At 62.9% G+C, this 228183-nt stretch carries 208 protein-coding genes (1 of these 208 only partly in view); 130 read left to right on the top strand and 78 right to left on the bottom strand.

Translation table 11 applies throughout. The features are described from left to right. Positions 1-1277 carry the 5' portion of a tRNA uridine-5-carboxymethylaminomethyl(34) synthesis GTPase MnmE gene (gene mnmE / locus P353_RS23070; RefSeq protein ID WP_034374906.1) on the bottom strand. Its footprint begins 151 nt before the window's first position, so the window shows 1277 of its 1428 coding nt (coding positions 1-1277); its start codon is at positions 1275-1277; its stop codon lies off the left edge, out of view. A 57-nt stretch (positions 1278-1334) separates the two neighbouring features. On the opposite strand from mnmE, the gene P353_RS23065 reads away from it, so the two are divergent. Together P353_RS23065 and P353_RS23060 are read left to right on the top strand one after the other, a co-directional pair. Beyond that, the gene (locus P353_RS23065; protein ID WP_232776827.1) at positions 1335-2933 is read left to right on the top strand and encodes a sulfatase-like hydrolase/transferase; all 1599 of its coding nucleotides are present in this window, start codon (positions 1335-1337) and stop codon (positions 2931-2933) included. 239 nt (positions 2934-3172) lie between these two features. After that, positions 3173-5482, top strand: coding sequence for an NADP-dependent malic enzyme (locus P353_RS23060; protein ID WP_012840379.1), 2310 nt, complete (start codon positions 3173-3175; stop codon positions 5480-5482). Positions 5483-5547: 65 nt separating this feature from the next. On the opposite strand, the gene P353_RS29680 is transcribed toward P353_RS23060, so the two are convergent. From P353_RS29680 to P353_RS23040, 5 genes are all read right to left on the bottom strand, one after another. Further along, on the bottom strand, positions 5548-5697 hold the full coding sequence (locus tag P353_RS29680) for a hypothetical protein (RefSeq protein ID WP_198529137.1): 150 nt from the start codon (positions 5695-5697) through the stop codon (positions 5548-5550). 137 nt (positions 5698-5834) lie between these two features. Beyond that, positions 5835-6602, bottom strand: a complete 768-nt coding sequence (locus P353_RS23055) for a tyrosine-protein phosphatase (protein WP_034374902.1) — start codon at positions 6600-6602, stop codon at positions 5835-5837. A 210-nt stretch (positions 6603-6812) separates the two neighbouring features. Next, a complete protein-coding gene (locus P353_RS23050; protein WP_080750656.1) occupies positions 6813-8354 on the bottom strand; it encodes a class I adenylate-forming enzyme family protein in 1542 nt (513 codons plus the stop codon). A gap of 14 nt (positions 8355-8368) precedes the next feature. Continuing rightward, positions 8369-10018, bottom strand: coding sequence for an acyl-CoA dehydrogenase family protein (locus tag P353_RS23045; protein ID WP_034374900.1), 1650 nt, complete (start codon positions 10016-10018; stop codon positions 8369-8371). A gap of 103 nt (positions 10019-10121) precedes the next feature. Then, positions 10122-11366 carry a branched-chain amino acid ABC transporter substrate-binding protein gene (locus tag P353_RS23040; protein WP_034374898.1) on the bottom strand — a complete coding sequence of 415 codons (1245 nt, stop codon included), beginning with the start codon at positions 11364-11366 and terminating at the stop codon, positions 10122-10124. Between the two features lie 168 nt (positions 11367-11534). On the opposite strand from P353_RS23040, the gene P353_RS23035 reads away from it, so the two are divergent. Beyond that, positions 11535-12128 (top strand): TetR/AcrR family transcriptional regulator, encoded by a 594-nt coding sequence (locus P353_RS23035; protein ID WP_034374895.1) that lies wholly within the window; start codon positions 11535-11537, stop codon positions 12126-12128. Between the two features lie 60 nt (positions 12129-12188). Here P353_RS23035 and P353_RS23030 read toward each other — a convergent pair whose 3' ends face one another. Further along, positions 12189-15113 carry a DNA topoisomerase III gene (locus tag P353_RS23030; protein ID WP_034374893.1) on the bottom strand — a complete coding sequence of 975 codons (2925 nt, stop codon included), beginning with the start codon at positions 15111-15113 and terminating at the stop codon, positions 12189-12191. A 117-nt stretch (positions 15114-15230) separates the two neighbouring features. Between P353_RS23030 and P353_RS23025 the strand changes: the two genes are divergently transcribed. The 3 genes from P353_RS23025 (at position 15231) to P353_RS23015 (ending at position 17688) form a co-directional block, all read left to right on the top strand. Continuing rightward, entirely contained in the window at positions 15231-15737 is a 507-nt protein-coding gene (locus tag P353_RS23025; protein WP_034374891.1) for an SET domain-containing protein, read from the top strand. Between the two features lie 142 nt (positions 15738-15879). Beyond that, entirely contained in the window at positions 15880-16710 is an 831-nt protein-coding gene (locus P353_RS23020) for a biotin--[acetyl-CoA-carboxylase] ligase (RefSeq protein ID WP_034374889.1), read from the top strand. A gap of 165 nt (positions 16711-16875) precedes the next feature. Continuing rightward, the gene (locus tag P353_RS23015; RefSeq protein ID WP_034374887.1) at positions 16876-17688 is read left to right on the top strand and encodes a hypothetical protein; all 813 of its coding nucleotides are present in this window, start codon (positions 16876-16878) and stop codon (positions 17686-17688) included. Between the two features lie 89 nt (positions 17689-17777). On the opposite strand, the gene P353_RS23010 is transcribed toward P353_RS23015, so the two are convergent. The 4 genes from P353_RS23010 to P353_RS22995 form a co-directional block, all read right to left on the bottom strand. Next, a complete protein-coding gene (locus P353_RS23010; RefSeq protein ID WP_034374884.1) occupies positions 17778-18755 on the bottom strand; it encodes a tripartite tricarboxylate transporter substrate binding protein BugE in 978 nt (325 codons plus the stop codon). 220 nt (positions 18756-18975) lie between these two features. Further along, positions 18976-20418: a sensor histidine kinase gene (locus P353_RS23005; RefSeq protein ID WP_034374882.1), complete on the bottom strand. Its 1443-nt coding sequence runs from the start codon at positions 20416-20418 to the stop codon at positions 18976-18978. Between the two features lie 111 nt (positions 20419-20529). Further along, the gene (locus tag P353_RS23000) at positions 20530-21207 is read right to left on the bottom strand and encodes a response regulator transcription factor (RefSeq protein ID WP_003064757.1); all 678 of its coding nucleotides are present in this window, start codon (positions 21205-21207) and stop codon (positions 20530-20532) included. A 109-nt stretch (positions 21208-21316) separates the two neighbouring features. Further along, entirely contained in the window at positions 21317-21808 is a 492-nt protein-coding gene (locus P353_RS22995) for a MarR family winged helix-turn-helix transcriptional regulator (RefSeq protein WP_034374880.1), read from the bottom strand. Positions 21809-21946: 138 nt separating this feature from the next. Between P353_RS22995 and recA the strand changes: the two genes are divergently transcribed. The 3 genes from recA (at position 21947) to P353_RS22980 (ending at position 24490) form a co-directional block, all read left to right on the top strand. Continuing rightward, a complete protein-coding gene (recA, locus tag P353_RS22990; RefSeq protein ID WP_034374878.1) occupies positions 21947-23056 on the top strand; it encodes a recombinase RecA in 1110 nt (369 codons plus the stop codon). A gap of 183 nt (positions 23057-23239) precedes the next feature. Then, on the top strand, positions 23240-23716 hold the full coding sequence (recX, locus tag P353_RS22985; RefSeq protein ID WP_034374876.1) for a recombination regulator RecX: 477 nt from the start codon (positions 23240-23242) through the stop codon (positions 23714-23716). Between the two features lie 51 nt (positions 23717-23767). After that, on the top strand, positions 23768-24490 hold the full coding sequence (locus P353_RS22980; protein WP_034374874.1) for a hypothetical protein: 723 nt from the start codon (positions 23768-23770) through the stop codon (positions 24488-24490). 3 nt (positions 24491-24493) lie between these two features. Here P353_RS22980 and yddG read toward each other — a convergent pair whose 3' ends face one another. After that, positions 24494-25417 carry an aromatic amino acid DMT transporter YddG gene (yddG, locus tag P353_RS22975; protein ID WP_034374872.1) on the bottom strand — a complete coding sequence of 308 codons (924 nt, stop codon included), beginning with the start codon at positions 25415-25417 and terminating at the stop codon, positions 24494-24496. A gap of 200 nt (positions 25418-25617) precedes the next feature. Beyond that, on the bottom strand, positions 25618-26550 hold the full coding sequence (gene argC, locus P353_RS22970; protein WP_034375189.1) for an N-acetyl-gamma-glutamyl-phosphate reductase: 933 nt from the start codon (positions 26548-26550) through the stop codon (positions 25618-25620). Between the two features lie 472 nt (positions 26551-27022). On the opposite strand from argC, the gene sucC reads away from it, so the two are divergent. From sucC to P353_RS22940, 6 genes are all read left to right on the top strand, one after another. Next, a complete protein-coding gene (gene sucC, locus P353_RS22965) occupies positions 27023-28183 on the top strand; it encodes an ADP-forming succinate--CoA ligase subunit beta (protein WP_003060063.1) in 1161 nt (386 codons plus the stop codon). Positions 28184-28203: 20 nt separating this feature from the next. Next, positions 28204-29103 (top strand): succinate--CoA ligase subunit alpha, encoded by a 900-nt coding sequence (gene sucD, locus P353_RS22960; protein WP_003060065.1) that lies wholly within the window; start codon positions 28204-28206, stop codon positions 29101-29103. A 145-nt stretch (positions 29104-29248) separates the two neighbouring features. Further along, on the top strand, positions 29249-29941 hold the full coding sequence (locus P353_RS22955; protein WP_034374870.1) for a TerC family protein: 693 nt from the start codon (positions 29249-29251) through the stop codon (positions 29939-29941). Positions 29942-30078: 137 nt separating this feature from the next. After that, positions 30079-30513: a MerR family transcriptional regulator gene (locus tag P353_RS22950; RefSeq protein ID WP_034374868.1), complete on the top strand. Its 435-nt coding sequence runs from the start codon at positions 30079-30081 to the stop codon at positions 30511-30513. Continuing rightward, positions 30513-30947, top strand: coding sequence for a PaaI family thioesterase (locus tag P353_RS22945; RefSeq protein ID WP_034374866.1), 435 nt, complete (start codon positions 30513-30515; stop codon positions 30945-30947). Before P353_RS22950 ends, P353_RS22945 begins: the two co-directional genes overlap by 1 nt. 121 nt (positions 30948-31068) lie before the next feature. Further along, complete coding sequence (locus P353_RS22940) at positions 31069-31638, top strand: dihydrofolate reductase family protein (protein ID WP_034374864.1); 570 nt, start codon at positions 31069-31071, stop codon at positions 31636-31638. On the opposite strand, the gene P353_RS22935 is transcribed toward P353_RS22940, so the two are convergent. Further along, positions 31635-32519, bottom strand: a complete 885-nt coding sequence (locus P353_RS22935) for a DMT family transporter (protein WP_034374862.1) — start codon at positions 32517-32519, stop codon at positions 31635-31637. The genes P353_RS22940 and P353_RS22935 overlap by 4 nt on opposite strands. Positions 32520-32751: 232 nt before the next feature. On the opposite strand from P353_RS22935, the gene pyrF reads away from it, so the two are divergent. The 3 genes from pyrF to P353_RS22920 all read left to right on the top strand — a co-directional run bounded on the left by pyrF (position 32752) and on the right by P353_RS22920 (position 35696). After that, positions 32752-33579 (top strand): orotidine-5'-phosphate decarboxylase, encoded by an 828-nt coding sequence (gene pyrF / locus P353_RS22930; RefSeq protein ID WP_003072183.1) that lies wholly within the window; start codon positions 32752-32754, stop codon positions 33577-33579. Between the two features lie 20 nt (positions 33580-33599). Next, complete coding sequence (locus P353_RS22925; protein WP_003072185.1) at positions 33600-34508, top strand: LysR family transcriptional regulator; 909 nt, start codon at positions 33600-33602, stop codon at positions 34506-34508. Positions 34509-34712: 204 nt separating this feature from the next. After that, complete coding sequence (locus tag P353_RS22920; protein ID WP_034374861.1) at positions 34713-35696, top strand: Bug family tripartite tricarboxylate transporter substrate binding protein; 984 nt, start codon at positions 34713-34715, stop codon at positions 35694-35696. 432 nt (positions 35697-36128) lie between these two features. Here the strand turns inward: P353_RS22920 and P353_RS22915 are convergent, their stop codons facing one another. Continuing rightward, on the bottom strand, positions 36129-37301 hold the full coding sequence (locus P353_RS22915; protein WP_034374859.1) for an NAD(P)/FAD-dependent oxidoreductase: 1173 nt from the start codon (positions 37299-37301) through the stop codon (positions 36129-36131). A 54-nt stretch (positions 37302-37355) separates the two neighbouring features. Further along, positions 37356-40424 carry an excinuclease ABC subunit UvrA gene (uvrA, locus tag P353_RS22910; RefSeq protein ID WP_034374857.1) on the bottom strand — a complete coding sequence of 1023 codons (3069 nt, stop codon included), beginning with the start codon at positions 40422-40424 and terminating at the stop codon, positions 37356-37358. A gap of 226 nt (positions 40425-40650) precedes the next feature. Between uvrA and P353_RS22905 the strand changes: the two genes are divergently transcribed. The 5 genes from P353_RS22905 (at position 40651) to P353_RS28565 (ending at position 45805) form a co-directional block, all read left to right on the top strand. Next, a complete protein-coding gene (locus P353_RS22905) occupies positions 40651-41823 on the top strand; it encodes an MFS transporter (protein ID WP_034375187.1) in 1173 nt (390 codons plus the stop codon). 273 nt (positions 41824-42096) lie between these two features. Beyond that, positions 42097-42648, top strand: a complete 552-nt coding sequence (gene ssb / locus P353_RS22900) for a single-stranded DNA-binding protein (RefSeq protein WP_034374855.1) — start codon at positions 42097-42099, stop codon at positions 42646-42648. Between the two features lie 316 nt (positions 42649-42964). Next, positions 42965-43681, top strand: coding sequence for an FHA domain-containing protein (locus P353_RS22895; RefSeq protein ID WP_034374853.1), 717 nt, complete (start codon positions 42965-42967; stop codon positions 43679-43681). Between the two features lie 194 nt (positions 43682-43875). Further along, on the top strand, positions 43876-44340 hold the full coding sequence (locus tag P353_RS28570; RefSeq protein WP_034374851.1) for a pilin: 465 nt from the start codon (positions 43876-43878) through the stop codon (positions 44338-44340). A 70-nt stretch (positions 44341-44410) separates the two neighbouring features. Further along, complete coding sequence (locus tag P353_RS28565; RefSeq protein WP_080750655.1) at positions 44411-45805, top strand: O-antigen ligase family protein; 1395 nt, start codon at positions 44411-44413, stop codon at positions 45803-45805. 11 nt (positions 45806-45816) lie between these two features. Here the strand turns inward: P353_RS28565 and moaC are convergent, their stop codons facing one another. Further along, entirely contained in the window at positions 45817-46278 is a 462-nt protein-coding gene (gene moaC, locus P353_RS22885) for a cyclic pyranopterin monophosphate synthase MoaC (RefSeq protein ID WP_034375186.1), read from the bottom strand. A gap of 207 nt (positions 46279-46485) precedes the next feature. Here moaC and P353_RS22880 point away from each other — a divergent pair, with 207 nt between their 5' ends. Beyond that, positions 46486-48150: a M48 family metalloprotease gene (locus tag P353_RS22880; RefSeq protein WP_034375184.1), complete on the top strand. Its 1665-nt coding sequence runs from the start codon at positions 46486-46488 to the stop codon at positions 48148-48150. On the opposite strand, the gene P353_RS22875 is transcribed toward P353_RS22880, so the two are convergent. The 3 genes from P353_RS22875 to P353_RS22865 all read right to left on the bottom strand — a co-directional run bounded on the left by P353_RS22875 (position 48109) and on the right by P353_RS22865 (position 49940). Then, positions 48109-48459: a phage holin family protein gene (locus P353_RS22875; RefSeq protein ID WP_034348032.1), complete on the bottom strand. Its 351-nt coding sequence runs from the start codon at positions 48457-48459 to the stop codon at positions 48109-48111. The genes P353_RS22880 and P353_RS22875 overlap by 42 nt on opposite strands. A gap of 109 nt (positions 48460-48568) precedes the next feature. Next, positions 48569-49042 (bottom strand): hypothetical protein, encoded by a 474-nt coding sequence (locus P353_RS22870; protein WP_034374849.1) that lies wholly within the window; start codon positions 49040-49042, stop codon positions 48569-48571. 142 nt (positions 49043-49184) lie between these two features. Further along, a complete protein-coding gene (locus tag P353_RS22865) occupies positions 49185-49940 on the bottom strand; it encodes a TerC family protein (RefSeq protein WP_003066777.1) in 756 nt (251 codons plus the stop codon). Between the two features lie 425 nt (positions 49941-50365). Here P353_RS22865 and P353_RS22860 point away from each other — a divergent pair, with 425 nt between their 5' ends. Further along, the gene (locus P353_RS22860; protein WP_034374847.1) at positions 50366-50812 is read left to right on the top strand and encodes a DUF3717 domain-containing protein; all 447 of its coding nucleotides are present in this window, start codon (positions 50366-50368) and stop codon (positions 50810-50812) included. Positions 50813-50940: 128 nt separating this feature from the next. On the opposite strand, the gene P353_RS22855 is transcribed toward P353_RS22860, so the two are convergent. Beyond that, complete coding sequence (locus P353_RS22855) at positions 50941-51501, bottom strand: YaeQ family protein (RefSeq protein WP_034374846.1); 561 nt, start codon at positions 51499-51501, stop codon at positions 50941-50943. Positions 51502-51651: 150 nt separating this feature from the next. After that, positions 51652-53031 carry an adenylosuccinate lyase gene (gene purB, locus P353_RS22850; RefSeq protein ID WP_034375182.1) on the bottom strand — a complete coding sequence of 460 codons (1380 nt, stop codon included), beginning with the start codon at positions 53029-53031 and terminating at the stop codon, positions 51652-51654. 170 nt (positions 53032-53201) lie between these two features. On the opposite strand from purB, the gene P353_RS22845 reads away from it, so the two are divergent. Further along, positions 53202-53819 carry a glutathione S-transferase C-terminal domain-containing protein gene (locus tag P353_RS22845; protein WP_034374843.1) on the top strand — a complete coding sequence of 206 codons (618 nt, stop codon included), beginning with the start codon at positions 53202-53204 and terminating at the stop codon, positions 53817-53819. Positions 53820-54161: 342 nt separating this feature from the next. Here P353_RS22845 and glnE read toward each other — a convergent pair whose 3' ends face one another. Next, the gene (gene glnE, locus P353_RS22840) at positions 54162-56954 is read right to left on the bottom strand and encodes a bifunctional [glutamate--ammonia ligase]-adenylyl-L-tyrosine phosphorylase/[glutamate--ammonia-ligase] adenylyltransferase (RefSeq protein ID WP_034374842.1); all 2793 of its coding nucleotides are present in this window, start codon (positions 56952-56954) and stop codon (positions 54162-54164) included. 182 nt (positions 56955-57136) lie between these two features. Between glnE and P353_RS22835 the strand changes: the two genes are divergently transcribed. Genes P353_RS22835 through P353_RS22820 form a run of 4 tightly spaced genes read left to right on the top strand, consistent with a single transcriptional unit; the run spans position 57137 to position 64717 of the window. After that, positions 57137-61198, top strand: a complete 4062-nt coding sequence (locus P353_RS22835) for a YhdP family protein (protein WP_052084982.1) — start codon at positions 57137-57139, stop codon at positions 61196-61198. Then, on the top strand, positions 61195-62010 hold the full coding sequence (locus P353_RS22830; RefSeq protein ID WP_034374837.1) for a carbon-nitrogen hydrolase family protein: 816 nt from the start codon (positions 61195-61197) through the stop codon (positions 62008-62010). The genes P353_RS22835 and P353_RS22830 overlap by 4 nt, the downstream gene beginning before the upstream one ends. After that, positions 62007-64082, top strand: a complete 2076-nt coding sequence (locus P353_RS22825; protein ID WP_034374835.1) for a two-component system sensor histidine kinase NtrB — start codon at positions 62007-62009, stop codon at positions 64080-64082. Before P353_RS22830 ends, P353_RS22825 begins: the two co-directional genes overlap by 4 nt. Positions 64083-64087: 5 nt before the next feature. Then, a complete protein-coding gene (locus tag P353_RS22820) occupies positions 64088-64717 on the top strand; it encodes a response regulator transcription factor (protein WP_034374833.1) in 630 nt (209 codons plus the stop codon). Positions 64718-64782: 65 nt separating this feature from the next. On the opposite strand, the gene P353_RS22815 is transcribed toward P353_RS22820, so the two are convergent. Both P353_RS22815 and P353_RS29675 read right to left on the bottom strand, forming a co-directional pair. Further along, on the bottom strand, positions 64783-65442 hold the full coding sequence (locus tag P353_RS22815; protein ID WP_034374831.1) for an OmpA family protein: 660 nt from the start codon (positions 65440-65442) through the stop codon (positions 64783-64785). Between the two features lie 184 nt (positions 65443-65626). Further along, positions 65627-65797 (bottom strand): hypothetical protein, encoded by a 171-nt coding sequence (locus P353_RS29675; RefSeq protein WP_003072234.1) that lies wholly within the window; start codon positions 65795-65797, stop codon positions 65627-65629. On the opposite strand from P353_RS29675, the gene P353_RS22810 reads away from it, so the two are divergent. Next, a complete protein-coding gene (locus tag P353_RS22810; protein WP_034374829.1) occupies positions 65796-66971 on the top strand; it encodes a murein transglycosylase A in 1176 nt (391 codons plus the stop codon). The two genes, P353_RS29675 and P353_RS22810, sit on opposite strands and share 2 nt — an antisense overlap. Positions 66972-67066: 95 nt before the next feature. Here the strand turns inward: P353_RS22810 and P353_RS22805 are convergent, their stop codons facing one another. Both P353_RS22805 and P353_RS22800 read right to left on the bottom strand, forming a co-directional pair. Further along, positions 67067-68776, bottom strand: coding sequence for an MFS transporter (locus P353_RS22805; RefSeq protein ID WP_034374827.1), 1710 nt, complete (start codon positions 68774-68776; stop codon positions 67067-67069). Positions 68777-68987: 211 nt separating this feature from the next. After that, positions 68988-69470, bottom strand: coding sequence for an Lrp/AsnC family transcriptional regulator (locus P353_RS22800; protein ID WP_003060152.1), 483 nt, complete (start codon positions 69468-69470; stop codon positions 68988-68990). 198 nt (positions 69471-69668) lie between these two features. Between P353_RS22800 and P353_RS22795 the strand changes: the two genes are divergently transcribed. The 5 genes from P353_RS22795 (at position 69669) to P353_RS22775 (ending at position 79354) form a co-directional block, all read left to right on the top strand. Continuing rightward, positions 69669-73247: an indolepyruvate ferredoxin oxidoreductase family protein gene (locus P353_RS22795; RefSeq protein ID WP_034374825.1), complete on the top strand. Its 3579-nt coding sequence runs from the start codon at positions 69669-69671 to the stop codon at positions 73245-73247. Positions 73248-73610: 363 nt separating this feature from the next. Then, complete coding sequence (gene yajC, locus P353_RS22790) at positions 73611-73943, top strand: preprotein translocase subunit YajC (protein ID WP_003066810.1); 333 nt, start codon at positions 73611-73613, stop codon at positions 73941-73943. Positions 73944-74031: 88 nt separating this feature from the next. Continuing rightward, entirely contained in the window at positions 74032-75930 is a 1899-nt protein-coding gene (gene secD, locus P353_RS22785; RefSeq protein ID WP_034374823.1) for a protein translocase subunit SecD, read from the top strand. A gap of 11 nt (positions 75931-75941) precedes the next feature. Further along, positions 75942-76898: a protein translocase subunit SecF gene (secF, locus tag P353_RS22780; protein WP_034374821.1), complete on the top strand. Its 957-nt coding sequence runs from the start codon at positions 75942-75944 to the stop codon at positions 76896-76898. 56 nt (positions 76899-76954) lie between these two features. Further along, positions 76955-79354 carry a DUF1631 domain-containing protein gene (locus P353_RS22775; protein WP_034374819.1) on the top strand — a complete coding sequence of 800 codons (2400 nt, stop codon included), beginning with the start codon at positions 76955-76957 and terminating at the stop codon, positions 79352-79354. A 128-nt stretch (positions 79355-79482) separates the two neighbouring features. Here the strand turns inward: P353_RS22775 and dprA are convergent, their stop codons facing one another. Beyond that, positions 79483-80676 (bottom strand): DNA-processing protein DprA, encoded by a 1194-nt coding sequence (dprA, locus tag P353_RS22770; RefSeq protein ID WP_034375180.1) that lies wholly within the window; start codon positions 80674-80676, stop codon positions 79483-79485. Positions 80677-80689: 13 nt separating this feature from the next. Beyond that, a complete protein-coding gene (locus P353_RS22765) occupies positions 80690-81877 on the bottom strand; it encodes a LysM peptidoglycan-binding domain-containing protein (protein ID WP_034375178.1) in 1188 nt (395 codons plus the stop codon). Positions 81878-82080: 203 nt separating this feature from the next. On the opposite strand from P353_RS22765, the gene def reads away from it, so the two are divergent. The 8 genes from def to P353_RS22725 all read left to right on the top strand — a co-directional run bounded on the left by def (position 82081) and on the right by P353_RS22725 (position 88203). Then, complete coding sequence (def, locus tag P353_RS22760) at positions 82081-82593, top strand: peptide deformylase (RefSeq protein WP_003072256.1); 513 nt, start codon at positions 82081-82083, stop codon at positions 82591-82593. Between the two features lie 10 nt (positions 82594-82603). Then, complete coding sequence (locus P353_RS22755) at positions 82604-83101, top strand: hypothetical protein (RefSeq protein ID WP_034374817.1); 498 nt, start codon at positions 82604-82606, stop codon at positions 83099-83101. A gap of 42 nt (positions 83102-83143) precedes the next feature. Beyond that, the gene (fmt, locus tag P353_RS22750) at positions 83144-84109 is read left to right on the top strand and encodes a methionyl-tRNA formyltransferase (protein WP_034374815.1); all 966 of its coding nucleotides are present in this window, start codon (positions 83144-83146) and stop codon (positions 84107-84109) included. Then, on the top strand, positions 84106-84876 hold the full coding sequence (locus P353_RS22745; RefSeq protein ID WP_113707752.1) for an AzlC family ABC transporter permease: 771 nt from the start codon (positions 84106-84108) through the stop codon (positions 84874-84876). The genes fmt and P353_RS22745 overlap by 4 nt, the downstream gene beginning before the upstream one ends. Then, positions 84873-85205, top strand: coding sequence for an AzlD domain-containing protein (locus tag P353_RS22740; protein WP_080750654.1), 333 nt, complete (start codon positions 84873-84875; stop codon positions 85203-85205). Before P353_RS22745 ends, P353_RS22740 begins: the two co-directional genes overlap by 4 nt. Before the next feature lie 222 nt (positions 85206-85427). Then, a complete protein-coding gene (locus P353_RS22735; protein ID WP_034374813.1) occupies positions 85428-86621 on the top strand; it encodes a phosphoglycerate kinase in 1194 nt (397 codons plus the stop codon). Between the two features lie 294 nt (positions 86622-86915). Next, entirely contained in the window at positions 86916-87395 is a 480-nt protein-coding gene (locus tag P353_RS22730; RefSeq protein WP_034374811.1) for a Crp/Fnr family transcriptional regulator, read from the top strand. A gap of 142 nt (positions 87396-87537) precedes the next feature. Then, positions 87538-88203 (top strand): hypothetical protein, encoded by a 666-nt coding sequence (locus tag P353_RS22725; protein ID WP_034374810.1) that lies wholly within the window; start codon positions 87538-87540, stop codon positions 88201-88203. Between the two features lie 22 nt (positions 88204-88225). Here the strand turns inward: P353_RS22725 and P353_RS22720 are convergent, their stop codons facing one another. Further along, positions 88226-88783, bottom strand: coding sequence for an adenine phosphoribosyltransferase (locus tag P353_RS22720; RefSeq protein ID WP_034374808.1), 558 nt, complete (start codon positions 88781-88783; stop codon positions 88226-88228). Positions 88784-88894: 111 nt separating this feature from the next. Here P353_RS22720 and P353_RS22715 point away from each other — a divergent pair, with 111 nt between their 5' ends. Genes P353_RS22715 through P353_RS22700 form a run of 4 tightly spaced genes read left to right on the top strand, consistent with a single transcriptional unit; the run spans position 88895 to position 91868 of the window. Beyond that, the gene (locus tag P353_RS22715; RefSeq protein WP_034374806.1) at positions 88895-89896 is read left to right on the top strand and encodes a KpsF/GutQ family sugar-phosphate isomerase; all 1002 of its coding nucleotides are present in this window, start codon (positions 88895-88897) and stop codon (positions 89894-89896) included. Continuing rightward, positions 89896-90456 carry a KdsC family phosphatase gene (locus P353_RS22710; RefSeq protein WP_034374804.1) on the top strand — a complete coding sequence of 187 codons (561 nt, stop codon included), beginning with the start codon at positions 89896-89898 and terminating at the stop codon, positions 90454-90456. Before P353_RS22715 ends, P353_RS22710 begins: the two co-directional genes overlap by 1 nt. Beyond that, positions 90453-91073, top strand: coding sequence for an LPS export ABC transporter periplasmic protein LptC (gene lptC, locus P353_RS22705; RefSeq protein ID WP_034374802.1), 621 nt, complete (start codon positions 90453-90455; stop codon positions 91071-91073). Before P353_RS22710 ends, lptC begins: the two co-directional genes overlap by 4 nt. Before the next feature lie 3 nt (positions 91074-91076). After that, positions 91077-91868, top strand: a complete 792-nt coding sequence (locus P353_RS22700; RefSeq protein WP_034374800.1) for an SDR family oxidoreductase — start codon at positions 91077-91079, stop codon at positions 91866-91868. Between the two features lie 97 nt (positions 91869-91965). Here the strand turns inward: P353_RS22700 and P353_RS22695 are convergent, their stop codons facing one another. Continuing rightward, positions 91966-92457: an RNA recognition motif domain-containing protein gene (locus P353_RS22695; RefSeq protein ID WP_034374798.1), complete on the bottom strand. Its 492-nt coding sequence runs from the start codon at positions 92455-92457 to the stop codon at positions 91966-91968. Between the two features lie 242 nt (positions 92458-92699). Continuing rightward, positions 92700-93095 carry an RNA recognition motif domain-containing protein gene (locus P353_RS22690; protein WP_034374796.1) on the bottom strand — a complete coding sequence of 132 codons (396 nt, stop codon included), beginning with the start codon at positions 93093-93095 and terminating at the stop codon, positions 92700-92702. Between the two features lie 494 nt (positions 93096-93589). On the opposite strand from P353_RS22690, the gene P353_RS22685 reads away from it, so the two are divergent. The 6 genes from P353_RS22685 to P353_RS22660 all read left to right on the top strand — a co-directional run bounded on the left by P353_RS22685 (position 93590) and on the right by P353_RS22660 (position 100632). After that, entirely contained in the window at positions 93590-94159 is a 570-nt protein-coding gene (locus P353_RS22685; RefSeq protein ID WP_034374794.1) for a TMEM165/GDT1 family protein, read from the top strand. A gap of 217 nt (positions 94160-94376) precedes the next feature. Next, on the top strand, positions 94377-95606 hold the full coding sequence (gene metX, locus P353_RS22680; RefSeq protein ID WP_034374793.1) for a homoserine O-acetyltransferase MetX: 1230 nt from the start codon (positions 94377-94379) through the stop codon (positions 95604-95606). After that, complete coding sequence (gene metW, locus P353_RS22675; protein ID WP_034374790.1) at positions 95603-96187, top strand: methionine biosynthesis protein MetW; 585 nt, start codon at positions 95603-95605, stop codon at positions 96185-96187. Before metX ends, metW begins: the two co-directional genes overlap by 4 nt. A 303-nt stretch (positions 96188-96490) precedes the next feature. Beyond that, positions 96491-97975 carry a methyl-accepting chemotaxis protein gene (locus tag P353_RS22670; protein ID WP_034375175.1) on the top strand — a complete coding sequence of 495 codons (1485 nt, stop codon included), beginning with the start codon at positions 96491-96493 and terminating at the stop codon, positions 97973-97975. A gap of 118 nt (positions 97976-98093) precedes the next feature. Then, on the top strand, positions 98094-99587 hold the full coding sequence (locus P353_RS22665; protein WP_034374788.1) for a M20 family metallopeptidase: 1494 nt from the start codon (positions 98094-98096) through the stop codon (positions 99585-99587). 169 nt (positions 99588-99756) lie between these two features. Then, entirely contained in the window at positions 99757-100632 is an 876-nt protein-coding gene (locus tag P353_RS22660; protein WP_034374786.1) for an alpha/beta hydrolase, read from the top strand. Positions 100633-100635: 3 nt separating this feature from the next. Here the strand turns inward: P353_RS22660 and P353_RS22655 are convergent, their stop codons facing one another. The 3 genes from P353_RS22655 to P353_RS22645 form a co-directional block, all read right to left on the bottom strand. Beyond that, positions 100636-101370 (bottom strand): SOS response-associated peptidase, encoded by a 735-nt coding sequence (locus P353_RS22655; protein ID WP_034374784.1) that lies wholly within the window; start codon positions 101368-101370, stop codon positions 100636-100638. A gap of 4 nt (positions 101371-101374) precedes the next feature. Next, positions 101375-102115: a 16S rRNA (uracil(1498)-N(3))-methyltransferase gene (locus P353_RS22650; RefSeq protein ID WP_034374782.1), complete on the bottom strand. Its 741-nt coding sequence runs from the start codon at positions 102113-102115 to the stop codon at positions 101375-101377. A gap of 167 nt (positions 102116-102282) precedes the next feature. Further along, a complete protein-coding gene (locus P353_RS22645) occupies positions 102283-103389 on the bottom strand; it encodes an aminoglycoside phosphotransferase family protein (RefSeq protein WP_034374780.1) in 1107 nt (368 codons plus the stop codon). 243 nt (positions 103390-103632) lie between these two features. Between P353_RS22645 and P353_RS22640 the strand changes: the two genes are divergently transcribed. The 3 genes from P353_RS22640 (at position 103633) to rsmA (ending at position 108284) form a co-directional block, all read left to right on the top strand. Further along, positions 103633-105978, top strand: coding sequence for an LPS-assembly protein LptD (locus tag P353_RS22640; protein ID WP_232776842.1), 2346 nt, complete (start codon positions 103633-103635; stop codon positions 105976-105978). 14 nt (positions 105979-105992) lie between these two features. Continuing rightward, complete coding sequence (locus P353_RS22635) at positions 105993-107420, top strand: peptidylprolyl isomerase (RefSeq protein ID WP_034374776.1); 1428 nt, start codon at positions 105993-105995, stop codon at positions 107418-107420. Between the two features lie 102 nt (positions 107421-107522). After that, entirely contained in the window at positions 107523-108284 is a 762-nt protein-coding gene (gene rsmA, locus P353_RS22630; RefSeq protein ID WP_003072305.1) for a 16S rRNA (adenine(1518)-N(6)/adenine(1519)-N(6))-dimethyltransferase RsmA, read from the top strand. Positions 108285-108346: 62 nt separating this feature from the next. Here the strand turns inward: rsmA and P353_RS22625 are convergent, their stop codons facing one another. Both P353_RS22625 and P353_RS22620 read right to left on the bottom strand, forming a co-directional pair. Then, on the bottom strand, positions 108347-109702 hold the full coding sequence (locus tag P353_RS22625) for an aspartate aminotransferase family protein (RefSeq protein WP_034374774.1): 1356 nt from the start codon (positions 109700-109702) through the stop codon (positions 108347-108349). Between the two features lie 349 nt (positions 109703-110051). Beyond that, positions 110052-110306 (bottom strand): DUF2061 domain-containing protein, encoded by a 255-nt coding sequence (locus tag P353_RS22620; RefSeq protein WP_034374773.1) that lies wholly within the window; start codon positions 110304-110306, stop codon positions 110052-110054. A 197-nt stretch (positions 110307-110503) separates the two neighbouring features. Here P353_RS22620 and P353_RS22615 point away from each other — a divergent pair, with 197 nt between their 5' ends. The 3 genes from P353_RS22615 to P353_RS22605 all read left to right on the top strand — a co-directional run bounded on the left by P353_RS22615 (position 110504) and on the right by P353_RS22605 (position 112643). Next, positions 110504-111016 carry a GNAT family N-acetyltransferase gene (locus tag P353_RS22615; protein WP_034374771.1) on the top strand — a complete coding sequence of 171 codons (513 nt, stop codon included), beginning with the start codon at positions 110504-110506 and terminating at the stop codon, positions 111014-111016. 26 nt (positions 111017-111042) lie between these two features. Further along, positions 111043-111600 (top strand): NUDIX hydrolase, encoded by a 558-nt coding sequence (locus P353_RS22610; RefSeq protein WP_003066904.1) that lies wholly within the window; start codon positions 111043-111045, stop codon positions 111598-111600. 146 nt (positions 111601-111746) lie between these two features. Further along, positions 111747-112643, top strand: a complete 897-nt coding sequence (locus tag P353_RS22605; protein WP_034374769.1) for a DMT family transporter — start codon at positions 111747-111749, stop codon at positions 112641-112643. Between the two features lie 22 nt (positions 112644-112665). Here P353_RS22605 and P353_RS22600 read toward each other — a convergent pair whose 3' ends face one another. After that, on the bottom strand, positions 112666-113586 hold the full coding sequence (locus tag P353_RS22600) for a LysR family transcriptional regulator (RefSeq protein ID WP_034374767.1): 921 nt from the start codon (positions 113584-113586) through the stop codon (positions 112666-112668). Between the two features lie 171 nt (positions 113587-113757). Between P353_RS22600 and P353_RS22595 the strand changes: the two genes are divergently transcribed. The 4 genes from P353_RS22595 to P353_RS22580 all read left to right on the top strand — a co-directional run bounded on the left by P353_RS22595 (position 113758) and on the right by P353_RS22580 (position 118406). After that, positions 113758-114768, top strand: coding sequence for a Bug family tripartite tricarboxylate transporter substrate binding protein (locus P353_RS22595; RefSeq protein ID WP_034374765.1), 1011 nt, complete (start codon positions 113758-113760; stop codon positions 114766-114768). Between the two features lie 177 nt (positions 114769-114945). After that, positions 114946-116562, top strand: a complete 1617-nt coding sequence (locus P353_RS22590; protein ID WP_034374764.1) for a gamma-glutamyltransferase family protein — start codon at positions 114946-114948, stop codon at positions 116560-116562. A 196-nt stretch (positions 116563-116758) separates the two neighbouring features. Continuing rightward, a complete protein-coding gene (gene sigJ, locus P353_RS22585; RefSeq protein WP_034374762.1) occupies positions 116759-117682 on the top strand; it encodes an RNA polymerase sigma factor SigJ in 924 nt (307 codons plus the stop codon). Positions 117683-117920: 238 nt separating this feature from the next. Beyond that, positions 117921-118406, top strand: coding sequence for a carboxymuconolactone decarboxylase family protein (locus tag P353_RS22580; protein WP_034374760.1), 486 nt, complete (start codon positions 117921-117923; stop codon positions 118404-118406). A gap of 216 nt (positions 118407-118622) precedes the next feature. Here the strand turns inward: P353_RS22580 and P353_RS22575 are convergent, their stop codons facing one another. The 5 genes from P353_RS22575 to P353_RS22555 all read right to left on the bottom strand — a co-directional run bounded on the left by P353_RS22575 (position 118623) and on the right by P353_RS22555 (position 125289). Continuing rightward, positions 118623-119606 carry a Bug family tripartite tricarboxylate transporter substrate binding protein gene (locus tag P353_RS22575; protein ID WP_196354036.1) on the bottom strand — a complete coding sequence of 328 codons (984 nt, stop codon included), beginning with the start codon at positions 119604-119606 and terminating at the stop codon, positions 118623-118625. 92 nt (positions 119607-119698) lie between these two features. After that, a complete protein-coding gene (tcuB, locus tag P353_RS22570) occupies positions 119699-120907 on the bottom strand; it encodes a tricarballylate utilization 4Fe-4S protein TcuB (protein WP_198529118.1) in 1209 nt (402 codons plus the stop codon). Positions 120908-120910: 3 nt separating this feature from the next. Next, the gene (gene tcuA / locus P353_RS22565) at positions 120911-122362 is read right to left on the bottom strand and encodes an FAD-dependent tricarballylate dehydrogenase TcuA (protein ID WP_034374758.1); all 1452 of its coding nucleotides are present in this window, start codon (positions 122360-122362) and stop codon (positions 120911-120913) included. Positions 122363-122652: 290 nt separating this feature from the next. Further along, entirely contained in the window at positions 122653-124038 is a 1386-nt protein-coding gene (locus tag P353_RS22560) for a GntP family permease (RefSeq protein WP_034374756.1), read from the bottom strand. 312 nt (positions 124039-124350) lie between these two features. Further along, on the bottom strand, positions 124351-125289 hold the full coding sequence (locus tag P353_RS22555) for a LysR substrate-binding domain-containing protein (protein WP_034374754.1): 939 nt from the start codon (positions 125287-125289) through the stop codon (positions 124351-124353). Between the two features lie 53 nt (positions 125290-125342). On the opposite strand from P353_RS22555, the gene mnmA reads away from it, so the two are divergent. Then, entirely contained in the window at positions 125343-126473 is a 1131-nt protein-coding gene (mnmA, locus tag P353_RS22550; protein ID WP_034374751.1) for a tRNA 2-thiouridine(34) synthase MnmA, read from the top strand. Between the two features lie 14 nt (positions 126474-126487). Here the strand turns inward: mnmA and P353_RS22545 are convergent, their stop codons facing one another. The 4 genes from P353_RS22545 to P353_RS29350 form a co-directional block, all read right to left on the bottom strand. After that, positions 126488-127684 (bottom strand): hypothetical protein, encoded by a 1197-nt coding sequence (locus tag P353_RS22545; RefSeq protein WP_034374749.1) that lies wholly within the window; start codon positions 127682-127684, stop codon positions 126488-126490. 18 nt (positions 127685-127702) lie between these two features. Next, a complete protein-coding gene (locus tag P353_RS22540) occupies positions 127703-129622 on the bottom strand; it encodes an ATP-binding protein (RefSeq protein WP_232776820.1) in 1920 nt (639 codons plus the stop codon). A 21-nt stretch (positions 129623-129643) separates the two neighbouring features. Next, the gene (locus P353_RS22535) at positions 129644-130336 is read right to left on the bottom strand and encodes a LuxR C-terminal-related transcriptional regulator (RefSeq protein WP_034374745.1); all 693 of its coding nucleotides are present in this window, start codon (positions 130334-130336) and stop codon (positions 129644-129646) included. 61 nt (positions 130337-130397) lie between these two features. Beyond that, positions 130398-130616: a hypothetical protein gene (locus tag P353_RS29350; protein ID WP_155500078.1), complete on the bottom strand. Its 219-nt coding sequence runs from the start codon at positions 130614-130616 to the stop codon at positions 130398-130400. Between P353_RS29350 and P353_RS22530 the strand changes: the two genes are divergently transcribed. After that, the gene (locus P353_RS22530) at positions 130615-131307 is read left to right on the top strand and encodes a TerC family protein (protein ID WP_034374743.1); all 693 of its coding nucleotides are present in this window, start codon (positions 130615-130617) and stop codon (positions 131305-131307) included. The two genes, P353_RS29350 and P353_RS22530, sit on opposite strands and share 2 nt — an antisense overlap. Positions 131308-131382: 75 nt before the next feature. On the opposite strand, the gene P353_RS22525 is transcribed toward P353_RS22530, so the two are convergent. The 4 genes from P353_RS22525 to P353_RS22510 form a co-directional block, all read right to left on the bottom strand. After that, positions 131383-131808 (bottom strand): barstar family protein, encoded by a 426-nt coding sequence (locus tag P353_RS22525; RefSeq protein ID WP_003072350.1) that lies wholly within the window; start codon positions 131806-131808, stop codon positions 131383-131385. A gap of 145 nt (positions 131809-131953) precedes the next feature. Beyond that, positions 131954-132373: a ribonuclease domain-containing protein gene (locus P353_RS22520; protein ID WP_003066953.1), complete on the bottom strand. Its 420-nt coding sequence runs from the start codon at positions 132371-132373 to the stop codon at positions 131954-131956. Between the two features lie 177 nt (positions 132374-132550). Next, a complete protein-coding gene (gene putP / locus P353_RS22515; RefSeq protein ID WP_034375169.1) occupies positions 132551-134041 on the bottom strand; it encodes a sodium/proline symporter PutP in 1491 nt (496 codons plus the stop codon). Positions 134042-134201: 160 nt separating this feature from the next. Next, positions 134202-136724, bottom strand: a complete 2523-nt coding sequence (locus P353_RS22510) for a transglycosylase domain-containing protein (protein ID WP_052084981.1) — start codon at positions 136722-136724, stop codon at positions 134202-134204. A 212-nt stretch (positions 136725-136936) separates the two neighbouring features. Here P353_RS22510 and P353_RS22505 point away from each other — a divergent pair, with 212 nt between their 5' ends. Next, positions 136937-137422, top strand: coding sequence for a glutathione peroxidase (locus P353_RS22505; protein ID WP_034374741.1), 486 nt, complete (start codon positions 136937-136939; stop codon positions 137420-137422). A 61-nt stretch (positions 137423-137483) separates the two neighbouring features. Here P353_RS22505 and P353_RS22500 read toward each other — a convergent pair whose 3' ends face one another. Further along, positions 137484-138395, bottom strand: a complete 912-nt coding sequence (locus tag P353_RS22500) for a LysR family transcriptional regulator (protein WP_034374740.1) — start codon at positions 138393-138395, stop codon at positions 137484-137486. A gap of 131 nt (positions 138396-138526) precedes the next feature. On the opposite strand from P353_RS22500, the gene P353_RS22495 reads away from it, so the two are divergent. From P353_RS22495 to ycaC, 3 genes are all read left to right on the top strand, one after another. Next, a complete protein-coding gene (locus P353_RS22495) occupies positions 138527-139447 on the top strand; it encodes a pirin family protein (protein WP_034374738.1) in 921 nt (306 codons plus the stop codon). A gap of 89 nt (positions 139448-139536) precedes the next feature. Further along, positions 139537-140232, top strand: coding sequence for an isochorismatase family protein (locus P353_RS22490; RefSeq protein WP_034374736.1), 696 nt, complete (start codon positions 139537-139539; stop codon positions 140230-140232). Between the two features lie 39 nt (positions 140233-140271). After that, positions 140272-140901, top strand: a complete 630-nt coding sequence (ycaC, locus tag P353_RS22485; RefSeq protein WP_034374733.1) for an isochorismate family cysteine hydrolase YcaC — start codon at positions 140272-140274, stop codon at positions 140899-140901. 102 nt (positions 140902-141003) lie between these two features. Here ycaC and P353_RS22480 read toward each other — a convergent pair whose 3' ends face one another. Then, positions 141004-141408, bottom strand: coding sequence for a winged helix-turn-helix transcriptional regulator (locus P353_RS22480; protein WP_269799978.1), 405 nt, complete (start codon positions 141406-141408; stop codon positions 141004-141006). Between the two features lie 158 nt (positions 141409-141566). On the opposite strand from P353_RS22480, the gene P353_RS22475 reads away from it, so the two are divergent. The 4 genes from P353_RS22475 (at position 141567) to P353_RS22465 (ending at position 146695) form a co-directional block, all read left to right on the top strand. Then, positions 141567-142574, top strand: a complete 1008-nt coding sequence (locus P353_RS22475; protein ID WP_034374731.1) for a zinc-dependent alcohol dehydrogenase family protein — start codon at positions 141567-141569, stop codon at positions 142572-142574. Positions 142575-143606: 1032 nt separating this feature from the next. Next, positions 143607-145424 (top strand): DEAD/DEAH box helicase, encoded by a 1818-nt coding sequence (locus P353_RS22470; RefSeq protein WP_198529115.1) that lies wholly within the window; start codon positions 143607-143609, stop codon positions 145422-145424. A gap of 6 nt (positions 145425-145430) precedes the next feature. Further along, positions 145431-145850: an AAA family ATPase gene (locus tag P353_RS28560; RefSeq protein ID WP_080750652.1), complete on the top strand. Its 420-nt coding sequence runs from the start codon at positions 145431-145433 to the stop codon at positions 145848-145850. A 92-nt stretch (positions 145851-145942) separates the two neighbouring features. After that, positions 145943-146695 (top strand): hypothetical protein, encoded by a 753-nt coding sequence (locus P353_RS22465; protein ID WP_034374727.1) that lies wholly within the window; start codon positions 145943-145945, stop codon positions 146693-146695. Between the two features lie 767 nt (positions 146696-147462). Here the strand turns inward: P353_RS22465 and P353_RS22460 are convergent. The 3 genes from P353_RS22460 to P353_RS22450 form a co-directional block, all read right to left on the bottom strand. Next, positions 147463-148527: a PAS domain-containing protein gene (locus P353_RS22460; protein ID WP_034374725.1), complete on the bottom strand. Its 1065-nt coding sequence runs from the start codon at positions 148525-148527 to the stop codon at positions 147463-147465. After that, positions 148520-149338, bottom strand: coding sequence for a hypothetical protein (locus P353_RS22455; RefSeq protein WP_034374723.1), 819 nt, complete (start codon positions 149336-149338; stop codon positions 148520-148522). The genes P353_RS22460 and P353_RS22455 overlap by 8 nt, the downstream gene beginning before the upstream one ends. Before the next feature lie 247 nt (positions 149339-149585). Then, entirely contained in the window at positions 149586-150161 is a 576-nt protein-coding gene (locus tag P353_RS22450) for a flavin reductase family protein (RefSeq protein ID WP_034374721.1), read from the bottom strand. Between the two features lie 103 nt (positions 150162-150264). On the opposite strand from P353_RS22450, the gene P353_RS22445 reads away from it, so the two are divergent. The 8 genes from P353_RS22445 (at position 150265) to P353_RS22410 (ending at position 157160) form a co-directional block, all read left to right on the top strand. After that, on the top strand, positions 150265-150639 hold the full coding sequence (locus tag P353_RS22445; protein ID WP_003072386.1) for a VOC family protein: 375 nt from the start codon (positions 150265-150267) through the stop codon (positions 150637-150639). A 252-nt stretch (positions 150640-150891) separates the two neighbouring features. Next, on the top strand, positions 150892-151134 hold the full coding sequence (locus P353_RS22440; RefSeq protein WP_003066979.1) for a hypothetical protein: 243 nt from the start codon (positions 150892-150894) through the stop codon (positions 151132-151134). A gap of 162 nt (positions 151135-151296) precedes the next feature. Further along, the gene (locus P353_RS22435; protein ID WP_034374719.1) at positions 151297-151908 is read left to right on the top strand and encodes a class I SAM-dependent methyltransferase; all 612 of its coding nucleotides are present in this window, start codon (positions 151297-151299) and stop codon (positions 151906-151908) included. 72 nt (positions 151909-151980) lie between these two features. After that, positions 151981-152763, top strand: coding sequence for a hypothetical protein (locus P353_RS22430; RefSeq protein WP_034375164.1), 783 nt, complete (start codon positions 151981-151983; stop codon positions 152761-152763). Positions 152764-152844: 81 nt separating this feature from the next. Further along, the gene (locus P353_RS22425) at positions 152845-153681 is read left to right on the top strand and encodes a tRNA-uridine aminocarboxypropyltransferase (RefSeq protein WP_034374717.1); all 837 of its coding nucleotides are present in this window, start codon (positions 152845-152847) and stop codon (positions 153679-153681) included. 156 nt (positions 153682-153837) lie between these two features. After that, positions 153838-154800 carry a transporter substrate-binding domain-containing protein gene (locus P353_RS22420; protein ID WP_034375163.1) on the top strand — a complete coding sequence of 321 codons (963 nt, stop codon included), beginning with the start codon at positions 153838-153840 and terminating at the stop codon, positions 154798-154800. Between the two features lie 50 nt (positions 154801-154850). Continuing rightward, positions 154851-155621: a sterol desaturase family protein gene (locus tag P353_RS22415; protein ID WP_034374715.1), complete on the top strand. Its 771-nt coding sequence runs from the start codon at positions 154851-154853 to the stop codon at positions 155619-155621. 435 nt (positions 155622-156056) lie between these two features. Beyond that, a complete protein-coding gene (locus tag P353_RS22410; RefSeq protein WP_034374713.1) occupies positions 156057-157160 on the top strand; it encodes an acyltransferase family protein in 1104 nt (367 codons plus the stop codon). Between the two features lie 5 nt (positions 157161-157165). On the opposite strand, the gene P353_RS22405 is transcribed toward P353_RS22410, so the two are convergent. Further along, the gene (locus P353_RS22405) at positions 157166-157837 is read right to left on the bottom strand and encodes a DUF924 family protein (protein WP_198529114.1); all 672 of its coding nucleotides are present in this window, start codon (positions 157835-157837) and stop codon (positions 157166-157168) included. A gap of 277 nt (positions 157838-158114) precedes the next feature. On the opposite strand from P353_RS22405, the gene P353_RS22400 reads away from it, so the two are divergent. After that, positions 158115-158645, top strand: coding sequence for a hypothetical protein (locus P353_RS22400; protein ID WP_034374711.1), 531 nt, complete (start codon positions 158115-158117; stop codon positions 158643-158645). A gap of 69 nt (positions 158646-158714) precedes the next feature. Here the strand turns inward: P353_RS22400 and P353_RS22395 are convergent, their stop codons facing one another. Beyond that, entirely contained in the window at positions 158715-159524 is an 810-nt protein-coding gene (locus P353_RS22395) for a substrate-binding domain-containing protein (RefSeq protein WP_034375161.1), read from the bottom strand. Positions 159525-159688: 164 nt separating this feature from the next. Between P353_RS22395 and P353_RS22390 the strand changes: the two genes are divergently transcribed. Beyond that, positions 159689-160573, top strand: a complete 885-nt coding sequence (locus P353_RS22390; protein ID WP_034374709.1) for a LysR family transcriptional regulator — start codon at positions 159689-159691, stop codon at positions 160571-160573. Positions 160574-160590: 17 nt separating this feature from the next. Here P353_RS22390 and P353_RS22385 read toward each other — a convergent pair whose 3' ends face one another. Further along, a complete protein-coding gene (locus P353_RS22385) occupies positions 160591-161631 on the bottom strand; it encodes a Bug family tripartite tricarboxylate transporter substrate binding protein (protein ID WP_034374707.1) in 1041 nt (346 codons plus the stop codon). A 236-nt stretch (positions 161632-161867) separates the two neighbouring features. On the opposite strand from P353_RS22385, the gene P353_RS22380 reads away from it, so the two are divergent. Then, the gene (locus tag P353_RS22380) at positions 161868-162590 is read left to right on the top strand and encodes a glutathione binding-like protein (RefSeq protein ID WP_034374705.1); all 723 of its coding nucleotides are present in this window, start codon (positions 161868-161870) and stop codon (positions 162588-162590) included. 146 nt (positions 162591-162736) lie between these two features. Then, positions 162737-163783 (top strand): pirin family protein, encoded by a 1047-nt coding sequence (locus tag P353_RS22375; protein ID WP_034374703.1) that lies wholly within the window; start codon positions 162737-162739, stop codon positions 163781-163783. Positions 163784-163794: 11 nt separating this feature from the next. On the opposite strand, the gene P353_RS22370 is transcribed toward P353_RS22375, so the two are convergent. Genes P353_RS22370 through P353_RS22360 form a run of 3 tightly spaced genes read right to left on the bottom strand, consistent with a single transcriptional unit; the run spans position 163795 to position 166631 of the window. Beyond that, the gene (locus P353_RS22370) at positions 163795-164250 is read right to left on the bottom strand and encodes a carboxymuconolactone decarboxylase family protein (RefSeq protein WP_034374701.1); all 456 of its coding nucleotides are present in this window, start codon (positions 164248-164250) and stop codon (positions 163795-163797) included. Then, a complete protein-coding gene (locus P353_RS22365; protein WP_034374699.1) occupies positions 164222-165631 on the bottom strand; it encodes a lyase family protein in 1410 nt (469 codons plus the stop codon). Before P353_RS22365 ends, P353_RS22370 begins: the two co-directional genes overlap by 29 nt. Before the next feature lie 16 nt (positions 165632-165647). Continuing rightward, entirely contained in the window at positions 165648-166631 is a 984-nt protein-coding gene (locus P353_RS22360) for a Bug family tripartite tricarboxylate transporter substrate binding protein (RefSeq protein ID WP_034374697.1), read from the bottom strand. A 98-nt stretch (positions 166632-166729) separates the two neighbouring features. On the opposite strand from P353_RS22360, the gene P353_RS22355 reads away from it, so the two are divergent. After that, positions 166730-167638 carry a LysR family transcriptional regulator gene (locus P353_RS22355; RefSeq protein WP_034374695.1) on the top strand — a complete coding sequence of 303 codons (909 nt, stop codon included), beginning with the start codon at positions 166730-166732 and terminating at the stop codon, positions 167636-167638. 7 nt (positions 167639-167645) lie between these two features. Here the strand turns inward: P353_RS22355 and P353_RS22350 are convergent, their stop codons facing one another. Further along, positions 167646-168533, bottom strand: coding sequence for a LysR family transcriptional regulator (locus P353_RS22350; RefSeq protein ID WP_034374693.1), 888 nt, complete (start codon positions 168531-168533; stop codon positions 167646-167648). A 127-nt stretch (positions 168534-168660) separates the two neighbouring features. On the opposite strand from P353_RS22350, the gene P353_RS22345 reads away from it, so the two are divergent. The 4 genes from P353_RS22345 to P353_RS22330 all read left to right on the top strand — a co-directional run bounded on the left by P353_RS22345 (position 168661) and on the right by P353_RS22330 (position 172098). Further along, on the top strand, positions 168661-170022 hold the full coding sequence (locus tag P353_RS22345; RefSeq protein ID WP_034374691.1) for an acyclic terpene utilization AtuA family protein: 1362 nt from the start codon (positions 168661-168663) through the stop codon (positions 170020-170022). A 15-nt stretch (positions 170023-170037) separates the two neighbouring features. Next, positions 170038-170412: a hypothetical protein gene (locus P353_RS22340; protein ID WP_034374689.1), complete on the top strand. Its 375-nt coding sequence runs from the start codon at positions 170038-170040 to the stop codon at positions 170410-170412. A 142-nt stretch (positions 170413-170554) separates the two neighbouring features. Next, a complete protein-coding gene (locus P353_RS22335) occupies positions 170555-171535 on the top strand; it encodes a Bug family tripartite tricarboxylate transporter substrate binding protein (RefSeq protein WP_034374687.1) in 981 nt (326 codons plus the stop codon). A gap of 77 nt (positions 171536-171612) precedes the next feature. Then, positions 171613-172098 (top strand): FKBP-type peptidyl-prolyl cis-trans isomerase, encoded by a 486-nt coding sequence (locus tag P353_RS22330; protein WP_034374684.1) that lies wholly within the window; start codon positions 171613-171615, stop codon positions 172096-172098. Between the two features lie 142 nt (positions 172099-172240). Here P353_RS22330 and P353_RS22325 read toward each other — a convergent pair whose 3' ends face one another. Then, complete coding sequence (locus P353_RS22325) at positions 172241-173158, bottom strand: phosphoribosylaminoimidazolesuccinocarboxamide synthase (protein WP_003067010.1); 918 nt, start codon at positions 173156-173158, stop codon at positions 172241-172243. 442 nt (positions 173159-173600) lie between these two features. On the opposite strand from P353_RS22325, the gene hpf reads away from it, so the two are divergent. From hpf to hprK, 3 genes are all read left to right on the top strand, one after another. Further along, positions 173601-173960: a ribosome hibernation-promoting factor, HPF/YfiA family gene (hpf, locus tag P353_RS22320; protein ID WP_034374682.1), complete on the top strand. Its 360-nt coding sequence runs from the start codon at positions 173601-173603 to the stop codon at positions 173958-173960. Between the two features lie 156 nt (positions 173961-174116). Then, a complete protein-coding gene (locus tag P353_RS22315) occupies positions 174117-174590 on the top strand; it encodes a PTS sugar transporter subunit IIA (protein ID WP_003060344.1) in 474 nt (157 codons plus the stop codon). A gap of 36 nt (positions 174591-174626) precedes the next feature. After that, positions 174627-175586, top strand: a complete 960-nt coding sequence (hprK, locus tag P353_RS22310; RefSeq protein WP_003060345.1) for an HPr(Ser) kinase/phosphatase — start codon at positions 174627-174629, stop codon at positions 175584-175586. Here hprK and P353_RS22305 read toward each other — a convergent pair. The 3 genes from P353_RS22305 to fur form a co-directional block, all read right to left on the bottom strand. Beyond that, complete coding sequence (locus P353_RS22305; protein ID WP_034374679.1) at positions 175583-176803, bottom strand: DUF1501 domain-containing protein; 1221 nt, start codon at positions 176801-176803, stop codon at positions 175583-175585. The genes hprK and P353_RS22305 overlap by 4 nt on opposite strands. Positions 176804-176814: 11 nt before the next feature. Beyond that, positions 176815-178410 carry a DUF1800 domain-containing protein gene (locus P353_RS22300; protein WP_034375159.1) on the bottom strand — a complete coding sequence of 532 codons (1596 nt, stop codon included), beginning with the start codon at positions 178408-178410 and terminating at the stop codon, positions 176815-176817. 156 nt (positions 178411-178566) lie between these two features. Further along, positions 178567-178992, bottom strand: a complete 426-nt coding sequence (gene fur / locus P353_RS22295; RefSeq protein WP_003060349.1) for a ferric iron uptake transcriptional regulator — start codon at positions 178990-178992, stop codon at positions 178567-178569. Positions 178993-179136: 144 nt separating this feature from the next. Here fur and P353_RS22290 point away from each other — a divergent pair, with 144 nt between their 5' ends. The 5 genes from P353_RS22290 (at position 179137) to P353_RS22270 (ending at position 182454) form a co-directional block, all read left to right on the top strand. Then, positions 179137-179682 carry an outer membrane protein assembly factor BamE gene (locus P353_RS22290; RefSeq protein ID WP_034374677.1) on the top strand — a complete coding sequence of 182 codons (546 nt, stop codon included), beginning with the start codon at positions 179137-179139 and terminating at the stop codon, positions 179680-179682. A 106-nt stretch (positions 179683-179788) separates the two neighbouring features. After that, positions 179789-180622 (top strand): 4-hydroxy-tetrahydrodipicolinate reductase, encoded by an 834-nt coding sequence (gene dapB, locus P353_RS22285; protein ID WP_034374675.1) that lies wholly within the window; start codon positions 179789-179791, stop codon positions 180620-180622. A 60-nt stretch (positions 180623-180682) separates the two neighbouring features. After that, the gene (locus P353_RS22280) at positions 180683-181342 is read left to right on the top strand and encodes a MotA/TolQ/ExbB proton channel family protein (RefSeq protein WP_034374673.1); all 660 of its coding nucleotides are present in this window, start codon (positions 180683-180685) and stop codon (positions 181340-181342) included. 11 nt (positions 181343-181353) lie between these two features. Continuing rightward, positions 181354-181797: an ExbD/TolR family protein gene (locus P353_RS22275; RefSeq protein ID WP_034374671.1), complete on the top strand. Its 444-nt coding sequence runs from the start codon at positions 181354-181356 to the stop codon at positions 181795-181797. 279 nt (positions 181798-182076) lie between these two features. Continuing rightward, positions 182077-182454, top strand: coding sequence for an HPF/RaiA family ribosome-associated protein (locus P353_RS22270; protein ID WP_003060358.1), 378 nt, complete (start codon positions 182077-182079; stop codon positions 182452-182454). Between the two features lie 124 nt (positions 182455-182578). Here the strand turns inward: P353_RS22270 and P353_RS22265 are convergent, their stop codons facing one another. Together P353_RS22265 and P353_RS22260 are read right to left on the bottom strand one after the other, a co-directional pair. Further along, positions 182579-183979: an aspartate ammonia-lyase gene (locus tag P353_RS22265; protein WP_034374669.1), complete on the bottom strand. Its 1401-nt coding sequence runs from the start codon at positions 183977-183979 to the stop codon at positions 182579-182581. A 286-nt stretch (positions 183980-184265) separates the two neighbouring features. Then, positions 184266-185198: a pirin family protein gene (locus tag P353_RS22260; protein ID WP_034374667.1), complete on the bottom strand. Its 933-nt coding sequence runs from the start codon at positions 185196-185198 to the stop codon at positions 184266-184268. 233 nt (positions 185199-185431) lie between these two features. On the opposite strand from P353_RS22260, the gene P353_RS22255 reads away from it, so the two are divergent. Then, on the top strand, positions 185432-185713 hold the full coding sequence (locus P353_RS22255; RefSeq protein ID WP_003072434.1) for a hypothetical protein: 282 nt from the start codon (positions 185432-185434) through the stop codon (positions 185711-185713). A gap of 136 nt (positions 185714-185849) precedes the next feature. Here P353_RS22255 and P353_RS22250 read toward each other — a convergent pair whose 3' ends face one another. Continuing rightward, positions 185850-186266: an OsmC family protein gene (locus tag P353_RS22250; RefSeq protein WP_034375158.1), complete on the bottom strand. Its 417-nt coding sequence runs from the start codon at positions 186264-186266 to the stop codon at positions 185850-185852. A 96-nt stretch (positions 186267-186362) separates the two neighbouring features. Here P353_RS22250 and P353_RS29670 point away from each other — a divergent pair, with 96 nt between their 5' ends. Continuing rightward, positions 186363-186605: a hypothetical protein gene (locus P353_RS29670; RefSeq protein ID WP_198529135.1), complete on the top strand. Its 243-nt coding sequence runs from the start codon at positions 186363-186365 to the stop codon at positions 186603-186605. A 118-nt stretch (positions 186606-186723) separates the two neighbouring features. Beyond that, the gene (locus P353_RS22245; RefSeq protein WP_232776812.1) at positions 186724-187890 is read left to right on the top strand and encodes a hypothetical protein; all 1167 of its coding nucleotides are present in this window, start codon (positions 186724-186726) and stop codon (positions 187888-187890) included. Between the two features lie 17 nt (positions 187891-187907). Here P353_RS22245 and P353_RS22240 read toward each other — a convergent pair whose 3' ends face one another. The 3 genes from P353_RS22240 to tkt all read right to left on the bottom strand — a co-directional run bounded on the left by P353_RS22240 (position 187908) and on the right by tkt (position 192809). Then, positions 187908-189410: a rhomboid family protein gene (locus P353_RS22240; protein WP_034374663.1), complete on the bottom strand. Its 1503-nt coding sequence runs from the start codon at positions 189408-189410 to the stop codon at positions 187908-187910. Positions 189411-189619: 209 nt separating this feature from the next. Beyond that, entirely contained in the window at positions 189620-190618 is a 999-nt protein-coding gene (gap, locus tag P353_RS22235; RefSeq protein WP_003060372.1) for a type I glyceraldehyde-3-phosphate dehydrogenase, read from the bottom strand. A gap of 142 nt (positions 190619-190760) precedes the next feature. Then, a complete protein-coding gene (gene tkt / locus P353_RS22230; protein WP_034374661.1) occupies positions 190761-192809 on the bottom strand; it encodes a transketolase in 2049 nt (682 codons plus the stop codon). A 153-nt stretch (positions 192810-192962) separates the two neighbouring features. Between tkt and P353_RS22225 the strand changes: the two genes are divergently transcribed. From P353_RS22225 to pyk, 6 genes are all read left to right on the top strand, one after another. Beyond that, positions 192963-193730 (top strand): nucleotidyltransferase family protein, encoded by a 768-nt coding sequence (locus tag P353_RS22225; RefSeq protein ID WP_034374660.1) that lies wholly within the window; start codon positions 192963-192965, stop codon positions 193728-193730. A 3-nt stretch (positions 193731-193733) separates the two neighbouring features. Further along, the gene (locus P353_RS22220; protein WP_034374658.1) at positions 193734-194762 is read left to right on the top strand and encodes a hypothetical protein; all 1029 of its coding nucleotides are present in this window, start codon (positions 193734-193736) and stop codon (positions 194760-194762) included. Positions 194763-194934: 172 nt separating this feature from the next. Beyond that, the gene (locus P353_RS22215; RefSeq protein ID WP_034374656.1) at positions 194935-195771 is read left to right on the top strand and encodes a sulfite exporter TauE/SafE family protein; all 837 of its coding nucleotides are present in this window, start codon (positions 194935-194937) and stop codon (positions 195769-195771) included. Between the two features lie 27 nt (positions 195772-195798). After that, positions 195799-197208 carry an aminopeptidase P N-terminal domain-containing protein gene (locus tag P353_RS22210; protein WP_034374654.1) on the top strand — a complete coding sequence of 470 codons (1410 nt, stop codon included), beginning with the start codon at positions 195799-195801 and terminating at the stop codon, positions 197206-197208. 22 nt (positions 197209-197230) lie between these two features. Next, on the top strand, positions 197231-198010 hold the full coding sequence (locus P353_RS22205) for a hypothetical protein (protein ID WP_034374652.1): 780 nt from the start codon (positions 197231-197233) through the stop codon (positions 198008-198010). 310 nt (positions 198011-198320) lie between these two features. Beyond that, positions 198321-199757, top strand: coding sequence for a pyruvate kinase (pyk, locus tag P353_RS22200; RefSeq protein ID WP_034374650.1), 1437 nt, complete (start codon positions 198321-198323; stop codon positions 199755-199757). Positions 199758-199910: 153 nt separating this feature from the next. Here the strand turns inward: pyk and P353_RS22195 are convergent, their stop codons facing one another. Genes P353_RS22195 through P353_RS22185 form a run of 3 tightly spaced genes read right to left on the bottom strand, consistent with a single transcriptional unit; the run spans position 199911 to position 201906 of the window. Further along, a complete protein-coding gene (locus tag P353_RS22195; protein WP_034374648.1) occupies positions 199911-200486 on the bottom strand; it encodes a phosphatase PAP2 family protein in 576 nt (191 codons plus the stop codon). 26 nt (positions 200487-200512) lie between these two features. After that, positions 200513-201268 (bottom strand): phosphatase PAP2 family protein, encoded by a 756-nt coding sequence (locus P353_RS22190; protein ID WP_034375156.1) that lies wholly within the window; start codon positions 201266-201268, stop codon positions 200513-200515. A 47-nt stretch (positions 201269-201315) separates the two neighbouring features. Next, positions 201316-201906: a phosphatase PAP2 family protein gene (locus P353_RS22185; protein WP_034374646.1), complete on the bottom strand. Its 591-nt coding sequence runs from the start codon at positions 201904-201906 to the stop codon at positions 201316-201318. Positions 201907-202061: 155 nt separating this feature from the next. Here P353_RS22185 and P353_RS22180 point away from each other — a divergent pair, with 155 nt between their 5' ends. The 22 genes from P353_RS22180 (at position 202062) to P353_RS22075 (ending at position 226059) form a co-directional block, all read left to right on the top strand. After that, positions 202062-202757: a response regulator transcription factor gene (locus tag P353_RS22180; protein ID WP_034375154.1), complete on the top strand. Its 696-nt coding sequence runs from the start codon at positions 202062-202064 to the stop codon at positions 202755-202757. Then, on the top strand, positions 202754-204112 hold the full coding sequence (locus P353_RS22175; protein WP_080750648.1) for a histidine kinase dimerization/phospho-acceptor domain-containing protein: 1359 nt from the start codon (positions 202754-202756) through the stop codon (positions 204110-204112). The genes P353_RS22180 and P353_RS22175 overlap by 4 nt, the downstream gene beginning before the upstream one ends. Positions 204113-204241: 129 nt before the next feature. After that, positions 204242-205306 carry a class II fructose-bisphosphate aldolase gene (gene fba, locus P353_RS22170; RefSeq protein ID WP_034374644.1) on the top strand — a complete coding sequence of 355 codons (1065 nt, stop codon included), beginning with the start codon at positions 204242-204244 and terminating at the stop codon, positions 205304-205306. A 215-nt stretch (positions 205307-205521) separates the two neighbouring features. Further along, positions 205522-207198 carry a long-chain-fatty-acid--CoA ligase gene (locus P353_RS22165; protein WP_034374642.1) on the top strand — a complete coding sequence of 559 codons (1677 nt, stop codon included), beginning with the start codon at positions 205522-205524 and terminating at the stop codon, positions 207196-207198. 259 nt (positions 207199-207457) lie between these two features. Beyond that, a complete protein-coding gene (locus tag P353_RS22160) occupies positions 207458-207991 on the top strand; it encodes a cupin domain-containing protein (protein WP_034374640.1) in 534 nt (177 codons plus the stop codon). 8 nt (positions 207992-207999) lie between these two features. Beyond that, positions 208000-208878 carry an alpha/beta fold hydrolase gene (locus P353_RS22155; RefSeq protein ID WP_034375150.1) on the top strand — a complete coding sequence of 293 codons (879 nt, stop codon included), beginning with the start codon at positions 208000-208002 and terminating at the stop codon, positions 208876-208878. Between the two features lie 5 nt (positions 208879-208883). Further along, entirely contained in the window at positions 208884-209690 is an 807-nt protein-coding gene (locus tag P353_RS22150; protein WP_034374638.1) for an IclR family transcriptional regulator, read from the top strand. Positions 209691-209732: 42 nt separating this feature from the next. Then, the gene (locus tag P353_RS22145) at positions 209733-210533 is read left to right on the top strand and encodes an aspartate dehydrogenase (protein ID WP_034374636.1); all 801 of its coding nucleotides are present in this window, start codon (positions 209733-209735) and stop codon (positions 210531-210533) included. Between the two features lie 192 nt (positions 210534-210725). Then, positions 210726-211712 (top strand): Bug family tripartite tricarboxylate transporter substrate binding protein, encoded by a 987-nt coding sequence (locus P353_RS22140; RefSeq protein WP_034374634.1) that lies wholly within the window; start codon positions 210726-210728, stop codon positions 211710-211712. A gap of 108 nt (positions 211713-211820) precedes the next feature. After that, positions 211821-212579, top strand: coding sequence for a 5'-methylthioadenosine/adenosylhomocysteine nucleosidase (locus tag P353_RS22135; RefSeq protein WP_034374632.1), 759 nt, complete (start codon positions 211821-211823; stop codon positions 212577-212579). 315 nt (positions 212580-212894) lie between these two features. Then, complete coding sequence (locus P353_RS22130) at positions 212895-213671, top strand: SDR family oxidoreductase (protein WP_034374630.1); 777 nt, start codon at positions 212895-212897, stop codon at positions 213669-213671. A gap of 142 nt (positions 213672-213813) precedes the next feature. Further along, positions 213814-214689 carry an IclR family transcriptional regulator gene (locus P353_RS22125; RefSeq protein WP_034374627.1) on the top strand — a complete coding sequence of 292 codons (876 nt, stop codon included), beginning with the start codon at positions 213814-213816 and terminating at the stop codon, positions 214687-214689. Further along, positions 214682-215482, top strand: coding sequence for an SDR family oxidoreductase (locus P353_RS22120; protein ID WP_034374626.1), 801 nt, complete (start codon positions 214682-214684; stop codon positions 215480-215482). The genes P353_RS22125 and P353_RS22120 overlap by 8 nt, the downstream gene beginning before the upstream one ends. A gap of 137 nt (positions 215483-215619) precedes the next feature. Next, positions 215620-217317, top strand: coding sequence for a thiamine pyrophosphate-binding protein (locus P353_RS22115; RefSeq protein WP_034374624.1), 1698 nt, complete (start codon positions 215620-215622; stop codon positions 217315-217317). An 11-nt stretch (positions 217318-217328) separates the two neighbouring features. Next, on the top strand, positions 217329-218804 hold the full coding sequence (locus P353_RS22110) for an aldehyde dehydrogenase (protein ID WP_034374622.1): 1476 nt from the start codon (positions 217329-217331) through the stop codon (positions 218802-218804). A gap of 9 nt (positions 218805-218813) precedes the next feature. Next, positions 218814-219785, top strand: a complete 972-nt coding sequence (locus P353_RS22105; RefSeq protein WP_034374620.1) for a VOC family protein — start codon at positions 218814-218816, stop codon at positions 219783-219785. Between the two features lie 177 nt (positions 219786-219962). Beyond that, positions 219963-220940 (top strand): Bug family tripartite tricarboxylate transporter substrate binding protein, encoded by a 978-nt coding sequence (locus P353_RS22100; protein ID WP_034374618.1) that lies wholly within the window; start codon positions 219963-219965, stop codon positions 220938-220940. A 208-nt stretch (positions 220941-221148) separates the two neighbouring features. Continuing rightward, positions 221149-221370 (top strand): recombinase-like helix-turn-helix domain-containing protein, encoded by a 222-nt coding sequence (locus P353_RS22095; protein ID WP_003060438.1) that lies wholly within the window; start codon positions 221149-221151, stop codon positions 221368-221370. Positions 221371-221394: 24 nt separating this feature from the next. Next, a complete protein-coding gene (locus P353_RS22090) occupies positions 221395-222420 on the top strand; it encodes an aromatic ring-hydroxylating oxygenase subunit alpha (RefSeq protein ID WP_034374616.1) in 1026 nt (341 codons plus the stop codon). Continuing rightward, complete coding sequence (locus P353_RS22085; RefSeq protein WP_034374614.1) at positions 222417-223376, top strand: PDR/VanB family oxidoreductase; 960 nt, start codon at positions 222417-222419, stop codon at positions 223374-223376. The genes P353_RS22090 and P353_RS22085 overlap by 4 nt, the downstream gene beginning before the upstream one ends. Before the next feature lie 195 nt (positions 223377-223571). Then, a complete protein-coding gene (locus tag P353_RS22080) occupies positions 223572-224636 on the top strand; it encodes a porin (RefSeq protein WP_034374612.1) in 1065 nt (354 codons plus the stop codon). Between the two features lie 151 nt (positions 224637-224787). Then, a complete protein-coding gene (locus tag P353_RS22075; RefSeq protein ID WP_034374611.1) occupies positions 224788-226059 on the top strand; it encodes an MFS transporter in 1272 nt (423 codons plus the stop codon). 215 nt (positions 226060-226274) lie between these two features. On the opposite strand, the gene corA is transcribed toward P353_RS22075, so the two are convergent. Continuing rightward, on the bottom strand, positions 226275-227261 hold the full coding sequence (gene corA / locus P353_RS22070) for a magnesium/cobalt transporter CorA (protein WP_034350790.1): 987 nt from the start codon (positions 227259-227261) through the stop codon (positions 226275-226277). A 212-nt stretch (positions 227262-227473) separates the two neighbouring features. Next, positions 227474-228183: uracil-DNA glycosylase family protein (locus P353_RS22065; RefSeq protein WP_034374609.1), on the bottom strand; the 710-nt coding region annotated here is incomplete at its 5' end.

The following is a 228183-nucleotide window of genomic DNA, read 5'->3' as shown; positions in this document are numbered from 1 at the left end:
GCCATCTCCAGATGGGCATCCACGGCCTGCAGGGCCTCCACATGGCGGGCGCGGGCCAGGTACAGGCCTTCAGGGGCGGATTGCCAGCCCGCCACTTCCAGCAGCCGCTTGCGCAGCGCATCCAGGCCGTCACCGGTACGGGCAGACAGGGCGATCTGCTCGGCATTGAGCTGGGCGGTGTGACGGGCCTGCACGTCGGCGGCCGCCATATCGGTCTTGTTCCAGACATGGATGACCGGCACCTGCGCGGGCAACCTGTCCTGCAGGGTGCGGGCGATATCGGCATCGTCGGCAGCATAGTCAGCCTGTTCCACGCGGGTCAGATCGTGCAGGAAGAGCACGGCATCGGCTGCTGCAATCTCGTCCCAGGCGCGTGCAATGCCGATGCGCTCCACTTCGTCATCGCTGTCACGCAGGCCAGCGGTGTCGATCACATGCAGGGGCACGCCCTCGATCTGAATCGTCTGCTGCACCTTGTCGCGCGTGGTTCCGGCAATCGGGGTGACGATGGCCAGCTCGGCCCCTGCCAGCGCATTGAGCAGCGAGCTTTTGCCCGCATTGGGCTGGCCGGCAATCACCACCTTGATGCCTTCGCGCAGCAGCGCGCCCTGGTGGGCGCGTGCCAGCACGGCAGTGACCTGGGCGCGCAGGCGCTCGAGTTGACCAAAGGCATCGGCCTTCTGCAGAAAGTCGATTTCCTCCTCGGGGAAGTCCAGCGTGGCTTCCACCAGCATGCGCAGATGCACCAGGGCATCGCGCAGCACATGGATTTCCTGCGAGAACGCGCCGGACAGTGAACGGCTGGCACTGCGCGCGGCCGCTTCGGTGCTGGCATCGATGAGGTCGGCAATCGCCTCGGCCTGGGCCAGGTCGATCTTGTCGTTGAGAAAGGCGCGCTCGGTGAACTCGCCGGGCTGGGCCAGGCGCAGCCCAGTCAGCACCGGCTTGCCATCTTCATTGGCGCTCTGTGCTGCTTCCAGGCAGCGCGCCAGCAGCAGCTGTAGCACCACGGGGCCGCCGTGGGCCTGCAGCTCCAGCACATCCTCGCCCGTGTAGCTGTGCGGGCCGGGAAAGTAGATGGCCAGGCCATGGTCAATGGGCGCACCGTGCGCGTCCCTGAAGGGCAGATAAGTCGCTTCGCGCGGTTTCAGCGCCTTGCCGCAAAGCGTCCGGACCAGTGCAGCAATGCCTTTGCCGGAGACCCGAACAATGCCCACGGCACCACGCCCCGGAGCGGTGGCGATGGCGGCAATCGGGTCGTTGTGGCGGGGAAGCATGGGCGGACTTTCGGTCGAGAAGAGAAGCCGCAAATCATAGCCTTGCGGGTTAAGTCCTTGGAAATCAACGGTGAGCGCTGCTCGGGCGGCTATTTAACAGCAGAAGCGTTTCATACAATCGTCACAAATCTGTCACGAAAAATGAATATGTCTTCCTTTGCAATGAGACTGGGCTCTCTACTAGCCTGGATATTGCTTTTTTCACCTCCGTTTCTAATTCGCTCATATGGAAAAGAGGTGGGCTACACGTTGTTGGCCGCGCTGTTCTTCTATCCTTTGGCGCTGTCCCGAAAGTCTCTGGCGATCTGTATTCCACTTCTGATTTTTATCGGCGCTGCGAATATTTTTCATGCCCAGTTTTTGGGAAACATGATCGATGAGTTTTCCCTAGCCACGCTGTGGCGCACTGAGGCGCATGAGGCCGCCGAGTTCCTGAGCTCGATCAATCGTCAGATGATTCTTGTCGTGCTGTGCTGGCTGGTGGCAAGTTTCGGATGTGGCTACTTCCTCTTTAAAAACTGCACGAATGGAACAGCTCCATTTCAGAAATGGGAGAAAAGAATACTGCTGGGCATAGGATTGCTCTGGACCAGCTTTTTTGCCTTTGGCGTGACCCAGCAGTTCACCGTCAATGACTATGTGCATAAACTGCGTCATATCTATCCCATGCATATGGCCAAGGCTGCGGTGCGTTATGGAGATCTGGAAAAAGAGGTTTTCTATCAGCCGACATTGCCTGCCAGGCCAAGTGCATCTCAGGCGAACACCTTGGTGGTGGTTATTGGTGAGAGCGCCAGCAGCCATCGCTGGTCACTATTGGGCTATGAGGGAGACGATACCAATCAGTCACTGAGGCAGGTTTCCGGTTTGCGTACCTACAAGGTCATGGCTCATGGCTTCAATACCGCAAAGGCGCTGCCCTTTATTTTGACCGGGCAGTCTGCTTTCGACAGCCAGAGAAATGCCTCGCCTTCGTTCCTAGATTTGGCTCGGCATGCCGGCTACAAGACCTTTGTCTTTTCCAACTCCAGATTCAATGACAAGAGCGAGGATATGTACTCGCAGATATTGCGTCGCTCTGCGGATGTCTATGCCAAGGTGGGCAATGGGGCACATGACGAAGTGATGACGACTTGGCTGGAGAAGTCGCTGGCGGATGATGCGTCACATAAGCTGGTGGTTCTTCATACCTATGGCAGTCATCCCGCTATCTCCCAGCGCTACCCTCGTTCCCGCTACGAGGGCGCAGATGCATACGATAACTCGATTCGCTATACCTCGGACCTGCTGGCCGACTGGATTCGCATGGTGGATGAGGCGTCTGATGCGCCCAGCGCGCTGCTTTACGTCTCTGATCATGGCCTTGGAGTTCCTCCTTGTGTGGACAGCCCTCGCCAGGGCAATGATCAGTCAGTGCTGGAGGTTCCACTGGCATATTGGGCGAACGAGGCAATGAGGAGTCTCCAAGGGAGTGAAGAGGTGGCGATCTCTGAAGGTCCTCTGGAACACAGCACGACTCTGGCGCCCGAGATATTGATTGCAGCCCAGGGATACGACGTCCGCACGGCGATGCCGCATTTGCAGGACAGCCGCAAGCTGCATTTCGATGGTGTGGCTTATGCCGAGCTCTATCGCGACGATGCCTGCACGCCCTGAAGTGCAAAGTCTCATATGTTATGCATTGTTGGCATAATGTTATGATTTTGTTTGCATTGTTATTGAACGGTCATGGCTGTTTGACCTTAAACGCCGAGCTGCACCCCCTCTTTTTTTGATAGCGCTCGGCCTACAATCCAAAATCCGATTTCATCGTCCGCAGGAGCGCAGGGGCCGGGCCGTGTGTTCATAGAGAGTCCTTACTGCGGATGACTTACTTTGCGAGCTGGAGACCGCTGATGTCCGACACCAAGCCCATTACCTCGATTGATAAACGTGCGTTGCTGCGTCAGGCGGCACTGGAGTATCACGAGTTCCCCAAGCCCGGCAAGGTGGCCATCACGGCAACCAAGCCCATGGCCAATCAGCATGATCTGGCCCTGGCCTACTCGCCCGGCGTGGCTGCGCCCTGCGAGGAAATCGTCAAGGACCCCGCTGCGGCCTTCAAATACACCAGCCGCGGCAACCTGGTGGGCGTGATCTCCAACGGCACGGCGGTGCTGGGCCTGGGCGACATCGGTGCGCTGGCTTCCAAGCCCGTGATGGAGGGCAAGGGCGTGCTGTTCAAGAAGTTCGCCGGCGTCGATGTGTTCGACATCGAGATCGACGAGAAGGACCCGCAAAAGCTGGTCGACGTGATTGCTGCGCTGGAGCCCACCTTCGGTGCCATCAACCTCGAAGACATCAAGGCGCCCGAGTGCTTCTTCGTGGAGCGTGAGCTGCGCAAGCGCATGAACATTCCCGTCTTCCACGACGACCAGCACGGCACGGCCATCACCGTGGCTGCGGCCATGGTCAATGCGCTCAAGGTCGCCGGCAAGAAGATCGAAGAGGTCAAGCTGGTGGCTTCGGGCGCTGGCGCCGCGGCTCTGGCCTGCCTGAACCTGCTGCTGGAAGTGGGCCTGAAGCGCGAGAACGTGTTCGTGACCGACATCGCTGGCGTGGTCTATGAGGGCCGTACCGAGCTGATGGATCCGGACAAGGCGCTGTTTGCCCAGAAGACCGAGCTGCGCACGCTGGGTGAGGTGATCGAGGGCGCCGACGCCTTCCTGGGCCTGTCCGCCGGCAACGTGCTCAAGCAGGACATGGTCAAGAAGATGGCGGCCAGGCCCATCATCTTCGCGCTGGCCAACCCCAACCCGGAAATCATTCCTGAAGATGTGAAGGCGGTGCGCGACGACGCCATCATCGCCACGGGCCGCACGGACTACCCCAACCAGGTCAACAACGTCCTGTGCTTCCCCTACATCTTCCGTGGTGCGCTGGACTGCGGTGCGACCACCATCACCACCTCCATGGAGATCGCCTGCGTGCACGCGATTGCCGCGCTGGCCCAGGCCGAGCAGTCTGAAGAAGTGGCAGCCGCCTATGTGGGCGAGGTGCTGAGCTTCGGCCCCGAGTACCTGATTCCCAAGCCCTTCGATCCGCGCCTGATGCTGATCGTGGCACCCGCCGTGGCCCAGGCTGCGGCCGAAGCCGGTGTGGCCAAGCGCCCCATCCAGGACATGGATGCCTACCGCGAGCACCTGAAGACCTTTGTCTACGCCTCCGGCACCATGATGAAGCCCATCGTGCATGCCGCCAAGAAGGCCACCAAGAAGCGCGTGGCCTATGCCGAGGGTGAGGAAGAGCGCATCCTGCGTGCGGCCCAGATCGTGGTCGACGAACGCATTGCCCGCCCGACACTGATCGGCCGTCCAGCCATCATTGCCCAGCGCATCGAGAAGTTCGGTCTGCGCATGAAGGAAGGCGCCGACTACGACGTGGTCAACGTCGAGCATGACGAGCGCTACCGCGACTTCTGGCAGAGCTATCACCGCATGACGGAGCGCAAGGGCATCACCGCTCCCATCGCCAAGATCGAAATGCGCCGCCGCCTGACGCTGATCGGCTCCATGTTGCTGCACAAGGGCGAGGTCGACGGCCTGATCTGTGGCACCTGGAACAACACCAATGTGCACCTGAACTACATCGATCAGGTCATCGGCAAGCGCAGCGGTGTGGCCACCTATGCCTGCATGAACGGCCTGCTGCTGCCCGAGCGCCAGGTGTTCCTGGTCGACACCCACGTCAACTACGACCCCACGGCCGAGCAACTCGCCGAGATCACCATCATGGCTGCCGAGGAAATGATGCGCTTCGGTATCAAGCCCAAGGCTGCGCTGCTGAGCCACTCCAACTTTGGCTCCAGCAACCAGCCCAGCGCCGTCAAGATGCGCCAGACCCTGGAGCTGCTGCGCGAGCAGGCTCCCTGGCTGGAAGTGGATGGCGAAATGCATGGCGATGTGGCTCTGGACGGCAAGGCCCGCGCCAAGCTCATGCCCAACAGCACGCTGCTCGGTGATGCCAACCTGCTGGTGTCGCCCAACATCGATGCCGCCAATATCAGCTACAACCTGCTCAAGCAGGCTGCCGGCGGCGGCATTGCGGTGGGCCCGGTGCTGCTGGGTGCGGCCAAGCCCGTGCATGTGCTGACTCCCAGCACCACGGTGCGCCGTATCGTGAACATGACGGCGCTGACCGTGGCCGACGCCAACGTCAGCCGTTAATTACGCGGCAAAAAAAGCCCGCCGTGCATGGAGCACGGCGGGCTTTTTTGTACCTGAAGCGGGGCCTACCAGGTGCGGCTGACGCCTGCGTCCACCGTGCCAAATATCTCCACGCCGCCGGAGCTGCTGGAGCTGGAGGAGGCCGGCATGGTGCCGGAGCAGGCCGTCAGCGCCAGCGTGGCGGCTGCTGCGGCCAGGGTGAGCCATTTGCGCATCTGCATTTCCTTGACCGCATCCATTGCGGCTTATGGCCCATGGTAGCGGGCCGAAGATCCCCTGTCGTAACAGCTTGTTATGCCTGAGATTGGTATGAAACCAATTCACGATAAGCATTGACAGCTATCAAATTTGATCAGGTCTCCAGATACAGCTCGGCCAGTCGCTCACGCGCAGCACCATCTATACCCAGCACCTGGGTCAGATAGCGGTCCACGCTGCCATGCTGGGCGCGCACCACATCGACCGAGGCCATCAGGTAGGACGGCTGCACGCGCCACAGCGCATCCAGAGCCTCTTCGGACAGCTGGCCGTACATCTGGGCGGGGCGTCTGAAGTATTGATTCGTCAGCAGATAGTCTTCCATGATCTGCTCATCGTCCACACCCAGGGCTGTCAGCAGCAGGGCAGCGGCCCAACCCGTGCGGTCCTTGCCGGCCGTGCAGTGAAAGACCAGTGGCGCATCGCTGAGCTGCAGCAGCGCGAGGAACTGTGCAAAGCGATTGCCGTACACGTTCACAAAGCTGCGGTAGGTGTCATGCATCAGCTCCTCTGTGTCGCGGCTGCTGAGGTGGCGGCCCTGCTCCATCATGGACTGGGCGCGCTGCACTACCGTGGGTTCGACGATCAGGGCATGGCGTTCGATCCTGGGCCAGTCATAGGAGAGATGCGCGCTTTCACCTTCGCCGCGAAAGTCTGCGCTGCGGTGGATGCCCAGCTTTTGCAGTTGTTCCAGGTCCTGCTGCGTCAAATGCGCCAGATGGGCGGAGCGGTACAGCTTGCCCCATTGCAGGTGGCGGCCGTCCAGGCCCCGATATCCGCCCAGATCACGGAAATTGGAGGCTCCCGAGAGGGAGACTTGGCGCGCTGGGCGCTCCGTCAGCAGGTCGTGGTTCAGTTGCATATCACTGCTTATAGCGGATTGCAAAGACCCGTCCATGTCATCCGTGTTACCCGGGGGCGGCGCATGCATCGTCGGCCCCGACGAAAGCGCCACCAGCCTTGGACATGAATGAGGTGCCGAGCTTCTGTGGATGGCTCCGGGCGGCTCCTGCCGGGGCGGAGCGGCCCAAGGAGCCGCCCAGTGAGCAGCCAGGCGGCAGTGCCTCTGCCCTCAGTGGCTGGTCATGCTGCCGCGCAGCATGTGCTTGAGCAGCTTGCCGGTCGCGGTGCGTGGCAGTGTGTCACGGACTTCGAAGATGCGCGGAATCTTGTAGCGAGCCAGCCTGGTCTCCATGAACTGGCGCAGATCGTCATGGTCCGGCGTCTTGCCGGGCTTCAGGGTCAGCACTGCCACCACGGTCTCGCCCCATTCGGGATGAGGGCGGCCGATGACGGCCACGTCCTGCACGTTGGGGTGGGTGCAGAGCACGTCTTCCACTTCCTTGGAGTAGACGTTCTCGCCGCCGGTAACGATCATGTCCTTGAGTCTGTCCACGATGTAGAGATAGCCGTCCTCGTCCACGCGCGCCAGGTCGCCGCTGCGATACCAGCCCTGCTCGTCCAGCACGGCGGCCGTGGCCTCGGGGTTGTCCAGATAGCCTTGCATCATGGCCGCAGAGCGCAGGCAGATCTCGCCCACTTGGCCGGGGCCGCACAGGCCGCCGTCCTGACGGCGCACTTCCAGTTCAACGCCGGGTATGGCGCAGCGACCTATGGAGCCTGCCTTGGCCACGGCCTCTTCGGGGTAGAGCACGGTACCCAGAGGGCCTGATTCGGTCATGCCATAGACCTGCATGAAGCGGTCGCTGCGATAGGCCTGAGCCAGCTTGCGTGCCATGTCCGCGCCCAGCGGGCCACCGCCGTAGGCCCACAATCGCATGGCGCTGAAGTCGTAGCTGGCCACATCGGGCACCACGGACAGCGGTGCCAGAAAGGCAATCGGTGCGCCAAAGGTGAAGCTGATGCGTTCCTGCGCCAGCGTTTCCAGAAACTCCCTGGGCGCATATTCACGCATCAGCACGGCGGTGCCGCCCATGAGCAAGGTGCCCAAAAACCAGTTGTTCAGCGGCGACGAGTGCCATATGGGCATGGCGATCAGCGTGCGCTCCGTGGGAGCCAGCGAGGTGGCCGCCGCTGCACACAGGGCGGCGTGGAAGACATTGGCATGGCTGTGCAGGCAGCCCTTGGGCTGGCCCGTGGTGCCGGAGGTGTAGAGAATCTCGGCCAGCGCGTGTGGCGCAGGTCGGCCATGCGCGTCGCCGCAGGGCGCAGCCTGCGCCAGCAGCTCATCGAAGCAGTCCAGGCCTTCGGCGGCAGAAGCTGTGCTCAGCCACTGCATGTCGGCCAGCGGCTGTGGTTCGGCCTGGATAGCGGTGATCAGCGAAGCGCGCGCACCATCCACAAGGCACAGTCGAGCACCCGAGTGGCGCAGTATGTAGCTCACTTCCGGGGCCTGCAGCTTGTGGTTGATGGGCACGACGACCGCGCCCAGCCGCCAGGCGCCAAGCAGCGCAAACACGAAGCCCGGGGTGTTGAAGCACAGCAGGCCTACCTTGTCGCCCTGGCGCACGCCTTGCTCATAGAGCACGGTGGCGGCTCGGCGGCCGGCCAGCGCCAGCGCGGCATAGCTCCAGTCCTGGCCGTCGGCGCGCAGCGCCAGTTTTTCGGGGCGCGTACGTGCCTGCTGGTCGAGCAGGGAAATGAAATTCATCATTGCTGGTGTCCTCCTCAGCCAGTCCAGGCATTGCGCAGCAGGGCGGCTGGGTCGCTGCTGGCGCAGGCAACACCTGCCACCGGGCCCCAGTCCGGGTCGAAGCGGCTGCCGAGGAAGGCCGAGGCACTGTCGCTGCCCGCATGCTGCAGCATCAGTGTGGCTTGCACCGTGACGGCCAGGCGCTGGGTGAAGCGGCGAGCCTCGCGCTCCAGCTCCTGAGGGGGCAGGGTGACGGCCTGGCGCAGCTTGTCCACCTGCGCACGCAGCACGGCCTCCTCGGAGCCGACTTCACGCAGATGGTCCAGCAGCAGATGGGCGTCGTCCGGGTTGCGGGCAATGGCGCGCAGCACATCCAGGCACATGACGTTGCCCGACCCTTCCCAGATGGAGTTGACGGGTGCTTCGCGGAACAAGCGCCCCATGGGGCCGGTCTCCACATAGCCGTTGCCGCCGAAGACTTCCATGGCTTCGCCCGTGTAGCCTACGGCACGCTTGCAGTTCCAGAACTTGGCAGCTGGCGTGACGATGCGGCGCCAGGCCTGATCCAGAGGGTCTTCGGAGCCAAAGCGTGCGGCCAGATCCATGGCCAGCCAGGTGGCGGCTTCGGATTCCAACGCCATATCGGCCAGCAGGCCGGTCATCACCGGCTGCTCTGCAAGGGGCAGGCCGAAGGCATGGCGGTTGCGCGTGTAGTGCAGGGCCTGCACCAGGGCCTGGCGCATGAAGCCTGCACTGGACAGCGCACAGTCCAGGCGGGTGTAGGTGGCCATTTCGATGATGGTGGAAATGCCGCGGCCTTCCTGGCCTATGAGCACGCCCCAGGCGTTGTCGAACTCCACTTCGCTGCTGCTGTTGGAGCGGTTGCCCACCTTGTCCTTGAGGCGCTGGATATGAATGGCGTTCTTGCTGCCGTCGGGCCGCCAGCGCGGCACGAAAAAGCAGGTGGGGCCGCGCTCCTCGGTCTTGGCCAGCACCAGATGCCCATCGCACATGGGGGCCGAGAAGAACCACTTGTGGCCGGTGATCAGGTATTCTTCGCCCCAGGGGCCGCTGCTGCCCGATGGGTTCAGGGCCACGGCGCGCGTGGTGTTGCTGCGCACATCGCTGCCGCCCTGACGCTCCGTCATGCCCATGCCCACGGTGATGGCGCGCTTGCTCTCGGCGCGAATGTCGCGCGCGTCGTAGTCGGTGGATTCCAGCAGCGGCCCCAGCGCCGCATTGAGCTGGGGGTTGATGCGCACCAGCGGAATGCTGGCCTTGGTCATGGTCGTCGGGCAGGTAGAGCCGGACTCGATCTGGCTGTGCATGAACAGCGATGCGCCATAGGCGGCCCAGGCCGTCTGCCGCTTGTCGGTGAAGGGCAGGTTGGAGATGCCGTTGCGCCGTGCAATCGTCATCATCTGGTGCCATGCGGGGTGAAAGCGCACCTGGTCGATACGGTCGCCTGCGGGCGAATGCGTGTGCAGCTCGGGCTCGAAGTGGTTGGCTTCTTCTGCGGCACGCAGCGTGGCTTCGGCGCCATATTCCGCGCCCTGGCGTTGCAGCTCCGGGTCGCGCCACTGTGCGCCGCCGCGAGTCACGGCACGCTGCAGCACCGGGTCGCTGGTGTAGACGTTGTAGTCCTTGAGTTCCGGGGCCTGGTTATGGGGATGGATGCCAGTCATGATGTCTCTTCCTTGCTATGTGGCCCTGCCCGCAGCAGTGCGCAGGGCTTTGTGATTTCTATGTCATGCGCAACGGGCGGTCAGGGCCCGCCAGGGTGCGGGTTCAGGAGGGCCGCTTCATCTTGCAGCTGGTGTCCAGGCTGGCCGCCTGCGCGGAAACCATGCTGACGGGCTTCCATCCCAGGCCCGTTCCTTCCTGGTCATGCACCACGGTCTTGTCGTCCACTTTTTCCCAGCTCAGCACATGGATGGGTTGCTGGGCCTGGTGGTCGCTCTTGCGCATTTCCACGGGGCCGTTGATGCCCTCGAAGCGCATGCCCGACATCCTGGCCGCGACGGCGGCAGGTTCCACGGACTTTGCCTCGCGCATGGCCTGGGCCAGCATCAGCATGGCGTTGTGGCCCAGGCCGTTGATGAAGTCCTCGTTGAACTGGCGCTTGAAGCCCGGCAGCAGCGGGCTGCTCATCAGCGGCTCGGAGTTGGGGCTGAAGGCCGAGATCAGCTTGACCCGGCCCTGCCCTGCCGCACCCATGGCGCTGGGCACCCCGAAGTTGTTGCCGTTGAGGGTGTAGAAGTCCGTGCTCAAGCCAGCTTCGCGTGCGGCGCGCACGATCAGTGCCAGATCGGCACCGAAGTCCGCAGTGATGACGGCATCGGCCCCGGATTGCTTGATCTTGGCGATATAGGGGGCGTAATCCTTGACCTGGCCCAGCGGGTGGAAGTCATCGCCCACGATCTTCAGGTCGGGGCGCTTGGCCGCCAGCATGCTGCGTGCGGCGCGCGAGACTTCCTGGCCGTAGGCATAGTTGGGGTTGAGCAGAAAGACCTGCTTCACCTGCTTTTGCCCGGCCAGGTAAGAGGTCAGCGCGGCCACCTTCATGTCCGAATTCGCATCGGTGCGAAAGTGCCAGTAGCTGCACCTGGCATTGGTCATCTGTGGTGCCTGGGCCGCATAGTTCAGGTAGATGATTTCCTTGCCGGGGTTGCGGCTGTTGTGCTTTTCGATGGCCTCCTGCAGTGCCAGGCCCACGGCCGAGGAGCTGGCACCCTGCACCACATAGCGGATGTTCTGTCCGATGATGGAGTTGAGCTGGCTCAGCGCCTCCTGTGCGGAGAGGCGGTTGTCGAATGGCACGACCTCGAACTTCACAGCACCGGCCCAGCTTTGCTCGTTGGCAAGCCTGGCGCTGTACTGGAAGCTCTTGAGCACATTCAGGCCCAGCCCCGCCATGGGCCCGCTCATGGCATCCAGCGAGGCAATCTTCACCACCGTGGCCGGCTGCGCGTGAACGAGTGATGCGCAGGCCAGAGCCACTGCCGCCAGGGGAGTGGAAATACGAGGGTGCATGCTTGTCTCCGTCCTCTCATAAGAATTTTTTATTCACCAGGCCGCAATGCACAATGGCATCGAAGTACCTGTCAAAAATTCTAGGAAACCGTGCAAAAAAGGTGTTCGGATTTGGCCAGCATGAAACCACGCACTCCTTCGACCGCGACAGCAGGGCGTCGCCGCCCTTTGCAGTCCCGTGCGCGGCAGACGTTTCAGTCCCTGCAGGACGCCTTTGTTCGGCTTTTGCTTGAGCGCAGTTACGCGGAAATCACCGTGCGCGAGATCGTCCTGGTGGCGGGCACCGGGCTGGGCAGCTTCTACGAGTACTTCTCGGGCAAGGAAGACCTGGCCAAGGTTTGCCTGCATCTGCGCTCCAAGTCACTGCTGCTGGGCATTCGCGGCGTGACCGCAAGCCATTCGGGCCAGCCGCTGATGCAGATTGCCGAGGCGGTGATCGAGTCGCAGTTGCAGGCGCACCGTGAGCGGGCAGATGAATGGGGTGCCCACTATCTGCTGGAGCGCCACTACTCCACTTCCGAGGCCTACCGCAAGATGTTCGAACGCTTTGTGGATGCCTGGGCCGCAGCCATAGAGCAGGCCGTCGATCTGCCCCCGGACTACCCGGTGCGCGATGCTGCACGGGTGAGCCAGTGCATTCTGTACGGCCTGTTCAATCACAGCTATCTGGCCGCCGATGCACTGCCGGATCTGGACTTGCTGCGCCAGCGTGCCAACACGGCCATATCCGGCTATCTGAACGCCTTGCGCTGCCTGAAATGAAAAAGACCGCCAGCGGCAAGCCGTGGCGGTCCTGGTTGGTCATCGCGGCAAGGCTGGCGATCAGCTCACATGCTTGCCCACAATGCCGGCCAGCTCGAACATGCTGATCTGCTCCTTGCCGAACACCGGCTTGAGCTTGGCGTCGGCGTTGATGGCGCGCTTGTCCTTGGCGTCCTGCAGGCCGTTGGCCTTGATGTAGTCCCAGAGCTTCTTGATCACGTCGGGGCGCGAGGTGGGCTCGCTGCCGATCACGGCGGCCAGGTCGGCGCTGGGTTTGAGCGTGGCGCTCACGGTGCGGGGCTTTTTCACCGCAGCGGTCTTGGTCGCTGTCTTGGCGGCGGTCTTCTTGGCTGCCGTGCCTGTTTTCTTGGCGGCAGCCGTCGTGGTTTTGGCCGCCGCTGCGCCAGCCGTCTTGCGTGCCGGGTATTTGCTTTCGCGCTGCTCGAACTCGAAGTTCACCTTGCCTGCAGCACCATCCCAGACCAGGAAGGCCTTGAAGTTGCGGCGCGTGCGGTTGGAGACGAACTTCTCCAGCAGATCGGTCTTGCCGGTCTGCAGCAGCTTGCTCATCTGCTCGCGCTCGATGGGCTGCTGCAAAATGATCTGGCCGCTCTTGAAGTCGCAGCTGGGCGTGGTCTGGGCCAGCGTGGGCACGGCCTTGGAGCAGACATAGTTGGCACCATGCTCGAAGACGGGCGAGCCGCACTTGGGGCAGGGGCCCAGGCTTTGCTGGTGGGCAAAGTCCACGATCTCGCCCGTGTCCTCAGAGTCCTTGTCGTCGCCGAAGTCGAATTCCAGCTTGAAGTTGCTGTTTTCCTCATCACGCACGATGGCGACCTCGGCCACAAACGGCCAGCCGGCCTTGGAGCGGAAGCCTTCCAGCGGGCCGATGCGGCGCTCGCGCAGCAGTTGCTCGGCTTCGGCCGTCTCGAAGGTGCGGCCGGCCGGCGACTTGGTGAACGAGAAGCCGCAGCCTTCGCTGGCGCCATTGGCGCCCGTGCAGGCGTAGCGGCGGTAGTTTTCCTTGACTACGCCGCCGCAGTTGGGGCAGGGCGTGGAGAGCGTCGCGTAGTCACCGGGAATGGTGTCGCGGTCGTATTCCTTGGCCTTCTTGACCAGCTTCTCGGTCATGGCCTGGATCTGCTGCATGAAGGCTTCGCGTGAGAGCTGGCCTTTTTCCATCTGCGACAGCTTGAATTCCCATTCGCCGGTCAGATCGGCGCGGCACAGCTCCTCGACTTCCAGACCGCGCAGCAGCGTCATCAACTGGAAGGCCTTGGCCGTGGGGATGAGCTCGCGGCCTTCGCGCAGCATGTACTTTTCCGTCAGCAGGCCTTCGATGATGGCCGCGCGCGTGGCTGGCGTGCCCAGGCCTTTTTCCTGCATGGCTTCGCGCAGCTCATCGTCGTCGATCTGCTTGCCGGCGCTTTCCATGGCTCCCAGCAGCGTGGCTTCGGAGTAGCGTGCCGGCGGCTTGGTCTTGAGGCTCTTGACATCGGCGTGGTGGGTGCGCGGCTGCTCGCCGGGTTGCACGGCCACCAGGGGCTGGCCCTTGTCGCCTTCCTTGGCGTCCTCCACCTCGTTGGCGGCTTCCTTGCCGTAGATGGCCAGCCAACCCGGCTTGACCAGCACCTTGCCCTCGGTCTTGAAGCTGTGCTGCTCCACCTTGCTGATGCGCGTGGTGACCTGATATTCGGCGCTGGGGAAGAACACCGCCATGAAGCGGCGCACGACCAGGTCGTACAGCTTCTGCTCGGCTTCCGACAGGCCGGAAGGGGCCTGCGTGGTCGGGATGATGGCAAAGTGATCCGACACCTTGCTGTTGTCGAAAACGCGCTTGGTGGGGCGGATGTAGTTGTCGTTGATGGCCTGCTGGGCAAAGGGCGCCAGATGGCGCATGCCGCTGGTGGCCAGCATGTCGAAGGTCTGGCGTGCCACGGGCAGATAGTCCTCGGGCAGGGCGCGCGAGTCGGTACGCGGGTAGGTCAGGGCCTTGTGACGTTCGTACAGGCTTTGCGCCAGCGCCAGCGTGGTCTTGGCCGAGAAGCCGAACTTGCCGTTGGCCTCGCGCTGCAGGCTGGTCAGGTCGAACAGCAGGGGCGATGCCTGGGTGGTGGGCTTGCTCTCTTCCGTCACATGGGCCGGCTTGCCCTGCACGGCAGCGGCAATCACTTCGGCATCGGCCTTGTTCCACAGGCGGTCGGCCTTGGCCTCGGCATCGTCCGACTTCTTCCACTGCGGGTTGAACCACTTGCCCAGGTACTGGCCGGCCTGGGCGTCGAAAGCGCCGTGCACTTCCCAGTAGTCGCGGCTGACGAATTTGCGGATCTTTTCCTCGCGCTCCACCACCAGGGACAGGGTGGGCGTCTGCACGCGGCCCACGGTGGTCAGGAAGAAGCCGCCGTCGCGTGAGTTGAAGGCCGTCATGGCGCGCGTGCCGTTGATGCCCACCAGCCAGTCGGCTTCGGAGCGGCTGCGCGCGGCGCTGGCCAGGCCCTGCATCTGCTGGTCGCTGCGCAGGTTGTTGAAGCCGTCGCGAATCGCCTGCGGCGTCATGGATTGCAGCCACAGGCGCTTGACGGGTTTGCCCAGGCCGCCCTTGGCACCGCCTGCGTATTGCTCGATCAGGCGGAAGATCAGCTCACCCTCGCGGCCCGCGTCACAGGCATTGATGAGTTCGGTCACATCCTTGCGCTTGGCCTGCTTGACCACGGCGTTCAGGCGGGTCTTGGTCTTGTCCACGGGCTTGAGATCAAAGCGCGGGGGAATGACCGGCAGATTGGCAAAACTCCATTTGCCGCGCTTGACGTCGAATTCTTCGGGCGCCTGAATCTCCACCAGGTGGCCGACCGCACTGGTCACCACATAGCTGTCGGATTCGAAATAGTCATCGTGTTTTTCGAACTTGCCTGCCACCGGGGTCAGCGCACGGACGATGTCCTGTGCGACAGAAGGCTTCTCTGCAATCACCAGGGTTTTAGTCATTGTGTGTTCTCGTCGTCATTAACCACCTGAACCCGAATCAAAACTCAGGCTCATACAATTCGCTTCTCACGCGCGCGCATGCGCACATGTGTGCATATTCAAAGTATCAGAGAAAACATGCCCCGCACATCACTGGCCTCTTCAACGGGCCGCCGTATCCAGACCCGGCGCTCCGGCGTTCATGGCAAAGGCGTTTTCGCCGCGCAGGATATTGCGCAAGGCGAAACCCTTATTGAGTACGTGGGCGAAGTGATTGACTGGCAGGAGGCGCAGGATCGTCATCCGCATGATCCCAGCCAGCCCAATCACACTTTTTACTTTCAGGTCGACGATGAGCGGGTGATAGACGCCACGCACAAGGGCAACTCCTCGCGCTGGATCAACCACAGCTGCGCGCCCAACTGCTATACCGACGAGATCGACGGTCGCGTCTATATCGTGGCGCTGCGCAATATTGCAGCGGGCGAAGAACTGAACTACGACTATGGCCTGATGGTGGAGGAGCGCTATACGGCCAAGCTCAAGGCGGAATATGCCTGCTACTGCGGCGCTGCGAACTGCCGAGGCACCATGCTGGCGCCGAAAAGGGGCTGGAAGCCTCCGATGCCTGCAGGCACCGCCTGAGCGGCTGCGCCGCTTCCCCCTCTCTGCTTCGCGGAGGGGGACGACAGCCTTGCTGCGGGGCGGCCCTTGCTTGCTGTCTCTGGTTTCAGGGCGCGCCGGTTTTGGAGTGCGCTGACGGTTTTTAGATTTGGATAGATAAAAAATGACTCAGCCGATTCACTGGAATGCCGAAGCCTTGTGGGAAGCCATTGCACCGCAGTTGCCGGGCTTTACGGTCGAGGTGCTGCCGACCATCGACTCCTCAAATACCGAGCTCATGCGTCGCGCGCGAGACGGGCTGACGGAGCCGGTGCTGTTGATTGCCGAGCAGCAGACCCAGGGCCGAGGCCGCCTGGGCCGCAACTGGGTCAGCGGCGTCGGTGATTCGCTGATGTTCTCGCTGGGCCTGCCGCTGGCACCGCGCGACTGGTCGGGGCTGTCATTGGCGGTGGGCGTGAGTGTGGCCGAGAGCCTGCAGCCCCAGCTTCCCACAGCGGGAGCTGCGCCCAAGATCGGCATCAAATGGCCCAACGATCTGTGGCTGGAGGGCGACCGCAAGCTGGCCGGCATTCTGATCGAGACCGCCAGCTTTGTCGGCGGCCAGCAGCACGATATGACGGCGCCGCGTTATGTGGTGATCGGTATCGGCATCAATGTGCGTCCGCGTCCCGGTGACGGCATGCGCACGGCCCCGGCCTGCCTGCAGGAGCTCGATGCCGCACTGGATGCGCCCACGGCCCTGGCCTGCATATTGCCAAACCTGGTGGCCGAGGTGCAGAGCTTTGCCCGGCATGGCTTTGCTCCGCTGATGCAGCGTTTCGCCCAGCGCGATCTGCTGGCTGGACGCGAGGTGAATCTGAGCGACGGCACGAGCGGCATGGCTCAGGGTGTGGCTGCCGATGGCGGCTTTCTGGTGCGCACCGCGACCGGGCTGCAAGCCGTGACCAGTTCCGAAATCAGCGTGCGTCCGGCTGGCAGCCCGCTGCAGGCTTGAAATGAAGCACCTCCTGAGGCGCTTTGCGCCTTCCTCCTCTCTCTACGCGCTGCGCGCTAGGGGGAGAAGGACGCAGCCCTCGCTGCGGGGCGGCGGGGCCGCCCAGGCCCTTGCTCGGCTGCCCGCGAGCGGCTGCAGCCCATGGATAACTGATGTGAGAAACCTATGCTGAGAATCGTTTTCCTGCTCTTGCTGCTGGGCAACGCGGGTTACTACATGTGGAGCCACGGCTATCTGGCCGGCATGGGGCTGGCGCCGGAGTTGCAGTCCGAGCCGCAGCGCCTTCAGGAGCAGATCAGGCCGGATGCCCTGGTGCTGCAGCAGCCCGACGCGGTGCAAGCTCCGGCCGATGAACCTGCAAAGACTGCGGAGCCCGAAGCGCCTGCGGTGGACGACAGTGCGCCGCCCGCTGCTCCCGAAAGCAAGTCGGATGGCAAGCCCGAAGCTGCAGCCGCCGCGGCCAGGGAAATCAAGGACGCCAAGGACGCCAAGGACACAAAGGATGCCAAGACCGCCATCAAGGAGCCCGAGGCCTGCTATCAGGCCAACGGCATCGAGGAGGCGCAGGCCGACAGCATTCGGCGTGCGCTGGCGGGCAGGCCCAAAGGCGACTGGGAACTCGTGGCCAATCACCAGGGCGGGCGCTGGATGGTCTATATGGGCAAGTTTCCCGATGCCGAATTCATGGACCGCAAGCGTGGCGAGCTGCGCCTGATGAATATCGACTTCGACCGCGCAGGCGGCAGCTTCGAGCCCGGTCTGTCGCTGGGGCGTTTCTCGACGGAAGAGGCCGCCCAGCGCCAGCTGGCCACGTTTGCGCGCCAGGGCGTGCGCACCGCGCGCGTGGTGCAGGAGCGCCCCGATGTGACGACCTATGCGCTGCGTCTGCCCAAGGCCACGCCGAGCATGCGCAACGAAGTGGCGGCGCTTGCTGGCAAGAACCTGGTGCCCAAGGCCTTGCAGGCCTGTGCCAAGTAATTTTCGTAGCTACTATCGCAAGAAAGGCCTGCATTTGCAGGCCTTTTGTATTGGAAAACCAGTTGCGACAAGCGCAACAAGCTCCTATTTTAGTCCAGATGAATATTGGCGACAGCGGCCAGCTTCTTCATCTTGGCCACTTCGCTGGCGATCTGCTTGGTGAAGTCGGCGCTCGATGTGCCCGAGGGGTACAGGCCTTGAGCAGCCATGCGCTGCTTGACGGCGGGATCCTTGAGTGCGGCAATGATGGCTTTTTGCACACGTTCCACTTGTGCGGCGGGCGTGTTCTTGGGAGCCACCAGGCCGAACCAGGATGGCTCGTTCAGATCGGGGTGACCGGCCTGCGCATAGGTCTGCACATCGGGCAGCACGTCCAGGCGTTCATGCCAGGACACGGCCAGGGCGCGCACCTTGCCGGACTTGATATGGGGCAGGGACGAGTTCACCTGGTCGAAGTACACGGGAACCTGGTTGCCCAGCACGTCGTTGATGGCCGGAGCCGAGCCGCGGTAGGGGATGTGGTGCATTTCGGTGCCCGTGCTCTTGAGGAACTGGGCGCCCCACATATGGCCGATGGTGCCGTTGCCGGGGGTGGCATAGGACACCTTGCCGGGGTTGGCCTTGAGGTAGGCCACAAACTCGGCAAAAGTCTTCACGGGGATCAGCTTGGGGTTGATCACCAGCACGCCGGGAGCCTTGACGATCTCGGTCACGCCCACGAAGTCGTTGATCGCGTCGTAAGGCAGCTTCTTGAACACGGCGGGGTTCACGCCATGGGTGGACAGGGTGGCAATACCGAAAGTCACGCCATCGGTGGCGCGAGCCACTTCGGCCATGCCGATGGAGCCGCCGGCGCCTGCCTTGTTTTCAATCACCACGGCCTGGCCGCCCAGCAGCTTGATCAGCACGTCCTGCATATTGCGGGGCACCATGTCGGTAGGGCCGCCAGCGGGGAAGGGCACGACGATGCGCAGAGGACGCGATGTGTCCTGCGCCATGGTCATGCCGGAGAAAGAAGAAGCGGCTGCGGCAGCAGCGGCGGTGTAGATGAATTGACGTCGTTGCATCAAAAAGCTCCCAGGATCCAGTGATTCCAAATTGTTGTCTTGCAGAGCACAAATAGCGACTCTTCAGGCAACCGATGATCGAATTGATTCTAGGGTAAGCGAGAACTTGCTAAATACGCAGTTTCCGATATCCGCATCGGGGCAAATGGGCGCAAAGCCAAGCCTGGTGCGGTTTCTCAGTCTAGGCAGGCACCGAATTGGTGCATTTCGAGCTTGCGCTTCACTGCTGTCCGGGCATAGCCCTGAAGCGCACGGTAAACAGCGCCCCTGGCGGGGCATGACCGGGCCTGGCTTCTTGCAGCAGCACTTGCGCTCCATGCTGACGGGCGATTTCCATGACGATGGGCAGGCCCAGACCGGAGCCGTCGGCTTCGGAGCCCAGCGCCCGGTAGAAGGGCTGGAAGATCAGTTCGCGCTCGGCCAGCGGCACGCCGGGGCCCGAGTCCTCGACCTGCAGCAGCAGAATCTGGCCGAAATGATCGGCCTGCACGCGCACGGTGACCACGCCTGGCTGTTCGCTGGTCGATGGCGTGTAGTTGATGGCGTTGTCCACCAGATTGCGCACCAGCTCGGCGAGCAACGTGGCATTGCCGTTGAGCCAGACACCGGGCGTGCTGGCGCTGGCGCCCTCGTAGCCCAGGTCGATGTGCTTGTCCATGGCGCGCGGCAGGCAGTCCTGCACCACGTCGGTGACGATGCGCACGAGGTTGCTGCCCTGCATGGCGGGCACGGCGCTCTCGGCCCGTGCCAGTGCCAGCAACTGGTTGACAGTATGGGTGGCACGCATGCTTGAGCGGCCGATCTGCGCCAGCGAGCGCTTCAGATCTTCGGTGTTCGTGCCCTCGCGCTGGGCCAGGTCGGCCTGCATGCGCAGCCCCGCCAGCGGGGTCTTGAGCTGGTGGGCGGCGTCGGCCAGAAAGCGCTTTTGCGTGGCGATGGAGTCATGCAGCCGCTGCAGCAGATCGTTGACCGAATCGACCAGCGGCACCACCTCCAGCGGCACATCCTTGTGGTTGATGGGCGAGAGATCCTCGGGCTTGCGCGCGCGGATGCGCTCTTCGAGCCGGTGCAGCGGCTTGATGCCGCGTGCCAGCGCCAGCCACACCAGCAGGGCGGCCAGCGGCAGGATGACGAACTGCGGCAGCATCACGCCCTTGATGATTTCCGTGGCCAGCACGCTGCGCTTTTCGCGTGTTTCCGCGACCTGCACCAGAGCGCTGGGCTCGCCGGGCAGCGGCATGCGCACCCAGATATAGGCCACGCGCAGGTCAATGCCCTTGTATTCCTCATCGCGCAGCAGCACCGTGCCGGTGGGCGGGTCCTCGTCGACGGCGGGCGGGCGGGGCAGGTCGCGCTCGCCCGCCAGATATTCGCCCCTGGTGCCGCTGACCTGGAAGAACACCGTGTCCGATTCATCGGCGCGCAGGATCTCGCTGGCCGACTGCGGCAGATTGAACTGCACCTTGCCGCGTTGCACGATGACCAGCTGGGCCAGGGCCTGGGCGTTGTACTCCAGCGCGCGGTCGAAGGGCTTGTTGGCCAGACCCTGGGCCACCAGCCAGGTCAGCGCCAGGCTCACGGGCCAGAGCAGAAGCAGCGGCGTGAGCATCCAGTCGAGGATCTCGCCAAAGAGGGATCGCTGCTCACGCTGAAAAATTTTCATGCTTGTAAAACTGGCGTATTCCAACTCAGGGATGGCCAGCAAGGGCCGCCCCGCAGCAAAGGCCATCGTCCCCCTCGGGGGGAAGCGGCGGGGCCGCCTAGGCGCAGCCGCTCAGGGGGGGGCTATCTTTTCCAGGCAGTAACCGAGGCCACGTACGGTGGCGATGCGGATCGGGCCTTTCTCGATTTTCTTGCGCAGGCGGTGGATATAGACCTCGATGGCGTTGTTGCTCACCTCTTCGCCCCATTCGCACAGGCGCTCCACCAGCTGGTCCTTGCTGACCAGGCGGCCCGCGCGCTGCAGCAGCACCTCCAGCAGGCCCAGCTCGCGCGCCGACAGCTCCACCATCTTGCCGTCGATGGTGGCGACCCGGCCGGTCTGGTCATAGACCAGCGGGCCGTGCTTGATGGTGGAGCTGGCGCCGCCCATGCCGCGGCGCGTGAGGGCGCGCACGCGCGCTTCCAGCTCGGACAGCGCAAACGGCTTGGCCATGTAGTCGTCAGCACCATAGTCCAGGCCCTGTACGCGCTCTTCGATCGAATCGGCGGCCGTGAGAATCAGTACCGGAAGCGCATCGCCGCGCCCACGCAGGCGCTTGAGCACTTCCAGACCGTGCACCTTTGGCAGGCCCAGATCGAGAATCAGCAAATCGAATTCGCTGCTGGTCAGCAAGGCGGTATCGGCCTCGCTGCCATTGGCCACATGGCTGACGACGGCGCCCGAGCTGCGCAGCGTGCGCAGCAGGCCGTCTGCCAGCACCTGGTCGTCTTCGGCAATCAGTATGCGCATGTGTGTCTCCTGCTTGTTATGTGTGCCTGTTTGCACTTTTGCTGCCATTGTAGGGATGGCTCATGGCCGTTCAGGGCAATTCTCGACAGCCGCTTACAGGCGTCGAATCTCAGTAGCCTTCTGCATAGGCTTCCAGGCCCAGCGCGACCACGGTGGCCACATCCGTGCCTACGGCTTCGCGAAATTCGGCCTCTGCCTGGCTTACGGCGTCGTGAAAAGCCTGCAGCCAGGCCAGACCCGCATCGGTGAAGCGCACGCGTCTGGCGCGCGCATCATGCGGGTCGGCCTCGCGCGTGACCAGGCCCCAGGCTTCGCACTGCGTCACCAGATCGGCCATGGCCTGCTTGGTCATGCCGGCCTTGTCGGCCAGATCGGTGAGCCGGTCGCCAGCCAGCGACAGATGGCGCGTGATGTGGATATGGGCTGCCCCCACCTTGTCGCGCGCCGCCAGATTGGATAACGCCAGCGGCACCTCCACTGCACGCGCCATGAGCTGCAGCACGCGCGCATCGAAGCGGCGCATGGCATGGCCGAGCAAACGGCCCAGATGGGTCTGGCGCCAGGCATCGGCGGGTGGGGTGACGGGGGCGATTTCTGACATGGATAAATGGTAAGGCAAACTGACTAAATAGTTAAATAAATTTTCAGTATCAGCCTCTAAACTACTGTTCAAGCATCCAGCCTGAATACAAAAACAGGGCTGGTCACAGACAGTCATTCACCTACTTCGGAGCCTGATATGAACGCCATCGCCAAGACCAACGACGCCAACAGCGAAAAAGCCAAAGCCCTGGCTGCAGCCCTGGCCCAGATCGAAAAGCAGTTCGGCAAGGGCACCATCATGAAGCTCGGTGAAGGTGAGGCCATCGAAGACATTCAGGTCGTCTCCACCGGCTCTCTGGGTCTGGATATCGCGCTGGGCGTAGGCGGTCTGCCGCGCGGCCGCGTGATCGAAATCTACGGCCCCGAATCCTCGGGCAAGACCACGCTGACGCTGCAGGTCATTGCCGAGATGCAAAAGCAGGGCGGCACCTGCGCCTTTATCGACGCCGAACATGCGCTGGACACCAGCTACGCCCAGAAGCTGGGCGTGAGCCTCAGCGACGTGCTGATCAGCCAGCCCGACACCGGTGAGCAGGCACTGGAGATCTGCGACAGTCTGGTGCGCTCGGGAGCCGTGGACCTGATCGTCATCGACTCGGTGGCCGCATTGACGCCCAAGGCCGAAATCGAAGGCGAGATGGGCGACGCCCTGCCCGGCCTGCAGGCCCGCCTGATGAGCCAGGCCCTGCGCAAGCTGACGGCGACCATCAAGAAGACCAACTGCATGGTCATCTTCATCAACCAGATCCGCATGAAGATCGGCGTGATGTTCGGCTCGCCCGAGACCACCACCGGCGGCAATGCGCTGAAGTTCTATGCCTCCGTGCGTCTGGATATCCGCCGCACCGGCACCATCAAGAAGGGCGACGAGGCCATCGGCAACGAAACCAAGGTCAAGGTCGTGAAGAACAAGGTCTCGCCCCCCTTCAAGACGGCAGAGTTCGACATTCTGTTTGGTGAAGGCATCAGCCGCGAAGGCGAGATTCTGGACATGGGCGTGAACGCCAAGATTCTGGAAAAGAGCGGTGCCTGGTATGCCTACAACGGCGAAAAAATCGGCCAGGGCCGTGACAACTCGCGTGAGTTCCTGCGCGAGAACCCCGCGCTGGCCATCGAAATCGAAAACAAGGTGCGCGATAGCCTGGGCATCAAGCTGCTGCCTGTGGACGGTGCTGCGGCTGCCGAAGCCAAGCCTGCCAAGGGTGGCAAGGGCAAGGTGGACAAGGACGGAGTGATTGAAGGTTGATTCTTCCCCTGAAGGCGCTATGCGCCTTTCGCGAAAGGGGACGACATCCTCGCAGCGGTGCGGCCCTTGCTTGATGTCCCTGGCTTGGTGAACGCCAGTGTTTGAGTGCGGGCCTCATTGCTCAAAAGGTTTGCCATCTTTGCGCAGGTTCGTCCTGCGCCTTTTTGTTTCTGGAGATGCGTCGTGAGCTTTGCCAAGCTTTCACTCAAAGGCCGAGCCCTGAAGCTGCTGGGGCAGCGCGAGCATTCGCGGCTGGAGTTGCAGCGCAAGCTGGCTCCATATGTGGAAGAGGGTGATGACCTGCGGGCCATTCTCGATGAGCTGGAAAAGCGCGGCTTCATCAGCGTGCAGCGGGTGGTGGATTCCGTCATTCACAGCAAGTCCAGCCGCTTTGGCACGGCGCGGCTGGTGCAGGAGTTGCGCAGCAAAGGGCTGGACGATGAAGTGGTGCGCAACGCGAGCGAGCAACTGCGCGATACCGAGCTGGAACGCGCCCGCGAGCTGTGGCGCAAGCGCTTTGGTACGCCGCCTGCCGATATCAAGGAAAAGGCCAAACAGCTGCGTTTCATGGCGTCGCGGGGCTTTTCTTCTGCCGTGGCATCGCGGGTTTTGCGCGAGGCTCCATACTCGGCGTTCGACGAAAGTGATGACGCGGGCTGAGAACTGCACGCAGCCCGCGACCGTTAGACTCCGTGACGAAAAGGACAATGCATGCCCTCAACTGCTTCGAATCCGGATACTCCGTCCGCCTTGCGCGTCGGCCTGAGCGCTGGCAAATCCCTGCTGGGTGGCTTGATGCTCGGCATTGCGCTGGCTCTGGTGTTGGGCTGCACCTCGGCCGCTTTCTACTTCCTGCGTCTGGACGGGCCGGGCATGCCTGCGGCGGCCCATGCAGGTGGCGCGGGGGCTCTCATCGCCCTGCTGTTTTCGCCGTCGCTGGTGGTGGCGCTGCTGCTGGTGTTCATCATCCCGGCCTATGTGATGGTGGGTCTGCAGATCGGGCGCGCCCGCGCCACTGGCAAGCTGGTGGCACGTTATGGACAGGGCTTGTCGCAGCGGTTGGCCGAGATGCTGGCGCAGCGCATCGAGTCCATGCCCCGTGCGCACAAGGCGCTGCACAAAACCGCCGACCTGCTGAACATGAGCACGGCCATGGAGCATCTGAAACCCTGGATTGGCGATGGCCGGGCGGTGCAATGGGTGGTGCGCACGGTGCTCAATCGCCTGCCGCTGTCCGAGTTGATGGACGAATGGGGCCAGACGCGTGCCGAGTGGGGTGAGCAAGCCAGCCGGGGAGACCCGGCGCTGCGTGCCTTTCTGGGCGAAAAGATTCAGAGCCTGCTGCAGGAGATGGCCGAGCCGTCGTGGACGCTGCTGTGGATTGTGATGGCCGTGCATGCGGTGGTATTGGGCCTTGGCATCTGGCTGACCTGAGGCCTATGCCGGCGCAGGCGTGCGCGTTGCCCACCAGCAGACCAGCGAACCCAGCGTTACCAGTGCCACGCCTTGCCAAAAGCTCCAGCCCGGCAGCACCTGCAGCAGTGCACTGGCCATCAGCGCCGAGAGCACCGGTGTGAAATAGGACGCTGCAGCCAGCAGGGCCAGCTTGCCATGCTGGATGCCGTGCTCCCAGCAGCTGTAGCCCAGTGCCGTGAGCGCCCCGACCAGCAAGAGCTGGCCAGTGGTCAGCCAGCTCCAGAGCATGGGCTGTGGCTCGCCCAGCATCAGCCACTTGAGCCACAGCGCGATGGCAGTCCAGGTCACGAACAGACCCACGGCGTTGAAGCCTGAGCCATAGCGGCGCGCCAGCAGCGAGTAGGCCGGCCAGAGCAGGGCGGCAGCAAAACCCATTCCATAGGCCAGCGGGTTGCCCAGCACATGGCTCCACATGACCGGCAGGCTGAAGCTGTCGCCGCCCAGCACGCGCGCCAGACCCCACAGGCAGATCAGCACGCCTGGCCACAGCCACCAGCGAGCCGCCTGCTGGCCGCACAGCACGGCCAGCACGATGGTGAGGCTGGGCCAGAGATAGTTGATGAGCCCGATTTCCATGGCCTGGCTGCGGTCGTGGGCCAGGCCCACGGCTACGGACAGGCAAATTTCATAGACCACAAACAGCAGGCCGCAGCCCCAGAGATAGGCCGGGTGCATGCTGCGCCAGCGTGCCAGCTCGCGCCAGCCTTTGCGCCCGCGTGCTGCGGCAACGCAGATGGCGGCCATGGTGTAGAGGCAGGCCGCGCCGCCGACGGCACCCAGCGGCTCTGCCACGGCACGCATCAGGCCCACGGTGCAGCTCCAGCAGAGCACGGCCAGCAGGCCGATAAGCGTGGCACGCCGGGCGGCGGCTTCAGTGGGGTTCATGGGGAGGCGCTTTTAAAACAGGAGCTTTGTGCGCAATGTAGGCAATGATTTGATGCATTTTCTGCATTGAATTCATTGACTGGAGGGCGCTGTAAGCTATTGATTTTATTGTTTGTTCGGGGCGGGGCCAAGTGCTGATCATCGGCGCAAAGTCAAAAAAAAACGGCCCTTCGGGCCGTTTCAGCACTGGCTGGGCGCGCTCACAGGCCCAGCATGATCTGCAGGTTCTGCACGGCAGCGCCGCTGGCACCCTTGCCCAGATTGTCCAGGCGCGCGATCAGCACGGCCTGGCGGTATTGCTCGTTGGCAAACACGCGCAGCTCCAGCTTGTTGGTATTGGCCAGGGTGTCGGCGGCCAGCTTGTTGTCGTCCGTGGGCGGCAGCACGCTGACCCAGTTGGCGCTGGTATTGGTTCGGGCGTAGTGGCTGGCCAGCGCGTCGTGCAGGTCGGCGGCCTTGGGTGCGCCGGGCAGCAGATCCAGGTGCAGCGGCAGCTGCACCAGCATGCCCTGGGCAAAGTTGCTCACGGCGGGGATGAACACGGGGCGGCGGGTCATGCCGGTGTAGTGCAGGATTTCGGGAATGTGCTTGTGCGACAGGCCCAGGGCGTAGGCCTCGTAAGGTGCGGCATCGCCGCCTTCATAGGCTTCGATCATGGTGCGGCCGCCGCCGGTGTAGCCGGACACGGAAGGCAGGCTCACGGGGTAGTCGGCGGGAATCAGGCCCGCAGCCACCAGCGGCGCCAGCAGGGCGATGGCGCCCGTGGCGTAGCAGCCGGGGTTGGAGACGCGGGTGGCGCTCTTCACGGCGTCGAGCTGCCCGGCGCGCAGTTCGGGGAAGCCATAGACCCAGCCTGCGGCCGTGCGGTGGGCGGTGGAGGCGTCGATGATCTTGATGGCGCGGCCGGTTTCTGCGGTGATGGAGTCCACCATGGCTGCTGTTTCGCGGGCTGCATCGTCGTGCAGGCAGAGGATGACCAGATCCACACCGGCAATCAGAGAGCGTTTGGCGGCCGGGTCCTTGCGCAGTGCGGGGTCGATGCTGACCAGTTCCACACCTGCGAAATCGACCAGACGATCACGGATCTGCAGACCCGTGGTTCCTGCTTCTCCGTCAATAAAGACTTTTGCCATTGCATTTTCTCCTGCACCGGCGCGCGCATTTCTTGGTTTATATGCCGCTGCCTGCGGCACCATTGCCGCTTTACGAACGGTGATTGTCCTTGAATCTCGTCAGGGATGTGCACTGCCTGACTTTTAGGCAAGTCTCGCGCGAATGGCCCAGTAGACGTAGCAGCTATTAGCGGTTGTCAGCACATTGCCAGCCGCTGCCTCAAGGCCTTTAACTCGTATATAAGACATAAGAAAGTTGCGGGAAGAAAAGATATCGTGTAGGAATAATTTCCCTAAAGAATTCAAGGCATTGCAGCTGTTTCCGGAACACGACAAAGTTGCGCGAAATTGTGGATTTTGCGCATGTTCAGGTGTCGTTTTGCGCGGTGCAGCATGGTACATTCCTGCTCGCCATGTCATATGAACCCGATGGCCAGGCTCCCCCGAGTCGGTGGCAAGCGGGTATTTCCCCTCAGTTCAGAGAGACAAAGTCATGAAGATTCATGAATACCAAGGCAAGGAAATCTTGCGCCAATTTGGTGTGCCCGTTCCCCGTGGCATTCCTGCGTTTACCGTGCAAGAGGCTGTTGAAGCAGCCCAGAAGCTGGGTGGACCCGTGTGGGTGGTGAAGGCCCAGATCCACGCTGGTGGCCGCGGCAAGGGCGGCGGCGTGAAGGTTGCCAAGTCCATCGAGGACGTGCAAAAGCTGTCCGAGCAGATCCTGGGCATGCAGCTGGTGACTCACCAGACCGGCCCCGAAGGCCAGAAGGTTCGCCGCCTGTACATCGAAGACGGCGCCGACATCAAGAACGAGCTGTATGTGTCGCTGGTGACTGACCGCGCCACACAGAAGGTTGCCCTGATCGCTTCCAGCGAAGGCGGCATGGACATCGAGGAAGTGGCTCACTCCACTCCCGAAAAGATCATCACCGAGATGATCGACCCCCTGACCGGCATCACCGAAGCGCAATCGCGCAAGGTGGCAGCTGCCATCGGTCTTGAAGGCAAGTCCGTGGACCAGGCCGTGGATCTGTTCGCCAAGATCTACAAGTGCTACATGGACACCGACGCGTCGCTGGTGGAAATCAACCCCCTGAACTGCGACTCCAAGGGCGACCTGATGGCCCTGGACGCCAAGTTCAACTTTGATCCCAACGCGCTGTTCCGTCACCCCGAAATCGTGGCTTTCCGCGATCTGGACGAAGAAGACGCTGCCGAAATCGAAGCCTCCAAGTTCGATCTGGCCTACATCTCCCTGGACGGCAACATCGGCTGCCTGGTGAACGGCGCCGGTCTGGCCATGGCCACCATGGACACCATCAAGCTGTTCGGCGGCGAACCTGCCAACTTCCTGGACGTGGGCGGCGGCGCTACGGCCGAGAAGGTGACAGAAGCCTTCAAGATCATGCTCAAGAACCCTGAAGTCAAGGGTATTTTGGTCAATATCTTCGGCGGCATCATGAAGTGCGACACCATCGCCAACGGCGTGGTCACCGCCTGCAAGGCCGTGAACCTGAGCGTGCCTCTGGTCGTGCGCATGAAGGGCACCAACGAAGAGCTGGGCAAGCAAATCCTCAAGGATTCCGGTCTGCCCATCATCGCTGCTGACACCATGGCTGAAGCAGCGACCAAGATCGTCGCTGCCGTTAAGTAATACGCCCCGGAGATAGAAACATGTCGATCTTTATCAACAAAGACACCAAGGTCATCACCCAGGGCATTACTGGCAAGACCGGTCAGTTCCACACTGAAAAGTGCCAGGAATACGCGAACGGCAAGAACTGCTTCGTGGCAGGCGTGAACCCCAAGAAGGCTGGCGAAAAGATTTTCGACATCCCAATCTTTGGTTCCGTCAAGGACGCCGCCAAGGAAACCGGCGCGACCGTGTCCGTGATCTACGTGCCCCCCGCAGGCGCAGCTGCTGCCATCTGGGAAGCGGTTGAAGCCGACCTGGACTTGGCCATCTGCATCACCGAAGGCATCCCCGTTCGCGACATGCTGGAAGTGCGCAACAAGATGAAGGCCAAGGAAGCTGCCGGCGGCAAGAAGACTCTGCTGCTGGGCCCCAACTGCCCCGGTCTGATCACGCCTGACGAAATCAAGATCGGCATCATGCCCGGTCACATCCACAAGAAGGGCCGCGTGGGCGTGGTGTCCCGCTCCGGTACGCTGACTTACGAAGCCGTGGCTCAGCTGAGCGAACTGGGCATTGGCCAGTCCTCCGCCGTCGGTATCGGTGGCGACCCCATCAACGGTCTGAAGCACATCGACGTGATGCGCGCTTTCAACGACGATCCCGACACCGATGCCGTGATCATGATCGGTGAAATCGGCGGTCCCGACGAAGCCGAAGCTGCCCAGTGGTGCAAGGCCAACATGAAGAAGCCTATCGTGGGCTTCATCGCCGGCGTGACTGCGCCTCCCGGCAAGCGCATGGGCCACGCAGGTGCCCTGATCTCCGGCGGTGCCGACACGGCTGACGCCAAGCTGGCCATCATGGAAGAGTGCGGCTTCACCATCACCCGCAACCCTTCCGAAATGGGTCGCCTGCTGCAAGGCCTGCTGAAGAAGTAAGCCCGTGCAAAAGTTCGTGATACAGCGTTGAATTTACGCAGTATTACGAACTGGCAAGATGGGCTTCGAGCCCTACACTGCCTCCACTCTTAAAAGAAAGCGCCGCGCAATGCGGCGCTTTCATATTCAAAACAGTGGAGTCATCATGGAAATGCTCAATAGCGCCGATTTCTGGATCGGCCTGGTGAAGATCATCTGGATCAACATCATCCTCTCCGGCGACAACGCCGTGGTCATCGCACTGGCCGCGCGCTCTCTTCCCCCTGAACAACAAAAGAAAGCCATCATGTTCGGCTCCGGCGCCGCCGTGGTGCTGCGTATCGTGCTGACCGTGGTGGCTGCCAAGCTGCTGGAGCTCTCCTTCCTGCAGGTCGTGGGCGGCTGTCTGCTGCTGTGGATCGGCTATCAGCTGCTGACTGGCGACGAAGACGGCGAAGGCGAGTCCAAGGGCCATGGCTCCATGATGACCGCCATCCGTACCATCCTGATCGCCGACCTGGTGATGAGCCTGGACAACGTGATTGCCGTGGCTGCCACCGCCCAGGGCAATATGGTGCTGCTGATCCTGGGTCTGGCTATTTCCATTCCCCTGGTGATCTTCGGCTCCACGCTGATGATCAAGCTCATGGAACGCTTCCCCGTCATCGTCACGCTGGGCGCGGCGCTGATCGGTTGGGTGGGCGGCGAGACCATCGTCAACGACAACCTGCTGCATGGCTACACCATGGCTCACCCCTGGCTGCACTATGTCGCTGCTGCAGCGGGCGCCGTGCTGGTGGTCGGACTGGGCAAGTTCATGCAGGCACGCTCTACCAAGAAGGAAGTCGCCGCGGCCTGATCGCCCCGGAAGTCTTTCCCCAAAAAACGCACCGTGCTTTCACGGTGCGTTTTTTTTTGGGCTGCAGCGCGGATGACAAACTGTGTGAACATGGCTTCCAACCTTCGTGTAACCCCAGGCTTGTTAGCCTTGTCGCCATGCAGATATCGGAACTTGCCAGCCTGTCGGGTGTGTCCGTGCACGCCATTCGCCACTATGAGAGTCTGGGCCTGATTGCCGCCGCCCGGCGCCCCTCCGGCTACCGCGAGTTCGATGACAGCGTGATCCGCGAGTTGCGATTCATCTCCATGTCGCGGCAATGTGGCTTCTCCCTGGCGCAGATCGCTGAAGTGCTGCCGGCCTATCGTCGCAAGACCCTGACGGCGGCCCAGATGATTGCCAGGCTTGAGGAGCGCATTGCCGAGCTGGATGCGGAGATTGCCCAGCGGCGCGCACTGCGCAAGCACCTGGTTTCACATATCGCATGGTTTGGCGAGCGCGAGCCGCAGCCAGCCTCGAAGCCAGGATTTCCGCGTGTTCGTGCGCGCGGCAGTGACGAGGCCGGTTCATCCGGTCGGAGCAGGAGGAAGTGATGACACCACAGAACGAGAATTTCGCCCGTGACGTACAGGCCCTGGTGCTTTCCATGCCGGTGGCGCAGCTGCTGCAACTGCGCTTTGAGCGCATAGAGCCAGGCGAGGTCGATCTCTGCCTGCCCTATCAGGAAAGCCTGAGTTTCAGGCCCGGCCAGTTGCAGGCAACGCCGGTCTTTGCCATCGCGGACTTCGCCGCCGTATCGGCCGCGGGGACGCTGCTGCCGACTGGCTGGCTCAATGCCACGATCGACTGCAGCATCAAATATCTGGCTCCTGCCGATGGCGAGACATTGCTGGCCCGTGGCCGCGTCATCCAGACCAGCAAGCTGCTGACGGTTGTCAGGGCGGATGTGTTTTCTCGCAAGGCGGGCCGGGAGCTGCTGTGCGCCACCATGCTGGCCACGGCGCGGAACCTGGCGCCTGCACAGTAGGGGGTCTTTCGGTGCTGTAGCGCCTGAATGGTGGATGCGGGATGCTATCGCGATTGATTTTTCTCTATAGCGAGCCTGTAACCGACCGAGTCGGCGCCTTCAAGGCAAACTACAGCCCATCATGAAGACCCAGTACTACACCGCTTCCAGCCTGGATGGCTTTCTCGCCACCGAAGACGACTCTCTGGACTGGCTGTTTCCCCTGGGCAGCCTGACGCAGTCCAGCTATCCGGGCTTTATTGCGCAGGTCGGCGCGCTGGCCATGGGCTCGGCCACCTATGAATGGATGGTCCGCAACGCCGATGCCGTGAAGCAGGAGACTGGCGCGGCCTGGCCTTATGCGCAGCCTGCCTGGGTTTTCTCCAGCCGTCAGCTGCCGTTGATAGAAGGCGCCGATGTGCGCTTTGTCAGCGGCGATGTGCGGCCCGTGCTGGCAAACATGAGAGCTGCAGCAGGCGACAAGAACATCTGGATTGTGGGCGGCGGTGATCTGGCGGGGCAGTTCCATGACGCGGGCCTGCTGGACGAGGTGATTGTGCAGGTCGGCTCGGCCACTCTGGGCCGTGGCAAGCCTTTGTTTCCGCGCCGCGTGCTGAGCCCCGTGCTGCAGCTGCAGTCCGTGCAGCAGATGGGCACGGGCATGGCGGAGCTGCGCTACACCGTGTGCAAGACGCAGCTGCCTGGGAATTAACGGCTGTTTTTGGCAGGCCAGAGCACCGAGGCAATCGCCACCACCATCAGGCAGACGGCGGTCCAGTCCTGCCAATGCAAGACCTCGCCCAGCCACCAGGCGCCCACAAAAACGCCGAGCACCGGAATCATCATCACGCTCAGCGTGGAGGCCACGGGAGGCAGGCTGCGAGCCAGATAGAACCACACGGCCTGGGCAAAGCCCAGCACCAGGATGCCATTGAAAGCAATGGCCGCCAGCGCGCTTTGGTCGGGCATATGCCATTGTTTTCGCTCGAAAGCAAAGGCCAGTACAGTCAGCACCACGGTGGTGATGGCCACCATCCACAGCGACAGCGTCATCAGCGGCACGGGCGCCTCGGTGCGGCGCAGCAGCTGCGTGCCCCAGGCCCAGCCGGCAGCAGCAATCAGCATCAGCATCACGCCCAGGGGCTTGCTGCCCAGAGCGCCAACCTCATGCCACAGCAGCAGCAGCACGCCGGCAAAGGCCGCTCCCACGCCTGCCCAGGCGCGCGCGCCCAGCCTGTCCTTGAAGAACAGACTGCCGAACACGGCCGAGAAGATGGGCATGGTGTAGCCCAGAATCGCCGCGCGCCCGCTGGACAGCGTGGGGATGGCGATGATGATCAGGCAGTGCCAGAGCACCATATTGAACAGCGTGAGCTTGGCCAGCTGGCCCCAGTAGCTGCGCGGTATGGCCAGCGGCAAGCCCCTGCCGACGACAAAGAGGGCCAGAATGGGCAGGCCTATCCACATGCTGACCATGCGAAAGCTCAGGGGCGGGAAATGCTGCACGCCGAGCTTCATCACCGGCCAGTTCAGGCCCCAGACGATGGTGAGCAAGACGAGAAGAACGAGCTGTTTGGGCGTGAACGAAGGCATGGGGCTGGATTATCTCCCCCCGAAATGATTTTCTCCCCCTGTGGCGCTTCGCGCCTTCCCCCTCTCTCTACGCGCTGTGCGCTATGGGAGGGAGACGACAGCCTCGCTGCGGGGCGGCGGGGCCGCCTAGGCCCTTGCTCGCTGTCTCTCTGCTGGTGTGTGCCAAGTTTGACGTCTTGCTGCAAAACCTGTGGCAAGGCTTGGAAGGGGCGAGCAATTAAAATCACGCTTTATGACTTTTATCGACATGCTGCGCGACGCGTCCACGCGCAATGACTCCATGCTGTGCGTGGGTCTGGACCCTGAACCCAGCCGTTTTCCGGGCGCCATGCAGGGCGATGCGTCCAAGATCTACGACTTCTGCGCAGCCATCGTCGATGCCACCCATGATCTGGTCAACAGCTTCAAGCCCCAGATCGCCTACTTTGCCGCCCACCGCGCCGAAGACCAGCTCGAGAAGCTGATGGAGCACATGCGTCGCGTGGCACCCCATGTGCCCGTGATTCTGGATGCCAAGCGTGGCGATATCGGCTCCACCGCCGAGCAATACGCCAAGGAAGCCTTCGAGCGCTATGGTGCCGATGCCGTGACGCTTTCGCCCTTCATGGGTTTCGACTCCATCACGCCCTATCTCAAGTACGAGGGCAAGGGGGCCTTTTTGTTGTGCCGTACCTCCAACCCCGGCGGTGACGACCTGCAGGCCCAGGTCCTGGCCGATGTGCCCGGCAACCCCCATATGTTCGAGCATGTGGCCAAGTTGGCCCAGGGTCCCTGGAACACCAACGGCCAGCTGGGCCTGGTGGTTGGGGCGACCCGTCCCAACGAGATCGAGCGCGTGCGTGCCGTGGCCCCCACGTTGCCGCTGCTGATTCCCGGCGTGGGTGCACAGGGCGGCGATGCCGTGGCGACCGTCAAGGCCGCCCGCATCGGCGGCGGGCCCATCATCATCAACTCCTCGCGCGCCATTCTGTACGCAGGGCAGGGCGATGACTTTGCCAAGGCCGCACGCGAAGCCGCCATCGCTACGCGCGCCACGCTGCAGGCTGCAGCCCAGAGCTGAGCCAGGGTAGGCATCTGGCCATGCAAAGCAAATGGCTGGAAGACTTCCTGCTTCTGGCTCAGGAGCGCAGCTTCACCCGTGCGGCAGAGCTGCGCCATGTCACCCATCCTGCCTTCGGCCGGCGCATTCGCGCGCTGGAGGAATGGGCTGGAACGCCGCTGATCGAAGCAGGTGGCGGGCCGGTTCGTCTCACCCCGGCCGGTGAAGCCTTTCGCGACACCGCCGAGCAGATGGTGCGCACGCTGGCCCAGTCGCATGACGAGCTGCAGGCCGTGGCCGGCCGGCAGGCCCATGTGATCACGCTGGCCACGGGGCGTACCCTGGCGCGCACCATCGTGGCCGACTGGCTGGCGCGCTACGGCAGCGTGCTGCAGACGGCGCAGATGCGCATCGTTACCCGCACACTCGACGAAACCGTGCACATGCTGCAGCGCGGCGAGGTCAGCTTTGCCCTGCTCTATCACCATGCAGCCATTGCCGTGCGGCTGGATGGCCGTCAGTTCAGCTATCTGACGGTGATGAGCGACAAGCTGGTGCCCGTGGCGCGTGCCGATGCCGAAGGCAAGCCCTTGTTTGCACTGGCGCAGGCTCTGCTGCCCGGTGCCAGTCCTGTGCCTTATCTGGCTTTCTCGCACAGCATGGCGCTGGGGCGGCTGGCTGAAGACCATCTTGCCAGCCATCCGTTGTGGCCGCGTCTGCGCCGCTGCATCGAATGCGATTCGGCGGATGCCAATTACGAGTACGTGCTCAAAGGTCTGGGTGTGGCCTGGATGCCCTGGTCCATGGTGCAGCGCGACTGCCAGGACGGTCGTCTGGCGCTGGCCGGGGACGGCAGCCTGGACGTGCATTTCGATGTGCGGCTTTATCGGCCCAAACGCCGCTTGAGCACCGCTGCAGAGCAGTTCTGGACCGATATCACTGGCCAGTAAATGAGCAGTCACTCCTTTTTTGCCTGCGACCAGACCTGAAGCTGGAAAAACAACAGCTGGTATCGGACTCCTGGCGGCATTGCTCCCCTCGATTTGCTCAAAAACGCATTGATGTGCTGAAATGGCACGGAAATGTGCCAGATCGGCACTGAAAGGTTTTCTCTGTATTCGGACAATTGCCTCATACAGATTCGGAATAGTTTCATGCAGAACACAAACATCCTCCGCCGTACCGCCATCGCTGCGGGCCTGCTGCTGGGCGCTGCCGCGGCAGTGCCTGCCATCGCCGCCGACAACTATCCCAGCAAGGCCATCACCATGGTCGTGGGCTACCCGGCCGGTGGCAGCACCGACCTGGTGGGTCGTCTGGTGGCCGACGGCCTGGCCAAGCAGCTGGGCCAGCCCGTGGTGGTGGAAAACCTGGGTGGTGCCGGTGGCGCCATCGGTGCGCAAAAAGTGGCCAAGGCCCCTGCCGACGGTTACACCATCATGGTGGGTGCCAACAATGAGCTGGCCATTGCCAGGCTCATCAACAAGGCCGTGAAGTACAACATTGGCGACTTCACTCCCATCGGTCTGGTGGGTTCCCAGCCCATGGTGCTGGTCGCATCGCACAAGGCTGGCGTGAAGAACGCGGCCGAGTTCGTGAGCCTGGTGTCCAAGAACCCCGACAAGTTCAGCTATGGCAGCTCCGGCGTGGGCACGGCGCTGCATCTGGCCGGCGAGCTGGTCAAGGAGCAGGGCAAGCTGCAGATGACCCATGTGCCCTACAAGGGCGTGGCTCCGCTGACCACCGACCTGGTGGGCAACAACATCGAGTTCGGCGTGTTCGTGCTGTCCTCGGGCCTGCCGCATATCAAGGCCGGCAAGGTTGTGGCCCTGGGTACGACCGAAGCCAAGCGCTCGGCTATCACCCCCGATATTCCTGCCCTGTCCGAGCTGCCCCAGTTCAAGAACGTGGACATCAACAGCTGGTTTGCGCTGATGGCCCCCAAGGGCCTGCCCGCCCCCATCGCCGCCAAGCTGAAGAAGGCGCTGGAAGAAACCATGGCTTCGCCCGAGTTCCGCAAGAAGATGGAAGAGACCGGCAACGTGGTGGCCGATCCCAAGGTGGATGCCGGCAAGTACATCAACACCGAAATTGCCAAGTACGCAAAGATTGTGCAGTTCGCGCATATCGAGAACTGATCTTGCTTGGGCTGATGGTGACCTGAGGTCGCCTAGGTTTGAAAACGGCTTGTGCCTCCGGGGCGCAGGCCGTTTTTGCGTTTGGGCTTTTGCGGTGTCGTGCCTGATTTGTTGACAGGGGTCGGGTCTCGCCCCGGCGGGCGAACTGAAGGCAATGTGAAGAAATTGGCTTCTGACGCTTATCTAGATTGCAGCAGCAGCTATCAATTTTCAAAGAAGCTATCTGGTATTGCCCCTTGTGCCCACGCAGGTTGCCCGCAGCGTAGCGGAGGGACGTGGGCAGTAGGGGTTGTGTTCTTTGCCTACTTTCTGGCATGCCAGAAAGTAGGTCGGCTGGCGGGCCGAACCCCGCCCTCTGAGCGCCAATCAAGCAAGCCGTAATAATCGAATCAAATCGGCATCAAGCGCAGTCCTAAAAAGCGCAACCAGCTCTCAATTCTGAGTCGCCAGCTGGCACCGCGCAGGCGAAACCGCCCCCACATTCACCCTCTGCGCGGCCAGCGCCGCATCCAGCGTTTCCCCGAGCAGCAGATTGCGCGCCAGCAGGCTGTAGCCGGCGGCGCTCTGGATGCCATAGCCGCCCTGGGCGGCAACCCAGAAAAAGCCCGGAACGGGCGTGGGCGAGGCATCCCAGCCGATCACCAGCTCGCCATCGGCGACAAAGCTGCGCAGACCGGCCCAGGTATGCGAGGGGCGGCGGATTTGCAGCGTGGTGGCTTCCTCTATGTGATAGATGCCGGTCGCAATGTCCAGCTCCTCTGGCACTACATCGTGCGGTGCCACGGGGTCTGCATTGGCCGGCGAGCCCAGCAGTTGGCCGGCGTCGGGCTTGATGTACCAGTTTTCATCGGCGCTGATGATGGCGGGCCAGTGCATGGTATCCATGCCTTCGGGGGCCGGGAAGGTGAAGGCGCTGCGGCGCTTGGGCGTGATGCCGATGGGAGCCGCGCCCACCATGGCGGCCACGACATCCACCCAGGCCCCGGCGGCGTTGACGATGACCTTGGCACGAAGGCTCAGTCCCTGGGGCAGGGCGATATGCCAGCAGTCGTTGACCCGTGTGATGGCCTGGACCTCGGCGTTGCACCACAGGTCGCCGCCGCGCTGGCGCAGGCCCCGGATATAGCCCTGGTGCAGACCGTGCACATCGATGTCGCGTGCGCCGGTGTCCAGAAAGCCGTCTACCAGCACCTCGGTGTCGAGCACGGGAACCAGGGCCTTGAGCTGTGCTGCGCTCAGGCGCTGGGCATCCGGGGAGTGAACCTGGGCCTCGGCGTAGGCGGCATCCACCAGATCCCTCTGATCGGCCGTGCCCACATAGAGCACGCCGCGTGGCGTGAGGATGGGGGCTTCGGCAAAACCGGCCGGTGGCGCATCGTAGAAGGCACGACTGGCGCGGGTCAGGGCCTGCACCTGGGCGGGGCCGTAGTGCTCTTCAAACAGAGCGGCCGAGCGGCCGGTGGTGTGATAGCCGGGCTGGGATTCGCGCTCCAGCACCAGCACGGAAGGCGGAGTATCGCCACCCGACTGTGCCAATTGCCAGGCGGCGGAGGCTCCGGCCATGCCTGCGCCCACGATGACGAAATCCCAGACATCTTTCTGCATTGCTTCTCTCCTCGGTGTAGCCGGTCATGGCCTTGCATGGCTGGCTGTGCTTGGTCAGTCCTGGCTTGTGGTCGATTTGGCTTTGGATTTGGCGGGAGCCTTGTCCAGATAGGGCTTGAGGTAGCGGCCCGTCACGCTGGTCGGGTTGGCCGCAACTTCCTCTGGCGTGCCCTGGGCTACAACCTGGCCGCCGCCCGAGCCGCCCTCTGGGCCCATGTCGATCAGCCAGTCGGCGGTCTTGATGACGTCGAGGTTGTGCTCGATCACGACGATGGTGTTGCCTGCATCGCGCAGCTGGTGCAGCACTTTCAGGAGCAGGGCAATGTCGGCGAAGTGCAGGCCGGTGGTGGGCTCGTCGAGGATGTAGAGGGTGCGGCCGGTGTCGCGCTTGGACAGCTCCTGCGCGAGTTTGACGCGCTGGGCTTCGCCCCCCGACAGCGTGGTCGCGCTCTGGCCCAGGCGGATATAGGACAGACCCACGTCCAGCAGGGTCTGCAGCTTGCGCGCAATGCTGGGCACGTCCTTGAAGAAGGCATGAGCGTCTTCGACCGTCATCTCCAGAATCTGCGAGATGTTCCGGCCCTTCCACTGCACTTCCAGCGTCTCGCGGTTGTAGCGCTGGCCGTGGCAGAGGTCGCAGGGCACGTAGACATCGGGCAGAAAATGCATTTCCACCTTGACCACGCCGTCGCCCTGGCAGGCTTCGCAGCGGCCGCCTGAGACGTTGAACGAGAAACGCCCGGGGCCGTAGCCGCGCTCCTTGGCGGTATTGGTTTCGGCCATCAGCTCGCGGATCGGCGTGAACAGGCCGGTATAGGTTGCGGGGTTGCTGCGCGGCGTGCGGCCGATGGGTGACTGGTCGACGTTGATGACCTTGTCGAAATAGTCGATGCCCGCGATGTCGTCATGCGCCGCCGGCTCGGTGCCTGCGCGGTGTATCTGGCGTGCCGCTTCGGCATACAGCGTGTCGTTGACCAGGGTGGACTTGCCCGAACCGGAGACACCGGTCACGCAGGTGAACAGGCCGACGGGGAAGTCCACCGTCACGTTCCTGAGGTTGTGGCCGCGCGCGCCTTGCACGGTCAGCGCCTGCAGGTCGGTGCGCGCCTTGCTCGCGGACTCCCGCTTCTTGGCGGCAGTAACGGGAAAGCGCGATGTGCTCTGGGCGGCCTCGGCTTCACTTTCCTTGCGCAGCACGGGCAGCCAGGCGGTGCGGTGCCTGGGAACAGGAATGCTTTGTACGCCGCTCAGATAGCGGCCTGTGGGCGAATCGGGGCTGGCCTTGATGTCTTCGTAGCTGCCCTGGGCCATGATGCGGCCGCCATGCACGCCGGCGCCCGGGCCCATGTCGATGATCTGGTCGGCCGCCCGCATCATGTCTTCGTCATGCTCGACCACGATCACGCTGTTGCCGATATCGCGCAGATGCTCGAGTGTCGCAATCAGCTTGTCGTTGTCGCGCTGGTGCAGGCCGATGGAGGGCTCGTCCAGCACATACATCACGCCTGTCAGGCCCGAGCCGATCTGGGACGCCAGGCGAATGCGCTGGGCTTCGCCGCCCGAGAGCGTGTCGGCGCTGCGATCCAGGCTCAGGTAGGACAGGCCAACATCGTTGAGAAACAGCAGGCGCGAGGCGATCTCGCGCACGATCTTGTCCGCAATCTCTGCCTTGGCGCCGGTCATGCTCAGCTGCTTGAACCAGCCCAGCGCATCGGCCAGCGTGGCATGACTGACTTCATAGATGGAGCGGGCCTGCTCGCCATCGCCCACGCGCACAAAGCGTGCTTCGCGGCGCAGGCGCGTGCCTTCACATTCGGGGCATTTGCGAATGCTGCGCAGCTTGGCCAGATCGTCGCGCACGACCTGGGATTCGGTCTCGCGAAAGCGGCGCTGAATATTGGGAATGATGCCTTCGAACGGGTGCGACTTGATAAAGGCTTCGCCCTTGCGCTCGCCGCTCTCGAAAACATAGTTGAACTCCATGGACTCGTCGCCCGAGCCAAAGAGAATCACGTCGCGCACCTTCTCGGGCAGCTCCTCGAACGCCGTCTCGGTGCTCACGCCATAGTGTTTGGCCACGCTCTCCAGCATGGAGAAGTAGTAATTGTTGCGCTTGTCCCAGCCCTTGATGGCGCCGCTGGCCAGGCTCAGCGACGGGAAGGGAACGACGCGGTCGGGGTCGAAGGCTTCGCTGTTGCCCAGGCCGTCGCAGGCCTGGCAGGCCCCCATCGGGGAGTTGAAGGAGAACAGGCGTGGCTCCAGCTCGGGCAGGGAGTAGTCGCAAAGGGGGCAGGCGAACTTGGCGCTGAACAGGTGCTCCTTGCCTCCGTCCATCTCCAGCGCGATGACGCGGCCGCCGGCATCGGCACCGCCGGCGCGCAAGGCGGCCTCGAAGCTCTCGGCCAGGCGCTGCTTGACGTCTTCGCGCACCTTGACGCGGTCTATCACCACGTCGACGTTGTGGCGCTCGTTCTTCTCCAGCTTGGGCAGGGACTGGGCATCGTAGATCTGCCCGTCGACACGAAAGCGCACATAGCCCTGGGCCTGCAGCTGCACGAAAAGCTCGGCGAACTCGCCTTTTTTCTCGCGCGCCAGGGGGCCGAGGATCATCAGCCTGGTGTCCTCGGGCAGTTGCAGCACGCTGTCCACCATCTGGCTGATGGTCTGGGCCTGCAGCGGCAGATTGTGGTCGGGGCAGAACGGCGTGCCGGCACGGGCGTAGAGCAGGCGCAGATAGTCGTTGATCTCGGTCACCGTGCCCACGGTGGAGCGCGGGTTGTGGCTGGTGGCCTTTTGCTCGATCGAAATGGCGGGCGACAGGCCCTCGATCAGATCAACGTCGGGTTTGTCCAGGCGGCCCAGAAACTGGCGTGCATAGGCCGAGAGACTCTCCACATAGCGACGCTGGCCTTCGGCGTACAAGGTGTCGAAGGCCAGGCTGGACTTGCCCGAGCCCGACAGACCGGTGATCACCACCAGCTGGTTGCGGGGAATGTCCAGGTCGATGTTCTTGAGGTTGTGCGTGCGTGCGCCGCGAATGGCGATGCGTGTCTGCGCCAGAGAACGGCCAAGATAGAGGCTGTCATCGTGGACTTCAGATGGCGAATCAGGCTTCAGGGACACGGGCGCTCCAGACGGGGAAAACTCTCCATGATAGTCAGACGGGCTTGCGCGTGACTAGATGATCCAGGTTCACGGACAATCTACGGTTTTATTTCCTCTCTTTTGCCCGGCAGTGATTTAGTTAACCTGGGCATAAGACTTTGACTCTTGGCAAAATCTGAGCGTGAAAAAAATCAATACCTCCCCCAGCGCGGGCACGCAGGGCACGGACAAATCCTCCACCACCATGACCTCCCAGGAACGCCGCTCCAGCGGCGCCCTGGCGCTGATCTTTGCGCTGCGCATGCTGGGCCTGTTCCTGGTGCTGCCCGTCTTCATGCTGGAGGCACGCAAATATCCGGGGGGTGACGATCCGGCCATGATCGGCCTGGCCATGGGCCTGTATGGCCTGACCCAGGCCCTGTTCCAGCTGCCCATCGGTCTGGCCTCCGACCGTATCGGCCGCAAGCCGGTCATCGTCGCCGGCCTGCTGGTGTTTGCGGCGGGCAGCCTGATTGCGGCCATGGCCGACTCGCTGACCGGCCTGATGGCGGGGCGTGCCATTCAGGGCGCAGGCGCCGTGTCTGCCGCGGTCACGGCCCTGCTGGCCGATCTGACGCGCGATGGCGTACGTACCAAGGCCATGGCTCTGGTGGGCGGCAGCATCGGTCTGATGTTTGCACTGGCACTGGTGCTGGCACCGCTGCTCAACGCCTGGATCGGGCTGTCCGGCATCTTCGGCCTGACCTGCGCGCTGGCGCTGGCCGGCATTGCCGTGGTTTTGTGGGTGGTGCCGCCCGAGCCCAGGCAGCATGCCAATGCGCCCAAGGGCCGGTTCAGCGAGCTGCTGGGCCAGTCCGATCTGCTGCGCCTGAACTTCGGCGTCTTCATTCTGCATACCGTGCAGATGTCCATGTGGGTTGCCGTGCCGGCCATGCTGGTACAGGCCGGCCTGGCCAAGGAGCAGCATTGGCACATCTATCTGCCGGCCGTGCTGCTGTCCTTTGTGGCCATGGGCCTGCTGTTTTCCATGGAGCGCAAGGGCAGGCTGCGCACGGCCTTGCTGGGGGCCATCGGTTTGGTACTGGTAGTGCAGATCGGTCTGGGCATGCTGGCCGCCAGCGGCACCATTCCGACGGTCTGGTGCATGGCACTGCTGATGTTTCTGTTTTTCTGCGGCTTCAATGCTCTTGAAGCCACCCAGCCAAGTCTGGTCTCGCGCATGGCGCCGGCGCCGCTGCGCGGTGCGGCCTTGGGGGCCTACAACACGCTGCAGTCGCTGGGGCTGTTTGCCGGCGGCGCTGTCGGTGGTGCAGTCGCCAAATTTGCGGGCGTGCCGGGTTTGTTCATCATGACGGCGGTGCTGGTTGCCCTGTGGCTGGTCGTGACCTGGCCGCTGCGCCCGGTGGGCCGTCACTGACTTACAGCAACCCCCCCTGAGGCGCTGTGCGCCTAGGCGGCCCCGCCTTCCCCCTCTCTGTTACGCGGAGGGGGACGCAGCCCTCGCAGCGGGGCTGCCCTTGCCCGGCTGCTCGCGCGCAGTGGCCCCCTTTCCTGCTGGGGCACCATGTATCGCCGTGATGGGATATAGGGCAATCCCGTGCTCTTCATGGCTGGCTTGGGGCAGAATACGAGGTTCATTGGTTCGGGACCTTTCTTGACTGCCCGGGCCACTTTTTGAAAAGGTATCTCTATGGCATCCGTCAACAAAGTCATCATCGTCGGCAATCTGGGTCGTGACCCCGAAATGCGCACCTTCCCCAGCGGCGATCAGGTGGCCAATGTGACCATCGCCACCACAGACCGCTGGCGCGACAAGAACACTGGCGAAAACCGCGAAGCCACCGAATGGCACCGCGTGGTCTTCAACGGCAAACTGGCCGAAATCGTGGGTCAGTACCTGCGTAAAGGCAGCCAGGTCTATGTGGAAGGCAGCCTGCGCACCCGCAAGTGGACCGACCAGGCCTCCGGCCAGGAACGCTACGCCACCGAAATCCGTGCCGATGCGATGCAGATGCTGGGCAGCCGCCAGGGTGGTGGTCAGCAGCAAGGCGGCTACGGCAGCGACGATGGCTATGGCGAAAGCAGCTATCAGGCGCCCGGCCGTCCGGCTCCCGCGCCCATGCAGCAGCGCCCCGCACCAGCGGCCCCCATGCAGCAGCGTTCTGCTCCTGCACCCATGGCTCCTCCTCCCCAGCGCGCAGCTTCGGGGTTTGACGACATGGATGACGACATCCCGTTCTAAACCACGGACAGGTGGCTGCCGCCACTTTGCAAAGATTTGCAAAAAAGCCCGCGCTTTCAACGAGCGCGGGCTTTTCTTATATGGCGACTTGATAGATTGCAGGTGCGATTCCAAAGATGCTGCAGACGAATGACAGCAAGGTTGAAAATTTCAATCGAATAGCTGGCTTCATCGAATTAGTGAAATAAGATGCAGCATGCAAGCGCGTTTCATCCAGTTACGATTGATGATTGAGCGCTGAGTCACACACTCAAGTGGGAGTGGTCCTAGCCAGTGCAGCCAAGCGAGACTTGGCGTTTCCTCAGGAGCTTCGAGCATGCCGACTTTGGTCATCTCAATCGACGGCGCAGTCATCAAGGAAGTACAGCTCACCAAGGAGCGCACGACCTTGGGTCGTCGTCCTTACAACGACATCGTGATCGAGAATCTGGCGGTCAGCGGTGAGCATGCCGTGCTCACCATCTCTGGCGGCAAGGTCAGCATTGAAGACCTGCGCAGCACCAATGGCACCTATGTCAACGGTCGCGCCATCCAGAGGCAGGACCTGTTCAACGGCGACCTGCTGGATATTGGCCGCTACAAAATCCGCTTTCTCGATACCGTGATTGCTGATACGAATACGCCATCTGCCCAAGGCGGCAAAAAGGCGCTGGCGCATATTTCCGAAGAGGCAGACAGCGGCTACGCCAAACTTGCCAGCCCCTCAGGATTTGGTGAAATCTCCAGCTTCAGCTCCACCATCCAGGGCTCGCTCGCCGCGCTGCCTGAGCGCCACGCCGTGATTCGCATGCTCACCGGCAGCCTGGCCGGCAGGGAAATACCTCTCTTCAAGGTCGTCACCACCCTGGGCAAGCCCGGCGTGGCCATCGCCTCCATCACCCAAAAACCTCATGGCTTTGTGCTCACCCAACTGGAGGGCGCAAGCGAAGACCTCAAGCTCAATGGCCAGGTGGTGGGCCCTCTGTCTGTGCCACTGCTCAATGGCGACACGGTGGACCTGGCGGGAAGCACCATGCGCTTCGTCGTGGAGTGACTGGCCGGCTTCGGCTTGACTTGTGCCAAGAGCCTGACAAATTTGTCATTACTTGTGACGAGAACGCCAAAACTGTTACTCAAACTCGCTTGAATGTTGCCAAACGTGTCGTCTGTTGCGGGCTCTGCCTCTGTCAAATTGTTGGCATGCAGCTTGCTTGATACCTTGGGTCTCATCCAACTAGGGAGTTTGAAATGAAGCGTTCCATTCAAAAGGGTTTCACCCTGATCGAACTGATGATCGTTGTGGCGATCATCGGTATTCTGGCTGCCGTGGCTTTGCCTGCTTATCAGGATTACACGGCAAAATCGCAAGTTACTGCAGCTTTGGCAGAAATTACGCCAGCGAAGACAAACATTGAAGCAAAGTATGCTGAAGGTCTGACTACGGCTATCGCTTCTGCAAACGACGCTACAACAGCTAAATCTGTTGGCCTAACCAATAATGTCACTTCTCGTTGCAGCGGCATTACTATTGCCGCTGCTACTGATGGCGCTGCCTCTGTTGCTTGCGCACTCAAGGGTGCTTCTGTATTGGGTACAACACCTACTGTGACATGGACTCGTGCGGCTGATGCTGCTGGTGTTGCTGGTGTTTGGACTTGCTCAACAAGTGCGAAGCAAAAATACTCTCCTAAAGAGTGCGCTGGTACGACCTAATATTCCTCTGGATTTTAAAAAAAGAGCCTTCGGGCTCTTTTTTTATTCGTAGTAGAGAAGGGAGCATTTAATGAATGAAAAATTCATGAATGGTGGATTATATTTAATATGCCCTATATGGGTTACTTTTTTTTATCTGGTAAATGATACTTTATTGCCATCACTTAGTTGGCATGACTCTCAAAGAATTGGTCAAATTGTATTGATAATATATGCTATTTTTTTTGGTGTTATTTTTAAATTATTTGAAATAAAGACAAAACAATTTTACTTTTTACTTGGATTTTTAATATTGGGGGTTATTTCTTCTTCTCAAGCAAATTTGACAATATGGTCATTTACGGAGATGGCCATGATCCTGGGTTGCTATGGGTTTGGTTTATTCATATATAGAATATTTTGTTCTAACAATAATATTGAAAAACTTTCCTTTTTTATATTGTTTTTAACAACTTCTTCTTTGATTTTATATTTTGTAATTGCTTATATTTCATCCCTTTATTTGAGGCTTGACTTTGATGCGTGGGGGTTTATCAAGGGATTTACAAATCCAAGATTTTTTGGTCAGTTTTGTACTTTGGTAATTCCGATTTTGATTGCCCCAGTTTTGATGAGAAGCAAATGGGATAAAGCTTTTTATATTCTGGTTTGCATGGTTGCATTTATGGCCATAGCATCAGGAACTCGTGGAACTTTTCTTGGAGTTGGGTCTGTTGCTGCTCTCTATCTTTTCCTGAATTCGGTATGTAGAAAATTCTCATTAATGATAGTGAAAATTTTCCTAACTGCATTTTTTATGCAATTGTTTTTTATAGATTTTTTGCCAAAGTATTTAAATATTTTTGTTGAAAATAATGCCTTGGAGAGGAAGGTAATTGGTTTGTCAGCGAGAGATTTTCTTTGGTTGCAAGCAGTGGAGATGATCGCAGATAAACCATTTTTTGGTTTTGGGCCAATGCACTTTGCAAATATTCAAAAAGCAATTGCGAGCCATCCGCATCAATTATTTTTGCAAATTTTCTCAGAATGGGGAATTATTTTCGGATTATTGTTTATTATTGCTTTTGTTAAGGTCGTCAATCTAATAATAGTGGAAATAAAATATTCGTATATTAATAAGAGTGAAGAATCAAAAATAATATATATTTGTTTGGCTGCCTCAATTTTTGCATCTCTAGTGCAGAGTATGGTAGATGGAGTTTTCGTAATGCCGTATACGCAAATATTATTTGTCTATATGGCTGCATGGATTTCATCTATGCATTGTAGGAATATTGAGATATTGAATACTAAGACTTTATCCTGGAGAGGGGGAATATTAAGCTTAATACTTATATGTTCCGTATGTATATTGATTTATTCATTTTTTCCAGGAAGTCATACACATATAGATGCTACGAGAGATAAATATTTGTCTAATTTTGGGTTTTTAAAGCCTCGTTTCTGGTTAAATGGTGAAATCTAAATCCATTGCGCTCAATCAGATTTCCCTCCCCGCTTCTCCAATACCCTGACTCCGTCCATCACCATCTCTTTATCCACCGCCTTGCACATATCGTAGATAGTCAGCAATCCGACCTGCACGGCGGTCAGGGCTTCCATTTCCACGCCGGTCTGGCCTTTTAGCTCGACAGTTGCGGTGCAACGGATGGAATTGGATTCCGGCTCCAGCTCGAACTCCACGGCGACGCGGGTCAGAGCCAGGGGGTGGCAAAGCGGGATGAGGTCGCTGGTCTTTTTGGCGGCCATGATGGCGGCGATGCGGGCCACGCCCAGCACGTCGCCTTTTTTGGCCGTGCCGGCCTGCACAATGGCCAGGGTCTCGGGCTTCATGTTGATGCGGCCTTCGGCGACGGCGATGCGGTGGGTGCTGGGCTTGGCACCGACGTCCACCATATGGGCCTGGCCCTGGGCGTCGAAGTGGGTAAGAGAGGACATGGCGGTTCTTTCCGGCAGCAGATGGGTTCGGCTCTGCGGCTCAATCAAGGTTGGATGGGTGGTGGGTGGTGGGTGGCGGCTATACCTGGGCATCACAGGCGGGCATCTCGCCGCATCCATCAATCAAGGCATCATAGTGGGGTGTTGAACGGTCGGCATATGGAAGATCCGTATGTCGGCAATGCTGTGATTGCCATGCCATTTTTGATGCCAAAACTGCGTACAGTTCATATTCTAAAAACGCTGACAGCTTCTGTTTTGATAGCTATTCAGGCCGTATCCCCACTGGCTTCCTCTGCGCAGGCGGCGGGCTTGCCGACCCTGGGCGACGGTGCATCGTCGCTGACCACGGGCGAGGAGCGGCGTCTGGGCGATTCCATCGTCCGAGAGCTTTACCGCGATCCCGACTATCTGGACGATCCGGTGCTGCAGGAGTATGTGGAAGGCATCTGGCTGCATCTGCAGGATGCGGCGCGCAAGAATGGCGAGCTGTCGCCCGAGTTGGAGGAGCGCTTTGCCTGGACGCTGCTCCTGGGCAAGGATCGCCAGGTCAATGCGTTTGCGTTGCCCGGCGGCTATATGGGCGTCTATCTGGGACTGATCGGTGTGGTCAGCAGCGGCGATGAGCTGGCATCGGTCATTGCCCATGAAACCAGCCACATCACCCAGCGCCATATTGCCCGCATGATGGCTCAGCAGGGCAAGCAGACGCCGCTGATGCTGGCTTCCATGCTGCTGGGTGCCCTGGCGGCCACGCGCAGTCCCGATGCAGCCATGGCCATCATGATGGGCGGCCCGGCGGCCGTGATGCAAAACCAGTTGAACTTTTCGCGCGCCATGGAGAGCGAGGCGGACCGCATGGGTTACAGCCTGATGTCTCCTGCCGGTTTTGCTCCCCAGGGCTTTGTGAGCATGTTCGGCAAGCTGCAGCAGGCCAGCCGGCTCAATGACAACGGCAGCTGGCCCTATCTGCGCAGCCACCCCTTGACCACCCAGCGTATCGCGGACATGGATTCGCGCATTCCGCCCGGCAAGCGTGCGGCGGAGCCTGTGCCGACGCTGGAGCATGTGATGATGTCGGCCCGCGCACGGGTGATTTCCAACCCCGGTGTCGAGGTGCGTCGTCAGTGGGCCACGCTGCCGCGTTCCGGCAGTTTTTCCAGCCTGGGCCAATTCGAGCAGGTCGCTCAGCTCTATGCGGCCACGCTTAGTGCCATGTATCTGCGCGACTGGCCGCTGGCGCGCGAGATGGCGCAGCGGCTGCTCGCGGCGACGGCGGGCAATGCGCCAGCGAATATTCAAGCCAAATGGCTGAATGCTGAGCTCGAATTCAAGGCCGACAACCCGCAGGGGGCCTTGGCGGCCTTGCCCTTGCAGTCGGTGATGGCTCCCCAGGCAGCAGCCCCCAAGGTGACGGCCAGCGGCAATCTGGCCGGGCCGCGCGAGGCCGGGCCACGTGAGGCCGGGCCCAGCCTGGCCACGATTGACGTGGTGGAGCGGGTTGCACCGCGCAGGCCAGAGCTGTTGCTCAAGACGGAAATCCTGCTCAGGCTCAACCAGGCTGGCTCCATGGCCGGCCCCTTGCAGACCTGGGTGACGGACCATCCCCGCGATGGCTCTGCCTGGCAGACGCTGGCGCGCGTATGGCGCAGCCAGGGTCAGGAAATGCGAGCCCTGAGGGCCGAAGCAGAGGCCCAGGTGGCGCACTATGACTACGCGGCAGCGGTGGATCGCTTCAAGGCGGCGCAGGATCTGGCCCGCAAGGCCGGTGCCGGTGCCGATTACTTCGAGGCGTCCATCATCGACACGCGTTTGCGTGCCGTGGAAGAGTTACTCCGGGAACAGCTGCGCGACAAGGCGATCAATAAGTAGGCCCAGCACCGAGTAGATCAGCGCTCCCAGCATGGCGGCCCAGAAGCCCGTGACATGGAAGCCGCCGAGGATGCCGGAGGCCATCCAGAACATCAGGCCGTTGACCACCAGCAGGAACAGACCCACGGTGATGATGGTCACGGGCAGCGTCAGTATCACCAGGATGGGGCGAATGATGGTGTTGAGCAGGCCGATGACCAGGGCCGCAATCATGGCCGAGCCGAAGCTCTGTACCTGAACGCCGCTGTAGACATAGGCGACTGCGAGAAGAGCCGCCGCGCAAAGAAGCCATTTGACGAGGATTTTCATGCTGGCCAGCATAGCAGCAGGCTGTGTCTGCGGTCATCGCGGCACATCATAAAAAAAGCCTTGCGAGGCTTTGGCCGCGCAAGGCTTATTCAGAGAGAGCTTGAAGCTCTTAAATCGAGAGCGATTCCTCGATCACAAAACCCATCATGGCGGCAATCGCCGCCATGGTGCCGGGCAGATTCCAGCGGCCGCCGGTGGCGCCTGTCTTGGCGTTGGCCTTGACGGGAGCGGCTTGCACGACCTCCTGCTTGGGGCGGCGGGCGTCGATGATCTGCGCTGCGCCATGTTCCTGCTGCAGCTCGGTGACCAGCTCGGTCAGCGGGCCCTTGGCCAGCACGGCGGTGACCTTGCCTCCTGTCGTCGCCATCACGGGCATCAGCGCCGCAAACAGCTTCTCTGCCCATTTGCCGCGCCAGTTCTCGCGAGCGCGATGGCTGACCCATTTGCTCACACGGTGGGTCATGCGCGGAGCACAGGCCACCAGCAACCAGTGGGAGGAAGCCGCCTGGCTCGATCCCGCCAGTGCCTCGAGCATAGGCTGGGCGTATGTGGCGTCATCCACGTAAACAATGATGGGATTCAAAGTGCGTCCTAACTGGAACGAAGGTTGAAGAATGCGGCACATCTGTAGGAATGCGCCGACTTGTTTCTATTGTGAGTCGTGAAGGCTGCGGTCAGTTCCCGCATTCCTTCACGAATTGCTGGAATTGCTGGGTTTTCCAGATTTAGTGGGCTGCAACCGCAGGGCGGCGGCTGGCAATGAACTTGCCCAGGGCCAGAACCAGCAATGCGCCGCCGATATGGGCTGCCCAGTACAGGGTCTTGGAGATCTCGGCCAGACCTTGTGCATCGGTCGTGCCCAGCTTGGGCATCCACAGCCACTTATCGGTGTTCACGAACACGGGGTCGGTCACGAACATGCCGCCCGCAATCCAGCCCAGCAGCATGCCGCCGGCCACGATGATCATGGGGAAGCGCTCCATCAGCTTGATGACCAGCTGCGAGCCCCAGACGATGATGGGCACGGAAATCAGCAGACCCAGCACGATCAGCAGCATCTGGTGGTCGCCCGAGCTCTGGGCTGCGCCGGCGATGGCGATCACGTTGTCCACGGACATCACCAAGTCGGCCACGATGATGGTCTTGATGGCGGCAAACAGCTTGTCGCTGCCTTCGATGTTGTCGTGACCTTCGTCATCGGGAGCAATCAGCTTGATACCGATCCAGATCAGCAGTATGGCGCCCACGACCTTCAGGAATGGCAGCTGCAGCAGCACCATGGCAAAGGCGATCAGGATGATTCGCAGGATGATGGCGCCGGCAGTACCGTAGATGATGCCCTTGCGGCGTTGCTCGGGGGGCAGCTTGCGGCAGGCCAGTGCGATCACGACCGCATTGTCGCCGCCGAGCAGGATGTCGATGATGATGATTTGGCCCAGCGCAATCCAGAAGGGCGTGTGGGTCAGAAAGTCCAGATCCATGTGATTTTTCCTCGTTGTGGAATGCCGCCGGTGCAGTCTGCATAGGTTTGGCACTTGACGCCAGCGGGTGAAGACCAAGGTGACGTAAGTCGAAGCGCAAACCCGCGCGAGGAATCGTGCAGGGGCAGACACTTTGATTGACCGTCATCGGCCTATCAAAGGTCTTGCTCGATTGCAGCCTGGCTGCAAACCGCATGGCCGGAAGCTTGCGCTTCGTATTGACGACCATCCGCTCATGACGCAAAGCATGCGCCCGATAAGCTACTCCCCTTCGAAGCTGCGCATTTCAACACAGCAGGCATGGGATTTCAAGTTTCAAATCCCATCTAGTTCACAGGTTTTATATTGAGCAACCGTCTTGCAGCGCCTTTGCACAAAGCACAGGCAGCTACCAAAAACGAAGCAACCTTGCTGACGCAGGCCTCATGGCAGCGGCTTATGATGCCTGCTCCATGACTGCTATTCACATCACCGACATCGAAGCTGCCATCAATTACTGGCGAGGCCGCGCTCCATCGCCCGACGGCGTGCTGCTGGCACCCGAGCTCAAGGCTCTGGCCGAGGTGTATGCGCTGATGATTTATGCCTGCGAGTCCGAGGTGGCGGTGGAGGGCTTCCCGTCACATGCCATGGCTGCCTGGCTGGCCTGGTTCGACACCATGCCCGATACGCCTTGCATTGCCATCTGCTCCACCAGTCAGGGCGACGAGAAATGCAAGGGCTGCGGCCGCAGTTTCGACGAGGTGCAGCACTGGACGGCCATGGAGCCTGCCGAGAAGCGGGTCGTATGGCGTCGCATCACGGTCGAGGGCGATTCCTGGCGCTTCAACCGCTATGCGGAGCGCGCCGTGGAGCGTAAACACACCCCCTGAGGCGCTACACGCCCAGGCGGCCCCGCGCCTTCCCCGTCTCTCGCTTAGCGGGATGGGGACGATGCCATCGCTGCGGGGCGGCCCTTGCTCGGCACCCCCGCGTCAATGCCCTGTCTCAGGTCTGTGCCTTACTTCCAGCGCGTGGGCTCGACAAACACCGTGCCCAGATTGCTGGACAGCGTGAGCTGGCCTTCCTGTATCGTGGCCTGCAGCTGCATGCTGCGCTCGGCCAGCGAACCCAGTTGCTGGGCCACTTCCGAGTCGATGTAATGCACTTCCAGCTTGCTTTGGCGGGCCAGCTTGCCTTCCAGACCCTTCCACCAGACATGGGCGGCGTGGTTGAAGGGGTAGACCAGCATATGGTCCGACTTGTTGCAGGCCTTGGTGATGGGCTTTTCGTCGGGCTGGCCGACTTCGATCCACAGGCGCTTGTGGCCGGTGTAATCGGTGATGTGCACGTCCGGATCGTCGGGGTCGGACAAACCAATGCCAAAGCCCAGCGTGCCGTCACCATTGCACAGGTCTTGCAGCTTCCAGGCGTTCAGCGCCAAGGCCACCAGGCGCACCATCATGCGGTCATCTGTTTCGCTGGGATGGCGCGCCAGTGTGAGATTGTGGTCGGCGTAGTAGTTGTGGTCGATGTCGGCAATCGACAGATTGGCTTTGAAGATGGTGGACTTGATGGCCATGGCGGTGCTGCCCGCAGGCAGTCCTTTTGAAAACTATCAAAAACAAGAGCTGCCAGCGCCAATCAACGTTGGCTTTGGCAGCTCTTTGATGCTGAAAAGCTTGAGTATCAAGCGCTAGCAGCTATCCTTTTTGCGGATCAAACTTGCGGATCAAACGCGCTTGGCCAGCTCGGCAGCCTTGCCGATGTAGGAAGCAGGCGTCATGGCCAGCAGGCGGTCCTTGTCGGCCTGGGGAATTTCCAGACCGTTGATCAGGCGGTGCAGGTCTTCGGCCAGCACGGTCTTGCCGCGCGTGACTTCCTTGAGCTTTTCGTAGGCGCCTTGTACGCCATAACGGCGCATCACGGTCTGGATGGGCTCGGCCAGCACTTCCCAGGCGTGGTTCAGGTCGTCCTGCAGGCGCTCTTCGTTGAGCTCGAGCTTGTTCAGACCGGTCATCAGCGAGGCGTAGGCCAGCGTGGTGTAGCCGAAGGCCACGCCGATGTTGCGCAGCACGGTGGAGTCGGTCAGGTCACGCTGCCAGCGGCTGATGGGCAGCTTCTCGGCCAGATGCTTGAGCATGGCGTTGGCCATGCCCAGATTGCCTTCGCAGTTCTCGAAGTCGATGGGGTTGACCTTGTGGGGCATGGTGGACGAGCCGATCTCGCCGGCCTTCAGGCGCTGCTTGAAGAAGCCCAGGGACACATAGCCCCAGATGTCGCGCGACAGGTCGATCAGGATGGTGTTGGTGCGAGCCATGGCATCGAACAGCTCGGCCATGTAGTCATGGGGCTCGATCTGGATGGAGTAGGGCTGGAAGCTGATGCCCAGACCCTTGGGCTCGGCCGATTCCACCACGTTCTGGCTGAAGGCTTCCCAGTCGAACTCGGGCCAGGCCGAGAGGTGGGCGTTGTAGTTGCCCACGGCGCCGTTCATCTTGCCCAGGATCTTCACGCCGGCGATGTTGGCAGCGGCCTTTTGCAGGCGCACGACCACATTGGCCAGCTCCTTGCCCACGGTGGTGGGAGAGGCGGTCTGGCCGTGCGTGCGGCTGAGCATGGGCACTTCGGCGTAGAGGTGGGCCATCTCGCGCAGCTTGGCGATGATGCCGTCGATGGCGGGCAGCAGCACGGTGTCGCGGCCGACGCGGATCTGCAGCGCGTGGCTGGTGTTGTTGATGTCTTCGCTGGTGCAGGCAAAGTGCACGAACTCGGCCGCCTTCTGCAACTCGGCGCGACCGTCGAACTTGGACTTGATCCAGTACTCCACGGCCTTCACGTCGTGGTTGGTGGTCTTCTCGATGGCCTTGATGGCGTCTGCATCGGCTTCAGAGAAGTTGGCGACCAGCGCGTGCAGATAGTCACGCGATTCGGCCGACAGCGCGGGGAATTCGGCAAAGCCGGCATCCGACAGCGCGATGAACCAGGTCACCTCGACCTGAACACGGCGGTGCATATAGCCGTATTCGCTCATGATGGGGCGCAGTGCGGACAGCTTGGCGGCGTAGCGGCCGTCCAAGGGAGAGATGGCGGTGAGGGAGGACAGGTTCATGGTGGCGCAATTGTAGGTGCGCTGCATCAGTCGCACGCAGCGCTGGGTTGCTCGGCGGCCGTGGCTGGCATGCATGCAAGAGCTTTGCGGCGGCAGCCGTGCCGTCATGCCAGCGCATAGAATCATTGCACCGGCCCGTCGCCGGTGACTCGTGTCATGGAACCGCTGCTATGAAACTAATAGGCTCCACCACCAGCCCCTTTGTGCGCAAAGTCCGCGTCGTGCTGGCCGAAAAGAAGCTGGACTATCAATTCGTCGAAGAGAACCCCTGGGAGGAAGCGCTTTCACCCGGTACGGGCAATCCTCTGGGCAAGGTGCCGCGTCTGGTGATGGACGGCACGGAGGCCATGTTCGACTCGCGCGTCATCGTCGAATATCTGGACACACTTTCACCGGTCGGCAAGCTGATTCCGGGCACGGGCCGCGAGCGCGCCGAGGTCAAGACCTGGGAGGCCCTGGCCGACGGCATGCTGGACGCTGCTGTTCTGGTGCGGCTGGAGGCCACCTGGCCCGGCCGCAGCGCCGAGCAGCGCAGCCAGGCCTGGATGGATCGCCAGATGGGCAAGGTCCGGGCCGCGCTCAAGGTCATGTCGCAGGGATTGGGCGAGAAGCCGTTTTGCTGCGGTGGCACGCATCTGACGCTGGCCGATATCAGCGTCGGCTGTGCCCTGGCCTGGCTGGATTTCCGCTTTCCCGAGATGGACTGGCGCGCCGAGCATCCGAATCTGGCCGCCTTGCTGGCCAAGCTGGCGGCGCGCCCCAGCTTTTTGAACACAGTGCCCCACTGAGTGGCTGCATGCCGTCAAAGAAAAAGGCCACTCGGAAGTGGCCTTTTTTGGGGGCATAAAAAAGCTGCGAAGCATCCCGAAACGAATTAAGAGAGGGAGGGAGGAGAAGCGCTCCGGGGATTGTTCAATGGGCGTACCCAAGGGCTTCGCAACTGGAAATTGGTGAATGCAGACCTGTCAGTTCATTGCACTTGACTATCAGATAAGACACTGTTGCAGAAGTTCCAGTCCCCGTGGGTTTCATTTTTGTAACAATTTGGCAATGCCTGTAGGCAAATCTTGATGGATGCTGCCAGCGCCTTGAAAAGCGGGTGCTCACCAATCTCCAGTCCCTTGGAGCAGCTAGCTGCCTTGCGTTGAAGCGACAGGCCCGAACACCGCAGTCCAGAGCTTGAGTACCGCTTCGCGCTGGGCTTGGGCCTGCTCTGGCTCCAGCTGTCCGGAGCGCTCATCCAGTCTTGCCACGTGTTGCAGGCGACGCAGCTCGCGGTAGGCCTTGGCTGCTTCATAGCCCACGGCCTTGGGCAGCAGGCCCGCGTCTTCGGCGCGCTGCAGCAAGGCGATATTGCCCACGTTGGCAATCAGCTCGCGGTGTGCACCGGATTCGGCCAGCACCAGGTACTGCACGGCAAATTCCACATCCACCATGCCGCCGGGGCTGTGCTTGACGTCAAACAGGCCGCCGCGTACCGGGTGGGCGCCACGCACCCGCTCACGCATGGTTTCAATCTCGTTGCGCAGCGCCGCGGCATCGCGCGGCGCGGTGATGACGGCTTCGCGCACCGCATCAAAGCGCTGATGCAGGTGCAGATCGGTCGCGGGCCCGCCAGCAGGCGAGGGAAAGTCGCGGCTGCCCAGTACAAAGCGGGCACGCGTCATGGCCTGGTGTTCCCAGGTCCAGGCAGTGTTGCTGCCGCGCTGCTGCTGGTAATTGGCATAGGACTCGAAGCTGGTCACCAGCAGACCGGAGTTGCCGTTGGGGCGCAGCGCGGTGTCGATCTCGAACAGATCGCCTTCACCGGTCTTGACGGTCAGCCAGTTGATGAGCTTGCGCACATAGGCCGCGTAGACCTCGGGCGCGCGGTCATCGTCGTCATCGAAGACGAAGACGATGTCCAGATCGCTGCCGTAGCCCAGTTCCTTGCCGCCCAGCTTGCCGTAGCCCACGATGCCGAAACGTGGCGTATCGCGATGGCGGCTCTTGAGCCGGCTCCAGCACCATTGGGCCGTGATGCGCAGCACGCTGTCGGCCAGGGCGCTGAGGTCGTCGGCCACTTGCTCTACGGTAATGCGGCCTTCGATATCGCGCGCCAGCGTGCGGAAGACTTCGGCATGGTGGGCGCGGCGCAGCAGATTGAGCAGGGTCTCGTCGTCGTCCTCTCCCGTGGACTGCAGGGCTGCCAGGCGCATGGCCAGCTCGTGCTCGAAGTCTGCTGCGACAAAGCGCTCCTTGAGGATGGCGTCGCTGGCCAGCTCATCGATCACTCCGGGGTGTTGCTGCAGGTAACGTGCTGGCCAGCGTGCCGCTCCCAAAAGATGTAGCAATCTCTCGTGAACTGCCGGGCGTTCCAGCAGCAATGCGAGGTAGCTTTCACGGCGCAGCAGGGGCTCCAGCCACTGCAGAAAGCGTTTGGCGGCTTCTTCGCTGGACTGACCGCTTTCCACCCATTGCGAGGTGCGCTCCACCAGCCTGAACAAACGGGCCCGCGTCTCGTCGCGCAGGCCGTTGATGCGGCTATTGCTGCGCCAGTCGGCGACCTGCCCGGCCAGCGAGGGGGGCAGGGCCTCGATCAGGTCTTCGATGTCTCTGGGCGTGGGCGGTCCGCCTGCCGCTGCCTTGGCGGCATTGCAGTGACCGTTGCTGCATTGCTGGGAGTCACCGCCGAGCAAGGTGTCGAACTCCTGCGCCACCAGTTCGCGGTGCTCGTCGAGCTGGTGCAGAAAGCCGCAGGCATCGTCATAGCCCAGGGTGCGCGCAATCCACAGCAGATCATCGTCGCGTGTGGGCAGCACATGGGTCTGCTGATCGTCCAGATACTGGATGCGGTGCTCCACCTGGCGCAAGAAGATGTAGGCGCGGCTCAGCGCATCGGCAATCTCGGCGCTCATCAGATTGGCCTGCACCAGGCGCTGCAGCGCTTCCAGCGTGGGTCGACGGCGCAGCTCGGGGAACTGGCCGCCGCGCACCACCTGCAGCAGCTGCACGATGAATTCGATCTCGCGGATACCGCCGCGCGAGAGCTTGACGTCGTTGGCGCGCTCGGGATGGCCCGCACTGCGCTTGGAGGCGTGGTCGCGGATCTGGCGGTGCAGGCTGCGCAGCGAGTCGAACACCGCATAGTCCAGATAGCGGCGGAACACAAAGGGCAGCACCACGCCGCGCAGGGCCTGGACGTTGGGGGTCTGGATATCGGCCAGCGGCGCCACGATGCGGCTCTTGAGCCAGGCAAAGCGCTCCCACTCCCGGCCGTGAATCTGCAGATACTCCTCCAGCGAGGACAGCGAGACGGCGGGGGCGCCGGAATTGCCGTTGGGTCGCAGGGCCAGGTCGACGCGAAAGACAAAGCCGTGCTCGGTGGTGTCGCCGATCAGGCTGAAGATGCCCTTGACGGCACGGCCGAAGTACTCGTGGTTGGAAATCACGCCGCGCCCGTCGGCCTGGCCCCGGGTGTCGCCGTCATGTTCGTAGACGTAGATCAGGTCGATGTCGCTGGAGACATTGAGCTCGCGGGCACCTAGCTTGCCCATGCCTATGACCCAGAACTGGACTTCCTGACCTGTCGGCCCCTGAGGCGCGCCGTGCCGGGCATCCAGTTCGGTACGTACCTGGGTGCAGGCACGATCCAGGGCCAGCTCGGCCAGCTCGGTGACGGCCTTGGTCACCACGCCAAGAGCAGCGCCTTGCTCGCAGTCCAGCACGATGATGCGCTCCATCACCAGCTGGCGCAGCACGCGCAGCGCGGCGGAGAGATCCAGGCCGCGCGAGTGCAGCGTGCCCAGGGCCTGCTCCATCAGGGACCGGTCGGGGGCTCCCGGCGGCAAGGCGTCAAACCAGTTCTCGTAACGGCGGTGAAGACGCTGCACAAAGCGCGAGTACAGGGCCGGGGAAGGAACGTTGAGGGCGTTTTCTGCCATTGCTTGCTCTGGGGACTGCATGCGGACCGTAAAAAATGATGTCAGGCAGGCAGGTAATCAGCTCGGCAACGTGTGGTTACCGAAACGCGCACGGGGCGCCGGTCATAATTCCTGCCATTGCTAGGCCACCGATGATCGAACCGAAACCACTCCCAACTCGCCAAATTCATAGGCTGGCCAGCTTGGCACGGTGGTCTCTCGGACTGGTCCTTGGCCTGTGGCTGCTGCTGGCCACCGTGTGGGGGGTGCTCCATTTCTGGATTGTGCCGCGAATCGAACAGTGGCGCCCCGAGCTGGAATCCCTGGCCTCACGCACCCTGGGTGTACCGGTTTCCATTGGCCGGCTGCATGCGTACCGATCGGGTCTGGTGCCGACTTTCGAGCTGGGCGACGTGGTCCTGCATGACCCTGCGAACAAGAGTGAGGCCTTGCTGCTGCCCAAGGTGGTGGTGGCGGTCTCCGCCCATTCGCTGATGACCCTGGGCGTCGAGCAGATATATCTGGAAGGGCCGGATCTGACGGTGCGCCGCGATGCCGACGGCCAGATCTTTGTGGCCGGCATTGCCGTGTCATCCGATCCGGGGCAGGGGGGCGACTCCGACTGGATCTTCTCCCAGCCCGAAATCGCCATCCGCAGCGGCAAGCTGCAGTGGGTGGACGAGCTGCGCAATGCCGCGCCCTTGCAACTGCAGGATGTGGATCTGGTGCTGCGCAACAAGCGCTGGCATCACTCCCTGCGGCTGGATGCCACGCCGCCGCAGGCCTGGGGCCAGCGCTTTACGGTCATGGGCAACTTCAAGGAGCCGTTGCTGTCGGTGCATGAAGGGCGTCTGGAGCGCTGGAGCGGACAGGCCTATCTGGACTTCACGCATATCGACCTGTCCCATCTGGGCCAGTATCTGGGTCCGCAGGACTGGAAGCTGCAGCAGGGCAAGGGCTCGGTCAGGGCCTGGCTGGATGTGGAGCACGGCCAGCCCGTGGGGGGGGTGGCCGATGTCGCGGTACAGGCGCTGCAACTTCAATGGCGGGACAGACCTGAGCCCCTGGCCCTGCAGGCCTTGCGGGGGCGCCTGCGGGCCAAGAACCAGAACGGTTACCAGTTTTCCGTCCAGGGATTGCAGTTCACGGCCGATGACGGCCTGAACTGGCCCAGAGGCGATTTCAGCCTGCGCTATGTGCCGACCGGCGCTTCCGAGCAGGGCAGCCAGGGCGAGCATGGCGATGTTCAGGCCGATGGCATCGACCTGGCCATTGCGGCGCAGGTGCTGCAGCGTCTGCCCCTGCCGCAGTCCGTGCAGACCCAGCTCAAAGCGCTTGCGCCGGCGGGACAGCTGAGTGATCTCAAGCTGTCGTGGCGCGGACCTCTGCAGCAGCTGGCGCAGTACAAGGCTTCGGGGCGGTTCGAGCAGCTGGGATTGCGCTCCCAGGCTTCGCAGGAGGGCCCCCACAGCATAGGCATTCCAGGCGTGCGTGGCTTGAGCGGCAAGTTCAGCCTGGACCAGGACAGCGGCGAGGCCACGCTGACCAAGGCGCCGGCCGCCAATCAGGCCATGCTGAGCTTTCCCGGCGTGTTTGAAGACCCCGACATCCCGTTCGACCAGTTCGACAGCCTGGTGCGTTGGCAACTGCTGGACAAGGGCCAGTCCATCAAGGTGCAGGTGCCCCGGCTGCGTTTCGCCAATGAGGACACGGCTGGCCAGGCACAGGCCAGCTGGCAGTCCGGTGCAGGGACCAAGGAGCAGCCGCGCTTTCCGGGGCTGCTGGATCTGCAGGGGCAGCTCAGCCGCGCCAAGGGGGAGCGCATTTACCGCTATCTGCCCCAGGACCTGGGCAGCGATGCGCTGCGCTATGTGCGCGAGGCCATCACCACGGGTCAGGCCAGCGCGGTGAACTTCCGCGTCAAGGGCGAGCTCGAGCATGTGCCGTTTGAAAAGCCGGGCAAGGGCGAGTTCCACATCAGCGCCCAGGTGCAGGGCGTGAACTACCAGTTCGTGCCTGGCTATCTGCTCGGGCCCGGCGAAAAGCCCTGGCCGCCGCTGACCCGGCTGTCGGGCGAGCTGGTGTTCGAGCGCAACTCCATGCAGGTGCGCAAGGCCAAGGGCTTTCTGGGGCATACCGCCATCGTGGTTGATGAAGCACAGGCCGGAGTGGCCGACTGGAACCTGACCGAGGTGGAGGTCAACGCCAAGGCTCATGGCGCCCTGGGCGATATGCTGAACCTGGTTCAAGGCTCTGCCCTGTCTGCGCTGACTGCCCATGTGCTCGATAGCAGCAAGGCCACGGGCAATGCCAGGCTCAGCCTCAGGCTGAATCTGCCCACGATGCATATGGAGCGCAGCAAGGTACAGGGTGAAGTGGCGCTGGCGGGCAATACGCTGCAGCTGATGCCCGAGGTGCCCGCGCTCAGCCAGTTGCGCGGCAATGTGCAGTTTTCGGAGACCGGCTTTCAGCTCTCGGGTGTGCAGGCCAAAGCGCTGGGCGGTGATGTGCGCATAGAGGGCGGCATGAAGCCTGGCGCCGATGCCGCCACGGCTCCGGTGCAAGTGCGTGTGGACGGTATTGCCACCGCCCAGGGCCTGCGAGATGCCAAGGAGATGAGCGAACTGGCAGCCCTGGGCAAGCATCTGCAAGGCCAGGCCCGTTATGGCTTGCAGATCAAGGTGCTGCACAGCGTGCCAGAAATCAGTCTGCAGTCCGACCTGCAGGGCATGGCGGTCATGTTGCCAGCTCCCTTGGGCAAGGCGGCCGACAGCTCCCTGGCCTTGCGTGTCAACCGCACAGTGCCAGCCGTGGCCAAGCCGCTGACCGATCAGTTCAGCGTGCAATGGGGCAATCAGGCCGCAGCCTTGCTGGAGCGCGATATCAGTGGGGCGCAGGCTCGCATCACACGCGGCAGCCTGGAGCTGGTGGAGGCGGGCAAGGCGGAAGCCGCTTTGCCGCCTGCGGGCCTGCAGGCCAGGGTGCAGCTGCCGGTGCTTGATCTGGATGCCTGGAGTCGTTTGTGGCCCGATGGCACAGGGGGCGCTGCCGATGGTCCCGGTACCGAGGAAGAGAGCTGGCGCCAGTTTGTGCCGCAGCAGTTGACGCTCAAGGCGCGCGAGGTCAAGCTCCATGGCCGCTCGCTCAATGATGTGTCCCTGCAGCTCAGCCATGCCAACAAGGTCTGGACCAACCAGATCCAGTCACGCGAGCTGGCGGGGCGTGTGGAGTATCGCGAGTCATCTGCGCAGGAGCCGGGCGGCCTTGTCATCGCCAAGCTCTCGCGTCTGAGCATTCCCGACGGCCCGGACGAAGGGCTGGATGCTGCTGCGGAACAGACCGGCAATGTGCGCGAGTTACCGGCCTTGCAGGTCAGTGTGGACGACTTTCAGCTGGGCAAGCGTTCGCTGGGCAAGCTGGATGTGGTGGCGCGCAATCAAGGGCTGTCCGCCGGCGCGGGGCAGCGCGAATGGCAGCTGTCGCGCTTCAATATCAGCACGCCCGAGGCGACGTTGACGGCCCAGGGTTCCTGGGGACTGCGCTCCAGTGACAAAAAGCACCCGGGTCAGACCCAGCTGCAGTTCCAGCTCAACCTGCGCGATGTGGGCAAGCTGCTCAATCGCTTTGACATGCCTGGCGTGGTTGCCAATGGACAGGGTCAGCTGCAGGGTGAAATCAGCTGGACAGGAGCGCCCGTGACGCCGGAGTTCAAGACCATGTCCGGCGCCGTGCATCTGGAGGTGCAAAAAGGCCAGTTCCTCAAGGCCGATCCGGGACTGGCCAAGCTGCTGGGCGTGCTCAGCCTGCAGTCCTTGCCCAGGCGGCTGACGCTGGACTTCCGCGACGTGTTCCGCAACGGCTTCTCGTTCGACTTCATGCGCGGCGATGTCACCATAGAGCGCGGCATAGCCAAGACGAATAACATGCAGATGAAGGGCGTGAACGCGGCCGTGCTGATGGAGGGCTTTGCCGATATCGACAAGGAAACTCAGGACCTGCATGTGGTGGTGGTGCCGGAGATCAACGCCCTGTCCGCCTCCCTGGTTGCGACGGCCATCAACCCCGTGGTGGGGCTGAGCAGCTTTCTGGCCCAGATGATTTTGCGTGGCCCGCTGATTGCGGCCACGACCAAGGAGTTCCATATCCACGGCAGCTGGGAAGACCCGCAGGTGACCGAGCTGCCCAGGCGCAGCGTGCCCAAGGCCGGTGCCGACGGCGTCGGAAAGCAGCCCGCTGCCGCTCCAGGCTCACAGGAGAAGCCATGAAGATTGCCGCTCTACAAATGGTCTCGGGTCAGGATGTCGCCGCCAATCTGGCCAAGGCGCGCAGCCTGATGCAGCAGGCCGCCGCCCTGGGCGCGGAGCTGGTGGTGCTGCCCGAGTATTTCTGTGCCATGGGTGCCAGGGACACCGACAAGCTGGCCTACCGTGAGGTTTTTGGCCAGGGGCCGATCCAGGACTTCATGGCCGCTGCCGCCAGGCAGCTGCAGCTGTGGGTGGTGGCCGGCACGCTGCCGCTGCAGGCCGCTGACGACAGCCACGTGCTCAACACCAGTCTGGTCTATTCACCCGAGGGCGAATGCGTGGCCCGCTACGACAAGATCCACCTGTTTCAGTTCGACAACGGGCGCGAGAGCTATACCGAGGCCGCCGTGGTGCAGGCGGGCAGCCAGCCCGTGGTCTGCGACATACAGGCCAGAGATGGCGTGAGCTGGCGCCTGGGCCTGAGTGTCTGTTATGACCTTCGCTTTCCCGAGCTGTACCGCGCGCTCAGCGCACAGGGGGCCGATCTGCTACTGGTGCCAAGTGCCTTCACCTACACCACGGGCCAGGCGCACTGGGAGGTGTTGCTGCGGGCGCGGGCGATAGAGAACCTGGCCTATGTGCTGGCACCGGGCCAGGGCGGCGTGCATGAAAACGGTCGTCGCACCTGGGGCCACAGTCTGCTGATCGATCCCTGGGGCGAGGTGCAGGGCCTGCAGGCCAGCGGCGCCGGCGTGGTGGCGGGAGAGCTCAATCGTGACCGCTTGCTGCAAGTGCGCCAGCAATTGCCGGCCTTGAGCCATCGTGTGCTGTGACTGATCCGCTGAATACCGCTCTTGACGAGCTGCCCGAGGACCATCCTGCCCATTGGCCCTGGCGGCGCTGGCGCATGGCCTGGAAGCGCTGGTCGCTATGGACCTTGCTGGTGGCACTGGTGGTCAGCATGCTGGTCACCATGGTCTGGCTGGCCGGGCGCTATGAAGCATCGCAGGTGCAGGAAAAGCTGGAGCGCGATACCGCCAATGCCGTTGGCGATATCCGTGCAGCGCTGGGGCGCAATCTGCAGGACCTGCTGGCGCTGAGCGCCTACAGCGGCAAGCATTCGACCTGGCGTGAGCATGCTACCGAGCTGCTGCAGCAGCGCCGTGACCTGATGCGCATCGAGTGGCGGGGCGAAAACATGCGCCTCATCGAGCATGCAGAGACGCCTTATCGCACCCTGCTGGTCGAAGACGAAAGCCATTTGCCAGAGCTGCATTCGGGCGAGGCACTGACCTGTACCCAGGCCAGACGCGTCAACGGGCCATCCTACTCGCCCAGCCGCTTCCAGCTGCTGGGCGAGGGCCTGGGCACGGAGACCATGCAGGTCTGCATGCCGCTGACGGAGAACGGCCATGTGGTGGGCTATGTGCTGGGCACCTACAGCCTGCAAGGCATTCTCATGGCCCAGGTGGGCAAGTCGCTGCCGCGCACCCAGGAGGTTTCGTTCACCGAGCCGGACGGCACGCGTCTGGCCATGGTGGGGGCCGCCTGGCGCGGCTCGCGCATGTTCACGGCCCAGCAGCTGCTGGATTTGCCCGGCAACACCCTGGTGCTGCGCATGGACAGCTGGCATCACGCGCCCAGCGTCTTTCCGAATGTGATGACGGCGCTGGTGACTGGCATGTCGATCGCGCTGGTGACCGTGGTGGTGGTGCTGGTGCGCGACAACCGTCGCCGCCTGCGAGCGGAGCGCGATCTGGGCGATGCGCTGGCCTTTCGCAAGGCCATGGAAGACTCCCTGGTCACGGGCATGCGTGCACGTGATCTCCAGGGCCGCATCACCTATGTGAACCCGGCCTTTTGCAACATGGTGGGCTTCAGTGCGCAGGAGCTGCTGGGCCTCAATGTGGCGCCTTACTGGCCGCCCGAGCTGGCCCAGGAATATGTGAGCCGGCGCGATCAGCGCCTTGCCGGCTTGCTGCCCACACCGCGCCAGGGCCACGAGAGCGTGTTCATGCGCAAGGACGGCTCGCGCTTTCCGGTGCTGATTTTCGAGGCACCGCTGATCACCGCCCAGGGCCAGCACACGGGCTGGATGAGCGCCTTCATCGACATCAGCGAGCAGCGCCGCATGGAGGAGATGTCGCGTGCCTCCCATGAGCGCCTGCAGGCCACGGCACGCCTGGCGACCGTGGGCGAGATGGCCTCCATGCTCAGCCATGAGCTGACACAGCCGCTGGCCGCCATTTCCAGCTATGCCACGGGCTCGCTCAATCTGCTGGAGCATGAGCCGGCTGACCCTCAGGCCCCGTATCTCAAGGACTTGCGCATGGCTCTGGGGCGCATCAATTTTCAGGCCGAGCGCGCGGGCAAGGTCATCAAGAGCGTGCGCGATTTCGTGCGCCGGCGCGACAAGTCCAGAGAGGCGGTGCAGCCCGTGGAGCTGATCGATGCCGTCATGCCTCTGGTCTATCTGCAGGCGCACAAGCTCAATGCACATGTGCAGCTGGAGCTGGAGCCCGATCTGCCGTGGGTGCTGTGCGATGTCACCATGGTCGAGCAGGTTCTGCTCAATCTGGCGCGCAACGGCATGCAGGCCATGGACCTGCCCGAGCTCAAGGAGAGGGTGTTGACCGTGGCTGTCAGGCGCAGTTCTGACGGTAATAACGCGCGTTGGGTAGAATTTTCCATCATGGACTGCGGCGCCGGCATTTCTGCGGAAGTCGCCGAGCAGCTGTTCACCCCCTTCTTCACCACGCGCACCGAAGGCATGGGCCTGGGCCTGAGCCTGTGCCGCACGGTGGTGGAGCAACATGGTGGTCACCTTGATTACCGCCCGCACCTCCCGCAGGGCACGGAGTTTGTCTTCACGCTTCCGGCCCACAGGGAACCCAGAGAGAACTAGGCTTCATGGAACCTGTAACCGACGCTACCGTCTACGTTGTGGACGACGATGCCGATGTCCGAGAGGCATTGGCATGGCTGCTGCGTTCGCGCCGATTGCTGAGCGAGTGCTATCGCAACGCCGAAGAATTCGAGCAGGCCGTGCTGCAGACCAGCCCCGTGACGCGCCGGCCCTGCTGCCTGCTGCTCGACATGCGCATGACGGGCATGAGCGGCCTGTCGCTGTTCAACCGCATGCTGGAGCGCGGCCAGATCGAGGCCATGCCCGTGATCTTTCTGACCGGACATGCCGATGTTCCGACGGCCGTGGATACGGTCAAGCGCGGTGCCTTCGATTTTTGCGAGAAACCGTTTTCCGACAACGCGCTGGTGGACCGGGTGGAGCAGGCTCTGGCGCTGTCTGCCGAGCATCTGGCCGCCTTGCAGGCGCGCGAACAGGTGCGCAGCCGCTTGGACGAGCTGACCGATCGGGAAAAAGACGTGATGAAGCTGGTGGTCGAGGGCGTACCGAACAAGTTGATTGCCGATCAGCTCGATATCAGCGTGCGCACCGTGGAAGTGCACCGGGCGCGTGTCTTCGACAAGATGCAGGTCAAGTCGGCCGTCGAGCTGGCCAATCTGCTGCGCAACGCCTGAGAGCAAGCCTGCGCGACATGAAAAAAGCCCCGCTTTGCGGGGCTTTTTTCTGGCTGCTGCCTGTCTTACTGAGGAGCGCGCTCACCCACGAAGATTTCCACGCGGCGATTGCGCGCACGGCCTTCGTTGGTGGCATTGGAGGCCACGGGCTGGTGCGAGCCCATGCCCTGCACCTGGATGCGGGCACCGTTGACGCCGCGCGATGTCAGATAGTTGCGGGTGCTCTCGGCACGCTGCAGCGACAGAGGGTTGTTGATGGCATCGGAGCCTGTGCTGTCGGTGTGACCGATGATGCGCACTTCTGCGTTGGGGTTGTTGCGCAGACCTTCGGCAAAGCGATCGAGGATGGGGGCGAAGTTGCCCTTGATGTCGGCGCGGCCGGTGTCAAAGGAAATATCGCTGGGGATGTCCAGCTTGAGCTGGTTGTCCGCGGTCTGTGTCACGCCCACGCCTGTGCCTTGGGTCGCGGCTTCCATTTCACGCTTTTGCTTCTCGAGGTTTTGCGACCAGATATAGGTGCCCAGTGCACCTACGCCAGCGCCGATCAGGGCGCCCGTGCCGGCGTTGTGGCCGGTCAGTGCACCGATGGCAGCGCCGCCCAGCGCGCCCACGCCTGCGCCGGTGGCGGTGCGACGCGTGGTGTCCGACATGCCGCCGGTATTGGCACAGCCGGTGATCAACAATGCAGAGGCCAGAGCGGCCGTCACAGCCATTTGCTTGCGCATAGAAAACTCCTTAGTTTGATAAACGACCCGGAGGGTCTTGCAAACCAGCTTCGCGTAAAAGCTGCAAGGCCACGAGCGTACTTCCAAGAGAAGGCAAAAAAAGTAGGACGCGGGCCAGCGAGCGGTTTCTGATGCAAAAGATTGTCACATCCAGCCCGCGCTGCAGTGGCTGCAGCGCCATGGGCTAAGCTCGATTAGAGCGATCTTGTTCGGGGTCTGCAAGCACTTCTTTGTGCGGTGCCGGCTCTACCGGGGCCGGCAACTCACCCTTTTTTCGACCCGAGAACATGGTCCACCACACAATAGCGACCAAAATGGCCAATGCCAGCAGTGCTTCAAGCAAAATCAGACCCATGAATTTCCATCTCCTGCGCCGTTTTTCACTGGCGCTGATTGTAGGAACCCTGGTGGCCTGCACCACCACCAAGCAACAAAACGACCCGGCACCGGTGCCCGAGATGGCTCCGCATGGCGGGCCGGCTTCCGCAGCCAAGCCGCCGTTCACCGCCAATGTACCGACAAAAAGCCGCTGGGTGGCGGTGGACTGGGGCGAGCTGCCGGGCGTGCCCCAGGATTCTCTGAACGAGGCCTGGAATGCCTGGATCAAGAACTGCGAGCGTCCCAGCACCGTGTTTGCCAATCTGTGCGGAGAGGTGCGCCGCCTGAGCATTGCCTCGGAAGACGAGCAGCGCAGCTGGATGATGAACACGCTGCAGCCCTATCGCATCGAAGCGACCACGGGCAGCCCCGACGGCATGCTGACCGCCTACTACGAGCCCCTGTACGAGGCGCGCCGTGTGCAGGGCAACGGCTTCAATGTGCCCATCTATCAGGTCCCGCAGGGCTTTGGCAAGCGCAAGCCCTGGTTCACGCGCCAGCAGATCGACACCAACTCCGAAGCGCAGGCCGCCCTGGCCGGCCGTGCCATTGCCTGGCTGCGCGACCCGGTGGACATGCTGGTGCTGCATATCCAGGGCTCGGGCCGGCTGATGCTGACCGAGGCCGACGGTCGCCAGCGCATGATCCGCGTGGCCTATGCCGGCACCAACGATCAGCCCTACAAGAGCGTGGGCCGCTGGCTGCTCGACCAGAACCTGGTGCGCGATGCCACCTGGCCCGGCATCAGCGCCTGGATTGCCGCCAATCCCTCGCGTGTCAACGAGATGCTGTGGAGCAATCCGCGCTATGTGTTCTTCCGCGAGGAGGCGCTCAATGACTTCGATGCCCAGTTCGGCCCCAAGGGTGCGCAGGGCGTGGCGCTGACGCCGGGCCGCTCCATTGCCGTGGACCGCAACAGCATCCCCTACGGCACGCCGGTCTGGCTGTCCACGCCAGGCCCCACGGTATCGCTCAACCGCCTGGTGTTTGCGCAGGATACGGGCAGCGCCATTCTGGGCGCCGTGCGCGCCGACTATTTCATGGGCTGGGGGGCCGAGGCCGGCGATGTGGCGGGCCGCATCAAGCAGCCGCTCAAGCTCTGGGCCTTCTGGCCCAAGGCATTGGCCGGATCGGCACCGCATCTGCGCTGATGCGAAAAAACAGGAGCTGCAAGCGCTTGTCAGTCAACGAATTTCAATAGATAACTATCTGAAATCATTGCACTGAAAGCGCTAGCAGCTCTCTTTTAGAGAGCGTCGGTGAAGTAACGCTGCACCACGGGCGGCTCCTTGCCCTTGTGAAAGCTCAGCTTGCGGTCGCGCAGCGCCACATCGGCGGTCGTCACGCGCTCGAAGCGGCGCAGGTGCTCGGTCCAGGACTCGTCGGTGATCTGCTCCACGAAGCGCTCGGGCTGGCTCATGCTGTGCAGCAGGCTCCAGGACAGCGCGCCCTGGCGCAGGCGGCTGCGCCGGCTCAGCTGCATCAGGTCGCGGAAGGCGCCGGCCCTGGCCGGATCGATCAGGTACTCGATGGTCACCACCACTCGGCCGGCCTCGGGCGGCAGCGCGGCCGTCGGCGGCGTGAAGGCGCGCGAAGGGCTGAGGTCTTCCTCGATGTCGCGGTCCGGGTTCAGGCGCTGCACGATCAGCAGGGCCGTCAGCCCGCTGACGGCGGCCACGGCCATGCTGATCTGCACCGTGCCCAGGCTGGCGATCTTGCCCCAGATGGCGGCGCCGATGGCCGTGCTGCCCATGATGGACATCTGGTAGATGGACATGCCGCGTGCCCGCACCCAGTTGGGCAGGGCCATCTGCGCGGCCACGCCCAGCGTGTTGGCCGTGGCCAGCAGGGCCAGGCCCGAGAGCATCATGCCCGGCACGGCCACGGCGATATGGGGGGCGAAGGCCACGGTCAGCGTGGCCAGGCTTTGCGCGGCCACGCCGGCCAGCACCGTGCGCTCGCCCGACAGCATCTGGCGTATGCGCGGCAGAAGCATGGCGCCCAGGATGGCGCCCGCGCCCATGGACGCCAGCAGCAGCGTGAAGGTGCCGGCACTGCCGCTGCTGGCCGTGCCGTGGTCCAGGCGCTGGGCCGTCAGCGGCAGCAGCGCCATGATGGCGGCGGCCTGCAGAAAGTAGCAGACGGTGCGCAGCAGCACGGCATGCATGCGCGGCGACTCCTGGATGAACTGCAGGCCCACCCGCATGGCCGAGCCCAGGCGCTCGCGGCCCAGCGGGTTGGCGGGCTGCTGGCGCTTCCAGCGCAGCAGCACAAAGCCCGAGACGATGGACAGCACGGCGTTGAGCACGAACACCCAGGCGCTGCCCAGGCTGGCAATGAGGGCCCCTGCCACCAGCGGGCCGATGATGCGCGAGGCATTCATGGCCACGCCGTTGAGGGCCATCGCAAAAGGCAGGTGGTGCTTGGGCACCAGCTCGGGGATCAGCGCCGAGAACACCGGCCAGCGCATGGCCAGGCCGATGCCGTTGGCAAACACCAGGGCCAGCAGCAGATAGGGCGTCAGCTGGCCCGAGAGCACGGCCAGGCACAGCAGCAGGGCCACGGCCGCCACCCAGAACTGGGTGACGATGAAATAGCGGCGCCGGTCCAGGATGTCGGCCAGCGCGCCGCTGGGCAGGGCCAGCAGCATGACCGGCATGGTGGAGGCCGACTGCACCAGCGCCACCAGCACGGGCGAGGTGGTCAGCGATGTCATCAGCCAGGCGGCCGCCACATCGTTCATCCACATGCAGATATTGGCCGTCATCCAGATCATCCACAGCATGCGGAAGGTGGGCGTGGCCAGCGGTGTCCAGACGCCCGGGGCTGCGGCCGGCGGCGCGCCGCCGTCATGCATGGCCGAGGGATCTTCCAGCAGCTTGCCTGCAGGGACCTGGCCGGAGTCTGAAATTATTGGATATTGGGAAGCGCGTGCTGCGGAGTCATCGTGGGCCATGGTGCACGATTCTGTAGCAGGAAAGTTGTGCTGACAAATACGTAGTTCCTCACAGCACCAAGCTGCGGCGGCCACCTGTCGCAGTGGTGACGAGTGCTCTTGATCAGTGAGCTTGCAGCGCATGCCAGTCATCGATTTCAATGCCAATACGGCAGGTATTTCCCATGAATCAAGCGGTAGGCGCTTCACTTTTGAAGTGTGCTGACCAGGCTCAGGCATGCGTCAGCGTGCTGGGCAGCGGCAGCGCGCTGCTGGACTTCACTTCGCCCAGCGAGAAAATCGTGTGCACGTCTTTGACGTTGGGCAGGCGCAGCAGCACATTGCGCACAAAGCCGGAAAAGCTCTCCAGATCCCTGGCCACGACCTGCAGCTCGAAGGTGCCCGCGCCGCTGATGTAGTGGCAGGAGGTGACCTCGGGCAGCAGGCGAATGGCTTCTTCCATGCGCAGCGTGATGTCGGCCGTGTTCTGTGCGGCATCCACGCGCACAAAGGCCAGCACGCCCAGGCCCAGCTTGTGGCGGTCCAGCGTGGCGTGGTAGCCGGTGATATAGCCCGACTCCTCCAGCGCGCGCACGCGCCGCCAGCAGGGCGCGGCGGACAGGCCTACGCGCTGGGCCAGCTCGGCATTGGTGAGGCGGCCGTCCATTTGCAGCTCATTCAGGATGGCCCAGTCGAAGCGATCAAGTTGGTTCATGGTTCGCAATTTACAGCAAGATTCTTTCAAAAACTAGGTTAATCCCGGCAATAAAAAGAAAGCTCTATTCGGGGTGTTTTCCGTAAACTTTGCTCAAACAACTCGCGTTCCATGCCTCTGGCGCAGGAATGCCCAAAGCAATATGCTGCTCTGGTAGCCAACAGCTGCCACGGGTGGTCACCCACATGGAGACAAGCCATGAATGCCCCTTTGCCCGATGAAGTCCGTCGTGCCCTGGAGTCTGTGACTCTGGACGACAAATATTCCCTGGCCCGCGGCCGCGCCTTTATGAGCGGCGTGCAGGCCCTGGTCCGCCTGCCCATGCTGCAGCGGCTGCGCGATGCGCAGGCCGGGCTCAATACCGCGGGCTTCATCAGCGGCTATCGCGGCTCGCCCCTGGGCACCTACGACCAGTCGCTGTGGGCCGCCAAAAAGCATATGGAGGCGAATCACATCGTCTTTCAGCCCGGCGTGAACGAAGAGCTGGGCGCCACGGCCGTCTGGGGCACGCAGCAGCTCGATCTCTATCCCGAAACCAAGAAGTTCGACGGTGTCTTCGGCATCTGGTATGGCAAGGGTCCGGGCGTGGACCGCTGCTCCGACGTGTTCAAGCATGCCAATATGGCGGGCACGGCCAAGCATGGCGGCGTGATTGCGATCGCAGGCGACGACCACATCAGCAAATCCTCCACGGCCGCGCACCAGAGCGACCACATCTTCAAGGCCTGCGGCACGCCGGTGTTCTTTCCCAGCAATGTGCAGGACATCCTGGACATGGGCCTGCATGCCTTTGCCATGAGCCGTTTCTCGGGCCTGTGGTCGGGCATGAAGACGATCCAGGAGGTGGTGGAGTCCTCCTCCTCGGTGCTGGTGGACCCGGATCGCGTCAACATCATCCTGCCCGAAGACTTTCAGATGCCGGACGGCGGCCTGCATATCCGCTGGCCCGATCCGCCGCTGGAGCAGGAAGCGCGGCTGATGAACTACAAGTGGTATGCGGCCCTGGCCTATGTGCGCGCCAACAAGCTCAACCACAACGTGATCGAAGGGCCGAGCGACCGCTTCGGCATCATCGCCAGCGGCAAGGCCTATAACGACACGCGCCAGGCCATGGCCGATCTGGGGCTGGACGAGGACACCTGCCACCAGTTGGGCATCAGGCTGCACAAGGTGAATGTGGTCTGGCCGCTGGAGGCCACCATCACGCGCGATTTCGCGCGCGGCCTGCAGGAGATTCTGGTGGTCGAGGAAAAGCGCCAGGTCATCGAATACCAGATCAAGGAAGAGCTCTACAACTGGCGCGACGACGTGCGCCCCAATGTGGTGGGCAAGTTCAGCGACGAGCATGGCGGCGAATGGTCGCTGCCCAATCCCAGCACCGACTGGCTGCTGCGCCCCACGGCCGATCTGACCCCCGCCATCATTGCGCGCGCCATTGCCCAGCGCCTGAAGAAGCTGGGCGTGCCCGAACATGTGCAAACGCGCATGCAGCAGCGTCTGGCCGTGCTCGACGCCCGCGAAGCGGCGATCAAGGCGGCCAAGGAGGTCTCCACGGGCGATCGCACACCCTGGTTCTGCAGCGGCTGCCCGCACAACACCTCGACGCGCGTGCCCGAAGGCTCGCGCGCCGTGGCCGGCATCGGCTGCCACTACATGACCACCTGGATGCCCGACCGCCGCACCAGCACCTTCACGCAAATGGGCGGCGAGGGCGTGACCTGGGTGGGCCAGGCGCCTTTCACCACAGAGGCCCATGTCTTCGCCAATCTGGGCGACGGCACCTATTTCCACAGCGGGCTGCTGGCCATTCGCCAGAGCATCGCGGCCGGCACCAACATCACCTACAAGGTGCTCTACAACGACGCCGTGGCCATGACGGGCGGCCAGCGCGTGGGCGAGCGGCCCGAAGGCCATTCGGTGCTGCAGATCATGAACAGCCTGCTCTCCGAGGGCGTGCAGAAACTGGTCATCGTCACCGACGAGCCCGAGAAATACGATGGCGTGAAGCTGGGCGAGGGCGTGACCGTGCACCATCGCGACGAGCTGGACGCGATCCAGCGCCAGTTTCGCGAGCTCAAGGGCTGCACGGCCATCATCTACGACCAGACCTGCGCCACCGAAAAGCGCCGCCGCCGCAAACGCGGCCTGCTTTCCACGCCCGACAAGACCGTGGTCATCAACGAGCTGGTCTGCGAGGGCTGCGGCGACTGCTCGGTGCAGTCCAACTGCCTGTCGGTGGAGCCCGTGGAGACCGAGTTCGGCCGCAAGCGCCGCATCAACCAGAACAGCTGCAACAAGGACTATTCCTGCGTCAAGGGCTTTTGCCCCAGCTTCGTCACCGTCGAGGGCGGTCAGCTCAAGAAGCCCAAGCAGGACAAGAAGGGCAGCCTGGAAGCCCTGCCCATTATTCCCGAGCCCGTCCTGCCCGTGGCCGAGCAGGCCTGGGGCATCGTGGTGGCCGGTGTCGGCGGCACGGGCGTGATCACCATCGGCTCACTGCTGGGCATGGCCGCGCACCTGGAGGGCAAGGGCGTGGTCACCCAGGATGCGGCCGGTCTGGCGCAAAAAGGCGGCTCCACCTGGAGCCATATCCAGATCGCCAACCGCGCCGATGCCATCTACACCACCAAGGTGGACATGGCCAAGGCCGATCTGGTCATCGGCTGCGACCCCATCGTGGCGGCCACGCCCACCACCTTGTCGGTGATGCAGCCGGGGCGCACCTATGTGGCGCTCAACAGCCACGCCGCGCCCACGGCCAGCTTTGTGGGCAACCCCGACTGGCAGTCGCCTGCCGCACGCTGCGCCACGGCGCTGGCCGAGGCCGTGGGTCATGGCGCCCTGGGAAGCTTCGACGCCGAGAAGGCTTCCACGGCCTTGCTGGGCGACAGCATCTACGCCAACCCCATGATGCTGGGCTACGCCTGGCAAAAGGGCAAGGTGCCGCTGAGCCATGCCTCGCTGATGCGCGCCATGGAGCTCAACGGCGTGCAGGTGGCGCGCAACCAGGAGGCCTTTGAATGGGGCCGCCGCTGCGCCCACGATCTGGAGGCAGTGCGCGCTCTGTATCAGGCATCGCAGGTGATCCAGTTCGTCAAGAAGCCGTCGCTAGCGGAAATGCTGGACAAGCGTGTGGAGTTCCTCACGGCCTACCAGAACGCGGCCTATGCCCAGCAGTACCGCGACTTCGTGGCCAAGGTGCACGCGGCGGAAGAGTCGCTGGCCCAGGGCACGCGCCTGTCCCAGGCCGTGGCGCGCTATCTGTTCAAGCTGATGGCGTACAAGGACGAGTACGAGGTGGCGCGTCTGCACACCGATGCGGCGTTCACCCAGAAGATCAGCGACATGTTCGAGGGCGACTACAAGCTCGTGCATCACCTGGCGCCCCCCGGTTTTGCCAAGAAGGACGAGCAGGGTCATCTGCTCAAAAAGTCCTATGGCCCCTGGATGCGCAAGGCCATGGGCTGGCTGGCCGGCATGAAGGGACTGCGCGGCACGGCGCTCGATCCCTTCGGCCGCACCGAGGAACGCCGCACCGAGCGCGCCCTGATCGTCGAATACCGCCAGTGCATCGACACCGTGCTGACGGGCCTGACGGCCGAAAAGCTGGCGCTGGCCGTGGAGATCGCCTCCATCCCCGAAGACATTCGAGGCTACGGCCATGTGAAGGAGCACCATCTGGCGGCCGCGCGCATCAAGTGGCAGTCGTTGATGGCTCGCTGGAATGGCTCGGCTGCACCCGCTGCGCCAGCGCTCAAGCTGATGGCAGTGAACTAATTGCGCCGAGGTGCATCACAACAAGGCCGGGGTAACCCGGCCTTTGTATTCATGGCCAGAGGCGTGACGCTGGAGGTACTATCTAATTGATAGCTTCCAGCACTTGTATTGACTGACATTTAAATATAAAACAGTCAGAAAACCATACAGGAAATGCGCTGATAGCTATGCTTTTTGCAGGTGTTGTTGATGTGGGAAGGGAGGTCCGCATCACATCAGGGAATGCCTGTGCTGCGCGGCTGCCCATGCCAATCTTGGGCACAAGCCAGCCGAATACAATGTCCCGCTGACCTGGCGAGATCGCGCAAGTGCGCGCCTGCCGGGACCTATTCCTGACAAATTCACTCTTTCGGAGTCTTTTTCGTGTTCATTTCTTCTGCTTTCGCCCAGACCGCTCCTGCCGCCGCTGCTGAAGGCGGCTTCATGGGTTCGCTCACCGGCATGCTGCCTCTGGTGCTGATGTTCGTGGTGCTGTACTTCGTGATGATTCGTCCCCAGATGAAGCGTCAGAAGGAACACCGCTCCATGATCGACGCGCTGGCCAAGGGTGATGAAGTGGCTACCGCCGGCGGCATCATCGGCACCGTGACCCGTATGGCCGAGCAATTCATCTACATCGAAGTGGCCTCCGGCGTGGAAGTCCAGATCCAGCGCTCCGCTGTGGTGCAAGTGCTGCCCAAGGGCACGGCCAAGTAAGCCTGTCTGCTGTGGATTTTGAGGGGTACGGCGCTCGACCAGAGTGCGCGTACCCGTTGTGCGTTGCTGTAAAACAAAGAGCGCGATCATGAACCGATACCCGGTCTGGAAGTACGCGATCATCGTGATCGCGCTGCTGGTGGGGGTGCTCTACACCCTGCCCAATTTCTTTGGTGAAGCGCCTGCCGTGCAGGTGTCCTCGGCCAAGTCCACCGTCAAGGTGGACAACGCGGTGCTGCAAAAGGTGGAATCTGCCTTGAGCGCGGCCAGCGTCAAAGCCACCTCAATGTCGCTGGAAGGCACTTCGGTGCGCGCCCGCTTCGATACGCCTGATGAGCAGCTCAAGGCCAAGGACGTCATCCAGAAGGCTCTGGTTGCCGACCCCGCCGACCCCTCCTACATCGTGGCGCTGAACCTGGTGTCGCGCTCGCCCGACTGGCTGACGGCCATCGGCGCCAAGCCCATGTATCTGGGCCTGGACCTGCGCGGCGGCGTGCACTTCATGCTGCAGGTGGACATGGCAGCGGCCCTGACCAAGAAGGCCGAGAGCTATGCGGGCGATCTGCGCTCTTCGATGCGCGACAAGAACATCCGTCACGGCGGTGTCAGCCGCGACGGCAACAACGTCACCATCCGCGTGCGCGACGAAGCCACGCTGACGGCGGCGCGCAATCTGATTGCGGACCAGTTCCCCGATCTGGCGGCCACTTCCTCGCCCGATGGCACTGGCTTCAAGCTGGTGGCCTCGATCAAGCCCGAGGCCCTGCGCAAGGTGCAGGAGCAGGCGCTCAAGCAGAACATCGTCACGCTGCATAACCGTATCAACGAACTCGGCGTGGCCGAGCCTGTGATCCAGCAGCAGGGCCTGGACCGCATCGTGGTGCAGCTGCCCGGCGTGCAGGACACGGCCAAGGCCAAGGACATTCTGGGCCGTACCGCCACGCTGGAAGTGCGCATGGTGGATGAGTCCGCCGAAGCGCGTGCTGCCGAGATGGGCTCCGGCCCCGTGCCTTTTGGCTCCGAGAAATACCTGGACCGCAACGGCCAGAGCATCATCGTGCAAAAGCAGGTGACGCTGACCGGCGAGAACCTGACGGATGCCCAGCCCGGTTTTGACAGCCAGACCCAGGAGCCCACCGTCAACCTGACGCTGGACGCCAAGGGCGCGCGCATCTTCAAGGATGTGACGCGCGAGAACGTGGGCAAGCGCATGGCCATCATCTTGTTCGAAAAGGGCAAGGGCGAAGTGGTGACGGCTCCCGTGATCCGTGGCGAAATCGGCGGCGGCCGCGTGCAGATCTCAGGTCGCATGACCACGGCTGAAGCCAACGACACCTCGCTGCTGCTGCGCGCCGGTTCGCTGGCCGCGCCCATGGAGATCATCGAGGAATACACCATCGGCCCAAGCCTTGGCGCCGACAACATCGACCGAGGTATCCACTCCGTGGTCTGGGGCATGGTGGCTGTGGCTGCCTTCATGTGTGTCTATTACATGCTGTTCGGCGTGATCTCCACGATCTCTCTGGGCATCAACGTATTGCTGCTGCTGGCCATTTTGTCCATGCTGCAGGCCACGCTGACCCTGCCCGGCATTGCCGCCATGGCGCTGGCGCTGGGTGTGGCCATCGACTCGAACGTGCTGATCAACGAGCGCATTCGCGAAGAGCTGCGTGCCGGTGCCTCGCCCCAGGCGGCGATTCATGCCGGCTACGAACATGCCTGGCACACCATTCTGGACTCGAACGTGACCACCCTGATTGTGGGCCTGGCACTGCTGGCCTTTGGCTCTGGTGTGGTGCGCGGCTTTGCCGTGGTGCACTGCATCGGCATTCTGACCAGCATGTTCTCGGCGGTGTTCTTCTCGCGTGGTCTGGTCAATCTCTGGTACGGCGGTCGCAAGAAGCTCAAGAGCCTCGCCATCGGCCAGGTCTGGAAGCCTGAAGGTGAGGGTCACCGTTCCGTGGCCGGTCGCGGCGGCAACAACTAAGGAGGAAGATCATGGAGTTCTTCCGCATCAAAAAAGACATTCCGTTCATGAAGTACGCGTTGGTCTTCAACGCGATTTCCTTCATCACCTTTGCGCTGGCCGTTTTTTTCCTGTTCTCGCGCGGCCTGCATCTGTCCGTGGAGTTCACGGGCGGTACGGTCATGGAAGTGGCCTACACCCAGCCTGCCGACATCGGCAAGGTGCGTGAAACCGTTTCCAAGCTCGGCTATGCCGATGTGATCGTGCAGAATTTCGGTACATCCAAGGATGTGATGATTCGTCTGCCCGTGCAAAAGGGTGTGACGACTGCTCAACAAAGTGAGCGGGTGATCACGGCGCTGAAGGCCGAGGATGCCGAGGTCACGCTGCGCCGCACCGAGTTTGTCGGCCCGCAGGTGGGCGATGAGCTGATGCACAACGGCCTGATGGCGCTGGGCATGGTGGTGCTGGGCATCATCATCTATCTGGCCTTCCGCTTCGAGTGGAAGTTCGGTGTGGCGGCCATCATTGCCAACTTGCACGACGTGATCATCATCCTGGGCTTCTTTGCCTTCTTCCAGTGGGAGTTCTCGCTCTCCGTGCTGGCAGGCGTGCTGGCCGTGCTGGGCTACTCGGTCAATGAGTCCGTGGTGATCTTCGACCGTATCCGAGAGGCCTTCCGCAAGTTCCGCAAGCTCAGCACCCACGAGGTGATCGACCACGCCATCACGTCGACCATGAGCCGGACCATCATCACTCACGCCTCGACCGAAGCCATGGTGCTGTCCATGTTCTTCTTTGGCGGCCCCAGCCTGCATTACTTTGCGCTGGCGCTGACGATCGGTATCTTGTTCGGTATCTACTCTTCGGTGTTCGTGGCGGCTGCCATTGCCATGTGGCTGGGCGTCAAGCGCGAAGATCTGGTCAAGGCTCCAACCAAGTCCGGGTCGCAAGATCCCAACGATCCCAACTCGGGAGCCGTGGTCTGAAGCTTTGACCATTGCGGCGGGTGCATAACTGCTTCTGCCGCCATTACACTTACGGAATGGCTCTCTCGCAGTCTTCCTCCACCGCGCCTGCGGCCCCGCAACAGCTGGGCTGGCAGGCGCGCTTGCGTTGGGTCCATGGCATTTGTCAGGGCCTGCCCAAGGTCGCTCAGCAACTGGATGAATTCCTCTCCAACCAGAGCAGTGCCGTCTCCACCGCCAAGGAGATGCAGGAGTGGCGCGAGGCCTGGGTTGGCTTTCAGCAGAACAAGGACGCGTGGTTGCAGGCAGGCGCTCAGGCGCTGCAGCAGGCTGCGCGCAAGCCGCCCTCTGGTAGTACGGAGAGCAACTCGTCGGGCTCGGCTCCGCTGACCTTCGAGCTGCTCAGCGACGAGGTCGTCGAAAACAAGATTCTTGCCTCTCGCATGGCCCTGGCCATGGGAGAGACGCTGCAGCCCGGCTTCGAGGCCATGCGCCTGCGTATCCAGGCACTGGAGGGGCATGAGCTGGCTTCCCAGGACATGTTCCGTGTCGAGACCATCTGCCTGCATCTGGTCGAGCAATGGCTGGCCAGCGGCATGGAGCGCAAGCATTTGCTCAGGGCCGTGGAGCCCCTGCAAAATGCGCTGGCGCCGCTGATGGAGTCCGAATACAGCATCCTGCACAAGCTGCTGGATGCCAAGGGAGTGAGCAAGGCCCAGGATGCTCCGTTGCGCGTGCGACGTACCGAGGGCGGCCCGTCCACCGGTGCCATGCATCTGGGCGCCAGCAGTGGCTATGGCAATGCGTCCGATGCGGGTTGGACCAACTCTGCCATGCAGTACATGTCGGCCGGCATGGCAGCCGGCCTGGGCGCCGGGCCTGGGATGGCTCCGGGAATTGTCCTGCCGCCAGGCGCCAGCGCCGGCCTGGGCATGCTGGCGCGGGCGCGACATCGCGCGCTGGATGCCATGAATCAGCTGCGCCAGGTGCTCAGCCAGCCTGCGGTCGGCATTCCAGGTCTGATGCCTGGCGCGCCTGTCGTTGCCATGCCTCCGGCGTCTGCCGCTTTGGCGCAGGCGCTGCAGGAGCAGCAGCATCTGATGGCGGCCGAGCTGCAGGCCCAGTATCCGGCTGGGGCCGGCTCGGCCATGGGCATGCCTGCCATGGACTACAGCCAGGCAGCGATCGGCCAGCTGGTCAATCTGGTGCGCGAGCGCTCGGCTGACTGGAAGCAAAAGGCGGAGACCAAGAGCGAGAAGGCGACCATCGAGGTGGTGGCGCTGATGTTCCAGAGCATTCTTTCGGAAGACCGGCTGCCGCCGTCCATTCGCGTGTGGTTCGCGCGCTTGCAGGTCCCCGTTTTGCGCGTGGCCCTGGCCGAGCCGCAGTTCTTCAGCGATCTCAGCCACCCGGCACGCAAGCTGATCGACCGCATGGGCTCCTGCGTCATGGGCTTTGATGCCAGCAGCATCAACGGCAATGCGCTGGAGACCGAGATTCGCCGTGTGGTTCAGGTGATAGAGCAGTACCCTGAAACCGGGCAGAAGGTCTTCGCCCTGGTGCTGCGCGAGTTCGAGGAATTCCTCACCAGGCACTTTGCCCAGGATCGGTCCACGGCCAAGATCACCAGCGTGGCTCAGCAGGTGGAGCAAAAGGAGACGCTGGCCATCCAATACACCATAGAGCTGCGCAACATGCTCACCGATATGCCGGTGCGCGAAGAGGTGCGAGACTTTCTCTTCAAATCCTGGGCCGATGTGCTGGCCATGGCCACCGTGCGCTATGGCGCCAAGGATGCGCGGGCCATGCGCTTCAAGCAGGCGGCCAGCGAGCTGGTCTGGTCGGCCAGCGCCAAGCCGTTGCGTCAGGAGCGTGCGCGTGTCATCCAGGGCTTGCCGACCTTGCTGCAGACCTTGCGTGAAGGACTGGAGCTGGTGAGCGTGACGGGCGATGCACAGTCGACCGCGATCAAGGTGTTGACCGATACGCTGGCACAGGCCTTCATGTCCAAGACGGCAGCCATTCCGACCGAGCGTATCGAGGCCATGGCCAAGCGCCTGGCGGAGCTGGAAAAATACATCAGCGAGGACGGCAAGCTCGACGATATGCCGCTGTCCAGCGAGAGCATAGAGCTGATGCTGGGCGTGGATGCGGGCGATCTGAACGTCATTGCCAACACGGACAGCCCTGTGGAGCCCGCCATGCTGGAGTGGGCTCAGTCCCTGGAAAGCGGCCGCTGGTTCACGCTGGACCACAACGGTGCCCGTGTGCAGGTGCAATATGTCTGGCATAGCCGTCGCAAGCATCTGCATTTGTTCGCCTCGCTGGATGGACATTGCTATCTGCTGCAGGCGCAGCGCATGGCCACCTATCTGCAGGCCGGCTTGCTCGCGGTGCATGATGCCGAAGCGCTGACGGTGCGCGCCACGCGCGATGCACTGCAGAAAATTCAGGCGAATCCGGAAAGACTGGCCTAAGCACCTGAGGTGCTTTGCATCCTTCACCTTTCTCTATTCGCTGCGCCAGGGAAGGGGAGCGAAACCTGCGGCGCGCAGCGGCCCTGGCTTGGCGCCGTTTTGTCGGGATATACCGGTTTTGGGGCGTCTCAGCTTTGAGTAAGTCGCTGGTAGAGACCGCCAGGCAGGCGCGCGACCAGACCGTCGAGCTCCAGCTCCATCAGCTGCGCCTGCAAATGGGCGGCATCCCAGCCCGTGCGATCGCTCAAGGACTCCAGTGTCATGGGGTCATGGCCCAGCGCCTGCAGCAACGGGCTCTCGGGTGTCGGTGCTTTATTTTTGATAGCTTCTTGCGCTTGCTCGGCTTTGGTTGGCACGAGCTTCAGTCCTTGAAGCTCTTCGAGCACATTGTCAGCGGTTTCCACCAGCTTGGCCCCCTGGCGTATCAGCGCATGGCAGCCCTTGGCCTGCGGCGCGTGGATGGAGCCGGGAATGGCAAAGACTTCACGTCCCTGCTCGTTGGCCAGACGGGCCGTGATGAGCGAGCCAGACTGCAAGGCGGCTTCCACCACCAGGGTGCCTTGCGACAGGCCGGAGATGATGCGGTTGCGCTGAGGGAAATGCCGGGGCAGGGGCTCGCTGCCTAGCGGGTATTCGCTGATGACCAGCCCATGGAGCGCAATTTGCTGCGCCAGTTTGGCGTGCGCGCGCGGATATACCTGATCGAGTCCGGTGCCGACGACGGCAATGGTGCAGGGGTTAGGGCCTGAGCGGGCCTGGAGTGCTCCCTCATGGGCTGCTGCATCGATGCCGCGTGCCAGACCTGAGACTATGCACAGGCCTTGCTCGGCCAGTGCCTGCGCCATGCTGCGCGCATTGATGACGCCCTGGGCGGATGGATTGCGGCTGCCCACCATGGCCAGGGTGGCGGGATAGGGGAACCAGGGCCGGGTAGATGCCAGCAGTGTCGCTGGACCTTGGACAAACAGCAGCAGGGGCGGATCTTCGGTCTGCAGCAGGCAGTCCGGATATTGAGAGTTGCCCAGATGGATCAGGGTGTGCAAGGTACCCGGTGCGGGCGAGGCCAGCCATCGAGCCAGGGCGGTGCAATGCTTTTCCCAGTCAGCCGGGAGCTCTGTCAGAGCCTTGATCTGAGCCTGGGTGGCGCATTCAGCCCATGTTGACAGCGGCAGCTGCCAGACCGCGTCTGCACTGCCGGCGCTGGCCAGCAGGCGGCGTGCCGTGGTGCGTCCAAGACCCGGTGTCAGCAGCAGGCGCAGCCAGGCCAGAGCTTCGGCATCAGGTAGGGCATGGTGCGCATCTTGTGAAGGGGGCGACACCATGCTCATGCTCCATTCAGGGCAGGGGGGACTGCAGGCCATCGCCCACATTCACTCCGCGCTGGGCCGTGGTGATGAGCGCGTAGGAAACCCGGTCAAACACCTTGAAGACCATGGCATAGCCATTGGCCTCATCGGGCAGCTTCACCCGGTCACGGCTGGGACTGGTCTTGTCCACGATGACATTGCCCTTGCTGACGAGTTCTAGCACCGTACCGACGTCCATGCCGTCCCGAGCCCCCCTGTTGATGGCAATGACCTGGTTCTGAGCCGCGTTGTAGCCCACCGAGTCGCCGTAGATGGAGACCACGGCGGCATCCACCGCATTGCGCGGGGCATGGGGCACATAGCTCAGATACTGCTGCTCGGGCGAGGGCAGCAGACGGTCGCCGGCGCGGATTTCGTTCTTGGAGCGGATGATGTCCACCGTGCCGGGCGCCGTCTGTGCGGGCTGACCGGGCTCGGATTCCAGCAAGGTCTCGCCACGTGCCACGGTGGCACTGCCCAGGTACTTGGCTTCGTAGCCCAGGATTTCCCCGGTGACGGGATCCTTGAGGGGCGTGGCATCGCGGAAGATGCGGTAGCTCGCGGGCTGGCCCTTGCCGGTGGTGATCAGCGCGCCGCCGGAGTTGCGCACATAGGCGCGATCGCCATTGGCCATGAGCACGCGCTTGTCCTGGGTGGCGATGATGCGCGGCGCCTGTGTCAGGGCCTGGCTGTCCACCACCAGCGGCTCGGCCAGGAAGGGCTCGATCAGATGCGGCGGTAGCGTGGGCAGGGCCAGGTCGTTGAGTGACGATTCACGCGTTTGCGGCGACAGACGCACTACCTCGGAGTCGCCGTTGGGGGCAGTGGTCGACAGGCGGGCATAGCCGTTGCTGCGCACCAGATACAGCACCTGGCCGGGGTAGATCAGATGAGGGTTGGCGATGCTGGAGAGGTTCATGCCCCAGAGTTCGGGCCAGCGCCAGGGCTGGCGCAGATACAGGCCCGAGATGCCCCATAGCGTGTCGCCACGCTTGACGGTGTATTGCGCGGGAGCGTTGGGCGCCAGTTCGTTCTCGGGGATGCCTTGCTGAGCGACTTGCTGTGCGGTGGAGCGCTGGGTGGCGGTCACAGGATAGCTTTGGGCATGGACCGAAGTCAGGGCTGCAAGCAATGTGGCTCCAATGCTCAAGGCGCGTGCAGTGGCAAATGCGGTCATGAAATTCCTTCTGGCGGGATTCGTTTGCTGCAGCGTCCCTCGCGTCGCCGCACTGTGGCCGATCTTGGCATAGCCAGCCAACAAGTCTTACAAATGTGCCGAAATTCTCGATGCAAGGCCTCGATAGATCAATGTTTATTGAGGGCGTGACAAGCGTTTGGCGTCAAATGTTGGGACAATAACGACAGATTTACCAAGACACCATGGCCATTCTTCCCATCCTCTGCTATCCCGATCCCCGTCTTCACAAGGTCGCCAAGCCCGTGGCGCAGGTGGATGAGCGCATCCAGACTCTGGTGAAAGACATGCTCGAGACCATGTATGACGCCCAGGGCATCGGATTGGCCGCGACGCAGATCGATGTGCATGAGCGCGTCATCGTGATCGACGTGTCCGAGAAGCGCAACGAGCCCATGGCGTTGATCAACCCCGAGATTCTCTGGGCCAGCGAAGAAAAGCAGCTGGGCGAGGAAGGCTGCCTGTCCGTGCCCGGCATCTACGATGGCGTGGAGCGCTCCATTGCCGTCAAGGTCAAGGCCCTGGATGAGAACGGCAACAGCCGTGAGATCGACGCCGAAGGCATGCTGGCCATCTGTATCCAGCACGAGATGGATCACCTGCTGGGCAAGGTGTTTGTCGAGTACCTCTCGCCGCTGAAGCGCAATCGCATCAAGACCAAGCTGGTCAAGGCCCAGAAGCAAGCCCTGAGGGCCTGATCGGAGTCCCATGGTCCTGCCCCGCCTGCAAACACTGTTGACTGCCAGTCTGTTGACCTTGGGTTTGGCGGGTTGCATGGTGCCCCAGTGGCAAAAGCCCGGCATGCCTCAGGCCGAGGTGGAAAAAGGCATGGGCAAACCCACCCTGGTCGTGCCTCTGCCCGACGGCGGCCAGCGCCTGGTCTATAGCCAGCAGCCGGCTGGTCAGCAGGTCTATCACATGGATTTCGATGCCCAGCACAAGCTGGTACGTGTGGAGCAGGTGCTGAATACGGCACATTTTTTCGCGCTGCGCAACGGCGTTGACACCCGTGACGATGTCTACCGCGTGTTTGGTCCGCCCGCCATAGTCGAGAGGGTCTACAGCTTCAAAGGTGACATCTGGACCTACCGTTTTCTGGACAATACCTTTGCTCGGCGTGCCCATGTGCACATAGACCCGCAAGGTGTGGTTCAGAAGGTCATGTTCACCGATGAGAGCATGTACCTCAGAGAGCCGCACCGTTGAAGACCTGGCAGCCGGCGGCTGCCTTTTTAATTTGTGAGTCCCATGAAAGTCATTTTTGCCGGCACGCCCGAATTTGCGCGCGTGGCCCTGGAGAGTCTGCTGGCTGCAGGTTTTGAAGTCCCGCTGGTGCTGACGCAGCCGGATCGCCCCGCCGGGCGCGGCATGAAGCTGCAAGCCTCTCCCGTCAAGCAGTGCGCTTTGGAGCATGGCATTGCCGTGGCCCAGCCGCTGAGCCTGCGTCTGGACGGCAAATATCCCGAAGACGCCGCTGCCGCCAAGGCCGCTATCGATGCCGCTCAGGCCGATGTGATGGTGGTGGCAGCCTATGGCCTGATCCTGCCCCAATGGGTGCTCGATACGCCGCGCCTGGGCTGCTTGAACATTCACGCCAGCCTGCTGCCGCGCTGGCGCGGTGCAGCGCCGATTCATCGCGCCATCGAGGCTGGCGACGCCGAAACCGGCGTCACCATCATGCAGATGGATGCCGGCCTGGATACCGGCGATATGTGCGTGATCGAGCGTCTACCGATTGCTGCCCACGACACCACGGCCAGTCTGCACGACAAGCTGGCCACGCTGGGCGGCCGCCTGATTGTGCAAGCGCTGGAAATGGCGGCCTGCGGAGGTCTCAATCGCACGCCACAGCCTGCCGACGGAGTGACCTATGCACACAAGATCGAGAAGGCCGAGAGCCTGATCGACTGGAGCGAAAGCGCCGACGTCATTGCGCGGCGCCTGCGTGCCTTCAACCCCTTCCCCGGCGGTGCCACCAGCCTGGGCGGCGAAGCCATCAAGGTCTGGGAAGCAGAGGCCCAGCAAGGCAGCGGCGCGCCCGGCTGCGTGCTGTCAGCCGATGCCCGGGGCGTGCGCGTAGCCTGTGGTAGCGGCGTGCTCAATATGACGCTGCTGCAGCGCGCGGGTGGCAAACGCCTGGCTGCAGGCGATTTTCTGCGTGGTTTCGAGCTGCCCGCAGGCGCGCAACTGGGCGAGGGTGCTGGCGAGGTATGACGGATATGGTGCTCACGCTGGGTCAGCGTGCGAAATCGATAGTCAGGGATCCGTTCTTCTGGGTCGGCTCCAAAGAGATGGGCGGCACCGCTCTGGGCATTGCCGCCTGGGGTCTGGTGACCGGCGTGGCCATGGTCAAAAGCGGTCTGTCCGTACCCCTGGCGCTGCTCATGGGTTTGACTGTCTATGCGGGCAGTGCCCAGTTGGCCGTGCTGCCGCTGATGGCCGTGGGAGCTCCGCTGTGGGTGGTCTGGTTCACCGCCATCTGCGTGAACCTGCGTTTTGTGATCCTGTCCAGCATGTGGCGCAGCTATTTCGCCAACCTGAGTCTGCGTCACCGTCTGGCGGTCGCCTATTTCAGCGGCGATGTGATTTTCGTGAACTTCATGCGCCGCTACCCGGAGGCCAGGCCGCAGCCCGAGCAACTGCCCTATTTCTGGGGTGCGGCGCTGACCAACTGGCTGGCCTGGCAGATCCCGTCCACGCTGGGCATTTTCCTGGCCGACCAGATTCCTCTGTCCTGGGGGCTGGGCTTTGCCGGCGTGCTGGCATTGTTGGGCGTGCTGCTGTCCATGCTCAAGGACCGCGCAACCTGGGTGGCCTCCATCGTGGCCTGTACGGCAGCCGTGGCGGCTTTTGCGCTGCCGCTCAAGCTCAATATCCTGGTGGCGATCGCCGCCGCCGTGGCCGCAGGCCTGACGGCCGAGCAGCTGCAAAAGCAGGCCAGCCGGCTGCCTGCGGTGAAGGATGAGGAGAAGCGGTCATGATGAGCAGTTTCTGGGTCATCGTTGCCTGCATCGGTCTGGCCCTCATCACGCTGATCACGCGTGCTTTCTTCATGATCCCCGAGCGTGAACTGCCGCTGCCCAGCTGGCTCAAGCGCGGGCTCAAATACGCGCCGTTGGCGGCCCTGGCGGCGGTGATTGCGCCCGAGATCGTGATGAGCAATGGTCAGCTGATAGGCAGTCTGGTCGATGCGCGACTGCCTGCGCTGGCTGCTTCGGTGGTGTATTTTTTTTACAAGCGCAGCATTCTTGGCACCATTGCTCTGGGCATGGCGATTTATCTGCCGCTGCATATCGGTCTGGGCTGGTAGCCTCAAGACCAGACAGAACAGGAGCTGCGTGCTCCTGTTTTCATATGGGCTATCGATAAAAAGGCTTGAAACCCAGTTACAGAGCGCGCGAGATGCTCCTGTTTTTGAGTCGAGTAAGCGTGTAAAAGCGATGCCTGAAAGAGGTGATCGCCCTAGAATGCAGGCAGATTTTTTGTTTTCCAACCTTTGTATGGGCGACTTTCGGAGTCGCTTTTTTGCTGCATGAACATCATCCGCTTCTCCGATCTGTGCGCCCAGGGCAAGGCCCAGGGGCAACGTGTTTTCATCCGTGCCGACCTGAACGTGCCCTTGAACGACGCCGGTGAAATCACCGAAGACACGCGTGTGCGCGCTTCCGTGCCGGCCATCGAAATGGCCTTGAAGGCCGGCGCTGCGGTGATGGTCACCAGCCACCTGGGTCGCCCCACCGAAGGCGAATTCAAGCCTGAGGACTCTCTGGCTCCCGTGGCCAAGCGCCTGTCCGAGCTGCTGGGCCGCGATGTGCCCCTGGTGGCCAACTGGGTGGACGGCGTGCAGGTCGCGCCCGGCCAGGTCGTACTGCTGGAAAACTGCCGCGTCAACGTGGGCGAGAAGAAGAACAAGCCCGAGCTGGCCCAGAAGCTGGCCAAGCTCTGCGACATCTTCGTGAACGATGCCTTCGGCACCGCTCACCGTGCCGAAGGCACGACCTACGGCATCGCCGAATATGCCCCCATCGCCTGCGCCGGCCCGCTGCTGTCGGCGGAGATCGACGCGCTGAACAAGGCCCTGGCTGCGCCCGCCCGTCCCCTGGCCGCCATCGTGGCCGGCTCCAAGGTGTCCACCAAGCTGACCATCCTCAAGAGCCTGGCCGACAAGGTGGACCAGCTCATCGTGGGCGGCGGCATTGCCAACACCTTCATGCTGGCTGCCGGCCTGAAGATCGGCAAGAGCCTGGCCGAGCCCGATCTGGTGGCCGATGCCAAGGCCGTGATCGACGCCATGGCTGCCCGTGGCGCCAATGTGCCCGTGCCCACCGACGTGGTCACCGCCAAGACCTTTGCTGCCGACGCCGTGGCCACCGTCAAGAAAGCCTCCGAAGTGGCGGACGACGACATGATTCTGGACATCGGCCCGGAAACCGCAGCCCTGCTGGCCGAGCAGCTCAAAAAGGCCGGCACCATCGTCTGGAACGGCCCCGTGGGTGTGTTCGAGTTCGACCAGTTTGCCAATGGCACCAAGGTCATCGCCCAGGCGATTGCCCAGTCCCCCGCCTTCAGCATTGCCGGTGGTGGCGACACCCTGGCCGCCATTGCCAAGTACGGCATTGAAAAGGACGTGGGCTACATCTCCACCGGCGGCGGTGCCTTCCTGGAAGTGCTGGAAGGCAAGAAGCTGCCCGCCTTCGAGATCCTGGAAAAGCGCGCCAACGGCTGATTTCCTTGAGAAATGACGCTAACCCAAGTGGGAAGAGCGATGTAAGCTATCAAAAAAGGATCGACTAGTCGATCCTTTTTTGTTGGAGCAGATCAGAATGCAGACATCTGGAGTGTGCAAAAGTAACTCAGCGGCGCAAGTGATTGGCGGGACTGTCGGAGTCGCTTAGCATTCAGCCTGCGTTGATGGCGAGCCATTGCGCGCTATGAATTTCTTTTACCCTGAGCGGCCGGGATGTGTATCCGGATTTGTCCACCCGGATGACATGCGGCGTTCGCGTTCTACCCACTGCTTATGTTCGCTTCAACACCTCAGGATTTGTCGGCGCTGATCCAGGCGATGACGACCTCGGTTGCTACCGATACCGCTCAAAACGTGCTCAGTGCCGCTCAATGGGAGTTGTTGGCGCCGTATCTGCAGCCGATCAATCTGGCGGCCAGCGAGGTGTTGTTTGCCGAAGGGGCGCTGGACCGCAATCTGTACCTGGTGGAGTACGGCTCGCTGAGTGTCCATTACCAGGATTCGAAAGAAAGAATCCGCTTGGCTTTGGTGGGACCGGGGGCGCTTGTGGGGGAAGGGGCCTTCTTCGCCCATCGACCACGCAAGGCCACGGTTCAGGCTGCAGCGCCCAGCCGTCTATGGTGTCTGACTGCGCTGCGTTATTCCGAAATCGCCAACCGCCAGCCTGCTCTGGCGCTGGCGCTGTTGACCATGGCAGGCCAGGTGCTGGCCCGCCGCGCAGGGGACAGTCGCCGCCGGGTGGCCAGCACCTGAGTGAAGATTTTTTGTGTTTCGACCGGGCTTGGCGCTTGATCCACGTCGGACAAAGGCTAATATTTCGGTAAATGTCACGAGCTGCTCCAGACCTGGAGGCAGAATGTGTCTTGTTGTAAATACTGCTTGTTCGAGTGTGCTCATGTCCCTGTTCCGATGGTTTTCTCGCGGGCCTCGCCGAGAAGGTAGCACGCAAGCACCGCGCCACGAGGATGATCCTGTAGCGCGTCAGCCGCAGCGCCGTGAGCGCTCTGCCAGACGCGAGCAGTTGTACGTCATCGTGCGCGAAGCCATGGTCAGGGTCGGCATTCTTTCGGCCGGATACAAATTCAAGGTGCTCTCGCTGGACAGCGTTGGCCAGCGCTTTGTAGTGATGGTGGATCTGGCTCCTGCATACGCTGCGGATGCTCAGCAGCAAAGACGTATCGAGGCAATGATTGCCGAGCTCGCCAGAACCCGTATGGATGCAGGGGTTCACGCTGTTTACTGGCGCGTGAATGGGCAGCTTCAAAGCACTGCTAGCCCTGATTTTGTGCAGACGCAGTTTGACGGGGCTGTACCCCAGATGAAGGCGCCACGCCATGCTTCGGTGGCGACACATTCAGGCCGTTCTTTCGAGCCCATTGACGCGCAGGAAATGGATGCGTTCAAGCAGGCCGTGGCCATGGCTGCTGTATCGCCTGCGAGTGTGCGCCAATCACGCCAGGCGCCATTGCTGGGCCCTGGTTCTGGCCATGAGGAAGGCGGCGAATTTGCCGTCTCCGGACTGGGCTCCCTGGGCACGACGCAGTACGGAGAGCTGCGCTGATCCAGGGCTGCCGCTGGGCTGCTCAGTGCCCGGCAAAGTCAACCAGAGTGAACAGGGGCAGCCCGCTGTCCTTGAGGTGCTTGGAGCCGCCCAGTTCCGGCAGGTCCACAATCGCTGCGCCTTCCACCACGGTAGCACCCAGCTTTTCCAGCAGTTTCTTGCCGGCCATCATGGTGCCGCCGGTGGCGATCAAATCATCAATCAGCAACACACGGTCGCCGGACTTGACGGCATCGGTGTGCAGTTCCACGGTAGCGCTGCCGTATTCGAGCTCATAGGTTTCCTCCACCGTGGTGAAGGGCAGCTTGCCTTTTTTGCGGATGGGCACAAAGCCGACGTTGAGCTCGTGAGCGATCACTGCACCCAGAATAAATCCGCGCGCATCCAGGCCGGCCACCACGTCAGGGCGCAGCTTGGGGTCCATGTAACGGTGAACAAAGGCATCGGTCATGATGCGAAAGACCTTGGGATCTTGCAGCAGGGGTGTGATGTCGCGAAATTGCACGCCCGGCGCAGGCCAGTCCGGCACGGTGCGGATATGGTCGCGCAGATAGTCGTTGACGCTGGTGGAAGCTTGCATGGGGCCGCCTGAGTTCTTGAATGCTCGCCAGTGTATGGGCTCAGGCCTGAAATGCGGGCCAAAGGGATGTTGCCCGCTGCCCGGCAAGCATGGGCTGGCTAAAATCCGGGCATGAATTCTGATGCTGCCAATTCGCGTCTGATCGACGCACCGCGAGCTTTGAGCCTGGCCCGCGAGGCCCTGGATATAGAGGCCGCTGCCCTGCGTGCGATGTCGGCGCGCCTCAATGGTGCATTCACGGCGGTGGTTCAGCGCATTTTGCAGCTGCCGGGCCGTGTGGTGGTCATGGGCATGGGCAAAAGCGGGCATGTGGGCCGAAAGGTGGCCGCGACGCTCGCGTCCACAGGGACCCCCTCCTTTTTCGTGCACCCCGCAGAAGCCAGTCATGGAGATCTGGGCATGCTGACGCAGGACGACCTGGTGCTGGCCCTGTCCAATAGCGGCGAGACCGATGAGCTGACCGGCGTGCTGCCCGCCATCAAGCGCATGGGCGTGCCCTTGGTGGCCGTGACCGGTGGTCTGCAATCGACACTGGCCAAGCATGCAGACTGGGTGCTGGACACCCATGTCGACAAGGAAGCCTGCCCCTTGAACCTGGCACCCACTGCCAGCACCACGGCTCAGCTGGCCATGGGAGATGCGCTGGCCGTGGCCTTGCTCGATGCGCGGGGCTTTGGTGCCGAGGATTTTGCTCGCTCGCATCCCGGAGGAGCTCTGGGTCGACGCCTGCTGACCCATGTGCGCGATGTGATGCGTCGTGGTGTCGATGTGCCCCAGGTTGTCCAGGATGTGAGTAGCGTGGACCTGATGCGCGAAATGAGTGCCAAGGGCCTGGGCTGCTCCGCTGTGGTCAACGCATCCGGTGAGCTGGTGGGGATCTTTACCGATGGTGATTTGCGCCGCTGTGTGGAAGCAGGCGTGGATCTGCGCAGCCGCACGGCGCAGGACGTCATGCATGCCAGGCCTATGACGATCAAGCCTGATCTGCTGGCGGTTGCTGCGGCACGCATGATGGAAGAACATGGCATTACCGCAGTGTTGGTGGCCGATGACAACCAGCTCCTGCAGGGTGTGGTGCATATTCGCGATCTGATGCGTGCCAAGGTGATTTGATGAACCGACCTGCTCTGACACCCCGCCAGCAATGGGACCCACAGCTGTTGCTCAAGGCCCAGGGAATTCGTGTGGCCTTCTTCGATGTGGATGGCGTCCTGACCGACGGCGGCCTTTACTTCTCGGGCGAGGGTGAGGTCCTCAAGCGATTCCATACGCTGGATGGTCATGGCCTGAAAATGTTGCAAAAGGCCGGCATCACGCCGGCCGTGGTGACGGGGCGAGACTCCGCGCCGCTGCGTTTGCGCTTGAAGCAACTGGGCATTGAACATGCGCGCTTTGGCACGGAGGACAAAGTGCCGGCTGCCGAGTCCATCCTGGCTGAACTGGGTCTGCAATGGCCGCAGGCCGCCGCCATGGGAGACGACTGGCCCGATCTTCCCGTCATGCGTCGCAGCCACTTTTCCTGCGCACCCGCCAATGCCCATGACGAGGCATTGCATGTGGCGGACTGGGTCAGTGCCAAGAATGGCGGAGAGGGGGCGGTGCGGCAGTTCTGCGATCTGCTCCTGGCCGCCAATGGTGCTTATGCGGCGCTGCTTTCGGGGTATGGCTCATGAGTGGGCAATGGCGCCGTGTGGGCGACAAGGCCTCGATGTACCTCCCCGTGCTCATCATGGGCCTGCTGGCACTGGGCACCTGGTGGCTGGTGCGCAATGCTCCCAAGCCGATTGTCAGTGGCGCGGAGAAGGCCGTGCGGCACGATCCGGACTATTTCCTCAAAGACTTCGTCATCAAGAATTTCGAAGCATCGGGCCGCCTCAAAAATCGGCTGAATGGCACGACAGGTGAGCACTTTCCCGATACCGATACGCTGGAAGTCTACGACGCACGCATGCTGAGCTTCACGCCTGATGGACGCAAGACTGTGGGTAGCTCCAACCGGGCATTGAGCAATGGCGATGGCTCGGAAATCCAGATGTTCGGCCAGGCCGTCATTCAGCGCGAGCCGCTACCTGCAACTGCAACCCAGAAGGCTTTGCCTGTCATGCGGCTGGAGAGCGAATTCCTGCAAATCTGGCCCAATGACGAGCGCGTCAGCACCAACAAGTCTGTGGTCATGATCCGTGGCAATGACAGATTTACAGGTGACAGCATGCAGTACGCGCACCTTGATCAGATTCTGCAGATGCAGGGACGGGTCAAAGGCGTCATCCAGCCTAGCCAGAAGCCATAAGCCATGGCAGGACATGGGGCCGGACTCGTCTACATCACCGGTGCCTCCAGCGGCATAGGTCAGGCCCTGGCCTGGCACTACTACCAGCTGGGCTGGTCGATCGCCTTGGTGGCAAGACGCACCACAGTCATGGAGCAGTGGGCGCAGTCCATGCGAATGGATGCATCCCGCTACGCCGTTTATGGCGCGGATGTCACGGACATCGACAGCATCTGCGGTGCTGCGAAGGCCTGTCTTGAGCGCCAGGGCCTGCCCGATGTTGTTATAGCCAACGCGGGTGTCAGCTGGGGCGTGGATACCTCCTTGCGCGAGGATCTTGAGGTCATGCAGCAGGTGCTGGCCAGCAACACCATGGGGCTGGCTGCAAGCTTCCAGCCGTTTATTGCTCCCATGGTGCGACGCGGCTCCGGGCGTCTGGTGGGTATTTGCAGTGTGGCCGGTATTCGCGGCTTGCCCGGCCATGCCGCATATTCGGCCAGTAAAGCGGCAGCTATTGCTTACTGTGAGAGTCTGCGCGTTGAGTTGCAGAAATCCGGGGTCTCTGTGACCAGTTTATTGCCTGGCTATGTGGACACTCCGTTGACGAAGAATAATCCGTATGCCATGCCTTTTCTGCTCTCGCCCGAGGAGTTCGCAAGGCGTGCCTTTCGGGTTATCGAGCGCAAAGCCAGATATGCGATTATTCCCTGGCAGATGAGGATTGTCGGCAGCGTAATGCGGATGCTGCCTGCTTATCTATGGGATAGATTGACTCTGGGGAAAACCAGAAAGCCCAGACATCTAAAAAAGGATTGAGTGGAAGACATTGGGAAAATGACTATGCATTTGAATGTCTTCAAAAATAAATAAAGGCACGTTATCGTGCCTTTATTGCTGAGCTGCTAAAGGAAGCTCATTCGCCGTGGTTATTGCCACCACCGTAGCCGCCGCGACCACCGTGGCGTGGGCCTGAGCCATAGGGGCTGCGGAAGCCGCCTTCGCCGCGACCACCACCGCCATAGCCGCCGCCGCTATCACCGCGACCATAGCCGCCACCTTCACTGCGGCCACCGTAACCGCCATCGCGATTACCGCCGCCAAAACCGCCTTCATTGCGGAAGCCGCCTCCATAACCGCCGGTGCGAGGGGGGCGAGGTTCCATGGGGCGTGCCTCATTCACGACGAGGCTGCGACCCCCGAGGGGCTGACCATTCATGCCTTGAATGGCAGCTTGTGCTTCTGCTTCGCTGGCCATTTCCACAAAACCAAAGCCTTTGGAGCGGCCGGTGTCTCGTTCCATCATGACGCGTGCACTTGCTACGGCTCCAAACTGGCCGAACGCCTGCTCAAGATCGTTGTCACGCACACCATAGGGAAGGTTGCCGACATACAGCTTATTGCCCATTAATAACTCCTAGCTCCTCAATGCTTCAAGGGCGCGATCGAATTCAGGGTGGCCGTCGCATATTCATGGGAAAACATGCAAAGAAATCCTGAACACCTATTCGCTTGTGAACGGGAAATGCCCCGAGAAAGGAATTATGACGGAGAACAAGGAAAAAAATAAATGCTCGAAAACCGCGTTGCTAACGTTTAGCAACAAAAAAAGGATCCGAAGATCCTTTTTTTGTTATTGGCAATAACTGATTAGTAGCTATTGCGACGACCGTAGCCGCCGCCATCGCCGCGGCCGCCGCCGAAGCCGCCGCCATCGCCACGGCCACCGCCGAAGCCGCCGCCTTCACGGCCGCCACCGAAGCCACCGCCAAAGCCGCCGGAACGGGGAGGACGGGGCTCCATGGGACGTGCTTCGTTCACGACCAGGTCACGGCCGCCACGGTTTTGGCCGTGCAGGCCTTGGATAGCGGCTTGTGCTTCGGCATCGCTGCCCATTTCCACAAAGCCAAAGCCCTTGGAACGGCCGGTGTCGCGCTCCATCATCACCTTGGCGCTGTTCACAGTGCCGAATTCGCTGAAGCTGTCTTGCAGATCTTGGTCGCGGAAGGAATAAGGCAGATTGCCTACGTAAAGCTTGTTGCCCATGCTGGACTCCTGAAAAAACTTGAAAACGCGATGGAGCCCTAGGGAGTCAGCCTTGGATGACAACATTAGAGACGCTAACGCACTTGCCCCGTCCAGAAATTGCTTTCCAGACAAAGACTCAAGCATTATGAGTCACAAGAGAAGCCGTAGTATTACGAAAAGATCAAATTTCGTGCTTGTAACAACATTGTCCTGATGGGAGTTACCCTGAAATACAAAATTTTGAATATCCAAATACGCAGATGCCTTACAGGGTTAAGCATGTAGAATGACGGCTACTTTCTTTGGGGAGTAGGCCGTTCGGCAGTCATCTGCCGGATGCATGCGTCAACAGACTTGGGTCCTCGTGATCTATGGCGCATGCGGCACAGCGTGCAATGCGTGGTGCGACCGGTCGAGACCATTGATTACGTACCGAGAAAACCTATGAAGAGATAGGCCGGAGTCGGTGCGTGATCAATGCGTTCTGGCAACTCCGGCCGTCTATCCCCATCATGGAAGCCTTTCTCATATCCACCTCCATCGTCGCCCTGGCCGAGATGGGGGACAAGACCCAACTGCTGTCATTGGTACTGGCAGCCAAGTTCCGCAAACCCCTGCCCATCGTGGCCGGCATTTTTGTCGCGACGCTGGTCAACCATGCTCTGGCCGGCGCCGTGGGCAACTGGATCACCACGATGCTAGGTCCCGACGTGCTGCGCTGGATCTTGGGGATTTCATTCATCCTCATGGCGGGCTGGATGCTGATTCCCGACAAGTTAGACGATGACGATACCGGCAATGGCGCCGGGCGTTGGGGTGTATTTGGTACGACGCTGATGCTGTTCTTCCTGGCCGAGATGGGGGACAAGACCCAACTGGCCACGGTGGGTCTGGCCGCCAAGTACCCTCTGTCGTATTACTGGGTGGTGGCAGGCACCACGCTGGGCATGATGCTGGCCAATGCGCCGGTGGTGTGGTTTGGCGAGAAGATCACCAAGAAGCTGCCGATCAAGACGATTCACCGTGTGTGCGCCGTGATCTTCCTGGTGCTGGGTGTGGCGGCGCTCCTGACCAAGGTGTGAAACTACCAAAAGCATAGCTATTTGAACAAGGCTCAAAAGGCTTGGACAGCCTTGACAGGCTCCTTTTGAGTTCGGTGCAATGAATGCAGTACACTGTATTTTTCACGCGCCGATTTGCCAAAGCTTGCGGGCGCTTTATAAATCCAGCTAAAGACCCGTCCGCGAAGTGACAGTACACCGACCCGGCCTCGTTTTTAGCGATGCCGGGTTTTTTCATATGTCCTTCATCGCGACACCTCAGTTCATGCATTTTGATGAGCCGCTGCCCTTGCAAAGCGGTGGCTCCATCGCCGACTACGACCTTGCCTTCGAGACCTATGGCCAGCTCAATGCCGACAAGAGCAATGCCATCGTGGTCTGTCATGCGCTCAATGCCTCCCACCATGTAGCCGGCAGCTACGAGGGCCAGCCCAAGAGCGAAGGCTGGTGGGACAACATGATCGGCCCGGGCAAGCCCGTCGATACTGACAAATTCTTTGTCATCGGCATCAACAATCTGGGCTCCTGCTTCGGCTCCACCGGCCCCATGCACACCAACTCGGCTACGGGCAAGCCCTATGGTGCGGATTTTCCCGTGGTGACGGTGGAGGACTGGGTGGATGCGCAGGCCCGCCTGCTGGACCGCCTGGGCATCGGGAGGCTCGCCGCCGTGCTGGGCGGCAGCCTGGGCGGCATGCAGGCCCTGTCCTGGTCGCTGCGCTATCCCGAGCGCATGCGCCATGCCGTGGTGGTGGCCAGCGCGCCGAATCTGAACGCCGAGAACATCGCCTTCAACGAGGTGGCGCGTCGCGCCATCGTCACCGACCCGGATTTCAACGGCGGCCATTTCTACGAGCATGGCGTGGTGCCCGCGCGCGGCCTGCGCATCGCGCGCATGATCGGTCACATCACCTATCTGAGCGATGACGTGATGAACCAGAAGTTCGGCCGCACTCTCAGGGCCCCCACGCTGCCCGCTGCACATGGTTCGCTGCCCCCAGAGGGGGCTGACCCGACTCGGGGCGGCCCAGCGTCGGATCGGCGCGATTACCTGTACAGCACACAGGATGTGGAGTTCCAGATCGAGAGCTATCTGCGCTACCAGGGCGAGAAGTTCAGCGGCTACTTTGACGCAAACACCTATCTGCTCATCACCCGCGCCCTGGACTATTTCGATCCGGCCCGCTCCCATGATGGCGATCTGACCCGGGCGCTGGCCGTGGCCAAGGCCAGGTTCTTGCTGGTGAGCTTCACGACGGACTGGCGCTTTGCCCCGGCGCGCAGCCGAGAGATCGTCAAGTCGCTGCTGGAGAACAACCGCGACGTCAGCTATGCCGAGATCGACGCCCCCCATGGCCATGATGCGTTTTTGCTTGATGACCCACGCTATATGGGCGTGATGCGCTCCTATTTTGAAGGCATTGCCAAAGAACTGAACACCGCCGAGCGCGCAGGAGACACCGCATGACCGAGTTGACCACCATGAAAGCCATTGCCCAGTTGGTGCCCAAGGGCGCACGCGTGCTGGACCTGGGTTGCGGCGACGGCGCGCTGCTCGAGCACCTGGTGCGAGAGCGCGGATGTACGGGCTATGGCGTAGAGCTGGACGACGCCAATGTACTGGCCTGCACGCGCCGCGGCGTGAACGTGCTGCAGCTCAATCTGGAGGACGGACTGGCCATCTTCGGCGACAACAGCTTCGATGTGGTGCTGCAGATCGACACGTTGCAGCATTTGCGCAATGCCGAGGTGATGCTGCAGGAGACGGCCCGCATCGGCAAGCAAGGCGTGGTTGCCTTTCCCAACTTTGCACATTGGCAAAATCGCTTCTCCGTGCTGCGCGGGCGCATGCCGGTCACGCGTCGCCTGCCCTATCAGTGGTATGACACACCGAATATCCGGGTGGGCACCTACAAGGACTTCGAGGTGCTGGCCACCAAGAACCGCTTGCGCATTCGCGACTCCTTCGGTCTGCAAAACGGTCAGGTGGTGAGAAGCTTGCCCAATCTGTTGGCGACAACGGCCGTGTTCCACTTCGAGCATGCCTGATTGCTGCTATTGAAACTGTAGCTAATTGCGATTCATGGACAATGAATTGGATATTGATTCACATTGAATTCATTGTCTGATAAGAGTCGGCAGCTCTTAAATTTGAGAGGGTGGCACTCCTGAGGCAAAGCGGTGCTACTGCTGCCGCCGCAAAGCAAAAATGTAAGCATCTGATTCATAATCAACCGCTTATTTCTTTTTGATCTGAATCAATGCACCGAAGCTTCGGCCGGTGCGCGCCTTGCCATGCGTTTTAGTTCCCGTCTCATTTTTTGCTCGGCTGCGCCTGCAGCCTTGTTTGTTTTGGCGCTGCTCAGCAGCCAGTGGGGGCTGACTCGCACACAGTCCGATTTCAACGACTACCTGAGGAACAACCAGGCCGTGGTGGCGCAGTTGCAGGAGCTGTATGCCCAGGGTCTGCAATCGGGCCAGGCACTGCGCAATATCGTGATGGATCCGTCGGACGGGCAGGCCGTGCAGAACCTGGGCAATGCCCGTCGGGCCTATGACGCGGCCTATGACGATCTGAGCCGGCGCGTGCAGGGCACGGCCATGGAAGTCGCCGTCAAGAGCTTGCAGGCCTTGCGCCAGGCCCAGTCCGAAGCGCAGGACCAGATCGTGACTCTGGCGGCCGAGGACTATGACACCGCTGCCGCCGCGCTCAAGACCCGGGAAACCCCGGCTTGGCGCAAGCTGCGCGAAGCCGTGCTGCAACAGCTCAAGGCGGCCCGCGATGCGGCCGAGGCATCGCATGCGGCCACTCGTGCCAGCGCCCAGCGCATGCAGCTGTGGTCGGGTCTGCTGGCCCTGCTGGCCGTGGCCATCTCGGCCGCGCTGCTCTGGGTGATGGTGCGCACGCTGCGCAGCGAGCTGGGCGGAGACCCTGCCGATGCGCGCAAGGCGTTGCGCCGTGTGGCGGATGGAGATCTCAGCAATACCGGTCACAACATGGCGGCACGGGGCCTGATGGCCGATCTGCAAACCATGCGCGGTGCGCTGCGCGAACTGGTTCAGCGCGTGCACGGCGCATCGGTGCAGATGCAACATGCATCCAGCGAGATTGCCCAGGGCAATGCCGACCTGTCTGCCCGCACCGAAAGCCAGGCCAGCGCGCTGGAGGAAACGGCGGCCAGCATGGAGCAGCTCAACGCCACCGTGCGCCAGAACGCCGACAGTGCCCAGACGGCCAATCAGTTGGCGCAGAACGCCTCGCAAGTGGCCCGGCAGGGCGGTGCCGTGGTGGCGCGCGTTGTACAGACCATGCAGGACATCAACACCAGCAGCTCGCGCATTGCCGACATCATCGGCGTCATAGACGCCATCGCCTTCCAGACCAATATCCTGGCACTGAACGCGGCCGTGGAGGCTGCACGCGCCGGTGAACAGGGCCGAGGCTTTGCGGTGGTGGCCAGCGAGGTGCGCGCCCTGGCGGGGCGCAGCGCCGATGCGGCCAAGGAAATCAAGACGTTGATCACTGCCAGCGTGGAACGCGTGGCAGACGGCAGTGCGCTGGCCGACCAGGCAGGCCACACCATGGACGAGATCGTCACTGCCATTCACCGCGTGACGGACATCATGGGCGAGATCAGCTCAGCGAGTAACGAGCAGAGCGCAGGTGTGGCCCAGGTCGGCGAGGCTGTCATGCAGATGGACCAGGCCACGCAGCAAAACGCTGCCCTGGTGGAGGAAAGCGCAGCCGCTGCCGAGGGGCTGCGCCAACAGGCCGAAAGCCTGCTGAAAGAGGTTTCCCGCTTCCAATTGGAGCGCGGGGCGCTGGCATTGCACTAAACCCTGATCCGCCATGTCAATGCCTGCAGCACAGGCACAGGCACCGGCATTGGCGCACAATCACGGGCATGGCGCGAGCCCGTCATGGCTCGTAGCCCCGTCACTGAAGGAGCCGACCATGAACGCACGTACTCCCACCAATCTGCTGCAGCCACAGGATGCGCTGCAGCACATCACCGAGCAGTGGGACCAGAGCATCGTCCCCGAGCTGACGAACTACATCACCATCCCTGCCAAGTCGCCCATGTTTGCCCCCGACTGGGAGCAGCAAGGCCACATCGCCACCGTACTGCGCAACGCTGCGGCCTGGGTGGAAGCGCAAAAAGTGGCGGGGCTGAAGCTGGAAGTGATTCAGCAGCCGGGTCGCACGCCGGTCATCTTCTTCGAGGTGGAAGGCACGGCCGAGAAGGCCTCGACCAGCCCCACGGTGCTGATGTACGGCCACCTCGACAAGCAGCCCGAGTTCGAAGGCTGGCGCAGCGATCTGGGCCCCTGGACGCCCAAATACGAGGACGGCAAGCTCTATGGCCGTGGTGGAGCCGATGACGGCTATGCGGTCTATGCCAGCGTGGCGGCGATTCAGGAGCTCAAGCGCCAGAACGTGCCTCACCCCCGCATTGTGGCCATCATCGAGACCTGCGAGGAAAGCGGCTCGGCCGATCTGCTGCCTTATGTGGACGCCTTGCGCCCGCGTCTGGGCGATGTGGGCCTGGTGATCTGTCTGGACAGCGGCGCCGGCAACTACGACCAGCTGTGGCTGACCACCAGCCTGCGCGGCATGGCCAGCGGCACGCTCAAGGTGCAGATCCTCACCGAGGGCGTGCACTCGGGCGATGCCTCGGGTGTGGTGCCCTCGTCCTTTCGCATCATGCGACAGGTGCTGGATCGTCTCGAGGACAGCAAGAACGGCCGCGTGCTGCCGCAGAGCTTTCACTGCGAGGTGCCGGTCGAGCGCATGGCGCAGATCCGCGCCACGGCAGACATACTGGGCGAGGATGCCTATGCGCGCTTTCCCTGGGCGCATTACGACTGCGGTGGCTCGGCCCGTGTGTCCCTGCCCACGACCACCGATCCCGTCCAGGCTCTGGTGCGCCGCACCTGGGAGCCCACGCTGAGCGTGACCGGTGTGGAGGGCATGCCCAATCTGCAAAATGCCGGCAATGTGCTGCGCCCTTACACGGCCTTCAAGCTCAGCCTGCGCCTGCCGCCGCTGGTCGATGCCGCAGCCTGCGTGCAGGAGATGAAGGCCCTGCTGGAGGACAACGCGCCCTATGAGGCCAAGGTGACCTGGGAAGGCCTGTCCAGCTCCAGCGGCTGGAATGCGCCGGGCATGGACGGCTGGTTCGAGAATGCGCTCAATGCCGCCAGCCAGGCCCACTTTGGCGCCGGTTGCGGCTATATCGGTCAAGGCGGCACGATTCCGCTGATGAACATGCTGAGCAAGGGCTTTCCCAAGGCGCAGATGATGGTCTGCGGCGTGCTCGGCCCCAAGAGCAATGCCCACGGTCCCAACGAGTTCCTCCATGTGCCCTATGCCAAGAAGCTCACGGCTTCGGTGGCCGAGGTGATCGCCGCCATGGCCCGCCATCAGACGGAGCCGGCGCAGGCCTGACGGAAGCATCGAGAAGACAGCCGCTGGCGCTTGTACCCAAAGCGTCTGGCGCTATCGTCCTTGATGGCACCATGGCCGGTTTCCGTGGTCGGACCGGGGACTGCCACGGTTGACGCGCGCTGGTGGCGGCTGCATCCTGCAAGCTCTTGCCAGCCTGAAGAGATCGTGCATGACGCCCACCGATTCCACTACCCATCCGCCCCGGCTGCTGCATATGGCCGCATCGGACGCCACCCAGCTTGCGCTGCGCGACTGGCCGCTGGCGCCGGGCGTCAAGCCCCGTGCCCAGGTGCTGCTGGTTCATGGCCTGGGCGAGCACAGCGGCCGCTATGCCGCGCTGGCGCAGCGGCTCAACAACCTCGGCTTTGCGGTGCGGGCCTATGACCAGTACGGCCACGGCCTGTCGGGCGGACCCCAGGGCGGCCTGACCAGCGATATGCGCTTGCTCGACGATCTGGCGGTGGTGCTGGATGCCACGCGTGCCGCCATGCCCAAGCATCAGCCTCTGGTGCTGCTGGGCCATAGCCTGGGTGGGCTGGTGGCTGCAGATTTTGTCGCTTCGGGCCTGCGTCATGTGGATGGGCTGGTGCTGTCCTCTCCGGCGCTGGCCCTGCATCTTTCGGCGGTGCAAAAGGCGCTGGTGGCGAGCTTGCCCAGACTGCTGCCCAATCTGCGCGTGGCCAATGGCGTGCAGTCCGCCCATCTCTCGCATGATCCCGAAGTGGCGCTGGCCTATGACGCCGATGCGCTGCAGCACCGGCGCATCAGCGCCCGGCTGGCGCGCTATATGGCCGAGGGCGGCCGCCATGTGCTGTCCAAGGCGCCGGCCTGGTGCGTGCCCACGCTGCTGCTATGGGCGGGCGAGGACAAGCTGGTCAACCCGGCCGGCAGCGCCGCCTTTGCCGCCCAGGCGCCACGCGATCTGGTGCAGTCCCAGTGCTTTGAGACGGCCTATCACGAGATCTTCAACGAGAGCCCTGAACTTGCCGCGCCAGTATTTGCGCGGCTCGAGCAGTGGCTGGACCAGCGCTTTCCTGCGGCTTAAAGATCACAGCAGGGGCGGTGGCTGCTTGCGGCCTTTTTCCACCGGGTTGGCACGCAGCTTTTCCGCAGGGTAGGGGCGCAGAAACTCCTTGGCCTTGTTCACCTTGGCATTGAGCCAGGCGTCGTATGCGCCTTCGTTGAGGATGGCGGGCATGGCCTTGTCGTTGCCGGGCTGGCCGTAGCGGTTCATCAGCGCATGGGCATTGGCATTGATGGTGATGAGGGCGTAGCTGACGATGACCTCGCCGTCCTCACCGACCCAGCGCGCCCAGACGCCGGCGGCGCCCATGGGCTGGTTGTCCACGCGGGTGATGCGGGTGGGCAGAGGCTTGCCGGGGCGCAGGTCGTCGACCTGAAAGGCCTGCATGGGCACGATGCAGCGCTGGCCTGCCAGCCAGGCATCGCGAAACGCCGTTCCCGTGGTCAGATTGTCTATTTTTGCGGTCACCAGCTTGAGCGCGCGCAGGCGGCCGTCAGACGCGGATTTGACCCAGTGCGGCACCAGGCCGAAGCTGGCGGGCACCAGCACTCGCTCCACTGGCAGCGCGGGTGCTCCTTCTTCGGGAGCTGCAAACGTACGTCCCAAAAGCGCTGCAGAGGATTCTGCAGCTGCATTGATGATGATGAGACCCATGCGCCGCGGGGTCAGTACAGCCTCGGGCAGAGACTCGGGAGCCTCCACGCGAAAGTTCGACAGATAAAACTCGGGCTTGGCCAGAGAGAGGTGACAGCTGCTCATTGATTTACTCCAGGGCCAGCAGGGAAAGGGTGGCAACAGATGCCGTTTCGGCGCGCAGCACGCGGGAGCCGAGGCTGGCAGGCTTCCAGCCCTGCTCCAGCGCCCAGTCTTCTTCTTGTGCGGTCAGTCCGCCTTCAGGGCCGTGCAGCACCCAGACGGCATGCGCATTGCCCGCAGCGGTGCGCAGCGGCTGATTGCCCTCGCGCAGCGACAGCACCAGACGCGCTGCATCGGCCGCAGGCGCCTGCTTGCTGCGCAGCCAGTCGGCCAGCGACAGTGGGGCATGAATCACGGGTACCTGGTTGCGCCCGCATTGCTCGCAGGCCGAGACGGCAATCGATTGCCAGCGCTCGATCTTCTTGTCGGCGCGCTCGCCCTTGAGCTTGAGCACGCTGCGAGCCGCCATCACGGGCTGGATGCTGGCAACGCCCAGCTCGGTGGCTTTTTCCACCAGCCAGTCCATGCGCTCGTTGGCGGGCATGCCCACCACCAGATGCACGGCACGTGCGGCTTCGCGTTCGGCGGGGCTGTGGCTGTCCACGCGCACGCCTACATCGCTGCGGCCCATGCGGGTGATGGTTGCCTGGAACTCGCCGCCGGTAAAACCGTTGCCGGTCTGGCCCTCAAACAGGGTGATGATGTCGCCGGGCTGGTGGCGCAGCACCTGTACATGGCGGGTGGCACCTGCAGGCAGGTCCAGCTCGTCGCCGATGTGCAGTGGAATAGGGCAGTGATAGCGCGGCATAGGGGAAATTGATATTTGTTACTTGTGGTTAGAGCTGCTTCGCAGCCTTTAAAACTGGCGCACTCTAATCAGGGGCACCGCGCAAGGGCCGCCCCGCCGCGCCGGTGCCGTCCCCCTCCGCGAAGCGAGAGAGAGGGGGAAGCCGCAAGCGGCTCAGGGGGGTGTATCTACATTCTTCCGTAGGCGTAACCGACCTGCGTCTGGATACCCTCGATCTCGTCGATCAATTTGAGGAACGGGCCCAGCGCGCGGTAGCGGTTGCAGGTGGAGCGGATGTAGTGGATGAAACGAGGTGCATCGGCCAGATACTTGGGCTTGCCGTCGCGCAGCGTCAGGCGCGCAAAGATACCCGCAACCTTGAGGTGGCGCTGCAGACCCATCCATTCAACCCCACGGTAGAACTCGCCGAAGTCATCACCCCAGCCGCTGGCGCTGTTGGCGCCCACCAGACCGGCCTTGCGGGCCTTTTCCCAGTAACGGATGGTGATGTCGATGATGAAGTCCTCTTCCCAGCTGATGAAGGCATCTCGCAGCAGGCTGGCGATGTCATAGGTGATGGGGCCGTAGACGGCATCCTGGAAGTCCAGCACGCCCAGCGGCGCGCCGCTGGACACAGGTTGCATCAGGTTGCGCATCATGAAGTCACGGTGCACATAGACGCTGGGGGCTTGCAGATTGTGGGCGACGATCTGATCGAAGGTCTTGCCGAGCAGGGCCTGCTGCTTGTCGTCCAGCGTGAACTGGCGGTGCTTGGCGATGTACCAGTCGGGAAACAGCTGCAACTCGCGGCGCAGCAGGGCTTCGTCATAGAGAGGCAAGCTGCCGGTATTGCCGGCCTTGGAGGCCAGTTGCCAGTCCAGCAGCACCTCGATGGCCGAGCGGTACCAGGCTTCGGCATCCTGGGGTTTTTCGGGGTTCAGGGCCTCGATGACGGTCTGGCCGCCCAGGTCGCTCAGCAGCATGAAGCCGTGACCGGCGTCCCAGTCCAGAATCTGCGGCACGCACAGGCCGGCTTGGTTCATCAGGCTCTGAACCTTGGCAAAAGGCGCGCAGTCTTCCTTGTCGGGCGGCGCGTCCATGACGATCAGGCTGCTGCCATCGCTGCGATCCAGGCGCAGATAGCGGCGAAAGCTCGCATCGGCCGAAGCGGGGCGCAGGGTTGCGGGAAGCAGCTGGTGCTTTTGAGCCAGCGGTGCCAGCCAGGCGTCGAACGCGGCGTGGCGGGCAGAATCTGCCCAGGCAACGCCAACTGTGGGGGTGATAGGAGCGGTCATGGATAATCGGATTTTACAAACCGATGCCGCCGCATCTGTGGACAGTGGTGCTAGGCTCTCGGTTTTCTGTTGACGTGTGCCTGGGCACGCGCGCTTTTGACGTTCAAGATCATCGTGCAATCCCCATCCCATCCGCGAGATTTCCTACCTGCCTGCCCTGCCCGCTCGACGCGTGCGGGGGCTGCTCGGCCGGTGATTCGTCCTCTGGCATGGGCTGTGGCACTGGCATGGGCGGGTGCTGGCATGCAGGCCTATGCCCAGTCGGCTGAAACGACAGCATCGTCCTCCTCCAACGTTGCGGGCGAGTTGCCCGCGCTGCAACTCAAGTCAAGCAGTCTGTTGCAGGAGAGCTATCCTCAGGAAGTGCGCGACCAGCAGCCCATCTATATCAAGGGTGACAGCCTGTCCGGCCAGCCCGATATCAAGGCCTCGGTCCATGGCGAGGCCGAGCTGCGCCGCGGCGACACCATGATCCGGGCGGACAAACTCGACTATGCGGTGCCGGACGACAGGATCAACGCCGTGGGCTCGGTCCACATCAACCAGGCAGGCAATGTCTACGAGGGCTCGACGCTGGACCTGCAGATGGATGCCTTCAAGGGCCAGTTCGACAATGCCAACTATCGCTTTCTGGCCACGGGCGGCCATGGCGAGTCCTCGCGCGTGGACTTTATCGACAAGGATCGTTCGGTCGTCCATGACGCCACCTACACCACCTGCCAGCGTGATGACGAGGCCAGCTGGGAGCCGGCTTGGGTGCTTGAGGCCAAGACCATTCATCTGGACATGGCCGAAGAGGTGGGGGTGGCCGAGGGTGCGTCCCTGAAGTTCAAGGGCGTGACTGTCTTGCCCGTGCCGCGCATGAGCTTTCCGCTCTCGGACAAGCGCAAATCGGGCCTGCTGCCGCCCATGATAGGCATGGACAAGCTCGGCGGCATCGAGTACTCGCAGCCCTATTACTGGAATATCGCTCCCAATCGCGATATGACCATCACGCCCACGCTGATGACCAAGCGCGGCGTGAACCTGACGGGGCAGTTCCGCTATCTGGAGCCCAGCTACTCGGGCGAGACCTATGCCAGCTACATGCCGGGCGACAATCTGCGCAACCGGGATCGTTGGGGCTATTCCTGGCAGCATCGAACGAACTTCGACACGCCGATTGGCGGTCTGGGGCTGAACCTCAACCTGAACCGCGTCAGCGACGGTGACTACTGGCGTGACTTCCGCCTGGCGCCCGTGGCGTTGCGCCAGCGCCTGCTGCCCAGCACGGCCAATCTGAGCTGGGCCAAGGGCGATGGGGTGCTGAGCCTCAATGTGCTGCGCTATCAGGTGCAGCAGGATGTGACTTCGCCGATTGCGCCGCCCTACAGCATGGTGCCGCAGCTGCAGTACCGCTATACGCCGCTGGATCTGCCGCATGGGCTGGATTTCTCCGTGGTGGCCGACACCACGCGCTTCGAGCTGATTCGCCCCATCACGGGTCAGGTGGGCAACAACGGCCAGCGCAGCTATGCCCAGGCGCAGCTGAGCCGGCCATTCCTGTCGCCCGGTGCCTTCATCACGCCCAAGCTGATGCTGCATACGGCCATGTATCAGACCGATCAGCTAATGAGCAACGGCAGCAAGAGCGCCAACCGCACTCTGCCCACCTTCAGCCTGGACAGCGGCCTGATCTTCGAGCGCGACACCTCGTGGTTCGGCAAGAGTCTGCTGCAGACCTTCGAGCCACGGGCCTTCTATACCTATACGCCTTATCGCGACCAGAGCATGCTGCCGCTCTATGACACGGGGCGCAGCGACTTCAACTTCGCGAGTATTTTTTCCGAGAACGACTATGTCGGTCAGGACCGCATTGCCGACAACCATCTGGTGACCCTGGGCGCGACTTCGCGCTTCATCGACCCCGAAAGCGGCGCCGAGAAGCTCAAGTTCGCTGTGGCCCAGCGCGTGCGCCTGTCCGATCAGCGCGTGCTGCTGCCCGGAGAGGTGGCCGCCACCAGCAAGCTTTCCGACATCTTGCTGGGCGCGGCCTTCAACTGGACCGACAAGTGGTCTCTGGAAGGCACGACCCAGTACAACAAGGACTTGAACCGCACGGTCCGTACCACGGCCACGGCGCGTTACAGCCCGGGCAACTATCGAACCTTCAACATCGGCTACCGCACGCAGCTGGATACGGTCACCAAGAAGCCGTCCAGCGAGCTGGTGGATGTGGGCTGGCAATGGCCCATCAACGACCTCTGGGGTGACAAGGGCAAGGATCTGGGCGCTGGTCGCGGTCAGGGCGGCGGCCGCTGGTATGCCGTGGGCCGCCTCAACTACTCTATCAAGGACAACAAGCTGGTGGATACCGTGGTCGGCTTCGAATACGACGGTTGCTGCTGGATTGGCCGAGTGGTGCTGGAGCGTCTGCAAAGCTCGGTCATCCAGTCCAATCTGCGTCTGCTGTTCCAGATGGAGTTCGTGGGCTTCTCGCGCCTGAGCTTTGGTGCCGACCCCACCACCAGTCTCAAGCAGAATGTGCCGCGCTACCAATATTTGCGTGAGGCGGTGACTCCGCCCAGCCGCTTTACCAATTACGATTAATCAAGGCTTTTTTCATGCGTTTTTTCTCCAAGACATCCAATGCATGTGCTGTTGCCGTGGCACTGGCTGTAATGGCTGCCGGTGTGCAGGCCCAGGGCCTGAAGAGCCCCGGCAGCAAGGCCAAGGCCGGTAGTGACTCCTCCGTCTCGCGCGCATTGGAGGCCACGGCACAGCCCTCGGGGCGCCAGGCTCCGGCAGCCGCGCAGGGAGTTCGCTCGGCCGACTACATCGTGGCCGTGGTCAATTCCGAGCCCATCACCAATAACGAAGTGCGTGCGCGCATGGAGCGCGTGGCGCAGAACCTGACCGAGCAGGGCGGTCAGCTACCCTCCCAGAGCGAGCTGGCCCGTCAGGTTCTGGAGCGCCTGATTGTCGAGCGCGTGCAGTTGCAGGAAGCCAAGGACACGGGCATCAACATTGACAACATGACGGTCGATCAGGCCGTGGCCAATGTGGCGCGCCAGAACAATACCGACAAGGCCGGTCTGCTGTCGCGCCTGAAGGCCGAAGGGATTTCCGAAGCGCAGTTCCGTTCGGAGATCCGCAACCAGATGCTGATGCAGCGCGTGCGCGAGCGTGATGTGGATGGCCGCGTCAAGGTCACGGAAGCCGACATCGATCGCTATCTCAAAGAGCAGAAGCGCCCCGGAGATGCGGCGGCGGGTGCTGCGGCCAATCTGGGCCATATCCTGATCACCGTGCCGGAAAATGCCAGCCCTGCCGTGGTGGCGGAGCGCGAAGCCAAGGCCAAGCAGGCGGCAGAAGCGGCGCGCAAGAACCCCGACTTCATCGCTGCCGTGCGTGAGTTCTCGGATGTGCCCAATGGCCAGGGTGGCGGCGCCATGGGCATGCGCCCCATGAGCGATTACCCCGAGCTGTTTTCTCAGCAGGTGGGCAATGCGGCAGTAGGCGCCATCGTCGGTCCGTTTCGTTCGGGCGCTGGTTTCCACGTGCTCAAGGTGCTGGAAAAATCTCAGGCAGGAGCACCTGTATACATCACGCAGAACCATGCACGCCATATTCTGCTGACCGTAGGCAATGGCATGACCGAAGCGCAGGCGGCCAAGCGTCTGGAGGACTACAAGCGTCGCGTGGAATCCGGTCAGGCCACCTTCCAGCAACTGGCGCAGGAGTTCTCCAAGGACGGCAGCGCGCGCAATGGCGGTGATCTGGGCTGGTCCTCGCCCGGCCAGTTCGTGCCCGAGTTCGAACGCGTGCTCGACAACCTGCAGCCGGGCCAGGTCAGCAACCCCGTGGTGTCGCGTTTCGGCGTGCACCTGATCCAGCTGATCGAGCGCCGCCAGGAAAAGCTCACCGAACGCGAGCAGCGCGAGATGGTGCGCAACGTGGTGCGCGAGCGCAAGGCCGAGCAGGACTACGAAACCTGGCTCAAGGAGCTGCGTGGCAAGGCCTTTGTGGAATACCGCGAGCCACCCCAATAAGCCCATTCAATCCGCTTGAAGTGCCCGGTAATGTCATCATTGCGCACCGGGCATCGGAGCTCCCCCCATTCCAAGCGGTGCCCTGGCACCGCTTTCGCATTCATGAAACATATTCCCCGCAAGCGCTTTGGCCAGAACTTTCTGACCGACGGCGCCATCATTGACAACATCGTCCAGGCCATTGATCCCAAGGCGGGCGAACCCATGGTCGAGATCGGCCCTGGTCTGATGGCGCTGTCGCAGCCCCTGGTCGAGCGCCTGGGCAAGCTCACCGTGATCGAGCTGGACCGCGACCTGGCGGCCCGTCTGCGTCTGCGCGACGATCTCGACGTGGTCGAGTCCGATGTGCTCAAGGTGGACTTCCGTGCACTGGCCGCACGTCTGGGTGTGGCCAAGCTGCGCGTGGTCGGCAACCTGCCCTACAACATCTCCAGCCCCATTCTTTTCCATCTGCTGGAGCAGGTGGATGTGGTGCAGGATCAGCACTTCATGCTGCAAAAGGAAGTCATCGACCGCATGGTGGCCGATGCCGGCACCTCGGCCTACGGCCGTCTGTCGGTGATGCTGCAGTGGCGCTACGCCATGGAAGATGTGCTGTTCGTGCCGCCTGGCAGCTTCAATCCGCCTCCCAAGGTGGACAGCGCCGTGGTGCGCATGATTCCGCGCGAGCAGCCTGCGGATCTCGATCCCAAGCTGCTGGAAGAGCTGGTGCAGGTCGCTTTCAGCCAGCGCCGCAAGATCTTGCGTAACACCCTTGGCAAGTGGCTGGAAGCCAAGGGCTTTGCAGGCGAGTTCGATCTGCAGCGCCGCGCGGAAGAAGTGCCGGTCGCCGAATTCGAAGCCCTGGCGGCACAGCTTTCCTGAATTGAGATAAGAATGCTTCAATCGCTTGCTGAGTAAGTGATTGAAGCTACTGATTTGATAGTTCAGTCAATGGCCTGCAGCGCATCGCCCAGTACGTTGATCAGCCGCTCGATCTCGGCCTGCTCGCTGATGAAGGGCGGTGCCAGCTGAATCGTGTCGCCGCCGTAGCGCACATAAAAGCCAGCCTCCCAGCATTTCATGGCGATCTCGTAAGGGCGCCTGGCGGGCTCGCCGGGCAGGGGCGCAATCGTGAGGCCTGCCGCCAGGCCGATATTGCGGATGTCCAGCACATGCCTGACGCTCTTGAGGCTGTGCACGGCCTGCTCGAAGAAGGGGGCCAGCGCGCGCACGCGGCCCGGGCCGTCTTCGCGCTCCAGCAGATCCAGTGCCGCAATGCCTGCCGCGCAGGCCACGGGATGGGCCGAATAGGTGTAGCCGTGGGCAAATTCCAGCATGTACTGTGGCCCGCCGGCCGCCATGAACTGGTCGTAGATGGCAGGCGAGACCACGCAGGCTCCCAGCGGCTGGGCGCCGTTGCTGACCTGCTTGGCGATATTCATGATGTCCGGCGTCACGCCAAAGGCCTCGGCCGCCGTCATCGCGCCGAGGCGGCCAAAGCCCGTGATGACCTCGTCGAAGATCAGCAGGATGTCGTGCTGGGTGCAGATCTCGCGTAAACGCTGCAGATAGCCGGCGGGCGGAATCACCACCCCGCCCGAGCCTGACATGGGCTCCACGATCACGGCGGCGATATTGCTGGCGTCATGCAGGGCGATCAGATCGAGCAGCCGGTCTGCCAGGGCGCGTCCGTCGGTCTGGGGCTGGCCCTTGAAGAACGAACCAGGTGGTGGCTGGGTGTGCGGCAGATGGTCGGCCTCGATCCCTTGGCCGAACATCTTGCGGTTGCCCCCCATGCCGCCCACCGAGATACCGCCGAAGTTCACGCCGTGATAGCCCTTTTCGCGCCCGATCAGCCGGGTCTTGCTGCCCTGGCCCCTGGCGCGCCAGTAGGCGCGCGCCATCTTCAGCGAGGTGTCGGCCGCTTCCGAGCCCGAGCCGGTGAAGAACACATGCTCAAGTCCCTGGGGCATCAGTGCCACGATGCGGTTGGCCAGCGCGAACGAAGCCGGGTGGCCGAACTGGAAGGCGGGAGCGTAATCGAGCTGCAGCGCGGCCTGTCCAATGGCCTCGGCGATCTCGCGGCGGCCATGGCCCAGCCCCGAGCACCACAGGCCCGAGAGGCCGTCGAAAATGCGCCGGCCATCGGCATCGCTGTAGTAGGCGCCCTGTGCGCCGGTGATGATGCGGGGCCTGGCCTTGAAGTTGCGATTGCCGGTAAACGGCATCCAGTGGGCGCTCAGCCATTGCTCGTCGTGGCGGTTGAGGTCTGCGGATGTCTGGCGGTCTGCAAGCTGCATGGGAACTCCTTGGATTCCCGGCCATTGTTGGCCTTGAGCCCGGTTTGGCAAATAGCCGCAAACCCATGGGCGCGAGGCTGAATTGGCATGCTCTGCATGACTTATCCACAGGATCCTCTGGTGTTGGAGGGCTGGGCTCGAATGGTTTTCTGGCGCAAGTGATCAGAAAATCAGACAGAGCCTGGAATATTCAAGATTTGCCAATGGCTTATGCAATGGTTTATGCAAAGGCTTGTACACATGATTTCTACAGATCGTGAAGATGGCCGTTGCAGTCGCCCAGCGTGGCCAGGGAGCGCAGCAGCCATTGCGCAAAAGTGGTGGGGTGGTCGACGGTCATAGGCGGCTCTCAGGCGCTCAGCGCTTGTCCCGCAATCGCTTGCTGCTCACGTTTTTTCAGGCGGCGCTCCCAGACTTTTTCATGGAAGAAGAAGGCAAAGGCCTGGACCGTGGGCTCCAGCAGGCTCAGCGTCAGCGAGGCAATCAGATTGCCGGTCACGGCATAGGCGACGCAGGCGGCCACGGTGATGTGGATCACGTAGTAGCTGGCAGTCTTGGTCAGCGTGAGCTGGTTTCGGCGCAATGTCTTTATCAAGCGTGTCATCTGTTTCTCCCTGAACGATGAATGAATGGTAGGGAGGGAGGCGATGAATTTCCAATTGAGAATCATTACTATTGCGATAGTGCCTACAGGCTGCTGCGAGATGAGCGGCTTGCTAAGCTGTGTGCTGGGTTTTGATTGAAATTGGCCGTCATTCCTTGCCTGATAAGCGTTGACAGCTATTGATTTGAGAGTTTTTGATGCCGGAGTCGATGCCAATCCAGCTGCGCGTGCTGGGCGTGGATGATGTGGATGCCTTGTTGCGCATACAGGAGCATTGCTATGGCGCGGACTTTGCCGAGCCGCGCGAGGTGTTCGTGCGCCGTTTGCGCACCGCCGGGCATTGTTCCTGGGCGGCCGAGCAAGGGGGCGAGCTGGTGGCCTATCTGGCAGCCTACTGGTCGCGCCCCGGGGCCATCACGCCGCTCAACGGCGACTTTGCCGAATATGACGACGCCAGCGTGCTCTATCTGCACGATATGGCCGTGTCCGAGGCTGCCGCCGGCCAGGGCCTGGCCGGACGCATGGTCCAGGCCCTGAAGGCCCAGGCCAGAGCGCGCGGCGTGCAGCGCACGGCACTGGTTTCGGTGCAGGGCTCACGGCTTTACTGGGAGCGTCAAGGCTATGCGGTCCAACCCGTGACAAATGCTGTGCAGCAACAACATTTGGACAGTTATGGCGAGGGCGCGCTCTATATGGTGGGATTTATCTGACACATCGTCGGGTTGGGACAAGGATAATGCCGGCCATGCCCAATCGCTGGAAACCCAATGTGACTGTCTCGGCCATCATCGAACGCGATGGCCGTTTTTTGCTGGTGGAAGAACAAACGGCGGATGGACTGCGTCTGAACACGCCGGCCGGTCATCTCGACCCTTCCGAAAGCCCTGTCGATGCCTGTGTGCGCGAGGTCATGGAAGAGACGGCCTACAGCTTCACGCCCACGGCCCTGGTCGGCATCTACATGAACCGCTTTGTGCGCACGCGCACGGGCTCGGACATCACCTATCTGCGCTTTGCCTTCACGGGCGATCTGGGCATGCACCATGCCCAGCGCCATCTGGACGACGGCATCGTGCGCAGCGTCTGGCTCTCGCTCGACGAGCTCAAGGCCACCGAGCATCTGCACCGCAGCCCCATCGTGTTGGAGTCGGTGGGCGATTATCTGGCCGGCCAGCGCTATGACATAGGCCTCATCCATGCCGATGCCAGCATCTACAAGGTGCCGCAGCTGACGCGCCCGGTACCTGAAGAGGCCGGTGCCACGCTGGACGATGTGCTGGTGCAGATTCACTGATTTCTGCGACGACTTACGCCAAATGGGCTCAGGCAAGACGACTGCCTCATGAGGCAGGCCGTCATTGCATTTTTGCTTGCGTGAGTCCTATCTGCATTCGGCAGTTGTGACTGGCATGCAGGCCGGGGCTGTGCACAATGCCCGGTATGTCTGTAGCCAGCCTGATCCGACTCATGACACTGTCCGCCCTGTGGGGCGGCAGTTTTTTATTCATGCGCGTGGCCGTACCCCATCTGGGGGCCGTGCCCACGGCCTTGGGGCGCGGCCTGTTTTCGGCGCTGGGCCTTGGCGCGGCGTTGTTTGCCATGGGCTACCGGCCCAGGCCGGGACGCTATCTGTGGCCCTTGCTGGGGCTGGGTGCCATCAATTCCGGCATCCCCTTTCTCATGTACGCGCTGGCGGCCCAGGTGCTGCCATCGGGCTATAGCGCCATCTTCAATGCCGCCACGCCACTGGTTGCTACCGTGGTGGGGGCGCTGGTGTTTGCCGAGGCGATCACGCCCGCGCGCGTGGCTGCCGTGGTGCTGGGGATTGGCGGCGTGGCGGTGCTGGCCCAGGCCGGGCCGCTGGATCTCAGCACAGCCGTGCTGGGCGGTATGGCGGCCTGTTTTGTGGCCACGGTCTGCTATGCGTTTTCCAGCTATCTGACGCTCAGGCTGGCGGGGGCCAATGCGTCCGTGGACACGCGTGCTGCCGTTTTCATCAGCCAGCTGGGCGCGCTGATGGTGCTGACGCCGGCGCTGCTCATCGACATGGCGCTGGAGCCCGGCATGCTGGCCAGGCTGCAGGCCGCGCCGCTGCTGGCATGGGGCAATGTGGCGCTGCTGGGCCTGCTGAGCACGGCTCTGGCCTATGTGCTGTATTTCCGGCTGATTGCCGATGAGGGGCCGCAAAAGGCGCTGACCGTGACCTTCATCGTGCCCGTGTTTGCCGTGCTCTGGGGCTGGGCCCTGCTCGATGAGTCCTTGACTGCAGCTCATGCCATGGGGGGCGGGCTGATTGCGCTGTCGCTCTGGCTGGTGCTGCGTCCCAAGGCGGATTGAGCCGGCGCGAGCGGCCTTCGCTTCACCAGGCTGCGGGCAGGCGCAGCTGCAAAAGCTCCAGAAAGGACTGCGCCGCATGCGGCAGCGTGCGGCCGGCCAGGGTCTGCACCTCGATATCGCGCAGATCCATGCCGCGGTCGCTGAGCGCCACGGCCACGAGCGCGCCTGTGGCCACCATGTCGCGGGCGGCGATTTCGCTGGCCACGGCGACTGCTGCGCCCTGGGCCGCAAAGTTCAGCAGCGTCTTGCCGTGATTGCTCTCCAGGGCCGGTGCCAGCATCAGTCCCTGGCGGCTGCAGGCTGCGTCCAGCAACTGGCGCACGGCGGTGCTGGGCGGCGTCAGTGCCAGCGGATAGCGCACCAGCCTGGCCAGTGCCACGCTACGCTCCTGCGCCAGCTCATGGCCGGATGCCACCAGCGCCAGCACGGGCGCGGCCACGCGGCAGGCGACTGCGATGCCGGGCTCGGGGGCCCGGCTGAAACACAGGCCTATGTCGGCGATGCCGGTGCGCACGGCACCGGAAACCTCGTGCGTGGGAAGCACCGTCACCTCGAAGACGATGCCGCTGTGCTCGCGCTGGAAGGCCGCGCACAGGCGCGGCAGGAATTCGCTGGCGAAGGCATCGGAGCTGGCAATGCGCACCTTGCCGCTGCGCAGGCCCTGCAGGGCCTTGATCTCGTCCAGCGCGCGCTCGGCGTCCAGCCCCGCGCGGCGCGCATGATCGGCCAGGATCTCGCCGGCGGCGTTGAGCACCATGCCGCGCGGGTGGCGCTCGAACAGCGGCGTGCCCAGCCGTGCCTCCAGCGCCGCGATCTGGCGGCTGATGGCCGAGGCCGCCACATGCAGCCTTGCCGAAGCCTCGCTCAGCGAGCCGCATTGCGCGACTTCGTGAAAGTAGCGCAGCGCGGTGTCTTGCAGCAGCAGATGGCGGGACTCGGGCATGGCAGGCGGTGGAGGTAGAGCGCCATTGTGCCCGGTTTGCTGTTTTGGCAACGATGGCTTGCAAATTTGCCGATAGCGGCAAATGCCTCGGCTTTTTAAGATGTCCCGTTCGATGGTTGCCGGGCAGCGGCGACCCCTTTCGAACAAGCTGCCATTTCACCGGGAGTTGCCATGCGGGCACGGTTTACTGTTTCAACGACGCGCCGCCAGTGGCTTCAGGCTGCTGCGGCCGTGGCCGGCGGCTTGCTGGCCTTGCCGGCCCTGGCCCAGGGCGAGGCCGCCTGGCCCGGCCGACCGGTGCGGGTGATCGTGCCGTTTCCGGCCAGCGGTGCCACCGATCTGGTGGCACGCGTGATCGCGCAGCGCGTATCGCAGGAGCTGGGCCAGCAGCTGGTCATCGACAACCGGCCCGGCGCCGGCGGCACCATAGGCACGGCCGAGGCCGCCAAGGCGGCGGCCGACGGTTACACCCTGCTGTTCACCACCAGCAGCACGCATGCGATTTCGCCGCATCTGATGCCCAGGCTGGCCTACAAGGCGGACAAGGACTTCAGTCCCATCGCGCATACGGCGGACGCGGCCAGCGTGCTGCTGGTCACGCCCTCGCTGCCGGTCAAGAGCGTGCAGGAGCTGATCGCCTATGCCAAGGCCAACCCCGGCAAGCTCAACTACGCCACCAGCGGCAACGGCACCATCGTGCACCTGAACACCGCCGCCTTTGCCGCGCAGGCCGGCATACAGCTCGCCCATGTGCCCTACAAGGGCACGGCCCAGTCGATCACCGATCTGGCGGCAGGCCAGGTGCATCTGCTGTTCGACTCCATTCCCACGGGCATGCCCCATGTGGCCAGCGGCCGCTTGCGCGCCCTGGCCGTGACCGGCGACAGGCGCAGCACGCTGGCTCCGAATCTGCCCACGGTGGCCGAATCGGGCCTGCCGGGCTATTCCTCGGTCACCTGGTTCGGCCTCTACGGCCCGGCCGGCATGAAGCCCGAGCTGGTCGGCAGGATCAACCAGGCCTTCAACCGCGCCATCCAGAATCCCGAGGTGATCGCCAGCCTGGCCAAGCAGGGCGTGGAGCCCGCCAAGCCGCAGACGCCAGGGCAGTTCGCCGCCATGGTGCAGGCCGACAGCGCGCGTTGGGCCAAGGTCATCAGGGACAACCACATTACTTTGGAATAAAACACCCCCTGAGTCGCTTCGCCTGGGCGGCCCCGCGCCTTCCCCCTGACCGGGCGTCCTCTCTCGCTGCGCGGGAGGGGGCCACGCCCTCGCTGCAGGGCGGCCCTTGCTCGGCATGCGCCGTTGGAGGTGCCAGTCTTATGCGCAGCGCACTTGAATCACTGATCGGACTTAGATATGACCAACCTCGTCAAGGACTGGACGCTTCCCTATGCCTCGCACCGCTCGCCGGTGCTGGGGCGCAACGTGGTCAGCACCTCGCAGCCGCTGGCCGCGCAGGCCGGCCTTTCCATGCTGCAGGCCGGCGGCAACGCCGTGGATGCGGCGCTGGCCGCGGCGATGACGCTCACGGTGGTCGAGCCCACGGGCTGCGGCATCGGCAGCGACGGCTTTGCCATCGTCTGGGACGGCAAGGAGCTGCATGGCCTCAACGCCTCGGGCCGCTCGCCTGCGGGCTGGACGCCCGACTACTTTGCCCAGCTGGGCGGCATACCGGAGAAGGGCTGGAATGCCGTGACCGTGCCCGGCGCCGTCTCGGCCTGGGTGGCTCTGTCCAAGCGCTTCGGCAAGCTGCCCTTCGCGCAGGTGGCCCGGCCTGCGATCGACTATGCGCGCAACGGTTTCGCGGTCTCGCCCACCATTGCCACGCTGTGGGAGCTGGGTGGCAAGAAGCTGGGCGACCAGCCCGGCTTTGCCGAGTGCTTTCTGCCTGGCGGCCGTGCGCCCCGGGCCGGTGAGGTGTTCAGGAGCGACGCCCATGCGCGCACGCTGGAGGAGATTGCCGAGACCCTGGGCGAGTCCTTTTACCGCGGCGCGCTGGCGCAAAAGATGGCCGCGCATGCGCGGGCCTGCGGCGGCGTGATGAGCGAGGAAGATCTGGCCGCGCACCAGGCCGACTGGGTGGGCACGGTGTCGCAGAAGTTCGGCGACTCGGTGATCCACGAGATCCCGCCCAACGGCCAGGGCATTGCGGCGCTGATGGCGCTGGGCATGCTCGACGAGCTGGGTGCGGGTGGCGATCCGATCGGATCGCAGCCGCTGGACGGCGTGGACAGCGTGCACCTGCAGATCGAGGCCATGAAGCTGGCTTTTGCCGACCTGCACCAGTACAACGCCGACCTGGACCACATGCGCGTCACTCCCGCCCAGCTTCTGGATCGTGGCTATCTGCGCGAGCGCGCCCAGCTCATAGACCGCGAGCAGGCCAGTGCACCCACCTACGGCGCGCCCCGGCCCGGCGGCACGGTCTATCTGGCCGCGGCCGATGCCAGCGGCATGATGGTCTCCTTCATTCAGTCCAACTACATGGGCTTCGGCTCGGGCGTGGTCGTGCCGGGCACGGGCATCAGCCTGCAGAACCGCGGCCACGGCTTTACCACCGAGGCCGGTCATGCCAACCAGGTCGGCCCGCACAAGCGCCCCTCGCACACCATCATTCCGGCCTTTGCCATGCATGCCGACGGCACGCCGCAAATGGCGTTCGGAGTCATGGGCGGCCCCATGCAGAGCCAGGGCCATCTGCAGATGGCCCTGCGCGTGCTGCGCTACGGCCAGAACCCGCAGGCTGCGGCCGATGCGCCGCGCTGGCGCGTGACCGGCGGCAAGGGCGTGGCCGTGGAGCCGTCCTTCGATGCCGGCGTCGTCGAACAGCTGCGCGCACGCGGCCATGAGGTCAGCGTGGAGGCCGGCCATGGCGTGTTCGCCTTTGGCGGCGCCCAGCTGGTGCTGCGCGACGGCGAGCATTACATTGCGGGCTCCGATCCGCGCAAGGACGGGTGCGCGGTGGGGTATTGAGGTCCCCCCTGAGCCGCTGCGCGGCTTCCCCCAGAGGGGGACGACGGCCTCGCTGCGGGGCGGCCCTTGCTTGCCGTCCCTGGCTTGAGCTCTGCCTGTTTTGGCTGCGTTGTCACAAAAGCTGCGCGTTCTGCGTCTAAGGCTTGGTGCCTGTCACACTGGGTGGCTGGCCCGGCCTATTTGCAGGAGACATCACGTGAGCCCCACTTCCCACGCTGCGCCGTCCGCCGATGCGGGACTGCAGGAATTCGAGCGCCATCGCCCGCGCCTGTTCGGGCTGGCCTATCGCATGCTGGGCCAGCGGGCCGAGGCCGAGGATCTGGTTCAGGATGTCTGGCTGCGCTGGCAGGACAGCGAGCGCGCCGCGATTGCCCTGCCCGAGGCCTGGTTGGTGACCACGGCCACGCGGCTGGCCATAGACCGGCTGCGGCGCCTGCGCGTGGAGCGCGAGCACTATGCGGGCTTCTGGCTGCCCGAGCCGCTGGTCCAGCCCTGGAGCGAGGCCGCTCCCTCGGCCGAGGAGCTGCTGGAGCAGGCACACGATGTCTCCACGGCGCTGCTGTTCGTGCTGGAGCAACTGACGCCCGAGGAGCGCGCGGCCTTTTTGCTGCGTGAGGTCTTCGATGCCGACTACGCCGAAGTGGCCCAGGCGCTGGGCCGCAGCGAGGCCGCCTGCCGCCAGCTGGTGCATCGTGCGCGTGCCCATGTGAAGGCCGGACGGCCGCGATTCGAGGCGCCCGCACAGGCCCATGCCGAGCTGCTGCGCCGCTTTGCCCAGGCTGCGCGGGGCGGCGATCTGGCGCAGATCCAGGCGCTCTTCGCGCCCGACGCCGCGCTGATCAGCGACGGCGGCGGCAAGGTGGCATCCTTTGGCCGCGTGCTGGAGACCGGGCGTCGCCTGGCGCTGCTGTATTTCGCCACGGCCCGGCGCCTGCGCCGCGACGGGCAGGATCAGACCCTGCATCTGGCGCGTGTCAACGGCCTGCCGGGTCTGGTGCGCTGCGTGGACGGCCAGGTGGAGTCGGTGCAGACGCTGCTGGTCGAGGACGGACTGATCCGGCGCATCTACACACTGCGCAATCCGGACAAGCTGACCCGCGTGCTTGTGCCGGGTGCCTGATTGCCTGATGGGCGACGTCCGTCGCAGAAGGCGAGAAAACAATAGCTGTTACCGCATGTCAATCAACAGATTCAGATAGTTTTATTGCTGAGTTTGTTTTGTGACAAGCGATAGAAGCTATGTTTATTGATAGTCCAGTGATAAATGGCGGCACCTGTCACAAACCGAGCTGCTGCCGCGTCTAAGAGGTATGGGCCGGCCGCAGGGGCGGGCCTGCAATGCCTCAAGGAGTATTCACATGGCCGACATCGCCAATCCTATTGCCATCCCCACGCCGCGCCTGGACTTCCGTGCGCTGGCCCCCGAGCTCTACAAGGCGCAGGCCGGCCTCAACGCCCAGATCGCGCGCTCCAGCCTCGGTGTGCAGCTGCTGGAGCTGGTCTATTTGCGCGTCTCGCAGATCAACGGCTGCGCCTTCTGCGTGGACATGCATGTGCGCGAGCTGCTGTCGCGCGGTGAGGATCTGCAGCGCATCAACAGCGTGGTGGTCTGGCGCGAGGTGGACTTCTTCGAGATGCGCGAGCGTGCCGCGCTGAACTGGGCCGAGCGCTGCACCCAGCTGAGCCAGGCCCATCCCGGGCAGCAGGACTTCGAGGCCCTGCGCCCCTACTTCAGCGAGCGCGAGATCGTGGAGCTCAGCTACGCCATCGGCTGCATCAATGTCTGGAACCGTCTGTGCGTGGGCTTTGCGGCACCGGTGGAGAAAAAGGCCATCACCGTCTGAGCTGCTGCTGCACGGCTTACCCGTGGCACGGCGCCCGTTGCACGGCGCCCTCTCTCGCTGCGCGGGAGGGGGACGACGGCCTCGCTGCGGGGCGGTGCGGCCGGCGAGGTGCGGCCAGCGAGGCCCTTGCTCACCGCCCTGACCTGGATTGCGCCCAATTCACGCGTTATGCCATCGGTGCGAGCGGGCTTGTGCTCTCAGATCGTGAACACGATCTCAGTTCTGGGTGATCTTGCGCTCCTTGACCACCTTGCCCCATTGCTCGTATTCCTTCTTCATGAAGGCCGCGAACTCGGTGCGCGTCGTGGGCTGGGGCGTCAGGCCGTGGACCTTGAGCGCCTCGGCCACGCCGGGGTCCTTGAGCACCTTGACGATCTCCTGGTTCCAGCGGTCCAGCACCGGCGTGGGGGTCTTGCCGGGGGCGACGAAGGCATACCAGTTCAGTGCCTCGAAGCCGGGGAAGCCCGCTTCGGCCACGGTGGGGATATTGGGCATGTAGGCGGGGCGCGTCAGGCCCGTGGTGGCCAGCGGAATCAGCTTGCCGCTCTCGACATGCGGCAGGGCCGTCGGGGGCGCGGCGAAGTAGGAGGTGACGCGCTCGCCCAGCAGGTCCTGCAGGGCCGGCGCGCCGCCCTTGTAGGGCACGTGCACCATCTCCACGCCGGCGCGCTGGTTGAACAGCTCGCCCGCCAGGTGCGAGGCCGAGCCCGCGCCGGTGGAGGCATAGTCCACGCTGCCGGGGCTCTTCTTGGCCTTGGCCACGAACTCGGCCAGGTTCTTCACGCCCGCGCCCTTGTGCACCACCAGCACATTGGGGAAGTTCACGCCGCCCGAGATGGGTGCCAGATCGGTGAAGGGGTTGTAGCCCACCTTCATGATGTGGGGCGCAATCGTCAGCGGGCCGATGGAGCCGAACAGCAGCACCGAGCCGTCGGCCGGGGCCTTGGCCACGAACTGGTGGGCGATATTGCCGCCCGCGCCGCCCTTGTTGTCCACCACCACGGTCTGGCCGATGTTCTCGCCCAGCTTCTTGGCAATCATGCGCGCCGCCGCGTCGGCGGCGCCGCCTGCGGCAAAGCCCACGACCAGCGTCACGGGCTTGTTGGGCAGCCAGTCGGGGGCGGCCTGTGCCGCCGAGCCCAGGCTCAGCAGGCAGGCGGCCACGGCCGTGGCGCGCAGGAAATGGCGTTTGTTCATCATGGGATGTCTCCTTGGTCGGAAAGGAATGCCGGTATCCCGGCTGATTTTTTTTGAAAGCAGGCACGGCGGGCGTGCCTGTCATGGGGCTTCGCTCAATCAGCGCCCAGGCCGATGGGGCTGGGCTCGCGCTTTTCGGTGTTGTGGCGCAGCAGCGCAGCCGTGCGGAACACGCCGTGGGCAAACTTGCCGTAGGGCAGGGTGGCAAACAGCGCGATCACGGCGCCCAGGTGCAGGCACAGCAGCAGTGCCAGAGCTGGCGTGGCGCGGCCCAGCCATAGCGCCAGACCGCTGGCGGCCACGAGGAACAGCAGGGCGATGAAGCCGAGGTCCATGGGCTTTTGCTTGGCGTCGCCATGCAGCGGATGGCGGGCGCGGTTCAGCATCCAGAGGCCGGCCGTGCCAATCATCAGGCTCACGCCGCCCAGGGCGCCCAGAATCTTGGGCAGGCTGGGCAGCTCGTAAGGCGCGGGCAGATCGAAGACATAGTGATAGACCGTGGCCAGGCCCGTGGCTGCAAAGCACAGCATGAAGCCGTAGAAGGTCAGGTGGTGGAAGCGGCGGCGCTTGAGCGTGTACTCATCGTCCTCGTTGTGACAGCCGTCACCGTGGCCGCCGTCCAGGTATTTCAGGCGCAGCACGTCCTGCGTGGCTTCGGCAGCGGCCGGGCCGCTGACATCCACATTGCTGGTGGCAGGCTTCACGTCCTGCCAGAAGCGGCGCACGCCCATGAACAGCGCGAACACCACGAACAGGAACACCGGCGCAAAGATGCCGACCAGCAGATTGTGCGGAAACAGGTTGTAGAAGTTGTTGCCCAGATTTCCATTCCACAGCTGGCCAATGCCGCCTTGCGCCGCGACGGCCAGCGCCAGGAACAGGAACAGGCCGGCGACCAGTGCCAGGGACAGGGTCAGGCCGTTCTTCTGGTACAGCTTGCCCATGGCGGGCGGCCAGGCATAGTCGGCATAGGTCTGGCCGCGCACCTCGGCCATGGCCTTGGGGATGTTGATGCCGAATTCGTGCGGCGGTGCGTACTGGCAGGCGTGCAGGCAGGCGCCGCAGTTGTGGCAGAGATTGGCCAGGTAATGCACATCGGCCTTGCCGAACTCAAGACGGCGCGTCATGGCCGGGAATACGGCGCAGAAACCTTCGCAATAGCGGCAGGCATTGCAGATCTGCATCACACGCGCCACTTCGCCTTCGGCAGCGGTTTCCGTTGGGGCAGGGAGGATGGGGATGACCTTGCCGGTGGCCAGGGTCCGGGCTTCCTTGCCCAGTTCTTGCAGGGATTGGATGCTCATGATTCAGACCTCGTCCTTTACGGCGCCATGGATAGCGGGTTTGCCAGCAGCCGCCAGCGCGGCATTGCGCCCGGCAATGCGGCCAAAGGCCGTGCCGATCGACATGCCCACACCGGCCGTGTAGCCCTTGCCCAGTACATTGCCGGCCATCATTTCGCCGGCCACGAACAGGTTGCGGCTGGGCTGGTCCTTGAAGCGCACGGCAGCCGTATCGTCCACCTTCAGGCCCAGATAGGTGAAGGTCACGCCGGGGCGCAGCGCATAGCCGTAGTAGGGGCCGGTATCGAGCGGGCGCGCCCAGTGCGTCTTGGCCGGGGCCAGACCTTCGGTGTGGCAGTCGTCCAGCGCGGTATGGTCGAAATGGCCGACCTTGCAGCTGCCGTTGTAGGCATCGAGCGTGGCCATGAAGGTGTCCACGTCCAGACCCAGCTTTTGCGCCAGCTCGGGCAGGGAGTCGGCCTTCACGCCGGGGAACACCGGCGGCATGAAGCGGCCTATGGCCTTGCTGTCGATGATGGAGTAGGCGATCTGGCCGGGCTGCTGGGCCACCAGACGACCCCAGATCGCATAGCGCTTGGGCCAGAAGTCCTCGCCCTCGTCATAAAAGCGCTGGGCATCGCGGTTCACCACCACGCCCAGCGAGACGCAGTCGATGCGCGTGCAGATGCCGCCGTCGTACAGCGGGGCGCGGGCATCGATGGCCACCATGTGCGCCTGCGTGGGATCGCCCAAGCCGTCGGCCTGCTGCACTTCCAGCATGTGCTTGAGCAGCACGCCCTGGTTGAAGGCCGTGCCGCGGATGATGAAGTTGTCGGCCGGCCATTCGCCGCGCTCGTTCTGGCCCCAGGCCTCGCGCAGCCATTCGCGGTTGGACTCGAAGCCGCCCGCCGCCAGCACGCAGCTTTTGGCCGTGATGCGCTGGCTTCCGTCCTTGGTCTTGACCCATGCAGCCTGGAACCGGCCGTTCTCGATTTCGAGCTTGTCCACGGGCGACTCGTAGCGGATTTCCACGCCCAGCTTTTCGGCGCTGCGGAAATAGGCATTCACCAGCGCCTTGCCGCCGCCCATGAAAAAGGCATTGGTGCGCGCCACATGCAGCGCGCCCGACAGCGGCGGCTGGAAGTGCACGCCATGCCTGCGCATCCAGTTGCGGCAGGTCGAGGAGGCGCGGATCACCATGCGCGCCAGATGCTCGTTGGTGATGCCGCCCGTGACCTTGAGCAAGTCCTGCCAGTACTCTTCTTCGGGATAGGCCTCGACCAGCACGTCCTGGGGAGCGTCGTGCATGCAGCGCAGATTGCGGGTGTGGCCGGAGTTGCCGCCGCGCCAGGCGCGCGGAGCGGATTCAAGCAGCAGCACGCGGCTGCCGGCTTCGCGTGCCATCAGCGCGGCGCACAGGGCGGCATTGCCACCACCGATGACGAGTACATCGGTGTCAAAGGCTTCAGTTTTCATGATGGGCTGCCACGGGGCGATGCCTGCAGCGGTTCAACGTGGGTGGATGTCCTCTGTCATTTCCGCTGCCGGAGCGCGGTTGACAGGGTCAGATTGGAGTTGAACGCCACTGTAGTGAGCACCGCCTCACCCGTGCAGCGGGGTTGGGGGATGGGGGTATCACCAATCGTGATGGATTGGTTGTGCCGCGGGCGCAAGCCGGCGCGATGCGGTCATGCGCCACGGACTGCGGCCCGGCGGCAGGCGCTAGGGCCGCTGCGCTGCAGCCCCGGTGGCCGGGACGGCCGGCCTCAATGCACGGTGATGAGCGCGTTGAAGAGCAGCACCATGATCAGGCCCACCACGGCCACGATGGACTGCACGACCGAGATGGTCTTGGTGGCTTCGCCCATGGTCATGCCGAAGGATTCCTTGACCATCCAGAAGCCGGCGTGGTTGGCATAGTTGAAGAACAGCGAGCCGCAGCCGATGGACAGGGCCAGCAGGGGCAGGTTCAGGCTGGGGTCGGCCCCCGCCAGCGGCGCGAGCAGGCCGGCAGCGCCCACGATGCCCACGGTGGCGCTGCCGGTGGAGACGGACAGCAGCATGGCGATCAGCCAGCCCAGGATCAGCGGCGGGAAGGCGAACTGCTGGGTCAGATGGACGATGGCATCACCGACCTTGGCACTGGTCAGCATCTGCTGGAAGGCGCCGCCGCCGGCAATGATCATGATGATGGAGGCAATCGGCTTGAGGCTCTTGCCCAGCGCGTCGCGCAGCTTTTCGGTGTCGCCGCCACGGGCCATGACCAGGGCCACGATGGCGAACAGCACGCCCAGCAGCATGGCGATCAGGGGATTGCCCAGGAAGCTGGCCACATGCATGGCTGCCGCGTCCTTGGGCAGCAGCATTTCGGCGACGGCATGGATCAGCATCAGAATGGCGGGCAGCAGGGCCGCCAGCACGCCCAGGGCGATGCTGGGCTGCGGGCCGGCAGCGGCTTTCTCGGTGATGGTGAACTGGTCGAGCAAGGCCTGGTCGGGCTTGGTGCTCATGCGCGGGGCGATGAACGCGCCATAGAGCGGGCCGCCGAGAACCATGGCCGGAATGGCGGCCAGAAAGCCGTACAGCATGGTCGGGCCGACCGTGGTCTTGAGGGTGGCGATGGCGGTCAGGGGGCCGGGGTGGGGCGGAACCATGCCGTGCATGGCCGCCAGTGCCGAGATCACGGGCACGCCGACGTAGACATAGGCCGAGCCCTTGAAGCGGGCCTGGCCCTCCAGCTTGCGCGCCACGCTGAAGATCAGCGGCAGCATGACCACCAGGCCGACTTCGAAGAACATCGGGATGCCGACGATGAAGGCCACCAGGGTCATGGCCCAGGGGATCATGCGATCGGAGGAGTGCCTGAGAATGGCTTCGGCGATCTGCTCGGTGATGCCCGCATCGGCCAGGATCTTGCCCAGCATGGCGCCCAGCGCGATCACGACGCCTACGGCGCCCAGCGTTTTGCCCGCGCCGTTGGTCAGCTGCTTGACGATGGCCTCCGGATCCATGCCGGTGGCAAAGCCGACGCCGACCGAGACGATGAGCAGGGCCAGCAGCGGGTGCAGCTTGATGCGCGAAACAATCAAGGCGACCAGCACCAACACGCTGACCAGGGCGGTCAGCAGCAGCTGAATATCTAGAGATGTCATAAATGAACCTTGGTTTTGGCTGGCTGTCCTGAAGCGCACTTCACATCCAGCACGAGGCAAGGCTCATATTAAAAAAGCGCACTCGCACCCGCTGTAGGCTGGCGCCGTCGGCGTGGTGCAAGTTGGATGTCGAGATGCGGCCCAGGGGGCGCAACAGCAATGTTGTAATGAAGATCTAGGTTTGCCATGAGGTATGAGCTTCACATGGCAACAAAGTTGCTGTGGAAATTACGTAAGGCCTGAGCCCTGATGTCCCGGCATCGCCTATGGCCGGCCAGCTTCGCATTCATCCTCTGCCCGGAAGATGAGGACTCAGTCCGTCAGCGATGCTCCCCGCCAGACTCCGGAATGCACCAGTTGCCTGGCGCAGTCCATCAGCACCACACGTGCCGCCAGGGCAGCGGGCGAGAGCTCGTCGTCCGACAGGCTGCACAGCGCGGCCTTGCGCCGCACCGAGTCATCGGCGATTTGCGACCACTGGAAGCGCTCGGCCGCATCACGGTACATGCCCACGGCCGACCAGGGCTGGACCGTGGCGCCCATGCCGGCAGCGACCGCTTCCATCAGCAGGGACAGCGAGTCGATTTCCATGGCCATCTGCGACTGGAAACCGGCGCTGGTGAACGAGGCCATGATGGAGCTGCGCAGGCCGTGGCTGCCCGAGGGCAGGATCAGAGGCACTTGCTGCAGCTGCTCCAGGCTGATGGGCACTTCATGCTGGATCTGCGGCGCCACCGGTTGCTGGCGCGACTGAATCAGAAACAGCTGCTCTTCGAGCAGCGGCATCACGCTCCATCGCCGGGCGCTCTGAGTATCGAAAAGGATAGCCAGATCCAGCTGTCTGGCGTTGAGAAGACTGGTCAGATGCCCCGAGAGGGCTGACACCATGTGCAGCCTCACATCGGGGTAGCGCTCGCGCATGGCTCGCATCAGCGGCAGGCCCAGCACATTGGCAATCGTGGGGGACAGGCCCATGCTGACGGCACCCGACAGCCGCGCCTGCTGGGCAGCGTGAATGGCCTGCTGGGCATGGCGCAGGGTCAGCTGGGCCTGGTGGAAAAAGGCCTGGCCGGCCTCGGTGGGGATGACTCCGCGTGGTGTGCGCTGCAAAAGCCGGGTCGAGAGTTCTGACTCCAGGCGGCTGATCTGCTGGCTCAGCGCCGACTGCACCATGTCCAGATCCAGCGCCGCCCGGCTCATGGAGCCCAGTTCAACAATTCGTACAAAGTAGCGCAGCTGGCGCAGTTCCATGGCAAATCCTCACGCCCGCAGCAGTTGACGGGCGCTGGGATAATCGCATACCTATGAGCAACAAGCAGCGTGTCGTGGTGGGTTTGTCAGGCGGTGTGGATTCCGCCGTCACCGCCTATCTCCTCAAACAGCAGGGCCACGAGGTCGTCGGCATCTTCATGAAGAACTGGGAAGATGACGATGACAGCGAGTACTGCTCGTCGAATATCGACTTTGTCGATGCGGCGGCCGTGGCCGACGTGATCGGCATCGAGATCGAGCATGTGAACTTTGCCGCCGACTACAAGGACCGCGTGTTCGCCGAGTTTCTGCGCGAGTACCAGGCCGGTCGCACGCCCAACCCGGACGTGCTGTGCAATGCGGAGATCAAGTTCAAGGCTTTCCTCGACCACGCCATGCGCCTGGGAGCTGAGAAGATTGCCACCGGGCACTATGCGCGCGTGCGTCAGAACCCCTCCACCCAGCTGTTCGAGCTGCTCAAGGGCCTGGACAACAGCAAGGACCAGAGCTATTTTCTGCACCGCCTGAACCAGGCTCAGCTGTCCAAGGCCTTGTTTCCCGTGGGCGAGCTGCACAAGACCGAGGTGCGCCGCATTGCCGAAGAAATCGGTCTGCCCAATGCCAAGAAGAAGGATTCCACCGGTATCTGTTTTATCGGCGAGCGTCCGTTCCGCGACTTCCTGAACCGCTACATCAGCAAGGAGCCGGGTCTCATCCTGGACGATCGCAACCGCAAGCTGGGCAAGCATGTGGGCCTGTCCTTCTACACGCTGGGACAGCGCTCGGGCCTGGGCATTGGCGGTGTGAAGGAAAAGGGTGCAGCCCGTGGCGCGGGCGACCATGCGCCGTGGTTTGTGGCACGTAAGGAGCTGGACAAGAATATTTTGCGCGTGGTGCAGGGCCATGATCATCCGCTGCTTCAGTCGCATGCGCTGTTGGCCGATCAGGTCAGCTGGGTGGCCGGCCATGCCCCGGCAGAGGGCAAGGCCTACGGCTCCAAGACCCGCTACCGTCAGCCCGATTCGCCGGCACTGATTTCCCAGGCCACGGAGGCCGGCTTCCGTCTGGACTTTCCAGAAGCGCAATGGGCGGTCACGCCGGGTCAGTCCGCCGTGCTCTATGACGGCGATGTCTGCCTGGGCGGCGGCATCATTGCGCAGGTCGATCCTGCGGCAGCTAGGTAAGCGCTAGGTAATCACTAGTAATCGCGGTTTTCATCAAACCACTGCTGGGCCTGCTCATCCGTCAGCTTCAGGGCCAGTGCCGCAGGCAGTTGTGCCAGTTGCTGCACGGCCAGCCCCAGGTCTTCACGTTCGCTGGTTTCAATGCCCTTGACCGTGTTGAAGCGGGCGGCAAAGGCCGTCAGTGCAGCTTGCACTTGGCCAAGGCTGCTGGCTGCGCCAATTTCTTGTTCAGCCAGCTCATAAGCTGCATGCGCAATCCTGGCACGGGCTGCGGGCCAGCCCGCAAACGGCCGCCCATATTCCTTGGTCCACCATTGAGGCTTGCGCAACTGGCTGACGGATGTGTAGTCAGCCCAGGGCCGTGCCTTGGCGCGGTCCTTGAGTTGCTGGCGCAGGTGTTTGCCAGTGGCTTCTTCCACGTTGTAGGCGATGAAGAAGTCCAGCTCCGGCCAGGTTTGCAGCGCAGGCAGTCCCGACAGATGGCGCATAAAACGCAGTGATAGCGCCTTGAGCTGCGTACATGATGAAAGCTGGTCCAGATCTCTGTGGTTACCCCACAGGGAAAGCGAGTCCAGCTTCGAGAACTGCAGCAGATTTTGCAGCGAAATGGGTTGCTTTCCCGCTCCATTGCGCAGCTCCAGCGTGCTGACCTGTTTCAGGCTGCCCATGTCGGGCAGCTGGAAGGCCTCGTCGGCCGGGTTCTTGCTGGTGGCCGGGCTCAAACTCAGGCTTTCAGGCAGGCCTGCGGTGACGGTGATTTGCTCCAGATTGCCATGCAGATGAAGGCGCATGCCCTGCTGCGGCAGTTTCAGGTGGATGTGGCCCTGATTGCCCGCTTGCAGATGAATGCTCAGCTCGCGAATCTGTGACTGGCTGGCGTCGATATGTACATCCTGCTGCAGCTGTGGGTACCAGCTGAAGTTTTCGACAGCACGCAGCTGCGCCCATGTGAAAAAGCCGCTGTCATTGCCCGTGTAGTAGAAGCTGCGCGGCCAGGGCGAGCCAGCGGGCGTGGCAAAGGGGTCAAAGCAGGACCAGAGCACGCAGGCGTCGACAGGCAGCCACAGGTCCGCTGTTTTCAACAGCTTCCTGGGGCCAAGGGTCAGGCTGCCCTGTCCGGGGCTGGTTTTGAGTCTGTGCGGCGCGTCAGGCGTCAGCTTAAGGGTGAAGACGCCGTCTTCATGCGGTGTTCCGTCGATAAGCAGGGGCATGCAGAAAGCTTAGCGCAGTTACCAGATGCTCTGGGGAGACGGCACGGAGCTCTGTACTTCGGTGTGGCGTTGCACCTTGCCGAACAGTGGCAGGCTGGCCCGCAGCTCGGTGCGGCCGGGGTGGGACTGTATGACCAGGGTGCCTTGCAGGCGCTCCAGTCGCGCCAGCATGCTGCGCATGCCCACGCCCATGCTGTTGATCTGTGTGCTATCCAAATCAAAGCCTGTGCCGTTGTCCTCGATCTGCAGCTGCAACTCCCTGGAGTCGGGAATCTCCAGCCGAACCTGGACTTGGCTGGCGCGGCTGTGCTTGATGACATTGGTCAATGCCTCTTCCAGCACGCGGGTCAGCGTCAGGCACTGAATGGGGCTGGGCGCGTGAGTCCAGTAGGCGGGCAGACACCATTTCACCTGAATGTCCAGCTCCTCGAACAGCCGTGCAAAGCGGTGGCGCAGCGGCGCAATCCATTGCGTGGGTGTCTCGGGGACCTGGATGGCCGCGCTGGTGCCGGTATCAATCATCTGACGCAGGTCGTCACGCATGAGCTTGAGCATGGACAGCACCTGGGCATTGGGCAGCGGGGCGCTGCTTTGCTCGACCAGCGCAATGGAGCGCACCAGGGAGCCGCCCAGACCGTCGTGCAGATCCTGGGAAATGCGCAGACGCTCCTGCAGGCGGGAGTGGCTCAGGGCCAGGTGGTGCTCGCGCTCCAGGGTCTGGCTCAGGTCGTCGCAGGCCTGGGTGACGGTGAGGCTGAGTTCGTGGTTGAAGTGCTCGATGCGGCGCATATTCCGCACGATCTGTCGCCCCAGCAACCACGCGATCACCAGCATGCTCAGCAAGGTGGTGTAGGGGGTCAGCGTCAGATTGTGATCCAGGGCCTTGGTCAGCAGCAGCAGGTCGTGCACGCCGATGCCCAGGTACAGCACGAAGCAGAGGCTGAAAGCGATGTGGGCCGGCGTGCGCGTCTGCAGCGCACGCAGCGGAAACAGCAGGCAGACTAAAGCGCAAAGACAGAACATCAGCAGCCAGATGGCCTTGCTCAGCGCCATCTGGGCGTCCGGCACGGCGAGGGCGAACACGGCGCACAGGCTGCACAGGCCGGTCAGCGCACGCTCCAGACGGATAAGGCTTAATTCGGCAAAACGCAGGGCAAAAATGCAGAAAGTGTAGGTAAAGGCAATGAAAACCAGCAGATTTCCCTTGGCAAAGGCCGGCGTGCTGCTGAAGGGCCAGGGATCAGTCATGACCATAAAGCAGAGCATCACTGCCCAGCACATCAGATTGAGTGCGTACCAGCCATAGAGTTTTTGATTGCGGTTGTGGAGCCAGGCAAACGAAAACAGCAGGCATAGCACCAGGCTGACCGTGATGCAGACCATATAAATGGTGCGTAGGCTCCAGGTGGCCTGTTCCGTCCATTGCTTGAGCTCGGCTGGATGGCCTATGCGCAGCCGCCCCAGGCCTGGCGTCTGGTTGCTGAGTCCGTGGACGCGCACCCAGATGCTGTTGCCCTGTTCCTTGAGCAGCGCCTTGGGAAGCCGCCAGTAGCGTGGCATGTTCCAGCTGCGACTCAGCGGCTCCACCAGCGATTGATCGCGCCAGATCAGTTCTGAATTCACGAACACCTCGCCCGCCATCACGATATTGACGACGGCCAGCGCCACGGGCTGATCGCGCCCGCAGGGGCTCTCCCAATCGATGCGGTACCAGGCTGCACCGTCATAGCCGGGCCAGCGTTGACTCCAGTCATCCAGCCCCGGCACATCCACCCATTGCAGCGAGGCCGCATCGGGAGGAGGCCCCTCGGGCAGTGCCTTGGCCGATTGGCGGGCCACAATGCGCGGTTCACAGAGCAGGTCCTGAGGCCTGAGCTCCTGTGCCCAGGCCACGCCGCAACTCCAGCCAATGACGAGCGCAAATATCAGGCGGAGCATGAGAGCCGACCGCTTGACCATTCAGCTCAGCAAACCGCGTGCCCGGGCCTCGCTGACCGCCTTGGTGCGCGAAGGCACGGCCAGCTTGCGGTAAATGTTTTTCACATGGCATTCCACGGTGTAGCGGGAGAGAAAGAGCGACTCTGCGATCTCCCGGTTGGTCATGCCGTCTGCGACCAGCTTGAGGATCTGGATTTCGCGGACGCTGAGTATGGCTTCAGGCGGCACCTCCTTGTGCGCTTCCGTGGGCTGGGAAGGCTGCAACTCGGCAATGATGCGCCGTGCAATGAAAGGGTCGATGGGGGCGCCACCACGCAGCACACTGCGTATGGACAGGGTGACTTCCAGGTCGTCGCGCTCCTTGAGCACATAGCCGTTGGCCCCGGCACGCAGCGCCGACAGAATGGCGTCCTCGGTGCTCCAGGCGGAGATGACCAGAATGCCCATGCCGGGGTCGGCGGCGCGCAACTGGCTGATCAGCTCTATGCCGCTGCCGTCGGGCAAGCCCAGATCCACCAGTGCCATGGCGACCGGATGCTCCGCCAGCTGGGCACGTGCCTGCCCCAGGGTGGCAGCAAAGATGAGAGCATCATCCGCATATCCGAGGCCATGCAAAATGCTCTCCAGCCGATTGCGGATCAACGGCTCATCCTCCACCACGATCAAGGGGCTGGGGAGAATGGACTCTGTAGGGAGGGAAAAAGTCTCTGCCATATTGTGTGAGGTGCCGCTGGTTTTCGTGTCCCACTGTTACCGAGATCAAGTCGCTTGGCTATCACTGAAAACTGGTAATTTGAGGGGTCTGTGGTGTCTGTCCCGGGGCGCAAGCGAACTCCGTGGCCTGCAATTCCCATGACGTCAGAAGCAATACGCCGACAGCGGCTCCAAGAGGCAGTTGGCTAAACTTCCCTGCATTGATCACGCCTGGCTTTGCAATGCCGGGCGTTTGTCCGTTCAAGGTGCAACGGACAGAGAACTCAGGAATATTTTCCATGGATGCCATGCTCGGTGCCGATTTCTGGATCGGCTTGTTCAAGATCGTCTGGATCAACATCATTCTCTCGGGTGACAACGCGGTGGTCATTGCTCTGGCCGCACGTGGCCTGCCGCCGCAGCAGCAGAAAAAAGCGGTGCTGCTCGGCTCCGGTGCCGCTGTGGTGTTGCGTATTGCCCTGACGGTGGTGGCTGCCAAGCTGATGCAGCTGCCATTCGTTGAGGTGATCGGTGGCCTGCTGCTGCTGTGGATTGGCGTGGGCCTGCTCAAGGCAGAAGATGAAGAGGAGAACTCCGCCAGCGTGGTCAGGCAGGGCATGATGGCTGCCGTTCGCACCATTTTGCTCGCCGATCTGGTAATGAGTCTGGACAATGTGATCGCCGTGGCTGCGGCAGCGGGCGGCGATATGCTGCTGCTGATTCTGGGCCTGGCCATCAGCATTCCGCTGGTCATCTTTGGCTCCACGCTGATGATCAAGCTGATGGAGCGTTTTCCGGTCATCGTCACTCTGGGCGCGGCACTGATTGGCTGGGTGGCCGGCGAAACCATCACCAGCGACCATGTGCTCGAAGGTTTTGTACGGATCAATCCCTGGGCGCATTACGCAGCGGCTGCCTGCGGCGCCATGCTGGTGATTGCAATGGGCAAGTGGATGCAGCTCAAGGCTGGCGCTCAGGGCCGCACTGCCTGAGTCTAGGGTTGCTGAAAGCAAAAATGCCCGCATTCAAGGCGGGCATTTTGTGCTGTGTGCGCCGCAGCAGCCGACCTACAGGAATGAGTAAAAGCAGCGGAAGGGAATCTTGCGCTCTGCCCAGAAGTCCGCAGTATCGCGGAACACGTCCAGCAACTGCTCGCGCACTTCCTTGTCGAACTTGGGAGTGGTCGGAATCTGGTCGAGCACCACCACAAAACCGGGTTGCGGGCCGGATTTGTTGATCGGGTCGGTCATGCAGTCATACAGCGCATCCCAGTTCTTGCCAAAGTGTGCCGGCAGGTAGAACTGGGTGGACAGCAGCTCGAAGACATCGGCCTTGGTCTGGGCATGGGCCAGATTGGCATAGAGGAAATGGGAGCCCAGTGCCTCTGCTGCTGCCTGAAGATCAGGAATGCGATAGGCGCGGATGGATTGCACGATGTTCGGGCGAACATTGCGCAACGGTGTTTCCGAGGGCTTACGAAGTGGCGTGTCCATCTCCGTGATTCTTTCTAAAAACATCAAAACTGGTGGCAGAGTCGGTACTGACAGCGCTGTAGGCTGTCTGCGCAAACCGCCGCTGCGGAATTCAAGAGGTCAAAAGCCGCTGTATGGCGGGCCTGGAGGGCGGCGTCTTTTAACTTCATTGGACGATTTGCTGAAAGCTGTTGTAGTGGTCGCCCGTATAGAAGCAAGCATCGGGCACCTGGGGCTGCAAGCCGCCACAGACTATGCGCCGCGCACCCCGGTTTTTCGCGCCTGGCGTGCGCACGGTGTATTCGCGGTAATAGCCTCTGGCCTGGCGCGGAAGTATGCGCTCACGGTTGCCGAACACCGTGCCGTCCTTGTCGCTGGAGAACGGACCGCCTTGGAGGATTCGACCATAGGTGGTGCGGCCTTCGCGCGGCAGTTCGGCCAGGCTCACGGTCTCAAAGCCGGGAACGGTGGCACCGACTTCGGGCGCTTTTCGCGCCAAAGCCGCAGGGGATGCCAGCGCAAAAGCGGCACCCAGCATCAACGCTAAACCCGTCTGATATACCTTGGCTGCAGCGGCCTTGAGCATTCACTAAACCTTTCAGAATCTCAGGTAATGCCTGAAATTTCGACCCGTAAGTGTGACGGATAGGCCTCGAAAATGCAAGTTGCGCCTATTTTTTGTGCAGCCTGGCGAGCGGTTTTCGACGACAAAAAAGCCCTGGCGGCATGGCCGGGCAGGGCTTGGGCAGGGGCGTGGCAACGTTTATTCGCCGTGGGCAGCGATTTCAGCCTCCACCTCGCGGTGCTTGGCCGTGATCGTGGCCGAAGGAGCTTTGTCCAGCAGGCTGACCACTATGATTGCGATAGCGGACAACGTAAACCCGGGAACGATTTCATAGAGCTTGAACCACTGGTAGTGCTGCCAGACCAGAACCGTGACCGCTCCCACGACCATGCCGGCCAGCGCGCCGTTGCGCGTCATGCGGCCCCAGAGCAGCGAGATCAGCACCAGCGGGCCGAAGGCGGCGCCAAAACCGGCCCAGGCATTGCTGACCATGCCCAGCACCTTGGCCTTGGGGTCCTGCGCAATGAGGATGGCGATCACGGCAATGGCAAACACCATGGCGCGGCCGAACCAGACCAGCTGCTTCTGGCTGGCGTTCCTGTGCAGAAAGGTCTTGTAGATATCTTGCGTGAGGGCGCTGGAGCAGACCAGCAACTGGCAGGACAGAGTACTCATCACGGCCGCCAGCACGGCAGCCAGCAGCACGCCGCTGATCCAGGGGTTGAACAGCAGCTTTGCGACTTCCAGGAACACCAGCTCGTGGTTGCCATTGACGTTTGCCGCAATCTCGGGGCGGCTGGCAAAGAAGGCAATGCCGAAGAAGCCCACGGCCACGGCGCCGCCCAGGCACAGCACCATCCAGGTCATGCCGATGCGGCGCGCGTTGGGAATGGTCTTGATCGACTCCGCTGCCATGAAGCGCACCAGAATATGCGGCTGGCCGAAGTAGCCCAGACCCCAGGCCAGCAAAGAGATGATGGCAATCGCCCCCTGGCCCTTGAACATGTCGAAGGCGCCGCTGCGGGCGGTTTCGATGATCGCCGCGCTGGCACCCACGCCGCCGTCGGCATAGATCACCATCAGGGGCGCCATGACCAGCGCGGTGATCATCAGCGAGGCCTGAATCGTGTCGGTCCAGCTCACGGCCAGAAAGCCGCCTATGAACACATAGGCCATGGTGGCCACGGCCCCCACCCATAGCGCGGTCTGGTAGTCCATGCCGAACATGGACTCGAACAGACGGGCACCAGCGACCACGCCGGAGGCGCAGTAGACGGTGAAGAACACCAGGATCACCAGCGCCGTGACGATGCGCAGCAGGCTGCTGCCATCCTCGAAGCGGTTGGTGAAGTAATCGGGCAATGTCAGCGCATTGCCCACCTTCTCGGTATAGACACGCAGGCGTGCCGCGACAAAGCGCCAGTTGAGCCAGGCACCGATGCACAGGCCGATGGCAATCCACGAGGCCGACAGGCCGGTGGCAAACACGGCGCCGGGCAGGCCCATGAGCAGCCAGCCGCTCATGTCCGATGCCCCGGCCGACAGGGCCGTGACCACCGAGCCCAGACTGCGCCCGCCCAGAATGTAGTCGGACAGGTTGGACGTGGCTTTGTATCCCGCCCAGCCTATGAGCAGCATGCCCAGCAGGTAGATGGCAAAGGTGACTATGGTTGGCGTATTGGCGGTCATGTCGGCTCCGGGTCGGCGCAGCGCTGTCGGCATGTGGGTTTCATGCCCGGCGAAAACAAATCCGCCAGCGGCCTCCTGGTGGGAGACCTGCTGGCGGGTGTCGGTGCGCAATTGGACCAGTTATTCGACAGCCCAGTGGGGCATGTGGCTGAAAACTGCGCTACTGGCTGTCCTGCGGCCCATTCAGCGGTGCCGCTGGCGGCAGCGGTGTGCCTATATCGCTCCAGCTTGACGGCGCGGGGGGTCTGGCCGGAGCCGGCATCATCTCGCCGGGAGCCAGCCCGGGGCTGCTGTCCAGATCGGGCGGCTGGGCGCTGCTGTCGGCAGGCGCCGGCTGGGCGGCGGTCGAGGGCGGTGCTGCGGGCGTGCTCTCTATGATGTCGACCTCGCTGCCATTGCTCCTGTTGGGTGCTGTATGAGCGGGAGCTGTCGGCGTTGTGCGATCTGGATCGTTGCCCTCAGCTGCGGGCCCGCTCCATTCCTGAAGCTTGTCGCGCAGGCGGCCCACCATATCGCTCCACCAGTGGCTGGTGTTGGGCTCGGTGAACCGGGCCTTTGCATTGAGCAGCGGGCTGCGCAGGGCGCGCGACATGAAGTCGCCCACCATGGGCAGGGCGCTGCGTGAACCCTGGCCCCACTGGTCGCTCCTGAGCGTGATGCGCGCATCGTTGAAGCCGGCCCAGGCACCGGCCACGATCTGCGGGTGCATGAGGATGAACCAGCCGTCGGCATTGCCCTGGGTGGTGCCGGTCTTGCCGGCCACATCGGCGCGAATGCCGTATTGCTTGCGAATCGCGCGGCCCGTGCCCTTGTCAATCACGGCGCGCATCATCTCCAGCAGACCGTAGTTCTCTTCCTCGTCCCAGACCTGATCGGGTTTGGGCGGGGTGAATTCGGCCAGCAGCTCGCCGTCGGCATTCTCGATACGGGTGACCAGCTGGGGCGGAATATAGCGGCCGGAGTTGGCAATGCTGCCGTAGGCGTTGACCATTTCCAGCAGCGTGACGGGGCTGGAGCCCAGCGCCAGCGAAGGCACGGGCTCCAGTGGGCTCTGGCGCACGCCCAGACCGCGGGCCAGCTTGATGACGCGGTCCATGCCCACTTCCTGGCCGAGCTCTGCAGTGATGGTGTTCTTGGAATAGGCCAGCGCATCGCTGAGTTTCATGGGCACGCCCGTGGGCTCGACGGCATCGCTGGGGCGCCATACCTCGCCGCCGGGCAGCTGGATTTCCACGGCCTCGTCCTTGCGCGTGTCGTCAGGCTTGGCGCCGCGCTGCAGGGCTGCGCCATAGACAAAGGGCTTGAAGGTGGAGCCGGGCTGGCGACGCGCCTGGGCCACATGGTCAAACGCATCCTGGGCATAGTCGCGGCTGCCCACCCAGGCCAGTACGGCCGAGGTGCGCGGGTCTATGGCCAGAAAGCCGGCCTGCACGCGGGTCTTGTCCTCGCGCAGCTGCCTCATGAAGGCCTTGTCGGCCAGCAGCTTCTTGAGCGCCTCTTCCTCGCTGATGTCGGAAGGCTTGCCACTTCTGGCGAGCTTGCGGAAGGCGTCCGTCTCGCGCAACAGCTGCAGCACCAGCGCGTTCTCGGCGCTCCAGCCGTCGCGGTGGCTCCAGTTGCTGTTGGCAATGCCCTGCAGCGTTTGCATCTGGCGGTTCACGGCCTGCTGCGCCCAGCTCTGCAGGCGCGAGTCCAGCGTGGTGCGTACGATCAGGCCGTCCGTATAGATGTTGTAGTCGTGCTTGTCGGCCCAGGCGATCAGCCATTTGCGCAACTGCTGGGAAAAATGCGGCGCCATGCCCGTGGGCTCCTCCTGGCGCTCGAAGTCCAGACGCATGGGGCGTTTCTTGAGGCGCTCGAACTCATCGTCCTTGAGTTCGCCGCGCTTGACCATCTGGCTCAGCACGGTGTTGCGCCGGGCAATGGCGCGGTCGGGGTTGATCACTGGGTTGTAGTAGGCATTGCCCTTGAGCATGCCCACCAGCGTGGCGCTTTCCAGCACCGTGAGCTTGGCCGCAGGTTTGTCGAAATAGGTACGCGCCGCCATCTCTATGCCATAGGCGTTGTAGAGAAAGGGCACGGTGTTCAGATAGGTTTCGAGAATCTCGTCCTTGGTGTAGAGCGCCTCGATCTTGAAGGCCGTGATCGCCTCCTTGAGCTTGCGGTTCACATTGCGGGCGCGGCCGATTTCCGTGGGGTAGAGATTGCGCGCCAGCTGCTGGGTGATGGTGGAGCCGCCCTGGGGATTGCCGCCCAGCGTATGGATGACCGACCCCACGGTGCGCGTGAAGTCCATGCCATGGTGCTCATAGAAGCGGTGGTCTTCGGTGGCCACGAGTGCCTTGATCACAGCAGGCGAAATCTGCTCCAGCGGCACCCACTGGCGGTTGCTGCGCTTGAACTCGCCGATCAGCTTGCCGTCGGCGCTCAGAATCTGCGCGGGCTGCTCGAGCTTGGCCTTGCGGATATCGCTGATGCTGGGCGTGAACGGAACCAGCACCAGCACATAGACGACAAACAGCGCCGGCAAGGCCGCGGCAAACCACAGCCATTCACGCCGCGTCGGCCAGCGACGCCACCAGGGCAGGGCCGCAATGCGCTGGCCCAGAGTGCTGGCACGAGCGCGCGTCCACGCAGCCGTGGCCTGAGCCACCCATTTTTCTTTCAATTCGTTCAAGGACAAACGCACGTTGCAAGGCAGCCCGCCAAGGGCCGCAAGAAGGCAAGACTGCGAAGAATGCCCAAAAAACAGGCGCTCTGCTTGCGGGGATCGGTTTTTCTATGGTCGCAGCCCCGGTATTGTCTCCGTGGCGTGGCGGTGCAGGCTTGTTTCCAGTGGTGAGATGTTTTGCCGACTGCCTTAAGCTTGGGGCTTCACTTTGGCGGGAGATCAGCATGGCAAACAGCGTTTATGACTTTGAAGCCACCGACATCCAGGGACGCAGCGTTCCTCTGTCGCAGTACCAGGGCAAGGTATTGCTGATCGTGAATACCGCCAGTGCCTGCGGCTTCACGCCCCAGTACAAGGGGCTGCAGGCACTGCACGAGCAATATGCGGACCGGGGCCTGGTGGTGCTGGGCTTTCCCTGCAACCAGTTCGGTGCCCAGGAAAAAGGCTCGGATGACGAGATCGCGAGCTTTTGCGAGCTGAACTTCGGCGTCAGCTTCCCGCTCATGCACAAGATCGAGGTCAACGGCGATGGCGCGCATCCGCTGTACCGCTGGCTCACCTCCGAAGCGCCGGGCGTGCTGGGCACCAAGTCCATCAAATGGAATTTCACCAAATTCCTGGTGGGCCGCGACGGACAGGTGATACGCCGCTATGCGCCCCAGGACAAGCCCGAGAAGTTGGCCGGCGATATCCAGGCGGCTCTGGGTTGATGGACTTGCAATCCATAGCTGCCAGCGCTTGCTGGATCAACGCTGCAGCCGTTTTTGGTGCTTAGTCCTCGGACAGGGCGCTGAAGGATTGGGCCAGATGGTCGAGCAGCGCGCGCACGGCGGGCAACTGCCCGCGGCGCGAGGCGTAGACGGCGTGGATGATTTCGGGCCGCGGCTGCCAGCCCGGCAACACCTGCACCAGTGTGCCGCTGCGCAGCTCTTCGCGCACAAACATATTGGGCAGCTGCACCACGCCGGCACCCAGCACGGCCGCGTCGCGTAGCGCCAGCATGGACTGCGTCACCAGCCTTGGCTGGTGTCTGACCTCGGCGCGCACGGCGTCGGGGCCGTGCAGCACCCAGCGGTGGGTTTCCTGCACGCCGCCCATATCCAGGCTGGGCCAGGCCGACAGATCCATGGGCCCGCCGGGCGGGCCCAGGCGCTGCAGCAGCTCGGGTGCGGCCACCAGGCATTGGCGGCGCTCGGCCAGCGTGCGCAGCACCAGATCGCTGTCCTGCAGCGGCGGCGGGCGCACGCGCAGGGCCAGATCCAGTCCTTCGCCGACCACGTCCACGCGCCGGTTGGTCTCGTCCACCTGCAACTCCACGCGCGGGTACTGGCGCATGAACTCGCCCAGCATGCGGCCCACGCGCGAGGCCAGCAAGGCCACGGGGCAGCTCATGCGCACCTTGCCGCAGGGCTCGGAATGCACCAGCGCCACGGACTCTTCGGCGGCCTCTGCCTCGGTCAGCATGGCGCGGCAGTGCTGGTAGTAGCGCTTGCCCACCTCGGTCACGGCAAAGCTGCGTGTGGAACGCAGCAGCAATTGCGCGCCCAGGCGCTCCTCGAGCAGTGCCACGCGGCGGCTGAGCTTGGACTTGGGCAGCCCCAGGGCGCGGCCTGCGGGCGCGAATCCACCATGCTCCACCACCTGGGCGAAGTAGTACAGCTCGTTGAGGTCTGGCAGTTTCATCGTTTTAAAAATAGAACTCTGAGACTGAATATTGTGGACTACTCAAGTCATCGTTCCAAATTCATACTTCTCCCATGTTCAACACCTGCAGCGACCAACGGGACTGCAGGCCTGTCGCAAGGAGAAATGCCATGCTCAAGAAAATCCTGGGTGTCTACGAAGCCCCCCGTCCCCACTGGGTGGGCAATGGCTTTCCCGTGCGTTCGCTGTTCAGCTATGGCGACCACGGCAAGGCCCTGAGCCCTTTCTTGCTGCTCGATCACGCCGGTCCCCAGAGCTTCACGCCCACCACGGCGCGGCGCGGCGTGGGCACGCACCCGCACCGGGGCTTCGAGACCGTGACCATCGTCTATGAGGGTGAGGTGGCCCACCGCGACTCCACAGGTGCCGGCGGCACCATCGGCCCCGGCGATGTGCAGTGGATGACGGCTGCCTCGGGCATCCTGCACGAGGAGTACCACTCCGAAGCCTTTGCCAAGAGCGGCGGGCCGCTGGAGATGGTGCAGCTGTGGGTCAACCTGCCGGCCAGGGACAAGATGTCCGCCCCCGGCTACCAGACCTTGCTGAATGCCGACATCCCGCAGGTCGCGTTGCCGGACGGCGCGGGTCATCTGCGTGTCATTGCCGGTGACTATCTTGGCAGCAAGGGGCCCGCCTATCGCGGCCCGGCGAGGACCTTCACGCCCATCGATGTCTGGGATGTGCGGCTGAACGCCGGAGCAGCCACCGAGCTGCAGGCCCGGGCCGGCCGCACGCTGGCGCTGGTGGTGCTGCACGGCACGCTGCTGGTCAACGGACAGGAGATTGCCCGCGCCGGACAGCTGGTGCATATGGATCGCGCTGCGGACAGCGTGCATCTGGAAGCCAACAGCGACGTCACGCTGCTGTGGCTGTCAGGCGAGCCGATTGACGAGCCGGTGGTCGGCTACGGCCCCTTCGTCATGAACAGCGACGAGGAAATCCAGCAGGCGCTGGAGGACTTCCGCAGCGGCCAGTTCGGCCGCATTCCGGCAGCCGAGCGCCATGCGCCCACGGCCGTGCCGAACCACTGAGCCCTCAGTGCCACCGTATCCCCGGCCCTACAGCGATGCGACCGGGGAGCGAAACCTCCCCCTTCGTTCCCAACTCCAAGGAGACTTCCATGAGCATCCAGACCGCAGCCATCCCCGCCAATTTCAACGGCGCCAAGCCTGTGATCGATCCGGACAACGTGGCCATGTTGCTGATCGACCACCAGAGCGGCCTGTTCCAGACCGTGCAGGACATGCCGTTCACCACGCTGCGCCGTCTGGCCAGCACGCTGGCCAAGATCGCTTCGCTGGCCAAGATCCCCGTGATCACCACAGCCTCCGTGCCTCAGGGCCCCAATGGTCCGCTGATTCCCGAAATCCACCAGAACGCACCTCACGCCACCTACGTGGCACGTAAGGGTGAGATCAACGCCTGGGACAACGAAGACTTCGTCAAGGCCGTCAAGGCCACGGGCAAGAAGCAGCTCATCATCGCCGGCACCATCACCAGCGTCTGCATGGCTTTTCCCTCCATCGCCGCCGTGGCCGATGGCTACCAGGTGTTTGCTGTCATCGATGCGTCGGGCACCTACTCCAAGATGGCCGAGGAAATCACTCTGGCCCGCATGCTGCAGGCCGGTGTGGTGCCCATAGACACCGCGGCCGTGGCCTCGGAGCTGCAAAAGACCTGGAACCGCGAAGACGCGGCCGAATGGGCACAGGCCTATACCGGCATCTTCCCCAACTACCAGCTGCTGATCGAAAGCTACGCCAAGGCGCAGGAAGTGGTACAGAACCACGAAGTGCTGGATTCCCTGCGCGTTTGATTTTCCTCACCCCCTCCACTACCTCTGAAGGAGATCGTCATGAGCAACAAGCCCTATATCCGCCTCGACAAAGACAATGCCGCCGTGCTGCTGGTGGACCACCAGACCGGCCTGCTGTCCCTGGTGCGCGATATCGACCCCGACAAGTTCAAGAACAATGTGCTGGCCCTGGCCGACATGGCCGAGTACTTCAAACTGCCCACGATTCTGACCACCAGCTTCGAGACCGGCCCCAACGGACCTCTGGTGCCCGAGCTCAAGCAGAAGTTTCCCAGCGCTCCCTATATCGCCCGTCCCGGCCAGATCAATGCCTGGGACAACGAGGACTTCGTCAAGGCCGTCAAGGCCACGGGCAAGAAGCAGCTCATCGTGGCCGGCGTGGTGACCGAAGTCTGCGTGGCCTTCCCCGTGCTGTCGGCCCTGGCTGAAGGCTTCGAGGTGTTCGTCATCACCGATGCCTCGGGCACCTTCAACAGCATGACCCAGCAGGCCGCCTGGAGCCGCATGGAGCAGGCCGGCGCCCAGCTCATGACCTGGTTCGGCGCGGCCTGCGAGCTGCACCGCGACTGGCGCAACGACATCGAGGGGCTGGGGACTCTGTTCTCCAACCACATCCCCGACTATCGCAACCTGATCAACAGCTACACCACGCTGACCGCCGGCAAGTAAGTCTTGCGGCTTCAGACCAAAGCCCGCAGCTTTTGCAGCCTGCGGGCTTTTTGCGGTCGTTTTATTGGATTTGATAGCTGCAGACGCTTGATGGGTAAGCGTTCAAGCCTGTTTTTGCTTCAAGTCTGGCAGGCAGCTTGCGCCGTTTTGATCCGCGTCATGCATGGGCTCGGCCTGAGCAAAGTTCTGGCTGTAGGCGATGCCCCAGTTGCGCATGGCAATCAGCACCGGCTGCAGGCTGCGGCCCAGCTCGGTCAGCGCATAGTCCACGCGCGGCGGCACCTCTGCATACACCGTGCGCTCGACGATGCCGGCTTCTTCCAGCTCGCGCAGCTGCAGTGTCAGCATGCGCTGCGTGATGCCTGGGATGGCACGGCTCAGCTCGCCAAAGCGCTTTTTGCCATGCAGCAACTGGAACAGGATGATGGGTTTCCAGGTGCCGCCCATGACCGACAGCGTCACCTCCACGGCGCAGCCGCTCTTGCTGTTCAATCGTTTCATGGGCACCTCGCTGCGGTTCTGGACTGCAAGCATCGTAGCGCCAGCAAGCACTCATCCATTACTTACATTTTTAATACTACCCAACAAATATGTTGGTACTGGTGGCTGGCGTGCATTGACGGCACCATGCAAAGCATCTGTTTCACCCCCTTGAGGAGCACTCCATGAAAGTCATGCAACTGGCCGCGCCCGGCGGTTTCGAAAACCTGAAGCTTGTCGACCTGCCCGTGCCCGCGGCGCCTGCTGCGGGCGAGATCCAGGTGCGCATTCACGCCAGCTCGCTTAACTACCACGACCTGGGCGTGGTGCGCCGCCCCGGCGCGGCGGCCGACGGCCGCATCCCCATGGCCGACGGCGCTGGCCTGGTCACGGCCGTGGGCGCAGGCGTGACGGAATTTGCCGTGGGCGATGCCGTCGTCTCCACCTTCTTCCCGCAATGGCTGTCGGGTCGCCATGTGCCGTCCGACTTCCAGCTTGTGCCCGGCGACGGCGTGGACGGCTTTGCACGCGAGTTCGTCAACCTGCCCACCACCAGCTTTACCCATGCTCCCAAGGGCTGGAGCCATGCCGAGGCCGCTACGTTGACCACGGCCGGCCTCACGGCCTGGCGTGCGCTGGTGGTGGACGGGCATCTCAAGGCCGGCGACACCGTGCTGGTGCTGGGCACGGGCGGCGTCTCCATCTTTGCGCTGCAGATGGCCAAGAGCATGGGCGCCACCGTCATCGCCACCACCTCCAGCGCGGCCAAAGCCGAGCAGCTCAAGGCATTGGGGGCCGATCTGGTGATCAACTACAAGGACCAGCCCGAATGGGGCGACGCCGTGCTGGCCGCCACCGGCGGTCGCGGAGCCGACATCGTGGTCGAGGTCGGCGGCCCCGGCACCTTGCCCCAGTCCATTCGCGCCTGCGCCGTGGGCGGCCATATCGCGCTGATCGGCGTGCTCACCGGCTTTGCGGGCGCTGTGCCCACAGTGGAGATGATGCGCAAGCAGCAAACCCTCAAGGGCCTTATCGTCGGCAGCCGCGAGCAGCAGCAGGACATGGTGCGCGCACTGGAGAACTTCGGCTGGAAGCCCGTGATCGACAGCCGCTATTCGCTGGAGCAGATGGTGGCGGCCTTCGAGCACCAGGCGGCAGGCAGGCATTTCGGCAAGATCTGCCTCGAATATTGATGGCTGATGGCGCTTTGTGCGTCTTGGCTTGAGACCGATGGGCATGTGGTTCTTGTTGGGCCGCATGCCTTATTTGCTTTCAGAGGGCGGGTCTCGGCCCTCCAGCCGACTTACTTTCTTGCTTGTGACGGAAGGCCGCCCCCAAGAAAGTAAGCAAAGAACACAGCCCCTGCTGCCCACGTCCCCTTCGCTGCGCTACGGGGCAACCTGTGCCGTCAAGCTCTTGGGGCTGTGCGGCCCAACTCACTTCGCGGCAAGCAGCTGCGTTCAAACAAACGGCCGCAAGTCAGAGCAAGAAGCTGCTGCACTCTGCGGTGCAGCAGCCAGCCCAAGAGCTTGCCGTCGCAGGCGTGGGCAAAAAGGGGCGATACCGAATGCGGACAGCCAGATAGCTTCTTTGTGAAATTGATAGCTGCTACCGCAATCCAGGTAAGGGCTAGAAGCCAATTTCGTCAAAACTCTCGCATGCCGTCCGCACCCGCATTCACCCGTGTGTCTGCGCCTGCGGCACGCGGTTCGGGCTGCGGGCATTGGCACCGCAGAGTGCCAATGCTTTGTCTTCAAATTTGCGGCAACCTGTCTGAGCGGCGCGCGTAGCGCAAAGCGAGTTTTGCCGCACCGCAGACCGAATGGTGTGGCGCAGGTTTGCCCGCAGCGAAGCGCAGGGACGCAGACAGTCGGGTCACGTTCTTTGGTTACTTTCGTGCGTGAACACGAAAGTAACTCGCCAGCCGGGGCGAAATCCCGGCTCCTATCCTCATCGACACAGCAAACGCTGTTTTGATAGCTGCCGGCAATTGATGAGATTGAGCTAGAGCCTGATTTGGCTTGAATTCTGTTTTTTGACGATACAGAGAAAAAACCGCCCATTCCGAATATCAGCTCGCAGCCGATACCCGAAATAAACCCAAGCCTGCATTGAAGCCAACGTGAGCGACAGCTTTAATCGGTTCTGCAAGATTCAGAAAGGCTTCATCGGATATAAACACCCCCATTCTTGAAACAAGAAGATACAAGTAAGAGGTGGAGACAATGGCGGTATTAATTCCCGCGCTTGGAAGCTGCGCGGGGCGTATGACCAGCGGTGAAAAACGGTTGGCAGAGCGTTTGCAGCAAAAACTCGAAGAGGATTATTTGCTGTGGTGGGATGTGCCAATTGGCCCCAAGCAGACGCGACCCGATTTTGTGGTGGTGCATCCGCGCCGGGGTGCGCTGATTCTGGAAACCAAGGACTGGCATCTGGAAACCATTCGCAAGGCTACGCGCGAATATTTCGAGATTCTCGACAGCAGCAGCGGCCAGCCCAAGGTGGTGATGAGCCCGCTGCAGCAGGCGCGTCATTGTGCGATTCAGGTCATCAATGCACTGGAGCGCGATCCGCAACTGGTGCAGGGCGATGGCGATCACAAAGGCAAGTTGGCTTTTCCCTGGGGCCACGGCGTGGTCTTCACGCGCATCACGCGTAAGCAGTTCGATGCTGCGGGTTTGGGCGATGCGCTGCCCGGCCATCTGGTCATCTGTCAGGACGAAATGGTCGAAGCCGTGGACGCAGAAGCCTTCCAGCAGCGACTTTGGGATATGTTCCCGCACAGCTTTGGCCGCGCCATCAGCCTGCCGCAGCTCGACCGCATTCGCTGGATTCTGTTTCCCGAAGTGCGCGTGCCCCAGCAGCAAAAACTGTTTGGCGATGATGCAGCTCAGGACGAGGATGAGCTGCCCGACATCATGCGCGTCATGGATCTGCAGCAGGAGCAGCTGGCACGCAGCCTGGGTGACGGCCACCGAGTCATCCATGGCGTGGCGGGCTCGGGCAAGACCATGATCCTCGGCTACCGCGCCGAGCATCTGGCCCAGACCCAGGGGCCGGGCAGCAAGCCGATCCTCGTGCTCTGCTACAACGAGCCGTTGGGCGTGAAGCTGGCGGCAAGCATGGAGACCAAAGGCCTGCAGGATCGCGTCCATGTGCGCCATTTCCACAAATGGTGCCGCGAGCAACTGGTGACTTACAACCTGCTTCCGGAAGATGCCAACAAATGGCCGGTGGGCAAGGCCATGGAAGAGTTTGTGCAGCGCGTCATCAAGGGCCTGGACGACAAACATATTCCCGCAGGCCAGTACCACGCTGTGTTGATCGACGAAGGCCATGACTTTGCGCCCGAATGGCTGAAGCTCGTCACGCAGATGGTGGACCCGAGCACCAACAGCCTGCTGTTGCTCTACGACGATGCGCAAAGCATTTACGACCGCGGCCAGAAGCGTAACTTCAGCCTCAAAAGCGTGGGCATACAGGCTTCGGGCCGCACCACCATTCTCAAGATCAACTACCGCAACACGCGCCAGATCCTGCAACTGGCACACCGGGTGGCCGGCGACATGCTCACACCCGAGGATGCCAAGGACGAAGACGGCATTCCCCTGCTCAAACCACTGAGCTGCGGCCGCGAAGGCCCCGAGCCCATCGTCATCGACCTGCCCACCTTGCCCGAGCGCGCTGCCCGTGTGGCCGAGCTGCTGGCCGACCAGCATGCGCAAGGCCATGCCTGGGGTGAAATGGCGGTGCTCTGCCGCCACAAGGATGAACTATGGATGTGTTCAGACGCTTTGCGCCGCAAAGGTTTGCCGCACATGGTGCGCGAGCGCTCTGGCCAGTTCAAGCCTGCAGAAGATTCCATCAAGCTTATGACCATGCACGCGAGCAAGGGGCTGGAGTGGCCGGTGGTGGCAGTAGTGACTTCGGATGATGAGCGCCGCGCCAAGGATGTCGAGAAGGATGGGGCGTTGGAGGCCAGGTTGGCTTATGTGGCTGGTACTAGAGCCACAAAAAAAATAATGATCACTTTATCAATTTAATATTCAATGAATCCACAAATATCGTCAGTTCCATCCGTATATAAAATTAATGAAACTTTCACACCGAGAAGAGCTGAAGTTAATTTAAAAACATATATCCCACGGTTAGAGTTGGAAAAATCTCTATTGAGGTCAGTTTGCGGAACACTCCATACGCTTATTTGCGGAGAAAGCGGCAGTGGAAAGTCGTGGCTCTATAAGAAAGTCTTGCATCAGAATGAAATAGAATTTGTTGTCGCGAATTGCGCTTTAGCTCAAAGGTTTAATGGAGTTGTTGGTGCTATTTGTAATGCAATTAATCCAGATGGATCATTTGTAAACAGTTCATATGAGCAAGTAAAAAAAGCTAGTGTTGGAATTTCAGGGTTTGGCGGTGGGCTGGAAAAAAAGACAGTTATATTTTTCAAGGTGGTGATTACTTTCTAAATATTCTTAAGGGTCTAAGCGAGAGAAACAAAGGTCGTCAGAGTGTTATAGTTCTTGATAATCTGGAGACTATATTTGATAATTCTGAATATATGTCCGAACTCGCTGATTTGGTCATCTTGCTTGATGACGAAAAGTATGCGGCATGCAATATAAAATTTGTTATTGTTGGAACTCCTACAGGAGTTCTTGAATATTTTGTAAAAACAAAGAATTTGGAATCGGTGTCAAATAGAATTGAGGAAATCCCTAAGGTTTCTGGTTTTAATTTGCCGATGATTTCAACTTTGACTTCAAATGGCTTTAATAATATTCTTAATCTTAAAATAAACAATGGTGAAATAGACGAAATTTCTGAGCATGTATTTAGGGTTACTTTGGGTTTGGCGCAGAGAGTTCAGGAATATTTGTTGAAATTAGCATTCCAAATTACAGATAATAAATTTTATTATTCTGAGCTGCTACATAAATCGGATCTTGATTGGCTCAAATCTGCGTTTAGGAAAAATTACACTACGATTGAATCTCATCTGGATGATGGGTTAAAAAAATATTCTCTTAATAATCATGTTGTATTTTGTATAGGTGAGATAAAAATTCATCAATTTAGCGCGGAAGATATTTTTGCATTAATTGAAGAGAAATTTGAATTCGTCACTGGATCTAAAGATATGGTATATGATATTTTGAAAAAGATGACGGAGGGAGATTCTCCTATTCTTAGAAAAAATCCTAAGACTTATCATTTTAGAATTGTTGATTCTAGATACCTTATGTGTATCAGAACAATGATGTATGTAAATGGAAATAATGGATTTGTTGAGAAGAAAAATTTTACTTTCTAAGTGCTTTTTCTGAGAAAAATTCATCTGTAATAAGAGTTATATTGCTAGAGGGTGGGTCTCGGCCCGCCAGCCGACTTACTTTCTTGCTTGTGACGGAATGCCGCCCCCAAGAAAGTAAGCAAAGAACACAGCCCCTGCTACCCACGTCCCCTTCGCTTCGCTACGGGGCAACCTGCGCCGTCAAGCTCTTGGGGCTGTGCGGCCCAACTCACTTCGCGGCAAGCCGCTACGTTTAAACAAACGGCCGCAAGTCAGAGCAAGAAGCTGCTGCTCTCTGCGGTGCAGCAGCCAGCCCAAGAGCTTGCCGTCGCAGGCGTGGGCAAAAGGGGCGATACCGATTGCGGACAGCCAGATAGCTTCTTTGCGTAATTGATAGCTGCTACCGCAATCCAGGTAAGCGCTAGAAGCCAATTTCGTCAAAACTCTCGCAGGCCGTCCGCACCCACATTCACCCGTGTGTCTGCGCCTGCGGCACGCGGTTCGGGCTGCGGGCAACGCTGCCGCAGGACAGCGTTGCATCGTGCTCTGGCCTGCCGCCGTTTGTCTGAGCGAAGCGGCTTAGCCGCGCAGCGAGTTGGGCGGCAGAGCAGACCGAATGGTGTGACGCAGGTTTGCCCGCAGCGAAGCGCAGGGACGCAGACAGTCGGGCCACGTTCTTTGGTTACTTTCGTGCGTGAACACGAAAGTAACTCGCCTGCCGGGGCGAGACCCGGCTTCTGTCGCTAGAAAGAATAGCTATAGCCGCAAGCTAGGCAAGCCCCAAAAGCTCAATCCTCAGCCCCCAACACCACCCGTGCCGTCAGAGCCGTCCTCCCCGGCGACGACTCAATCCCCAACAGTCCGCCGACCCGCGCAATGCGCACTGCCATGGAGCGCATGCCCACGCCCAGGCCCGATGCCTCCACGGCCTGCACATCAAAGCCTACGCCGTCATCCTCGATCTCCAGCAGCAGCTCCTGGGCTTGGGGTTGCAGCAGGGACAGGCGCACATGGCGGGCCTGGCTGTGCTTGATGACGTTGGTCAGCGCCTCTTCGATCAGCCGGGTCAGCGCCAGGTATTGCAGCGCGTTGGGCGGCTGGCTCCAGCTTTGCGGAAACTGCCAGTCGCAGCGCACACCCAGGGCCTCGAACAGGTCGTTGAAGCGGCGCCGCAAGGGGGCCAGCCATTCCTGTGGAGTGGCTGGTACGCGCACCTGGGCCGAGGCGTTGCTGTCTATGCTCTGGCGCAGATCGTTGCGGATGAGCTTGAGCATGGACAGCACCTGGGGCCGGGTCAGGGCTTCGCTGCCCTGCTCGACGGAAGCAATCATGTGGACCAGCTCGCCGCCCAGGCCGTCGTGCAGATCGTGGGTCAGGCGCAGACGCTCCTGCAGGCGCGCGTTGGAGAGCTTCTGGGCCTCCAGCTCGGCCCGCAGATGCTCGGTTTTTTTCTGCTCGGTGATATCGAAGGTGAAGCCGATCAGCGCTGTGGGCTGGCCCTGTTCGTCGCACAGCACGTGCACGACTTCCTTGACCCAGACAAAGCGGTTGTCGCTGGTCAGCGCCCGGTACTCGGCCTCGTGATCCACACCTGCCAGGCACAGCTCCACGCAGCGCGAGACGGTTTGCTCGCGCTCGTCGGGGTGAATGCGTTCGGCCCAGTCGTTCACGGTCTCCCAGCTCTCGGGGCTCCAGCCCAGCAGGTCGGCGATCTGCGGGCCGATATAGCTGTATTTCTTCGTGGTCCAGTCAATCTTGAACGGAATCGCCAGGGTGGATTCCAGCAGCGTCTGGTAGAGGCCGTTGTCCGTGTCGGGTTCAAGGGTGCGCAGGCGGGGGCGGGCTTCAAGCATGGGACGCTCCTGTCAGATCGAGAAGAGGGTGGGTGGTGGGCAGCTCGTTCCAGAACCAGTAGAAATAGCCGCCTTCGGTCTGCAGCAGGGTCTGGGTTTTGACGCTGGAGCGTTCTATCCCGCGCCAGCAGGCCAGGGCCGAGTTGCGGTTGCCGTGCAGATCCAGGCAAGTCTGCCCTGGCAGATTGGGCCGGGGCGGCACATACAAGGCCATGCCGCGCGGCAGCCAGAGGTCGGCCAGACAAATCTTCTGCTGCTGTGGCCAGTACTTTCCCACCGAAATCACCAGCGGCAGGTGCGGGTCGATGGAGGTGAAGACATGCGGGAAATCGTGATGCTCGAGGTCGGTACAGACCTTGCCCAGCAGGCGGTAGCCGGTTCCTTCATAGGGCGAGCGGTGCCCGGCAAACATGCCGTACTCATAGTCGACCAGCGAAAGATGTGATTGGGGGCTGGTGATGCGAACTCCCTGGCCCGGCTCAATCAGCGTCATGCCGAACGCCGCTGCAGTTTGATGCGTGACTGCAATGGCTTCGTACTCGACCTGATCGGCCTGGAACTCCAGTCTGGTCTGATTGCCGTACTTGGGGTCGGGGTGGGTGGTGGTCGCAGAAAGGACGCGGTATGCGTTGCCGATGACGGCCGTGGGATCACTGGTGGCAGGCTCAAGCAGCTTCAAGCCTGTGGGCGGCTCTGCGCAATAGTGCGGGAACCCGTGGATATTGCAGAAAAACGGTGTCTGCGACAGATCGATCGACGTCGGCGCATCTTCTTTGATGAACAGCACGGGATCAAAAAACTCTTGCGCCATTGCCTGTCACTTCACGGTGATTGATAGCAGATATCGCTGCCCTGAGCGGCGGTACGGCACCTGCAGTCATGGGTTGTTTGATATGTCAGCCGGTGATGCAGTCTAAATCAAGGCTGTTACAAAGACCCGGGGGCGCAGGCGCTGCGGGCCAGGGCGCCTGAGGGTGTCAGTGGCCGTCACGGCAAAGTGCGCATTATTTTGATAGCTGCCAGCGCTTGATACATAAGCGATGCAGCCATGAGAGCTTCTACTTCACGAGCACCGATTCGCCAATCGCGAAGAACTGCCCGCCCGCCACATAGTGCAGGGTACGCAGCTCGGCAGGCGCGGAGCTGAACTCCCAGTGTCCATTGCGGAACACGCGCTCGTCGGCCCAGGCAGCCACGACTTCGGCGATGAACAGGTCATAGCTTTGCTGGTTATGCGGCTCGGGGATCAGCTTGCAGACCAGCCAGGCGGCGCAGCCAGCCACAAGCGGTATATCGAAGCCCGGCGCATCGAACAGTTGCACGCCATGCTTGGCGAGTTTGTGGGTTTCGGTCGCGGCGCTGTCCGTGCCTATGCCCACCGTCAGGGCGGCCTGGGGCACGGTGGGCAACTGCAGGGCGAAGAAGCCGCTGCCCTCGACCAGCGCACGCGTGCGCGTGGCCTTGTCGAGCACCACGCTGATCTTGGGCGGCGCGAAATCGAGCGCGCAGGCCCAGGCCGCGCTCATGGCATTGCGCTCGCCCGCATGCTGGGCCGAGACGATGACCGTGGGGCCGTGATTGAGCAGGCGGTAGGACTTGTCCAGGGGAACCGGGGTGAAATGGTCTGGCAGCATGGTGGGCTGAATATGGGTGACAGAAGAGGACGGCAAGCTCCCGTTACGATGGCTTGCCGATTTCCCATCTTCGCCCGAAACAGGGCTTTTCCAGGAGACAACCATGTTTAGCCACATCATGCTGGGTGTAAATGATCTGGAGTCCAGCAAGCGCTTTTACGACGCGCTGCTGGGTCAGCTGGGCATTGCGCCCGGCGTTGCCAACAAGAATCGCTTCTTCTACCGCAGCCCCACGGGCGTGTTTGCCATCTCCACGCCCATCAACGGCGAGTCGGCCAGTTCGGGCAATGGCGCGACCACGGGCTTTCTGGCCCAGTCCACCGACCAGGTGAACGCGGCCCATGCGGCGGGCCTGGCAGCGGGTGGTGTGTCGATCGAGGATGCGCCGGGCTGGCGCGGCGACTCCATGTATCTGGCCTATCTGCGCGACCCCGACGGCAACAAGATCTGTCTGGCCTATCGCCCCGCGAAGGCCTGATCCAGGTTGACTGAACCAGGGCCGTGCAAGCGGCCTTTTTTGTCTTCAGAAGTGGGACTCAAAAACAGGAGCTGTCTTCGCTTTCCGGGCAAGGTCTTGAGCCCCGATTGGCAACAGGGATCGCGGTCATGCCCGACCTGCAAGCGGTGATGCTGCGTCGGCTTCCGGTGCAAAACCGGTGCAGGCGGCACAATGGCTGCTTTGCAGCGCGGGCGTATGTCCGGGGCCTGCACCACATTCAGTAGTTTTTTCATGACCAACACCACCACTCCTGCCGAAGACCATCTGTGCGACGCCTGTGCCGGAATTCAGCGCAACTGGCGCAAAGCCCCCGGCCATGCCGAACTGATGCAGCGCGGCAACCGCAAGGAGGAGCGCGGCTCGAGCACGGCGACGGTGACCCGTTATGTCTGCGAGCGCTGCGGCACGGTGTGGGACTACGAGAACAACAAGCAGGACCAGCGCAAGGGCTGGTCCGTGGTCGGCAGAATTTAACCCCCTCAGGCGCTGCGCGCCTTGTCCCGGCGGGGGATGACAGCCTCGCTGCGGGGCGGCTGGGCCGCCTAGGCCCTTGCTGGCTGCCTCTTTCCTGAGCCAGCGTCGGTTTTTGAAGTTTCGGCGTCTTCGGACGCCGTTTGTTTTTTTGAAGGAGGCTGCGTGCAATCAGCAAGCAACGAGTGGTTTGACGAGGCGTATTACCAGCGCTTTTACTTTGACAAGAAGACCAGCGTGATCGATCCCGAGCACGCGCGGCGGCTGGGTGCGTTTGTCTGCTCGTATCTTGCGTATCTGCGCGTGCCCGTGCAGCGGGTGCTTGATGTGGGCTGCGGCATAGGCCTGTGGCGCGAGGCGGTGCAAAAGCACTTTCCGGGCGTGCAGTATCAGGGCGTGGAGTTCAGTCCCTATCTGTGCGAGCGCTATGGCTGGGAGCAGGGCTCGGTCGTGAATTGGCAGCCCAAAGATGGCCAGCCTTTCGATCTGGTGATCTGCCAGGGCGTGCTGCCCTATCTGAGCCCGGCCGATCTGAAAAAGGCGCTGACCAATCTGGGCCGGCTGTCGCGCGGCGGGCTCTACATCGAGGCTGTGGCACGCGAGGATTACGAGCGCGACATCATTGACGAAGAGCTGACCGACCCGCGCCTGTATCGCCACCGTGCCGAGCTGTACCGCCGCGGCCTGCAGCCTCACTTCAAGGAGCTGGGCGGCGGCGTATGGCTGAGCCGTCAGGCGGATATGCCGCTGTTCGAACTGGAGTGCGTTGGGGGCTGAAACCTCTTGTTCTTGGTGATTTCGGGGCCTGCACCTATATTGCGGGGCTTGCGAACTCACAAGGATATGCAGATGCCTCATTGCTGGATCAAACGCTGCGGAGTCTGGACCGTTGCCATGGCTGGCGCAGCCCTGTTGCTGGCCTGCTCGGATTCCAAAACCGAGGGCGCCGCACCCCCGGCGCAGGCTCCGGCCGCAGCACCGGCCCCTGCGCCTGCACAGCCTGCCGCCCAGGCCAAGCGTGTGATCGACCAGTTGTTCAGCACCGAAACCATAGGCATGAATCTGGCCTATGTGCAAAAGATTGCCGGCCCGGCCATGCGCTCGGAATTCCACCGCCACCAGTTCCGCACCGATGGCTGCGATATCACCCTGGTCAGCGATGAGGCCGACAAGGTGATCGAGTCTGTCGAGATCGATATCGCGCCCAGCTGCAATCTCTCGCTCAAGAGCGTGCTGAACGTGTCCGAGGGTCAGCCCGACATCAAGCTCGGCGATCTGACCTTTGGCGGCTTCGAGCCTCTGCTGGACAGCCGCTATTACGCCGACTGCCTGACGCTGTGCGGCAATGCCGCCGACCCCGTGGTCTATCTGGAGGCCAAGGGCTCGCGTCTGACCAACTTCATCAATTACTCGGTGCAGGCCCCCATGGTTGACGGCAAGGTGCTGGATGCGACGGCCGCCTGGCGCGATGCCATGGTCAAGGCAGAGTCCGAGGACTATGTGCTGGACACGCGCTTCAACTGCGAGCCAGATCGCTTCAGGAACGTGATTTCCGCCGGACTCAAGAATGCCAGGCCCACGGTGTTCAGTTTTGGCCGTGGTCCGACCTTCGAGCAGGGCGACTGCGACTAAGCGGCGCTCCTGCAGCATCAGCACTGGATTTGGCAAAGGCAGGACAATCCGGGCATCTGTCCGAACCCGCTGGTGTCCGTCTTGCCCGCTTCCACGCCTTTGTCCCCCGCCGCTCTGACCCCGCAGAAAACCGTTGCCTCCACGCTGCCCCCGCATGCCGTCTCGCGCTTGCGTCAGGCGCGGCTGGCGCGTAGCACGCGGCCGTTTCTGGCGCGCGGCGGCCCCAAGGGCGAGCGCTGCGAAGGCTGCCGTTTGCGTCCATCCCACTGTATGTGCGCGCTGCGCCCCGAGCTGGCCACGCGCGCGGCCTTCTGCCTGCTGATGCATGATGCCGAGCCGCTCAAGCCCAGCAACACGGGCTGGCTGATTGCCGATGTGGTGCAGGACACCCATGCCTTCGGCTGGTCGCGCACCGAGGTGGACCCGCAGCTGGAGGCCTTGCTGGCCGATCCGCAATGGCAGCCCTATGTGGTGTTTCCCGGCGAATATGCCGAGCCTGCCGATCGTGTGGTGGAGACGCTGGACGGCGGCGACAGCCGCGCGCTGCAGCCCGGCAGGCGCCCGCTGTTCATACTGCTGGATGCGACCTGGGCCGAGGCGCGCAAGATGTTTCGCAAAAGCCCGTATCTCGATGGCTTTCCCGTGCTCAGTCTGCACCCGGATCTGATCTCTCGCTATCAGTTGCGCAGATCCAAGCGCGACGACCATTTCTGCACCAGCGAGGTGGCGGCCCTGTGTCTGGAACTGGTGGGCGATGTCGGCGATATGCAGGCCGGCCGCGTGCTGGAGAGCTATCTGGGCGTGTTCACCGAACGCTATCTGCGGGCCAAGCACCAGCAGCCGGTCGATGAGGCCAGCGGTGCCCACCAGCGCCTGCGTGAACTGATGGGGACGCCCCCCGCCAAACGCGACGCATGAAGCGCCGTGCAGGCATAAGCATTCCACTCAAAGCAATAAGCGAACACGGACAATCGGGCCAGGGCCTCATGAGTGCATGAGGTGTGTGCCGGATCGGGTGGGTGATGAGCGCCGATGACCAGGGGTCTCGGCGCTTTTGTTTTTCTGGAGTGGGTGATGGACAAGTCGTTGAAATGGGTTGGGCTGGCAGCAGCGCTGGTATGCGCGGGTTCGGCCATGGCTGCGGGCAAGACTGAAGCGGCGAGCTCCACTATCGGTGCCAATATCGACACGGCCGTGGATCTGTCCGCATCGCCCACGCTGCAGCGCTGGCAGGCCGGCGGCACCGTGGTGCTGGGCGTGCGCGAAGCCGCTGTCCCCATGTCCTACGCGATCGGTGCCAACGAGAAGTTCGTCGGCTATCACATGGACCTCTGCGAGCGCGTGGTGCATGCGATTGCGCCCAAGGCCCAGATCAAGTACATGGTGCTGACGCCGCAGAACACCATGCCGCTGATCAACAACGGCACGGCCGATTTCAATTGCGCCAGCATGACCAACAACCTCACGCGCCAGAAGCAGGTGGCGTTTGGCTTGACCACCTATGTCAGCGAGGTGCGCATGGCCGTGCGTGCCGACTCGGGCATCACCTCCTTCAAGCAGCTGCAGGGGCGCAATGTGGGCGCCATCACTGGCACGACGGCGGTGCAGATTCTGCGCAAGTACGCCAGCGACAACGAGCTGAACTTCAAGACGCTGATGAGCAAGGACCAGTTCGAGAGCTTTCTGATGCTGGAGTCGGGCCGCGTCGATGCCTTTGTGCTGGACGACAACATGCTGGCCGGCGTGATCGGCCAGAGCAAGAATCCCAAGGGCTACAAGATCGTAGGCGAGGTGATTGGTGCCGAGCCGATTGCCATCCAGTTCAGCAAGAACGACCCGCAGATCAAGAAGGCCGTGGACGGCGCCATTTTGCAGATGATCCGTTCGGGCGAGCTGCACAAGCTCTACAACAAATGGTTCATGCAGCCCATTGCGCCCAAGAACGTGAACTTGAACCTGCCCATGGGCGAGGTGCTCAAGAAGCAGCTGGCCGTGCCCAACGACACGCCGCTGGAGCAGTTCGTATTGCCCCAATAAAGCGGAAAAGTCACATCAGCCGATAGACTGCAAGGCAAACCGCAAGGGGAGTGTTTGCCGTGCTGGAGTACCTGGTCTATCCGCTGATTGCGCTGCTGTTCGTGGCGGTCTTCACGCGCGAGGTGATTGCGCCCGCCTCGCGCAATCTTTGCGACCGGCGCTGGCTGATCTACAGCAGCGCCCTGGGCGCGCTGACACTGGCCTGCACGCTGGCGCTGGGCTGGTTGCTGGAAGACCGGATTCGCCAGCATGCGCTTTTCGATGTGGGGGCACGCTGGAACCCGCTGCTGGTGGGGCTGCTGAGCTTTTTCATCACCAGCTTTGTCTTTTACTGGTGGCACCGCGCCACCCACGCCTCGGATCTGCTGTGGCGCGTGTTCCACCAGCTGCATCACAGCGCGCGTCGCATCGAGGTGCTGACCTCGTTCTACGCCCACCCGCTGGACTCCTGCGCTGCCATGCTGCTGAGCGTGATCTCCAGCTACTGGGTGCTGGGCGCCAGCCCGGCAGCGGCAGCCGTGGCCCTGGGGCTGACGGCGGCCTTCGATCTGTTCACCCATGCCGACATACGCACGCCGCGCTGGCTCGGCTATGTGCTTCAGCGCCCGGAAATGCATACCGTGCACCACCAGCATGGCCACCATGCGCAGAACTACGGCCTGCCGCTGTGGGACATGCTGTTCGGCACCTGGACCAACCCCGCCGAGCGCGCGCAGAAGCTGGGCTTCGACGAGGACAAGTCCGAACGCGTGGCCGAGATGCTGCTGTGGCGCGATGTTCATCAGAGCGCACCCGCCTGCGGGCGCCGAAAGTCATCCTGAAGCTTCGAATTTGATAGCTGATGGTGCCGATGGGTGGAGCGCGGCCTGCTGTTTTTGTTCTTAATTGTTAACGCGGCTTGCCAAGACCCTGCCAGAGCTCGGCAAGCTCCGTCCCCTGCTTGGGCCGGTGGCAAAAATCTGTTCAAATTGCTCTGGTCTGTTCACCTGTCAACAGACGCCAAGCCGTCTGGCTGCGGGCATTCATAACATTCTGTGGCCTCACCACCGGTGAGATGCAACAGACAAATCGCCTGCCAGGTTCCGGCACCCCCGAGCGTGTTTCCATGCGCTCTGCGACCCCCGGGTCGCTGCAAAGAGCTGTTACTGCCTCTTTGCTCAAATTCTGAATACTGCTTCAGCCATGTCTCATGCGTGGCTGTAATCGTTTGTCTGCAAGCCCGGCCTGTGCCTGGGCGAAAGGAAAGGTGTCCGGTTTTGGTGGAGTCGGCGTTCAAGCTGCGCTACAACCCAGCGCTTGATGGATTGAGAGGCATAGCCATTGTGCTGGTGCTGCTCTCGCACGCACATGCCCCGATGTTCGACGGCGCCTTCTTCGGCGTCGATCTGTTCTTCGTGCTCAGTGGCTTTTTGATCACCTCCTTGCTGCTGATGGAGTATCGGCAGCATGGCAAGCTCGATTACTGGCGCTTTTACCGCCGCCGCTTCTTCCGGCTCATGCCTGCGCTGGCGCTTTTCCTGCTCGCGTACTGCTTGTTCGCCCCCTTTATCTGGCCAGACCTTACGGATATCTATTCGGACGCCCTGGTCTCCATCCTCTACCTGGCCGATTACGGCATTGCCTTCTTCGACAGTCCGGACACGCTGCTGCATATGTGGTCGCTGTCGGTGGAGGAGCATTTCTATCTGATCTGGCCGCCGCTGCTGGTGCTGCTGCTGCGCAAGGCCACGCCGGGCCGAGTCTGGGCGCCGCTTGCGGCGCTGTGGCTGCTGAGCACGCTGTGGCGCATCTTCTGGGTGGTGCAGGGCCAGCAGTTCTACGAAATCTTTTTCCGCTTCGATACGCGGGCCTCGGGTCTGCTGGCCGGCGCCTTGCTGGCGGCGCTGATGATGGAGCGTCCCCAATGGATAGAGCGTCTGCAGTCGCTGCGCGCCTACACCATGTGGCTTGTACTGGCCGTGCCCTTGATCATGGAGCTGGAGTGGGACAACCAGCACGCCATGGTCTGGGGCATCACGGTGGTGGAGTGCGCCGCCCTGGTCGTGCTGCTGGCCGTGCAAAAGCCCGCGGGACTGGTCTATGAAATGCTGACGGCACCGCTGCTCATCAAGCTGGGCCAGCTGTCCTACGGCATCTACCTCTGGCATTACCCGGTGGTGCGCTATCTGCGTGCCGATTACTCCTGGCCCGTGACCGTGGTCGCAGGCCTGCTGATCTCTACCGCGCTGTCGGCCCTGTCGTTCTACACGGTAGAGCGCTGGGCCATGCGCCACCGCGACCTGGGGGCGGGCAAAAAGCCCGCGCGCCAGCCTCAGGCGCGCCAGGAACCCGCGCTGCGCGAAGCTACGCGCGGCTCGTGATCGCTCTAAAAGCCTGACCCAGGCTGTGCCAGATACTCGGCCTCTTCGGCGGTGCTGGTGCGGCCCAGAATGCTGTTGCGGTGAGGGAAGCGGCAAAAGCGTTCTATCACCACCTGATGGCGATGGGCGTAGTCCAGCGTTCCGGCCAGATATTCGCGCAGCTCGGCGTCCGTGGCGTTCTGCAGCAAAGCCTCGAAGGCGGCCACGCTGCGTTGCTGCATGGCCGGGTCTTCGGCATGCTCCAGCGGCAGATACATAAAGACCCGGGCCACCTCGGGCAGTAGCCGCTCGCTGCCGGAGTCCACCGCCTGCAAAGCCAGTGCCAGGGCCTGTGCGTCACCTGCAAAGCTCTTTGGGGTGTTGCGGTGGATATTGCGCGTGAACTGGTCCAGCAGGATCACCAATGCCAGCTGCTGCCATGGACCCAGGGTTGCCCAGTGCTGCAGGGCACCGCCCAGAGCGGCCTCTACAGCAGTGCCAAAGCGCTGGCGCAGCTCCTCGTCGAAGGCCGCAGATTTGGTGAACCACTGCGCTTTGTGCTTGAGGGCATCGGCATTGCCGGGCCTGGCGCTGCCGAACCACAGGCTGAGAATCTGGTCGGGCAGGCTGGTGTCCTGGGCGGCGGCTGTCAGTGCCTCATGGCTGACGGGAAGGGAATTTGCAGTCATGCAAATCATTGTGCATGCACCGCCGCTAGCGTTGACAGTCAACCCTGGATGGCGTCGGACGTTAGATAACAGTCTTTTACCTGCAGATTGCGTCAGATAGGGAACTGCGAACACCCATCGAGACTCTGTGGAATAGCAGGCTCAGAGACAATGGATTGCTCAAAAACCATAGCTGACAGCGTTGGTTTATCAAGCGTTTGCATGGGTTTTGAATCAGGTTTTACGGAGTTCGGTGGTCGTGATGAATCGGCGCGCATGGTTGGCAGTGACAGTGTTGGGATTGGGAATGGCTGCCACGGGCTGCTCGGGCAAGTCCGTGCCCAGCAGCGTGAGTGTGAGCCAGCAGAAGCTGCAGGAGATGCTGGCCAGGCGTTTCCCCAGGCAGTTTCCCGTGGCGGGTTTGCTGCAGCTGGACCTGAAGGCGCCGCAGCTGAGCATGCTGCCCGAGCGCAATATGCTCAACGCCGTGATCCCGGCCGAGCTCAGCGGCAAGGTGCTCAAGGAGCAGTACAGCGGCCTGCTCAATGTCGATTTCGCGCTGCGCTATGAGCCCACCGACCGCACCTTGCGCGCCTACCAGATCAAGGTCAACCAGCTCAGCATGGACGGGCTGTCGCCCGCGCTCAGCGATATGCTGGGCACTTATGCCACGGCCTTGGCCGAGCAGGCCATGGGCCAGGTGGTGCTCTATCAGCTGCAGGACCAGGATCTGGCCCTGGTCGATGCGCTGGCCATGGAGCCTGGCGCCATTACCGTCACCGCCCAGGGGCTGACCGTGGCCCTGGTGCAAAAAGCCGGCCCGGGCAGCAAGCGCTGAGCTGCCAGGCGACAAAAAAAGCCCGCAGGCATTTGCCTGGCGGGCTTTTTTTGCGGGGCCGTGCGGCGCTCAGCGGGACTTGGCAATGGGCTCCAGGCCGGTGTCACGAATCGTCTTGGCGGCGGCGGGCGAGGTGTAGTACTTGAGCAGTTGCTCCAGCCCCTGCGGGTTGGTGGAGGTACTGGCCGTGCCGGCCGAGAAGATGGTGTAGTGCTGCACCGAATCGGGCAGGGTGCCGACATAGCTGATGCCCTCGATGGGCAGCAGCTCGCTGACCTGCTGCAGGCCGATTTCGGCCTCTCCCCGCGCCACGATGGTGCCCACGCGTTCGGTCACGATCTTCCTGCTCTTGGGCATGACCTGGTCGTGAATGCCCAGCTTCTTGAGCATCTGGGTTTCGTAATAGGTGCCGCTGGCGCTGGCCGAGTAGGCAATGCTCTTGGCGTTGAGCAGCACCTGGCGCAGCTTGTCCTCGCTGCTGATGTCGGGGATGGGGGAGCCCTTCTTCACGGCCACGCCCACGGCAGAGCGCACTAGGTCGATCTGGGTGCCGCTGCGCACCAGGCCCTTGGCGGCCAGATCGTCGAGCGCACCGCGCGCCAAGATCACCACATCGGCCTTCTCGCCCTTGCTCAGTCGGTTGGGAATGGAGGTGGGCGAGGAGCCCATGGACGAGCCATAGGCCGACTCCACCGCCAGGCCGGTCTGGGCTGTGAACTGCGGTGCCAGCAGCTTGTGCGCTGCGGTGAAGCCGCCCGAGGTCATGAGGCGCACAGGCTCCTTAGGCGTGCTGCCCGGTTGCTGGGCGCAGCCTGCAGCCAGGGCCACGGCGCTGATCAGCAGGGCTCGGCGGACGGTGAAAAGGGGAAACGGCTTCATCAATGTCTCTCTGTATTGGGCTGGTCTGGATAGGCCTTGAACCCTTTTTGAATCAACGCAGGCAGCTACGGTTGTCATAGCTTGTACGGCTTGGCGGATTGTGAAAAGCTGCGGTCTTTGAGTCCAATACCGTTTGCGTCTGGACTTGATACGAAAATCGTCCTATGGATTTGCGCCGTCTGACCTGTTTTCTGGCTGTGGCCGAGGAGCTGAATTTCAGCCGTGCGGCCCAGCGTTTGCATATGAGCCAGCCCCCGCTGAGCCAGCAGATCCGTCTGCTGGAGCAGGAGATGGGGGCGCAGTTGTTCGAACGCTCGCGCCGCGCCGTGGCGCTGACGCCGGCAGGACTGCTGCTGCAGGACAAGGCGCGGCAGATCGTGGAGCTGCACCAGCAGGCGGGCGAGCTGGTGCGCATGGCAGCCCATGGACTGGCCGGGCGGCTGCGCATCGCCTTCACGGCATCGGTGCCGCTGTTTGACGAGTTCTCGGCCATGCTGCGCGACTTTCGCAGCCGCCACCCGCAGGTGGAGCTGGACCTGCAGCATATGACCACGGGCGAGCAGATCGCGGCGCTGACGGCAGGGCAGATCGACATCGGCTTCATGCGGCCTTCGCCGACCTTCCGCATCCCTGTGCCGATACGCGAGCAGACACTGTGGCGCGATGAGCTGAGGCTGGCCCTGCCCGTGGCGCATGCCGCCTCGGCGGCGAACGAGCCACTGGCACTGAGCAGCCTGGCCGATCAGCCCTTTGTGCTGCATCCGGCCGTGCTGGGTGGCGGTCTGCACGAACATATTCTGGCGCTGTGCAGCGAGGCCGGCTTTGTGCCGCGCATCGCCCAGCCGGCGCGCGAGACCTCGACCATGATGGCGCTGGTGGCCGCCGGCCTGGGGCTGTCCATCGTGCCCAGCGTCTATGAGCGCATCTGCCCGCCCGGCGTGGTGCTGCAGCCGCTGGCCGATGCTGCGCGCCACTCGCGCATTGCGCTGGTCAGCATGCAGCAGGCGCCATCACCCTGCGTGCAGATGTTCTGGCAGTTGCTGCGCTAGGGCGGCCTTCGCCGGCATCAGTCCGCGCGAATATCGGCGGCTCGGATGACTTCGCCGAGTTCACGGGTTTCGGCCTGGATAAAGCTGCCGAACTGTGCCGGTGTTCCTCCCAGGGGCGTGGCGCCCATATCGGCCAGCGTCTGGGTGACCGCCGGCGTGGTCAGCGCCTTGTTCAGCGCCGCGTTCAGCGTCTGGATCACGGCCTCGGGCGTTCCCTTGGGGGCCACCAGGCCCCACCACACGGTGGCTTGCACATCCACGCCCAGGGAGCGCGCAGTCGGCACCTGGGGCAGCAGGCGTGAGCCATTTTTGTTGAGCACCGCCAAGGCGCGCAGGCTGCCGCTGTTCACATGGCCTGCGACTTCCAGCGGGTTGATGGCCATGAAGTCCAGGCGCCCGCCCAGCAGATCCGTCACGGCGGTGGAGCCCCCTTTGTAGGGGACGTGGACGCCCTTGAACTGCCCGGCTTTTTCCAGCAAGGCACTCGCCATATGGCCCGAGCTGCCCACGCCTGCCGTGCCATAGGACAGGGCGCCGGGCTTGGTCTTGCCCGCCGTGATGAGCTCGGCCAGGCTTTTGTACGGTGACTTGGCATTGACCACGACCACCAGCGGCGCCTCGCCGATGCGCCCCACCGGAACCAGATCGGTCGCGGGGTCGAAGCTGAGCTTGGAGTACAGCGCCTTGTTGGTGGTCAGCGTGTTCGAGGCCGTCAGCAGCGTATAGCCATTGGGCGCGGAGCGTGCCACGGCCGCCATGCCGATATTGGTGCCGCCTCCGGGCTTGTTTTCGACCACCATGGACTGGCCCAGAAACTCCGCCATGGGCGTGGTGACCAGCCTGGTCACGATGTCCACGCCTCCAGCCGGTGAATACGGCACGACGACCGTCACGGCGCGCTCCGGAAAGCCTGCGGCAATGGCCGCGCCGCCTGCCAGCATCAGCCCTGCACCCAGCGCGGCTGCCAGGCCCAGGGCTCGCCGCCGGCTTGGCAAAGCGCAGGCAGGCGTCTTTGCGTCGGCGAAGAAGGAATCGGGCTTGCAAGCTAGCTGATGCATGTGATGTCTCCGTGGTTCAATTTTTGTCAAACACCCAATATCACCGCCTCAGGCACAGGCTTCGATGAGGGAATCTGCGTACCCGCATCTGGCCATCGCAGCCATCGGCAGCGCTGCCTGCAAGGCCGCATGACAACCGTTAGGATGCTCGGAAGCTCTGCGGCGTGGCTTGCCAGGCCACGCCGCCAGCCCCTTGCGGGGCCGCAGAGATTGCCAACACGCTCCGAAGGAAACCCATGACGCAACCCCAAGTCCTCGCCGATTTTTCCGTGACCCGCAAGTGGCCCGCGCAGCACCCCGAGCGCATCCAGCTGTACTCGCTGCCCACACCCAATGGCGTGAAGGTGTCGATTGCGCTTGAGGAGATGCAGCTGCCCTACGAGGCGCACCTGGTCAGCTTCCAGACCAATGACCAGCTCACGCCAGAGTTTGTCGGCACCTTCCCCAACAACAAGATTCCCGCCATCATCGACCCGCAAGGCCCGGGCGCAAAGCCGCTGGCGCTGTTCGAGTCGGCGGCCATCCTGATCTATCTGGCCGAGAAGAGCGGCAGCCCGCTGCTGCCCGCCGACCCCGCAGCGCGCTACGAGACGCTGCAGTGGCTGATGTTCCAGATGGGCGGCGTGGGCCCCATGTTCGGCCAGGTCGGCTTCTTCCACAAGTTCGCGGGCAAGGACTTCGAGGACAAGCGCCCGCGTGACCGCTATGTCAATGAATCGAAGCGCCTGCTGGGCGTGCTGGAGCAGCGCATGCAGGGCCGCGAGTGGATCATGGGCGAGCAGATCACCATTGCCGACATCGCCATCTGGCCCTGGGTGCGCAATATGGTCGACGAGAACGGCTACAACGCCGCCGAGCTGGTGGGCTGGAGCGGGTTTCCCGAGCTGCAGCGCGTGCTCAAGGCTTTCGTGGCCCGCCCGGCGACGCAAAAAGGCCTGAACGTTCCGCCGCGCGGCTGAGCGTCCATCGGGCGCTGCAGGCTTGCCGTTGTTGCAAAAGCGGCAAGTACTGTCCCAGCGGTGATGTCTTTCAAACCCGTGGGCCGGCCTTATCTTCGAGACTTCAGGCCCTGCAGCTGGCAGCGGCCTCTCAAGAGGAGAATTCCATGACCACGAATCGTCCCCCCATTCTGGAAAGCGCCCCGCTGGGGCCGCGCTGGCCCTGCCTGGATCCGTTTCTGTTCTGCGCTCACCACGATGACAGCTATCCGGCCAGCAACGGCGAAATGGGCGTGCAGGCCGTGGAGTTCGAGGGCCGCGAGATGGGCAGCGACTTCAGCGCGCGGAATGGCTTTTCGATGTACCACGGCGAGCCGATTCCGGGCTTCCCGGGCCACCCGCATCGCGGCTTCGAGACCGTGACCCTGGTGCGCAAGGGCCGCATCGACCATGCGGACTCGCTGGGTGCTGCAGCGCGCTTCGGCGGCGGTGATGTGCAGTGGCTCACGGCCGGCAAAGGCATCCAGCACTCGGAGATGTTTCCGCTGCTGAGCAGCGACAAGCCCAATCCGCTGGAGCTGTTCCAGATCTGGCTGAACCTGCCTGCGAGGAACAAGATGGTGGAGCCCCACTTCACCATGTTCTGGAACGAGCAGATTCCGCGCCTGAGCTTCAGCGATGCGGCGGGCCGCAAAACCACTGTCACCGTGGTGGCCGGAGCCCTGGACGGCGCGGACCCGGCCTTGCCGCCACCGCCCGAGTCCTGGGCTTCCCAGGCCGACAGCGACGTGGCCATCTGGACGCTGGAGCTGGAGCCCGGTGCCCGCTGGACCATGCCGAAGGCCGCAGGCCCAGAAACCCATCGCATGCTCTACTTCTTTGTGGGCAAGAGCATGACCGTGGGGGGCGAAACCGTGAACGGCCATCTGGCCATGCATGTCGACGCTCAACGCGATCTGGAGCTGGTCAACACCGGCGATGTCAGCGCAGAGCTGGTGCTGCTGCAGGGCAAGCCGATTGGCGAGAAGGTCGCGCAGTACGGTCCCTTTGTGATGAACACCCAGGAGGAGATCATGCAGGCCATGCAGGACTATCGCCGCACCCAGTTCGGCGGCTGGCCCTGGAAGGACAACGACCCGGTGCATGGCGCCGAGAACCGTCGCTTTGCGCGCTACCCGGGCTCGGACATCGACGAGCAGCCGCCACTGGCCTGATAAGGCCAGGCTCAAGGGGCGAAGCTGGCGGCCTCCGGCATGCGCCCCAGCTCCCCGAGTACCTTGAGCGTGACCGCCATGCCGGTGTTGCCCGCAGGCACGCCGGCATAGACGGCGGTCTGCAGCAGCACCTCGCGAATGGTGTCCAGGTCCAGCGGCGCGGCCTCGCTGTCGGCCGGGTCGGCCTGCAGTCCCGTGCGTATGTGCAGCTCGAACTCCTCCCAGCGCCCCATGGCGGCCGTGATGGCCAGCACCATGATGCGGCGCGTGCGGCGCTCCAGGCCCGGGCGGCTCCAGATGCCGTCCCAGGCATAGGCGGTGATCATGCGCTGGAACTCCACATTGAGCACATTCGCGTTCTCCACGGACCGCTGCACCCAGGCATCGCCGAGCACGCGGCGGCGATTGGCCAGGCCGCGCTGCAGGCTGTCGGTGGCTTCAGGGACAGAGGTGGGCGTGTTCTGCATTGACGGGGCTTTCTTCAAGGGTGGCTGCCGCACGGCTGGCCAGAAGGGCCAGGCATTCGCGCTGCGAAGCCTGTACGGCCTGCTGCGGGTCGCAGGCCAGGGACAACGCGCGCCGCAGTGCGGGCAGTTGTTCGGGGGTGAGCTCGGCAGTGGTGCGGCTGGCGGCCCATTGCACGAGCAGCTCCTGCAGCTCGCGCTGCTGCTCCAGCGCCAGGGGGGCGAGCTGCTCCACGGCGGCCAGGGCTTCATGTTTGCCGGTGAAGGGCGCCAGCGCATGCACGCATGCCTCAGAAAACACCAGGCCCCGCAAGCCGGCCACATGCTCCAGCATGCGCTGCGGGTGGACCTGCAGCGTCTGTGCGGCCTGGCGCAGTGCGGTGGCCGCGCCATGAGCATGGCGCCACAGATCGGGCCAGTGGGCGACCTCCGCCTGCCATTCACCCAGTGCGCGCTCGTGGGCCTGGGTCATGCAGCTCAGCAGCAGGGCGGCCAGCGGCGGCACGGCCTGGGTCTGGGCCACGGCCTGCATGCAGTGCACGGGATTGCGCTTGTGCGGCATGGCGCTGGAAGTGCTGCCGCGCGCGGCCTCGCTGATCTCTGCGACCTCGTACTGCGACATCAGCGACCAGTCGCGCGCCAGCTTGGACAGGCTGCCGCAGCACACAGCCACTTCCATGGCCAGGCGCATCCAGCTGTCGCGCTGCGTATGCCAGCTGTGGCCGCAGGCCTCGAGGCCCAGGTGCCGCGCCAGCGCCCGCTCCACCGCCAGCCTGCGCGTGCCCAGGGTTGCGCCATTGCCCACGGCGCCGCCCAGCTGCACGCATAAGGCCTGGGGCGCCAGCTGCGCGAGCTGGTCGATGCTGCGTTGCAGCGCCGCAGCCGACTGTGCGCATTTGAGGCCGAAGCTCGTGATCTGTGCGGGTTGCAGCAGGCTGCGCGCCAGCATGGGCGTGGCCGCATGCCGTGCGGCCAGCTCCAGCAGTGCTGCGACCAGTGCCTTCAGCTCGGCCAGCAGTGCCTGCAGCGCCTGCTGGGTGAGCAAGGCGCTGGCCGTGTCCACGGCATCCTGTGTGGTCGCGCCCCAGTGCAGCCAGGGCAGGCCCTGGGGGGCATGCGCCTGCAGCCACTGCTGCAGCGGCTTGACCAGGGCCAGGCCCAGCGCACCGCTGGCGCGAGCTTGCTCGGCAATGCGGTCGCGGTCCAGGGGCGCCTGCGCGCAGGCGCTGGCAATGGCCTGGGCCGCAGGCTCCGGAATCAGTCCGCAATCGGCTTGTGCCCGGGCCAGGCCGGACTCGAAGCGCAGCAGTGCCTGCAGCCACTGCGCATCGGAAAACCAGGCGCCGCCGCCGGCCGGGCCCAGATAGTCGTTCACCAGAGTCATGTTGCTCGCGCCGGCCTCAGGCCGTGGCTCCCGATGCCTTGATCACTGCCGCCCACTTGCTGCTTTCCTGGCGGATGCGGGCTGCGTACTGTTTGCTGTCGCCCAGCAGCGGCACGGCCCCTTCCACCTCCAGGCGCGACTGGAAGCTGCTGGAGGCCGCCACCTTGAGGATGTCGCGACCCAGCGCGCCGACGGTCTCCTGCGTCGTGCCCTTGGGGGCCAGCACGCCATAGGTCAAAGAGCTCTCGAAATCCGCCAGGGCCGGCACACCGGACTCTGCCACCGTAGGCACATCGGGCAGCTGGCGCTGGCGCTTGGCGCCGGTCACGGCCAGGGCGCGCAGCTTGCCGGCCTTCACCAGGGCCATGGCCGCCGGGATCACGCCGAAGCTGAAGTCCACATTGCCGCCGACCAGATCGGTCAGCGATGGTGCGGTGCCCTTGTACGGCACGTGGATGGCCTTGGCGCCAAGGGCATGGGCGAACATCTCGCCCGTGAGGTGGCCACCCGTGCCCGAGCCGCTGGAAGCGTAGTTGAGCTCGCCGCTGCGGCGGCGCAGCAGCTCGGCCAGCTGGGCCACGTTCCGGGCGGGGGACGCAGCCGGCACCACCAGCAGCAAGGCCGAGGAAGCGAACATGGCTACCGGCTGCAGATCGGTGGAGGCATTGAACTTGAGGCCCGGATAGAGCGAGGGATTGATGGACACCGTGCCTGTATGGCCGAGCAGGAAGATGCTGCCGTCGGCGGCAGCGCGCACCACCATCTCCGTGCCCAGATTGCCGCCCGCGCCGGCCTTGTTCTCCACGATCATGCCGTAGCCCAGGGAGTCGTTGAGTCCGTACGCCATCTGCCGCGCAAGCACATCGTTGCCGCCACCGGGCGCAAAAGGCACGACGATGCGCGTGCTGCGACGCTGGGCCCAGGCGGGCAGGGCGGCGGCCATGCCGGCAGCTGCGATGGACAGCCAGTGGCGGCGGCTGAGGAAATCGGACTCGCGCATTTTTTGTCTCCTTGTCAGTTCGTTGTCCGCAGTGTGGTCCAGGCCGGCGCTGGAAAACAGGGCTTGCGGCTGGCATTTGTTTGAAGAAAATGTGTGAAATGGATGTCAAGTACATACACAATTTCTTGCGCGTCGTGCAGACCGGCTCCATGTCCGAAGCCGCGCGCCAGCTCGACCTCAGCCCTTCGGCCATCGCCCAGCAGATGCGCGTGCTTGAAACCGGGCTGGGCGCTGCCCTGCTGGTGCGCCATGGCCGCAGCGTGCGCGCCACCGCGGCCGGCGAGCGCCTGTTCGAGCGCGGGCAACGGCTGCTGCAGGACTTCGACGGTCTGCGGGAATGGGTGCAGGGCGATGCCGATGGCGGCGAGCTGCGCCTGGGCACGGTGAACACGGCACTGCACGGTTTTCTGCCCGCCGTCCTGCAGGCCTTCGTGGCCCGCCACGAGCAGGTGCGCATCAGCGTGCGTGCGGGGCTCACGCCTGAGCTGTACACCGCCCTGGTGCAGTCCGAGCTCGACGTGCTGATCTGTCTCAAGCCCTCCTTCGATCTGCCTAAGACCGTCTGCTGGGCCGAGCTGCGCGACGAACCCCTGGTCGTGCTGTGCCACCGCGAGGACGCACATCAGGACCCGCTGGCGCTGCTGCGCAGCCGCCCCCTGGTGCGCTATGACCGCGCGCTGGCCGGCGGGCGCCTGGCTGACCGCTACCTCAAGGCCCAGGGCATAGTCCCCGTGGAGCGCATGGAACTCAACTCGGTGCTGGCCGTGGCCATGATGGTCGACCAGGGCCTGGGCGTAGGCCTGGTGCCCGACATCGGCAGCGTACTGGCTCAGGGGCGCGAGGTGTGCGCGCTGGCGTTGCCGCACGGGAGCGCGGGCAGCGGGTCTGGCGGCACGGGCGACCGCGCCCCGGACGCACGCAAGGTCGGCCTGCTGTGGCTCAACACCTCGGCCCGTGCGCGCTGGGCGCGCAGCCTGCTCGACTGCGCGCGGCAATGTCTAGAGTGACACCCGCTCAGCCGAACTCTCCAGCGAGGAAGTCCACCACGGCGCGCACGCGCGGTGCCAGGGATCTGCCGCGCGGATACAGCAGATAGAAGCGGTCGTCCTCGCTGCGCTCCTGGAACTGCGGCAGCAGCGGCACCAGGGTTCCGCGCTCCAGGTCGGCAGCGATGTGGAAGTGGGCCAACCGCACGACGCCGTGCCCCAGCAATGCCAGGCTGCGCAACAGCTCGCCTTGGTTGGCGCCGATGTGGCTGGGGATGTCTATGGTCTTGAGTCCGCCTTCCTCGTGGAAGGTCCAGCGGTTCCACTGCGTGCGTATGGTGAAGTTCAGGCAGCGGTGCTGCAGCAGGTCCTCGGGTTGCTCGGGATGGCCAAAGCGCTCGAGATACTGCGGCGCCGCGGCTATCACCCAGGGCCTGAGCATCAGAGGGCGGCCGATCAGCGTCTGCTCCGTAGGCCTGCCGCTGTGGATGGCGACGTCTATGCCCTGGCGTACGAAGTCGCCGCGCTCCGTGCCCAGGACGAAGTCCAGATGCAGGCGCGGGTGCCGCTCCAGCAGCAGGTGCAGGCGCGGCGCCACCAGGTACTTGGCCGTGGTCAGCGCCGTATGGATGCGCACTGTGCCCGAGATTTCGGCATCGGCCACGCGCACACAGGCCTCGGCCTGCTCCATGGCCTGCACCACGCGCTGGCTGGCGATGCGAAAGCGCTCGCCTTCCTGGGTCAGGCGTATGGCTGCGGCAATCCGCTCGAACAGCCGCACGCCAAGTCGTGCCTCCATGCGCGCGATGAGCTTGCTTACCGCCGAAGGCGACAGCCCAAGCCTTCGGCCGGCACCGGAAAAACTGCCTTCCTCGATCACGCACAGGAATACCGTCATCTCGCCGAACTGGTCCATCTAAGGTCTTCGCCCCCTGTGAAATTGATTCACATGCGCTGTGCGCGCGCATGCGTTGTCTCTTGAAAAACGACTGTACAGAATGGTCTCAGCCCCCGGCTCTGGGGGAACAACGGAGACAAGCGCAATGAATGACAGCAAGATCCTGCGCATAGGCGCAGGAGCCGCCTGGTGGGGCGACCGCATCGAGCCCGCGGCGCTCAACGCCGAGCATGGCCGGCTCGACTACCTGTGCTTCGAGACCATGGCCGAGGCCACGGTCAGTGCCGCGCAGGTCAGGGCCAGACGGGACCCGTCCTTCCCGGGCTACGACACCTATCTCGACGACCGCATGCGCGCCGTGCTGCTTGCCTGCATGCGCCAGGGCACGCGCATCATCTCCAACCAGGGGTGGATCAACCCGCAGGGCGCGGCCCGGCGCATTGTCGAGCTGCTGCGCGAGCTTGACATCACCGGCGTCAAAGTGGCGGCCGTGGGCGGCAGCCTGATCACCGACCGCGTGCTGTCGCTGGCCCCCACCATTTTGGAGACCGGCGCGCCCACGCAGAGCATTGCCCACTCGCTGATCTCGGCCGAAGCCTATCTCGGGGCCGGCCCCATCGTCGACGCTCTGGCTGAAGGCGCGCAGATCGTGGTCACGGGACGCGTGGCCGACCCTTCGCTGTTCCTGGCGCCCATGGTGCATGAGTTCGGCTGGGACCTGCTGGATCACGAGCGCGTGGGAGCCGGCAGCGCGATAGGCCATCTGATGGAGTGCGGAGCCCAGGTCACCGGGGGGTATTTTGCGGACCCCGGCCTCAAGGACGTGCCCGAGCCCTGGAACCTGGCCTTTCCCATCGCCGAGGTCGATGCCGAAGGCGGCGTGACCCTGTCCAAGGTGGACGGCACGGGCGGCATGATCAGCCTGCAGACAGTCAAGGAGCAGATGCTCTACGAGGTGCACGACCCGGCAAACTACATCACGCCCGATGTGGTGGTCGACTTCACGCAGGCCCGCATCGAGCAGCTGGCGCCAGACCGCGTGCGCGTGACGGGTCTCACGGGCAAGCCGCGCACGCCCACGCTCAAGGTCTCCATGGGATGCACGGAGGGCTTCATCGGCGAGGACATGTTCTTCTACGCCGGCCCTGGCGCGCTGCGCCGCGCCCAGCTGGCCAGGCGCATCCTGGAGGAGCGCCTGCGCATCGTGAAGCTCGATGCCGAAGAGGTGCGCATCGACTTCCTGGGTCTGAATGCCGTGCATGGCGCTGCCACGCCGGCGGATGCGCCCGAGCCCTATGAAGTGGCCGTGCGCGTGGCGGCACGCACCCGTTCGCGCGAGGAGGCGGCGAAAGTGGGGCGCGAAGTGGACGGCATGGCGGTCTCGGGAATTGCCCACACCGGCAAGCGCGTGCCGCACCAGGAGCGCACGCGCGAGGTGATAGGCGTGTGGTCCGCTCTGGTGCCGCGCGAGCAGGTGACGGCGCATATCGACTACTTCACGAGCTGAGCAGGGGAGCAAAACATGCAGGACATGAACCAGGACATCCGGGTGCCGCTGGAGCAGGTGGCGCATACGCGCTCGGGCGACAAGGGCAATACCTCCAACATCGCCGTTTTTGCCTACGAGCCCGAGCTCTATGCGCTGCTCAAGCAGCAGCTGAGCGCCGAACGCTTCAAGGCCTTTCATGGCCGGGCCATCACCGGCGAGGTGCTGCGCTACGAGGCCGATAACCTGCACGCGCTGAACTTCGTGGCGCACGGTGCGCTGGGCGGCGGCGTCTCGCGCAGCCTGTCGGTGGACAACTACGGCAAGGCACTGTCGGCGGCCATCCTGGGCTTCGAGCTGCTCGTGCCAGCAGCGCTGGTGCCGCTGCTGCGCCGCCGTGCGCCGGGCTGAGCCGGCACGGGCATCCGCCGCATATTCCAAAACACGACTTACGCAAAACAGGTTGAGGCCAGACGAGTGCCTCAAGTGGCCGGCCGTTGTTGCATTCTTGTTTGCGTAGGTACTGCAAAAAACACCACCAGGAGACACCGCAATGACCTCGCATCTGTTTCGCGCCCTGGCTGCCGCCGCGCTGGCCATGGCGGCCTGCACGGCTGTTGCCTTCGCGCAGGCCCCGGCCTATCCCGCCAAGCCCGTGCGCATCATCGTGCCCTATCCGGCAGGAGGCACCACGGACATCATCGCGCGCCTGGCGGCGGCCCAGCTGTCCGAGCGGCTGCGCCAGCCCTTTGTCGTCGAGAACCGGGCCGGCGCCAGCGGAGCCATAGGCTCGGTAGCCGTGGCCCAGGCCGCCGCTGACGGCTATACCCTGGTCATGGGAACGGCCAGCTCGCACGGCATCAACTCGGCGCTGCAGAAAAACCTGCCCTATGACGCCGTCAAGGACTTCGCGCCGGTCACCGTGGTGGCCAGTACGCCCAACATCATCGTGGTCAATCCCAGCGTCCCCGCGCGCACCCTGGGCGAGTTGCTGGCGCTGGCCAAGGCCAGGCCCGGGCAGATCAACTTCGGCTCGACCAGCCCCGGCGGCTCTCCGCACATGAGCGCCGAGCTGCTCAAGATGATGGCCAGCGTGGACATGACCCATGTGCCTTACAAGGGCGCATCGCCCATGCTCACCGATCTCATGGGTGGGCAGATACAGGCCGGCTTCGACAACCTGCCGTCCACCATCGCCTTCGTGCGCAGCGGCAAGCTGCGGGCGCTGGCCGTGACCACGGCACAGCGCTGGCCCGGGGCGGCAGACATTCCCACCGTCGCCGAAAGCGTGCCCGGCTACGAGGTCTCGGGCTGGTTCGGCCTGCTGGCGCCGGCGGGAACGCCCAAGGCGGTGCTCGACACGCTGCAGACCGCAGTCGCCCAGGCCGTGCGCGACCCCGAGGTGACCCGGCAACTGCGCGGCCTGGGCGCCGAGCCCGTGGCCAGCAGGCCCGAGGCCTTCGCGCAGCAGATCCGCGCCGACGTGGACAAATGGCGCGGCGTGGTTAAGGCCACGGGCGTGACACTGGAATAGCCCGAGTCGCCGACAATGGCAGCTTTGCGCGGTGCCTGACTCGGGTTCAGGCACCGCCCCACTCGAAATCCATCGTCATGAACATCACCAAAGACACTGCCGTCACCATCAACTACAAGATTCACGAGCTGCTTGCGGGCGGCGTGGCCGTCAAACTGCTGGACAAGGGCGATGTGGCCTATCTGCACGGCGGCTATGACAACATCTTCGCCAAGGTCGAAGCCGCTCTGGACGGCAAGCAAAAAGGCGATGTCGTGACTGTGGACCTGGCCGTGGCGGACGCCTTCGGCGAGCGCGACGAAAGCCTCCAGCGCACCATTCCCAAGGGCGAGTTCCCTGCGGGCGTGAAGGTGGGCGGCCAGCTGCGCGGCACCAACGACCAGGGCCTGCCCCAGATCTACAACGTGGTGAAGATCAAGGGCCCCGTGGTCCTGCTGGACGGCAACCACCCTCTGGCCGGTTTTGCGCTGCGCTTCAGCGCGGTGGTCAACGAGGTGCGTGAGGCCTCCGAAGAAGAAATCGCCCACAAGCATGTGCACGGCGGTCACGGCCACCACCACTAAAAACATAGCTGCAAGCGCATGCTAATAAAGGATTTCAGCGTTATTTAATGCTGAAATCCTTTATCTGAAAGCGCAAGAAGCTATCAAAAAAGGCCCCCGGATTTCTGTTCCGGGGGCCTTTTGTTCGCTTGGGACTGATCGCTCAGGCGGTCAGGCGATCCAGCGCTTCGCGGTACTTGGCCGCCGTCCTGTCGATCACTTCCTTGGGCAGGCGGGGCGCGGGAGCCTTCTTGTCCCAGGCCTTGCCGTTGACCTGCGCCTGCTCCAGCCAGTCGCGCACGAACTGCTTGTCGTAGCTGGGCGGGTTCTCGCCCTTGGCCAGCGCGTCCTCGTAGCCTTCCACAGGCCAGTAGCGCGAGCTGTCGGGGGTCAGCACCTCGTCCATCAGCACCAGGGTGCCGTCTTCGGTCAGGCCGAACTCGAACTTGGTGTCGGCAATGATCATGCCCTTGGTCAGCGCGATCTCGGCCGCTTCCTTGTAGATGCGGATGGCGGTGTCGCGGATCTGGGCAGCGAGTTGCTCGCCCACCATTTCCACGGTGCGCTCGTAGGTGATGTTCTCGTCGTGGTCACCCATTTCGGCCTTGGCCGCGGGGGTGTAGATGGGCTCGGGCAGCTTGGCGGCATTGGTCAGGCCGGCGGGCAGCTTCACGCCGCAGACCGATTGCGATTCCTGATATTCCTTCCAGCCGCTGCCGGCCAGATAGCCGCGCACCACGGCCTCGATCAGCACGGGCTTGAGGCGCTTGACCAGCATGGAGCGGCCCTCGACCTGCTTGACTTCCTCGGGCTTGACCACGGACTCGGGCGCTTCGCCGGTCAGGTGGTTGGGGCAGATATGGCCCAGCTTGTCGAACCAGAACAGCGCCATCTGCGTCAGCAGCACGCCCTTGCCGGGGATGGGCTCGCCCATGATCACGTCAAAGGCAGACAGGCGGTCGGAGGCCACCATCAGGATGCGGTCATCGCCCACGGCGTAGTTGTCGCGGACCTTGCCACGCGCGAGCAAGGGCAGCGAGGCAATGTTGGAGGTATGCAGGGCGGAGGGCTGGGTGGTCATGGTCGAGATAGGGGCTGTCAGGCAATTCAGGCGTGCAGTCGGTCAGCAGGCGCCTGAAAGCCCAAGGGGCTGCCAGCGTCGCAGGCCCGAGAGGCGGCTGCGTAAAAACGCGATTTTAATGGCGCAGGCAGGGGTTTGGACGGTCACGGTCTTTGCCAGTGCGCGCCTGCTGCGATCGAGGCCCTGGGGCATGCAGGCGTATCCCTTGCATGCGGGTCAAAGCCACTCATTGTGGCGGCAAAACCGGCTGTCATCAAACCGTCAAACAAGGCCCCTGGCGAGCCTGCGCTATCACGGTCTTTTCGTTGCCTTTGGCGTGGGGCGGGCGCATAGTGGGTTCACAGCAAAGACGAATGCGCATTCCGAACTGCCAGGCTGCGGCACAGCCATCAGGCGCTGTGAAACCGCAGTGATTTCACCGAGAGCTAAGGAGTGTTTTGTTATGAATTTGACGATTAGCGGGCATCACCTGGAGGTCACTCCCTCGCTGCGCAGCTATGTCATGGCCAAGCTGGAACGCATTCTCAGGCACTTCGATCAGGTTGTGGACGTGAAGGTACTGCTCACAGTCCACAAGCAAAAGGAAAAAGACAAACGACAGCGCGCCGGTTGCACGGTGCGCGTCAAAGGGCAAGACTTGTTCGTGGAGACGCAGCATTTCGACCTCTATGCCGCCGTGGATGCCCTGGCCGACAAACTCGACCGTGTGGTGATGCGCTACAAGACTCGTCAGCAAGGCCCGCGTGCCACAGCCAAGCGACTGGACTCCGGGGGCTTGCAGCTGGCGCAGGTGTCAGGTTGATGAAAGCGAGGCGCAAACCTAGCTTTTGCGCCGGTTTGTTGCAGGGCTGTCGCCTTGTTACAACGCTAAAAGCGCCGCCCTACGGGGCGGTTTTTGATGGTGATCAGGGTTTCCCCACGGTTTTCAGCGCTGCGGTGCATAATTGTTGATCACACCATGAATCGCCTAGCTTCTATCCTTCCCGCCGCTCAAGTGCTTGTGAGCGTTGATGTCACCAGCAAGAAACGCGCTTTCGAGGAAGCGGGTTTGCTCTTTGAGAGCTTGCATGGTCTGTCCCGTGCCCTGATCACCGATAGCCTGTTCGCACGCGAACGCCTGGGCTCCACCGGTCTGGGGCATGGAGTTGCCATTCCCCATGGCCGCATCAAGGGCCTGACGGCTCCCATGGCGGCCGTGTTCCAGCTGGCCAGCCCCATCGGCTTCGATGCGCCCGATGAGCAGCCGGTCGGCCTGCTGATCTTCCTGTTGGTGCCCGAGGCCGCGACGCAAAAGCACCTGGAAATTCTCTCCGAGATCGCCGAGCTGCTCAGCGACAGCCAGTTGCGCGAGCGCCTGAAGTCGTCCACCGATGCGCAGCAGCTGCACGGCATGATCGACAGCTGGCAGTCCTCCATCACCTCCCAGGCCTGAGTCCTGGCCCTTCTCTTTGACTGACAGGGCCTTGCCATGAGACCCAGCGCCATCAGTGCCGACGTACTGTTCGAGGCATTTCGCAACTCCAGCCTGCGCTGGCAGTGGATAGCGGGGCTGGGCGCCTCCGAGCGCCGCTTCGACGAAATGGCCGTGCGCTCGGCGCGCTCGGGTGCCGATCTGGTGGGCTATCTCAACTACATCCACCCCTACCGGCTGCAGGTGCTGGGCGAGCGTGAAATCGCTTACCTGACCAATGCCACCTCCCAGGACTGCCTGCGCCGCATCGCCCGCATCGTCACGCTGGAGCCGCCGGTGCTGGTGCTGGCCGACGGGCAGGACGCGCCTGACGAGCTGATCTCCATGTGCGAGCGCGCGCATATCCCGCTGTTCTCCACCAAGGAGCAGTCGGCCTTCGTCATCGACGTGCTGCGTGCCTATCTGTCCAAGCATTTCGCCGATCGCATCACCATGCACGGCGTGTTCATGGATATTTTGGGCATGGGGGTGCTGATCACGGGCGAATCGGGTCTGGGCAAGAGCGAACTGGGGCTGGAGCTGGTCACGCGCGGCAATGGCCTGGTGGCCGACGATGCGGTGGACCTGTATCGCATCAACCAGACCACGGTCGAAGGCAAATGCCCCGAGCTGCTGCAGAACCTGCTTGAGGTGCGCGGCATTGGCCTGCTCGATATTCGCGCCATCTTTGGCGAGACGGCCGTGCGACGCAAGATGCGGCTCAAGCTCATCGTGCATCTGGTGCGCAAGGAAACCATGGAGCGCGAATACGAACGCCTGCCCGCCGAGCCGCTGACTCAGGATGTGCTGGGCGTGCCCGTGCGCAAGGTCGTGATCCAGGTGGTGGCGGGCCGAAACATCGCCGTGCTGGTGGAAGCTGCGGTGCGCAATGCCATTTTGCAGCTGCGCGGCATCGACACCTACCAGGAATTCGTGATGCGCCACCGCCGCGCCATGGAAAGCGGCGAGTCGTTCTAGACCAGCTGCAGCCTGCCGGGCTGCGAGGCCGGAAAGATCTGCTGCAGCTGCGATGCGTTCAAGCCGTACATGCGGGCAAACAGGCCGCCGAGCAGGGAGCGGTATTCGTTGAGCACGGGGTAGTCGCGGTTCTGAAACAGCGCTTTTTCGGTGACTTCGATCTGCTCGCCCAGCACCTTGCCGCCGGCCTGGGCCGAAAGGCCGCCGCCGAGAAACCAGTAAGCCGTGCCATGGCCGTGATCCGTGCCCTTGTTGCCGTTTTCGCGAAAAGTGCGGCCGAACTCGCTGATCACTGCCACCACGGTATGGCGCCAGGCCTCGGCTCCCATGGACTCGGCGAACGTCGCCAGGCCCTGGCTCAGATCGCTGAGCCGGTTGGCCAGATTGCCGCTGGCGGCGCCCTGGTTGACATGGGTGTCCCAGCCTCCGATATCGACAAAGCCCAGGTCGAACTGCTCGCGCATCAGGTGCGCCATGCGCTGGGCTACCAGGCTGAAACCCTTGGCACTGATGGCATTGCGCCCGGCCTGGTCCATTTCCTCTTGCATGCTGCGCTGCACGGCACGCTGCACCGCAAAGCCTTCGCGCACCGGGACTTCCAGGCTCGAGCCCTGGTACATGGAGGCAATGATCTGGCTGCGCTGCTCGTCCACGGCCGTCTTGCGCACGGATGCCAGCGCCATGTTCGCCACCTGGGCGCTGCCGCGCAGACATAGCGGCAGCTGGGCGGTAAACGCCATGGGACTGAGGCTGAGCCGGCTCTGGCTGTCGGCCTGCAGCACCCGGGTCAGCCGGTTCAGAAAGCCGCTTTGATAGCTTTTCACTCCTTCCTGGGGCTGGCCCAGCTCGATCGAGTCCTGGGTTTCGAAATGGCTGCGCGAGAGGTCGTTGCTGCCCGCAAACGGAACAAAACAGGCCTGACCCTGTTCGTACAGCGGCAGCAGACTGCTTTGCAGCGCGGGATGCAGTCCCCATTGAGGGTTCAGGGCCAGGGCCCCGTCGGCCGATCCCGGGCGCGCTATGGCGATGCTGGGCCTGGCCTGATAGTAGAAGTCGCTATGGGTTGGCACCAGCAGGCTGTTGCTGTCGTAGGCGCCGCGCAGGAAGACCAGCAGAAAACGGGGCGAGCCGCTTTGCAAGGGCGCGGCCAGACCTTGGCCCAGTTGGCACAACAGCGGCAGGGCCGCGCCGAGGCTGAGAAATTGACGTCTTTGCATGGCCGCCCTCCTTAGCGATACATCATTTCGGGGGCGGAGAGGAAAAAGCTGTTCCAGTCCGCTGGGTTCCTGGCCTGGGCCAGTGCGGCGCGGGTGGCGGCACTCAGTGCCGGCAGGCGAGCCTGGACGCTGCTGCGCTTGTCCAGTTCGGGATACGGCGGCTTCTCCAGAGGCTGCTGCGGGCTGTTGCGGAACAGCAGCGCGCCGCGGCTGCCAATCTGCCTTGCCACATCGAAACGGGCATTCATCTGGCCGGAGCTGGACCAGTCCGACTGGGCCAGAGGGTAGCCGTCAGGAGTTTCGTGGCCGTACAGCGGCTGGCCCAATTGATTGAGCCAGTTCTGTACCGGGGACACATCGCTGGCCACGCGCTGGTCGTAGGCCAGGCGTGTGGCGCCCAGCACATAGTGGACCGGGTCCTTGAAGCCCTGGCCGAATTGCTGAGCCTGAGGGTCGCTCAGCAGGGCCGCCAGCGTGGCGGCAATATCACCATGGCTGCGCTCGAAGGCCAGTGCCACGTGGTCGACCACGGCAGGGGGCGGCTTGTCGCCGAGAAAATAGACGGACAGCTTGCGCGCTATGAACTGTGCGGTGACTGGCGAAGCCACTATGCGGTCTATCGCCTCGTTGACCTGGGCCAGGCCGCTTTTTTCCAGCGGCTTGCCGAGCAAGACCTGGGGGGTGTAGTCGTGGCGGTTGGGGTTGAATTCAAAGAAGCCATGGCGCACATAGTCACCCTGGCGTTCGGGGCGCAGCTTGGGCGGCGGGGCATCGGCTTCCCGGATGCTGAAGCCCACACCGGTCAGCACATGGGCCATGGCCTGCACGTCGGCCTGGGTGTAGCCGCTGCCCACGCCCATGGTGTGCAGCTCCAGCAGTTCGCGCGCGTAGTTTTCGTTGATGCGCCCGGCGGCATTGCTGGCATTGTCCAGATACAGCAGCATGGCCGGATGGCGCATGCTGGCAGTCAGCAGCTCGCGGAACTTGCCCAACGCATGGGGTCGAATGGCGCGCTCCTCATAGTCAGCCACCCACATGCGTACATCGCCCTTGCGGGTACTGACGTTGAAGTGGTTCATCCAGAACCAGGTCATCTGCTCTTGCAACTGGTGAGGCGAGTAGAGCGCGCGCCAGATCTGGCGTTTCTGGGCTTCGGCGCCCAGCTGATTGAGCTGGCGCTGCAGCTCGCCGCGCAGTTTCGCGGCTTCCTCGGGATCCTGGCTGTTGCGAATGGCCAGACGCTGCTCGGCAATCTCGCGCTGGATCTGCATCATGGGCTTCTGGCTGATGCCCAGGGCATCGATGTGCTGCTGCACCTCGGCAGGCATGGGCTCGGATGACGGGCTGAGCTGGGCTGCCAGCCAGCGCTTCAGGCCCTGCTGCTGCAGCCGGGCCGCATCATGGTCGGTTGCGCCCCAGGTGACCCGGTCCAGCCATTGCTGGCTTTGCAGCGCGCTGGGCTTGTCGGGCAGGGCGCTGCTGCTCAGCGTCTGCAGCATCTCGGGGCTGGGGCGGCCCGATGAGGGAGCCAGCGGTGCGCAGGCGGTCAGGGCGACAGCAGCCAGGCTGAGCAGGGTCTTGGTGGGTGAAAAGTGCAGCAGCCGCATGAACCAGACCTCCTCAAACACGGGAATGACTGCAGCATAAGCAGTCCGGCTCGATATTGGTTTGAGGTCTGATGGAACTATGTAAAGAAGTCCTCTCCAAATGTAAAAAGGGCAAGACATCTGCATGTCCTGCCCCCTGGGTTTACGGCCGCGTCCTTACTTGGCGGCGCGTGTGGCGCACTCGGCGCACTGGCCATAGAGCGCCATGGAGTGATCCTGGATCACCCAGCCCTTTTCCTTGGCGATCAGGTTCTGGCGCTTCTCGATCTCGGCGTCATAGAACTCCTCGACCTTGCCGCAGCTGGTACAGACGAAGTGATCGTGGTGCTGGCCTTCGTTGAGCTCATAGACGGCTTTGCCGCTTTCGAAGTTGCTGCGGATCAGGATGCCGGCCTGCTCGAACTGGGTCAGCACGCGGTAAACGGTGGCCAGGCCAATATCCGAGCGCTCGTCCAGCAGCACGCGGAACACGTCTTCGGCCGTCATGTGGCGCTGGGCACCCTTCTGGAAGATTTCCAGGATTTTCAGACGCGGCAAAGTGGCTTTGAGGCCCGTGCTTTTGAGTTCATCAATATTTTTCATGTCGGCTCTCTTGGTGGACTACGGGCACATGGAAGGCTGGAATCACTTGTTGGAAGAAGCTTTACACGCGGATAAAGGGAATCTCCAAGTGCCTCCGGGGCCTGCCGCTACAATGAACCCGATCATATCCCTATGCCATTACCCATGCATGTTCAAGCCCGTAGCCGCTCAGGTCTGGCCCTGACGTTGGCAATCGCAGCGGCACTGGCCGGCTGCAACAGTATCGATGGCGCCGCGCACCGTGTCGCCAATGCCGTCACTCCCTATAAGGTCGATGTCGTGCAGGGCAACTTCGTGTCCAAGGAGCAGGTCGAGGCCTTGCAGCCCGGCATGAGTCGTCAGCAGATTCGCGACATCCTGGGCACACCCCTCGTGACCAGCGTGTTCCACGGCGATCGCTGGGAATACGTGTTCACCATCAATCGCCCCGGTGTGGAGTCGCAAATCCGCAAGCTCACCGTCTTCTTCAATGGCGATGCCTTTGCGCGCGCCGAAGGTGACGAGATGCCTTCCGAGTCCGATTTCGTGGCCAGCCTCAAGGGCATGAAGGGCACGCCCAAGGTTCCGCAGCTGGAAGCCAGTGAAGCCCAGCTGGCCAAATACCCCGCACGCAATAACACCGAAGCCGAGCAGGCTGCGGCCAATCTGCCGCCCGCCGCCACCAGCTATCCATCGCTGGAATCGCGTTAAGCATCACAACAGGTTGTTCCCCGCTTGCACAAAGCGGTGGATGCTCTCTTTTTATGACGGCGTGGATGCGATCCTGCCGTCTTTCATTTGATCGAGTGATAGCGTCATGACCGCATCCGCCACCCATTCCTCCACCCCTCAGCGCGTTGCCGTGGCGGGTGCCTCCGGCCGCATGGGCCATATGCTGATCGAAGCGATTTTGAACAGCAGCGACTGCGTGTTGGCTGCGGCACTGGACCGCGCCGACAGCCCTTCCATCGGCACCGATCCTTCTGCATTCCTGGGCAAGCCCAGCGGGCTGAAGATCGAAAGCGATGTGCGCGCAGCCCTGTCCAAGGCCGACTGCCTGATCGACTTCACGCGCCCCGAAGGCACGATGGAGCACCTGGCCGTTGCGGCCGATCTGGGCGTGGGCGTGGTCATCGGCACCACGGGCTTCTCGGATGAGCAAAAGACGCAGATCGCCGAGTTTGCCCAAAGAACTTCCATCGTTTTCTCCCCCAACATGAGCGTGGGCGTGAACGTGACCTTCAAGCTGCTGGAGATGGCGGCCAAGGCCTTGCAGCAAGGCGGCTACGACATCGAGATCGTCGAGGCCCACCACAAGCACAAGGTCGACGCACCCTCGGGTACGGCCCTGAAGATGGGCGAGGTGATTGCCGAAGCCCAGGGCACCAAGCTGGCCGACCGAGCCGTGTATGAACGCTTTGGCCACACCGGCGAGCGCAAGGCAGACACCATTGGCTTTGCCACCGTGCGCGGCGGCGATATCGTTGGCGACCACACCGTGCTGTTTGCAGGTACGGGCGAACGCATCGAGATCTCGCACAAGTCCAGCAGCCGTGCAGGCTATGCCAACGGCAGTCTGCGTGCCGTGGGCTATCTGGCCGACAAAAAGACCGGCCAGTACGATATGTACGATGTGCTGAAGCTGCGCTGACCGCGCAATTTGCAAAGGGGCCGTGACGGCCCCTTGCTGTTTCTGGGAGCGAGGTGAGAGATGTCTGCAGGAATGTGGCAATGGCTGGCAGAGGGCGATGCGGTCACATGGGCCACGGCGGCCTTGATGCTGCTGATGTCAGTGCTCAGCTGGGTGGTCATCCTCTACAAGCTCTGGTTTATGGCCGTAGCGCGCCGCAGCGTGCCGCAGGCCGTGGCTGCGTTCTGGCAGATGCCCAATCTGGTCCAGGCTATGGCGCAGGTCAAGGCGCTGGATAGACAGGGGCTGGTGCAGGCCATGGCCGATGCTGTGGGGCAGGGCGGAATGGCTGCGCAAGGCTCTCTGGCACAAAGCGCGGCGCAGGGGCAGCGGCTTTTGCGCAGCCTGCGTGAGGCTCTGGGCCAGGCGTCCGTCCAGCTCCAGTGGGGTCAGACCTTGCTCGCCACCATTGGTGCAACGGCACCGTTTGTGGGTCTGTTGGGTACGGTCTGGGGCATTCACCATGCGCTCGGAACGCTGGCGGGCAGCGGTCAGGTCGATATCGCTCAGCTTGCTGGGCCTGTGGGTGAAGCCCTGGTCATGACGGCCGCCGGTCTGGCCGTCGCTTTGCCTGCTGTGCTGGCCTATAACCTGCTGGGGCGTTCGGCCAGCCAGCTGGAGGCTGTGCTGGAGGGGTTTGCCCATGATCTGCATGCCCAGTTCGGAGTGGATGCTTCATAAAGGATGGCGTCATGGCATTCGGTCGCATGAGCCGCCGTCAGGGGGCGGAAACTCCGATCAGCACCATCAATGTCACGCCGCTGGTGGATGTGATGCTGGTGCTGGTGGTGATCTTCATTCTGGCTGCTCCCATGCTGGCAGCCACCTTGCGAGTGCAACTGCCCAAGGCGCAGGCAGTAGTGCAGCAGGCTGCCGTGAGCAAGAGCGATGCCTTGATGGTTGAGGTCAGCCCAGCCGGCGAAATCTGGATTCAAGGGGCCGTGACGGATGATGCGGCAGTGCAGCAGCAACTGGAAGAGCTGGGGCGGCGCAATCCTCAGGCAGAGGTGCAGCTGCGCGCCGACACCAGCGTTCCCTACGGTCGCGTGGTACAGGTCATGGGCTGGGCCCACGCAGCAGGACTGACGCGCATCGGCTTTGTGGCCGAGCCTGAATCGAAGGCTGGCATTAACTGACGGGCCAAGGCGTAAGAACGCTTACTTTTTGCAAATCACCGGGCAGCATTTTTTGCTTTGGCTCAAGGGCAAAGCTCGTAGAACCTACCCTTGTTGCTATCTCTTTCAAATCAGGGCGAAGCTGCCTCCACAATGGTCAAAGCCCCTGTCCTTTGCTGGCGTAACAAGCCCCGATGGGCAGAACAAGGTTCTGGCGTTACGATGTTTTCGCCTGCCTTTATGGCACCCCTACAGATTTCGCCGCAGCGGTTGCGGCATTTGGTGACTAGGAGGATTTGCATGCAAGTACAGGTTCATGCCGACGATTCCATCCAGGGTGGAGAGTCTCTGGCTCAATGGGCGCAGGAGGAGATCAATGCCAAGCTGGCCCGCCTGAAGGAGTATGTGGTGCGTGTGGAGGTCTTCCTCACGGGCGTTGATGCCCTCAAGACCACTGGCGGCCCAGGCAAACGCTGTGTGCTCGAGACCCGGGCCACAGGTCGCCCCCCCATTGCAGTGAATGCGGAAGCCGAAAAGGTCAAGGAGGCCTTCAGCGCAGCGATTGAAAAGCTCAAGCGCGCGGTGGAAACCGATCTTGGCAAGCTCAAGGACAAAAATCTGCGTGAAAGCGTACGCGGCGTGGATGATCCCAGTGACGAGAATGCCGCAGTGGCTTGAATATGAAGTGTTCTTGGCTTCCTGCCCTTTGAATACAGGCGTAGCAAGTTATTAAGACCATATCAACCAAAAAGGGCATGTTCATGGCGAACATGCCCTTTTACATTGTCGATAAAGAGTGTGCTTATGCGGCGGTCAATGCGCCGGCCTGGGTCAGCTTGTCGGCGACCAGCAGCTTTTTCATTTCGGCCCGGCTCATGATGCCCAGCTCTTCCGCCACTACGGCAATCTGCTTGCCGTTGGCAATCGCGGTCTTGGCAATCTTGGCGGCCTTTTCGTAGCCGATCAGAGGGTTCAGCGCCGTCACCAGCGTCACCGACTCGGCAATGCGGGAATCCAGCAGCGCTTCATTGGCCACAATGCCTTCCACGCAGTTGACTTGCAGCGTCTTGCATGCGCTGCTCAGGTGGCTCAGGCTTTTGTGCAGAGCCCAGGCCATCAGCGGCTCGAAGGCGTTGAGCTGCAACTGGCCGGCTTCCACGGCCATGGTGATGGCGGCATCGTTGCCTATCACTTCAAAGCAGACCTGGTTCATTACCTCGGGAATCACGGGGTTCACCTTGCCGGGCATGATGGACGAGCCGGCCTGGCGCGCCGGCAGCTTGATGTCTGCCACACCTGCTTGAGGGCCCGAGGAGAGCAAGCGCAGGTCATTGCTGATCTTGGATAGCTTGACTGCAACACGCTTCAAGATGCCGGAAATGTCGGCAAAGGCGCCGGTATCTCCCGTGGCGGCGATCAGATCGCCGGCTTTGACGACGGGGACGCCCGAAATCTCAGCCAGGGCCTTGGTCACGGCGTCGGCGTAGCCTACGGGTGCGTTGATACCGGTGCCGATGGCCGTGCCACCCATGTTCACTTCGGTCATCAGATAGGCGGACTCGCGCAGACGCTTTTCATCGTCGGCGATCATGGCTGCAAAAGCGGAAAACTCCTGGCCCAAAGTCATGGGCACGGCATCTTGTAATTGTGTGCGGCCGATTTTCAGGATATGGGCGAATTCGCCGGCCTTTGATTCGAAGGCCGAGCGCAGCTCGGCCAGGGCGATCAGCAGCTTCTGGATGCCAGCGTAGGTGGCAAGCTTGACGGCTGTGGGGTAGGCGTCGTTGGTGGACTGCGAAGCATTGACATGATCGTTGGGGTGGATCACGTCGTAAGTGCCTTTGGGCAATCCCAGGTGCTCGAGTGCACGGTTGGCGATCACCTCATTGGCGTTCATATTCGTGGAGGTGCCAGCGCCGCCCTGGATCACATCGACTACAAACTGCTCGTGCAGCTGGCCGGAAATCAGATCATCACAGGCTTGGGAGATGGCGGTGGCTTGTTTGAGATTGATGGCGCCAAACTGCAGATTGGCCTGGGCCGCGGCCTTTTTGACAAAGGCAAACGCGCGGATCAGCTCGGGCATGTGCGCGACCGAGTGACCGGTGATGGGGAAGTTTTCCACTGCGCGTGCGGAATGAACGCCCCAGTACGCGTCGGGAGGGATGGTTTTGATGCCAATGAAGTCATGTTCTTGACGCATTGATCGGCTTTCTTTGCAAAGTTGAGTTGGGCAGGACGTGGCAACGCCCCGGACGAAAAGCGGCGGTCGCATTCTCGTGGCCAGGGCGTTGGCTCGATTATGAAAGCTTGGCATGCATGAGTCCAAACGTTTCATGCATAACGTCCGGATTGCCTTCTCTTGAAGAGAGTGCATTGCCGCCAAAAGCTTTTAAAAGCCTTCAAAAATTGCAAAGATGCTTCTATTTTTCTTGTTGAAAAATTCAATTCGCACCAATTTGGTGCGAATTGAATAAGCGCCGGCAGGATTATCTGGAGGCGCGCAGGCTGACGCCAGCCAGTGAGGGAGAGTGCAGCGCCTTCAGAGGCGAGGCCACGGGCTTGCCAAAACGGCGTGGCTGGCCGTTGACTAGTTCCGCATCAGTGGCCGCCTCCGCCTCCCATTGCTGCTGGGCCTGTTGCATCTCTTCGGTGGTGCGGGCCACAAAGTTCCACCACAGCAAGATGGCCTCATCCATGGGTTCGCCCCCGATGATGATGAGGCGGCTGCCAGGTGTGCATTCCAGCTGCACTTCCCGCGTGCCCACAGGCAGATAAATCAGCTCCTGCGAGGGCAGAACCTGGCCTTCGACCTTCACCTCGCCTGACAGGCTCATCACCGCATGTTCGAAGTCGACGCGCAGCGGCATGGTGGCACACGCTTGGCCTGCTGTGCCGCAGGCCAGAAGGTCCACGGCCATCAGCGGGGAGTGGACTTCTGCGGGGGCCGCCAGACCGAGGGCTTCACCGGCCAGCACGGTCACGGCAAAGTCGCCGATCTCGGTCCTGGGCAGGTCGGGATAATGCTGGAAGCGGGGCGCAGTATCGCGATGGCTGTCGGGCAAGGCAATCCACAACTGTGCTGCATGCACGCCCAGTGTCTGGGCTTCTTCGGAGTGGGCAATGCCGCGGCCGGCCGTCATCAGATTGACCTGGCCGGGGCGGATGATCTGCTCGCTGCCCAGGCTGTCGCGGTGCAGTACCTCGCCCTCGATCATCCAGGTGAAAGTCTGCAGGCCGATATGAGGGTGGGGCCCGACCTGCATGCCGGGTGGAGGGGGGACGGCCGGACCGGCGTGGTCGAGGAAGCACCAGGCCCCTACTTTGCGCAGCGCGGCTTGAGGAATGGCACGGTGGATGGGGATGCCGCCGACATCGGCTATACGGGTGGGTAGACGTTGTAAGTTCTTTGATTCACTCATGACAAATCCTGACGGCGAAGAGATTCGAGTGTCAGGGATATGCGGTATTCGCGCAATCAGACGGCAGAATGCAGCAACGCCTTGCACGCAGTTACATCACTGTGAGGATTCAGCCAATAGGCTGACAAGGACTCCGCCAGGAGTCGGCTAAGTTAAAGGCGTAGGCCGCTAGCAGTGGCTTTCACGTGGCGCAATTCGTGCGCGGCGACCTAACAACTGCAGGAGGAATAAACATGAACGAACACAGCACTCAAGGCAACCAGATCTCGGCAGTCGAGATCCAGCTGTATCCCGAGCACTTTGCCGCTCGCGTCACAGGCAAGGTGGAGCATCGTGTCGGAGATGGTCCGTCCGAGCAGATTCCCATGGGCATAGAGATGAAGGTCGATACCGCCATCGCCAGCTATGTGCTGTCCTGGGTCGACCCCGAGGACCAGCAGCCCGAAACCGCATCGCTGGCCAAACGTGAGTTCGAACACTATGTGGAAGTCGGTGCGCTGGAGGTGACGGTGTAATCAAGTTACACGCAACAGCGACCAAAGCCCTGCAGGTGACTGCAGGGCTTTTTTTATCGCCGGGCAGTCCCCAAGATGAAAAGCGTCGCTACCGGAGGAAGCGAGCACCACGCAGTGTGGGCGTGAGGTGTCTTTTTCAAGCCTGTGCGGCTTCGGTCAAGGCGGTGGGGATGGAAACCTTGCCTTCCAGCAGTTTGTGCACGGGGCAGGCATTGGCAATCTGCAGCAGGCGCTGGCGCTGCTCGTCGTCCAGCTCGCCATGCAGGGTGATGCTGCGCGTGATCTGGTTGGCATCCGCGGGCTTGCCATCGGGGTTGAGTTGCAGATCCACATCGACATGGCTTAGCGGCCACTGCTTGCGACCCGCGTACATATGCAGGGTGATGGCCGTGCAGGCTCCCAGGGCCGAGAGCATGAGCTGCATGGGGTTGGGCGCGGTGTCGGCGCCGCCATCATTCACGGGTTCATCGGCATGCCAGACATGGCCTTGGGCATCGGTCAGAGTGATGCGATACGGGGCGGGGCTGCTTTGTGCGTGTGCGCTGTGAATCATTCGCTGCTTCTCCATAAAACCTGGGCCACTTTAAGCGCTGCCTGCAATCCTTGCAGTCATATCCGTTATCAGGTCAAGGCGGCTTGGCCAGCAAGCATGACTGCAAAAGCATTTACGGGGTTTCTGGCAAGCGAAAAAAGCAATATGCCGGCTGTTTATCGGTATTTGGATTCGGGGCGAATTTCTACCGCAGAATTCCGCAATGACCCGATTTCAAAGAAAAATCGGGCAATACCAGAGCGGATTAGGTCACTGCAAGCGGGCTTGCAGATGATTCATCAAACCGAGAGTGGGAGAGCAGGCATTGAATTCGATACGTGGTGTTCACCAAAAAGGTGATTCTTCCGAGTGGAAAATCCCTCCGTTCTGGCAAAAGCTCAATAGCTTTTTTCTGTTTCCTCTGCAGACAGAGCCTTTGCTCTATGCATTGCTGTTGTCGGCATGCAGTTATGGCTTGATGTTCGGGTGGATTGGAATCTTGTTTGTGGGTCTGGGCTTGATGCTGGCAGTCAGCCGTTATGCATTCAAGGTTTCGGCACTCGCATCTCGTGGAATTACCCATAGCTCCGATTTCCGTTCCAGTCAGGTCGATGAGGACTGGAAATGGCTGCCCTGGAAATTTTTCGGGGTACTCGTCGTTTTCGGGATATTTGTGGGCTTTATGGCGACCCGCAGCCTTACCTTGGGCGTGGTTGCCAATCTGCTGGTGGCTTTCCTGATTCCTGCCACCTGGATGGTGCTGATCAATACCAATAGCCTGAGCTCGGCCGTTAATCCGTTCGAGCTGCTGGCGACGATTTTCGGTATCGGCAAGTCCTATCTGCTGCTGTGCTTTTTCCTGTTTCTGCTGCAGCAGGGCTCGCCCATGGTCCTGGCGATGCTGCTCAAGGTTGCGGCACCTGGATTGGTACTTCCCCTGGTGAGCTTTGTGATGATTTATTTCACCTGGGTGATGGCGGCCATGATCGGCTATGTCATGTACCAGCATCATGCAGCTCTGGATATCGATCCCGTGCAGGCGCCCGAGGGGCCTGCGACCGTGCAGATCGACCCTGCGGACCTGGAGGCCAGGCGTCGCGATGCGCTGGTGGCCAGGCTGGTGCAGGACAACAAGATGGATGAGGCCGTGAACCAGGCGCGCGAATGGCAGCGGCAGGACTATGAGAGCCTGCCCGATTGCCGCCGTTACTTCCGGGTGCTCAAGCTGACCGAACGCGCGGATGCCCTGGCGGAGCTGGGCCAGCGTTTCATTCCCATGCTGCTCGCCCAGCAGCGCGCCAGCGAGGCCCTGGAAGCCTGGGTGAGCTGCGTCAAGCGCAAGCCGGACTTCAAGCCCGACTCGGCCCAGCTCAGTTACGAGTTGGCACAGCAGGCCTGGAAGGCCGGCAAGCCCAGGTATGTGCTGATACTGGCCAAGGATTTTGAAAAGCGCTTTGCCGGCAGCACCCTGATCCCGCCCATGCTGGAGTTGATGGTGCGCGCCTACAAGCAGGGCGTGGAGCAGCCCTTGCAGGGGGTGGCCGTTTACATGCGCATGAAGCAGCTCTTTCCCGAGCACGAGAGCACCAAGGAGGCGCAGTGGGTGCTGCGTAATGAGCTGCAGGAGCTTGAGGCCAAGACCTGAGCGTGGCTCGACGCTGGCTAGCGCTGTTGTGCCAGCCAGCGCGTGAGAGCTTCCTCGGGTGCCGATTGCTGCAGCAGGGGCAGCCAGGCTTTGGCTTCCTGCACACGTCCGGCCTGGGCCAGGCCGTTGACCAGCAGCAGCAAGCTTGCCGGCCATTGGGGATGGTCTGCCAGCTTGTGCAGGGAGCGGCATAGTTTTTCGGCCTCGGGCAGGGCTCCCAGGCGCACGAAGCTGCGCACCAGGCCATGCATGGTGTCGGCGCTCATGCGCATTCCAGGCTGTGCGCGCTGCTGATAGCTGCGATAGCTGGCCAGTTGCAGCTGGCGTTCGGCGTCCGTGGTGGCCGGCAGCTTGAAGATACGTCGCGCCGCAGCATGAAAGTCCTCGCTGGCGGGCTGATGGCGAGAGCTTTCAAACCAGGCCCGCAGAATGGTCAGGTCCGAGGGGGCCAGACGTGCCGCTTCGCGCCAGGCCGGAGCAGCACGGTCAAATGCCAGCGCATCGGTATGGCGCTGGGCTCGGGCCACGGCCTCGGCCAGCGGCCGGGCGGCGGCCCGGGCCTGCTCTTCTTCGTTGACCGGCGCCGCGACGGTCTGCAGACGCATATGGCTCCACATCAGCAGGGCGCCCATCAGCAGACCGCCAAAGTGGGCCATATAGGCCACCTGCTTGCCACCCAGCAGATGCTGCAGCAGCTCCACGCCCATCCAGACCGGCAGCATGATCAGGGCTGGCCAGCTTGCGTAGTTGAAGTAGAACAGCAGCATGTAGAAGAAGCGGATGCGCCGCATGCGGTACATCACCGCATACATGGCCATGAGGGCCGAAATCGCACCCGATGCCCCCAGGCCGTAACCGCCCGTGCCGGCATAGAACATCAGCGCGAACAGCGAGGCGCCGATGCCGCCGATCACATAAAAGGCCAGATAGGTGAAGGCCCCCAAAGCCAGCTCCAGGGTGAAGCCGAACAGGAACAGAAACACCATATTGCCCAGCAGATGACTGGTGCTGCCATGCAGAAAGATGGAGGTGAAGGCCTGCAGGGGCTGCCAGCCGGCGCCATTCTCATAGCTCATGGACCAGCGCTCTGTGAAGCTGCCGCGCGGCTCATGGGGCGCGAAGGCGGCACGTGCAGCCAGCCACTGCGCATGGCGCGGGTGGCTGGCGGTAATGACCTGGCCGTCCAGCAGGCGCTGACGGAATTTCTTTTCCTGCCACAGCAGCGCATAGAGCTGGGCATAGGCCTTGTGCTGATAGAGCTTTCGCACGGCCTGCAGCGTGTGCTGGTCAAAACGCTTGCTGCCCTGGGCGGATTGCTCCTCCAGATAGGCCAGGAATGGTGGCAGCTCCAGCGTTGGCAAAGCGGTCTGGGCATATTGCCGGGCCGCTTTTTCCACGGCATGTTCCTCGGGCGCCTGCCAGCCCCAGAAGATCACGCAGTTGATGATGATGAGCAGCACCGTCATCCAGGGCGGTGAGCGCCAGGAAGGCTTGTTCTCAAGAGGAATCGCAATAAACATGGCGGCCTTGTCCGAGGAAGTGGCAGCGCTTCATGCTCTTGGGCGTGGGTGGCGGCTGCGTGTTACAAATGTATCCGAGACATGCTCCGGCCGACTCCGGTCTTGCGGGGCGAAAAAAAGCCAGCATGGCGTCCCATGCTGGCTTTTTGATAGCTGTCAGCGCTTATCTGGTAAGCGTTTGAGCTTGTTTTGGCATGTAATCGTGAAGATTACTTGGCCACCACGCGCACCATTTCCAGGCACTTGTTGGAATAGCCCCACTCGTTGTCATACCAGGAAACGACCTTCACAAAGGTCTTGTCCAGGGCGATACCGGCTTCGGCATCGAACACGGAGGTGCAGGTCTCGCCGCGGAAGTCGGTGGCGACGACCTTGTCTTCGGTGTAACCCAGCACGCCCTTCAGGGCGCCTTGGGACTGGGCCTTCATTTCGGCGCAGATTTCTTCGTAGGTGGCTTCGCTGTTCAGCTCCACGGTCAGGTCGACCACTGACACGTCAGACGTAGGCACGCGGAAGGACATGCCGGTCAGCTTCTTGTTCAGCTCGGGGATCACAACGCCCACGGCCTTGGCAGCGCCAGTGCTGGAGGGGATGATGTTTTCCAGAATGCCGCGGCCGCCGCGCCAGTCCTTGTTGGAAGGGCCGTCCACGGTCTTTTGCGTGGCAGTCGCTGCGTGCACGGTGGTCATCAGGCCGCGCTTGATGCCCCACTTGTCGTTGAGCACCTTGGCCACGGGAGCCAGGCAGTTGGTGGTGCACGAAGCATTGGAGATGATGGCTTCGCCCTTGTAGGTGCCGTGGTTCACGCCGAACACGAACATGGGAGTGTCGTCCTTGGAAGGAGCGGACAGGATGACCTTCTTGGCACCGGCGTCGATGTGCTTCTGGGCGGTTTCCTTGGTCAGGAACAGGCCGGTGGACTCGATCACGATGTCGGCGCCGACTTCGTTCCACTTCAGGTTGGCGGGATCGCGCTCTTGGGTCAGGCGGATCTTCTTGCCGTTGACGACCAGGGTGTTGCCTTCGACAGAAACTTCACCGTCGAAACGACCGTGCACGCTGTCGTACTTCAGCATGTAAGCCAGGTAGTCAGGCTCCAGCAGGTCGTTGATGCCGACGATTTCGATGTCGGAGAAGTTTTGCACTGCGGAGCGCAGCACGTTGCGGCCAATGCGGCCGAAGCCGTTGATACCAACCTTGATCGTCATAGTTGCCTCGTAGATAGTGAGTAATGAAAAACCGGAGCGGATTGTGCCCGGACTCGGCACCCTGGGGCCTGGTCCGGATGGCTGAGGACTGCGGGTGCGCAAGCTTCAGCCGGAAAAAAGGGGCACGAGGCCCCTTTTTCGCTTACTTGCCAGCGTTCTGCAGGGCCACCTGCACGGTGTCGGCCACATTCTCGGCGGTGAAGCCGAAGTGCTTGAACAGCACGCCTGCGGGAGCGGATTCGCCGTAGGTGTCGATGCCGACCACGGCGGCGCAGCCGTACTTCCACCAGAAGTCGGTCACGCCCATCTCCACTGCAATGCGGGGCAGGCCGGCGGGCAGCACGGCCTTCTTGTACTTCACATCCTGCTTGTCGAAGGTCGTTGTGCTGGGCATGGAAACCACGCGCACGGCGATCTTGCGTTCGGCCAGCTGCTTCTGGGCAGCCAGAGCCAGCTGCACTTCGGAGCCGGTGGCGATGATCACGGCCTGGGCCTTCTTGCCCTTCAGGCCCACATCCTTGGGCTCGGAGAGCACGTAGGCGCCGCAGGCGATGTCGTCCAGAGCGTCTTCGCTCTTGGGCGAGTAAGCCAGGTTCTGGCGGCTCAGCAGCATGGCTGTGGGCTTGTTCTTCTGGCTCAGGGCCACGGTCCAGGCCACTGCGGTCTCGGTGGTGTCGGCGGGGCGCCACACGTCCAGACCGGGGATCAGGCGCAGGGAGGCTGCGTGTTCGATGGACTGGTGGGTGGGGCCGTCTTCGCCCAGGCCGATGGAGTCGTGCGTGAAGACGTGGATCACGCGCTGCTTCATCAGCGCTGCCATGCGGATGGCGTTGCGGCTGTAGTCGGAGAAGGTCAGGAAGGTGCCGCCGTAGGGGATGAAGCCGCCGTGCAGCGCCACACCGTTCATGATGGCGGCCATGCCGAACTCGCGCACACCGTAGTTGATGTGGCGGCCGATCTGGCCTTCTTCGGTCTTGACCACGGCACCCTTGTCGTCCACGCGGAAAGAGGGCGTGGACTTGGTGTTGGTCAGGTTGGAGCCGGTCAGGTCGGCAGAGCCGCCCAGCAGCTCGGGCAGAGCGGCTGTCAGGCCTTCCAGAGCCAGCTGGCTGGCCTTGCGGCTGGCCACGGTGGCACCGGCGTCATGGGCGTCGGAGGCGATCTTGGCGGCGATTTCACCGAAGTTGGCGGGCAGATCGCCAGCCATGCGGCGGGTGAACTCGGCGGCTTGCTCGGGGAAGGCGGCTGTGTAGGCGGCGAACTTTTCGTTCCAGGCGGCTTCGGCCTTGGTGCCCAGATCCTTGGCGTTCCAGTCAGTGTAGACGTCGGCAGGGATCTCGAAGGGGCCGTAAGTCCAGCCCAGAGCCGCGCGGGTCAGTGCAATTTCTTCGGCGCCCAGAGGTTCGCCGTGGGCCTTGGCCGTGTCCTGACGGTTGGGCGAGCCCTTGCCGATATGGGTCTTGCAGCAGATCAGCGTGGGCTTGTCGGCGCTCTTCTTGGCAGCGGCGATGGCCTTGTCCAGGGCGTCCACATTGTGGCCGTCCACGGCGCGGATCACGTTCCAGCCGTAGGCTTCGAAGCGCTCGGGCGTGTTGTCGATGAACCAGGGGGTCACCTTGCCGTCGATGGAAATGCCGTTGTCGTCGTACAGGGCGATCAGCTTGTTCAGCTTCCAGGCACCGGCCAGGGCAGCGGCTTCATGCGAGATGCCTTCCATCAGGCAGCCATCGCCCAGGAACACATAGGTGTGGTGGTCGACGATCTCGTGCTTGTCCTTGTTGAACTCGGCAGCCAGCAGCTTTTCAGCCAGTGCAAAGCCCACGGCATTGGTGATGCCCTGGCCCAGAGGGCCGGTGGTGGTTTCCACGCCGACAGTGATGCCCACTTCGGGGTGGCCGGCAGTCTTGCTGTGCAGCTGACGGAAGTTCTTCAGCTCTTCGATGGGCAGGTCGTAGCCGCTCAGGTGCAGCAGCGCATAGATCAGCATGGAGCCGTGACCGTTCGACAGAATGAAGCGGTCGCGGTTGGCCCAGTGAGGGTTCACGGGGTTGTGCTGGAGGTGGCGGCTCCACAGCGCTACGGCCATGTCGGCCATGCCCATGGGGGCACCGGGGTGGCCGGAATTGGCTTGTTGAACGGCATCCATTGCGAGTGCACGGATTGCATTCGCCATATTTTGAGTGTTGGCCATCAGGGCGCTCCGAAAAGGAGGGGTAATTCTGCTAAGCCCATCATTTTAATGGAGGCCCAATTTTCGCAGGCGGGATGCGGGTCAATGCTCTACAGTGCAACCCCAGAAACAGGTGTCTTGCGCACCTCAAACCGTGTTGAAAAGCTGATTGCAATGACTGTAGAAAACGCTGCTTCCCTCCTGGTGCAACCCCCTGCAATGCTGCTGGCCGCAGGCCGGGGCGAGCGCATGAGGCCGCTGACCGATGTCACGCCCAAGCCGCTGCTCAGGGTACAGGGCGTGCCGCTGTTGCAGCTGCACATGCAGGCGCTGCTGGCTGCCGGTGTGCCGCGGGCCGTCATCAATACCGGCTGGCTGGGGGCGCAGATTCCCGCGTATTTCGGCGATGAATTCGTGCCGCAGCCCGATGCGGGCGCGAGCGCGAAGCTGTTGCTTTCCTATTCGGCGGAGCCCGAAAAAGCCTTTGAAACCGCTGGCGGCATCAGTCGCGCCCTGCCTCAGCTGGACCGGGTTTTCTGGCTGGCCGCAGGCGATGTCTATGCGCCGGATTTCAGCTTTGCGGGGAAGGCTTCCCAGGCGTTTGCGCAAAGCGATGAACTGGCCCACCTGTGGCTGGTGCCCAATCCTGCACACAATCCGCGCGGCGACTTTGGCCTGAGCGAGGACGGCAGGGCGTTGGATCTGCCTGCCGACGATGAGCGACCACGCTATACCTACAGCACGATTGCGCTGTTGAAAGCCGAGCTGTTTGCATCACCGTGGTTCGATGTGCAGCCCGGAAACCCCGAAGGCCTGCGCGCACCGCTGGCACCGCTGCTGCGCAGCGCCATGCAGGCAGGCCGGGTGGGTGCCTCGCTCTACACCGGTCGCTGGGTCGATGTGGGAACGCCCGAGCGACTGGCCCAGCTCAATCAGGGTTGAGGCATGAGCGCACGCAGCATCGCCTGGCAAGGCTCGCACATCATCCACGCCTGCACTGCGCAGGCTGGATGGGGCCAGTTGCTGCTGCTGGATAGCGATGGCGGCTTGCATGGCTTGAACCTGCCAAGCGGCCGGAGCCAGCAACTGGCGCAGCTGGATTTGCCAGAGCCGACACTGCCTACGCCACACTGGCCGCACGGCTTCAAAGTGCATTGCGCGCTCAGTGGCGACTGCGCGGTGATTGCCGATGATGGCGGCACGTTTGGCGTGTTGGTGAACTTGCGTACGGGCGAGCCTGACGTACAGCTTTTTGGGGGCGACTACCACCCCAGAACCGTGCCTTTTTCCATCGCCTTTATCCAGCATCGGGGCCGTGACGTGCTGATTCACCGCACGCAGTGGAACCGGCTCGATGCCTTGGATTGCGCGACGGGCGAGAACCTGACCGAGCGCGACGGGCTGGCGTTCAAGCAGCCGCACTATCTGGACTATTTTCATGGCCGTCTTCTGCCTAGCCCTTCGCAGCAATGGTTGCTGGACGACGGCTGGGTTTGGGCGCCCGTGGGCATTCCCGCCGTGTGGTCGCTGCCCGCCTGGCTGGATGGCAACCGCTGGGAGTCCGAGGACGGTCCCTCGCGCAAGCGGCTGGCCCAGGGCGAGGGCTGGGAGCAGCCCTGTGTGTGGCTGGATGACTCGCGCGTCGCCATCTGGAACGTCGGCAACTGGGATGACGATGGCTTTGGCGACTGTCTGCATGCGCCTGGCGTGGTGATCTTCGATATCCATGCGCCTGTGCCCGAGGAAGGTCATGGCGGACAGCTCTGGCCCATGCCCGGCTTGCCGCGCGCCCGGCATATGCACTGCGTGAATGGCCGGTTGCTGGTGGTGGGAGAAGGGCAGAGCTGGCTGTGGAATGTGCCAACCCGCGAGCTGCTTTGCCGCTGGCCGGATTTCGCGCCCCAAGGCTGGCACGCGCAGCGTGGCGAGTTGATCGAGTGGTCGGCGCAGCAGATCAAAACACTTACTCCATAAACTGCCTTAGAACTCAATCCAGTAAAGCGCTCCAGGCTATGAGTTGAGGAGCTTCTCTGTGGATTGCACGAATGCTTGCCATGGCAAGCGTCTGCTATGCTTTTTACTTTTCTGACTGGCGCAACCGGATGCAAATCCACAGTTCCTCTTGTGGCCGTCATCGGGTGAGTGCATGCAAATCGTTTTCTTCATGGCTCTGGTGGGGCTGGCCGCGTTCTGTCAGAACCTCACGGGCTTCGCGTTCGGGTTGATCTTTGTGGGCGTCGCAGGCGCCACGGGCCTGATGAATATTGCCGATGCGGCCAATGTGGCCTGTCTGCTGTCCATCATCAACGGCGTCAGCTATATGCGCGCCTATCGCTTCGAGCCGGACTGGGTCATGCTCAAGCCCATGCTCATCAGCAGCGTGCTGGGCGTGGTCGGCGGGGTGCTGCTGCTGCACTGGCTCAGCGGCAATACGCTCAACGGCCTGCGCATGCTGCTGGGCCTGGTGATCGTGCTGTGCGCCATGTTGCTGCTGATGCAGAAGAAGGCGTTGGAGCAGCCTTCAGGCCCTGTATCGATGTGGGTGGCCGGCGTGTCGTCGGGGCTGCTCGGCGGTTTGTTTGCCACGCCCGGCCCGCCCATGGTCTATCACCTCTACCGCCAGCCGCTGGATCGCATGCTGGTGCGCCACTGCCTGTTTGCCATGTTTGTCTCCTGCTCGTTGCTGCGCGCTGCCATGGTGGCTGTGGAGGGACAGCTGAACTGGGCGGTCATGGGCTGGACGGCGCTGGCCTTTCCTGTCGTCACGGGCGTGACCTGGTGGAGTGCCAGACATCCGCCCGCCTGGCCCAAGAGGCTGGTGGAATGGCTGGTCTGCGGCCTGCTGATCCTGTCGGGCGCAAGCCTGCTCTGGTCGGGTTGGCGCGCGAGTCAGCCCGAGGCCCTGGTGCCCGGTGACGCGACGGCGCTGCTGACGGTCCCGCTTTGGGCGGGCACGCAGACGGGGCTGTGTCGAAATAGCTGACATCCGCAGATGTAAGCTGATGTACAGATGCCCGGCCAGCATTACGATATGCCCATGACTTCTGTATATGCCCAACGCCGCGCACGCTTGGCCGCCCAGTTGGGCGACGGCGGTGTCGCCATCATCCCCACGGCTCCCGAGCTGCATCGCAACCGCGATACCGAGTATCTGTATCGCCACGACAGCTACTTCTACTACCTCACGGGCTTTAGCGAGCCCAATGCCTGTCTGGTGCTGACCAGCGACGGCAAGAGCGTGCTGTTTTGCCAGCCCAAGGATCTGGAGCGCGAGGTCTGGACCGGCTATCGCCTCGGCCCCGAGGCGGCCAAGGCCAGGCTGGGCATGGATCAGGCCTTCTCCAGCGACGAGATCGATGCCCGCCTGCCGCGCCTGCTGGAAAACCGCGAGCGTGTCTGGTTCCCCTTCGCCACCCACAAGGGCCTGGCCGAACAGGTCGAAGGCTGGCTCAGCCAGGTGCGCGCCCGCTCGCGCTTTGGCGTGATCTGCCCCACGCAGCAGGGCGATGCCTGTGCGCTGCTGGACGAGATGCGTCTGGTCAAGGACCTGCACGAGCAGGACATCATGCGCCGCGCCGCGCAGATCAGCGCCCAGGCCCATGTGCGCGCCATGCAGCGCTCGGCCCGCATGATCCGCAATGGCGAGGAGGTGCGCGAATACCACCTGGACGCCGAGCTGCTGCACGAGTTCCGCCAGCATGGCTCGCAATACGTGGCCTACGGCTCCATCGTGGCTGCCGGTGCCAATGCCTGCGTGCTGCACTATCAGGCCGACAAGGCGCCGGTGCGCGCGGGCGAGCTGGTGCTCATCGACGCAGGCTGCGAACTGGATGGCTATGCCAGCGACATCACGCGTACCTTCCCGGCCGACGGCAAGTTCAGCGGGGCGCAGCGTGCGCTGTACGAGCTGGTGCTGGCCAGCCAGGAGGCTGCAGTCGCCGTCACCAGGGCCGGCAAGCGCTTCAACGACCCGCATGACGCCACTGTTGCCGTGCTGGCTCAGGGCATGCTGGACCTGGGACTGCTGGACCGTACCAAGTACGGCACGGCCGAGGATGTGATCGAGTCGCGTGCCTACTTCCAGTTCTACATGCACCGAACCGGCCACTGGCTGGGCATGGATGTGCATGACTGCGGCAGCTATGTGGAGCCCAGCGAGCTGGGCGTGGTCAGCGAGCGCAAGGACCCGATCTCGGGCGAAACCATTGCCAATCGCCCCAGCCGTATCCTGCGCCCCGGCATGGTCACGACGATAGAGCCGGGCATCTATGTGCGACCGGCGCCCGGTGTGCCCGAGCAGTTCCACAACATCGGTATCCGCATCGAGGACGATGCCATCGTCACCGAGACTGGCTGCGAGCTCATCACGCGCGGCGTGCCCGTCAAGGTCGACGAGATCGAAGCGTTGATGCGTGACTGAGAGGTTTGAACCAGAGCTCAGCATGCCGCAGACCTTCAACCACCTGTCCCACGGCGCTGCGGCCAGGCCTTTGCCTGCCGCGCGCATGGGCTTGCTGCTGTGGTTGCTGGGTCTGCCGGGTGTGGTGGCGCTGGCCTGGACGGTGCCGCCGGCCTGGCTGAGCTTTCTGAGCGGAGGCGGTCTGGAGATCGCGGGCAGCTGGGCGGTGACGGCGGGGCTGAGCGCCCTGCTGGCGCTGAGCGTGGGGTTCGGGATCCGGCTGGGCCCGAAGCTGGGGCTGAGCGCGCCCTTGATTCATGCCCTGGCCGAGGGGCGCGTGCCCTGGCGCGGCATTCGTGTGCTGAGCCTGCCCGGCGTGGCGGGTGGCGTGATCGGCGCGGCCTGGCTGGTGACGCTGGCCGTGGTCTGGCCCGAGAGCATGCCTTTTGTGGACCCGGTCTACGGCCTGCCGCTATGGCCCAAGCTGCTCTACGGCGCGATCACCGAAGAGCTGCTGCTGAGGCTGGGCATGCTCACGGGCGTGATGTGGCTGCTGTGGACGCTCTTCGGCAGTCCCAGGCAGCGCCCGGACTGGCGGCTGGGCTGGTCGGCCATCGCACTGGCCGCCCTGTTGTCCGGCTGCATTCCGGTGTTTCTGAACTGGGGCGTGCTCGGCGAGCTGTCGGCGCCTGTCGTGCTGCAGCTGCTGATGTGCGAGAGCGTCTATGGCCTGCTGGCAGGAATCATGTTCTGGCGCTACGGACTCGAGGCCGCCATGCTCACGCATGTGGTGACCTATCTGCTCTCGCACGGCCTGATCTGAGGCCCGGACATTTGAACCTGCCGGGCAAAACTGTTTCGACGCGCTCATTGATGCGCTGCACAAGGCTTGTCGGTTCCTGCGCGAGTTTCCCTCTTATGCTTCTGAATCAGTAGCTGTAAGCGCTTGAAATATCAACATTTCAAGCATTATTTATGCTGATATCAAGGATGAGTAGGCGCAAGCAGCTACTGTTTTTTCTGTTCTGCGACGCGTTTGCCTGGTGTCGCATCGCTGTGCAAGATGCAGTCATGTAACCGCATTCGTGCCAGAATTGAAACCCGATTACATTCCATCGCGAGAGAGACATTTCATGCAAGTGAGTCGTGCTACCAAGATCGTCGCCACACTGGGCCCCGCTTCCAGCGATCCCCAACTGCTTGAACAAATGGTGCGCGAAGGCGTGAACGTCGTGCGCCTGAACTTCAGCCATGGCAAGGCGCAGGACCATATCGACCGTGCCACCATGGTGCGCGAAGCCGCCCAGCGTGCAGGCCGCGAAGTGGCCATCATGGCCGACCTGCAGGGTCCCAAGATCCGAGTCGGCAAGTTTGCCGAGGGCAAGGTCATGCTCGAGCCCGGCGAGCGCTTTGTGCTCGACGCATCGCGCACCGAACCCGGCGACATCAACGGCGTGGGCCTTGACTACAAGGAGCTGCCCCGCGATGTGAAGGCTGGCGACGTGCTGCTGCTCAACGACGGCCTGATCGTGCTGACCGTGGACGCCGTGCGCGGCGAAGAGGTGCACACCATCGTCAAGCTGGGTGGCGAGCTGTCCAACAACAAGGGCATCAACAAGCAAGGTGGCGGCCTGACGGCTCCCGCACTGACCGCCAAGGACATGGAAGACATCAAGACCGCGATGTCCTTCCAGGCCGACTACGTGGCCGTGAGCTTCCCCAAGAACGCCACCGACATGGAAATGGCACGCCAGCTGTGCAATGTGGCCGCTGCCCAGTACGGCCACAGGCCCGGCCTGATCGCCAAGATCGAGCGCGCCGAAGCCATTCCTCGCCTGGAAGAGATTCTCAAGGTCTCCGACGGCATCATGGTTGCCCGTGGCGATCTGGCCGTGGAAGTGGGCAATGCCGCCGTGCCCGCGCTGCAAAAGAAGATGATCCGCATGGCGCGCGACATGGACAAGGTGGTGATCACCGCGACCCAGATGATGGAGTCCATGATCACCAACCCCGTGCCCACCCGTGCCGAAGTGAGCGACGTGGCCAATGCCGTGCTGGACGGCACCGATGCCGTGATGCTGAGCGCCGAAACCGCTGCCGGCAAATACCCGCTGGAGACTGTGCGTGAAATGGCCGCCATCTGCGCCGCTGCGGAAGCGGCCGAAGACCGCGTCAAGGATGCCGATTTCAGCAACAGCCAGTTCAAGCGTACCGACCAGGCCATCGCCATCGGCGCGCTGTTCACCGCGCATCACCTGGGTGCCAAGGCCATCGTGGCGCTGACGGACTCCGGCTCGACTGCTCTGTGGATGAGCCGTCATCGCATCCATATCCCCATCTACGCCCTGACGCCCAAGCTGGCCACGCAGCGCAAGATGGCGCTGTATCGCAACGTGCGTCCTTTGCTGATGGATACCAGCGCCGAGCGTGACATGGCGCTGGACCAGGCCAAGGGCCATCTGCTGGCCCGCGGTATCGTGCAGTCCGGCGATGTCTATGCCATCACCTGCGGCGAGCCCATGGGCCAGCCCGGTGGTACCAATATGCTCAAGATCTGCCGGGTGGAATGAGCCCCCTGAGCGGCTATGCCGCTTCCCCCCAAGGGGGAGGGCATCTTCGCTGCGAGGCGGCTCTTGCTCGATGCCTCTGACTTGAAGCATGCCTCATCAAAAAAGCTGCCAGCGCTTTATGCATAAGCGCTGGCAGCTTTTTTTTAGCGTGTCTCAGCCGATCTGGGGTTGCAGCCGGCGCTTGAGCTGCTGGCGGCGCTGCATCTGCCTGAGCTGCAGGGCGCTGCGCCAGACCAGCACGGCGCTGGCGGCGCCGACCAGCATGCCGGCCAGAACGTCCGAAGGGAAATGCACGCCCAGCACTACGCGGCTCAGTGCCACGCTGGTGGCGAGAAGCCATGCGACAACAACCAGCCAGCGCTGGTGTCTGCCCACACCCAGGTTGATGGCCTGAGCCAAGGCAAAGGCGCCGGCGGCGTGCATGCTGGGAAAGCTGGCGCTGGCACCATGTGCTATCCACTGCATGCCCATGCCCAGTTGCGCAGGTCTGGGCATGGGCAGGCCCCAGCGAATCAGACGGCAGGCCACCCAGGCACATGCCATGGACAGCAAGGCCAGTTGCAGGCTGCGCCGCCAGCCCTTGCCAAGCGCCAGCATGGCGGCAATCACGGGCAGGGCGCACAGGCCGGGCAACCAGTTGGAGGCAAAGCGCGAGGCCTGAATCCACCACAGCGGGCTCTGGGTGTTGGCATTCAGAAAGTGAAATACGGGGGCATCGAAGAGCAGCATGAATGACCTTTGCGTGTGCGCAGCGTTCAGTCCTGGGCAAGCAGCTCGTCGGGAGACAGGGCCGCATCCGCAGGCAGCTGGTGCGCCAGGCGACGGGTGGTGAACAGATCGCACAAGCCACTGGCCGCCCAGCAAAGCCAGGCAGTCCACAGCGTATGACTCATGAAGTGGGCGCCGCGCATCTGCTGCGCCAGGCCCAGGGCAAAACCGGCAACCAGAGCCGCCGCAAGCCACAGGCGCGCGGCACGCGGCAGATCGTGGCGCAGCGCAAAGTAGCCGCTGATGAAGGCAAAGCCCGCCGAGGCGTGGCCGGCTGGAAAGCAGTGGCCGCCGCCACCGTCTGTCACTCCCCACGCCCAATGCGAGACATAGTGGCCCACGCCACCAAAATCGCTGAGATCCCAAGGGCAGCTGGTGACACTGATGCGCTTCATCAGCGCCATGATGATGAGCGAGACCAGTGCACCCACCACCAGTTGTATCCGGCGTGGGTAAGGCACTTTTCGCATCCAGCCGATGGGCCACCAGATCATCAGGCTCAGTCCCATCACGACGATCCAGGCCAGTTTGCGCGCACCTTCATGGGCAATGTTGACCATGAACCAGTCGTTTTGCAGGGCAAAGCCCTGGCTGCTGCCAAACCAGTGCGCCATGGGCATGTCCAGGCCGCTCATGTCCCAGGCCAATACGCAGGCCAGGGCGACGACGGTCCAGCTCAGCAGGGCTGGAGCGGAGGCTTGGCGAAGAGGAGGGAGGGGGAGCGAGTGGGCGGACAACTTCATGGCCGCCACGATAGAAAGCGCTTCTTAACAAGCGCTTAAGGTCTTGCTCAGCCCTGGGCCGTCCATGCGCTGCGCAGGCGTTTGAGATGCGGGACGACGCGCAGATGGCGGCGGCGGCGCAGCCGCGAGGCGATATGCCAGACGATGAGGGCGCCGCTGATGCCTACCAGCGCGCCGGCCATCAGATCGGAGGCAAAGTGCACTCCCAGATGGACGCGGCTCCAGGCAATGCCGATGGCGGCCAACCAGGCCAGCCAGACCAGCGGCTTGCGATGGCGGGTCGTTCCCAGGCTGATGGCCATGGCCAGGGCAAAGGCACCGCTGGCATGCAGGCTGGGGAAGCCCGCACGTCCGCCATGCTGAATCCAAAGCGTGCCCAGATTGAGCTGGAACGGGCGCGGCGCCGGGAAGCCCCAGCGTATGAGTCTGGCGATCAGCCAGGCCGTGGCCATGGACAGCAGCAGCATCAGCATGGTGCGGCGTGTTGCCGGTGAGCCGAACACCAGGGCGCCGAGAACCAGCATGCCGCTGAGATTGGGCAACCAGGCCGAGAGCGAACGAGCCAGCTGGATACTGAACCAGTGCGTTTGGGCATCGGCATTGAACAGCGCAAACAGAAACGGATCGAAGAAGAACATGAAGGCGCTGCGGCAGATTGCGGCAATGAAAGGTGGCCGATATTAAGGCGAAATCCGCTCTTGCGGATGTCAAGCCCATGCCGGGGCAGGGGAAGCGGGCCCTGGTGCTGACCGGGCAGTTGAGCGGATTCGGCATTGGCCCGCACAATGCGGTCATGCGAATTCTGGTGGTCGAAGACAACGAAGGCATTGCGGCAGGGCTGCGAGCCAATCTCATGCAGCGCGGCTATGCGGTGGATGTGTGCGCCAGCGTGGCTGAGGCCTGGCATGCCCTGAGCACCGAGCGCTTCGATGCCGTGCTGCTGGATCTGGGTCTGCCCGATGGAGATGGCAGCGAGGTGGTGCGTCGCCTGCGCCTGCAGACCGGTCGGCCAGGCGTGCCGCAACTGCCCGACCCGGCCACGCCGGTGCTGATTCTCACGGCTCGCGATCAGGTGCAGGACCGGGTCGCGGGGCTCAATCTGGGCGCCGATGACTACCTGGTCAAGCCCTTTGACATGGACGAGCTGGAGGCCCGTTTGCGCGCGATGATGCGCCGCGCGGCCGGTCAGGCATCGCCGGTGATCCGCCATGCGGATCTGGAGGTGGACCCGGCCGCCCGCACCATCCGGCAGGCGGGGCAGAAGGTGGAGGTTTCGCCACGCGAATTTGCCGTGCTCTGGGCCTTGCTGCTGGCGCGCGGACGCGTGCTGTCGCGCCCTCAGATCGAGGAGCATCTCTACAGCTGGGGCGATACGGTGGAGAGCAATGCCGTGGAGGTCTATGTCCACCATCTGCGCAAGAAGCTGGGCCAGAAGATCATCGTGACCATGCGCGGCGTGGGCTACTTCATGCCGCAGGAGCAGGAATGAAGGCGATGCCGCAGACCGGTCAGCGCCGCAGCTCGCTGCAGCTGAATCTGCTGGCCTGGGTGCTGGGGGGGCTGGTGCTGGTCTGGTGCAGCTTCGTCATCTGGGGCTACCAGACCGGGGTGCACGAAGCCGATGAGCTGACCGACGGGCACCTGGCCGGAGTGGCTGCGCTGGCCTTGAACTGGCATGTGCAGGACGATGTGCCGGCCGCAGAGACTACGGCTGTCCAGCCGCCCGCAGGCCTGCACGCCCACGACTATCAGGAGTCGCTGAGCGTGGTGCTCTGGAATGCGCAAGGCCTGCTGATCTCGCGCACCGGACAGGCGCCTTTGCCGGACTTCGGCATCGAGCAGGGCTTTGCCACGATTGGCGCGGATGAACGCCAGGCCTGGCGCAGCTACACGCAGTGGAGCCATGACAGGAGCGCCAAGGTCACGGTGATGATTGACCTGGCAGAGCGCGACAGTCTGGCCGACGACATCGCCATGCAGATGATAGAGCCGGGCTTTTGGCTGCTTCCCGTGATCGTGGTTGCGCTGGGTGTGGCCATGCGCCGCGGCATGCGCCCGCTCAACCAGCTCACGCAGCGCGTGGAGGCGCTGGATCTGAGTCGTGACCAGCGCCTGTCCGACGCCCATGTGCCGCGCGAGCTCGCGCCCATGGTCAGCTCCATCAACACCTTGCTCGACCGCCAGCAGCAGGCGCTGGAGCGCGAGCGCAACCTGGCCAACGAAGTGGCCCATGAGCTGCGCACGCCGCTGGCATCCATCGCTTTGCAGGCCCAGGCACTGAAGTCGGGGGTGCAGACCGATACTGCTGTCATGCAGGCCGCGCTGCAACGCATCGGTCAGGACGCCCTGCATGCCGGCCATGTGCTCGATCAGTTGCTGACCCTGGCCAGAGCCGGACGCGGCATGCTGGATGCGCCTTTGCAGGCCGTGAACTGGGCCGATGTGGTGCGCGATGTGGCGGCGGCACAGGCTCAGCATGCCTGGCAGCGAGAGGACATGATCTCCGTGGACGCCCCGCAGGAGCTGCCTGTGCGCGGCAATGCGCTGCTGCTCGATTCGGCCCTTCGCAATCTGGTGGAAAACGCCGTGCGCCACACGCCGTGCGGCACACAGATTGAGGTGCAGGCCGGTCTCGACTCGACCCAGGCGCTGGCTTGGGTGCAGGTCTGCGATGACGGCAGGCGCGATGCCGCGCCGGTCCATGTGCCGCCCGTGGACAGTCTGCATCTGGGCCATGAAATCGTCAGCCGTGTCATGCAGGCCCATGGCGGGCGCTTCATCGTGGCCGAGGCACCGCAAGGCTTCACCACCTGCTATCGCATGGAAATACCGCTAGCCGGTTAAAATACCCGGTTACTAAGCGGTTACGAAGCGTGGCCGCTGGTCTTTCCCCGGGCCACAGCTGTCGTGCGGCGCACTGCAGTAATTCATCGCCGGGGGCGTTGCCTCTCAAAACTTTGAACGGAACCCACCATGCCTTTGATCTCGATGCGCGAAATGCTGGACCATGCTGCTGAAAACGGCTATGGCATCCCCGCCTTCAACGTGAACAACCTGGAGCAGGTCCAGGCCGTGATGTCGGCGGCTGACGAAGTCGGCGCGCCCGTGATCCTGCAGGCCAGCGCCGGTGCCCGCAAGTACGCCGGTGAGCCCTTCATCAAGCACCTGATCCAGGCGGCTGCCGAGATGTATCCCCACATCCCCCTGGTGATGCACCAGGACCATGGCACCACGCCTGAAGTCTGCCAGGGCGCGCTGAACCTGGGCTTTGGCTCGGTGATGATGGACGGCTCGCTGATGAGCGACGGCAAGACGCCTTCGTCCTTCGACTACAACGTGGACGTGACCCAGAAGGTGGTGGCCATGGCCCACCAGATCGGCGCCACCGTGGAAGGCGAGCTGGGCTGCCTGGGCAACCTCGAAACCGGCGAAGCCGGCGAAGAAGACGGCATCGGTGCCGAAGGCAAGCTGGACCACAGCCAGATGCTGACCGATCCCGAGGAAGCCGCCGTGTTCGTCAAGGCCACCCAGCTGGACGCACTGGCGATCGCCATCGGCACCAGCCACGGCGCCTACAAGTTCAGCCGCAAGCCCACAGGAGACATCCTGGCGATCTCCCGCGTCAAGGAAATCCACGCCCGCATCCCCAACACCCACCTGGTGATGCATGGCTCCTCTTCCGTGCCTCAAGAGCTGCTGGCCATCATCAACCAGTACGGCGGCAAGATGAAGGAAACCTACGGCGTGCCCGTGGAAGAGATCCAGGAAGCCATCAAGTACGGCGTGCGCAAGATCAACATCGACACCGACATCCGTCTGGCGATGACCGGCGCGGTGCGCAAGTTCCTGGCCGAGAACCCCGACAAGTTCGACGCCCGCGAATGGCTCAAGCCTGCCCGTGAAGCGGCCAAGCAAGTCTGCAAGGCCCGCTACATCGAGTTCGGCTGCGAAGGCCAGGGCGGCAAGATCAAGGGCTACAGCCTGGAGCAAATGGCCAAGAAGTACGCCGCCGGCGATCTGGCCCAGCTGATCAAGTAAACTCAAGTTTGATAGCTGTCAGCGCTTTACCCTTAAGCGCGGAAGGCTGAAAACGCTCAAAGCCCGCAGCCTTGCCTCTGCGGGCTTTTTTCATGCGCTCGCTGACCGCTGTTACCCAAGTGACCCGGCTTGTTTCCTAGGGTTACTACAGTATCGAACGACCGTGCTTTTTATCACAATGGCCGGATCAGACGATAAGACACGGAGACTGAAGAATGAGTGAGCGTCCTTGGCTGAATGCATATCCAGAGGGAGTTCCTGCGGACATTGACGCGTCCCAGTATCCATCGCTGGTGGCCTTGATGGAGGAGGCGTTTGCCAAGCATGCCGACAAGGTGGCCTATTCCTTCATGGGCAAGGAACTGAGCTTCGCCGAGGTCGATGCGCAGAGCAAGCTCTTTGCCGCCTATCTGCAAAGCCTGGGACTGCAGCGAGGCGACCGCGTGGCGCTGATGATGCCCAATATTCCTCAGTATCCGGTGGCCGTGGCCGGGGTGCTGCGTGCCGGCTTTGTGCTGGTCAACGTCAACCCGCTCTACACGGCGCGCGAGCTCGAGCACCAGCTCAAGGACTCGGGCGCCAAGGCCATCGTCATCATCGAGAACTTCGCCAAGACCCTGCAGGACGGCATGCATGGCAGCGCCGTGCAGCACATCGTGCTTTGCGCCATGGGCGACGAGCTGGGGCTTTTGAAGGGCATGCTGGTCAATTACGTGGTGCGCTCGGTCAAGAAGCTGGTGCCCCCCTTCAGCCTGCCCGGCGCCGTGCGCTTCAAGGACGCACTGGCCAAGGGGCGCAGCGCGACCTTGAACGCGCCGGTGCTCAAGGCCGACGACATGGCGCTGCTGCAGTACACGGGCGGCACCACGGGCGTGAGCAAGGGGGCCGTGCTGCTTCACCGCAACATCATCGCCAATGTGCTGCAGTCCGAAGCCTGGAACGAGCCCGCGATGAAGAAGGTGCCGGCAGGCGAGCAGCCCACCAGCATCTGCGCGCTGCCGCTCTATCACATCTTCGCGTTCACGGTGAACATGATGCTGGCCATGCGCACCGGCGGCAAAACCGTGCTGATCCCCAATCCGCGCGATCTCAAGGCCACGCTCAAGGAGCTGTCCAGGCACCGTTTCCACAGCTTTCCGGCCGTGAATACCTTGTTCAACGGACTGGCCAACCATCCCGATTTCGGCACCGTGGACTGGAGTCACCTCAAGGTCTCGGTGGGCGGCGGCATGGCCGTGCAAAGCGCCGTGGCCGAGCTGTGGCTGAAAAAGACCGGCTGCCCCATCTGCGAGGGCTACGGCCTCTCGGAGACCAGTCCCTCGGTGACCTGCAATCCGGTCACGGCCACGGCCTACTCGGGCACCATCGGCGTGCCCCTGCCCAGCACCTATGTGAAGCTGGTCGGCAGCGACGGCCAGGACGTGAACGAGCCCGGTCTGCCCGGCGAAGTCGCCGTGCTGGGCCCGCAGGTCATGGCCGGTTACTGGCAGCGCCCCGACGAGACCGCCAAGGTCATGACGGCCGATGGCTACTTCCTCACAGGCGACATCGGCACCATGGATGAGCGCGGCTTTGTGAAGATCGTGGACCGCAAGAAAGACATGGTCATCGTCAGCGGCTTCAACGTCTACCCCAACGAGGTCGAGGACGTGGTCTCCAACTGCCCCGGCGTGCTCGAGTGCGCGGTGGTCGGTGTGCCCGACGAAAAGTCCGGCGAAGCCATCAAGCTCGTCGTCGTCAAGAAAGACCCGGCATTGACCGAGCAGGCCATTCGCGACTACTGCCACGCCAATCTGACAGGCTACAAGCGTCCGCGCCACATCGTCTTTCGCACCGATCTGCCCAAGACTCCCGTGGGCAAGATCCTGCGCAGGGAGCTGCGCGACGCCTGAGAGTTTTCATCTTGTCCTTCAAGGCGAGTTCACAGGAGCGCTTGGCGCTCCTTTTTTTGCGCCTTTTTTTAGCTCGCTGCCTGTGCGAGTCAGGGCGAGGCGTCATCCCCAAACCGGTCTCCACCGCGCCGACAAGGAAATGTGCTTGTTGATATCGGGTAAGTCTTCTTATAATTGTTTCGCCAAATGAACCTGGTTTTATTAGTAAAACAAAAAGCAGATCGCTTTTTGTGTTCACCAACGGTTTCAGGAGAGACATATGAGCGAGATCGCACAAGACAACAGCGCCCGTACTTGGGATCGCCCCGAGGGCTCCAGCTTTGAAGACTGGATGAACACACGCGTTGCGCGCTTTGCCACGCGCAAGTACGACTTCGATGCCCTGAAGTTCCAGGCCGACTTCGACCCCAAATACCGCCGCGGCCAGATGCGTTACATCGGCACGGGCGGCACGGGCGTGGCTTCCGACAGCAACACCATTCCGTCGGAAAACTTCACCTTCTCCACCATGGTGATTCCTGCCGGCCATGAAGGCCCTTCGCATCTGCACACCGATGTGGAAGAAGTGTTCTTCGTGATGCGCGGCAAGCTCAAGCTGGTGCTGGAAAAGGACGGCGAGCGTTTCGAGACCATCCTGACCGATCGCGATGTGGTTTCGGTGCCGCCCGGTGTGTACCGCGAAGAGATCAATGTCGGTGATGAAGATGCGCTGATGTGCGTGATGCTGGGCGCCAAAAAGCCCGTCACCCCGACCTATCCGCCCGAGCATCCTCTGGCCAAGATCAAGCGCTGAGCTTGGCCATGCACGAGGATTTGCTGTCGCTGAAACTGCAGCTGCTGCAGACCGGTTTTCCCGAGCGGCTGGTGAAGCTTCCGCAGAATGCCCAGCTCGCCTGGCGCGAGGCAGGCGACGCGAGCTCCGACTTTGCGGTGGTGCTGCTGCATGGCATCAGCTCCGGGGCTGCATCCTGGCTGGATGTGGCGCTGCAGCTGGCTGACAAAGTGCGTGTCCTGGCCTGGGATGCACCCGGTTATGGCCTGTCGACGCCGCTGGCGTCGGCCGCGCCTGCCGATGCCGACTATGCGGGGGCGCTGGCGCAGTCGCTGCTCGTGCTGGGCGTGCGGCGCTGCATTCTGGTCGGGCACTCGCTGGGCGCCCTGATGGCAGCCAGGCTTGCTGCCATGGCCGCGCCGGGACTGGTCGAGCAATTGGTGCTCATCAGTCCGGCAGGCGGCTACGGCGGCCCAGCCAAGGCCGAGCAGCAAGCCAAGGTGCGCGAGGGAAGGCTGGCGGCTCTGGCCGACAAAGGCGTCGCCGGTCTGGCGGCCGTCATCGACCAGCGCCTAGTGTCTTCCGAGGCGCCTGAAGCCGTGCGTGCCTGGGTGCGCTGGAATACGGCGCGCATGCAGCCGCAGGGCTATGCGCAGGCGGTCGAGCTGCTGTGCGGCAGCGATCTGGCACAGGCGCAGGGCAGGCTTGGCATGCCGGTCGAGGTGTGGGTCGGCGAGCACGATGTGGTGACCACACCTGCAGCTTGCAAGTCCTGGTCCGAACTGCTGGGCGCGCACTACGGTACGCTTGCGGCTGCCGGTCATGCTTCACCCGTGGAACAACCAATGGAGGTTGCGCATAGGCTGGCATCTTTGTTGAACCAAAGCTACTGCCCCAATACCAGCTGATTGCTATGAGCGAAACCCCTGAGATTTCAACCAACGAACAAGATCGTTACACCGTGCCCGCTCTGGACCGAGGACTGCGCCTGCTGGCCTGCTTTGGCCCGGCGCAACCGGTCTGGAGTGCGCCCGAGCTGGCGCGCAAGCTCGAGCTGCCGCGCTCCACGGTGTTTCGCATGTTGACCACGCTTGAAAACTCGGGGTATCTGCAGCGCAGCGGAACCGAATACCGGCTCGGTCTGGCCGTGCTGCGTCTGGGTTATGACTATCTGTCCACCCAGCCGCTGGCGCAACTGGCCGAGCCTGTGCTGCAGGCCTTGTGTGATGAGCTGGGCATGACCAGCAATCTTGCATTGCGCGACGGCACTTCCGTGGTCTATGTGGCGCGCGTCACTCCGTCCGGAGCATTCCAGGGCGCGGTGCGCGTGGGCTCGCGTCTGCCGGCGCATGCGACGGTGCTCGGGCGGGCCCTGCTGCATGACATGGACGGCGCGCAGCTGCGCTCGGTGTTTGGCGGCGAGGAACTGCCCCAGTTCTCCGAAAGCACGCCGCGCAATGTCGACGAGTTGCTGGGCCTGCTGGCCGAGGATCGCGAGCGCGGCTATGCCATGGGCGAAGGCTTTTACGAGCCTGGTGTTTCCAGTATTGCAGCGCCGGTGCGCGCCGCAGACGGGCGGGTGGTAGCGGGACTGGCCATGGCCATTCCTTTTACCGAGCTGGGGCCCGAAAAAACCCAGCTCTGGGTGCAGAAGGTGCAGCAGGCGGCAGAGACTCTGTCCGCCCATTTGCTCCAGCAGCACCCGGACCATTTGCGCTGACCCAGATCTCGCCGGGCCAGCGCATTTTTCAGGAGGCTAGAGATGAAAAATATTGCTTTGATTGGCTGCGGCGCGATTGGCTCCAGTGTTCTGGAGCTGTTGAGCGGAGATACCCGGCTGCAGGTTGGCTGGGTGCTGGTTCCCGAGATCACGCAAGCCGTGCGCGAGACGGCTGCCCGCCTGGCGCCACAGGCGCAGCTGCTGCAGGCATTGCCCAGCGATGCGGTGCCGGATCTGCTGGTGGAATGCGCAGGCCATGCAGCCATCGAGGAGCATGTGCTGCCGGCGCTGGCGCGCGGCATTCCTGCGGTCATCGCATCCATAGGCGCTTTGAGCGCACCGGGCATGGCCGAGCGCGTACAGGCTGCGGCCGAGGCCGGCAAGACGCAGGCCCAACTGTTGTCGGGCGCCATCGGCGGCATTGATGCCCTGGCTGCGGCGCGCGTGGGCGGCCTGGATACGGTGCTCTACACAGGGCGCAAGCCGCCCAAGGCCTGGAGCGGCACCCCGGCCGAGCAGGTCTGCGATCTGGACAGCCTGACCGAGGCCTTCTGCATCTTCGAGGGCTCGGCGCGCGAGGCCGCGCAGCTCTATCCCAAGAATGCAAATGTGGCGGCCACCTTGTCGCTGGCCGGACTGGGGCTGGACAAGACCATGGTGCGTCTGTTTGCCGATCCTGGCGTTCAGGAGAACGTGCACCAGGTCGAGGCACGAGGCGCCTTCGGTGCCATGGAGCTGACCATGCGCGGCAAGCCGCTGGCGGCCAATCCCAAGACTTCGGCGCTGACGGTCTACAGCGTCGTGCGCTCGGTACTCAACAACGTGGCGCCGCTGGCCATCTGAGCGGGCTTCAGGCCATGGGCGCCATGCGCGCCACCGGCCCTGGCACCTCTCTTGCTTGTTTTTGCCACCTGCACGCAGACCTTTCCCACTTCAGCATGGTGTCACGCCTGTGCGAATCTTTCCTTGCGCATCATCAAACAGGGTGCGCATCGAGCATTGGCCGGCTTGACATCTCTACCCTCTGGAACCCTCATGCAACGCTCCGACTTTCTCAAATCCTGCCTGGCGCTGGCCAGTGTCCTGGCCCTGCCCGTCGCCCATGCAGCGACTGCCACTGAGCAGCTTTCTGCTGCGCAGTTCACCGTCATTGCGCCTTTCCCTGCCGGCGGCCCTGTGGACATCCTGGCGCGCATTCTGGCGACCGGCCTGACCGAGCATTACAAGCAGGCCGCCATCGTCGACAACCGCCCCGGCGCCAGCGGCAATATCGGCATCGATATGGTCAAGCGCGCCAAGCCCGACGGCCATACGCTGCTGGTCGTGCCGCAGGGCAATCTGACCATCAACCCTACGCTGATGCCCAAGCTGCCCTACAGCGTCTTCGGCGACTTCGTGCCCGTGGCTTCCATGGGGCGCACGGCCAATGTCATTGCAGTCAATCCGCAACTGCCGGCCAAGTCGGTGCAGGAGCTGGTGGCGCTGTCCAAGGCCAAGCCCAACTCCATCAGCTACGCCTCGCCCGGCGTGGGCTCCAGCCTGCATCTGGCCGGCGAGCTGTTCAAGGACAAGTCGGGCGCGGACATCATGCATGTGGCCTACAAAGGCTCGACCCAGGGCGTGACCGATGTGCTGGGCGGCACCATCCCCATGATCGTGGCCAATCTGCCCACCGTGCTGCCCCATCTGCAGTCGGGCAAGCTGCGCGCGCTGGCCGTGACCGACGGTTCGCGCTCGGGCTTTTTGCCCAATGTGCCGACCCTGGCCGAAGCCGGCGTGCCGGGGATTGCCATTTCCTCCTGGTATGGCGTGCTGGCTCCCAAGAACACGCCTGCAGAGGTGGTCAAGCAGCTGGGCGAGGATATCGACAAGATTCTGAAGACCCCGGCAGCACTGAACCAGCTCAAGGCACAGGGCATGACGCCCTGGGTGGTCAAGGGCGAGGCCTTCGGTGAGCTGATCCGCAAGGAAACCGGGCTCTGGGCGCCCATCATCAAAAGTCATGAGATCGAGGCGCAATAAGCCCTCGTGCTCTAATCGCGCCTCTTGCGCATCCCACAAAAGCGGCCCGGTGCCGCTTTTGTGCTTTCACCAGGGCAGCGCGGCCCATGTTCCGGAGTATCCCCATCCATGACGCTTGCCATTCTCAGCGCTCTTGCCGAAGAACAACACGGCCTGGTCGACGCCATGCAGGACATGCAATGCCTGCGCCATGCCGGACGCGACTTCTGGCTGGGCCGCCTGCACGGTCATGAGGTGGTGTGCGCGCTGTCGGGCATCGGCAAGGTGGCCGCTGCCACCACCACCGCCGCGCTGATCGAGCGCTTTGGCGTGCGCGGCATTCTGTTCACCGGCGTGGCCGGCGGCATCGGTGCGGGCGTGAACGTGGGCGATGTGGTGATCGCGCGGACTTTCCTGCAGCATGACATGGATGCCTCGCCGATCTTTGCGCGCTGGCAGTTGCCCGGCTACGGCTGCAGCACCCTGGCTTGCGACGAGGCGGCGACGGACAGGCTGGTGCAGGCTGCCGACTCGGCGGTTCGCTCCGGTATCGTGGCTTCGTATGCTTCGGCCCGCGTCCATGAGGGCCTGATTGCCAGCGGCGATCAGTTTGTCAGCTCGCGCCAGGCCAGCGCACAGCTCAGAGCCGATCTGGAGGCCGCCGGCCATGCCGTGCTGGCCGTGGAGATGGAGGGAGCCGCCGTGGCCCAGACTTGCCTGGATTACGGCACGCCGTTTGCCGCGATGCGAACCATCTCGGACCGGGCGGACGACAGCGCCCATGTGGATTTTTCGGATTTCGTGCGCACGGTGGCAAGCCGCTACGCGCAACGTGTGGTGCTGGACTTTCTGCGCCAGACGCCCGTGAAGAAACAGGCTGTTTGCTAATCTTTTGATAGCTATAAGCGATTGATAAATATGATTTTTAAGGTGTTTTAAGCCTGAGTTTATTCATTGGTAAGCGCTATAAGCTATTGATATTGATGACTTCTGATCCGGCCTGCCGATAGTTGCAGGTCGGATACCTTTTGTTGCCTCGTTTTCCTTTTAACCGCGCTTGTCGCGGTTTTTTTACGCCCGTGTGTCGCTACGGGTGGGAGCTACGGGTTTCTCCGGGTATTGACTCAAAAGAAGGCTCACTAAACTGCAGTCCTGTTTCAAGAAAAAAGTGTCATTTCATATTTGAAACAAACAAGGTTTAAGATGACCCTCAACACCATGCCTTCCACCGGTCAGCTCGCTGGGCGCCGGATCCTTGTGACCGGCGCTGCCCGCGGCCTGGGTTTCGCTTTTGCGCAGACGCTGTGCCAGCAGGGTGCACAGCTCGTCATGGCTGATCTGCGCGCTGAACTGCTGAGCGACGCCGTTGCTAAGCTGCGCGCCATGGGCTTCGAGGCTCACGGCATCGCCTTTGATGCGAGCAACCCGGCTTCCATAGAGCAGTGCGCACAGCAGGCTGTGCAGACCCTGGGTGGTCTGGACGGCCTGGTCAACAACGCGGCCGTGACGGACTCCGGCGGCAAGGGCATGGACGACATCGCCCTGGACAAGTGGGACCAGGTGATGAACGTCAATGTGCGCGGCGTCTGGCTGATGACCCGTGCCTGCCGTGCGGGGCTCAAGGACAGCGGGCGCGGCGCCATCGTCAATCTGGCTTCCGACACCGCCATGTGGGGCGCGCCCAACCTGATGGCCTATGTGGCGAGCAAGGGCGCCGTGATGGCCATGACGCGTTCCATGGCTCGCGAGCTGGGCGCGGATGCCATCACCATCAATGCCGTGGCGCCGGGCCTGGTGCTGGTCGAGGCCACCGAGTACGTGCCCGAGCACCGTCATCGCCTCTACATCGACCAGCGCGCGCTGCAGCGCGAGCAGGGGCCCGAGGATGTCTCGGGTGCCGTGTCCTATCTGCTGTCCGACGGTGCGCGCTTTGTGACGGGGCAGGTCCTGCCCGTCAACGGCGGCTTCGTCATGAATTGAAAAATGAAGAGCCCCATGAGTCGCTTCGCGCCTTCCCGTTGCACGGCGCCCCCCAAAGGGGGACGACACCCTCGGTGCGGGGCGGCCCTTCCTCGGTGTCCCCGGCTTCTGGCCACGCCTGCAACAAATTGAGGAGTTGGAGATGTCAGGTTCTTCCCCATCCGAGAACGCGATCGACAGCGTCGTCGACGGCGGCTCCGAAAAGTACATGGTGCCCGCGCTGGAGCGCGGTCTGCGCCTGCTGCAGGAGTTCGGCCGCGACAACGCCACGCTGGGCGCGCCCGAGCTGGCACGTCGCCTGCAGCTGCCGCGCGCCACGGTGTTTCGCATGCTCAACACGCTGGAGAGCATGGGCTTCTTACAGCGCGCCGAGGGCGGCAACGACTACCGGCTGGGCCTGTCCGTGCTGCGTCTGGGCTTCGAGTTCCTGTCCTCCATGGACCTGACCGAGCTGGGCCAGCCCGTGATCGCGCGGCTGTGCGATGAAATCCGCTTCCCCTGCAACATCGTGGTGCGCGACGGCCGCTCCATCGTCTATGTGGCCAAGGTCACGCCGCCGACGCCGCTGACCAGCTCGGTGCGCGTTGGCACGCGGCTGCCTGCCCACGCCACGCTGCTGGGTCGCATCCTGCTGGCCGACCTCTCGCTGCCCGAGCTGCGTGCCCTCTATCCCGAAGAGCACCTGGAAGGCCATTCGCCCAATACGCCCAGGACCGTGATCGAGCTGTTCGACCTGGTCCAGTCCGATCGCGAGCGCGGTCATGTGGCCGGTGCCGGTTTCTACGAAAGCTCGATCTCCACCATCGCTGCGCCCGTGCGCGACCACAGCGGCCGCGTCATCGCCGCCCTGGGTGTGACCCTGGCCTCGGCCCAGATCGACCCCGGTCGCCAGACGGAGCTGGTGCCGCGCGTGTGCGCGGCGGCCGACGAACTGTCCGAGCTGCTCAACTACCGGCCGCAGTCCAGCGCGCAGGTTCTGTCCATCACTTCAAGGCGCGCAGGAGGCGGCCATGCATGATTTCAAACTCGACGCCACGGCCATCGTCACCGGCGGCTCTTCCGGCATAGGCCTGGCCACCGTGGAGCTGCTGCTGGCCCAGGGCGCACGCGTGTCCCTGTGCGGCCGCAATCCCGAGCGCCTGGAGCAGGCCGTCAAGCAGCTGCTCGAGCGCCACCCCGAGGCCCGCGAGCGCCTGTTCGCACAGGCCTGCGACGTGCTCGATGCCGGGCAGGTGCAGCAGTTCGCGCGTGCCAGCGAAGCGGCTCTCGGCCCGGCTTCCATCCTCATCAACAACGCCGGTCAGGGCCGTGTCTCCACCTTCGAGAACACCAGCGACGAAGCCTGGACCGAGGAGCTGCACCTGAAGTTCTTCTCGGTGCTGCATCCCACGCGCGCCTTTCTGCCCCAGCTCGAGCGCGGCGAAGGCTCGGCCATCGTCTGCGTGAACTCGCTGCTGGCCTCCCAGCCCGAGCCGCATATGGTGGCGACCTCGGCGGCGCGCGCTGGTCTCAAGAATCTGGTGCGCTCCATGGCCACCGAGTTCGCGCCCAAGGGCGTGCGCGTCAACGGCATCCTGGTCGGCCTGATCGAGTCCGGCCAGTGGCGCCGCCGCTTCGATGCCCGCGAGGACCGCAGCCAGAGCTGGGAGCAGTGGAGCGCCGAGCTGGCCCGCAAGAAGTCCATCCCGCTGGGCCGCCTGGGCTCGCCCGCCGAAGCTGCGCGCGCCATCTTTTATCTCGCCACGCCCCTGTCTTCATACACGACCGGCAGCCATATCGATGTTTCCGGAGGCCTCTCGAGACATGCGTAGCACCCCCTGCGCGGCTTACGCCGCTTCCCCCTCTCTCGCTTCGCGGATGGGACACGGGCGGGGTCGCCTGGGCCCTTGCCAGGCGTTCCGTGCATGAGGCGCGCCGGCCTCGACCACTCACAAATTCAGACCAGAACATGACATCCACCGCAAACCAAATCACCGTCGGCGCCGTCGTTGCCGAATTCCTCGAGCATTGCGACGTGAAGGCCGCCTTCGGGGTGATCTCCATCCACAACATGCCCATCCTCGACGCGATGTTTGCACGCGGCAAGGTGCGCTTCGTGATGGCGCGCGGCGAGGCCGGCGCCGGCAATATGGCCGACGCCTGCGCACGCTCCACATCCAGCCTGGGCGTGTGCATCACCAGCACCGGCCCGGCCTCCGGCAACATCGCCGGCAGCCTGGTGGAAGCCTATACGGCCGGCACGCCGCTCTTGCATATCACGGGCCAGATCGAGACCCAGTACCTGGACAAGAAGCTGTCGTACATCCACGAGGCGCCGGACCAGCTGACCATGCTGAAGTCCGTCTCCAAGGCCGCTTTCCGCGTGCTGAGCGCCGAGACCTGCCTGTCCACGCTCAAGGCTGCGGTGCAGACCGCGCTGACCGCCCCCACGGGCCCGGTCAGCGTGGAGATCCCCATCGACATCCAGCAGGCGCTGATTGCCATGCCCGCTGACCTGTCGCCGCTGCCGGTGGCCGTGCTGGCACCCAGCGAGGCCGCGCTCGACGCACTGGCCGAGCAGTTGGCCAAGGCCAGGCGCCCGCTGCTGTGGCTGGGCGGTGGTGCCCGCCATGCCGGCGCTGCCGTGCAGCGCCTGAAGGCCCTGGGCTTCGGCATCGTGAGCACCGGCCAGGGCCGCGGCATCGTGCCCGAGGACGACCCGGCCTCCCTGGGCGCCTACAACATCCAGAAGCCCGTCGAGGCCTTCTACCAGCGCTGCGACGCCATGCTGGCCGTGGGCACGCGCCTGCGCAGCAACGAGACGCTGAAGTATGAACTCAAGCTGCCGCGCCCGCTGCTGCGCATCGATGTGGACGCCGCCCAGCAAGGCCGCTGCTATATGGATGACGGCTTTGTCTGCGGCGACTCGGCCCTGGCCCTGAACGGCCTGGCCGACCGCCTGGAAGCGCGCGGCTACAAGGCTGATCCCGAGCTGCTCGCCGATCTGCGCCAGGTGCATGACGAGGTCGTGGCCACCATGCGCGACGGCCTGGGCCCCTACAGCGCCCTGGTGCAACAGCTGCAGCAGGTCGTGGGCCGCAATTTCAACTGGGTGCGTGACGTGACCGTCTCCAACAGCACCTGGGGCAACCGCGAGCTGCGCTTCTTCAAGCCCAACGCCGGCGTGCACGCCACAGGCGGCGGCATCGGCATGGGCATGCCCATGGCCATCGGTGCTGCCATCGGTGCGGCCGAAAGCGGCTCGGGCCGCAAGACGCTGGGCCTGGCCGGTGACGGCGGCTTCATCCTGAACCTGGGCGAGCTCGCCACCCTGGTGCAGGAGGAGTGCGACACCATGATCGTGCTGATGAACGACCAGCGCTATGGCGTGATCCAGAACATCCAGGACGCCTCCTACGGCGGTCGCCGCTGCTACGTGGAGCTGCACACGCCCGACTACGCCCAGCTGTGCGCCTCCATCAAGCTGCCCCATGCCCGCATCAGCCATCTCGACGAGCTGCCTGCGGTGCTCGAAGGCGCCTGGGGCAAGAAGGGCCCCTTCCTGCTCGAGATCGACATGCGCGCCATCGGCAGCTTCAAGACCACGTTCTCGGGCCCGCCGGTGAACAAGCTGGACCAGATCCCGGCCACCACCAAGGCTCAGTGAGGAGTTTCACCATGTCCAAGCTAGAACTGCTGCCCATCAATATCGCCGGCGAATGGCGTCTTGGCGGCGGCGACGAATCCGCCACGCTCTACCCCGCGACCGGCGAGGTGGTGGGCCGCCTGCGCGCCCCCAGCCTGGCCGATGTGAACGAGGCCATCGAGAAGGCCGACCATGCCTTCCGCACCAGCGGCTGGGCCCAGAAGAAGCCCCATGAGCGCGCCGCCGTGCTGCACCGCGTGGCCCAGCTGATCCGCGAACGTGCCGAGCCTCTGGCCCAGCTGCAGCGCCTCGATAACGGCAAGCCCATCAGCGAGACGCGTGCCCTGGTGGCCAGCGCCGCCGGCACCTTCCAGTTCTTCGCCGCGGCCTGCGAGACCATGGAGGAAACCATCACGCCCTCGCGTGGCGACTTCATGACCATGAGCGTCTATGAGCCCATGGGTGTGGTCGCGGCCATCACGCCGTGGAACTCGCCCATTGCCAGCGAGGCGCAAAAGCTCGCTCCCGCGCTGGCCGCCGGCAATGCCGTGGTCGTCAAGCCCGCCGAAGCCACGCCGCTCCTGGCGCTGGAACTGGCCCGGATCTGCGAGGAAGCGGGTGTTCCGAAGGGCATCGTCAGCGTGCTGCCCGGCCGCGGCTCGGTGATCGGCGACGCCATCACCAAGCACCCGCTGGTCAAGCGCGTGTCGTTCACGGGCGGCACCTCCACCGGCAAGCACATCGCCCGCATCGCGGCCGACAAGATGATGCCCGTCTCGCTGGAGCTGGGCGGCAAGTCGGCCACCATGGTGCTGGAGGACGCCGACCTCGACCACGCCGTCAACGGCGTGCTCTACGGCATCTTCAGCTCCTCGGGCGAATCCTGCATCGCGGGCTCGCGCCTATTCGTGGCGAGGAAGCTCTACGGCGACTTCATGGAGCGCCTCACGGCCAAGGCCGCCGCCTTACGCGTGGGTGACCCGGCCGACGAGCGCACCCAGATGGGCCCGCTGATCACCGCCAAGCACCGCGAATCCATCGAGAGCTATGTGCAGCTGGGCCTGTCCGAAGGCGGTCAGCTGCGCACCGGCGGCCACCGCCCCGAGGGCGCGCTGTACGAGCGCGGCTACTACTACCGCCCGACCATCCTCGAAGGCGTGACCAACAACGACCAGATCTGCCGGCAGGAGATCTTTGGCCCCGTGCTCGTGGCCATGCCCTTCGATGACGAAGAGGCCTTGCTCGAGCAGGCCAACGACAGCGTCTACGCGCTGGCCGCCGGCATCTGGACGCGCGACTACAAGGCTGCATGGCGCATAGGCCGCGCCGTGCAGGCCGGCACCGTGTGGATCAACACCTACAAGCAGTTCTCCATCTCCACGCCCTTCGGCGGCTGGCGCGACAGCGGCCTGGGCCGTGAAAAAGGCCGTCTGGGCATACAGCAGTACATGGAGCAGAAAAGCCTGTACTGGGGCCTGAACGCCAACCCCCTGGGCTGGGCAAATTAAGGAAAGATCATGAGCGTACTGGGCATTGACGAAATCAGCTACGGCGCCGACGACCTGGCGGCCTGCCGCCAGTTCTTCCTCGACTGGGGCCTGAGCCTGGCCGACGAGCAGGCCGATCGGCTGGTGTTCGAGACACTGAACGGCTGCCGCGTGATCGTGGCCGCCACCAACCACCCCGATCTGCCGCCCGCCATCGAACCCGGCCCCACGCTGCGCGAGGTGGTCTGGGGTGTGGAAAGCGAAGCCGACCTGGCGCTCTACGAAGGCCGTATTGCACAGCTGCCGGGCTTTGTGAAGCAGGGTGGCCCGAACGGCGGACGTATCGGCTGCACCGACCCCAACGGCCTGGCTGTGCGCCTGCAGATCACGCAAAAGCGCGAGGTGCAGATGCAAAGCGCCGAGTACAACACCTGGGACCGCAAGGGCCGCATCAACCAGGCCAGCCCGGCCTATGAGCGAGCCCAGCCCATCGAGGTCGGCCATGTGGTGTTCTTCGTCAAGGATGTGCAGGCCTGCGAGCGCTTCTATGTGGAGAACTTCGGCTTTGCGGCCTCGGACCGCTATCCCGAGCGCGGCGCCTTCCTGCGCACCGCGCCCGATGGCGGTCACCACGACATCTTCCTGCTGCAGCGCCCCGACAAGCATGCGGGCCTGAACCATGTGGCCTTCACCGTGCGCGACATCCACGAGGTCTTCGGCGGCGGCATGCATATCTCGCGCTGCGGCTGGGACACCCAGCTCGGCCCGGGTCGCCACCCCGTGTCCTCGGCCTATTTCTGGTACTTCAAGAACCCGGCCGGCGCGCTGGTCGAGTACTACGCCGACGAGGACCAGCTGACTGCCGACTGGCAGCCTCGCGAGTTCGAGCCCGGCCCGACGGTGTTCGCCGAATGGGCCATCGACGGCGGCCTGGACGGCAACACCCGGCGCCAGAAGGGCGTGGGCGCTGCCGACGGCAAGTTCCTGACCGACAAGAAATGAAACACCCTCTGAGTCGCTTCGCGCCTTCCCCCTCTCTCGCTTCGCGGGAGGGGGACAACACCCTCGCTGCGGGGCGGTGCGGCCGGCTCAGGCCCTTGCTCGGTGTCTCTGATGTGAGCGAATTCTCCAGATCCTCTGGCTGGCTAGAGGCTTAACCACAACCCCACGGGCTATTTCATGAAAAACATTCGTCGCCAGGTAGTTATCGCTGCTGCATTGCTGGCTGCAGCCCAGATGTCCGGTTCCGCGCTGGCGCAAGCCTATCCGAGCAAGCCCATCACCATCGTCGTGGCCTATCCGGCTGGCGGCGACACCGATGCCATGGCGCGCCTGTATGCCGAGAAGCTGGGCCAGCGACTGGGGCAGCCCGTGGTGGTGGACAACCGACCCGGTGCCAGCGGCACCATCGGCACCGTGCATGTGGCCAAGGCCGCACCCGACGGCTACACCTTGCTGCTGGCGCCCAATACCTTTGCCATCGCGCAGTTCGTGCTCAAGACCAACGCGGGTTCGAGCTACGACGTGCTCGGCGGCTTCACGCCCATCGTGCAGACCAGCGTGCAGCCCATGTTCGTGGCCGCCAGCCAGGGCTCGGGCATCAAGGACATCAAGGCCCTGGCGAGCCAGGGCAAGCGCGACGGCCTGACCTACGCGAGCCCCGGCAGCGGCTCGCCCATGCACATCCTGGGCGAGATGTTCAACAAGGCCGCAGGCACCAAGCTGTCCCACATTCCCTACAAGGGCGTGGCGCCCGCAGTCAACGACCTGATTGGCGGCCATGTGCCCACGACCTTCATGACCTGGGGTCCCATCGCGCCCTACGCAGGCGGCAAGGTCAACGTGCTGGCCGTGGCCGATGCCCAGCGCAGCCCGCTGGCCCCGAATGTGCCCACGCTGGCCGAGCAGGGCGTCAAGGATGTGGAAGTGTCGGCCTGGCAAGGCCTGTTCGGCCCCAAGGGCATGAAGCCCGAGACCGTCAAGCTGCTGAACACCCATCTCAATGAGATTCTGAGGATGCCGGACGTGGTTGCCAAGATGGCGGCCTTCGGCGCCCTGCCTGCGGGCGGCGAGCCGGCACGTCTGGAAAAGACCAATGCTGCCGACTACAACCGCTTCGGCAAGCTCATCAAGGACCTGGATATCCGGGCCGACTAAATGACCACCCCCCTGAGTCGCTTTGCGCCTTCCCGTTGCACGGCGCCCCCAAGGGGGATGACCCCCTCGGGGCGCCGCGGCCGGCCCAGAGCCTTCCTCGGTGTCCCTGAGGTCGGGCCGCGCCAGTTTCACGCGATACGGGTGGCACGCAGCGCTCAGGGCAATGAAACCGAACCACGATTCAAGACAGTTTTCGAAGGAGAGAACCATGGCCGCTGATCGATATCTCGAGCCGCATCAGGCGCGCGAGCGCGCCTCCACCCTGTTTGAGGACCTGCTGGGCGACTCCATTGAGCGCGCCTTCGGCGAGGGCGTGCAGACGTTGCCCGAGCTGGTGGCCTACATCAACCGCAGCGGCCCCGCCGGCGAGAACGGCGAGCCCTGGACCGAAGACAGTTTTCAGGCGCTGATGGCCCGTCTGGGCTATTGAGACAGAACAGGACAGGAGTACCCCATGAACGTACAAACCATCACCATCGATCCGGTGGACCGTCTGCTCAATACGGGTCTGAAGAACCTCTGGTATGCGGTCTGCCCTTCGGATTTCGTCAAGACCGAGCCGGTCTCGCTGCGCCGCTTCGGCCGCAAGATCGCGCTGTGGCGCGATGCTGCCGGTCAGGTCCATGCGCTGGAAGACCATTGCCCGCATCGCGGCGCGCCGCTGTCCCAGGGTGTGATCCTGGGCGACCGCCTGGCCTGCCCCTATCACGGCGTGGAAGTGCGCTGCGACGGCACGGTGACCAAGGTGCCCGGCAGCCCCGGCTGCAAGCTCGAAGGCTCGCGCGCCGCGCTGGCCTTCCACGTGCGCGAGATGCACGGCGCGATCTTCCTCTACAACAGCGACAAGCATGTGGACGAGGCGCCCGAGTTCAGCCTGCCCGAGGAGCTGAGCTCGCCCGAGTACTCGAACTTCCTGTGCTATGCCGAGTGGCGCAGCGACTACCGCTACGCGCTGGACAACGTCATGGACCCCATGCACGGCACCTTTTTGCACAAGCAGTCGCACTCCATGGCCGAGGGTGACAGCAAGGCCAGCTTCCAGGTGCGTGACACCGATCACGGCTTTGTGTTCGAGAAGGTCGGCCAGCGCGGCGTGAACTTCGACTGGACCGAATACGGCGAAACCGGCGCGCAGTGGATGCGCCTGGAGATTCCCTATCCCAAGACCGGCGGCCCCGGCGGCAACTTCGCCATCGTGGCCTGCGTCACGCCCATCAGCGCCGATCTGTGCGCCGTGTTCTTCTGGCGCGCGCGCAAGGTGCAGGGCTGGATGCGCGACACCTGGCGCTTCCTCTATCGCAACCGCCTCGAGGCACGCCACTGGGCCGTGCTGGAGCAGGACCGCATCATGATGGAGCAGATGGAAGCCGACGCCAACGAGCGCGAGAACCTCTACCAGCATGACATCGGCCTGGTGCGCCTGCGCCGCCACCTGCGTCGTCAGGCCCAGGAACAGATCGACGAAGGCATCGCATCATGAGCAACAGCTTGCAGGCCTTTGTGCACACGCTGCGCTTCGAGGCCCAGGACACCATCAGCGTGGAGCTGCGCCCGGTCGATGGCGGCGAGTTCCCGGCCTTCACGGCCGGCTCCCACATCGATCTGCACCTGCCCAACGGGCTGGTGCGCAGCTACTCCCTGTCCAACGACAGCAGCGAGCGCCACCGCTACGTGGTCGGCGTGCTGCGCGACCGCGCCAGCCGCGGCGGCTCGCGCTGCGTGCACGAGTCGCTGCGCGTGGGCATGCCCATCACCATCTCCGAGCCGCGCAACCACTTCGCGCTCGACGAGACGGCGACGCATTCGGTGCTGGTGGCCGGCGGCATAGGCATCACGCCCATGCTGTGCATGGCACGCCGGCTCAAGGCCCAGGGACACTCGTTCGAGATGCTGTACTTTGCGCGCGAGCGCAAGAGTGCGGCCTTTCTGGCCGAGCTGCAGGCCCTGGGCATGCCACTGCATCTGCACTTCGATGCCGAGGCGGGCGGGCCGCCCGACCTGCGGGCATTGCTGGCGCAGCGCGCCCCTGAGGCGGGCCTGCACCACTATTCCTGCGGCCCGACGCCCATGCTCGATGCCTTCGAGAAGTTCTGCGCCGAGCTCGGCCATGCCAACGCCCATATCGAGCGCTTCACGCCCGTGGAGGTCAAGGCATCGTCCGATGCGCGCAGCAACTACACGGTGGAGCTCAAGCGCAGCGGCCGCTTCATCGAGATCACGCCCGACAAGTCCCTGCTGGACACGCTGCTGGACGCCGGTGTCGATGTGGACCACAGCTGCTGCGAAGGCGTCTGCGGCTCCTGCGAGACCCGCGTGCTGGAAGGTGTGCCCGACCACCGCGACTCGGTGCTCAGCCCCAAGGAGCGCGCCGGCAACAAGGTCATGATGGTCTGCGTCTCCGGCTGCAAGAGCGAGCGGCTGGTCCTGGATATATGACACCCCCTGAGTCGCCTCGCGCCTTCCCCCTCTCTATATCCGCTTTGCGGCAGAGGGGGACGACACCCTCGGTGCGGGGCTGCGCGGCCGGCCGGGCCCTTCCTCGGCGTCCCTTAGTTGGACCATGCTGAATTGACGAGTGAGGCCCTGGGCTAGCAACTGAAGACAACCCACCACCCCTAGAGGAGACAAACCATGAAATCCATCCATACGCCGGCCCTCGGCGTGGCGCTAGCCTGCCTGGCGTCTTTGCCCGGTGCCGCTTCGGCACAGTCCAAGGTCGAGCTTTTCGGCGTCGTCGACGTCGGCGTGGCCCATCTGGGCGGCTCGGGCGCTTCCAAGACCGGCCTTTCCACAGGCGGCGCCAATATCAGCCGCCTGGGCTTTCGCGGCACCGAGGATCTGGGCGGTGGCCTGAAGGCGGGCTTCTGGCTCGAGGCCGGCCTGGACGTGGACAGCGGCGCCGGCAAGGCCGCGGGCGGCGGCCTGAGCTTCAACCGCCGCTCCACCGTCAGCCTGATGGGCAACTGGGGCGAGGTGCGCCTGGGGCGCGATGACTCGGCCACTTTTCTGAATACGCTGATCTTCGATCCCTTCCTGACCAACGGCGTCGGCGGCACGGGTGCCTTCACCATGCTGGGCATTCCGGGCGTGCCCTCGACCGGCGGTGCGCCCATACAGATCAGCAATGCGGTGAGCTATTTCCTGCCCCAGAACCTGGGCGGCTTCTACGGCCAGGCTCAGCTGGCATTCGGCGAGCAGCCCAGCGGTGCGCCCAACAAGCGCGAGGGCGACTACCGCGGCCTGCGCCTGGGCTACCGCCAGGGGGCATTCAACGGCGCGCTGGCCACGGGCCGGCTCTACGGCAACACCAGCGACACCAATCTGACGGCGAACAATGTGGGCCTGTCTTACGACTTCGGCGTGGCCAAGCCCATGCTGCTGTGGGCCTCGGAAAAGCGCGGCGGCACCAAGATCACGGCCGTGCAGCTGGGCGTGACCGCTCCGTTGGGCAATGGCGAGGCCCGTGCCTCCTTCGGCCACTACAACCTGTCCGGCAGCAATGCCGACTGGAACAAGATCAGCGTGGGCTATGGCTACAACCTCTCCAAGCGCACCCAGGTCTACGGCACCTATGCCTTCCTGAAGAACAAGGGCTCGGCGGCGAAGTCCATCGGCGTGCAGGGGCTGAGCGCTCCCGGCACCACGCCGGGCGGCAACTCCAACGGCCTGGAACTGGGCATCCGCCACTTCTTCTGATCCTGACCCGTCGGGCCGGCCTTGGCCGGCCCCGGGGTTTCGGCGGCAGCACGGCTGCCGTACCGCGCGCCCGCCAGGACGTGCGCCCTGGCGGGGCCGGCGGGTGCCGGTCCCGGCTTTTCTCTCTTTCAACGCTAGCCGGACTCCTGTCATGAAAGACTCACGCTCGTTGCGCTGGTGGGGCGTGGTCACGCTGTTCGTGATCGTCGCCATTTCCTACGTGGATCGGATCAATATCTCGGTCCTCATCACCGACCGCGACTTCCTGTCGCACATCGGCCTCACGCCTGACGACCGAACGCGTCAGGGCCTGCTGGCCACGGCCTTCATGGTCGGCTACGGTGTTTCGTCCTTTGTGCTCACGCCGTTCTGCGCGGCACTGTTCGGCGTGCGACGCAGCCTGTTCGCGGGCCTGCTGCTGTGGGGTGTGGTGACATTTCTGTCGCCGGCCATGAACAGCTACGGCCTGTTGCTGGCATCGCGCATTCTGCTGGGCGTGTCGGAGGGGCCGCTGTTCTCGCTGGCCGGCAGCTACATCAAGGCGCATTTCGAGAGCCGCGAGAACGGCAAGCCCAACTCCCTGGTCAATATGGGCACCGGACTCGGTCTCGCGGTGGGCTATCCCTTTGTCGGCTACCTGGTTGTAGGCCACAACTGGGAGACCTCGTTCCATGTGCTGGGCCTCATCAACGTGCTGCTGGGCGTTCCGCTGGTCTGGGCCTTTGTGCGCATGCCCAAGGTGGAGACCGGCATGCCCAAGCCCCAGTCGCTGGGCGAGGCCGTGGGTCAGGTCGGCCAGATCGTGCGCGGTGCCATGCACACGCGCTATCTGTGGCTGATCACCATTCTCACGGCGGCCTTTCTGTCCTATCTCTGGGGCAGCAGCAACTGGCTGCCCGCCTATCTCAAGGAGTCGCGCGGCTTTTCCATGCGTGAGATGGGCTGGCTGGCTTCGCTGCCGCAATACGCGAGCGTGGCGGCGGTCTTCGTGGGCGGCATGATCATCGACCGCATCGCGCGCCGCCAGGTGCCGCTGATCTTTGTCTTCGGCAGCATGGGCGTGGCGATTGCCGTGTGGCTGGCCATCCATATGGAAGACCGCTATGCGGCGGCCTATTGCCTGATTGCCGCCAACTTCTGCTGGGGGCTGATGAGTCCGGCCATTCCCAGCACCGTGCAGTACTGCGCGCGGCCCGAGCATGTGGCCAGCGCCTATGGCGTGGTCAACGGCGCTGGCAGCCTGGTCGCGGGCTTCATGCCGGCGATCATGGGCGCGGTGATAGGCGCGCTGTCGGCCCGCGGCGGCGTGGGTGCGGGATTCTTCGCGGGCTTTGCAGCGCTGATAGGCACGCAGGTGATCGTGATGCTGTGCGGCATCGTGCTCTGGGTGCGCGAGCGCAATGCCGAGGCGCAGTCATCGTGATGCGAATATGAAAAAAGGAGCGCCTGGCGCTCCTTTTTTATGGGTTTCAGCATCTTTGGAGTCTGAGATTACCGTCTGTCAGGCGCAAGCAGCTCCTTTTTTGATGGCAAACGCCCTGAGTCTGGCGCGGCGCATCTGAGCAGACACCGAGCATGGGCTGCCCCGGCAAAGGTGTCGTCCCTCTAGGGGGGAAGGCGCCTGGCGCCACAGGGGGTCTATTTCAGCCAGCCGCGTTTGCGAAAGTACAGCATGGGGCCGACGGCGCTCAGAATCATCAGGGCGACCACGTAGCCGTAGCCGAATTCCCATTCCAGCTCGGGCATGAACTTGAAGTTCATGCCGTAGACGCTGGCGATCAGCGTGGGCGGCAGCAGGGCCACGCTGGCCACCGAGAAGATCTTGATGATCTTGTTCTGGTTGATGTTGATGAAGCCGACCGTGGCATCCATCAGGAAGTTGATCTTGTCGAATAAAAAGGCCGTGTGACTGTCCAGCGACTCGATGTCGCGCAGAATCTGGCGTGCCTCCTCGAACTGCTCGGCGTTGAGCATCTTGGAGCGCATCAGAAAGCTCACGGCGCGGCGCGTGTCCATGACGTTGCGGCGGATGCGGCCGTTCAAGTCTTCCTGGCGGGCGATTGCGCCCAGCACTTCCTTGGCCATCTCGTCGGTCACATCGCCGGACAGCACCATTTTGCTGGCTTTTTCCAGGTCGTCGTAGATGCGCTCCAGCGTGTCGGCAGAGTACTCGGCGTCGGCGTCAAACAGCTTGAGCAGAACGTCCTTGGCATCGTCGATCAAGCCGGGCGCACGGCGCGCTCGCATGCGCAGCAGGCGAAAGACCGGCACATCCTCGTCGTGGATGGAGAACAGCACGCCATGGCTGCGCAGCGCTGCGTTGTGTTGGTTGACGATGAAGGCCACGCGCACCGAGCGGGGGTCTTCGTCGTCGTCGATCAGAAAGTCGCTGCGGATATGCAGCTCGCCGTTGTCTTCTTCGTAAAAACGTGCAGATTCCTCGATGTCGTCGTCCATCGCATCCTCAGGGATGGATAGTTCATAGTGCTGCTTGATCCAGCGCTTTTCTTCGAGGGTTGGCGATTCCAGATCGACCCAGACGGGGCGAAAGCGTTCAAGGTCTGCCAGGGACTCGATTTCTTCCTGAACGAGTCGGCCATTGGCTAGCGTAAAGATGTTGAGCATCAGCTCACTCCCGGTTGTTCTTGAGGTTCTGCAGGGATCAGGGCGCTTTCAACCCCCGCAGTCTTCACCGGGAGCTGAAAGCTACCAACTAGGGTAGGTTTCCACGGATGTCTTTCAAGAATTCGAAGCCAGTGATTATGCTACGTTGCACTGCAGCATGTCGCGTGCGGCAAAGTTGGGAGAGTGGGTTAGCGGGGCTTGTCGCCCGCCTGTCACAGCCCCTTGGTAAACGCGTCGGCCTGCACCAGGTCGGCCCAGGCGCCTGCCTTGGCCTGCGGCGCACGCAGCAGATAGTTGGGGTCGTAGGTCACCACCGTGGGTACGCCCGCAATGTGGTGCGGCTCGGCCCGCAGCCGGCCCAGCGCATCATGGCGGCCCAGCACGGCGCGTGCACTGGCCAGGCCCAGAACCAGCACGCAGTCCGGGCGCAGCTCGCGCAGCAGAGCTTCCAGGGCGGGTTGCAGTGCCTGGGCATGACTGAGGTCGGCATCGGGCGGCGCGCGGTGCAGTGCGGCGCTGAAGACGCGCGGTTTTTCCTGCAGTCCGAGGGCGCGCAGCATATTGTCGAGCAGCTTGGCGGCATCGCCCTGCAGCGCCGTCTGGGCGCTGTCGGCCGCAGGCCTTTGCGCCGGGCTCAGCAAGGGCGGGTTGGCGGCAGGCTCCAGCAGGATCAGCCAGCCGCCTTGCTCAGCGCTTTGCACATGCTGCGGCGCATGGGGGTAGACCAGTTGGGCGGGGCTGATGGTCCAGCCCAGGCCTGGCTCGCCGGCCGGGCCTGCGGCGGGTTGCTGTACAAACTGGCGCGGCTCGTGCGCCCGGTGGCCGGACAGGTTCTGGGGCGGTGGGCTGGCGGGCCTGGCGGTCTGGGCGGGTGGCTGGGCCTGTGCCGGCGCTGCCTCGGCTGCGGGTGCGGCAGCCTGGG

Source organism: Comamonas testosteroni, assembly GCF_000761245.1.
Classification (GTDB): domain Bacteria; phylum Pseudomonadota; class Gammaproteobacteria; order Burkholderiales; family Burkholderiaceae_C; genus Comamonas; species Comamonas testosteroni_C.
This window is presented reverse-complemented; position numbering and strand designations above follow the sequence as displayed.

Coding starts and splice junctions, on each gene's coding strand:
- P353_RS23060 (WP_012840379.1), top strand. CDS start 3,173: ATGTCCGACACCAAGCCCATTACCTCGATTGATAAACGTGCGTTGCTG.
- P353_RS29680 (WP_198529137.1), bottom strand. CDS start 5,697: ATGCGCAAATGGCTCACCCTGGCCGCAGCAGCCGCCACGCTGGCGCTG.
- P353_RS23055 (WP_034374902.1), bottom strand. CDS start 6,602: ATGCAACTGAACCACGACCTGCTGACGGAGCGCCCAGCGCGCCAAGTC.
- P353_RS23050 (WP_080750656.1), bottom strand. CDS start 8,354: ATGATGAATTTCATTTCCCTGCTCGACCAGCAGGCACGTACGCGCCCC.
- P353_RS23045 (WP_034374900.1), bottom strand. CDS start 10,018: ATGACTGGCATCCATCCCCATAACCAGGCCCCGGAACTCAAGGACTAC.
- P353_RS23040 (WP_034374898.1), bottom strand. CDS start 11,366: ATGCACCCTCGTATTTCCACTCCCCTGGCGGCAGTGGCTCTGGCCTGC.
- P353_RS23030 (WP_034374893.1), bottom strand. CDS start 15,113: ATGACTAAAACCCTGGTGATTGCAGAGAAGCCTTCTGTCGCACAGGAC.
- P353_RS23025 (WP_034374891.1), top strand. CDS start 15,231: ATGCCCCGCACATCACTGGCCTCTTCAACGGGCCGCCGTATCCAGACC.
- P353_RS23020 (WP_034374889.1), top strand. CDS start 15,880: ATGACTCAGCCGATTCACTGGAATGCCGAAGCCTTGTGGGAAGCCATT.
- P353_RS23015 (WP_034374887.1), top strand. CDS start 16,876: ATGCTGAGAATCGTTTTCCTGCTCTTGCTGCTGGGCAACGCGGGTTAC.
- P353_RS23010 (WP_034374884.1), bottom strand. CDS start 18,755: ATGCAACGACGTCAATTCATCTACACCGCCGCTGCTGCCGCAGCCGCT.
- P353_RS23005 (WP_034374882.1), bottom strand. CDS start 20,418: ATGAAAATTTTTCAGCGTGAGCAGCGATCCCTCTTTGGCGAGATCCTC.
- P353_RS23000 (WP_003064757.1), bottom strand. CDS start 21,207: ATGCGCATACTGATTGCCGAAGACGACCAGGTGCTGGCAGACGGCCTG.
- P353_RS22995 (WP_034374880.1), bottom strand. CDS start 21,808: ATGTCAGAAATCGCCCCCGTCACCCCACCCGCCGATGCCTGGCGCCAG.
- recA (WP_034374878.1), top strand. CDS start 21,947: ATGAACGCCATCGCCAAGACCAACGACGCCAACAGCGAAAAAGCCAAA.
- P353_RS22980 (WP_034374874.1), top strand. CDS start 23,768: ATGCCCTCAACTGCTTCGAATCCGGATACTCCGTCCGCCTTGCGCGTC.
- yddG (WP_034374872.1), bottom strand. CDS start 25,417: ATGAACCCCACTGAAGCCGCCGCCCGGCGTGCCACGCTTATCGGCCTG.
- argC (WP_034375189.1), bottom strand. CDS start 26,550: ATGGCAAAAGTCTTTATTGACGGAGAAGCAGGAACCACGGGTCTGCAG.
- sucC (WP_003060063.1), top strand. CDS start 27,023: ATGAAGATTCATGAATACCAAGGCAAGGAAATCTTGCGCCAATTTGGT.
- sucD (WP_003060065.1), top strand. CDS start 28,204: ATGTCGATCTTTATCAACAAAGACACCAAGGTCATCACCCAGGGCATT.
- P353_RS22955 (WP_034374870.1), top strand. CDS start 29,249: ATGGAAATGCTCAATAGCGCCGATTTCTGGATCGGCCTGGTGAAGATC.
- P353_RS22950 (WP_034374868.1), top strand. CDS start 30,079: ATGCAGATATCGGAACTTGCCAGCCTGTCGGGTGTGTCCGTGCACGCC.
- P353_RS22945 (WP_034374866.1), top strand. CDS start 30,513: ATGACACCACAGAACGAGAATTTCGCCCGTGACGTACAGGCCCTGGTG.
- P353_RS22940 (WP_034374864.1), top strand. CDS start 31,069: ATGAAGACCCAGTACTACACCGCTTCCAGCCTGGATGGCTTTCTCGCC.
- P353_RS22935 (WP_034374862.1), bottom strand. CDS start 32,519: ATGCCTTCGTTCACGCCCAAACAGCTCGTTCTTCTCGTCTTGCTCACC.
- pyrF (WP_003072183.1), top strand. CDS start 32,752: ATGACTTTTATCGACATGCTGCGCGACGCGTCCACGCGCAATGACTCC.
- P353_RS22925 (WP_003072185.1), top strand. CDS start 33,600: ATGCAAAGCAAATGGCTGGAAGACTTCCTGCTTCTGGCTCAGGAGCGC.
- P353_RS22920 (WP_034374861.1), top strand. CDS start 34,713: ATGCAGAACACAAACATCCTCCGCCGTACCGCCATCGCTGCGGGCCTG.
- P353_RS22915 (WP_034374859.1), bottom strand. CDS start 37,301: ATGCAGAAAGATGTCTGGGATTTCGTCATCGTGGGCGCAGGCATGGCC.
- P353_RS22905 (WP_034375187.1), top strand. CDS start 40,651: ATGACCTCCCAGGAACGCCGCTCCAGCGGCGCCCTGGCGCTGATCTTT.
- ssb (WP_034374855.1), top strand. CDS start 42,097: ATGGCATCCGTCAACAAAGTCATCATCGTCGGCAATCTGGGTCGTGAC.
- P353_RS22895 (WP_034374853.1), top strand. CDS start 42,965: ATGCCGACTTTGGTCATCTCAATCGACGGCGCAGTCATCAAGGAAGTA.
- P353_RS28570 (WP_034374851.1), top strand. CDS start 43,876: ATGAAGCGTTCCATTCAAAAGGGTTTCACCCTGATCGAACTGATGATC.
- P353_RS28565 (WP_080750655.1), top strand. CDS start 44,411: ATGAATGAAAAATTCATGAATGGTGGATTATATTTAATATGCCCTATA.
- moaC (WP_034375186.1), bottom strand. CDS start 46,278: ATGTCCTCTCTTACCCACTTCGACGCCCAGGGCCAGGCCCATATGGTG.
- P353_RS22880 (WP_034375184.1), top strand. CDS start 46,486: ATGCCAAAACTGCGTACAGTTCATATTCTAAAAACGCTGACAGCTTCT.
- P353_RS22875 (WP_034348032.1), bottom strand. CDS start 48,459: ATGAAAATCCTCGTCAAATGGCTTCTTTGCGCGGCGGCTCTTCTCGCA.
- P353_RS22865 (WP_003066777.1), bottom strand. CDS start 49,940: ATGGATCTGGACTTTCTGACCCACACGCCCTTCTGGATTGCGCTGGGC.
- P353_RS22860 (WP_034374847.1), top strand. CDS start 50,366: ATGGCAGCGGCTTATGATGCCTGCTCCATGACTGCTATTCACATCACC.
- P353_RS22855 (WP_034374846.1), bottom strand. CDS start 51,501: ATGGCCATCAAGTCCACCATCTTCAAAGCCAATCTGTCGATTGCCGAC.
- purB (WP_034375182.1), bottom strand. CDS start 53,031: ATGAACCTGTCCTCCCTCACCGCCATCTCTCCCTTGGACGGCCGCTAC.
- P353_RS22845 (WP_034374843.1), top strand. CDS start 53,202: ATGAAACTAATAGGCTCCACCACCAGCCCCTTTGTGCGCAAAGTCCGC.
- glnE (WP_034374842.1), bottom strand. CDS start 56,954: ATGGCAGAAAACGCCCTCAACGTTCCTTCCCCGGCCCTGTACTCGCGC.
- P353_RS22830 (WP_034374837.1), top strand. CDS start 61,195: ATGAAGATTGCCGCTCTACAAATGGTCTCGGGTCAGGATGTCGCCGCC.
- P353_RS22820 (WP_034374833.1), top strand. CDS start 64,088: ATGGAACCTGTAACCGACGCTACCGTCTACGTTGTGGACGACGATGCC.
- P353_RS22815 (WP_034374831.1), bottom strand. CDS start 65,442: ATGCGCAAGCAAATGGCTGTGACGGCCGCTCTGGCCTCTGCATTGTTG.
- P353_RS22810 (WP_034374829.1), top strand. CDS start 65,796: ATGAATTTCCATCTCCTGCGCCGTTTTTCACTGGCGCTGATTGTAGGA.
- P353_RS29675 (WP_003072234.1), bottom strand. CDS start 65,797: ATGGGTCTGATTTTGCTTGAAGCACTGCTGGCATTGGCCATTTTGGTC.
- P353_RS22805 (WP_034374827.1), bottom strand. CDS start 68,776: ATGGCCCACGATGACTCCGCAGCACGCGCTTCCCAATATCCAATAATT.
- P353_RS22800 (WP_003060152.1), bottom strand. CDS start 69,470: ATGAACCAACTTGATCGCTTCGACTGGGCCATCCTGAATGAGCTGCAA.
- P353_RS22795 (WP_034374825.1), top strand. CDS start 69,669: ATGAATGCCCCTTTGCCCGATGAAGTCCGTCGTGCCCTGGAGTCTGTG.
- secD (WP_034374823.1), top strand. CDS start 74,032: ATGAACCGATACCCGGTCTGGAAGTACGCGATCATCGTGATCGCGCTG.
- secF (WP_034374821.1), top strand. CDS start 75,942: ATGGAGTTCTTCCGCATCAAAAAAGACATTCCGTTCATGAAGTACGCG.
- P353_RS22775 (WP_034374819.1), top strand. CDS start 76,955: ATGGCTCTCTCGCAGTCTTCCTCCACCGCGCCTGCGGCCCCGCAACAG.
- dprA (WP_034375180.1), bottom strand. CDS start 80,676: ATGGTGTCGCCCCCTTCACAAGATGCGCACCATGCCCTACCTGATGCC.
- P353_RS22765 (WP_034375178.1), bottom strand. CDS start 81,877: ATGACCGCATTTGCCACTGCACGCGCCTTGAGCATTGGAGCCACATTG.
- def (WP_003072256.1), top strand. CDS start 82,081: ATGGCCATTCTTCCCATCCTCTGCTATCCCGATCCCCGTCTTCACAAG.
- P353_RS22755 (WP_034374817.1), top strand. CDS start 82,604: ATGGTCCTGCCCCGCCTGCAAACACTGTTGACTGCCAGTCTGTTGACC.
- fmt (WP_034374815.1), top strand. CDS start 83,144: ATGAAAGTCATTTTTGCCGGCACGCCCGAATTTGCGCGCGTGGCCCTG.
- P353_RS22745 (WP_113707752.1), top strand. CDS start 84,106: ATGACGGATATGGTGCTCACGCTGGGTCAGCGTGCGAAATCGATAGTC.
- P353_RS22740 (WP_080750654.1), top strand. CDS start 84,873: ATGATGAGCAGTTTCTGGGTCATCGTTGCCTGCATCGGTCTGGCCCTC.
- P353_RS22735 (WP_034374813.1), top strand. CDS start 85,428: ATGAACATCATCCGCTTCTCCGATCTGTGCGCCCAGGGCAAGGCCCAG.
- P353_RS22730 (WP_034374811.1), top strand. CDS start 86,916: ATGTTCGCTTCAACACCTCAGGATTTGTCGGCGCTGATCCAGGCGATG.
- P353_RS22725 (WP_034374810.1), top strand. CDS start 87,538: ATGTCCCTGTTCCGATGGTTTTCTCGCGGGCCTCGCCGAGAAGGTAGC.
- P353_RS22720 (WP_034374808.1), bottom strand. CDS start 88,783: ATGCAAGCTTCCACCAGCGTCAACGACTATCTGCGCGACCATATCCGC.
- P353_RS22715 (WP_034374806.1), top strand. CDS start 88,895: ATGAATTCTGATGCTGCCAATTCGCGTCTGATCGACGCACCGCGAGCT.
- P353_RS22710 (WP_034374804.1), top strand. CDS start 89,896: ATGAACCGACCTGCTCTGACACCCCGCCAGCAATGGGACCCACAGCTG.
- lptC (WP_034374802.1), top strand. CDS start 90,453: ATGAGTGGGCAATGGCGCCGTGTGGGCGACAAGGCCTCGATGTACCTC.
- P353_RS22700 (WP_034374800.1), top strand. CDS start 91,077: ATGGCAGGACATGGGGCCGGACTCGTCTACATCACCGGTGCCTCCAGC.
- P353_RS22695 (WP_034374798.1), bottom strand. CDS start 92,457: ATGGGCAATAAGCTGTATGTCGGCAACCTTCCCTATGGTGTGCGTGAC.
- P353_RS22690 (WP_034374796.1), bottom strand. CDS start 93,095: ATGGGCAACAAGCTTTACGTAGGCAATCTGCCTTATTCCTTCCGCGAC.
- P353_RS22685 (WP_034374794.1), top strand. CDS start 93,590: ATGGAAGCCTTTCTCATATCCACCTCCATCGTCGCCCTGGCCGAGATG.
- metX (WP_034374793.1), top strand. CDS start 94,377: ATGTCCTTCATCGCGACACCTCAGTTCATGCATTTTGATGAGCCGCTG.
- metW (WP_034374790.1), top strand. CDS start 95,603: ATGACCGAGTTGACCACCATGAAAGCCATTGCCCAGTTGGTGCCCAAG.
- P353_RS22665 (WP_034374788.1), top strand. CDS start 98,094: ATGAACGCACGTACTCCCACCAATCTGCTGCAGCCACAGGATGCGCTG.
- P353_RS22660 (WP_034374786.1), top strand. CDS start 99,757: ATGACGCCCACCGATTCCACTACCCATCCGCCCCGGCTGCTGCATATG.
- P353_RS22655 (WP_034374784.1), bottom strand. CDS start 101,370: ATGAGCAGCTGTCACCTCTCTCTGGCCAAGCCCGAGTTTTATCTGTCG.
- P353_RS22650 (WP_034374782.1), bottom strand. CDS start 102,115: ATGCCGCGCTATCACTGCCCTATTCCACTGCACATCGGCGACGAGCTG.
- P353_RS22645 (WP_034374780.1), bottom strand. CDS start 103,389: ATGACCGCTCCTATCACCCCCACAGTTGGCGTTGCCTGGGCAGATTCT.
- P353_RS22640 (WP_232776842.1), top strand. CDS start 103,633: ATGCAGGCCTATGCCCAGTCGGCTGAAACGACAGCATCGTCCTCCTCC.
- P353_RS22635 (WP_034374776.1), top strand. CDS start 105,993: ATGCGTTTTTTCTCCAAGACATCCAATGCATGTGCTGTTGCCGTGGCA.
- rsmA (WP_003072305.1), top strand. CDS start 107,523: ATGAAACATATTCCCCGCAAGCGCTTTGGCCAGAACTTTCTGACCGAC.
- P353_RS22625 (WP_034374774.1), bottom strand. CDS start 109,702: ATGCAGCTTGCAGACCGCCAGACATCCGCAGACCTCAACCGCCACGAC.
- P353_RS22620 (WP_034374773.1), bottom strand. CDS start 110,306: ATGACACGCTTGATAAAGACATTGCGCCGAAACCAGCTCACGCTGACC.
- P353_RS22615 (WP_034374771.1), top strand. CDS start 110,504: ATGCCGGAGTCGATGCCAATCCAGCTGCGCGTGCTGGGCGTGGATGAT.
- P353_RS22610 (WP_003066904.1), top strand. CDS start 111,043: ATGCCGGCCATGCCCAATCGCTGGAAACCCAATGTGACTGTCTCGGCC.
- P353_RS22605 (WP_034374769.1), top strand. CDS start 111,747: ATGTCTGTAGCCAGCCTGATCCGACTCATGACACTGTCCGCCCTGTGG.
- P353_RS22600 (WP_034374767.1), bottom strand. CDS start 113,586: ATGCCCGAGTCCCGCCATCTGCTGCTGCAAGACACCGCGCTGCGCTAC.
- P353_RS22595 (WP_034374765.1), top strand. CDS start 113,758: ATGCGGGCACGGTTTACTGTTTCAACGACGCGCCGCCAGTGGCTTCAG.
- P353_RS22590 (WP_034374764.1), top strand. CDS start 114,946: ATGACCAACCTCGTCAAGGACTGGACGCTTCCCTATGCCTCGCACCGC.
- P353_RS22580 (WP_034374760.1), top strand. CDS start 117,921: ATGGCCGACATCGCCAATCCTATTGCCATCCCCACGCCGCGCCTGGAC.
- P353_RS22575 (WP_196354036.1), bottom strand. CDS start 119,606: ATGATGAACAAACGCCATTTCCTGCGCGCCACGGCCGTGGCCGCCTGC.
- tcuB (WP_198529118.1), bottom strand. CDS start 120,907: ATGAGCATCCAATCCCTGCAAGAACTGGGCAAGGAAGCCCGGACCCTG.
- tcuA (WP_034374758.1), bottom strand. CDS start 122,362: ATGAAAACTGAAGCCTTTGACACCGATGTACTCGTCATCGGTGGTGGC.
- P353_RS22560 (WP_034374756.1), bottom strand. CDS start 124,038: ATGACATCTCTAGATATTCAGCTGCTGCTGACCGCCCTGGTCAGCGTG.
- P353_RS22555 (WP_034374754.1), bottom strand. CDS start 125,289: ATGGAACTGCGCCAGCTGCGCTACTTTGTACGAATTGTTGAACTGGGC.
- mnmA (WP_034374751.1), top strand. CDS start 125,343: ATGAGCAACAAGCAGCGTGTCGTGGTGGGTTTGTCAGGCGGTGTGGAT.
- P353_RS22545 (WP_034374749.1), bottom strand. CDS start 127,684: ATGCCCCTGCTTATCGACGGAACACCGCATGAAGACGGCGTCTTCACC.
- P353_RS22540 (WP_232776820.1), bottom strand. CDS start 129,622: ATGCTCCGCCTGATATTTGCGCTCGTCATTGGCTGGAGTTGCGGCGTG.
- P353_RS22535 (WP_034374745.1), bottom strand. CDS start 130,336: ATGGCAGAGACTTTTTCCCTCCCTACAGAGTCCATTCTCCCCAGCCCC.
- P353_RS22530 (WP_034374743.1), top strand. CDS start 130,615: ATGGATGCCATGCTCGGTGCCGATTTCTGGATCGGCTTGTTCAAGATC.
- P353_RS29350 (WP_155500078.1), bottom strand. CDS start 130,616: ATGGAAAATATTCCTGAGTTCTCTGTCCGTTGCACCTTGAACGGACAA.
- P353_RS22525 (WP_003072350.1), bottom strand. CDS start 131,808: ATGGACACGCCACTTCGTAAGCCCTCGGAAACACCGTTGCGCAATGTT.
- P353_RS22520 (WP_003066953.1), bottom strand. CDS start 132,373: ATGCTCAAGGCCGCTGCAGCCAAGGTATATCAGACGGGTTTAGCGTTG.
- putP (WP_034375169.1), bottom strand. CDS start 134,041: ATGACCGCCAATACGCCAACCATAGTCACCTTTGCCATCTACCTGCTG.
- P353_RS22505 (WP_034374741.1), top strand. CDS start 136,937: ATGGCAAACAGCGTTTATGACTTTGAAGCCACCGACATCCAGGGACGC.
- P353_RS22500 (WP_034374740.1), bottom strand. CDS start 138,395: ATGAAACTGCCAGACCTCAACGAGCTGTACTACTTCGCCCAGGTGGTG.
- P353_RS22495 (WP_034374738.1), top strand. CDS start 138,527: ATGCTCAAGAAAATCCTGGGTGTCTACGAAGCCCCCCGTCCCCACTGG.
- P353_RS22490 (WP_034374736.1), top strand. CDS start 139,537: ATGAGCATCCAGACCGCAGCCATCCCCGCCAATTTCAACGGCGCCAAG.
- ycaC (WP_034374733.1), top strand. CDS start 140,272: ATGAGCAACAAGCCCTATATCCGCCTCGACAAAGACAATGCCGCCGTG.
- P353_RS22475 (WP_034374731.1), top strand. CDS start 141,567: ATGAAAGTCATGCAACTGGCCGCGCCCGGCGGTTTCGAAAACCTGAAG.
- P353_RS22470 (WP_198529115.1), top strand. CDS start 143,607: ATGGCGGTATTAATTCCCGCGCTTGGAAGCTGCGCGGGGCGTATGACC.
- P353_RS28560 (WP_080750652.1), top strand. CDS start 145,431: ATGAATCCACAAATATCGTCAGTTCCATCCGTATATAAAATTAATGAA.
- P353_RS22465 (WP_034374727.1), top strand. CDS start 145,943: ATGTCCGAACTCGCTGATTTGGTCATCTTGCTTGATGACGAAAAGTAT.
- P353_RS22460 (WP_034374725.1), bottom strand. CDS start 148,527: ATGCTTGAAGCCCGCCCCCGCCTGCGCACCCTTGAACCCGACACGGAC.
- P353_RS22455 (WP_034374723.1), bottom strand. CDS start 149,338: ATGGCGCAAGAGTTTTTTGATCCCGTGCTGTTCATCAAAGAAGATGCG.
- P353_RS22450 (WP_034374721.1), bottom strand. CDS start 150,161: ATGCTGCCAGACCATTTCACCCCGGTTCCCCTGGACAAGTCCTACCGC.
- P353_RS22445 (WP_003072386.1), top strand. CDS start 150,265: ATGTTTAGCCACATCATGCTGGGTGTAAATGATCTGGAGTCCAGCAAG.
- P353_RS22440 (WP_003066979.1), top strand. CDS start 150,892: ATGACCAACACCACCACTCCTGCCGAAGACCATCTGTGCGACGCCTGT.
- P353_RS22430 (WP_034375164.1), top strand. CDS start 151,981: ATGCCTCATTGCTGGATCAAACGCTGCGGAGTCTGGACCGTTGCCATG.
- P353_RS22420 (WP_034375163.1), top strand. CDS start 153,838: ATGGACAAGTCGTTGAAATGGGTTGGGCTGGCAGCAGCGCTGGTATGC.
- P353_RS22405 (WP_198529114.1), bottom strand. CDS start 157,837: ATGATTTGCATGACTGCAAATTCCCTTCCCGTCAGCCATGAGGCACTG.
- P353_RS22400 (WP_034374711.1), top strand. CDS start 158,115: ATGGCTGCCACGGGCTGCTCGGGCAAGTCCGTGCCCAGCAGCGTGAGT.
- P353_RS22395 (WP_034375161.1), bottom strand. CDS start 159,524: ATGAAGCCGTTTCCCCTTTTCACCGTCCGCCGAGCCCTGCTGATCAGC.
- P353_RS22390 (WP_034374709.1), top strand. CDS start 159,689: ATGGATTTGCGCCGTCTGACCTGTTTTCTGGCTGTGGCCGAGGAGCTG.
- P353_RS22385 (WP_034374707.1), bottom strand. CDS start 161,631: ATGCATCAGCTAGCTTGCAAGCCCGATTCCTTCTTCGCCGACGCAAAG.
- P353_RS22380 (WP_034374705.1), top strand. CDS start 161,868: ATGACGCAACCCCAAGTCCTCGCCGATTTTTCCGTGACCCGCAAGTGG.
- P353_RS22375 (WP_034374703.1), top strand. CDS start 162,737: ATGACCACGAATCGTCCCCCCATTCTGGAAAGCGCCCCGCTGGGGCCG.
- P353_RS22370 (WP_034374701.1), bottom strand. CDS start 164,250: ATGCAGAACACGCCCACCTCTGTCCCTGAAGCCACCGACAGCCTGCAG.
- P353_RS22365 (WP_034374699.1), bottom strand. CDS start 165,631: ATGACTCTGGTGAACGACTATCTGGGCCCGGCCGGCGGCGGCGCCTGG.
- P353_RS22360 (WP_034374697.1), bottom strand. CDS start 166,631: ATGCGCGAGTCCGATTTCCTCAGCCGCCGCCACTGGCTGTCCATCGCA.
- P353_RS22355 (WP_034374695.1), top strand. CDS start 166,730: ATGGATGTCAAGTACATACACAATTTCTTGCGCGTCGTGCAGACCGGC.
- P353_RS22350 (WP_034374693.1), bottom strand. CDS start 168,533: ATGGACCAGTTCGGCGAGATGACGGTATTCCTGTGCGTGATCGAGGAA.
- P353_RS22345 (WP_034374691.1), top strand. CDS start 168,661: ATGAATGACAGCAAGATCCTGCGCATAGGCGCAGGAGCCGCCTGGTGG.
- P353_RS22340 (WP_034374689.1), top strand. CDS start 170,038: ATGCAGGACATGAACCAGGACATCCGGGTGCCGCTGGAGCAGGTGGCG.
- P353_RS22335 (WP_034374687.1), top strand. CDS start 170,555: ATGACCTCGCATCTGTTTCGCGCCCTGGCTGCCGCCGCGCTGGCCATG.
- P353_RS22330 (WP_034374684.1), top strand. CDS start 171,613: ATGAACATCACCAAAGACACTGCCGTCACCATCAACTACAAGATTCAC.
- P353_RS22325 (WP_003067010.1), bottom strand. CDS start 173,158: ATGACCACCCAGCCCTCCGCCCTGCATACCTCCAACATTGCCTCGCTG.
- hpf (WP_034374682.1), top strand. CDS start 173,601: ATGAATTTGACGATTAGCGGGCATCACCTGGAGGTCACTCCCTCGCTG.
- P353_RS22315 (WP_003060344.1), top strand. CDS start 174,117: ATGAATCGCCTAGCTTCTATCCTTCCCGCCGCTCAAGTGCTTGTGAGC.
- hprK (WP_003060345.1), top strand. CDS start 174,627: ATGAGACCCAGCGCCATCAGTGCCGACGTACTGTTCGAGGCATTTCGC.
- P353_RS22305 (WP_034374679.1), bottom strand. CDS start 176,803: ATGCAAAGACGTCAATTTCTCAGCCTCGGCGCGGCCCTGCCGCTGTTG.
- P353_RS22300 (WP_034375159.1), bottom strand. CDS start 178,410: ATGCGGCTGCTGCACTTTTCACCCACCAAGACCCTGCTCAGCCTGGCT.
- fur (WP_003060349.1), bottom strand. CDS start 178,992: ATGAAAAATATTGATGAACTCAAAAGCACGGGCCTCAAAGCCACTTTG.
- P353_RS22290 (WP_034374677.1), top strand. CDS start 179,137: ATGCATGTTCAAGCCCGTAGCCGCTCAGGTCTGGCCCTGACGTTGGCA.
- dapB (WP_034374675.1), top strand. CDS start 179,789: ATGACCGCATCCGCCACCCATTCCTCCACCCCTCAGCGCGTTGCCGTG.
- P353_RS22280 (WP_034374673.1), top strand. CDS start 180,683: ATGTCTGCAGGAATGTGGCAATGGCTGGCAGAGGGCGATGCGGTCACA.
- P353_RS22275 (WP_034374671.1), top strand. CDS start 181,354: ATGGCATTCGGTCGCATGAGCCGCCGTCAGGGGGCGGAAACTCCGATC.
- P353_RS22270 (WP_003060358.1), top strand. CDS start 182,077: ATGCAAGTACAGGTTCATGCCGACGATTCCATCCAGGGTGGAGAGTCT.
- P353_RS22265 (WP_034374669.1), bottom strand. CDS start 183,979: ATGCGTCAAGAACATGACTTCATTGGCATCAAAACCATCCCTCCCGAC.
- P353_RS22260 (WP_034374667.1), bottom strand. CDS start 185,198: ATGAGTGAATCAAAGAACTTACAACGTCTACCCACCCGTATAGCCGAT.
- P353_RS22255 (WP_003072434.1), top strand. CDS start 185,432: ATGAACGAACACAGCACTCAAGGCAACCAGATCTCGGCAGTCGAGATC.
- P353_RS22250 (WP_034375158.1), bottom strand. CDS start 186,266: ATGATTCACAGCGCACACGCACAAAGCAGCCCCGCCCCGTATCGCATC.
- P353_RS29670 (WP_198529135.1), top strand. CDS start 186,363: ATGACTGCAAAAGCATTTACGGGGTTTCTGGCAAGCGAAAAAAGCAAT.
- P353_RS22245 (WP_232776812.1), top strand. CDS start 186,724: ATGTTCGGGTGGATTGGAATCTTGTTTGTGGGTCTGGGCTTGATGCTG.
- P353_RS22240 (WP_034374663.1), bottom strand. CDS start 189,410: ATGTTTATTGCGATTCCTCTTGAGAACAAGCCTTCCTGGCGCTCACCG.
- gap (WP_003060372.1), bottom strand. CDS start 190,618: ATGACGATCAAGGTTGGTATCAACGGCTTCGGCCGCATTGGCCGCAAC.
- tkt (WP_034374661.1), bottom strand. CDS start 192,809: ATGGCCAACACTCAAAATATGGCGAATGCAATCCGTGCACTCGCAATG.
- P353_RS22225 (WP_034374660.1), top strand. CDS start 192,963: ATGACTGTAGAAAACGCTGCTTCCCTCCTGGTGCAACCCCCTGCAATG.
- P353_RS22220 (WP_034374658.1), top strand. CDS start 193,734: ATGAGCGCACGCAGCATCGCCTGGCAAGGCTCGCACATCATCCACGCC.
- P353_RS22215 (WP_034374656.1), top strand. CDS start 194,935: ATGCAAATCGTTTTCTTCATGGCTCTGGTGGGGCTGGCCGCGTTCTGT.
- P353_RS22210 (WP_034374654.1), top strand. CDS start 195,799: ATGCCCGGCCAGCATTACGATATGCCCATGACTTCTGTATATGCCCAA.
- P353_RS22205 (WP_034374652.1), top strand. CDS start 197,231: ATGCCGCAGACCTTCAACCACCTGTCCCACGGCGCTGCGGCCAGGCCT.
- pyk (WP_034374650.1), top strand. CDS start 198,321: ATGCAAGTGAGTCGTGCTACCAAGATCGTCGCCACACTGGGCCCCGCT.
- P353_RS22195 (WP_034374648.1), bottom strand. CDS start 200,486: ATGCTGCTCTTCGATGCCCCCGTATTTCACTTTCTGAATGCCAACACC.
- P353_RS22190 (WP_034375156.1), bottom strand. CDS start 201,268: ATGAAGTTGTCCGCCCACTCGCTCCCCCTCCCTCCTCTTCGCCAAGCC.
- P353_RS22185 (WP_034374646.1), bottom strand. CDS start 201,906: ATGTTCTTCTTCGATCCGTTTCTGTTTGCGCTGTTCAATGCCGATGCC.
- P353_RS22180 (WP_034375154.1), top strand. CDS start 202,062: ATGCGAATTCTGGTGGTCGAAGACAACGAAGGCATTGCGGCAGGGCTG.
- P353_RS22175 (WP_080750648.1), top strand. CDS start 202,754: ATGAAGGCGATGCCGCAGACCGGTCAGCGCCGCAGCTCGCTGCAGCTG.
- fba (WP_034374644.1), top strand. CDS start 204,242: ATGCCTTTGATCTCGATGCGCGAAATGCTGGACCATGCTGCTGAAAAC.
- P353_RS22165 (WP_034374642.1), top strand. CDS start 205,522: ATGAGTGAGCGTCCTTGGCTGAATGCATATCCAGAGGGAGTTCCTGCG.
- P353_RS22160 (WP_034374640.1), top strand. CDS start 207,458: ATGAGCGAGATCGCACAAGACAACAGCGCCCGTACTTGGGATCGCCCC.
- P353_RS22155 (WP_034375150.1), top strand. CDS start 208,000: ATGCACGAGGATTTGCTGTCGCTGAAACTGCAGCTGCTGCAGACCGGT.
- P353_RS22150 (WP_034374638.1), top strand. CDS start 208,884: ATGAGCGAAACCCCTGAGATTTCAACCAACGAACAAGATCGTTACACC.
- P353_RS22145 (WP_034374636.1), top strand. CDS start 209,733: ATGAAAAATATTGCTTTGATTGGCTGCGGCGCGATTGGCTCCAGTGTT.
- P353_RS22140 (WP_034374634.1), top strand. CDS start 210,726: ATGCAACGCTCCGACTTTCTCAAATCCTGCCTGGCGCTGGCCAGTGTC.
- P353_RS22135 (WP_034374632.1), top strand. CDS start 211,821: ATGACGCTTGCCATTCTCAGCGCTCTTGCCGAAGAACAACACGGCCTG.
- P353_RS22130 (WP_034374630.1), top strand. CDS start 212,895: ATGACCCTCAACACCATGCCTTCCACCGGTCAGCTCGCTGGGCGCCGG.
- P353_RS22125 (WP_034374627.1), top strand. CDS start 213,814: ATGTCAGGTTCTTCCCCATCCGAGAACGCGATCGACAGCGTCGTCGAC.
- P353_RS22120 (WP_034374626.1), top strand. CDS start 214,682: ATGCATGATTTCAAACTCGACGCCACGGCCATCGTCACCGGCGGCTCT.
- P353_RS22115 (WP_034374624.1), top strand. CDS start 215,620: ATGACATCCACCGCAAACCAAATCACCGTCGGCGCCGTCGTTGCCGAA.
- P353_RS22110 (WP_034374622.1), top strand. CDS start 217,329: ATGTCCAAGCTAGAACTGCTGCCCATCAATATCGCCGGCGAATGGCGT.
- P353_RS22105 (WP_034374620.1), top strand. CDS start 218,814: ATGAGCGTACTGGGCATTGACGAAATCAGCTACGGCGCCGACGACCTG.
- P353_RS22100 (WP_034374618.1), top strand. CDS start 219,963: ATGAAAAACATTCGTCGCCAGGTAGTTATCGCTGCTGCATTGCTGGCT.
- P353_RS22095 (WP_003060438.1), top strand. CDS start 221,149: ATGGCCGCTGATCGATATCTCGAGCCGCATCAGGCGCGCGAGCGCGCC.
- P353_RS22090 (WP_034374616.1), top strand. CDS start 221,395: ATGAACGTACAAACCATCACCATCGATCCGGTGGACCGTCTGCTCAAT.
- P353_RS22085 (WP_034374614.1), top strand. CDS start 222,417: ATGAGCAACAGCTTGCAGGCCTTTGTGCACACGCTGCGCTTCGAGGCC.
- P353_RS22080 (WP_034374612.1), top strand. CDS start 223,572: ATGAAATCCATCCATACGCCGGCCCTCGGCGTGGCGCTAGCCTGCCTG.
- P353_RS22075 (WP_034374611.1), top strand. CDS start 224,788: ATGAAAGACTCACGCTCGTTGCGCTGGTGGGGCGTGGTCACGCTGTTC.
- corA (WP_034350790.1), bottom strand. CDS start 227,261: ATGCTCAACATCTTTACGCTAGCCAATGGCCGACTCGTTCAGGAAGAA.